The sequence below is a fragment of the Candidatus Accumulibacter sp. ACC005 genome (assembly GCF_907163215.1).
Lineage (GTDB): Bacteria > Pseudomonadota > Gammaproteobacteria > Burkholderiales > Rhodocyclaceae > Accumulibacter > Accumulibacter regalis.
Genome location: NZ_CAJQUB010000005.1, coordinates 286783 through 472035, shown reverse-complemented (window position 1 = coordinate 472035; position 185253 = coordinate 286783). Strand labels below are relative to the sequence as shown.

At 64.1% G+C, this 185253-nt stretch carries 152 protein-coding genes, 2 tRNA genes and 6 pseudogenes (1 of these 160 only partly in view); 93 read left to right on the top strand and 67 right to left on the bottom strand.

Annotated features, from left to right (window positions below; all coding sequences use genetic code 11):
- From QZ613_RS07200 to QZ613_RS07135, 14 genes and pseudogenes are all read left to right on the top strand, one after another.
- Nucleotides 1–273 (top strand): hypothetical protein (locus QZ613_RS07200; RefSeq protein WP_291981876.1); only part of this gene is annotated, 273 nt, incomplete at its 5' end.
- 27 nt (nt 274–300) lie between these two features.
- Complete coding sequence (locus QZ613_RS07195; RefSeq protein ID WP_291981872.1) at nt 301–786, top strand: S26 family signal peptidase; 486 nt, start codon at nt 301–303, stop codon at nt 784–786.
- A gap of 554 nt (nt 787–1340) precedes the next feature.
- On the top strand, nt 1341–2024 hold the full coding sequence (gene mobH / locus QZ613_RS07190; RefSeq protein ID WP_291981870.1) for a MobH family relaxase: 684 nt from the start codon (nt 1341–1343) through the stop codon (nt 2022–2024).
- Complete coding sequence (locus QZ613_RS07185; protein ID WP_366144433.1) at nt 1909–2310, top strand: TraI domain-containing protein; 402 nt, start codon at nt 1909–1911, stop codon at nt 2308–2310. Before mobH ends, QZ613_RS07185 begins: the two co-directional genes overlap by 116 nt.
- 86 nt (nt 2311–2396) lie before the next feature.
- A complete protein-coding gene (locus QZ613_RS07180) occupies nt 2397–2918 on the top strand; it encodes a hypothetical protein (protein WP_291981869.1) in 522 nt (173 codons plus the stop codon).
- Between the two features lie 379 nt (nt 2919–3297).
- Entirely contained in the window at nt 3298–3795 is a 498-nt protein-coding gene (locus QZ613_RS07175; protein WP_366144431.1) for a type-F conjugative transfer system protein TraW, read from the top strand.
- A gap of 114 nt (nt 3796–3909) precedes the next feature.
- Nucleotides 3910–4922, top strand: a pseudogene (gene traU, locus QZ613_RS07170) (conjugal transfer pilus assembly protein TraU).
- Between the two features lie 248 nt (nt 4923–5170).
- Nucleotides 5171–5911 (top strand): type-F conjugative transfer system pilin assembly protein TrbC, encoded by a 741-nt coding sequence (gene trbC, locus QZ613_RS07165; RefSeq protein WP_291981867.1) that lies wholly within the window; start codon nt 5171–5173, stop codon nt 5909–5911.
- A 26-nt stretch (nt 5912–5937) separates the two neighbouring features.
- Nucleotides 5938–6108 (top strand): hypothetical protein, encoded by a 171-nt coding sequence (locus QZ613_RS07160; RefSeq protein WP_291981864.1) that lies wholly within the window; start codon nt 5938–5940, stop codon nt 6106–6108.
- Between the two features lie 153 nt (nt 6109–6261).
- A complete protein-coding gene (locus QZ613_RS07155; RefSeq protein ID WP_291981862.1) occupies nt 6262–6837 on the top strand; it encodes a hypothetical protein in 576 nt (191 codons plus the stop codon).
- Nucleotides 6837–8912, top strand: a complete 2076-nt coding sequence (locus QZ613_RS07150) for a conjugal transfer protein TraN (protein ID WP_291981860.1) — start codon at nt 6837–6839, stop codon at nt 8910–8912. The genes QZ613_RS07155 and QZ613_RS07150 overlap by 1 nt, the downstream gene beginning before the upstream one ends.
- An 84-nt stretch (nt 8913–8996) precedes the next feature.
- A complete protein-coding gene (locus QZ613_RS07145; RefSeq protein ID WP_291981858.1) occupies nt 8997–9434 on the top strand; it encodes a hypothetical protein in 438 nt (145 codons plus the stop codon).
- 21 nt (nt 9435–9455) lie between these two features.
- Nucleotides 9456–9752 (top strand): HU family DNA-binding protein, encoded by a 297-nt coding sequence (locus QZ613_RS07140; RefSeq protein ID WP_291981856.1) that lies wholly within the window; start codon nt 9456–9458, stop codon nt 9750–9752.
- A gap of 375 nt (nt 9753–10127) precedes the next feature.
- Complete coding sequence (locus QZ613_RS07135; protein ID WP_291981855.1) at nt 10128–10352, top strand: AlpA family transcriptional regulator; 225 nt, start codon at nt 10128–10130, stop codon at nt 10350–10352.
- A gap of 101 nt (nt 10353–10453) precedes the next feature.
- Here the strand turns inward: QZ613_RS07135 and QZ613_RS07130 are convergent, their stop codons facing one another.
- Together QZ613_RS07130 and QZ613_RS07125 are read right to left on the bottom strand one after the other, a co-directional pair.
- Nucleotides 10454–11701: an integrase arm-type DNA-binding domain-containing protein gene (locus QZ613_RS07130; protein WP_291981853.1), complete on the bottom strand. Its 1248-nt coding sequence runs from the start codon at nt 11699–11701 to the stop codon at nt 10454–10456.
- A gap of 156 nt (nt 11702–11857) precedes the next feature.
- Nucleotides 11858–11929, bottom strand: a tRNA-Arg gene (locus tag QZ613_RS07125).
- A 254-nt stretch (nt 11930–12183) separates the two neighbouring features.
- Here QZ613_RS07125 and QZ613_RS07120 point away from each other — a divergent pair.
- On the top strand, nt 12184–14106 hold the full coding sequence (locus QZ613_RS07120; protein WP_291868437.1) for an ATP-binding cassette domain-containing protein: 1923 nt from the start codon (nt 12184–12186) through the stop codon (nt 14104–14106).
- Between the two features lie 23 nt (nt 14107–14129).
- Here the strand turns inward: QZ613_RS07120 and QZ613_RS07115 are convergent, their stop codons facing one another.
- A complete protein-coding gene (locus tag QZ613_RS07115) occupies nt 14130–14993 on the bottom strand; it encodes a patatin-like phospholipase family protein (protein WP_291868467.1) in 864 nt (287 codons plus the stop codon).
- Nucleotides 14994–15405: 412 nt separating this feature from the next.
- On the opposite strand from QZ613_RS07115, the gene QZ613_RS07110 reads away from it, so the two are divergent.
- Nucleotides 15406–16932 (top strand): NYN domain-containing protein, encoded by a 1527-nt coding sequence (locus tag QZ613_RS07110; RefSeq protein ID WP_291868440.1) that lies wholly within the window; start codon nt 15406–15408, stop codon nt 16930–16932.
- A 157-nt stretch (nt 16933–17089) separates the two neighbouring features.
- On the opposite strand, the gene panD is transcribed toward QZ613_RS07110, so the two are convergent.
- The 10 genes and pseudogenes from panD to QZ613_RS07060 all read right to left on the bottom strand — a co-directional run.
- Nucleotides 17090–17473 carry an aspartate 1-decarboxylase gene (panD, locus tag QZ613_RS07105; RefSeq protein WP_043564967.1) on the bottom strand — a complete coding sequence of 128 codons (384 nt, stop codon included), beginning with the start codon at nt 17471–17473 and terminating at the stop codon, nt 17090–17092.
- 59 nt (nt 17474–17532) lie between these two features.
- Complete coding sequence (gene panC / locus QZ613_RS07100) at nt 17533–18378, bottom strand: pantoate--beta-alanine ligase (RefSeq protein ID WP_043564966.1); 846 nt, start codon at nt 18376–18378, stop codon at nt 17533–17535.
- Nucleotides 18379–18456: 78 nt separating this feature from the next.
- The gene (gene panB, locus QZ613_RS07095; protein ID WP_291868447.1) at nt 18457–19269 is read right to left on the bottom strand and encodes a 3-methyl-2-oxobutanoate hydroxymethyltransferase; all 813 of its coding nucleotides are present in this window, start codon (nt 19267–19269) and stop codon (nt 18457–18459) included.
- Between the two features lie 4 nt (nt 19270–19273).
- Nucleotides 19274–19927: a deoxynucleoside kinase gene (locus QZ613_RS07090; protein ID WP_043564964.1), complete on the bottom strand. Its 654-nt coding sequence runs from the start codon at nt 19925–19927 to the stop codon at nt 19274–19276.
- 24 nt (nt 19928–19951) lie between these two features.
- Nucleotides 19952–20512, bottom strand: a complete 561-nt coding sequence (locus QZ613_RS07085) for a CZB domain-containing protein (RefSeq protein WP_043564963.1) — start codon at nt 20510–20512, stop codon at nt 19952–19954.
- 226 nt (nt 20513–20738) lie between these two features.
- On the bottom strand, nt 20739–21527 hold the full coding sequence (locus tag QZ613_RS07080) for a pentapeptide repeat-containing protein (RefSeq protein ID WP_291868452.1): 789 nt from the start codon (nt 21525–21527) through the stop codon (nt 20739–20741).
- A 7-nt stretch (nt 21528–21534) separates the two neighbouring features.
- Nucleotides 21535–22389: an archaetidylserine decarboxylase gene (gene asd / locus QZ613_RS07075; protein WP_291868455.1), complete on the bottom strand. Its 855-nt coding sequence runs from the start codon at nt 22387–22389 to the stop codon at nt 21535–21537.
- Nucleotides 22390–22494: 105 nt separating this feature from the next.
- The gene (locus tag QZ613_RS07070; protein ID WP_043564961.1) at nt 22495–23550 is read right to left on the bottom strand and encodes a 2-oxoacid:ferredoxin oxidoreductase subunit beta; all 1056 of its coding nucleotides are present in this window, start codon (nt 23548–23550) and stop codon (nt 22495–22497) included.
- Nucleotide 23551: 1 nt separating this feature from the next.
- On the bottom strand, nt 23552–25390 hold the full coding sequence (locus QZ613_RS07065) for a 2-oxoacid:acceptor oxidoreductase subunit alpha (protein ID WP_291868459.1): 1839 nt from the start codon (nt 25388–25390) through the stop codon (nt 23552–23554).
- Between the two features lie 132 nt (nt 25391–25522).
- Nucleotides 25523–27319 (bottom strand): annotated as a pseudogene (locus tag QZ613_RS07060) (FAD-dependent oxidoreductase); the annotation flags it as partial.
- A 210-nt stretch (nt 27320–27529) separates the two neighbouring features.
- Between QZ613_RS07060 and QZ613_RS07055 the strand changes: the two are divergent.
- From QZ613_RS07055 to QZ613_RS07015, 9 genes and pseudogenes are all read left to right on the top strand, one after another.
- Nucleotides 27530–27976, top strand: coding sequence for a rhodanese-like domain-containing protein (locus QZ613_RS07055; RefSeq protein ID WP_291868464.1), 447 nt, complete (start codon nt 27530–27532; stop codon nt 27974–27976).
- Between the two features lie 329 nt (nt 27977–28305).
- Nucleotides 28306–29178, top strand: a complete 873-nt coding sequence (locus QZ613_RS07050) for a CsgG/HfaB family protein (protein WP_291901260.1) — start codon at nt 28306–28308, stop codon at nt 29176–29178.
- A gap of 187 nt (nt 29179–29365) precedes the next feature.
- A complete protein-coding gene (locus tag QZ613_RS07045) occupies nt 29366–30349 on the top strand; it encodes a tRNA-dihydrouridine synthase (protein WP_291981850.1) in 984 nt (327 codons plus the stop codon).
- 11 nt (nt 30350–30360) lie between these two features.
- The gene (locus tag QZ613_RS07040; RefSeq protein WP_291901254.1) at nt 30361–31062 is read left to right on the top strand and encodes a methyltransferase domain-containing protein; all 702 of its coding nucleotides are present in this window, start codon (nt 30361–30363) and stop codon (nt 31060–31062) included.
- A gap of 242 nt (nt 31063–31304) precedes the next feature.
- Nucleotides 31305–33899, top strand: coding sequence for a bifunctional aconitate hydratase 2/2-methylisocitrate dehydratase (locus QZ613_RS07035; RefSeq protein ID WP_291981849.1), 2595 nt, complete (start codon nt 31305–31307; stop codon nt 33897–33899).
- 265 nt (nt 33900–34164) lie between these two features.
- Nucleotides 34165–34704 (top strand): hypothetical protein, encoded by a 540-nt coding sequence (locus tag QZ613_RS07030; RefSeq protein WP_291981847.1) that lies wholly within the window; start codon nt 34165–34167, stop codon nt 34702–34704.
- 144 nt (nt 34705–34848) lie between these two features.
- A pseudogene (locus QZ613_RS07025) lies at nt 34849–36042 on the top strand (ISL3 family transposase); the annotation flags it as partial.
- Nucleotides 36016–36516, top strand: coding sequence for a macro domain-containing protein (locus QZ613_RS07020; RefSeq protein ID WP_291981887.1), 501 nt, complete (start codon nt 36016–36018; stop codon nt 36514–36516). The pseudogene QZ613_RS07025 and the gene QZ613_RS07020, both read left to right, overlap by 27 nt.
- Nucleotides 36513–37364 carry a Sir2 family NAD-dependent protein deacetylase gene (locus QZ613_RS07015; protein WP_291981845.1) on the top strand — a complete coding sequence of 284 codons (852 nt, stop codon included), beginning with the start codon at nt 36513–36515 and terminating at the stop codon, nt 37362–37364. The genes QZ613_RS07020 and QZ613_RS07015 overlap by 4 nt, the downstream gene beginning before the upstream one ends.
- Nucleotides 37365–37944: 580 nt before the next feature.
- On the opposite strand, the gene QZ613_RS07010 is transcribed toward QZ613_RS07015, so the two are convergent.
- Nucleotides 37945–39021 carry an NYN domain-containing protein gene (locus QZ613_RS07010; RefSeq protein ID WP_291981843.1) on the bottom strand — a complete coding sequence of 359 codons (1077 nt, stop codon included), beginning with the start codon at nt 39019–39021 and terminating at the stop codon, nt 37945–37947.
- A 159-nt stretch (nt 39022–39180) separates the two neighbouring features.
- Nucleotides 39181–40095 (bottom strand): hypothetical protein, encoded by a 915-nt coding sequence (locus tag QZ613_RS07005; RefSeq protein ID WP_291981841.1) that lies wholly within the window; start codon nt 40093–40095, stop codon nt 39181–39183.
- Nucleotides 40096–40866: 771 nt separating this feature from the next.
- Between QZ613_RS07005 and istA the strand changes: the two genes are divergently transcribed.
- The 3 genes from istA to QZ613_RS06990 are packed head-to-tail and all read left to right on the top strand — an operon-like array spanning nt 40867 to nt 43317.
- Nucleotides 40867–42366 (top strand): IS21 family transposase, encoded by a 1500-nt coding sequence (istA, locus tag QZ613_RS07000; protein WP_043568703.1) that lies wholly within the window; start codon nt 40867–40869, stop codon nt 42364–42366.
- Nucleotides 42356–43108 carry an IS21-like element helper ATPase IstB gene (gene istB, locus QZ613_RS06995; protein ID WP_043568698.1) on the top strand — a complete coding sequence of 251 codons (753 nt, stop codon included), beginning with the start codon at nt 42356–42358 and terminating at the stop codon, nt 43106–43108. Before istA ends, istB begins: the two co-directional genes overlap by 11 nt.
- Nucleotides 43105–43317: a hypothetical protein gene (locus QZ613_RS06990; RefSeq protein WP_043568696.1), complete on the top strand. Its 213-nt coding sequence runs from the start codon at nt 43105–43107 to the stop codon at nt 43315–43317. Before istB ends, QZ613_RS06990 begins: the two co-directional genes overlap by 4 nt.
- A gap of 95 nt (nt 43318–43412) precedes the next feature.
- Here QZ613_RS06990 and QZ613_RS06985 read toward each other — a convergent pair whose 3' ends face one another.
- The 4 genes from QZ613_RS06985 to QZ613_RS06970 all read right to left on the bottom strand — a co-directional run bounded on the left by QZ613_RS06985 (nt 43413) and on the right by QZ613_RS06970 (nt 47268).
- Nucleotides 43413–43652, bottom strand: coding sequence for a hypothetical protein (locus tag QZ613_RS06985; RefSeq protein WP_291981838.1), 240 nt, complete (start codon nt 43650–43652; stop codon nt 43413–43415).
- A gap of 433 nt (nt 43653–44085) precedes the next feature.
- Nucleotides 44086–44850 (bottom strand): substrate-binding domain-containing protein, encoded by a 765-nt coding sequence (locus QZ613_RS06980; RefSeq protein WP_291981836.1) that lies wholly within the window; start codon nt 44848–44850, stop codon nt 44086–44088.
- Between the two features lie 218 nt (nt 44851–45068).
- Nucleotides 45069–46271, bottom strand: a complete 1203-nt coding sequence (locus QZ613_RS06975; RefSeq protein ID WP_291981351.1) for an IS4 family transposase — start codon at nt 46269–46271, stop codon at nt 45069–45071.
- Between the two features lie 340 nt (nt 46272–46611).
- The gene (locus tag QZ613_RS06970) at nt 46612–47268 is read right to left on the bottom strand and encodes a hypothetical protein (protein WP_291865034.1); all 657 of its coding nucleotides are present in this window, start codon (nt 47266–47268) and stop codon (nt 46612–46614) included.
- A gap of 336 nt (nt 47269–47604) precedes the next feature.
- Between QZ613_RS06970 and QZ613_RS06965 the strand changes: the two genes are divergently transcribed.
- Nucleotides 47605–47856 (top strand): hypothetical protein, encoded by a 252-nt coding sequence (locus tag QZ613_RS06965; RefSeq protein WP_291981834.1) that lies wholly within the window; start codon nt 47605–47607, stop codon nt 47854–47856.
- A 127-nt stretch (nt 47857–47983) separates the two neighbouring features.
- On the opposite strand, the gene QZ613_RS06960 is transcribed toward QZ613_RS06965, so the two are convergent.
- Nucleotides 47984–53185 carry a RecQ family ATP-dependent DNA helicase gene (locus QZ613_RS06960; RefSeq protein WP_291865040.1) on the bottom strand — a complete coding sequence of 1734 codons (5202 nt, stop codon included), beginning with the start codon at nt 53183–53185 and terminating at the stop codon, nt 47984–47986.
- A 423-nt stretch (nt 53186–53608) separates the two neighbouring features.
- On the opposite strand from QZ613_RS06960, the pseudogene QZ613_RS06955 reads away from it, so the two are divergent.
- Nucleotides 53609–53746: pseudogene (locus QZ613_RS06955) on the top strand (addiction module protein); the annotation flags it as partial.
- A gap of 210 nt (nt 53747–53956) precedes the next feature.
- Here the strand turns inward: QZ613_RS06955 and QZ613_RS06950 are convergent.
- The 3 genes from QZ613_RS06950 to QZ613_RS06940 form a co-directional block, all read right to left on the bottom strand.
- Nucleotides 53957–54334, bottom strand: a complete 378-nt coding sequence (locus QZ613_RS06950; protein ID WP_291865043.1) for a DUF86 domain-containing protein — start codon at nt 54332–54334, stop codon at nt 53957–53959.
- On the bottom strand, nt 54331–54579 hold the full coding sequence (locus QZ613_RS06945) for a nucleotidyltransferase family protein (RefSeq protein ID WP_043564955.1): 249 nt from the start codon (nt 54577–54579) through the stop codon (nt 54331–54333). The genes QZ613_RS06950 and QZ613_RS06945 overlap by 4 nt, the downstream gene beginning before the upstream one ends.
- A gap of 162 nt (nt 54580–54741) precedes the next feature.
- A complete protein-coding gene (locus tag QZ613_RS06940) occupies nt 54742–56871 on the bottom strand; it encodes a site-specific recombinase (protein ID WP_291865046.1) in 2130 nt (709 codons plus the stop codon).
- A 29-nt stretch (nt 56872–56900) separates the two neighbouring features.
- Between QZ613_RS06940 and yaaA the strand changes: the two genes are divergently transcribed.
- Complete coding sequence (yaaA, locus tag QZ613_RS06935; RefSeq protein ID WP_043564954.1) at nt 56901–57671, top strand: peroxide stress protein YaaA; 771 nt, start codon at nt 56901–56903, stop codon at nt 57669–57671.
- A 45-nt stretch (nt 57672–57716) separates the two neighbouring features.
- On the opposite strand, the gene QZ613_RS06930 is transcribed toward yaaA, so the two are convergent.
- Genes QZ613_RS06930 through QZ613_RS06915 form a run of 4 tightly spaced genes read right to left on the bottom strand, consistent with a single transcriptional unit; the run spans nt 57717 to nt 61651 of the window.
- On the bottom strand, nt 57717–58235 hold the full coding sequence (locus QZ613_RS06930) for a putative toxin-antitoxin system toxin component, PIN family (RefSeq protein ID WP_291865049.1): 519 nt from the start codon (nt 58233–58235) through the stop codon (nt 57717–57719).
- A gap of 4 nt (nt 58236–58239) precedes the next feature.
- A complete protein-coding gene (locus QZ613_RS06925) occupies nt 58240–59406 on the bottom strand; it encodes an NAD(P)/FAD-dependent oxidoreductase (protein ID WP_291865052.1) in 1167 nt (388 codons plus the stop codon).
- Nucleotides 59407–59460: 54 nt separating this feature from the next.
- Nucleotides 59461–60981 (bottom strand): sensor histidine kinase, encoded by a 1521-nt coding sequence (locus QZ613_RS06920; RefSeq protein WP_291865057.1) that lies wholly within the window; start codon nt 60979–60981, stop codon nt 59461–59463.
- Entirely contained in the window at nt 60968–61651 is a 684-nt protein-coding gene (locus QZ613_RS06915) for a response regulator transcription factor (RefSeq protein ID WP_043564951.1), read from the bottom strand. The genes QZ613_RS06920 and QZ613_RS06915 overlap by 14 nt, the downstream gene beginning before the upstream one ends.
- A 364-nt stretch (nt 61652–62015) precedes the next feature.
- Here QZ613_RS06915 and QZ613_RS06910 point away from each other — a divergent pair, with 364 nt between their 5' ends.
- The 5 genes from QZ613_RS06910 (at nt 62016) to QZ613_RS06890 (ending at nt 65975) form a co-directional block, all read left to right on the top strand.
- The gene (locus QZ613_RS06910; RefSeq protein WP_043564950.1) at nt 62016–62330 is read left to right on the top strand and encodes a DUF485 domain-containing protein; all 315 of its coding nucleotides are present in this window, start codon (nt 62016–62018) and stop codon (nt 62328–62330) included.
- Entirely contained in the window at nt 62330–64018 is a 1689-nt protein-coding gene (locus QZ613_RS06905; protein ID WP_043565003.1) for a cation acetate symporter, read from the top strand. The genes QZ613_RS06910 and QZ613_RS06905 overlap by 1 nt, the downstream gene beginning before the upstream one ends.
- 343 nt (nt 64019–64361) lie before the next feature.
- A complete protein-coding gene (locus tag QZ613_RS06900) occupies nt 64362–64940 on the top strand; it encodes a DUF1415 domain-containing protein (protein ID WP_043565002.1) in 579 nt (192 codons plus the stop codon).
- A 7-nt stretch (nt 64941–64947) separates the two neighbouring features.
- On the top strand, nt 64948–65358 hold the full coding sequence (arfB, locus tag QZ613_RS06895; RefSeq protein WP_043564949.1) for an alternative ribosome rescue aminoacyl-tRNA hydrolase ArfB: 411 nt from the start codon (nt 64948–64950) through the stop codon (nt 65356–65358).
- 77 nt (nt 65359–65435) lie between these two features.
- A complete protein-coding gene (locus QZ613_RS06890) occupies nt 65436–65975 on the top strand; it encodes a DUF924 family protein (protein ID WP_043564948.1) in 540 nt (179 codons plus the stop codon).
- Nucleotides 65976–66050: 75 nt separating this feature from the next.
- On the opposite strand, the gene QZ613_RS06885 is transcribed toward QZ613_RS06890, so the two are convergent.
- A complete protein-coding gene (locus QZ613_RS06885; RefSeq protein ID WP_043564947.1) occupies nt 66051–66287 on the bottom strand; it encodes a thioredoxin family protein in 237 nt (78 codons plus the stop codon).
- A 125-nt stretch (nt 66288–66412) separates the two neighbouring features.
- Here QZ613_RS06885 and QZ613_RS06880 point away from each other — a divergent pair, with 125 nt between their 5' ends.
- The 4 genes from QZ613_RS06880 to QZ613_RS06865 are packed head-to-tail and all read left to right on the top strand — an operon-like array spanning nt 66413 to nt 69015.
- The gene (locus QZ613_RS06880; RefSeq protein WP_043564946.1) at nt 66413–66745 is read left to right on the top strand and encodes a helix-turn-helix domain-containing protein; all 333 of its coding nucleotides are present in this window, start codon (nt 66413–66415) and stop codon (nt 66743–66745) included.
- A 41-nt stretch (nt 66746–66786) separates the two neighbouring features.
- On the top strand, nt 66787–67200 hold the full coding sequence (locus QZ613_RS06875) for a secondary thiamine-phosphate synthase enzyme YjbQ (protein ID WP_043564945.1): 414 nt from the start codon (nt 66787–66789) through the stop codon (nt 67198–67200).
- 58 nt (nt 67201–67258) lie between these two features.
- Nucleotides 67259–68137 carry an NAD(P)-dependent oxidoreductase gene (locus QZ613_RS06870; protein WP_043564944.1) on the top strand — a complete coding sequence of 293 codons (879 nt, stop codon included), beginning with the start codon at nt 67259–67261 and terminating at the stop codon, nt 68135–68137.
- Nucleotides 68137–69015, top strand: coding sequence for an NAD(P)-binding domain-containing protein (locus tag QZ613_RS06865; RefSeq protein ID WP_291865068.1), 879 nt, complete (start codon nt 68137–68139; stop codon nt 69013–69015). Before QZ613_RS06870 ends, QZ613_RS06865 begins: the two co-directional genes overlap by 1 nt.
- A gap of 68 nt (nt 69016–69083) precedes the next feature.
- Here QZ613_RS06865 and QZ613_RS06860 read toward each other — a convergent pair whose 3' ends face one another.
- The 6 genes from QZ613_RS06860 to QZ613_RS06835 form a co-directional block, all read right to left on the bottom strand.
- Nucleotides 69084–69302 (bottom strand): hypothetical protein, encoded by a 219-nt coding sequence (locus QZ613_RS06860; RefSeq protein ID WP_291865071.1) that lies wholly within the window; start codon nt 69300–69302, stop codon nt 69084–69086.
- A gap of 302 nt (nt 69303–69604) precedes the next feature.
- Complete coding sequence (locus tag QZ613_RS06855; protein WP_291865074.1) at nt 69605–72523, bottom strand: Hsp70 family protein; 2919 nt, start codon at nt 72521–72523, stop codon at nt 69605–69607.
- A 5-nt stretch (nt 72524–72528) separates the two neighbouring features.
- Complete coding sequence (locus tag QZ613_RS06850; protein WP_043564940.1) at nt 72529–74394, bottom strand: Hsp70 family protein; 1866 nt, start codon at nt 74392–74394, stop codon at nt 72529–72531.
- Complete coding sequence (locus QZ613_RS06845; RefSeq protein WP_043564939.1) at nt 74391–74954, bottom strand: DUF2760 domain-containing protein; 564 nt, start codon at nt 74952–74954, stop codon at nt 74391–74393. The genes QZ613_RS06850 and QZ613_RS06845 overlap by 4 nt, the downstream gene beginning before the upstream one ends.
- Nucleotides 74955–75513: 559 nt before the next feature.
- Entirely contained in the window at nt 75514–76965 is a 1452-nt protein-coding gene (nhaD, locus tag QZ613_RS06840; protein WP_291865080.1) for a sodium:proton antiporter NhaD, read from the bottom strand.
- Nucleotides 76966–77104: 139 nt separating this feature from the next.
- A complete protein-coding gene (locus QZ613_RS06835) occupies nt 77105–78610 on the bottom strand; it encodes a transposase (RefSeq protein ID WP_291901241.1) in 1506 nt (501 codons plus the stop codon).
- A 325-nt stretch (nt 78611–78935) separates the two neighbouring features.
- Here QZ613_RS06835 and kefC point away from each other — a divergent pair, with 325 nt between their 5' ends.
- A complete protein-coding gene (gene kefC, locus QZ613_RS06830; RefSeq protein ID WP_291901238.1) occupies nt 78936–80771 on the top strand; it encodes a glutathione-regulated potassium-efflux system protein KefC in 1836 nt (611 codons plus the stop codon).
- An 80-nt stretch (nt 80772–80851) separates the two neighbouring features.
- Here kefC and QZ613_RS06825 read toward each other — a convergent pair whose 3' ends face one another.
- Genes QZ613_RS06825 through amrB form a run of 4 tightly spaced genes read right to left on the bottom strand, consistent with a single transcriptional unit; the run spans nt 80852 to nt 84006 of the window.
- Nucleotides 80852–81541 (bottom strand): hypothetical protein, encoded by a 690-nt coding sequence (locus tag QZ613_RS06825; RefSeq protein ID WP_291901235.1) that lies wholly within the window; start codon nt 81539–81541, stop codon nt 80852–80854.
- Entirely contained in the window at nt 81538–82647 is a 1110-nt protein-coding gene (amrS, locus tag QZ613_RS06820; protein ID WP_291901232.1) for an AmmeMemoRadiSam system radical SAM enzyme, read from the bottom strand. Before amrS ends, QZ613_RS06825 begins: the two co-directional genes overlap by 4 nt.
- Nucleotides 82620–83180 carry an AmmeMemoRadiSam system protein A gene (amrA, locus tag QZ613_RS06815; RefSeq protein ID WP_291867499.1) on the bottom strand — a complete coding sequence of 187 codons (561 nt, stop codon included), beginning with the start codon at nt 83178–83180 and terminating at the stop codon, nt 82620–82622. Before amrA ends, amrS begins: the two co-directional genes overlap by 28 nt.
- Nucleotides 83170–84006, bottom strand: coding sequence for an AmmeMemoRadiSam system protein B (gene amrB, locus QZ613_RS06810; RefSeq protein ID WP_291867502.1), 837 nt, complete (start codon nt 84004–84006; stop codon nt 83170–83172). Before amrB ends, amrA begins: the two co-directional genes overlap by 11 nt.
- Nucleotides 84007–84156: 150 nt before the next feature.
- Here amrB and ispD point away from each other — a divergent pair, with 150 nt between their 5' ends.
- Both ispD and ispF read left to right on the top strand, forming a co-directional pair.
- Nucleotides 84157–84855 carry a 2-C-methyl-D-erythritol 4-phosphate cytidylyltransferase gene (gene ispD, locus QZ613_RS06805; RefSeq protein WP_291867505.1) on the top strand — a complete coding sequence of 233 codons (699 nt, stop codon included), beginning with the start codon at nt 84157–84159 and terminating at the stop codon, nt 84853–84855.
- A complete protein-coding gene (ispF, locus tag QZ613_RS06800; protein ID WP_291867508.1) occupies nt 84852–85331 on the top strand; it encodes a 2-C-methyl-D-erythritol 2,4-cyclodiphosphate synthase in 480 nt (159 codons plus the stop codon). The genes ispD and ispF overlap by 4 nt, the downstream gene beginning before the upstream one ends.
- Nucleotides 85332–85364: 33 nt before the next feature.
- Here the strand turns inward: ispF and QZ613_RS06795 are convergent, their stop codons facing one another.
- On the bottom strand, nt 85365–86387 hold the full coding sequence (locus tag QZ613_RS06795; protein ID WP_291867512.1) for a toll/interleukin-1 receptor domain-containing protein: 1023 nt from the start codon (nt 86385–86387) through the stop codon (nt 85365–85367).
- 71 nt (nt 86388–86458) lie between these two features.
- Nucleotides 86459–87394, bottom strand: coding sequence for an N-acetylmuramoyl-L-alanine amidase (locus QZ613_RS06790; RefSeq protein WP_291867515.1), 936 nt, complete (start codon nt 87392–87394; stop codon nt 86459–86461).
- A 478-nt stretch (nt 87395–87872) separates the two neighbouring features.
- Here QZ613_RS06790 and QZ613_RS06785 point away from each other — a divergent pair, with 478 nt between their 5' ends.
- Nucleotides 87873–90452, top strand: a complete 2580-nt coding sequence (locus QZ613_RS06785) for a glycogen/starch/alpha-glucan phosphorylase (protein ID WP_291867518.1) — start codon at nt 87873–87875, stop codon at nt 90450–90452.
- Nucleotides 90453–90597: 145 nt separating this feature from the next.
- Here the strand turns inward: QZ613_RS06785 and QZ613_RS06780 are convergent, their stop codons facing one another.
- Both QZ613_RS06780 and glgA read right to left on the bottom strand, forming a co-directional pair.
- Entirely contained in the window at nt 90598–92556 is a 1959-nt protein-coding gene (locus QZ613_RS06780) for an alpha-1,4-glucan--maltose-1-phosphate maltosyltransferase (RefSeq protein ID WP_043564931.1), read from the bottom strand.
- Between the two features lie 147 nt (nt 92557–92703).
- Complete coding sequence (gene glgA / locus QZ613_RS06775; protein WP_043564930.1) at nt 92704–93912, bottom strand: glycogen synthase; 1209 nt, start codon at nt 93910–93912, stop codon at nt 92704–92706.
- 283 nt (nt 93913–94195) lie between these two features.
- Here glgA and tsaB point away from each other — a divergent pair, with 283 nt between their 5' ends.
- From tsaB to QZ613_RS06745, 6 genes are all read left to right on the top strand, one after another.
- On the top strand, nt 94196–94882 hold the full coding sequence (gene tsaB / locus QZ613_RS06770; RefSeq protein ID WP_291867522.1) for a tRNA (adenosine(37)-N6)-threonylcarbamoyltransferase complex dimerization subunit type 1 TsaB: 687 nt from the start codon (nt 94196–94198) through the stop codon (nt 94880–94882).
- Nucleotides 94879–95355: a ribosomal protein S18-alanine N-acetyltransferase gene (gene rimI, locus QZ613_RS06765; RefSeq protein ID WP_043564929.1), complete on the top strand. Its 477-nt coding sequence runs from the start codon at nt 94879–94881 to the stop codon at nt 95353–95355. The genes tsaB and rimI overlap by 4 nt, the downstream gene beginning before the upstream one ends.
- Entirely contained in the window at nt 95352–96224 is an 873-nt protein-coding gene (locus QZ613_RS06760; protein ID WP_043564928.1) for a uracil-DNA glycosylase, read from the top strand. The genes rimI and QZ613_RS06760 overlap by 4 nt, the downstream gene beginning before the upstream one ends.
- 169 nt (nt 96225–96393) lie before the next feature.
- Nucleotides 96394–97023 carry a LemA family protein gene (locus tag QZ613_RS06755; protein WP_043564997.1) on the top strand — a complete coding sequence of 210 codons (630 nt, stop codon included), beginning with the start codon at nt 96394–96396 and terminating at the stop codon, nt 97021–97023.
- Between the two features lie 13 nt (nt 97024–97036).
- Complete coding sequence (locus tag QZ613_RS06750) at nt 97037–97918, top strand: TPM domain-containing protein (RefSeq protein ID WP_291867527.1); 882 nt, start codon at nt 97037–97039, stop codon at nt 97916–97918.
- Nucleotides 97918–98415 (top strand): TPM domain-containing protein, encoded by a 498-nt coding sequence (locus tag QZ613_RS06745; RefSeq protein WP_043564926.1) that lies wholly within the window; start codon nt 97918–97920, stop codon nt 98413–98415. The genes QZ613_RS06750 and QZ613_RS06745 overlap by 1 nt, the downstream gene beginning before the upstream one ends.
- Here the strand turns inward: QZ613_RS06745 and QZ613_RS06740 are convergent.
- The gene (locus QZ613_RS06740) at nt 98412–98933 is read right to left on the bottom strand and encodes an Lrp/AsnC family transcriptional regulator (RefSeq protein WP_043564925.1); all 522 of its coding nucleotides are present in this window, start codon (nt 98931–98933) and stop codon (nt 98412–98414) included. The two genes, QZ613_RS06745 and QZ613_RS06740, sit on opposite strands and share 4 nt — an antisense overlap.
- 122 nt (nt 98934–99055) lie before the next feature.
- Here QZ613_RS06740 and ipdC point away from each other — a divergent pair, with 122 nt between their 5' ends.
- Nucleotides 99056–100681, top strand: a complete 1626-nt coding sequence (gene ipdC, locus QZ613_RS06735; RefSeq protein WP_291867533.1) for an indolepyruvate/phenylpyruvate decarboxylase — start codon at nt 99056–99058, stop codon at nt 100679–100681.
- 61 nt (nt 100682–100742) lie between these two features.
- Here the strand turns inward: ipdC and lplT are convergent, their stop codons facing one another.
- On the bottom strand, nt 100743–102005 hold the full coding sequence (gene lplT, locus QZ613_RS06730; RefSeq protein ID WP_043564923.1) for a lysophospholipid transporter LplT: 1263 nt from the start codon (nt 102003–102005) through the stop codon (nt 100743–100745).
- 167 nt (nt 102006–102172) lie between these two features.
- Between lplT and QZ613_RS06725 the strand changes: the two genes are divergently transcribed.
- The 5 genes from QZ613_RS06725 (at nt 102173) to QZ613_RS06705 (ending at nt 108178) form a co-directional block, all read left to right on the top strand.
- Nucleotides 102173–103075, top strand: a complete 903-nt coding sequence (locus QZ613_RS06725; RefSeq protein ID WP_043564922.1) for a LysR family transcriptional regulator — start codon at nt 102173–102175, stop codon at nt 103073–103075.
- Nucleotides 103075–104187 (top strand): alanine racemase, encoded by a 1113-nt coding sequence (gene alr / locus QZ613_RS06720; RefSeq protein WP_291981832.1) that lies wholly within the window; start codon nt 103075–103077, stop codon nt 104185–104187. The genes QZ613_RS06725 and alr overlap by 1 nt, the downstream gene beginning before the upstream one ends.
- 2 nt (nt 104188–104189) lie before the next feature.
- Entirely contained in the window at nt 104190–105569 is a 1380-nt protein-coding gene (radA, locus tag QZ613_RS06715) for a DNA repair protein RadA (protein WP_043564920.1), read from the top strand.
- Between the two features lie 249 nt (nt 105570–105818).
- On the top strand, nt 105819–106691 hold the full coding sequence (locus QZ613_RS06710) for a DUF3365 domain-containing protein (RefSeq protein ID WP_291867538.1): 873 nt from the start codon (nt 105819–105821) through the stop codon (nt 106689–106691).
- 98 nt (nt 106692–106789) lie between these two features.
- Nucleotides 106790–108178 carry a serine/threonine-protein kinase gene (locus tag QZ613_RS06705; protein ID WP_291867541.1) on the top strand — a complete coding sequence of 463 codons (1389 nt, stop codon included), beginning with the start codon at nt 106790–106792 and terminating at the stop codon, nt 108176–108178.
- Nucleotides 108179–108511: 333 nt separating this feature from the next.
- Here QZ613_RS06705 and ettA read toward each other — a convergent pair whose 3' ends face one another.
- Both ettA and QZ613_RS06695 read right to left on the bottom strand, forming a co-directional pair.
- Nucleotides 108512–110176, bottom strand: a complete 1665-nt coding sequence (ettA, locus tag QZ613_RS06700) for an energy-dependent translational throttle protein EttA (protein WP_291867544.1) — start codon at nt 110174–110176, stop codon at nt 108512–108514.
- Nucleotides 110177–110372: 196 nt separating this feature from the next.
- A complete protein-coding gene (locus tag QZ613_RS06695; RefSeq protein ID WP_291867555.1) occupies nt 110373–111152 on the bottom strand; it encodes a ferredoxin--NADP reductase in 780 nt (259 codons plus the stop codon).
- A 100-nt stretch (nt 111153–111252) separates the two neighbouring features.
- Between QZ613_RS06695 and QZ613_RS06690 the strand changes: the two genes are divergently transcribed.
- The 5 genes from QZ613_RS06690 to QZ613_RS06670 all read left to right on the top strand — a co-directional run bounded on the left by QZ613_RS06690 (nt 111253) and on the right by QZ613_RS06670 (nt 124179).
- Nucleotides 111253–112179 (top strand): LysR family transcriptional regulator, encoded by a 927-nt coding sequence (locus QZ613_RS06690; RefSeq protein WP_291901229.1) that lies wholly within the window; start codon nt 111253–111255, stop codon nt 112177–112179.
- Nucleotides 112180–112852: 673 nt separating this feature from the next.
- The gene (locus tag QZ613_RS06685) at nt 112853–113035 is read left to right on the top strand and encodes a PEP-CTERM sorting domain-containing protein (RefSeq protein ID WP_291867549.1); all 183 of its coding nucleotides are present in this window, start codon (nt 112853–112855) and stop codon (nt 113033–113035) included.
- An 833-nt stretch (nt 113036–113868) separates the two neighbouring features.
- Nucleotides 113869–122262 (top strand): SdrD B-like domain-containing protein, encoded by an 8394-nt coding sequence (locus QZ613_RS06680; protein ID WP_291981830.1) that lies wholly within the window; start codon nt 113869–113871, stop codon nt 122260–122262.
- 298 nt (nt 122263–122560) lie between these two features.
- The gene (locus QZ613_RS06675) at nt 122561–123616 is read left to right on the top strand and encodes an HD domain-containing phosphohydrolase (RefSeq protein WP_291867159.1); all 1056 of its coding nucleotides are present in this window, start codon (nt 122561–122563) and stop codon (nt 123614–123616) included.
- Between the two features lie 137 nt (nt 123617–123753).
- Nucleotides 123754–124179 (top strand): CZB domain-containing protein, encoded by a 426-nt coding sequence (locus QZ613_RS06670; protein ID WP_291867162.1) that lies wholly within the window; start codon nt 123754–123756, stop codon nt 124177–124179.
- Between the two features lie 12 nt (nt 124180–124191).
- On the opposite strand, the gene QZ613_RS06665 is transcribed toward QZ613_RS06670, so the two are convergent.
- Nucleotides 124192–124674 (bottom strand): cyclic nucleotide-binding domain-containing protein, encoded by a 483-nt coding sequence (locus QZ613_RS06665; protein ID WP_291867165.1) that lies wholly within the window; start codon nt 124672–124674, stop codon nt 124192–124194.
- A gap of 150 nt (nt 124675–124824) precedes the next feature.
- Here QZ613_RS06665 and tadA point away from each other — a divergent pair, with 150 nt between their 5' ends.
- Together tadA and QZ613_RS06655 are read left to right on the top strand one after the other, a co-directional pair.
- A complete protein-coding gene (tadA, locus tag QZ613_RS06660) occupies nt 124825–125286 on the top strand; it encodes a tRNA adenosine(34) deaminase TadA (protein WP_043564995.1) in 462 nt (153 codons plus the stop codon).
- 2 nt (nt 125287–125288) lie between these two features.
- Nucleotides 125289–125771: a L,D-transpeptidase gene (locus QZ613_RS06655; protein WP_291867261.1), complete on the top strand. Its 483-nt coding sequence runs from the start codon at nt 125289–125291 to the stop codon at nt 125769–125771.
- Between the two features lie 139 nt (nt 125772–125910).
- Here QZ613_RS06655 and QZ613_RS06650 read toward each other — a convergent pair whose 3' ends face one another.
- The 3 genes from QZ613_RS06650 to QZ613_RS06640 form a co-directional block, all read right to left on the bottom strand.
- Complete coding sequence (locus QZ613_RS06650) at nt 125911–126423, bottom strand: CHRD domain-containing protein (protein WP_291867170.1); 513 nt, start codon at nt 126421–126423, stop codon at nt 125911–125913.
- Between the two features lie 134 nt (nt 126424–126557).
- The gene (locus QZ613_RS06645) at nt 126558–127316 is read right to left on the bottom strand and encodes an NRDE family protein (protein WP_291867173.1); all 759 of its coding nucleotides are present in this window, start codon (nt 127314–127316) and stop codon (nt 126558–126560) included.
- Nucleotides 127317–127349: 33 nt separating this feature from the next.
- A complete protein-coding gene (locus QZ613_RS06640; protein WP_291867176.1) occupies nt 127350–128366 on the bottom strand; it encodes a folate-binding protein YgfZ in 1017 nt (338 codons plus the stop codon).
- Between the two features lie 206 nt (nt 128367–128572).
- Here QZ613_RS06640 and mltG point away from each other — a divergent pair, with 206 nt between their 5' ends.
- From mltG to QZ613_RS06610, 6 genes are read left to right on the top strand one after another with little or no spacing between them, the layout of a single operon-like run.
- The gene (gene mltG, locus QZ613_RS06635) at nt 128573–129574 is read left to right on the top strand and encodes an endolytic transglycosylase MltG (protein ID WP_291867178.1); all 1002 of its coding nucleotides are present in this window, start codon (nt 128573–128575) and stop codon (nt 129572–129574) included.
- Nucleotides 129571–130206 (top strand): dTMP kinase, encoded by a 636-nt coding sequence (gene tmk, locus QZ613_RS06630; protein WP_291901222.1) that lies wholly within the window; start codon nt 129571–129573, stop codon nt 130204–130206. The genes mltG and tmk overlap by 4 nt, the downstream gene beginning before the upstream one ends.
- A complete protein-coding gene (holB, locus tag QZ613_RS06625; protein ID WP_291867184.1) occupies nt 130203–131234 on the top strand; it encodes a DNA polymerase III subunit delta' in 1032 nt (343 codons plus the stop codon). Before tmk ends, holB begins: the two co-directional genes overlap by 4 nt.
- A 15-nt stretch (nt 131235–131249) precedes the next feature.
- A complete protein-coding gene (locus QZ613_RS06620; protein WP_291867188.1) occupies nt 131250–131630 on the top strand; it encodes a PilZ domain-containing protein in 381 nt (126 codons plus the stop codon).
- 23 nt (nt 131631–131653) lie between these two features.
- Nucleotides 131654–132436 carry a TatD family hydrolase gene (locus QZ613_RS06615; RefSeq protein WP_043564895.1) on the top strand — a complete coding sequence of 261 codons (783 nt, stop codon included), beginning with the start codon at nt 131654–131656 and terminating at the stop codon, nt 132434–132436.
- Nucleotides 132433–133095, top strand: a complete 663-nt coding sequence (locus QZ613_RS06610) for an ankyrin repeat domain-containing protein (protein WP_043564892.1) — start codon at nt 132433–132435, stop codon at nt 133093–133095. The genes QZ613_RS06615 and QZ613_RS06610 overlap by 4 nt, the downstream gene beginning before the upstream one ends.
- Here the strand turns inward: QZ613_RS06610 and QZ613_RS06605 are convergent.
- A complete protein-coding gene (locus tag QZ613_RS06605) occupies nt 133087–134532 on the bottom strand; it encodes a 3'-5' exonuclease family protein (RefSeq protein ID WP_291981828.1) in 1446 nt (481 codons plus the stop codon). The genes QZ613_RS06610 and QZ613_RS06605 overlap by 9 nt on opposite strands.
- Nucleotides 134533–134678: 146 nt before the next feature.
- Entirely contained in the window at nt 134679–135563 is an 885-nt protein-coding gene (locus tag QZ613_RS06600) for an alpha/beta hydrolase (protein WP_291867197.1), read from the bottom strand.
- A gap of 273 nt (nt 135564–135836) precedes the next feature.
- Here QZ613_RS06600 and QZ613_RS06595 point away from each other — a divergent pair, with 273 nt between their 5' ends.
- Nucleotides 135837–137324 (top strand): hypothetical protein, encoded by a 1488-nt coding sequence (locus tag QZ613_RS06595; RefSeq protein WP_291867200.1) that lies wholly within the window; start codon nt 135837–135839, stop codon nt 137322–137324.
- Nucleotides 137325–137557: 233 nt separating this feature from the next.
- Here QZ613_RS06595 and QZ613_RS06590 read toward each other — a convergent pair whose 3' ends face one another.
- Complete coding sequence (locus QZ613_RS06590) at nt 137558–137860, bottom strand: hypothetical protein (RefSeq protein ID WP_043564428.1); 303 nt, start codon at nt 137858–137860, stop codon at nt 137558–137560.
- A 228-nt stretch (nt 137861–138088) separates the two neighbouring features.
- Between QZ613_RS06590 and QZ613_RS06585 the strand changes: the two genes are divergently transcribed.
- Nucleotides 138089–138214 (top strand): hypothetical protein, encoded by a 126-nt coding sequence (locus tag QZ613_RS06585; protein WP_291867204.1) that lies wholly within the window; start codon nt 138089–138091, stop codon nt 138212–138214.
- A 248-nt stretch (nt 138215–138462) separates the two neighbouring features.
- Here the strand turns inward: QZ613_RS06585 and fetB are convergent, their stop codons facing one another.
- The 3 genes from fetB to ppk2 form a co-directional block, all read right to left on the bottom strand.
- Nucleotides 138463–139269 (bottom strand): iron export ABC transporter permease subunit FetB, encoded by an 807-nt coding sequence (fetB, locus tag QZ613_RS06580; RefSeq protein WP_291867207.1) that lies wholly within the window; start codon nt 139267–139269, stop codon nt 138463–138465.
- On the bottom strand, nt 139260–139877 hold the full coding sequence (locus QZ613_RS06575; protein ID WP_291867210.1) for an ATP-binding cassette domain-containing protein: 618 nt from the start codon (nt 139875–139877) through the stop codon (nt 139260–139262). Before QZ613_RS06575 ends, fetB begins: the two co-directional genes overlap by 10 nt.
- Before the next feature lie 129 nt (nt 139878–140006).
- Nucleotides 140007–141275 carry a polyphosphate kinase 2 gene (gene ppk2 / locus QZ613_RS06570; RefSeq protein WP_291867213.1) on the bottom strand — a complete coding sequence of 423 codons (1269 nt, stop codon included), beginning with the start codon at nt 141273–141275 and terminating at the stop codon, nt 140007–140009.
- A 357-nt stretch (nt 141276–141632) separates the two neighbouring features.
- Between ppk2 and QZ613_RS06565 the strand changes: the two genes are divergently transcribed.
- From QZ613_RS06565 to QZ613_RS06555, 3 genes are all read left to right on the top strand, one after another.
- The gene (locus QZ613_RS06565) at nt 141633–142781 is read left to right on the top strand and encodes an ABC transporter substrate-binding protein (protein WP_291867216.1); all 1149 of its coding nucleotides are present in this window, start codon (nt 141633–141635) and stop codon (nt 142779–142781) included.
- Nucleotides 142782–142855: 74 nt separating this feature from the next.
- Entirely contained in the window at nt 142856–146518 is a 3663-nt protein-coding gene (locus QZ613_RS06560) for an EAL domain-containing protein (protein WP_291867219.1), read from the top strand.
- A 17-nt stretch (nt 146519–146535) separates the two neighbouring features.
- Nucleotides 146536–148068: a DUF2235 domain-containing protein gene (locus QZ613_RS06555; protein ID WP_291867221.1), complete on the top strand. Its 1533-nt coding sequence runs from the start codon at nt 146536–146538 to the stop codon at nt 148066–148068.
- Nucleotides 148069–148171: 103 nt separating this feature from the next.
- On the opposite strand, the gene QZ613_RS06550 is transcribed toward QZ613_RS06555, so the two are convergent.
- A complete protein-coding gene (locus tag QZ613_RS06550) occupies nt 148172–150508 on the bottom strand; it encodes an SUMF1/EgtB/PvdO family nonheme iron enzyme (protein WP_291867224.1) in 2337 nt (778 codons plus the stop codon).
- A gap of 183 nt (nt 150509–150691) precedes the next feature.
- On the opposite strand from QZ613_RS06550, the gene QZ613_RS06545 reads away from it, so the two are divergent.
- The 4 genes from QZ613_RS06545 (at nt 150692) to QZ613_RS06530 (ending at nt 154353) form a co-directional block, all read left to right on the top strand.
- Entirely contained in the window at nt 150692–151567 is an 876-nt protein-coding gene (locus tag QZ613_RS06545) for an alpha/beta fold hydrolase (RefSeq protein ID WP_291867227.1), read from the top strand.
- Between the two features lie 138 nt (nt 151568–151705).
- Entirely contained in the window at nt 151706–152254 is a 549-nt protein-coding gene (gene ppa, locus QZ613_RS06540; RefSeq protein WP_043564418.1) for an inorganic diphosphatase, read from the top strand.
- Nucleotides 152255–152317: 63 nt separating this feature from the next.
- A complete protein-coding gene (locus QZ613_RS06535; protein ID WP_291867231.1) occupies nt 152318–153928 on the top strand; it encodes an NAD+ synthase in 1611 nt (536 codons plus the stop codon).
- Between the two features lie 86 nt (nt 153929–154014).
- The gene (locus tag QZ613_RS06530) at nt 154015–154353 is read left to right on the top strand and encodes a P-II family nitrogen regulator (protein ID WP_043564414.1); all 339 of its coding nucleotides are present in this window, start codon (nt 154015–154017) and stop codon (nt 154351–154353) included.
- A gap of 41 nt (nt 154354–154394) precedes the next feature.
- On the opposite strand, the gene QZ613_RS06525 is transcribed toward QZ613_RS06530, so the two are convergent.
- Nucleotides 154395–154955, bottom strand: coding sequence for a Smr/MutS family protein (locus QZ613_RS06525; protein WP_291867234.1), 561 nt, complete (start codon nt 154953–154955; stop codon nt 154395–154397).
- A 72-nt stretch (nt 154956–155027) separates the two neighbouring features.
- Complete coding sequence (trxB, locus tag QZ613_RS06520; RefSeq protein WP_043564488.1) at nt 155028–155993, bottom strand: thioredoxin-disulfide reductase; 966 nt, start codon at nt 155991–155993, stop codon at nt 155028–155030.
- 164 nt (nt 155994–156157) lie between these two features.
- Here trxB and QZ613_RS06515 point away from each other — a divergent pair, with 164 nt between their 5' ends.
- From QZ613_RS06515 to QZ613_RS06500, 4 genes are all read left to right on the top strand, one after another.
- Nucleotides 156158–156868, top strand: coding sequence for a Crp/Fnr family transcriptional regulator (locus QZ613_RS06515; protein WP_291867238.1), 711 nt, complete (start codon nt 156158–156160; stop codon nt 156866–156868).
- A 42-nt stretch (nt 156869–156910) separates the two neighbouring features.
- Nucleotides 156911–159259: a DNA translocase FtsK gene (locus QZ613_RS06510; RefSeq protein WP_291867241.1), complete on the top strand. Its 2349-nt coding sequence runs from the start codon at nt 156911–156913 to the stop codon at nt 159257–159259.
- Nucleotides 159259–159900: an outer membrane lipoprotein chaperone LolA gene (gene lolA, locus QZ613_RS06505; protein ID WP_291867244.1), complete on the top strand. Its 642-nt coding sequence runs from the start codon at nt 159259–159261 to the stop codon at nt 159898–159900. The genes QZ613_RS06510 and lolA overlap by 1 nt, the downstream gene beginning before the upstream one ends.
- Before the next feature lie 146 nt (nt 159901–160046).
- Nucleotides 160047–160123 (top strand) — tRNA-Val (locus QZ613_RS06500).
- A 164-nt stretch (nt 160124–160287) separates the two neighbouring features.
- Here QZ613_RS06500 and chrA read toward each other — a convergent pair.
- Complete coding sequence (chrA, locus tag QZ613_RS06495) at nt 160288–161517, bottom strand: chromate efflux transporter (protein WP_291867247.1); 1230 nt, start codon at nt 161515–161517, stop codon at nt 160288–160290.
- Between the two features lie 241 nt (nt 161518–161758).
- Between chrA and dksA the strand changes: the two genes are divergently transcribed.
- Complete coding sequence (gene dksA, locus QZ613_RS06490) at nt 161759–162190, top strand: RNA polymerase-binding protein DksA (RefSeq protein WP_043564404.1); 432 nt, start codon at nt 161759–161761, stop codon at nt 162188–162190.
- A 32-nt stretch (nt 162191–162222) separates the two neighbouring features.
- Here the strand turns inward: dksA and QZ613_RS06485 are convergent, their stop codons facing one another.
- From QZ613_RS06485 to mtnA, 3 genes are read right to left on the bottom strand one after another with little or no spacing between them, the layout of a single operon-like run.
- Nucleotides 162223–163836, bottom strand: coding sequence for an NAD(P)/FAD-dependent oxidoreductase (locus QZ613_RS06485; RefSeq protein WP_291867252.1), 1614 nt, complete (start codon nt 163834–163836; stop codon nt 162223–162225).
- Nucleotides 163837–163868: 32 nt separating this feature from the next.
- Nucleotides 163869–164510, bottom strand: a complete 642-nt coding sequence (locus tag QZ613_RS06480; protein WP_043564400.1) for a class II aldolase/adducin family protein — start codon at nt 164508–164510, stop codon at nt 163869–163871.
- On the bottom strand, nt 164503–165588 hold the full coding sequence (gene mtnA / locus QZ613_RS06475; protein WP_291867254.1) for an S-methyl-5-thioribose-1-phosphate isomerase: 1086 nt from the start codon (nt 165586–165588) through the stop codon (nt 164503–164505). Before mtnA ends, QZ613_RS06480 begins: the two co-directional genes overlap by 8 nt.
- 152 nt (nt 165589–165740) lie before the next feature.
- On the opposite strand from mtnA, the gene QZ613_RS06470 reads away from it, so the two are divergent.
- The gene (locus tag QZ613_RS06470; RefSeq protein ID WP_291901220.1) at nt 165741–166316 is read left to right on the top strand and encodes a DUF3617 family protein; all 576 of its coding nucleotides are present in this window, start codon (nt 165741–165743) and stop codon (nt 166314–166316) included.
- An 84-nt stretch (nt 166317–166400) separates the two neighbouring features.
- Here the strand turns inward: QZ613_RS06470 and QZ613_RS06465 are convergent, their stop codons facing one another.
- The 3 genes from QZ613_RS06465 to QZ613_RS06455 form a co-directional block, all read right to left on the bottom strand.
- Nucleotides 166401–168749: a fatty acid cis/trans isomerase gene (locus tag QZ613_RS06465; protein WP_291867259.1), complete on the bottom strand. Its 2349-nt coding sequence runs from the start codon at nt 168747–168749 to the stop codon at nt 166401–166403.
- Between the two features lie 271 nt (nt 168750–169020).
- Nucleotides 169021–170763 carry an arylsulfatase gene (locus QZ613_RS06460; protein WP_291901218.1) on the bottom strand — a complete coding sequence of 581 codons (1743 nt, stop codon included), beginning with the start codon at nt 170761–170763 and terminating at the stop codon, nt 169021–169023.
- 475 nt (nt 170764–171238) lie between these two features.
- Nucleotides 171239–172903, bottom strand: a complete 1665-nt coding sequence (locus tag QZ613_RS06455) for a hypothetical protein (RefSeq protein WP_291901216.1) — start codon at nt 172901–172903, stop codon at nt 171239–171241.
- A 255-nt stretch (nt 172904–173158) separates the two neighbouring features.
- On the opposite strand from QZ613_RS06455, the gene QZ613_RS06450 reads away from it, so the two are divergent.
- On the top strand, nt 173159–173497 hold the full coding sequence (locus QZ613_RS06450; protein WP_291901214.1) for a cupin: 339 nt from the start codon (nt 173159–173161) through the stop codon (nt 173495–173497).
- A 75-nt stretch (nt 173498–173572) separates the two neighbouring features.
- Here QZ613_RS06450 and QZ613_RS06445 read toward each other — a convergent pair whose 3' ends face one another.
- Nucleotides 173573–175819, bottom strand: a complete 2247-nt coding sequence (locus QZ613_RS06445) for a YgiQ family radical SAM protein (RefSeq protein WP_291901212.1) — start codon at nt 175817–175819, stop codon at nt 173573–173575.
- 131 nt (nt 175820–175950) lie between these two features.
- On the opposite strand from QZ613_RS06445, the gene QZ613_RS06440 reads away from it, so the two are divergent.
- The 8 genes and pseudogenes from QZ613_RS06440 to QZ613_RS06405 form a co-directional block, all read left to right on the top strand.
- Nucleotides 175951–176649 (top strand): GntR family transcriptional regulator, encoded by a 699-nt coding sequence (locus QZ613_RS06440; protein ID WP_291866181.1) that lies wholly within the window; start codon nt 175951–175953, stop codon nt 176647–176649.
- Nucleotides 176646–177743 (top strand): branched-chain amino acid ABC transporter substrate-binding protein, encoded by a 1098-nt coding sequence (locus QZ613_RS06435; protein ID WP_291866183.1) that lies wholly within the window; start codon nt 176646–176648, stop codon nt 177741–177743. Before QZ613_RS06440 ends, QZ613_RS06435 begins: the two co-directional genes overlap by 4 nt.
- Before the next feature lie 169 nt (nt 177744–177912).
- Nucleotides 177913–181062: a bifunctional proline dehydrogenase/L-glutamate gamma-semialdehyde dehydrogenase PutA gene (gene putA / locus QZ613_RS06430; protein WP_291866185.1), complete on the top strand. Its 3150-nt coding sequence runs from the start codon at nt 177913–177915 to the stop codon at nt 181060–181062.
- Between the two features lie 109 nt (nt 181063–181171).
- A complete protein-coding gene (locus QZ613_RS06425) occupies nt 181172–182086 on the top strand; it encodes a branched-chain amino acid ABC transporter permease LivH (protein WP_291866187.1) in 915 nt (304 codons plus the stop codon).
- On the top strand, nt 182086–183405 hold the full coding sequence (gene livM, locus QZ613_RS06420) for a high-affinity branched-chain amino acid ABC transporter permease LivM (protein WP_291866189.1): 1320 nt from the start codon (nt 182086–182088) through the stop codon (nt 183403–183405). Before QZ613_RS06425 ends, livM begins: the two co-directional genes overlap by 1 nt.
- A complete protein-coding gene (locus QZ613_RS06415) occupies nt 183402–184241 on the top strand; it encodes an ATP-binding cassette domain-containing protein (RefSeq protein ID WP_291866191.1) in 840 nt (279 codons plus the stop codon). The genes livM and QZ613_RS06415 overlap by 4 nt, the downstream gene beginning before the upstream one ends.
- Nucleotides 184241–184970 (top strand): annotated as a pseudogene (locus tag QZ613_RS06410) (ABC transporter ATP-binding protein). Before QZ613_RS06415 ends, QZ613_RS06410 begins: the two are co-directional and overlap by 1 nt.
- A gap of 19 nt (nt 184971–184989) precedes the next feature.
- Nucleotides 184990–185253, top strand: a pseudogene (locus tag QZ613_RS06405) (DMT family transporter) (it continues 653 nt past the right edge of the window).

Below are 185253 nucleotides of genomic sequence, written 5' to 3'. Positions count from 1 at the left end.
GACCCCTTCGATCGCCGATTCCAGCGGAACACGGCGATGACGAATAGCAGCAGCGCCAATAGCGGCAAAGTGCTGAAGATGGCGCTGGTTTGTGATGCAGCGGCGATAGTCATGGAGGCCTCCAATCAGTTGATGACCGTTCCAGATTCTCACGGGTCCGCAAAACTGCAAGCACCTACCGGCATAACGCTCGTTACCCGCCCTAGCCTGCACGGATTGCCGATTTTCTTGCCGCTGAAAAGCGTCACCGCAGGGCGTATTTCCAAATCCTGACGCTTGCGACGCCGATACAGTGGCGGCATGTCTATCCGTCTTTTCGATCTCCTGCGGGACGTTGGTTTCCAGCTGCTGCTTTGGGTCATTGCCGCCCATTTGGCGTTTGGCCGCGCCTATCTGCTCGCCTTGAACCTCACCGAAAGCCTTCCCGGCACGCTCTTTCTGGTCGAGAAAAACGTGATGCCAGCGCGCGGGGACCTGGTCGCCTTCCGGTGGGAGGCCAACTGGCCCTATCCGCGCGGGTGCCTGTTCCTCAAACGCTTGATCGGCTTGCCCGGCTCCGTCGTCACCGCGACAGGGCGAGATTTCCGGGTAGATGGCGAGCCGGTCGGTCGTGCCAAGGAGCGCGCCAGGACCGGCGAGCCCCTGGACACTGGCCCGGTCGGAATCATTCCCGACGGGCGCTACTACGTTGCCGGCTCGCATCCCGACAGCCTTGATTCACGCTATCGGCTGACCGGCTGGGTGAGTCGACAGCAGATCGTCGGGAAAGCGCATCGGGTCTTCTGACGTGCGACGCACCGGGTCTTGGGGAATCCTCGCCGACTGCGCTGTACGCGAGGTTGCCCAACGCTCCAAGCGCCTGTGGATCGCCGTCCTCCATCAAGCGATCGAAGATGCCAAGGGCAACACACGATCGGCCTGAGAAATCGGCAAGCACCGTCGAAGGCGTGCAGCGGGACGCCCTGATCTGGATTTTTCATGACCAATCCAGGGCCGGCAATTCCTTCCACGCAATCTGCGACCTCCTCGATCTCGACCCCGATCAGGCACGCCAGCGTCTTCGCCGCGTACCCGCGATTCGGCGCGGCTTGCACCGAACCCGGCTGGATGTGGGCCAAGGGGAGGGCTGACCGATGTTCGGCTTGATCAGGAAAGCGATTCGGCGGGATAAACAGGCCAACAACCGGCCGTAAGCCTTCCCGTAAACCCGCCGTCGGAGCAGACCATGGACGACGAGATTCCACGCTACCCGCCGTTCATGAAGGGCTTGCCGGCAACCCACCCGGACAAACTCATCGAGACGCAGCAGGAGCTGATCGGCCAAATCCGCGAAGCCGGCCTTGCGTCTTCGGAAATCTTCGAGCAGTTCTATCGGCAGTCCGCTGCGTCGCTTTGCTTCCTATGCCCACCTCCTGCCGGCCAGCCAGACGCATCATCATCGCGGCGCCGGTGGGCTGCTGCGTCACGCGGCCGAAGTCGCCCTGTGGTCGCTCCAGTCGGGTGATCGCGTGCTTCTGCCCGGAGAGCAGGCGCCGCGCCGCCGCCGCGAACTCCAGCCGCGCTGGCATCTGGCGGTATTCCTTGCCGCCCTTTGCCACGACGTCGGCAAGCCGGTCACCGACCTGGTCGTCACCAGCCGGGATGGCGCGCAGGTCTGGAACCCCTTCGTCGAAGATCTCTACGGCTGGGCCAGCCGGCATCAGGTGGATCGCTACTTCCTGCATTGGCGCGAGAATCGTGGCAAGAAACACCAGGCCATTTCCGCCCTGATTGCCGAACGCATCATCAGTCCACAGGGTCTGGCCTGGATCGCCGCGGCTGACACCGAGCTGGTGCTGTGGATGATGGAAACGATCAACGGCTCACCCAGCGCCGAGAATCCGATTCACGATCTCGTCATTCGCGCGGATCAGGACCAGCGTCGAGCGCGACCTGCGCAGTCTCGGCGTCGCCTTCACCGGCTACGAGATCGGCCTGCCGGTCGAACGCTTCCTGGTGGACATCATGCGCCGGCTGGTTCGTGAGGGAACCTGGGGAGTCAATCAACCGGGCTCGCGACTCTGGCATATCGATGGGCATCTCTACCTGATCTGGCCGGCCGCTGGCGAGGAAATTGCCGCCCTCATTCATCAGGAAAAGATTCCGGGCTTGCCGAGAACGCCGAACAGTCTTCTCGATATGCTCGTGGAACGGCAGTTGGCGAGTGTTCCGCGAGGATCGTGCCGACGGCCATCGCTACTGGGTGATCGCTCCGGCGGTGCTGGCCGAGAAGATCCCGAACATCCGACTGACGGCGATCAGGCTTCGTGAGCCGGGGCTGCTCATCGAGCCCGCGCCGCCCTGCCGTTCCGGGAAGAGTCCTCTATCCGGACGAACCCGTAGCAGAGGCGCCTGAGTTGCCGGCAACGCGGTCATCGCCGCCGATCGAGTCAGCTGTTTCCGCTACGGCCGGTGGAATATCGGAGCTTCCTGCCAACCCAGAGCCCACGCCCAACCTGCCAGCGGCGGGCAGCGATCAGCTCGACGGTGCCGTCGGCGAAGCATTACGGGCCCTTGCACACGACCTTCAGGCGGGCAAGAAAGCTGCCGAGACTCTGGTCCACATCGACCCCTCCGGCGTGTTGTGTCTGAAGTGGCCCGATGCGCTCACTGGCTGCGGTCTGGACAGCAAGGCGATCCTCGACGAGCTGTCGCACCGCAACTGGCTGGCGCTCGATCCTTTGGCACCGTTTCGCAAGGTGACCGAGATCGCGGTCGAGCACGGTCAGCCGTGGAAAGTGATTCGCCTCCAGCCAGCGGTCAAGCAGCTCATGGCCATCGGAAACCTACAGCCCAAACCCGCAACCACGAGCGCCTCCAGCTACCCAACCCGATCAGGAAGCCAGGCCGATCCAGGGCAAGACCAGAGACCCCGGTGAAGACGAGCGGCTGAAGTTGATTCAGGGCATCGTCGCCACCTTGCGCGACGGCGTAAAAACTGGCGTCCTGACATCAGAGCGGGAGGGGAACTTCACCTGGATTCCCTCCCGCCAGGCCGAACCCCTGTTGGTCGAGCGACTCCAGCTGGCCAGGATGCAGATCCTGCGCCTGGGGAGCGTCGTCCCGGACGTGTTTCTGTGTCAAACGCGGAATCGGGCGCATTGCTACCGAATTCCCGTCCGGCCCGCTGGCGACGGCAGCCAGAAGCGGAGCGCGTAGCCGCGGCAACCATCATCGCCCCATGCCGAGGCGAAATGCGCCCCGTAAAGTCGCATTTCGAAATCCACAGCCGCCGACGGCAGACCAGAATCGATTCCCATGTCGATTCAAGCCCCACTGCCGTTCTTCGCCCTGCTGCTCGCCGCTTCGATGCCCATCGCGCACGCGGACGATCTCGGTGTCGTCGGGCCGACCTACGACATTGCAGAGCCGGATCTGCTGGACGTCATCGAGTCACGTCTCAAATACATGGAGAAGACCGGCGAACTCGCCCGGAAACAGAACGAACACCGCGATCGCGTCGTTGCTGCCGTCGAGAAACCCAGACCCGTCGACGGCCTCAAGGCCACCGTCACCCGGCGCCGCTTCTTCATCGACCCGACGTGGATCCTCGACCACGACATCCGCAATGCCGACGGCGCGATCCTTTTCGCGCGCGGACTAAGGGTGAATCCTCTCGATCACGTTTCCCTTCGCGAACGGCTCGTCTTCTTTGATGGGCGGGATCGCCGCCAGGTCGCCTTTGCGCAACAGGCGCTGGCGAGCCCCGAGGGGGGCGCCAAACCCATCTGGTCGCCGGTGAGCCCCTGGCGCTAATGCGCTCGTGGAAACGCCGCGTCTTCTACGACCAGGGCGGTAGCTTGAGCCGCCGCCTCGGCATTCGTCAGGTGCCGGCGGTGGTCAGTCAGGATGGCAAGAGGCTAAGGGTCGATGAAGTTCGTCCGTAAGTGCCTCTTGTTGTTCTTCTTGGCGGTGGCGATTGGGCGTATCGGGCCTGCCTTGGCATCGCCGACCTGCACCGGCCGCTTCGCCAATCCGATCACCGATATTGTTGGCGCTGCATGCTGCCGATCCGCTTCGGTGGCCTCGATCTGCTGTCCATGGGACAGGAAGACACGCCGAATCCCGGCGGCTCACCGCTTTGTGCGTGCCCCTCCCAATTGCGCGTGGGTTTCAAGGTGAGCTTTTGGGAGCCGGTGAGGCGAGTCGATGTGGTGCGTCGCCCGTTCTGCCTGACCAGTCTCGGCGGACTCGAGCTTGATCCCGGGTTCGATGCGCCCCGCGGTTCGCGTTTCAGCCAGGACAGCACGTCGACCTCGTCTTTCTATCAGGTCCATTGGTACGTCGATCCGGTCATCTTCTGGCTGGAAGCGATCTTCGACAATGCCTGTCTGGAGCAGGGCGGTTTCGATGTCGCCTATCTCACCGAACTGGACCCGATGTGGCACGACGACGAGCTGACCTTCATCCTCAACCCCGAGGTCGCGCTGTTCGGCAACCTGGCGGCCCGCGCCGCCTGTGCCGCCGATTGCGCAGCGGCCACCGCCGGCTTTCCGCTCAACACCCTGTTCTGGTGTGCCGGCTGCCAGGGCAGCCTCTATCCGCTGAATGGCAACGTGCAGGCCCATATTGGCGGCGTCCAGGCATCGAGTCTGGAAATGACCCGCCTGATCGCCAAGATGCACCGGGAGGGGCTGATGTGGGCGGCCTCCGGCGAGGACGGACTCTGCGGCTACTACCCGCAGCCGATCATGGACAAGACCGGCTACAAGTATCACATGCTCTATCCGATTCCCCAGACCGCTCAGGTATCGGGGAAATGCTGCCAGCCGCTGGGGCGATCGACGATCCTGTGGGGCGCCGGGCGCGAGTTTCCCTTCGAGGGCGAGGATTTCGCGTACATGGTCTTCCGCAAACGCAACTGTTGCCAGGGCGCGTTCTGAGGCCATGAGCAGGCGACCGCTGATCCTGCTGTCGGTGCTTTGCCTCGGCGTCGGCGCCTGGGGGGGGCCGGTGACGTGCGCGCTGGCTCAAGGCGTAGGACCCTCGGACAGCGAGCTGCGGGCTACCCGCGAGCGCATGGGTTCTCTTCTGGACGCCGTCGACGGTTCCGAAGGCCACTGGCCGTCTGACGGTTCCCGATCCGACCAGGCTGCCCCAGCCCGCGACCACGGGGCCCGATATCGCCCGGATGGCAGCAACCTACCGGCAACCCAAGCCAAGCTCGGCACCGGGCAAGGACGTCCCGGAGTTGATGGTGTTCGTTTCCTTTTCGTTGCCGAAGGAAACGCTGCAGCGAATCGTCAGCCAGGCAGAGAAATCCGGCGCCGTCTTGGTCCTGCGCGGACTTCACGGGAATTCGCTCACGCGCATGGGTGAGGAGATCGCGCGACTGGTCGGCGACCGTAAGGTCACGGCGATCATTCATCCACCGGCCTTCAAGCAGTTCAAGGTGCACCAGGTGCCGGCACTGGTGCTGGCGCGATCCGGCCAGGCGTCAAAGATCGGCGAAGACGGCTGCGCCCCGGGGTCGAGCTTCATCCGCGTCGACGGCGATGTGACTCAGGACTACGCGCTCGATCTGATCGAGCGACAGGCGCCGGCGTGGGCCGAAGTTGCGCGGCCGCTACGCGGCAAGACTCTCGGGGTCGCGGCCATGAGCAAGCGGTGGGTCTTCGTCCTTGCGTTGCTCCTGGCAAGCCGTGTCTGGGCGCAAGGCGATGCTGCGAGCAGCGCGTTTGCCGAGGGTAAAGCGCTGGGCGCCGGTACGATCGACAGCGCCTTCCAGGCAATTGGCAACGGCACCGGCGCCACGACGGTGCCCGGCTTCGGATTGAACACTCCCCCAATCGCAGGTTTTCCAGGCGGGGCAGGGTCAGTTGTCGGGGCCGGGTACGGCCAAGATCATCGACTGCGCCAGCCAGGCGCCTGAAGTGGACTCCTACCGGCGGCAGGAGTGTGACGCCGTCAATTTCGTGGCGCCGCAACCCGGCGGTGCGACCGGCGTTCTCGATCGATCGCGCCAACGATCCGCTGATCAGTCGTGCCCGAGCGCTTGACCCGCAATCCGACGATGAGGCGCAACCGGCATTACCGCCGGGAATCCTGCCGAGCAGTGCCGGGTGGTGACCGAGACCCAGCCCGCGTCGTTCAGCAAGGAAACGTGCAACGACTATCGGCCAGGTGAGCAGCGCTTTCTGTTCGACCGCGCGCCAGATCAGCGTCGATCAGCATCATCCGCTACCAGTGCGTCGAACAGATGCAGTCGGTGAGCAATGCCTCGTGCTTCATAGGCAACAGATCGCCGTCGATACGCGTTACCGCTACCAGTGCAATCAGACGGTGCAGGGCTACGAGTCGCTGAGCTGTCGGCGAGGGGTTTCCGTCACCGTCGGGTTTGGCCAGTGCTCCCCCGGTGTCTGGCTCGGCCGCGCGGCGTTTGTCGATTGCGGCCGCTGCGTCGATCCGTACATGGCGATGAACATCTTTTGCGGTAGCGATGGTCGATCGTACGAAGTGGAGCCCTACCGTTCCAGCGACGGCGCCAATCGCTTCGACTACCAGACACTCGGCTATTCCTGGGATGGCAGCTACGGCCGTTTCCCGGTGGCGGTCGCGCCCGGTCAATCGGTCAGCGATCACTACGTCAGCGATCTCGGTTTCGGCTGCCATCTCTACGTCTATTTCAGCGTCAGCTGCAGCGCGACCACCTGTACGCCGTCGGTGCGCAACGTCAGTGCCGGCTGCAACTCGGCCGGTGGCAGCGGCACCGGGGCGGCGTTGCAGCTGCCGATGTCCACGACGGTCGGCAGTTGGCGGTCGAGCGAGTGCGCCAGCTTGCAGCAGCGAGCGCAGTGATGAAGGCGTTGCTTGCGATGTCGTTCGTCATCACCCTCGCGGGACAAGCGACCGCCGGCGATTGTCGGCTGGCGAGTTCGACTTGTGTCGATAGCACCGCGAGCAAGACGATCTCCGGCATCGTAGTGACGCTGGCACAGGTTGGCGGCTGCTGGGAGTACCAGGACACCTATACCTGCATCAAGCCCGAGGCCATCGACTACTGTGCCGCACTGGCCACGGCCGGTTGCGGGCAGATCGGTTCGAGCTGCAGCGATACCGCATTCAATGGGAGCTGCAACACTTATACGAAGACGTTTCAGTGTGGCACCGATCAGGGAGAGCCCAGCAACACGCTTCGGTTGAGCAATAGCTACACGCTGCTCACCGACGCTCCCGACGCCAGTGCCTGCAGCAGCTATGCGCAGAACGCACGCTGCCGGCTGGCGGCGCATACCTGCGTCGATTCGACGCCATGCAAGCTGGATGCCAGCGGGGCGACGGTTTGCCTGGCCGGCGTGACGCCGCCGGAAGGCGGGCTGAACTCGACGGCGAGCTGTTGGCGCTATCAGGACGACTATTCGTGCATTGCCGACGACCCCCTCGATTACTGCGCGGCGATCAAGGCGACCGAGGGCTGTACGCTGCTCACTTCGACCTGCGACAGCACGGCCTTCGACGGGTCGTGCAATCAATACACGCGCCAGTATCAGTGCACCAACGTGACGGCATCGACCAACCCGCCGACGGTCGTGCCACTCGACACTTCGTACACCATCGTCTCGAACACACTCGACACCAGCGGCTGTACCTCGCTGGCGGAAAGCAGCAATTGCGTCCATGCCGCGCACACCTGCACGGACAACACGCCTTGCAAGACGATCAACGGCCTGCAGGTCTGCCTGGACACCGTCTCGCCCCTTCCGGAAGGGGCCCTAAGTGCGGGCGATTCCTGCTGGGCGTGGTCCGAGGACTACACCTGTGCCGCGACGGCGCTGAGCGATGACTGCCAGGAGCTGATCGACCGGGGATGCACCCAGGTGGGCAGCGACTGTGTCGACCGCCTGCCCTCGGGCGCTTGCGACCTGAGCGAACGCAGCTACTCGTGCCAGACCTCGCCGGCGGTTCAGACGCAGCGCACGGTCTGCGATCAGGCGGCGTTCTGTCAGGGCGGTGGCTGTTTCGACACCAGCCATCCCGCCGATCAGGATTTCGGAAAAGTCCTCGCCACGCTGGAGGCGGCACGCGAAGCCGGGGTCTATGGCGGCGATCAGCGGCTGTTCACGGGCGTCACGGAGCAGTGTCGCAAGCGGCTCTTCGGTCTGGTGAACTGCTGCAAGAAGGGCGGCGGTCGTACGGCGAAAAGCAACAACGCGCTGATGTCGGCGGCGATCCAGGGGGCGTACGCGGGAGGTCAGCTGGCGGTGAACGCCGGCAGCAAGTACGTCTTCGATTTCATGTATCCGCAGTACGCCGGCTATCTCGAAGCGGGCGCGAAGGCGATGATCTCGTCAGAGGTGCTGTTCACGCCGACGAATTTCCAGCCGTCGTTCAGTTTCTATGGGCTGACCCTGTCCACGGGGACGATGACCAGTGGCCTGCTCGCCGGACCGATTTTTTCTATCGGGTCGCTGGGCAGCTTCAATTTCTATTTCGATCCTTACTCCTTGGCCGTGGCGGTGGCCCTCGAACTTCTCTCGGACCTGCTCTCGTGTGACCAGGCCGAGCAACTGCTGGCCATGCACCGGGATGCCAATCTGTGCGTCGCGGTGGGCTCCTTCTGTTCGGCCCGGGTGCCGATCATCCGGACGTGCATCGAACAGACCCAGTCGTATTGCTGTTTCAACTCTCGCCTGGCCCGGTTGATCAATGAACAGGGCAGGGGACAGATCGGAAAGAGCTGGGGAAGCGGCAGGCATCCGGACTGTTCCGGATTCACTCCGGCGGAGTTCGACCGGCTCGATTTCTCGCAGATCGACTTGGGTGAGTTCATCGCCGAAGTCACGGCCAGCGTGCGCGTACCCACGGCGTCGTCGATCGGGCAGAACGTCCGCGGCACCGTCGAGCAACGCGTCAATAGTTACTACAACCGGTGATGACTGAGCACGCCTCTTTTTTTCGGGCGAGGACGCGATGTCTTCGGATAGGTGGATGGTCAGCCGTGCCCTCGGGGAGAGTCGATGAAAGCAGCCCTGAAAGCCCTTGCGATAGCGCTGTGCGTCCTGGCACCGCTCGGCACCAGAGACGTTCTTGCTGCGGACTTGAAGCACCATCTGATCGCCGCGATCGATGCGCCCGATGGTCGATCCGACGGGGAGCTGAGTGGGCGGATGGCGGAGTTCTTCAAGGGGCAGACGCGGTCGTCTGCGCCGGTGCGGCTTCAGGTCAGAACATTGAGGAAGTTTGCCGAGGCTGGTTGTGCTCGCCTGGAGGCGATGCTGATCCAGAACGAGGTGCCGATAGGAGATGGCAAGCGGGTCCCGTTTGCCGTTCGCTACGAACTCAATCTGTGCCGTGACGGGCAGCCACCGAGCGAAGGGATTGACCTTGACGCGGCGTCGCGCGTGCTTTCGGGTGAGTCGCCGGCGGCAATGATGAGAGAATCGGGCCCTCACTAACCACCAACGGGGAGTACCTCAATGAACAAGTCCGAGCTGATTGAAGCGCTGGCGAGCAAAGCTGATCTGTCCAAGGTGGCCGCGGGCCGTGCCGTCGATGCCCTGCTTGAAGAAATCGTGACAGCCGTCGCCAACGGCGATTCGGTGACACTGGTGGGCTTTGGGTCTTTCAAAGCGGCACCGCGCGCGGCTCGCGAAGGCAAGAACCCGAAAACTGGCGCGAAGCTCAGCATTGCCGCCACGACGGTGCCCAAGTTTTCTGCGGGGGCCGTCTTCAAGCAAACAGTGGCCGGCAAGGGCGAAGCCACTAACGGCTAGACGGTTCGCGTGGCACCGTGGCTAGCTGATGTGCGGAAGAAATGATCAGCGAGCATCGCGGTCTTTACATTGAGAGTAAGTTCCAGGCGACGTCAGACGCTGACTTGTCGTTGGCTTTACGGATCGATTGCCGACCTCGCTTGGCGCCCGCTGGCTGCGAGTAGTCGGCAACGACGCTGCTGCTCGATCGACCGCATCCCTCGTAGAGTGATTGCCCTCCACCATTCACCGCCAGCGTCCTGGACGTGCGAAATGCGCTCGAAAAGTTCGCATTTCGGCTCTGTGAGCCTCTCCTCGCCGTACTAGAGTCGACTCATGGAATCGACGCTTGGCGCGGATGAATCCGGTCTGTCCGATGGAAGGTGAGGTGATGCTATGAATCAACGGTTGATACGTCTTCCCCAAGTCAAGTCCATGGTGGGGCTTGGCCGATCGTCAATCTACGACAAGATCAAAAGGGGCGAATTTCCGAAACAGATCAAGCTCGGGCGCTCGTCGGGATGGGTCGAGGCTGAGGTGCAGTTGTGGATCAGCGAACAGATCCAGGCGAGTCGGTTGGAGCCGCTTCAGTCCGTCCAGTCCTATCGGGCGACGCGTTAGAAAGGGCTTTCTTGCAAGGGTTTGGGGGTGTGGGAGCGGAGCATTGGGAGAGATCTGGCCGCTCTTCGCGCGCAGACCATGGCACTCGGTAGAGTCCTCGTTCAGGCCGCATCGACCGCGCGACGATGGGCGACGGTCTTCTTCAGGGGTACGACGTTTCGTCCATGCTCCAGGTTGTCAACGTAGTCTGCCCAGTGCTGCATCATGCGGCGGCGTTCTTCAGCATACTCGGCCATGTGCACATACGCGCCCAGCACCGCGCTACGCTCACGGTGCGACAGCTGGGAATCAATCACTTCGCGCCTGAAACCCAGCTCTGCCAGGGCACTCGCGGCTGTAGCACGGAATCCGTGCCCGCAGGCCTCCGCGGTCGAGTACCCCATTGCCCGCAGTGCGCTGTTTACGGTGCCATCGCTGATAGGCCGCCGTGGGTCGTTGCGATTTGGGAACACCAAGTCACCGTCTCCCGAATAGGCGTGCAACTCCTCGAACACTTCGACGGCTCGCCTGGACAAGGGTACAAGGTGGTCTTCCTTCATCTTCATGCCAACCAGGCCCCGGGCACGATCGCGCTCACCCGGTACAATCCAGGTTGCCCTTTCAAGGTCGATCTCCTCCCAGCGTGCGCAGCGCAGTTCCCCGGGTCGGAGGAATGTGAGCAGCGATAGGCGGACTGCCAGTTTTACTGGCTTGGAAATTCGCGCTGCATCCAACCTGATGAAGAATTCCGGCAGTTCGCGAGAGTGCAGAGAGGGGCGGTGCTCAGCCTTGGCCGTTTTCAGCGCCTTCTCCAGGCCAGTGACCGGATTCACGTCCTCGCGCAATCCCTCGGCGATAGCGAAGGTGAAAACATCGGCGACGCGCTGTCGAATTCGTTTAAGGGTTTCCAGCGCTCCGCGTGCTTCGACTTTGCGAAGTACCATCAGCACTTCCGGCGGCTTGATGTCGTTGATTGGCCGGTTGCCGAGGGTCGGAAACACGTCGGCTTCGAGTGAACGGATAACCTTCCTTGCGAAGGCCGGTACGAGCGCAGCCTGTTGCTTGGCAAACCACCGGCGCGCCACGGCTTCAAATGTGCTGGCACCGGCCTTGCGCCGATCGCCCGGATCAATGCCATGTGCCAGCAGCTTACGTGCGTCGTCGCTGAGGGCTCGTGCTTCCTTGAGAGTGATATCGGGGTATCTTCCCAGCGACAGGAGCTTCTCTTTGCCTGCGTAGCAATACTTAAATCGCCACAGTTTGCCGCCAGCAGGCGTTACGAAAAGGAACAAACCGCGGCCGTCAAAGAGCTTTGTCGGACGCTCTGTCGATTTGGCAGATCGAACTGCAGCATCTGAAAGGGCCATCATACCCCACCGTCCGTGGAAGATACCCCAAATAATACCCCGCAGATGGGCGGATAGCAACGGATTTTGGTAGCTAACCCTGGATGGTAAAACGCACCTTTGTCATTGAATAAATGGACGTTTCTGGACTTTTGCGGACTGCTCTGGAAGCGCTGGTAGTCCCCTCGACAGGAATCGAACCTGTATCCCACGCTTAGGAGGCGCGTGCACTATCCATTGTGCTACGAGGAGAGGGGCGGCTATTGTAGCCGCTGCCTTTGATTTCGCCAATTCGACTGCGGATTCGAAGGCGGATGCGCGAGCCCGGCGCGTCGTGGTGCGCGACCCGCGTGCACCGCCGTGGCCCGATTCGGACCTGCCCGGGCACGCATCGGAGTAAAATCGCGCGCTCTTGCCGTGCGCTCCCGATGGTCACCGGGTTCTCGGCTCCGGCCAGCGCGCGTTTTTTTTACGCAGCACCCCCCACAGGAAAGCTATCCGCCCTCATGCCGTACCTGATCCTCTCCGACGCCTCGCTTGCCTTTGGCCACGTGCCGCTTCTCGATCACGCCGAATTCCAGCTCGACCCTGGCGAACGGGTGGCGCTGATCGGTCGCAACGGCACCGGAAAGTCCTCGCTGCTCTGCGCGCTGGCGGGCACCGGCGCTCTTGACGACGGGACGGTGTGGCGGCAGCCGGGTCTGCGCGTCGGTTACGTTCCACAGGAACCACCGTTCGACGCAGCGTTGACGGTTTTCGAGGCGGTGGTTGCCGGCATGGGTGATCTGTCGGCGCTGCTTGCCGAGTACCACGCGGTATCGCACGCACTGGGTGAAGCCGATGCCGATCACGAAGCGCTGCTTGAGCGCATGCAGGTCCTGCAGACGGAGCTCGAAGCACGCGATGCCTGGTCGTTCGAGGCGCAGGCCGAGCGCGTCATCCAGCGCTTTTCGCTCGACGCCGACGCGCTGGTGGGAACACTTTCCGGCGGCCAGAAGAAGCGCCTGGCGCTGGCCCAGGCGCTCGCCGTTTCGCCTGAGCTGTTGCTGCTCGACGAGCCGACCAACCACCTGGACATCGGCGCCATCGAGTGGCTGGAGGAAATGCTCGTCTCGTCGGGGGTGACGCTGGCCTTCATCACTCACGATCGCCGCTTTCTCGAGCGCGTGGCGACGCGTATCGTCGAACTCGACCGTGGCCGCCTGCTTTCCTGTCCGGGCAGCTTCAGCGAGTACCAGTCGCGCAAGGAAGCAATGCTGCACGACGAGGCGGTGAATAATGCCCGCTCGGACAAATTCCTGGCCCAGGAGGAAGTCTGGATTCGCCAGGGCATCAAGGCTCGGCGCACGCGCAACGAGGGACGTGTGTTGCGACTGGAACAGCTGCGGCGTGACCGGGCGGCGAGACGCGAGCGCCAGGGCAAGGTCGAGTTGGCGCTCGATGCAGGGGTGAAGAGCGGCAAGCTGGTGGCGGCGCTCGAGCACGTCAGCAAGAGCTACGGCGAGAAGGCGGTGGTGCGGGATTTCTCGTGTCGCCTGCAGCGTGGCGACAAGATCGGCGTCATCGGCCCGAACGGCGCCGGCAAGACGACCCTGTTGCGCCTGATTCTCGGCGAGCTGGCACCCGACCAGGGCAAGGTGTACCTGGGGACGAAGGTGGAGGTGGCCTACTTCGACCAGTTCCGCAGCGCGCTCGACGACGAGGCAACCCTGATCGACGTGATCTCGCCGGGCTCGGACTTCGTCGAGATCGGCAACCAGCGGAAGCACGTGATCAGCTACCTCGGCGATTTCCTCTTTGCGCCACAGCGCGCGCGTTCGCTGGTCAGCTCGCTGTCCGGTGGCGAACGCAACCGCCTGCTGCTGGCACGGCTTTTTGCGCGGCCGGCGAACGTCCTGGTGCTCGACGAGCCGACCAACGACCTCGACATCGAGACGCTGGAACTCCTCGAGGAGTTGCTGCAGGAGTACAGCGGCACGCTGTTCCTGGTCAGCCACGACCGGGCGTTCATCGACAACGTGGTGACCCAGACCATCGCCTCGGACGGCGACGGTGTCTGGCGCGAGTACGCCGGTGGCTATCAGGACTGGGCCGACTATCAGGCGGCGTGGTTGCGTGACGAGGCGCTGGCGGCGAGCAGCGGCAAGCGCAGCGACGCGCGCGCGGCCGAGACCGTAGCCAGCGCCAGGGCGGCTGCTCAAAAACCGGGCGGCAGCAAGCTGTCGTGGAAGGAAGCGCGCGAACTGGAGGAGTTGCCGCAGCGGATCAGCGCGCTGGAAAACGAGCAGAAGGCCGTCGGCGAACGCCTGGCCGACGCTGACCTCTACCGGGAACAGCCCGACGAAGCACAGCGGCTGGCCGCTCGGCTGAGCGAAATCGACGATCAGCTGCTGCGCTTGCTCGAACGCTGGGAGGCGCTAGAAGGGTAGGGCTGGGCGGTTCGTCGAGAGGCTCAGCTGCGGCCCGCTTTCTTCAACGCTTCGCGAATCTTCGGCAGTGCCGCCTGCGCCGCTTTTTCGCCTTCCAGGATGGCGTCGTGGCGCGCCTGGAACTCGGTCGAGCCGACGGCGCCGACTTGTGGACGAATCACCACGTCGGCCTCCTGGAGCTCGTAGCGGGCGAGGCTCTGGCCCATGATGGTGAAAGTCTGCATGAGAATGTCGAAGGTGCTGCGTACCGGCTGGTTACCGGGGCGCGCCGAGATGTCGACGGCGATGACCACGTCGGCGCCCATTTCGCGCGCCGCGCGCACCGGAATCAGGCTGCTCAGACCGCCATCGACGTATTCCCGGCCGTTGATGCGTACCGGCTGGAAGATTCCGGGGACGGTCGCCGAAGCACGTACCGCCATGCCCGTGTTGCCGGTGCGAAAGACGACGCTGTCGCCGTTGCGCAGGTCGGTGGCGACCGCCCCGAAAGGCTTGTTCAGGGCCTCCAGCGGACGCTGGCCGACCGCGTCATTGATGAACTGCTGCAAGGAATCTCCCTTCAGCACGCCGCGGTCGGGCAGCGACCAGTCGCTGATTTTCGTTTCGTCGAGGCGGTGTGCGAGCTTCTGCAGTTCGAAACCGCCGTTGCCGGCAGCGTAGAGCGCGCCGACGACGGCGCCGGCGCTGGTGCCGACGACGATATCCGGCACGATACCCTGGCTTTCCAGGGCCTTGATCACGCCGACGTGGGCAAAACCGCGCGCCGCACCGCCGCCAAGCGCCAGGGCCAGCTTGACCGGCTTGCCGGTGGTCTGGACCGTGGGCTTGCTCGCGCAGCCGCTGACGGCGAGCGTGGCAAGGGCAACAATAAGCAGCAGCTGACGCATCATGGTGTTCCCTTCTTCTTGGAGATCGTTTGTCGCCACCGACGGTACCGGATTTGGTCGCAGCGGGTCGGCGTTGGCGACGGAGCGATCCCGGTTCGCGCGCCGGGCTGCGCGAGTTCGAGCGGCAATGGTACGACTTCACGGCAGATCCCGCCATCGGCGTCGCCTGAGAAAGACTTTCCTTGCTTCCTGCAGGCAATTGTTTACCATCGCGAATGGGCTCTGGATCCCGAGTCTCTTGAACCTGCCGTCTGAAAGTCGCGCCCCGGATCATTTCCTGACAGTCGGTCGATCGTTCCGTGCTGGCCGCGTGTGTTGTGGCCAGGCCCTCTCGACTTCCTCGCGCTTTCCGATCAGACCCTCAAGCCGCCACGCTCAGGCGTAGCGCCGCAATCACTGGAGAAACAAAATCATGGCCGTCGCGCCCGAAACCGCCATCATGGCGCTTTATTGTGACTTCGAGAACGTCGCCCTCGGTGTTCGCGATGCAAACTACGACAAGTTCGATATCAAGCCGGTCCTCGAACGCCTGTTGCTCAAGGGCAGTATCGTCGTCAAGAAAGCCTATTGCGACTGGGAGAGATACAAGGGCTTCAAGGCCGCGATGCACGAGGCGAACTTCGAGCTGATCGAGATTCCGCACCTGCGTCAATCGGGCAAGAATTCAGCCGATATTCGCCTGGTCGTCGATGCCCTCGACCTCTGTTACACCAAATCGCACGTCGACACCTTTGTCATAATCAGTGGTGACTCGGATTTCTCGCCGCTGGTTTCCAAGCTGCGCGAGAACGCGAAATATGTAATTGGTGTTGGCGTCAAGCAGTCAACCTCGGATCTCCTGATCGCCAATTGCGACGAGTTCATTTTCTACGACGACCTGGTGCGCGAGATTCAGCGCTCGGCGCGGCGCGACTCGAAGGAAGCCCAGCCGGTAGTCAGGCGCTCGCCGGAGGAGGATGCGCAACGCAGGGCGGAACTCGAGGCGCGCCGCAGCAAGGCCGTCGAGCTGGCCGTGGCGACCTTCGACGCCCTGATCGGCGAGCGTGGTGACAGCGGCAAGATCTGGGCGTCGATGCTCAAGGAAGCGATCAAGCGGCGCAAGCCCGATTTCAACGAGTCGTACTACGGTTTCCGGGTTTTTGGCAACCTGCTCGAAGAAGCGCAGAAGCGCGGGCTGCTGGTCATTGGTCGTGACGAAAAGTCGGGCACTTACGTCTATCGCAGCAACGGCGGTGACGCTGCCGCTGAAGCACCCGCCGAGCTCGGCGTCGAGGGCTTGCCGCCGGCGGTGCCGGCAGTGCCCGTGGACGGCGCAACAAGCGTCGATGAACAGGGCGAGCAGGCGGCTGGGCGGCGCAAGGGGCAGGGCCGCCGAAAGGGTGGCGAGAAAGGTGCCAAGCGGGAGCGTGAGCCGAAGCCGGGCAAGGAAGAGGCCGCTGCCACGGATGACGGTGGGGAAAGTGCTGACGGTCAGGGTCGGGAAGACGCTGCTGCCAGCGCAGACTCCGTCGATGCGCCGGTGCTACCCGCAGCGCCACAGGTGTCGGCGTCCGCGGAAGGCGCAGATGCGCGGCAATCGTCGTCAGCGCCCGAACCTCTTGTGTCGCCAGACGCCTCGGCGTCGCTACCGCCGGTCGACGTGGCCAGCGCGCCCGGGAGTCCCGGTCGGGACAGCGAGGATCGCCAGCCGGCCGCTAGACCACGTACTCCGGGGCGCCGCCGGACCGCTGCAAAAACGGTTGCCAGTGTTGCCGCGTCTGCTGAGCCAGGTGCGCAACCTTCTCCCGAGCCGGCGCTGGAGTCGGGGTCGACTGTGGTCGTTGTCGAAACGGCCGCGGCCACGGCCAGCAGCGATGCGACGGAGCTGGCGCCGGTCAAGAAGCCGGCGCCGCGGCCACGTCGGCCGCGCAAGCCCAAGGCTGGGCCGGAAACGGCGTGATGACCAGGCGGCGCGAGGCCGCCCGCCAAGCCGGGCACGCCTTGACGACGCCGTGCAGGGTGCGAACGGTCAATAATGCGCTCCCGACGAGCGCCTGAACAAAAAAAGCCGCGACTCGGTCGCGGCTTTTTTTTCACTGCAGCAGATGACTCGCCGCTCAGGCAGCTGCCTGCGTCGGAATCATGCCGGCGGTGCGGACGATGCGGTTCTGGGTGTCCACGTAAATCAGTTTCGGCGCGTACTTGGCCAGCTCGACTTCGTTATACAGCGCGAAGCTGGCGATGATCAGGATGTCGCCCGGCGCGGCACGGCGTGCAGCGGAACCATTCACCGAGATGACACCAGAGCCGCGCTCGGCACGCAGGCTGTAGGTCGTGAACCGCTCGCCGTTGTTGACGTTCCAGATGTCGATCTGTTCGTACTCACGGATATTCGCCGCATCCAGAAGGTCCTCGTCAATGGCGCAAGAACCTTCATAGTGGAGCTCGGCGTGTGTGGTGCTGACGCGGTGCAGCTTCGACTTCAGCATTGTCCTCTGCATGGAATCACCGGGTTTTGAGTTAAAGGGGGAAGGGCATTGTAGCGGCTAATCGCTGCCTGTCAACGGCCGCCTGGGGCATCGATTTCGAGATTGTCGATCAGTCGCGCAGGGCCCAGCCGGCTGGCTGCGAGGACTACCAGCGCTTGCTTCCCGCCAGTATCGGGAAGCTGCAGGTCCGCCTGCCGACGCACGGCGACGTAGTCTGTTTTCCAGCCATGCCGGTCAAGTTCGCCGGCGGTTTCGCGTTCGAGCCGGGCGAAATCGGTTTCACCGGCACGGATGGCCGCGCTGACCTGCTGCAGGAGGCGTTGCAGACGTGGCGCTTCGGCCCGCTCGGCAGCGGACAGGTAGCCGTTACGCGAGGAGAGCGCCAGACCGTCGGCGGCACGAACGGTCTCGCCACCGATGATTTCGATCGGCAAGGCCAGCTGGCGCGTCATGTTGCGCAGCACCATCAATTGCTGATAGTCCTTTTTTCCGAACAGCGCCGCTTGCGGCTGAACGATGTTGAACAACTTGAGAACGACGGTCGCCACGCCGCGGAAATGGCCGGGGCGGAACTCGCCGTCGAGCTGGTTCTGAATGGCTGGTGGCTCGACGTGGTATTGCTGCGGCTCGGGGTAGAGATCGCCCTCGGTGGGTGCAAAAAGGACGTCGACGCCGGCCGCGGCGAGCTTCTCGCAATCCTCCTTCAGGGTGCGCGGATAAAGGTCGAAGTCGTCACTGGGTCCGAACTGCAGGCGGTTGACGAAAATGCTGGCGACGACGGTGTCTCCGTGGGCGCGCGCCGCGGTCATCAACGCGATGTGGCCGGCGTGCAGGTTGCCCATGGTCGGGACAAAAACGACCCGGCCACGCTTCATCAGCGCCTGACGCAGCTCGGGGATCGGGGAGTGAATCTGCATATGTTTTGTGGACCTCTTGTGAAACTCGTCGAGAACGCCTCGCCCGGCGCGCCTTGTCTGTCACTGGCAGGCGTGCCGTCAGTAGCAGTGCTCGGGCCCCGGAAAACTGCCGTTCTTGACCGCGGCAACGTAGGCGACGATGGCCCCGGCGATCGTCGTCTCGCCAGCCATGAAGTTCCTGACGAAGCGTGCCTTCCTGCCGGTCGAGATGTCGAGCATGTCGTGCAGGACCAGCACCTGCCCCGAGCATTCGCGGCTGGCACCGATGCCGATGGTCGGGATGGCGAGGCTGGAAGTGACTTCAGCGGCCAGCGCCTCGGGGATGGCCTCGAGAACGATCAGCGTTGCCCCGGCTTCCTGCTGGGCGAGCGCGTCGGCCAGCAGCCGGACGGCTCCGGAATTGTCTCTGCCCTGGACGCGATAGCCGCCGATCTGGTGTACCGACTGCGGGGTGAGCCCGACGTGGCCGCAGACCGGAATGCCTCTGCTGCTCAGGAAGCGCGTCGTTTCGGCCATCTCGGCGCCGCCTTCGATCTTGACCATCTGTGCGCCACTGGCAACCAGAGGGACGGCGTTGCGCAGCGCCTGCTGCGGGCTTTCCTGGAAGCTGCCGAAGGGCATGTCGGCGATGATCATCGGACGATGGCTGCCGCGCACGACACACGCCGTGTGGTAGGCGACGTCGGCCAGCGTCACCGCCAGCGTCGAATCACGGCCTTGCAGCACCATACCGAGCGAGTCGCCGATCAGCAGCACATCTACGTCGGCGGTGTCGCAGAGCTGCGCGAAGCTCGCGTCGTAACACGTGAGCATGGCGATTTTCTCGCCATTGGCACGCATTTTGGCGAGGTCGACGTGCGTGCGCCTGCGCGTCGCGACATGGGTGGACATGGGTTTACTCTCCCCGGTTGAAATACTCGCGGTGTCCACGCATCAACTCGATGCGCTTGACGAGTAGTTGAAAGTCGTCGTCTGAGTCGACGAAGTTGATGTTTTCCGAGTTCACGACCATCACCGGCGCCGCATCGTAATTGTGGAAAAAACGCATATAGCTTTCCGCGAGGACGGTCAGATAGGAGTCACTGATCCGCCGCTCCATGTCCACACCGCGCTTGCGCACGCGGGCGATCAGCGTTTCCGGGTTGGCCTGCAGGTAGATCACCAGATCGGGTGGCGTCGCCGTGGGTGACAGATGCTCGTAGATTTTTCGGTACAGCCCGTAGTCGTCTTCATTGAGTGTCAGCAGTGCAAACAGCGGATCTTTCTCGAGCAGGTAGTCCGCAACCACTGGGCGCGTGAAGAAATCGGGTTGAGCCAGATCGCGCAGCTTGTCGAGGCGCTGGAACAGGAAGAAGAGTTGCGTCTGCAGGGCAAAGCGCTGCTGGTCCTGGTAGAAGCGGCTCAGGAAGGGGTTCAGCTCGGGTTGCTCGAGCAGCAGTTGCGCGTCGATGTGCGCGCCGAGGCGTCGCGCAAGACTGGTCTTGCCGGCGCCGATGGGGCCCTCGACCACGATGTGGCGGGCTGCGGTGAGGGTAGTGCGTGCAGACATGAAAAGACGGCAAATGATGCCGGGTCAGTGTTTCAGGAAAAGGGTATCGGGGCTCGCTTCGCCGTCCTGGGCCAGTCGTTCGAGGCCCAGCAGCACAGCCTTGCTGGCGGTTTCCATGTGCTCGCTGGCGTCCACTCCGCGCGCGAAGTCGCCGGTACGACGGGCCTCGACGGCTGCCCGGCCATGTCGGTGAACGTCCCGGTGCGGCGTTTCGATCGCCCGGTAACCGTCAAGTCGAGTGCAGTGGCGTTTTCCGTCGCCCGCATAATACCATCGGCCCGGACGGCAGCCGGTATGCGAGGCAAAGTCTTCGGCGTTCCTTGTTCGGTCGGCGAGCTTGCGCACTTCGTCGGCAACGACGGCGAAACCGCGACCGGCTTCACGCGCGCGGGTAGCCGTGTCGAGGGTCAGGAATAGCCGCGGTAGTTCCCGACCACGCTTCTGCGTGGCCTCGGAAGCCTGCCGAGACTCGGCGTGCGCGGTCGGCGCCGACGCCAGTTGCCCGGGCAGTGCTTCATTCTGCGTCTCGAGCTCGCCGAGGCACGCGTCAAGGCTGCGGACTTTCTCCCGGCTTCCGAAAATCATCTCGTCCTCCCGTCAACCGCGGCTGATGGTCGTGGCTGCGTGGTGAAAAAAGCCAGGCAGGTCAAACGGCGTCCAGGATACACAGGGCGGCGGCGCCTTGGTCACGTTTACCCGTCCGCCGTACGGAAAAAAAGCGAACGAAGGTCGCCTTTTCCCGAATTGCTGCACGCGGCCGCTTGCCGGCGTCGGGCAAGCGGGAAACTGGCATCCGGAGGCCATCCAGCATTCAGCGCCCCCTGACCACGAAAGGCTCGGCCAGTGCCGCGCGTACGGAATCATCGAGGTTCGTCGCCTGCTGGAAATTGGCGTCCCAGAGGTCGGCGTTGCTGAAGTCGGCAGAGTCCAGATTGGCACCTCTGAAGAGCGCATGGCGCAAGGTCGCGCCGGCGAGGCGGGTGCCCTTGAGCGTGCTGTTGGTGAGATCGGCACTGTCCATGGCGGCGCCGGTCAGGTCGGCGCCGGAGAGGTCGGTGCCGACCAGTCGCGCATCCGAAAAGACGCCACGCAAGGCGTTGCAGTTGCGGATCGAGCCGCCGCTGAGGTCGATCCCTTCCATCAGGATGTCCTTGAGGTACGCCCCCGAGAAATCGGCACCCTGGGCCTTGGCGTTGATCAGGTTGGCGCCGAACAGATTGGCGCGCTGCAGATTGCCGTTGCTCAGGTTGGCGTCGTCGAAAGTGGCGTGAAAAAGGTCCGCCTCGCGAAAGTCGGCAGCGGCCAGGTTGGCGGCACTGAAGTTGGCCCACTTGGCGTTGCTGCCACGCAAGTCGGCGTCGCGCAGATCGGCCTGGCGGAAGTCCGTGCTTTCCATTCGCGCGCCCGCCAGGCGTGCACCGCGCAGGTTCCTGCCGACCAGTTTCTGACGCGAAAAATCGCACTGCGAGAGATCGGTCGCCGCTTGCGGATCCGCGCAGTTGCCGGCGGGCAATGCGTCCGCCAGGCCGTCGGGGGCTGCGCTGGCGAGAGCGAGCGCGGCGAGCGCCGGGAATGCCGAGAATGCCGAGAGCAGCTTCATCGGCGACTCAGCACGGCTGCGCGCTGCAGCCCATGCTCTCGCCCAGGCGCACGGCGCCGCCCGGCGCCCAGGCCGGATTGAAGCGTAGCAGGTCCTTGGGGAAGAGCATGACCACCGTTGAGCCGAGCAGGAAGCGTCCCATTTCCTCTCCTTTGCCGAGCACGATCTGCTGCCCCGCGTAAGACCATTCGCGGATCTTCCCGCTGCGCGGCGGGTTGACCCGGCCATGCCAGACGGTGGCCATGCTGCCGACGATGGTGGCGCCGACAAGGACCATAACGAAGCTGCCCCAGTCGCCTTCGAAAACGCAGACCACGCGTTCGTTGCGCGCGAACAGGCCGGGTACGCCGCGGGCGGTCGCCGGATTGACCGAGAACAGTTCGCCGGGGACGTGGATCATTCGCATCAGTCGTCCGCCGACCGGCATGTGGATGCGGTGATAGTCGCGCGGGCTGAGGTAGAGCGTCGCAAAAGCGCCATCGGTGAAGCCGGCTGCCAGTTTGGCATCGCCGCCGACCAGCGCCGTCGTCGAGTAGTGGTGCCCCTTGGCCTGAAAAATCTGCTCGCCTTCGATGCCCCCGAACTGGCTGATCGCGCCGTCGACCGGACAGAGAAAGTCGGCCCTGGAGAGCGGCCGCGCATCGGCACGCAGGGCACGCGTGAAGAAGTCGTTGAAACTCTTGTAGCTGCCGGGGTCGGCATCGGCGGCCTCGCTCAGATCGACGCGGTAACGCTTGACAAACCAGCGGATGACCCTGGTGGTAAGCGCGCCTGCCTGTGCGCCGGCGAAGCTGCCGGCGAGGGTGGTGAGGGCCTGCTTGGGCAGCAGGTACTGGGCCAGTACGGCAAGACGGTCGGACACGGGTGCGCCAGGGAGATGAACAAGCCGCGATTATAGCCGCTGGGAATGGCGACAGCGGCACCCTGTCGATCGGCACGACAGGGCGCCGGCGAGCCCATGCAGCACTTAGCGTAGCGAGGCGTTGATCTTCTCAAGGACGGCCGAGCCGGGGCACAGTTCGGCGGCGGTCAGAGTGTTCAGGGGCTGCTCAACGCTGTTGATCTGCTCGTGCAGATCGCAGGCGTCGTTGTCGACGTAGAGCAGCCCGGTGACCACTTCGCCGCGCGCGGCGTGCTCCTGCACGTAGGCCATCGCGCGTACCCGGTCACCCGGGTCGTACTCGGCGTGCAGCTTGCGCAGGCGGAGGATCGAGCCGTCGTGCTGGCGGACATCGATGACCTCTCCCTCGCCGTACTCGGTGGTGATCTCGTCGCGCTGCGGGAAGAAATCAAGGCGGTTGACCGCTTCGTTGTGCTCACGCACATAGTCGTAACTCTTGGTGCTGCCGGAGTGGTTGTTGAAGGCGACGCAGGGCGAGACGACGTCGATCACCGCAGCGCCGGGGTGGGCGATCGCTGCCCGGATCAGCGGCACCAGTTGCGCCTTGTCGCCCGAGAAGCTGCGCCCGATGAAGGTTGCGCCCATCACCAGCGCCAGGCTGGCGAGGTCGATCGGCGTGTCGTTGTTGGCCTGGCCGCGTTTGGACTTCGAGCCCTTGTCGGCGGTCGCCGAGAACTGTCCCTTGGTCAGCCCGTAGACGCCGTTGTTCTCGACGATATAGGTCATGTTGACGCCGCGGCGAAGGACGTGCGCGAACTGGCCCAGGCCGATCGACGCCGAGTCGCCGTCCCCGGACACGCCGAGGTAGATCAGTTCGCGGTTGGCCAGGTTGGCGCCGGTGAGAACCGACGGCATGCGCCCGTGCACGGTGTTGAAGCCATGCGAATTGCCGAGAAAGTAGTCCGGTGTTTTCGATGAGCAGCCGATTCCCGAGAGCTTGGCGACGCGGTGCGGCTCGATGTCGAGTTCCCAGCAGGCCTGGATGATCGCCGCCGAGATCGAGTCGTGCCCGCAACCGGCACAGAGGGTCGATATCTTGCCTTCGTAGTCGCGGCGCGTGTAACCGACGCGGTTCTTGGCCAGGGTCGGGTGGTGAAGTCTGGGTTTGGCGAGGTAGGTCATGTCAGGCCACTCTGTCTTCTTTGAAGGAATGCACGTTCAGGCGTGCGACGCGGTCGGCGATTTCCTGCGTAATGAAGCGCGCGGTGATCGGCGTTCCGTCGTAATGAACGACCGTCACCAGGCTCGCCGGACGTACCCCGGCCTCGTTGATCAGCAGGGTGGTCAGCTGTCCGTCCAGGTTCTGCTCGAAAACGAAGACCTTGCTGTGCGCCGCGACGAAGTCGACGATCTCGTTCTGGAACGGGAAAGCGCGTATGCGCAGGGCGTTGAGATAGATGCCGTGTTCGGCCAGCGCGTCGAGTGCTTCGTGCATCGCCGGACTGGTCGAGCCGTAGAAGAGGACGGCGAAGCGTGCCGGGTACCTGGCGGCGGTGAGCACCGGCAGCGGCACCAGCGACTTGGCGGTTTCGAACTTGCGCAGCAGGCGCTGCATGTTGTCGACGTAGTCCGGGCCCGCTTCGGAGTAGCCGGCGTAAGCGTTCTTGGTCGTTCCGCGCGTGAAATAGCCGCCCTTGGTCGGGTGCGTTCCCGGATAGGTGCGGTAGGTGATGCCGTCGCCGTCGACGTCCAGGTAGCGGCCGAATTCGCTGCCGGCGTCGAGTGCCTCGCGGGTCATCACCTTGCCGCGGTCGTATTCGACGCTGTCGTCCCAGGCGAACGGGCGGCACAGCCGCTGGTTCATTCCGATGTCGAGGTCGCTCATGACGAAGACCGGCGTCTGCAGGCGCTCGGCGAGGTCGAGCGCCTGCGCCGACATCTCGAAGCACTCGTAGGGATCTTCCGGAAAAAGCAGCACGTGCCGGGTGTCGCCGTGCGAGGCGTAGGCGCAGGCAAGGATGTCGGATTGCTGGGTGCGCGTCGGCATGCCGGTGGAAGGGCCGCCACGCTGGACATTGATCAGTACGGCCGGGATCTCGGCGAAGAAGGCAAGGCCGATGAACTCGGACATCAGCGAGATGCCCGGTCCCGAAGTCGCGGTAAAGGCGCGTGCGCCGTTCCAGCCGGCGCCGACGACCATGCCGATCGACGCCAGTTCGTCCTCGGCCTGGACCACCGCGCAGCGCTGCTTGCCGGTCTGCGGGTCGGCGCGCAACTTCTGCGTGAAGCGGATGAAGGCCTCGGCGACCGAAGATGACGGGGTGATCGGGTACCAGGCGCAGACCGTCGCGCCGCCATAGACGCAGCCCAGCGCCGCGGCGGTGTTGCCATCGACGAAGATGTGGTCGCCGACCTTGTCACGGCGCTCGACCTTGAGACCGATCGGCTTGAGGTGTTCGCGCGCGTAGTCGCGGCCGACGTTGAGCGCCTGGATGTTGGAATCGAGCAGCTTCTCCTTGCCCTTGAACTGCTGCCCGAAAAGCTTCTCGATTTCGCTTGTCTCGATCTCCAGCAGGTGCGCCAGGGCGCCGACGTAGAGGATGTTCCTGAACAGCTGTCGCTGGCGCGGGTCGCTGTACGTGTTGTTGCACAGTTCGGTGAGCGGCATGCCGATGACGTGGATGTCGTCGCGCGACCGCGAGCGGGGCAGTGGCCGCGAACTGTCGTAGAACAGGTAGCCGCCCATCTCGATCTCGCGGACGTCCTGGTCCCAGGTCTGCGGGTTCATGGCCACCATCATATCGACGCCACCGCGCCGGCCGAGGTAGCCGCGCTCGGTGACGCGTACTTCGAACCAGGTCGGCAGCCCCTGGATGTTCGACGGGAAGATGTTGCGCGGCGAGACCGGCACTCCCATGCGCAGGATGGCACGCGCGACGAGTTCGTTCGCCGACGCCGATCCCGAGCCATTGATGTTGGCAAACTTGATGACGAAATCATTGACCGCTTCGATCTTCTGCATTTTCGTTCCTCAGGCGGTTTGCTGGTCGGGAGCCGGCGCTGGCTTTTGCCTTGCCCTTGGCCTTTTCTCGGGTGAAGGTGTGCCCGCGGGCTCGGGCAAAGGCGGGGGAGAGCCTGCATTGCGGCAACCAGGTCCGGCGTAGGTGCTTGCGAAGAGGAATTTCTGCATGTCCCAGGCGCCGGTCGGACAGCGTTCGGCACAGAGTCCGCAGTGCAGGCAGACATCCTCGTCCTTGACCATCACCCGCCCGGTCTTCAGCGCATCCGACACATAGAGATCCTGGCTCGCATCCAGTGCCGGCGCGCTCAGCCGCTGGCGCAGGTCTTCCTCGTCACCGTTGAGGGTGAAGGAGATGCTGTCCATGGGGCAGATGTCCATGCACGCGTCGCATTCGATGCACAGCTTGGGTGCAAAGACCGTCTGCACGTCGCAGTTCAGGCAGCGCTGCGCCTCCTGGAAAGCCAGCTGCGGATCGAAGCCCAGCTCGACTTCGATCTTGATGTTCTTCAACGCGGCGTTCAGGTCGCGCAGCGGCACGCGCAGGCGCCGATCGGCCGAGATGGCGTTGTCGTACATCCACTGATGGATGCCCATCTTTTGCGAGACCAGTGAAGTCTGCGGTGCGGGCCGCTCGGCAAGGTCCTCGCCGTTGAGCATGCGGTCGATGGAGACCGCCGCCTGGTGGCCGTGGGCAACCGCCCAGATGATGTTTTTCGGCCCGAAGGCAGCGTCACCGCCGAAGAAGACGTTGGGCACGGTCGATTGCATGGTCTCCTCATTGACCTTGGGCAGGCCCCACTTGTCGAATTCGATGCCGATGTCGCGCTCGATCCACGGGAAGGAGTTGTCCTGGCCAACGGCGACCAGCACCTCGTCACAATCGAAATGAGCGTCGGGTTCGCCGGTCGGTACCAGGCTGCGGCGGCCCTTGTCGTCGAATTCCACCCGTACCTTCTCGAAGGTGGCGCCGGTGAGCCGTCCGCCGATGTGCGTGAAGGCCTTGGGGACCAGGTTGTTGAGGATCGGGATGCCTTCGTGCATCGCGTCCTCCTTTTCCCAGGGGCTGGCCTTCATCTGCTCGAAGCCGGAGCGGACGATGACCTTGACATCCTCGCCGCCAAGCCGGCGCGACGAGCGGCAGCAGTCCATCGCAGTGTTGCCGCCGCCGAGGACGATCACCCGCTTGCCGATCGAAGTGGTATGCCCGAAAGCGACGCTGGCCAGCCAGTCGATACCCAGGTGGATAGACTTCGCTGCTTCCTTGCGTCCGGGGATGTCGAGGTCGTGGCCACGTGGCGCGCCGGAACCGACGAAAATCGCGTCGTAGCCTTCGCTTAGCAGGTTCTTCAGCGAACTGACGTACTGGCCGCCGCGCAGCTCGACGCCGAGGTCGAGGACGTAACCGGTTTCCTCGTCGATGACTTCTTCTGGCAGGCGGAACTTCGGGATCTGCGTGCGCATCATGCCGCCGGCGAGAGCGTCGCCGTCGTAGATCACCACCTCGTAGCCGAGCGGCGCCAGGTCGCGCGCTACGGTCAGCGATGCCGGCCCGGCGCCGACGCAGGCGATGCGCCGGCCGTTTTTCTGCGCCGCTGGCGGCGGCAGGAGGTGGCGAATGTCCTCCTTGTAGTCGGCGGCGACGCGCTTCAGACGGCAGATCGCGACCGGCGCCTTGCGCTCGCCGTGGCCGTCCGGGGTTTCGTCCTCGACGCGGCCGCGGCGGCACGCGGGTTCGCAGGGGCGGTCACAGGTTCGCCCGAGGATTCCCGGAAAGACGTTCGATACCCAGTTGACCATGTAGGCCTCGCTGTAGCGACCGGCAGCGATCAGGCGAATGTATTCGGGAACCGGGGTGTGGGCCGGGCATGCCCACTGGCAATCGACGACTTTGTGGAAATAGTCGGGGACGCTGATATCGGTCGGTTTCAAGACGAGCGACTCCTTTCTTCGGCAGCAGTCCGGGGTCGCGGTTGCCGGCCCCAAAAAAGAGCGTCCATACTAGCGCGCCGCTGGGAGCCTGAAAAGGGTTATTTTTCAGTGCGATGTCAGCGTAAGCTCGTGCCGCGACGCGGCTGCCTTGCCCCCATTGCCGGGCGATCACTGTAAAATGGCCGGAACGAGGTTACAGGAGTTCTGATCATGATCCGGATGATGGCTTGCGCGTTTTCTTCCTTGCTGCTCGCGAGCGCGGCCGACGCTGAAGTGTTCGATATCGACAACGCCGAGCTGGCGCGCCTGATGGCTGCAGGGGTGCCGGTGATCGACATCCGTACTGCCGGCGAATGGCAGCAAAGTGGCGTCGTCGCGGGCAGCAAATTGATTACCTACGTTGATGAGCAGGGCCGCGTCGATGCGCCGGCCTGGCTGGCAAAGGTGCAGGGCGTAGCCAAACCCGACCAGCCGGTGATCGTCATTTGCCGTAGCGGCAACCGCACGCGGGCGGCAAGCCAGCTTCTCTCGCAGCAGGCGGGCTACCAGCGGGTGTACAACGTCAAGGACGGGATGCGCTCCTGGGTGCAGGAAGGGCGGCCGGTAACCCCGTTGGCCAGCACCCTGGCCCAGTGCCCGGCCGGTTCTCGCTGCTGAGCGCGTGCAGCCTGGGGGCAACGATCCCGCTTGCGCGGCGATAGTACGAGATAGCACGAGGCCAGAAGTTCGCGCTCGCAGTGCTGCCACCGCGCCAGAGCGGACCTGCCGCGTGAATGACGTCTGCAGCGGGGAAACGATAGCCTTTGCTGGCATTGGCGTCAGCCCGTCCGGCCGCCGCTGAGTCCCAGGCACTTGGGGAGCGGTTGCAGGCCGGCTGCGCAGGTCGTATCCGTGCTGTTATAGTGGCGGCCGGTGTGGAGGGCGCCGCTGTCGGTGGGATGCCACGCCGCATTCAGCCAATTGCCAATTGAGAAGGGAGAAGATTCATGGCTCTAACGAGTTCTCGCGGTACGGCACGCCTGGTCGTCGCTTCCGCTGCAACTGCACTTCTGGCCGCTTGCTCGAACATGCAGATGGGGTCGCAAGACGCGAAGACCACGGCCACCGGGTCGGCCGGCGGGGCGAACGCCCAGAATGCCAACAGCCAGCTCGAAAGGTGCGATCGCTCGCTCGGCACGCTTGCCGTGGTCGAGGATACGCAGGCGCCGTGGTACGGCATCCTGACCGGCCAGTGGGGCCTGGGATCGACCACGCCGGTGCTCAAGCTGATGGTCCAGCAATCGAACTGTTTTGTCGTCGTCGAACGCGGCCGGGCGATGAACAACATGATGCAGGAGCGCGCCCTGGAAGACTCCGGGGAACTGCGCAAGGGCTCCAAGTTCCAGAAGGGGCAGATGGTTTCGGCCGACTATTCGATGAGTCCATCGATTACCTTCAGCAACAGCAATGCGGGCGGTGCGGGTGGCGCACTTGGCGGCATGAGCGGCGCGCTCGGCGTGATCGGTGCGATTGCCGGCAGTGTGAACGTCAAGGAGGCGAGCACGCTGCTGACGCTGGTGGACAACCGCTCCGGTGTGCAGCTGGCGGCGGCGGAGGGCAGCGCGAGCAACATGGACTTCGGCGCCGTCGGCAGTCTTTTTGGCCGCGGCATGGGGGGGGCGGCCGGTGGTTACGCGAACACCGCGCAGGGCAAGGTGATCGTCGCCGCCTTTACGGACTCGTACAACAATCTGGTACGCGCGGTGCGCAGCTACAAGGCGCAAGAGGTCCAGGGTGGCCTGGGAACCGGCGGCAACCTGGGTGTGCAGGGGGCCGAGGCGGCACAGCCTGCCAAGAAGAAGAGCAAGAAGACCAACTGAGCACCGCGAGCAACGGAAAAGAGGCCGGCGTGTCCGGCCTCTCTGTCGTTTGCGAGAAAGAAGGCGGTCTGCCGACGCCGCGTGCCCGGCGCGAACGCTTCGCCCGCCGCCAGGACGCTGCTCCCTGGAGGGCACCCGGTCGCTTGGAATGCCCGCTTCAAGCTCGAAGCGGGATGGAGAATGGGTGATGGGAAGAGTACTGCTGGCGCCGATGGAGGGCCTGGTCGACGACGTTCTGCGCGACGTTCTGACCCGCGTCGGTGGCTATGATCTGGCCGTCAGCGAGTTCGTCCGGGTCTCCGGCAATCTGCTGCCGCCGCGCGCCTTTAAGCGGCTTTGCCCCGAGCTTGACAAGGGCAGCCGAACGCGTGCCGGAACGCCGCTGGTGGTGCAGCTTCTCGGCAGCGATCCCGGGTGCCTGGCCGAGAATGCGGCGCAGCTCGTCGAGCTTGCCCCGGCGGGGATCGATCTGAACTTCGGTTGTCCGGCACCGACGGTCAATCGCCACGGCGGCGGCGCGATGCTGCTCGCCGACCCCGAACAGCTCTTGCGCATCGTCGCGGCGGTGCGCCGCGTGGTCCCTCAGGAAATACCATTCACCGCCAAGATGCGGCTCGGCGTGCGCGATACCGAGAAAACCCTGGACTGCGCGCGGGCGCTGGCCGCCGGCGGTATCGTCGCGCTGGTGGTGCATGCGCGCACCCGCGCCGACGGCTATCGACCGCCGGCGCATTGGGAATGGATCGCGCGCATCCGCGCGGTGGTGCCACAACCGGTGATCGCCAACGGCGAGGTATGGACGGTTGCCGATCACCTGCGCTGCTGCGCGGTGAGCGGCAGCGACGACGTGATGATCGGCCGCGGTGCAGTGGCCGATCCCTTTCTCGCGCGGCGTATTCGTGCGCAGGAGGCCGGCGAGGCGGTCGCCGCCGATCGCTGCGACGACTGGCGCCGCTTGCAGCCGCTGCTGGCGTCATACTGGCAGCAGGTCTGTGCCAAGGTCGTGGCCCGGCATGCGCCGGGACGGCTCAAGCTCTGGCTGGGCTCCCTGCGGCGCAACTTCGTCGAAGCCGACGCTCTGTTCATGGCGGTCAGGGCACTGGCTGGCGTGGAAGAAATCAGCCGCGTGCTCGAGTTGCATGGAATCCCGGTGCAGCGGCCGCTGGGCTAGCGCGCCAGAAGATGCAAGGCAACTCCCGCGTCCCGAGCAGCGCCCAGAGTGGCATCCACGAGCAGTTGGCGATGGTTCTCGCACGACACGCGAGCGCGCCTTTCCGCAAGCCCTATGCCGACTACAATCGCGTCGCCTTTGCCGCAAGTTTCGAGCGCTACCAGCGCCTCGCGCCGGGCGCCCCCCTGATCCTTGACGCCGGCTGCGGTGTCGGCGAGAGCAGCGTCGCACTCGCCAGAGCGTTCCCGACGCACTACGTGATCGGCGTCGACCAGTCGGCCGTACGCCTGCAGCGCGGCCGGCAGTGCCCGCAAGCGCAGCGCGAGCAGGGCGGCGAACGGCGTGCCTGGCCAGCCAACCTCGATCTGGTTCGCGCCGATCTGGTCGACTACTGGCGCTTGCTGGCCGACGCCGGCCTGCGGCTCGATCGGCATTACCTGCTCTATCCCAACCCCTGGCCGAAGATCGGCCATCTGCGCCGCCGCTGGCATGGGCACCCGGTCTTTCCCGCGCTGCTTGCTCTCGGCGGCGTGCTCGAGTGCCGCAGCAACTGGTTGATCTATATCGCCGAGCACTGTCTGGCGGTGGAGCAGCTTACCGGCCGGGCGGCGGTTTGCCAGTCCTTCGTCCCGGAGCAGCCGATGACGCCCTTCGAGCGCAAGTATCTGGAGTCAGGGCATGGCTTGTTTCGTAGCGTCACCGATCTGACTTGAGGGCGGGCGCCGACCACCGCCTGGCGCCGCCGGCGCTGCGAGCGCGGGGCTGTTGTTCGGGAGCCCTACTTCACAGCGAGTCGTATGTCTTATATAATACATACCAATCAAGCGGGGGCTGTCGGCAGCGGATGTTTCTGCCGGCGGGGCCAGGAGCCTGCCCGCCGCGAGGTCGTTCGCCGCTACGGCCTTGCAGTACAATTGCCGCTTTGCTGCCACCACTTTTGAGAAAGGACGTCGCCGTGCTGGAATCCTATCGTGCCCACGTCGCCGAGCGCGCTGCGCTTGGCATTCCGCCCCTGCCGCTGACCGCGCAGCAGACCGAGGAACTTGTCGGCCTGCTGAAGAATCCGCCGCAAGGTGAAGAGGCGGCTCTGGTCGAACTGCTGACCTACCGGGTTCCAGCGGGTGTCGATGATGCCGCCAAGGTCAAGGCCGTGTTTCTGGCCAAGGTCGCCAAGGGCGAGGAGATCTGCGCGCTGGTTTCGCGCGAGAAGGCCACGGAACTGCTCGGCACGATGCTCGGCGGTTACAACGTCAAGCCGCTGATCGACCTCCTCAGCGGCCCGACCGGCGCCATCGCCGCCGAGGCCCTCAAGAAGACCCTGCTGGTCTTCGACTTCTTCCACGACGTCAAGGATCTCGCCGACAAGGGCGACGCCAACGCCAAGTCGGTGCTGCAGAGCTGGGCCGACGGCGAGTGGTTCACCTCGCGTCCGGAAGTTCCCGCGTCGCAGAAGCTGACCGTTTTCAAGGTCACCGGCGAAACCAACACCGACGACCTGTCGCCGGCACCCGACGCCTGGTCGCGTCCGGACATCCCGCTGCACGCGCTGGCGATGCTCAAGAACCCGCGTCCGGGAATCGAAGCCGACGTCGCGGGCGAGCGCGGCCCGATCAAGCAGCTCGAAGCGCTGGCCAAGAAAGGGAACCTGATCGCCTACGTCGGCGACGTCGTCGGCACCGGTTCGTCGCGCAAGTCGGCGACCAACTCCGTGCTCTGGTTCACCGGCGAAGATATCCCCTTCGTTCCCAACAAGCGCTTCGGCGGCTTCTGCCTGGGTTCGAAGATCGCCCCGATCTTCTTCAACACGATGGAAGACGCCGGCGCGCTGCCGATCGAACTCGACGTCGAGCAGATGGAAATGGGCGACGAGATCGAACTGCAGATCGATACCGTGACGACCAAGGTCACCGCGACGAAGAACGGTGCCGTCATCGCCGAATCGCAGCTGAAGACGCCGGTGATCCTCGACGAAGTGCGTGCCGGCGGACGCATCCCGCTGATCATCGGCCGTGGCCTCACCACCCGGGCACGCGAAGCGCTCGGCCTGCCGGTCTCGACGCTGTTCCGGGTGCCGCACAATCCTGCCGACCCGGGCAAGGGCTACACGCTGGCGCAGAAAATGGTCGGACGGGCCTGCGGCCTGCCGGAAGGCAAGGGCGTTTTGCCGGGTACCTATTGCGAACCGCGCATGACCACCGTCGGCTCGCAGGACACCACCGGCCCGATGACCCGCGACGAACTCAAGGATCTCGCCTGCCTCGGTTTCTCGGCGGACATGGTGATGCAGTCGTTCTGCCACACCGCTGCCTATCCGAAGCTGGTCGATGTGCGTACGCACCGCGAACTGCCGGCTTTCATCAGCACCCGTGGCGGTGTCTCGCTGCGTCCCGGCGACGGCATCATCCACTCCTGGCTGAACCGCCTGCTGCTGCCCGACACCGTCGGTACCGGCGGCGACTCTCACACCCGTTTCCCGATCGGCATTTCGTTCCCCGCCGGCTCCGGCCTGGTCGCCTTCGCCGCCGCGACGGGTGTGATGCCGCTGGACATGCCGGAATCGGTACTCGTGCGCTTCAAGGGCAAGCTGCAGGATGGCGTCACCCTGCGTGACCTGGTCAACGCCATTCCCTACTACGCCATCAAGGCCGGCCTGCTGACCGTCGAGAAGAAGGGCAAGAAGAACATCTTCTCCGGCCGCATCCTGGAAATCGAAGGCCTGCCGGATCTCAAGATCGAACAGGCGTTCGAGCTCTCCGACGCCGCTGCCGAGCGCTCCGCCGCCGCCTGCGCGATCCAGCTCGACAAGGCGCCGATCATCGAGTACATGCGCTCGAACATCACGCTGATGAAGTGGATGATCGCCACCGGCTACGAAGACAAGCGCACGCTCGGCCGACGCATCAAGGCCATGGAAGCGTGGATCGCCAAGCCCGAACTGCTCAAGGCCGACGCCGGCGCCGAGTACGCCGCTGTGATCGAGATCGACCTCGCCGACGTCAAGGAGCCGATCGTCGCCTGCCCGAACGACCCCGACGACGCCAAGCTGCTCTCCGAAGTCGCCGGCGCCAAGATCGACGAGGTGTTCATCGGCTCGTGCATGACCAACATCGGCCACTTCCGCGCCGCCGGCAAGGTCCTCGAAGGCAAGACCGACATCCCGACCCGCCTGTGGGTCGCGCCGCCGACCAAGATGGACGCCGCGATCCTCAACGAGGAAGGCTACTACGCGATCCTCGGCAAATCCGGCGCGCGCATGGAAATGCCCGGCTGCTCGCTGTGCATGGGCAACCAGGCGCAGATCAAGAAGGGCAGCACGGCGATGTCGACCTCGACACGCAACTTCCCGAACCGCCTCGGCATCGATACCTTCGTCTATCTCGGCTCCGCCGAACTGGCATCGATCTGCGCTCTGCTCGGACGCATCCCGACCGTCGCCGAGTACATGGAACAGGTGAAGGTGGTGAACGCCAAGGCTGCCGATGTCTATCGCTACATGAACTTCGACCAGATCAAGGAGTTCAGCGACGTGGCGGATACCGTAACCGTCTGACCTTCGCCGTAAGCGACAGTGGAAAAAGCCCTCGCCGGCAAGCTGGCGGGGGCTTTTTTCTTGGCAGGTATGATTGGCGACGTGATGAGATCCGTGGCAGTCGCTCTGAAGCCCAACGGGCGGGCTCGCCCATCCTCCGGGTAGCGCAGCCTTGCCCTCTGCCACCTGTTCCGGAGTGAAAGCGGTAAGCTATTCGAGAGCTGGGGCACCGTTGAAGCAATTCATGGGGCGGTAAAGAAAAAAGTAACAAGGAGAATATATAAATATGAAACTGCTCCTTCACACCGATTATGCGGATGATCTTTCTCTGTTTGAGGAATATAAAGCGGCACTGCCGTTTGACAGCGAGGCTGAAAAGTGTTCGGCACTCGATGTCTTGTTGTCTGCCGTTAAGGATCCGCTCTCGCGGCTCCGAGCCCCCGCGGCGATTGGTTATGAGGATCGAAGGAGGTTGCTCCACGCCGCCCTCAACATTCTTCAACCCGGCTTTCTGAAGGAAACCGAAATCGAGGCCCTCAATCGGCTGCTGCAGACTGAGCTGACCGAAAAGAAGATCGTTGACGTGAATGACCTTGTCCGGAACGCTAAGCGCGTAGGCTCCACTCGTGTTTCCATTTTTCAAGGCGATATCACCAAGCTTAGAATTGATTCAATCGTCAATGCGGCAAATAATCAAATGCTCGGGTGCTTTCAGCCGCTGCACAAGTGCATCGATAATGCCATACATACTGCCGCAGGCGTTCAACGGCTCTATGTCGTTTCCTGTGGAACGGGCGCTGGTTTTGGCAGTTTGAGGGGGCGGTGATGTCAAGGGCGGACGTAGTCCGGGCGCAGCCGAACCCTTTACATCGCTGCCCGCTCGCTTACGCTTGCTCCGGGCCGAGGAAGGCAGTCTGCCGCCCTCGGCATGGAGGACAATGGCGGCCTTTCCTCTCACGACCGGTTCCTCATGATTGAAACGCTGTTCACCCAGGCTCTGGGTCTCGTTGCTCCTTGGCAGGTAGCTGAGGTCATCTTCAAGCCAGAGTCCGGACGGATCGACTTTCAGGTGAGATTTGGCGCAGCCATTCATGCTTGCCCGGCTTGCGGTGCGGCGGCGCAGCCGCTGCATGACCGCTTGGCGCGTTCCTGGCGCCATATGGATTTCTTTCAGTACGAAGCCCACCTGCATGCCGAGGTGCCGCGAGTGGCCTGTGCCGGTTGCGGCAAGGTCACGCAGATTCCTGTGCCCTGGGCGCGTGAAGGGAGCCGCTTCACGCTGCTGTTCGAGGCCTTGACGCTGATGTTGGCACCGACCATGTCGGTCTTGGCCGCCGGCCGACTGCTGCGCGTGCGCAGTCGCAGACTGTGGCGCGTGATCAATCATCATGTGGGCCGGGCGCGCGCCCAGGAAAGTCATGGCAGGGTTCGCGCGATCGGCGTCGATGAGACCGCCAGTAAACGCGGCCAGACGTATATCTCTGTTTTTTATGACCTCGACGCGCAGCGTCTGCTGTTTGCCACGCCGGGCCGAGACAAGGCCACGCTCGGGAAGTTCGCCAGCGACCTTACCGAGCATGGTGGCCAGCCCAGCGCGATCACCCATGTCAGCATGGACATGAGCGGCTCGTTTCAGGCCGGCGCCGCCGAGCACTTTCCAGCAGCCGAGGTCTGCTTTGATCGCTTTCACGTCGCTGCTCTGAGCAGCACGGCGCTGGACGAGGTGCGCCGCGCCGAGGTCAAGACCGCGCCCGAACTCAAAGGCACCCGCTGGGGCCTGCACAAGAAACCCGCCGACTGGACCGTCAAGCAAACCGACACCATGTACTGGTTGCAGCGCTCGAACCTCAAGACCGCACGGGCCTGGCGGATCAAGCAGGCGCTGCGCTCCATCTACGCCACCGCCACGACACCTGACGAGGCCAACCCCCTGCTCAAGCGCTGGCTCAGTTGGGCCAGCCGCTGCCGACTCGAACCCTTCAAGCGCCTCGGCCGGACCATCAGCAAGCATCTTCCTGGCGTCCTCAACGGTTTTCACCCCGGCAAGCACAATGGCCGTGTCGAAGCGATGAATCGAGCGCTTCAGGAGGCCAGAGCTCGCGCACGCGGCTATCGCCGCGTCGAGAACTTCATCGCCATGGCCTATCTTATTGCTGGAAAGCTCACTCATTTGCCCGCCTCGCCCTTCGCCCCGTTCTTGCCCGTTCCACAGGAAACGACCCTAAACCCCGTTCAACTCAGGGATGACTGCGATGCCATCATGCGCAGGCAAGGATTTCCTGAACCGACGGGACAGGCCAAAATTACCAGAGCCTACAATCTCCCGTCCAAATTTGTCCTGCACACGGTCGGGCCCATTGTCAGTGATAGCTTGGATGAGGAGAGCGAACGGCAGTTGCGGGAGGTCTATACCAATTGCCTGGAGCTGAGCGCAGCAATGCCGCAGATTAGAAGCGTGGCATTCTGCTGTGTTTCCACCGGTGTTTTTGGTTATCCACAGGCCGAAGCGGCCGAGGCGGCGTTTTCAACGGTTATTTCCTGGTTGCAGCAACATGCGGCCGATCTGGACCACGTCGTTTTCAACGTTTTCACCGATAAGGATTGCGCTCTTTATAAAAAGCTGATGGAAGTATTATGATTAATAATAATATAAAAGACACCTGCGTTCTGATAAAAGAAAGCGACGGGATTTTGATTGGTGCGGGCGCAGGGCTTACTGCCGCCGCGGGCCTGAACTATTCCGACCGCGAAGCGTTCGCCCGAGTCTTTCCCGCCTGGAAAAGGCGCGGTTTTTTGAGGCAGTATGATCTTGTCGGCTACCGGAATTGGACGCCGTTGGAAATGTGGGGTTACTGGGCGACACAGCTGAACTATGTCTACTACAGCCAATCAACGAATCCTCTATACCAAAAGCTGCGCAGTTTAATTGGCGACAGAAACTGCTTCGTCATGACTTCCAACGTTGACGAGCTATTTCACAAGAACGGATTTGATACGCAGCGCATTTATTCACCGCAGGGCAGTTATGGAAAAATTCAGTGTACGATTCCCTGCTGCCAGCAGGCCTGGGACATGAAGCCGTTCTTTGATCGGCTGAACAATGCGCTGGATCCGGTTGAGCAGATTATTGTTGATGAAGCGGCCGTTCCGGTGTGCCCGAATTGCGGAGGAACCATGTTTCCGAACGTTCGCGTTGACGGGTCGATGGTGGATGGCCATTTCGCTCCGCAGCGTGAACGACTGCTCCGTTGGCTGGAGGACATGAACGGCAAGAAGCTGCTGCTGTTGGACCTTGGTTCAGGGTACAACACACCCGCAGTTATTCGCCTGCCAATGGAAAGGATCACCGACTCGTTTGCGAATTCAGCGCTGATTCGCGTTAACATGGAGCATGCCGACGTGCCCCGACAGATTGCTCACAAAAGCATCTGCATTAAAGGTGATATTTCTGAATTCATCGAGCAGACCTCGCAAGGGGAAACTTGAAAGAAAAGGCATAAAAGCTGCTTAAAGACTGGCTTTTCGTTACCGGGCGACCGAGTTTTATAGGAAAGACTATGAACAACATTACAAGGAAAAGCGCGTTCCGGATACTTGTGGAGAGCTTGTGTTGACGTTTGAGGCGCAGTGGAACGGTTAGGAGAATGGGCAGTTATGGAATCGCGGCATCGATATTGCCTTCCCTCTCCGGCTTAAGCGACTTCCCAAAAAAATCCAGGTATCGTGCTTTGGTCACATAAGGCGGGGGAAAAGTGCAAAGCCGCAACCTGTGCGGTGCCGAGACCCGGGAAAGTCAGCGGCGACTGCGGGTGACCGCTTACTGACGAGTGCTGGTCACGCTTTCGACCCATTGCGGACGATCGCGAGGGTGGGGAGCGGCCATTCCCTGGTCGAGCAAGCTAGTCGAAAGCTGCCGGTCGAGTTGCAAGAGCCGAATTCCGCCCGGAGGGGCAGGTCCGTAGGCATCAACGGACGTTCGGACTTCGAATTCCAACGGGACGGGCCGGGCATCAAGAGTCGTTTGTCAAAAAAATTATAGGGCCGGAGAATGTTAATCAAAGGTTATTCATATTTTTGCACGGAAGTAGCGAGCAGCACCACTGCCCTGCATCTCGAAAAGCGAAGTCGCTTTCAGCGCTTCGGTGAGCGTTGAAAAGCCTGATTTACTGATGTCGTGGCCTAAAGCCTTAAGTTTTTGGCCAATTACGCTTATTGGCGCCCATCCGTTTGGTGCTTTGGCTTCTGCCACTGCCTTTAATAAAGCGGTGAGATATGCATGCGTGCCCGTAGGTTCTTGTTCTGATGGTTTAGGGCGACAGAAATAACTTTGACCGTTTTTATGCGCCCGTTGAATTAACTCAAAAGCATCCGTTCTCTGAATCAGATCTATGAATTTTGCGCACCCAAATGAACGGGGGTCAAAGTCTGAGTGATTGGCATGGATATAGGACGACATGCTTCCAATCATCGCCCATCCGTGATCATCGGTTACGTTCGTGTAGGCCCTCAATAGCAGGTTGGATGCTTGTAAAGGAGGTTTGTTGATGGCCTTTATTGCTTCGGTTGCGAGAAATGGTTTGCTTGATTGCTTCTCGAGTTGAGCGGTCTGATTGGCTGGCGAACTCTCGAGCGAGTCAGGCTGCGTCATAAGATTCTCGGTGACGAGACTAATTGTACTTTCGACGCTTTGCGCTGGCGGTGAGACTACTATCAGGTTCTCAACATAGGTATAACGGTCACAGGCATTAACGAACGCTTTTGGCGCTTTCTTTTCTCCAAAGCCATAGACAACCAAGCCATCCTCGCGAATGCGAGTAGCAAGCCGCGTGAAATCGCTGTCACTACTCACCAAACAAAACCCTTCAAATCGACGCGAATGAAGTAAATCCATCGCATCAATAATTAGCGCACTGTCGCTAGAATTTTTCCCGATCGTGTTCCGATACTGTTGGATAGGGTGTATCGCGTGTTCTGCAAGTTTGGTCTTCCAAGCGGCTAAATTCTGACTCGTAAAATCACCATAGACACGTCGAACGGTAATCCGCGCAATGCGCGTAATCTCCTCGAGAATTGGGGCGATGCTTTCTAATTTAACGTTATCCGCGTCGATCAGAACAGCAAATGATGGAAGGTCATGTTTCATGAAGGCTCGCATGTTGCAAATGATTAAGTGCTTGTATCAGAAGAGTCCAGTTAGTCTCGCATTTCAAACCGACTGCCTTCTGATAGGCCGTTGTATTGATTCGCCAGGCGTCGATTTATTCAACGATTTATAGTATTATAGACGGTTGACGATTGTCGGCTAGGCCATCGTATTGTACTTAAGGCCATGATTTTCAGGAAGAACGCCAATGATATTCTTTACTGCCTCTTCAGTTCGAGGGCCCCACTGGTTTGTCATGGCGTAGGTGTTTCCTTCCACATGGAACAACTCTATATCGTCGCAAAAATAACGTGTTGGCGATTTGGTGCTGGCTGTCGCCATGAGCTCCTCGCCAGTAAGTTTTCCGGGAGCGGAGATAAACATATTTGACTGCCGCCAAGGTACAGCGTTTAAAACGATGCCTGGTTTGATACCCAACCGAATGGCTTCCCTTACAACCTCGTATATGAAGCGCCGCTTGGGGAGGTTGGTGAATTCTTCACCTTGCGACGTTTGTACGCGGTAGCGGGTGTAGTCTCGGCCACTGGCTTCAACGGCTGCCTGGGCCAATGTCTTTTCCCGAATAGCGACCTGAAAGGCAGCTGCTTCGGGCAAGGGAATGACTTGCTGCACGTCCAGCAAGACTCGGCCCTGAAAGGCATATGGGCGCATCCTGCAACACATGATGTCCAGCCCCTGAGCATTCAGCCACAGGACAGTCGAAGTGACCTCCTTCGAAAAGTCGGCCGAGGCAAGGATGATGCGGACTTGGTTGCTAAAGGCGACAGGGCCATCCTCGGCATCAAGAAACTCACGAATGGTTCTTTCTGCAGAGTCAGTTGGTAGGCCCCGTGATGCTCTGTACTTCTGATGAACTTCGACCGCCTGCTCAAACTTTAGGGTGGAGACCATTGCAGCATAGCGGAGCGCCTGTAATTCAATGTGTCCGCCGTCTTCCGTGCGTTTCAGCTCGATGACTGTTAACGGTGTCGCCTTTCCGTAGAAATCTGGCGTCCACGGCCTGATGAAGTGGGAAGAGCCGTTGGTTTGCTTTGGTTTTTGACTTTCAGCCAAGCATGAATATGCTGGTTTTCCGGTTTGCCGCCGGCTAGGCTCCCGGCGGACGGGTTGCGCAGCAACCCGTCGTCTGGCAAGCGAAGCGCGGCAGGAATGGGCAACCAGGAATCGCTGAGCGCCGTCGGGTATCGACTTCCCGGGGTTTGAGCGGGAGGTGAGCTGCGGCCCGGCATGAGCGGCGCGGCAGTAGCGTTCGTGTGGCCGATGCGGTAGAAAGCCCGGCGGCCGGTGGAAAGGCAGGCGCGACATCGGTCCCAACCGCCAAGCCAGACCCGATGCCGCGCCCCGTAGCCCCCATAGCGGCGACGTTGCCTGCCTAGTATTTCACGAAGCGCAGCTCGCCGTCAGATTCCCATTGGCCGGGACGGCCAATGGATCTTTCTGGAAGACGCTACCTGTGCGCCGCTTGCCGCACAGCCGTGCTCATTTGCAGCCACTGTGATCGTGGCCACCGCTACTGCACCGCGCGCTGTGCCGACCAGGCCCGCCGACAGGCTGTCCGTGCCTCGGGTGGCCGCTATCAAGACAGCTTGCGCGGCCGTCACGCCCATGCCGAACGCCAGCGCCGTTACCGGGGCCGGCAGCAGAAAGTGACGCATCAGGGTTCCCCACCCAGGGCCACCCCTGTTCAACTCTCCTGCGAACCGACGTTGCCGGTCGCACCTCTGCCAAGGCACTGCTGTCGTTGTCATCGTCCCTTGCCGGACGGGGTGCGCCAGGACTTTTTGCAGCGTCGGATTCGCCGTCACCCACCCGACCGGAGAAGACATGGCTCTCAGCCCCGAGATTGAAGCGCAGATCCTGCGTTATTACCACGCCGAACGCTGGCGTATCGGCACCATCGCGACCCAACTGCAAGTGCATCGCGACAGCGTCGCCCGCGTGCTCGCCCAAGCCGGCTTGCCGGCACTCGGACCGGTTCGCCGGCCCTCGGTGATCGATCCTTATCTGCCGTTCATCCTCGATACCTTGACGCAGTTTCCGCGCCTACGTGCCTCCCGCGTGTACGACATGGTCAAGGGCCGCGGTTATCCGGGGCGCCCGGATCACTTCCGGCACCTGATCGCCCGCCACCGACCGCGGCCGAAAGCCGAAGCCTATCTACGGCTGCGCACCTTGCCGGGCGAACAGATGCAGGTCGACTGGGGTCACTTCGGCCACCTGGAGATCGGTCGGGCACGCCGGCCCCTGATGGCCTTCGTCGCCGTCCTCTCCTGGTCGCGGCAGATCTTCCTGCGCTTCTACCTCGGCGCCCACATGGAGAACTTCCTGCGGGGCCATGTCGGCGCGCTGACCGCCTGGGGCGGCTGCCCGCGGGTCGCCCTGTACGACAATCTCAAGAGCGCGGTCCTTGAGCGCCAGGGCTCGGTGATCCGCTTTCACCCGACACTGCTGGCCCTGTCCGGTCACTACCGCTTCGAGCCGCGCCCCGTGGCAGTGGCGCGGGGGAATGAGAAAGGCCGCGTGGAAAGGGCCGTGCGTTTTATCCGCGATGCGTTCTTCGCCGGCCGCCGCTTCACGGATGTGGACGATTTGAATGCACAGGCCGACGCCTGGGTCATCGGGCCTGCCGGGGAGCGGCGCTGCCCGGAGGACGAGGCGCTGACGGTGCATGAGGCTTTCGAGCAGGAGCGAACGCGCCTGCTGACGCTACCCGGGAACGCCTTCCCGACCGACGAGGTCAAGGCCGTCTGCGCCGGCAAGACGCCGTACGTGCGCTTCGACCTGAATGACTACTCGATCCCGCATACCTGCGTGGCGCGCACGCTCAGCGTCGTCGCCAGCCTGGATCAGGTACGCGTCCTCGATGGCCAGACCGTGGTCGCCACCCATCGGCGCAGTTATGACCGCCGGCAACAGATCGAAATCCCCGAGCACATCGCGACCCTGGTCGCGCATAAGCATCAAGCCGCCGCGCATCGCGGCACCGATCATCTGGTGCAGGCGGTGCCGACAAGCCGTGAGCTGCTGACGCAAGCGGTCGAACGCGGCGAACCGCTGGGACGCACGGTGCGCGCGCTGACCGAGCTGCTGGAAGCTTACGGCGTGGCCGAACTGACGGTGGCGATTGCCGACGCGCTGGGGCGCGGCGTGCCGCATCCCAATGCGGTTCGTCTGGCCTTGGAGAAGCGCCGGCAGGCGAAGGCGGAACCGCCGCCGTTGGCGGTGCCTTTGCCGGAGCATGTGAAACGGCGCGATGTCCCGGTGCGCCCGCACAGGCTCGATGACTACGACCAGTTGATGGAAGGGACGCCGGATGACGAATGATGCCCGCCGCCGACGCGCGGCCGCTTTGCAGTTGCACGGCCTCCTCGCGCACTGGGCCGAGTGTGCCGAGCAGCCCTGGCTGGATCCTTTGCTCTCTTGGGAGGAAGGCGAGCGTGCGCGCCGCTCGCTCGAACGACGGCTGCGCTGCGCCCATATCGGACGCTTCAAGCCGCTGGCCGATTTCGACTGGGCCTGGCCGCAGCAATGCGATCAGCGCGCGATCGCCGAACTGATGACCCTGGACTTCCTGCAGGCGACGACCAACGTCCTCCTGGTCGGCAGCAGTGGCCTGGGCAAGACGATGATCGCTCAGAACATTGCGCATCAGGCGGTCCTGGAGGGGCGCACGGTGTTGTTTGCCACCGCCGGACAGTTGCTCGGCGATCTGGCCGGCCTGGACAGTGACTCGGCGCTGCGCTATCGGCTACGTCGCTATGCGGCGCCCGATCTTCTCGTCATCGACGAGGTCGGCTACCTGTCTTACTCGAACCGTCACGCGGACTTGCTCTTCGAGTTGATCAATCGGCGTCACGAGAAGAAGAGCACTTTGATCACCACCAACAAGTCGTTCTCGGAATGGTCGGAGGTGTTTCCCAACGCCAGCTGCGTGGTGGCGATGATCGACCGCCTAGTCCATCACGCCGAGATTCTCGCCATCAAGGGGGACTCCTACCGGCGCAAGGAGGCACAGGAACAGGCAGCCGCCAGATCCAGGAAGCGCTCGGCGAAGGCGGCAACGTGAAGCCCTATCATCCACCTTCCGGTTTGCAGGACGGCCTCGACTTGCTCATCGACTCTCGCTGGTCGCCGGATCAGGCGCTGGCGGTCATCGAGTTGCTTGATGATTTACGCAATCGTATCTGGGCGCACTACGAGGTCGCTTTGCAGACCCGCTTCCGCGAGCTGCGGGTGACCGACCGCAACGTCGAAACCACCGATCCGCCGTTCTAAACCAACCCAACACCATCAAGACGCAGGGGCCCGCCGGGCCCCTGTTTCGTTCACGTCACACCGATCACGTCGACGCCAGATTTCTGCGGGTCGACTCAGCCGCTAACAATGACGACTAGGCGGCCGTCACGGCCCAAACCGAGCAAGTCGATACGACGCCTAGAGTCCTCCCAGTGGCCGAACTCGTCGGTTAGTATCAGGGTTTCTGGCGAGATGACATCGATATGTTCCCGCAATACTCGTTGGACGTCGTTGCGTTCACGAAGTCCGAGTGAGGCGTAGGTGGTCGAAGGAATTTCGACCATGGAATCCTGAGATAACTCGTAGAGTGCCATCGTTTAATCTTTAAGTAGATTACGGTTACGAACAGGCGCACGACACGCCAACCGGTTGGCAAGTCATTCACAATATGTCGCCATGGTACAACTTTCTGTTGATGGGCCGGCATCGCTCCTAGGTAATTCAGCCTCGGCATGGACGTAGCTCGTCCATTTCGCGCATTCACTTGAGCCGATTCATCGCCATGGTTCATGAAGAATTTGGCGGTGGCAATGTCTGAGCCCTCGGTCATTCATTTGTAGGAGTACCTGGCGACAGGAACGGCAGGACGTTGACGGATGCTGCCGGATGACGAATGGAATCTGGCAGGTTCTTTACGTCCCAAAAGGGGACGCGCGGCCTCCGGAAAAGCGGAGGTTCGAAGTGACGCTTCTTCAGCGCCAACGTTTTAAGGTAGACGTCACAACGCGATAGCCCGGCCAGCAATACTCACAGCGGCTCCATTCCGGATTTTCTGACAACGGCGGCCGTTTCCGGCTCCCGTAGCGCTCTCAGAAAGGCTTGAGCCGCTTCGAACTCGGGCGCTCGAGTGTGTGCTGCGCCAGAGTAGATCGTGTAATTCTGGATTTCAGCGGGGATGGGCCCGAGGAACTGGATACCGTCGACGTGGAGCAATTCACTGATCTGCTGGAACCCAAGCTCCGCCTCACCGGCAGCCAGTACGTCAGCGATTTGAGCGCCGGAGGGCGGTTGCTTGACTTTGGCCTTGATCTGGTCGCCCACACCCAAGCTGTTGAAGAGGTCGGATAGGTAGCGTCCGCTTGTGCCCGAGGAAATGACGATGGACTTGGCACCCAGCAGCGCGGACTTGAGTCCCTCGATCGACGAAACATCGGGTCGGACCGCGGACGGCGCGACCGCCACGCCGATCGATGACCTGGCAAAGTCGGTGCGGCTGCCTTGCGACAACTTGCCTTGGGTGGTTAGGCGATCGATGTTTTGCGCAGCATTGACGACGATGTCTACCACTTCGCCTTCAGTGATTCGCTTCGTGATTGCCTCCGTGCCTGCCCAACTGACGATGACCGTATTGCCGGAGGACTTCACGAAGTTTGTCACGGCCTCTGAAACGGACGCCTTTGTCGCATTGGGCGCTAGAACACGGAGGTCGGCTGCTGTTGCCTGAAGACAACTTGCCGCCGCGGCTGCGCAGAGCACGCGGATCAAGAGAACTACGATTGAATGCGGCTTCATATATATCTCCGTTCACTGATGAAGTAGTGTCCGAGGAGCTCCCATTCGGGGTTTCTGAAGAGCTGCCATTCTGACGCCTAACGAATAGCGTATAGCTGCGCCCCGAAAGCGCCAGACCCACTCAACCACGCGCGGTTCGCCGCAGACATATCTTGTTGAACCCAATCTAGCGTTGGCTCCTTCCCTCTGCCAGCCAATCCTCTCAACTTAGCATTCCGTCATACCGGCTTGTAGGCGTGGTAGCGATGCGGTTTTCGCTGCGGCGTTCGAGGCTTGGAGCGGCCAGCGACAAACTTCTGAAGGTTGGCGGCAATCTCGTGAATGAGGGGCTTCAATCGCCGCGTCGTCGCACCAGCGGCGAGCAACCAACGGCCGATCTGGCGCTTGATCTTGTCGATCGCCAAGGTACGGTTGATCTTCCATGGCGAATCGGCGTCCAGATGCGCGTCGGTGGCGACGTAGGCAGCCAGGGCATTGAGGTTGTCGAAGACGGCCTTGGCACCGAAATCCTGATTGGCCGCTTGCCAGGACAAGCCGGAGGTATGTTCGAGCCCCAAGCGATGCTTGAGCCGGCGAAACGCTTCTTCGATCCGCCAACGGCCGTGGTACAAGGCGCCAAAGACGGCCGCCGGGAAAGCGACGGCGTCAAGCAGCGAAGTCATCACCACATGTTGCCGCCCGTTCGGCGTGGTCACCCGCACCAAGCGAACCGTTGTCGGCGTCGCCGGGCACTCGTAGTCCTGCGCATCGCGCGCATTCGGCGCACGCAGGCTCACCAGCTGCTCGCTCTGCCCCGAGCGCATGAACTCGCGTACCACCCTGAATCCACGGGAAATGTCACAGCGAATACAGAAAGGGATCCCGCGCGCGGTGAGTGCTGCCGCCAGCCAGCGGCAAGGAAAGCCGCGGTCGAGGACCAGCAGGTCGTCGACCTGCAGCCGCTCGATCACCTCGAAGAGCATCTGGCGCTCGTCACACGCGCCATGCTGCAACGCGAAGTGAAGGAACATCTCAATTCCCGGCAAGTACAGGCCAAACGCCACGCCCGTGACGATCGAACGTACACCTTCTTTCATCGTCGTCAGCCGGACCGCCGCGGTATCGCTAGCCACTATCCGCAGACCCTGCCATCGCGGCACCGGCAGATGCTCCTCGACCAGGTCCATCAACTTTCGATTGACGTCACCGAACACCAAAGCACTAATCTTGTAGCGCGCCTTGCAGAAAGCCTGGGCGCTCACCAAGCGGACCGAGTCCGCACGATTTCTCAGGTTGGCAAAGAACTGGTCCAGTTCAGCCTGGACCGCACCTTGTACGCCGGACAGCAAGAACGTCAGGACGGTTGGGAAGCTGAGCGTGCGGTCGCGGGTGAAATACTTCGGCTTGAGACGGGCGCCTTCCAATAACTCCTGTGAAAACAGATAGTTGGCAAGTCCGTTAATTACTTTCGCATATGAAGGGCGTCATGCAATTACCCTTTATAAACAATACGTTACAGCTCAATTATGCAATGAAAATGAACGCCATTCAAGCCACGATCGCCGCTATGCATTTATGCTAAGTTGAGAGGATTGCTCTGCCAGCGGGGTGAAGAGCGTGGTTTTGCAGATCTGGCTTCAAGACGTTCTCTCAACACGGCGGCCCTCATAAACGCGACCTTCAGGGCGGGGGTTCTAAGTGACTAGAGGCGAGGGAATTTGACCAGCCAGCGGGGTGAGTAGCGGCGAAGGCAAGCAGCGAGCATTCGTCGCCCTCGATCGATCACTTCGGCAAGAATTCGATCAGCTCGGTCTGCTCCCGGGTGAAAACGCCCCCGCTGGGTCTGTAACCGATGTAGGTCGACTTGACGTAGTTGCCCACTTTTGGCGAGTACCACAAGCTTTCCTCGAAGCGACCCTTCACGCCAGTGGTCGGCGTGATATCGAATACGCGCTGCCATGTCCCGTCACAATCAACGCGAAAGGCGTCGAAAGTTCCCGCTGGGACGGTCACCGATTCGATTGCCTTGACTTCGCAATCGGCCGAATAGTGACCATCGCCCGTGCGCCAGGGTCGCTTTTCATAGCGGTTTTTGTTGCCGACGTGTAGAGGGAATGCCAACGCACCCACACAATTTTCTTCTTCGCTTTCGCGCATGCGCCGGCAGGGAGCCAGGCTGCGACCATGATAAAAGGTCTTCGGCTCGGCATTTTGCGCCGACTTCCCACGATATACCAGATGGTCGGGCCGGATCTCAACGAGTTCCCGCCGGTACGTCTCGAGCTCACTGTTGTTCCACAGATCGATTTTCTTGAATTCCCATACATCGCCTACCTTGGGCGCCGGCAGTTCCGCGACTGCCGGCGGCTCGGCGGCGGCGGTGAGCGGGACGAGAGCAGCGCACATCAGGCGGCATACGAACGGGCGTAGTCTGAACATCGCAAAACTCCTTTCAAGAATGAGCAAAAAATACCCACACGCCGATTGGCAGCGGACTACCGCCGGCAACACGTTCCCAGCGTGTGAGAGAATAAAAAGTACAAGCAAAGTGCAACGAATAGCGCTTATCTGCTGCAAGAGCGGGCGGCTCAACCGCGGCGGCTTGTGGCAGATAAACCTTTCTGGAGTGAAAGAAAAAAGCAGAGGAGCACGCAGGAGCACGGGCCAGGCTCTATTTTTCCTCAGCTCCACGATCAATTCCCCCGTTACCAAAACGGAGAGAGCGAGGGCCCATCATTTTGGTGTGCATTCTCCACCAGTCTAGTCAGCCTGTAAATGGTATTGTGGTTATTTTCCATCCGCAGTGCCTTTGTCAGTGCTGCGTGCTTGCGCATCGCGCCGTTTTCCGCCGGCGTGTGCTATTTCGGCGCGAGAGCGGCTGTTACCAGGCGGCAGGCGTTGATTGAGCGCGAGAGGGATGTCGGCAACGGCTGCGTCGTCAAGCTGGTCGGGGAAGATTTGGCGATAGCTGGCGTGGCGTTCGCTGGCGTCGTGGGCAATTCCGAGATGCTGGGGTCTGATCATTAAACCGCTTGCTCCAGGAATAGTGTCTCGGAGACTTGCGACGGTAGGTCCGGTCATAATTCTGGCGACCCAGAACTCAAGGCACTTCGACGCTCGGCCCGAACGTCGCTTTGACGCTGGCGTCCGAGTTTCATTGGCTACGGATTTGACCGCTCTGAATCTCCCCATTCGGCGCAATCGTCACGGTGGCGAGCGGCACCCACCAGGCGTCGACCTTGAGCTGGTGGGCAAAATCCGGATTCGACTGCTTCCTGAATCGCCGGGCGAGGGTGTCGACCTTGATGGCTATTATCTGACCAGCGGGAAGGCGGCAGTTTTTTGCAATGGCGCCCACTGGCCGTCCGTCCTCGGCGGCGCAAAGTTCGATTCGCTTGTCCGTTTGAACGACTCGCAGCGACGAATCGTGATCGAGCTCTTCCAGCGCTCGGTGAATCGCATGGCCTGGGGGCAGCCGCCCCGCAAAGCTGAGGTCGACGTCCGCCAGCCCGAGCGAAACGTAGCGCCAGGCAAGGGCTTCCGGGCGTTCGATGTCCTGGGGCAGGGGAACCCGGGTGATGCCGGGGTCCGACAGGCGTGGGGAGAACGGGTTCGTCGCACTCATGGATTCGCACAGCAGGAGCAGGTCCCTTGCGCGGGTCATGCCGACGTAGTAGAGACGGCGTTCGTCGTCTGACGCATCCTGCCAGTCGCCGTTGTCGAGGATCACGACATGGCGGAACTCGCGCCCCTTGGCCGAGTGCACCGTCGATAGTGTCAGGCGGCCCTGCTCGGACCTCGCCGCGTCGGTGGCAAACTCGTAGAGCTCGTCGATGATGGTGCCGCTCGGCAGCGACAGATCGCCCCACACGCAGTTCAGCTCGTCAATGAACTGGGCGAGCAACACCAGCCAGGGGTTGGCGTGCTGCGCATCCGAGAAACGAGCCTCGAACCAGCGCGCCAGGGTGGCCGCCTTGCATCGCCGCTTAGGCTTGTTGCGCAACAGGTCGAGAAGACGGCACGCTTCGCGCGTCTGGTGGAATTTCGGTCCGGAGCTGTCGCGCTCGGACATGCGGAAGGCGACGTCGTTCTGGTGACACCAGGCGCGGACGGGGTCGAGGGTCGCCCGGTTTCTCGCCAGCACGGCGAAATCGGACCAGTCGCCGGTCGGGTCGAGCGCTTTCAGCCGCGCGAGCTCGGCCATCACGACGACGGCCTGGCCGATCGCATCCCTGGGGACACGAAGCGCCTGTACGCGGCCCTGGGCTGCGGGGTCGAGTTGCTGCCAGCGTCCTCCCGGCGGGTCGTCCTTGCGCGAATGGTTGATGCGAATCGGGTGGCTGATCTTCATCCGCTCGCGATGCGGCGCGATGAGCGTATTGGCGGCGGCGACGATATGGGCGCTGGAGCGATAGTTTTCGACCAGATACTCGACCGTCGCCTGGTAGTCCAGCTGGAAGCGATGGATGAAGGTGTTGCTGGTGCCCCGGAAGGTATAGATGTTCTGGTCGTCGTCGCCGACGGCGAGGACGGTCAGGCGGGCATCCCTGTCCTGGGTCTGGCGGCCGGCGAGGGCGCTGATCAGCTCGTACTGGCGCTGGTCGATGTCCTGGTACTCGTCGACCAGGATGTAGCGATAGCCGGCGAGCAGGCGCTCGCGCAGTTCGTCGCCTTCGCCATCGACTCCGCCCGGAGCGGTTTTCCCCTGCAGCAGGGCGACGGCCTCGTCGAGGATCTGGTCGAGACCTTGCCGTGCGGGTTCTTCTCCGCTGTTCTCGGCCAGGGCGGCAAGACTCGTGCCGGTCAGGCGAAGTGCCAGGGCATGGTAGGTGAGCACGGTCACCGCGCCCGCTTCGGCGCCGATGAGACTGCGCAGGCGGTGACGAATCTCCCACGCCGCGCCGCGGTTGAACGCCAGGACGATGATGCTCGACGCGGGTTCGCGCAGAACACGGGCCAGGTACGCCACGCGATGCACGATGACGCGTGTCTTGCCCGACCCGGGACCGGCAAGGATCAGGCGGTTGGCGTCGGGCTTTTCGGCAACGATGCGCTGTTGCAGGGGGTGTCGCAGGCTGTCGACGATTCGCCGATACGACTCTTCCGTCGTTGCCCGTTCGAGGATTTCCTTGCGCCCGGCAAAGTAGCGGCGAATGAAGTCGAGCTTGGACAGGGAGAAATAGGCGAAGACGAAGCTCAATGCGGCAGACAGCTTGTTCAGGCCCAGCTTTGCGTATTCGTGGATGACGTGAATCTGGAAGTTCTTCTCGCTGTAGTGTTCCTTGAGCGGCTCGAAATCCGCGTTGGTGAAGCCACGCGACTTTTCTTCCGGGGTGATGCGGATCGTCATTGCCGAGCGGAAGACCGTCTTGCCGCGATCGAGGATCAGGACGCCGTTGTCGTGCAGGTAGAGCAGGCCGGCCTCGATGGCGGTCAGCTCGTCCTTCACCTGTGGCCCGATTTCAAGATCGGAGCGCAGCGCCCCGGCCAGGTCGCCGAGCCTGCATTCCACGCGCAGGTCGACGCCGCGCAGCTTGTCGTCGAGCTTGCCGAGCAGCGTCTGCAACAGAACGCCAGCCACCGCCCGGCGCCTGTCGCTGATCCCGCGGATGTTGGACCAGCTGCGCCGCAGGCGAACCTTGAGGATTTCGCGGCGCAGCAACCTGACGTCAAAGGACGCCCGCCGACCCTTTTCGCCATCGCCAAAAGGCCGCGCCAGCGAGTGCAACAGTTTCATCAGCTGCTCGGGGATGAAGTCGACGCCACTGCGCAGCTTGAGATCCTGGCACAGCCCCCGCAGATTGCCGTCCTGCCACTCGCCGCTGTCGGCGTCGGGCGCCAGTTCGGGGAGCAGCGCCAGCACCGCCTTTTCCATTTCCGCCACGCGGGCAAGCCGATCACTGCTGGCGTCCCTGACGCCCTTGCGCAGCAGAACCGTCAGCGCCAGGTCGTTGCTGAGAACGCCCATCTGCTCGAGTTGATGAAGCATGCGGATGATGTTGTCGCTGGACTCGCCCAGCGCGGCCATCAGTTCGTCGGTGCTGACGCCTTCGTCGTCGCGTGCATTGATCAACAGCGACACCAGACCGAGGTACTTGCGTCGCATGTCATTGGAGAGGTTGGCCTTGTCCAGGCGCTTCGCGGCCGCCTCGAGTGTCGGCACCTTGAGGCTGCCGGGGAAGACGCGCGTGTGATTCTCGTTGCGCTCCAGGAATCGCGCGCGTTCCAGCCAGGAAATGGCCGTTCTCACCTTGGTGTCGGCGTCCGGATTGTCGGCGTCGATGCTGCTTTCCAGATCGTCGTCAGCGAGGATTTCACCGGGCGTGACGACGATCTCGCTGCTCTTCGTTTTTCCGGCGTAGCGGCGAAGCGTGCGCAGAATGGCGGCGATGTCACTGCGCGAGAGGCGGGAGCGGGACGACAGGTTGAACTGGGACTCGACGTCCTCCTCGTCGTAGAGCAGCACGCAGCGCGCGTCCTGCCGATCACGCCCTGCGCGGCCCGCCTCCTGGAGGTAGTTTTCAAGCGAGCCTGGAATGTCGGCGTGGATGACGATGCGCACGTCGGGCTTGTCGACCCCCATCCCGAAAGCGTTGGTGGCGACGATGACCCTGAGCTCGCCTTCGATGAACGCCTGTTGCACGTCCTTCTTGATGCCCGGGTCAAGGCCGGCGTGGAAGTGGGCGCAGGCCCAGCCCATGTCGCGCAGAAAACCGGATATCTCTTCTGCGCTCTTGCGGCGGCCCGTGAAGACGACGGCGCCGCCATGGCGGTCAGCTTTGGCGGCGTCGCCGAACTCCTTCTCGAGAAGCCGGTGGATCAGAGGCTGTTTTTCCGGCTTGGTCACCGCCATCACCTCGTACTGCAGGTTCTGCCGTTCGTGCCCGCCGTCAAAGATTCGCAGCTCGACGCCAAGCGAATCGTGAAAGTGGCTGCGGATGTCCTCGATGACCTCGCGTTTCGCGGTTGCCGTGTAACAACTGATCGGCGCACGGTCGTCCGGCCTGCGCGCGTGGCGCTCGCGAATGAAGCGCGAGACGTACAGGTAGTCCGGGCGGAAATCGTTGCCCCACTTGGAGAGGCAGTGGGCCTCGTCGAATACCCAGGCGCCTATCTGTCGCTGCCGGATGGCTTCGACAAAGGCCCGGTTTCTGAACTGCTCGGGGGAAACGAGGAGGATTCCGGCATCACCGAGGCGGATCTTCTCCAGAACGTCGCGTCGTTCCGGCATGGTCAGCAGTCCGTTGAGGGTCGCTGCGCTGTAGATCCCCACCTTGATCAGGTTGTCGACCTGGTCCTTCATCAGCGACTGCAGCGGCGAGACGATCACCGTGAGAGCGCCGTTACGCCAGTGCCGCGACAATGCCGGCAGCTGATAGCAGATCGACTTGCCGCCGCCGGTAGGCAGGATGGCGAGGAGGCTTTCTTCGCAGTACCCGGCGCCGACGATGTCCTCCTGCAGCGAGCCTCCCGCGGCGTTCGCGGGCTCCGGGCGAAAGGCGGAAAAGCCGAAGTAGCGTTCCAGTTCCTTGCCGGGGTCCAGATAGACGGCGCAGTACGGGCAGGCCGGGTCGGCGCAGCGTGTCTCGCGCAACCTCTCTATCTGCTCGATCGTTGCCGGGTATTGCCGGCGTACCCAGGGGGGCAGGACGGAGTTGCCGCCACTGACGCGCAGCCAGGCGAGCACGTAGGAGAATGCCCGCCCGACGCCTGGATCGACGAGCGCCTGGTCGAGGATCTCGGCAAGATGAGCGGGACAAACCTTGCCCGCCGCGAGGCGGCCGACGGCCGCACGGACCTCGCCAGGCTTCGGCGGCATCGCCGCCCGGAGCTTGGCGAAGAAGCTGCCGACGCCTCCCCTGGTGTCACGCGCGAGGAAGAAATGGTGGCAGGCGATCTCGTCGGGAGACGAGACAGCAAGTGCGGCAAAGGCCGCGTACTGGTCCTGCCAGAGCTTCAGCGCCAGCTGCGCGTCCTTGAGCGGGTCGTTGCGTGCGTCACGGACGAGCTTGTAGTCCTTGACCAGGCTGTGGTACGGGTTGGCGGGGAAAGCGAGCGGCGAAAGTTCCAGCGTATCGACGGCTGGCAGCTTGTTCAGTTTCAGCTGTGGATAGACCCTGGCGAGTGCCGGGAGGTCATGGCGCACGACATTGTGTCCGAGGACGAAGGCCGCGCCCTCGGTGAGTGCGTCGAGGCGCTCGACGGCGGCGGCGATCTGCTGCCCGGCCAGGGAAACGCCTTCGTTGGTGTCCGCTCGCCAGCCGGCCAGTTTGTGAATGGAGAGAAGGTCATCGAAAGCGGTTTCGATATCCAGGCACAGACATCGCGGCGCGAACGGCGGGGAGGTCATCACCATTTGACGAAAAATGCCATCGGAAAACGACTTGATTGGAGCATATCCAGGTCCGGCCTTCAATCGCTGGGGAGCAGTGTAGTGTCGCACGCCGTCGGGAAGCGATGAAGTCAAGCGAGCGCAGGGTGTCGCGCCGTTTTCGGCTTGGCCGAATGTCTCGCCGGGAAGGCGGCGCCACACCAGCCCGCGGGTCATTGCGAGGAGGCGCAGCCGACGCGGCAATCCAGTTCCATCCTCTCACCATTTTCCGCCGCATTGGCAACGCAAAAAGCCAAACCTCTGGATTGCCGCGTCGGCTGCGCCTCCTCGCAATGACGGTGTGTGGGCGGTGGTTGCCCGGTTCTTTGCGACCGGGGCAGCGGCGCGAGAACCGGTGGAATTTCAGCGGCGACAAGGGTTTCTCGCGTGCACTTGTCGCCAGAAGAAATGGCCAACGAAACGCGGGCAAGCTTGGCTGATTGCGTCGTGGAAAGCCTGGATGCCGCCGAGATAAGCCCACTCTGGTTACGTGAGGCGCGCCGCCGCTTCGATGACGTTCGTGCTGGTGACATAAATTCGCTTGCTGCCGACGAAGTGCTTTCCAGGGTGAGCAATGCCAGCGCTCGACGGGAGTCGAGTATCACCGGGACGCGCTGGCGGAGTTGCGTGAGGGCGCTGTCTATTACGAGAGCAGGCAGCGCGGACTCGGTGGACGCTTCATCGGCGCCGTCCAGTCTTCAGTCGCGCACATCGCTGTCACTCCGGCCGCGGGCCCCCTTGCTCGCCCATTGTCGTTTATTTCTTGGCCGCAGATTCCTCGCTCAGGACTCCAAGCAACTGGCTTCGAAGTTCAAGCAAGGGGCCCTGCACCGTATCCCAAACCAACTCCAGATTGATGTCGAAGTAGCCGTGTGCCAGACGATTTCTCATGCCGCGCATGGCTCGCCACGGAACCTCCGGGTGTCGGTTTGCCCATTCCGGGTATTCCTTGGCAATCTGAGCGGCCGCCTCGCCAATAATCAGAATGTTCAGGACGACCGCTTGCTGGGTTTTCTTGTCTGCGAAGAAGGCGTCACGGCTCATGCCTTTAACGTAACTGCGGACCAGGCGAATCGCCTCGAGCATGTGCTCAACGTAGTCCAGCTGCCGCAGCTTGGTGTCATTGGCATTCACAGTGGCCGTGCTTCCCGCAATACCTGTTGGCGAAACCGGGTTGGCAGATCGCCTGGCGTCAGTACGTCTACCCGGATGCCAAGGAGTTCTTCAAGGTCAATCTGGATACTCCCGAGATCGAGCAGGGTCGCCCCCGGTAGGGCATCAACCAGCAGGTCCAGGTCACTCTTTTCGCTATCCTCGCCACGCAGAACCGAGCCGAAAACGCGCGGTCTTGCGGCGCGGTGAGCGGCGACGATCTGCATGATTTGTTGCCGGTTCTGTCGGAGTAGCTCTGATGGGATCAATGCTCAGCCTCTTCAGGTGTTCGTGCGAAATCTACCATAAGCGGTTTGGCAACAGGCGTGAGCGCTATTTCACCACCGCCCCAACGCTCTGGGCGTGTGGCTAACCCAGCCCCTGGCACATCACTTGCTGTTGTCGGACGCGCCCCGTTCGTCAGCCGGGACCGCATCGTCTTCAGCGTTGCGCCGCGGCGGCAGGAAAAAGTCCGCCGGCTTGCGGCGCAGGTGAGTGAACACCGATCGTGCCAGGAGTTTCCACTGCGGGTCGGAAACCTGGCGCGAGCGCAGCGCGATGTTGAGCGCGAGCGTGAAACTGACTGCCAGGTTGATGAAGCCGATGGCGGCGACGCCGATCAGCGCGGCGACGAAGAGGAGCAGGTGTTCGCCGAAATCCAGCCCGACAAAGGCGATGCCGACGAAGGCCGAGGAGAAGGCGACGTGGCGGATGTCGATCGGCAGGCCGAGGAGGAGGCCGAAGAGCGTGGTGCCGCCGAGCAGGACGCCGAAGAGGAAGTTGCCGGCGAGGGCGCCGAGGTTTTCTCCGACGTAGGTGGCGAAACGGCGCCGGCGCGATTCGCCGACCAGGCGTTTCGGCCAGGCGAGTTGCAGGATGCGCTCGGGGACGTGGTTGTAGGCGGCGTAGTTGTCGTAGTAGCCGCTGATCAGGCCGGAGATGAACAGGCAGACGCCGGCAATCGCCGCGTAGAAGAGGGCACCGCCGTGGAGCGGGCTTTGCGCCTTCAGGAGATAGAGCGATTCCTCGCGACCGGCGAAGGGCGTGCCGCTGAGCGTAAGAAAGGTCCAGGCGAGCAGCGCCGAGAGCGGGATGGCGATGAAGACGTTGCCGAGAATGGCGATGACCTGAGTGCGCAGGGCGCGCGCGATGAGGTCGGTCATCGCTTCGACGTTGCGCAACCGGCCGCCGGCCTCCTCGATGCCGGCGGCGATGGCGTTGGCGGTCATCGCCGGTTGTTTGGTGGCGACGGTGCCGTGTAGGAGGTGGATCAGGCAGAAGCCCAGTCCGTAGTTGAGGCAGAAAAGAATCGCCCCGGTCAGCGGCGGCATGTGCGTTTCGACGAGGGCCAGTTTCAGGCAGGCCATGAGCGCAATGACCGCACCGCCAATCGCCGCCGAGCGCGCCATCGACCAGTATTCCGGCGCCGTCTCGGTGATGTAGTGTTCGCCACGCTGGCTGGCGTTGTCGGTCACCCGCAGGGCGATCAGTTCGGTGTTCTGGCGCAGGTGGCGGGCGAGGTTGTCGCGCAGGCACTCGTCGCAGATGATCTGCATGGCCAGGGTGACGATCGGCGGATAGGCGGCGACGCCGCTGCGGTCGCTCTGCAGGCCGGCGAGAATGTCGAGGAGCTGCTCGCTGCGGCGCAGCAGCTGCCGCAGGCGCCGCAGGTGATAGGTGAGGCGGATGCTGGTGCCGTCGCGGGCCGCCTTCCTGCGCACACGTTCGATCACTTCCAGGCACTGGCTGAAGAGGACGCGCGACTGGCGGTCGTCGGTGTCGCCGTCGACCGGCTTGCCCCAGTGCTCGGGGAAGGCATCGATGTAGGCCGCCATCTCGACGTTCTGGGCGACGAAAGGCGATTCGTAGGTTTCGAGCGACGGTTCCAGGCGCAGCAGTTCGGGCTCCATGCCGCCGGCGGCGATCCAGTACGAGAGGACGCGCAGCGAGCGCAGGATTTCGCCGACCGCGGCCGGCATTTGCCCGCTGGCCGGAACCTCATCGAAGCGCATGGCGGCGATCAGCTGCAGCCAGGCATCTTCTCCGACGCCGTTGACCCAGTAGCGGTCGCTCGCCTGGTGAAACATGCGCCGCAGGACCGTGCGCAAAAGCCCGCGGTCGAGCACTTCGGGCAGCAGCTTGTGGCCGATGCGGCGCAGCGCTTCGCTGACGAAGCCGGTGTTGGGCAGGATGCCGGTGACCGTATACAGCTCGCCATGACGGTGGGTCTGGGCGAGTTCGGTCAGCGTGTCGCGCAAACGCGCGCGCAGCTCGGGTTGCGCGTGCAGGATCCCGCTGAGGGTTTCCATGCGCCCCTTGGCGAAGGCGATGTCGTGCGCGTCGGCGGGTCGAATCTCGTCGATCAACTGGGTCAGCAGTTGCGTCGAATTGGCGTCCGGACTGCGCAGTTGGCTGAGGATCTCTTCCATTGCTTTGGCATTCAGGCAGGTGAAGTGCTGCGCAGAGTCGTGCCCGCTGACGACGTCGATTACAATGGCGGAATAGTAGCAAACATTCATCTCGAGACTTCTGCCGCCGGAGCCAGCCGATGATCATCGTTCTCTCGCCCGCCAAGACCTTCGATTACCAGACGCCATCGACGCTTGCCGCTTACTCGCAAGCGCAATTTCTCGAGCAGTCACAGCTGCTCATCGAGCGCCTGCGTGAGCTGTCTCCATCGGCGCTTGCCAGTCTGATGAAGATCAGTGACAAGCTCGCTGCCCTGAACGCGACCCGCTATGCCGAGTGGTCGCAGCCTTTCACTCTGGACAACGCCAGGCAGGCCATACTGGCCTTCAACGGCGACGTTTACGCGGGCGTCGACGCCGAGACGCTGTCCGCGGACGACCTGCAGTTTGCGCAGCAGCGCGTGCGCATTCTCTCCGGACTCTATGGCCTGCTGCGGCCGCTCGACCTGATCCAGGCCTATCGGCTGGAGATGGGGACGCGGCTGGCCAACCCGGCCGGCAAGGACCTCTACGCTTTCTGGGACGAGCGCATCACCGAAGCGCTCAACGTCGCCCTGGCCGACGCCAACGCGTCGGTGCTGGTCAACCTGGCGTCGGAGGAATACTTCAAGGCAATCAAACCGAAAAAGCTGTCGCTGCCGGTCGTGCGGCCGGTGTTCGAGGATTGGGGCGGTGGCAAGTTCCGCGTCGTCAGCTTCTTCGCCAAGCGCGCGCGTGGCCTGATGGCGCGTTTTGCGATCATCAACCGGCTTCCCGGGCCGGCTGCGTTGAAGGATTTCACCGTCGGTGGCTATGCCTACGCCGAAGAGGCGTCCAGCGAGAGCGTCTGGGTTTTCCGGCGCGGCCAGTAGGCGCCGTCGCGCAAGCCCAACGGCGCGAGGCGGGGTTCCGGGTCGTCACACTGACCGGCTCGGCGAGCGCGTCTTCGCCGACGCCGGTGTTTCCCCGGGTGTCGCGCCTGCCCGTTGCAAGGCGGTGCCCGCCGCCAGCAATGCCGCTGCCGGCGCGGCGCCAACAATCGCACACGGTGGCGCTGGGTGACGGCGCCCGGCCAGTCTGAGCAACTCGCGGTCGCGGGTAATCAGCAGGTCGGCCCGGCAGCGGAGCGCGAGGATCAGGAATTTCTGATCGTCAGCGTCGCGACAGCGCGGCAGCCGATACGCGTCACCATCCTCATCCCCGGCCGGCTCGCAGAAGCTCACGAAGCCGCGGTAGCGCTCGATCAGCGCCTCCTGCGCCGCACCATCGAGCGAAAACTGCGCGTAGGCCGCAACACGTTCCAGTTCGTCCAGGCACTGCCGGTCGCTGAAGCAGTGCAGCGAGCCGTTGTCGATGGCGGCGCGCAGTAGCAGCGCCTCGGGATCGGCGAAGTGCAGCAGGTCGATGATTACATTCGTGTCGAGGACCGCGCGCATGGCGTCAGCCGTGTGCGCGGAATTGCCGCTCGCGGGTCCCGTCGGCGGCATCGGCGGCACGCTCGGCGATCGCCAGACACGCCGTCAAACCGGGCGATTCGATGCCGAACAGGTTGACCAGCCCGGCAATGCCGTGTTGCGCCGGACCCTGGATGAGGAAGTCGGCCGCCGGTGCGCCGGGTCCGACGATCTTGGGCCGGATTCCGGCGTAGGCCGGCGTCAATGCCGCGTCCGGCAAGGCCGGCCAGTAGCGGCGGATCTCGGCGTAGAAGGCGTCGGCGCGCGCCGGGTCGACGCGATAGTCGGGTTCGTCGATCGGCTGGGCAGGGGTCGGGTCCGGCAACCACTCGACGTCCGGGCCGAAGCGCGCCTGGCCACCGAGATCGAGCGTCAGGTGCACTCCCAGGCCGCCGGCTTCGGGGAGCGGGTAAACCAGTCGCGAGAACGGCGTGCGACCCGTCAAGGCGTAGTAACTGCCCTTGGCGTGGAAGTTGGCCGGGATCAGCGTCCTCGGGAAGCCGGCCAGCGACGCCGCCACCTGCGGCGCCCACAGGCCGGCGGCGTTGATCACCCGCCTGGCCTTGAAGCGCAGGCCGTCAGCACCGCCGCTTTCGAGCACGATGCCCGGCGTGTTCGCGTCCAGCGATCCGCGCAGCAAGGGGCTGTGCAGGGCCAGCGCCGCGCCGGCAGTCTCGGCGTCGCCGAGCAGGGCGAGCATCAGGCCGTGGCTGTCGACGATGCCGGTGGAAGGCGAGAGGAGAGCTGCCGTACAGGCCAGCCCGGGTTCGAGCGCGCGCGCCTCGGCGGCGCTCAGGCGCTGCAGATCGTCGACGCCGTTGGCTTCGCCCTGCTTCTGCAGGGCTGCCAGCCTGCTCTCCTGCGCCGGCGAAGTGGCGACGACCAGCTTGCCACAGCGTTGGTGGCTGATCGCGTGTGTGGCGCAGAAGGCGTAGAGCTGTTGTCGACCGGCCACGCAGAGTCTTGCCTTCAGCGAATCCGTCGGGTAGTAGAGCCCGGCGTGGATGACCTCGCTGTTGCGCGCGCTGGTCTCAGTGCCGAAGGCGCCGTGCCGTTCGAGAATCACCGTTTCGAATCCGCGCCGCGCCAACTCGCGCGCGCAGGCCAGGCCGACGACGCCGGCACCGATGACCACCGCTTCGATGCTTTCCATTGCTCACTCTCCCGCTACTGAGCGGGCATTGTAAGCGCTGGCTGTCGCTGCTGCTCAGGCAGAGCGGCTGGCGAGCGAAGCGGTCGCCGGCTTGGCTGGCAAGCGCACCTGGACGCAGGTGCCTTCGCCGTCGGCCGCGCCGACGATGGCGATCGAACCGCGGTGACCGCCAACCGTTTCCCGCGCAATCGCCAAACCCAGGCCACTGCCGGTCGCCGGCGCGTCGGGCAAGCGATGAAAACGCTCGAATACGCGTTCGCGCTCGTGCTCGGGAATACCGGGGCCGTTGTCGCTGACGTCAATCTCGACGACGTCAGCGACGCGTTCGCAGCGCAGGGTGACCTGTCCGCCGGCGGGCGTGTATTTGAGTGCGTTGTCGACCAGGTTGGCGATCAGTTCCCGGAGCAGCGTCGGATCGCCGGCCATCGTCGAAAGATCGCGCTGCATGCCGAAATCGATCTTCTTCTCGGCGGCGATGCGCAGCCAGTCGTCGAGCATCTCGTCGATCAGCTTGGCCAGATCGACCGACGACGCATTCGCCATCAGATGCTGACCGCCCTCGGCTCGGGCCAGCGCCAGCAACTGATTGGCCAGGCGAGTGACGCGCTTGACCGACTGGCGCAAATTCTCCGCCACCGTCTGGTCAGTCTGCTGGCTGCGGAGCAATTCGACCTGGACTTGCAGACCGGCGAGGGGCGTGCGCAATTGATGCGCAGCATTCTGCAGAAATTCCCGTTGCGCGGTGTGCGCATCCTGCAAGCGCGTCAGGAGGGCGTTCAGCGCACGCACCAACGCGTGGATTTCGACTGGCACCTGGTTCAGATCGACCGGGGCGAGATCCTCGCCGGAACGGTCGGCAAGCTCCGATTGCAGGTGATCCAGCGATGCCAGGCCGGAGGTGATTCCGTAGCGTACGACGGCAGCGATGGCGGCGAGTACCAGAAAAACGGCCAGACCGAAGCCGAGCAACAGGTCGCGAATGGCCGCACGGCGCTTGCCCAGTGTTTCGGCGACCGTGACGTAGATGCCTTGCCCGTCGACGATCGGGTGGAAACGCACCCCGCGTATCGTCTGATCACGGAAGTGGGCGTCAAAGAACGAAATTCTCGGCCCACTGGCGGTGGCTTCATCGCTCGCCGGGGTCTCCCGCGACGGTGCCGGCGAGTCGCTCCCGGGAATCTCGGGCGGCGGCAGATCGGCGTCGCCGGCGATGATTCGGCCGAAGTCGTCGCGTACCCGGAAATAGATGTTGTCCACCGTGTCGGTGCGCAGGAGGGCGTCTGCCTCAGGCGACAGGGTGATGGTGATTTCACCGTTTTCCACCCGGGCACGGTTGGCGATGCCGTTTGCCAGGTTCGACAGACTCTGGTCGTAGGCACTGCTGACCACTTTTTCGGCCGCTCGATAGCCGAACACGCCACCCGTCAGCAGGGCGGCGGCGATCGGCAGTACCAGCGCTCGCAGCAGGCTGCGCCGGAGACTGGTCCCCGCCCGCCTTGTCGTCGCGCGGACCTCGCTGCCCGGTGCGCCCGAATGGCTTCCGCCTCCTGCCTTGCTGGCGTTAGCGGTTGGCATCGGGCCGCGTCTTGATGGCTACGCCCGCGGTGATTTCCAGACGGTAGCCGAAGCCGCGCACGGTGCGGATGTTCAGGCCGGCTGGTTCCAGTCGGCGGCGCAGGCGGTGGACGTAGACTTCCAGGGCGTTGACGCTGCCATCGCCTTGCAGCCGTTCCTTCGGCACCGTGTGCCCGTCAGCCGCGGCGAGAGTGCTGAGCAGATCCCATTCGCGGCTGGAAACGATCAGGGGCTGCTCGGCCAGCGAGGCGTGTCGCCCCTGTATGTCCATCGACAGCGGGCCAAATTCGATTCGCCGGGCAACGCTGTTGGCACCACGACGCGTGGTCGCGCGCATGCGCGCGGTCAGTTCGGCCAGCTCGAAGGGCTTCGACAGGTAGTCGTCCGCGCCGAGGTCCAGCCCGTAGATTCGATCGTCTAGGGCATCACGTGCGGTGATCATGATCACCGGCAGCGATTGGCGACGCTCCCGGATGCGGCGCACGATTTCGTAGCCGCTCAGTCCTGGCAGGCCGACATCGACGAGAACGAAGTCGAACTTCCTCTCCTGCAACAAGCGATCCGCTGCCATGCCATTGGATTCGACGACAACGCTGTCGCCTTGCCCGGCAAGAAATGTGGCGACGCCATCAGAGAGCTCCGGATCATCTTCTATCAACAGGACAAGCATCAAGGACCTCGATCGGCAGGCGGGCAAAGGACAGGGGTAAGGGGGCGCGGCTCGCCCTGGAAACAGGCCTCGGGCAGCGTGCTGGCCAGCCGCGCGTCAGCGATTGTACCCGGCGAATGCAGTGCGCAGCAGGTGGCCTTGACGTGCACCAGCAGCATCCCGCGCCAGTCGGCCGGGCGCCAGCGATCAGAACATCCTTGCCCCTTGTAAGCGCCTGTTAAGCCTTCGCTCAGGGTCATGTAAGTCACTGTTAATAAACAGAAAAAATAAAACTTTGTAAGCCCGGCGTAAGTTCGCAAGCCTACCTTCAGCGCGGCAGTCAGCGTGAACGATTCGACGAACCCTTCCCTTCCGCGGAGGCAACATGAAAGACGACGACGTGGTGGCGCGTATTACCGCCAACCCCAAGTACAAGAAACTGGTGAGCATGCGCTCGACCTACAGCATCGTCATGACCGTCCTGATCATGGCTATCTACTATGGATACATCCTGCTGATTGCCTTCGACAAGGAGTTTCTGGCCAGGAAACTGGCCGATGGCATGGTCACTTCGATCGGTATTCCGATGGGGGTCGGGGTCATCCTGCTCACCATCATCATCACCAATATCTACGTCCGCCGTGCCAACTCGGAGTTCGACGACCTGACCGCCGAGATCATCCACGAGGCCCATCAATGATGATTGCCAAGACCATACGCAACAGCCCGGTGATCCTGCTCGGCCTGCTGATCGCCGGCGTGGCCGTGGCTGCTGGCGGCGACCTCGGGACCACGGTAAAGCAGGAAACCAACTGGGTTGCGATCGCCATGTTTGGCGCCTTTGTGATCATGACCCTGTTCATCACCAAGTGGGCAGCAAGCAAGACCAAGACGGCGGCTGACTTCTATACCGCCGGCGGCGGAATTACCGGCTTCCAGAACGGTCTCGCGATTGCCGGCGACTACATGTCTGCGGCGTCCTTCCTGGGAATCTCCGGTCTCGTATTCGCCAACGGTTTTGACGGCCTGATCTTCTCGATCGGCTGGCTGGTCGGCTGGCCGGTGATTACCTTCCTGATGGCCGAACGCCTGCGCAACCTCGGCAAGTTCACCTTCGCCGACGTCGCCGCCTACCGGTTCTCGCAAACGCCGATCCGCATCTTCGCGGCGTCCGGCTCGCTGGTCGTCGTCTGCTTCTACATGATCGCGCAGATGGTCGGTGCGGGTCAGCTGATCAAGGTCCTCTTTGGTCTCGAGTACCATTACGCAGTGGTCATCGTCGGCGTACTGATGATGTGCTATGTGCTGTTTGGCGGCATGACGGCAACCACCTGGGTGCAGATCATCAAGGCGATCATGTTGCTCTGTGGCGCAAGCTTCATGGCCCTGGCCGTGCTCTGGCAGTTCAATTTCAATCCCGAGGCGCTCTTTGCCAAGGCGGTTGAAATCCACTCCAAGCACGACGCCATCATGGGGCCCGGTGCGCTGATCAAGGATCCGATCTCGGCCATTTCGGTCGGCATGACGCTGATGTTCGGTACCGCCGGCCTGCCGCATATCCTGATGCGCTTCTTCACCGTTCCGAGCGCCAAGGAAGCACGCAAGTCAGTGGGTTGGGCGACTACCTGGATCGGCTACTTCTACATCCTCACCTTCATCATCGGCTTTGGCGCGGTCGTCCTTCTCACCCAGGATCCCGGCGCGTACTACGTCGATGGCGATCTGGCCAAGGGTTTGAAGGGCGGCGGCAACATGGCCGCCATCCACCTGGCCAACGCCGTCGGTGGCAACGTCTTCCTCGGCTTCATCTCGGCGGTCGCTTTTGCCACCATCCTGGCAGTGGTTGCCGGTCTCACGCTGTCCGGCGCGTCGGCGGTGTCGCACGATCTGTACGCGACGGTGTTCTGCAAGGGCAAGGCCGATTCGGCTGCGGAACTGCGCGTGTCGAAGATCACCACCGTCTGCCTGGGCATCATCGCCGTGATTCTCGGTATCGCCTTCGAGAAGCAGAACGTCGCCTACATGGTGATGCTCGCTTTTGCCATCGCCTGCTCGGCCAACTTCCCGGTGCTCTTCATGTCGGTACTATGGAAGGACTGCACGACCAAGGGGGCCGTGGCGGGTGGTTTCGTCGGCCTGATCTCGTCGGTTGGCCTGACCATCGTTTCGGCTTCGGTGTGGGAGGCCGTCATGGGCAATCCGAAGGGCTCGGCGCTGTTCCCGTACTCGTCGCCGGGCCTGTTCTCGATGTCGGCTGCTTTCCTGACCATCTACCTGGTTTCCAAGATGGATACCGGCAAGCAAGCACAGCTCGAACGCTCGCTTTACCCGGCGCAGAAGGTGCGCTCGGAAACCGGCATCGGTGCCGCAGGTGCATCTGGTCACTGAGCATCGCTCAGGCACCCGTTGAACGGCAAGACGGCCCGCGCTGCGCGGGCCGTTTCCGTTCTGCGCCCGGCAGAGATCGCATTTCCGGTGCGCCAAGTTGGCGAAGCCGCCGGGCGCCGGCGCGGAAACATCGTCCTGGTGAAGGGTCGGGCGCAGTGTTGCAGCGTGTCGCCACGCATTCGTTGCCGATCGACATTTTGCCCGTTGTGCGCTGAATCGCTACACTGGCGGGGTGCTGCAGCCTGACGACGAAAGTGGACCGATGTCGGCCTACCACGCCTTGCCAAGCCGACCGACGCGACGACGCGATCGCCACGACGCAATGACGAGAGAACGCCTGCCCATGCTTCCCCCCACCAACGCCAGCCACGAGCAAGCCATTGCCACGACGCGTCGCTGGCTGGAACAGGCGGTGATCGGCCTCAACCTCTGTCCCTTTGCCAAGGGCGTGCACAGCAAGGGGCAGGTGCGCTACGTGGTCAGCGATGCGACGGATGACGAGAGCCTGCTCGCCGATCTGGAACGCGAACTGCACGCGCTGCGGGTGGTGGCGCCGGAAGAAATCGACACGACGCTGCTCATCCACCCCTGGGTCCTCAACGACTTCGACGACTTCGTCGCCTTTCTCGATCTGGTCAATGTCGTGCTGCGAATGCAGCAGCTCGAAGGCGTTCTGCAGGTGGCCAGTTTCCATCCGCAGTACGCCTTCGCCGATACCGACGCCGACGACATCACCAACTGCACCAACCGCGCACCGTTCCCGACGCTGCACCTGCTGCGCGAGGCCAGCCTTGACCGCGCCGTGGCCGCCTTTCCCGACGCCGCCCTGATCTACGAGCGCAACCTGCAGACGCTACGCCAACTCGGCAGCGCAGGCTGGCAGGCGCTGGGCGTTGGCGCGCCGCCGGGCGAAGGCAAGTAGGGCACAGATGTCGGCGCCACGCATCGAATTGCGCGAGAGCGAAGTCGAGTTCATCGCTATCCGCGCGCAGGGCGCCGGTGGCCAAAACGTCAACAAGGTAGCGAACGCCATCCACCTGCGCTTCGACATCGGCGCCTCGTCGCTGCCCGACGAAATCAAGGAGCGCCTGCGGCAGCTGCGCGACCAGCGGATCAGCGCCGACGGCGTGGTGATCATCAAGGCGCAAGCGCATCGCAGCCTGGACCGCAACCGCCTCGACGCGCTCACCCGCCTGCGCGAACTGATCGCCCGGGCGGCGTTCACGCCGACGCCGCGGCGCCCGACCCGGCCGACGCGCGGCTCGCAGGTCAGGCGCGTCGACAGCAAAGTGAAGCGTGGCGCGGTCAAGCTGCTGCGTGGGCGGGTCGACGAGCACTGACCGATGATCGAAAGAAGCAGGGCCGACGAGGATGCGGCGATGTGTATGGCGTGCCATTCAGCAGTGCGTGCCGACGCATGACTCCGGCCGACGTTCTTGCCTTCTGGTTCAATGAGGCGACTCCGGCGCAATGGTGGTCGAAGGCCGCCGCTTTCGACCGCCTGATCGAGACCCGCTTCGGCACGCTGCACGCCGCCGCCAGCCGTTGTGAGCTGTACGCCTGGCGCAGCCGCGCCGACGGCCGGCTGGCCGAGATCATCGTCCTCGACCAGTTCGCGCGCAACATTTTCCGCGATCGCCCGCAATCCTTCGCCACCGACGCGCTGGCGCTGGTTCTTGCCCAGGAAGCGGTCGCCGCCGGCGCCGACAGCAGCCTCGATCCGGCGCGTCGCGCCTTCCTCTATATGCCCTACATGCACAGCGAGTCGCCGCTGATCCACGCGCAGGCGGTCAAGCTCTTCGCTGCGCCAGGGATGGAGAACAACCTCGCCTTCGAACTTCGCCACCAGGCGATCATCGACCGCTTCGGCCGCTACCCGCATCGCAATGCGATCCTCGGGCGGCAGTCGACCGCGGACGAGGTCGAGTTCCTGCAGACGCCGGGGTCGGCGTTCTAGAGCCGGCCGTATCGAGTGCACTTCGTGGCCTACCGTCTTTCTCATGCGGATCGACCAAGCCAGGGTATCGAAGGCCTATTTCAGCGCCTCGAGGCCGGCACCAAAATTGATATGGAACACGGCGCCATCGAGTACCAGCGCCGGTACCGACTGGACACCGGCGGCTTCGGCTTCCTGGACCCGCGACTTCTTCTCGCCGAGGTGGACGACCTCGACGTTGTAGCGTGAGGGATCAAGCGCGTTGGCCAGGTTTTGTTCGGCGGCTACACACACCGGGCAACCGGCGTGATAAAAGGTGGCGGTGGTTTTCATGATCGTTTCCTCCTCGGTGGATGGGGTCGTGCGAGAAGCACACGATCATTGTAGGTACGGTGTCTGTGCTCCAAAAGCAGGCACTTTTCGGTTCCCCGGTAACCTTCTGGTGTAAATCGTTGGCCATGAACGAAATAAATAATTCGTCTCGATCGACGCCCTCGGCCTACCGCCACCTTGAAGAGGTGGTGGGCTGCAAATGGTCGGTTTCCGTCCTGATTGCCATTGCCGACGGCATTGCACGCCCTGGCGAGCTGGAACGTCATGTGGCAGGAATTTCCAAGAAGATTCTGGCGGAGCGCTTGCGCAAGCTGACCCTGTATCGTCTGCTGGACAAGCATGTCTATGCCGAGGTGCCGCCGCGGACGACGTATTCGCTGACGGCGAATGGCCAGAAACTGATCGAGATCATCAGTCAGATCAAGAGGCTGGACAGTCAGATCGGTACACCGCAGTAAGGCGCGTCCACCCGTCGGGTACGGCGAGCGAGGAGGGAAAGGTGGCTTATCAACAGAGCTTTGACGTCAGTAGCCGCGGCCGTGGAACGATCGAGATCACGGCCGAGGTGGCGCGCATCGTCCGCGCCTCGGGGGTGTCGATCGGCCTGGCCAACGTCTTCGTCCAGCACACCAGTTGCTCGGTGGTCGTGACCGAGAACGCCGATCCGTCGGTGCGCCGCGATCTGGAAACGCTGGCTGCGCGCTGGGCGCCCGATGGCGACGCAGCCTATCATCACGACAGCGAGGGCGACGACGACATGGCCGCACACGGGCGCAACATTCTGGCCGGTTGCTCGCTGAGCGTCCCGGTCGCCGGTGGCGCGATGCTGCTCGGCACCTGGCAGGGGATTTACCTCTGGGAACACCGCACGATCGCGCACCGCCGCCGGGTGCTGGTCACCGTCGTCGGCTGATGACTGTATTTGCTACACTCAGCGGCTTGATCGTTTCGTGACTGGAAGAGGAAGAACAATGAAAATCGGATTCATCGGTCTGGGCATCATGGGGCGCCCGATGGCGCTGAACCTGCTGCGCGCCGGGCACGAACTGACCGTCTGGGCGCGCCGCGCCGAGTCAATGCAGCCCTTGCTCGAAGCCGGGGCGAGCGGCGCCGACAGTCCTGCCGGCGTCGCCGGCGCGGTCGATCTGGCCATATCGATCGTCGCCGATGCCCCCGACGTCGAGCAGGTGATGCTCGGCGAGGACGGCGTGGCCAGCGCCGGCCGGGCAGGGCTGGTGGCGGTCGACATGAGCACCATCCGGCCGGCGGCGGCGCGCGACATCGGTGCGCGGCTGCGCGAACAGGGCGTCGACTTCCTCGATGCGCCGGTTTCGGGTGGCGAAGTCGGCGCCATTGCCGGCAGCCTGTCGATCATGGTCGGCGGCAGCGTTGCCGCCTTCGTTACGGCGCGACCGGCTTTCGAGTGCATGGGCAGGAATATCGTCCATGTCGGCGATTCGGGCGCCGGCCAGGTGGCCAAGGCCGCCAACCAGATCGTCACCGGCGCCGGCGTGCTGACCGTTGCCGAGGCGCTCAACTTCGCCGCCCGCAGCGGTGTCGACCCGGCCAAGGTGCGCGAGGCGCTGCTCGGCGGCTTCGCCTATTCGAAGATTCTCGAGAATCATGGCCAGCGCATGCTCGACCGCAACTTCAAGCCGGGCTTCAAGTCGTGGATGCACCAGAAGGACATGAACATCGTCATGCAGAGCGCACACGAACTGGGCATGTGCCTGCCGGTGGCTGCGGTGACGGCGCAGATGTACAACGCGATGGTCGGGTCGGGACTGGGCGAGGAGGATTCGATCGCCATTCTCAAGCTGCTCGAGCGCCTGTCGGGCGGCGAAGACTGATGCACATCGGTTTCGTCGGCCTTGGCGTGATGGGCCGGCCAATGGCGCTGAACCTGCTGCGCGGCGGGCACCAGCTGGCGCTCTGGGCGCGCCGGCCGGAAACGCTGGCGCCGCTGCTGGCCGCCGGTGCCGTCGGCTGCGCAACGCCGGCCGCCGTCGGGCAACGCAGCGAAGTGGTGTTTACGATGCTCACGGCGGGTGCCGACGTCGAGCGCGTGACACTGGGGCTCGATGGCCTGGTCGACGGGCTCGCCGCGGCGTCGCTGCTGGTCGACATGAGTACCATTGCGCCGGAGATGGCGCGCTCGCTTGCCCGGCGCCTGGACGCGCGCGGCATCGACATGCTCGACGCGCCGGTTTCCGGCGGTAGCCAGGCCGCCGCCGCGGCAAGCCTGGCGATCATGGTCGGTGGTCAGGCCGCGGTATTCGATCGCGCACGTCCGCTGCTGGCGCTTCTCGGCAAGACGATCGTCCATGTTGGCGACAACGGTGCCGGGCAGGTCGCCAAGGCGTGCAATCAGATGATCATGGTCGGGGCGATTCAGGCGGTCGCCGAGGCCTTGCACTTCAGTGCCACGGCCGGCGCCGATCCGGTCAAGGTGCGGCAGGCACTGGCGGGTGGCTCGGCCGCCAGCCGTGTACTTGAAATCATGGGGGGCCGGATGGTCGATCGGGATTTCACCGCCGGTGTCGAGGCGCGCCTGCATCACAAGGATTACGGCATCCTGATGGCTGAGGCGCATCGTCTCGGCGTCCCCCTGCCGCTGGCTGCACAGGTCTGGCAGCAACTCAACGCACTGATGGCCATGGGCGGGGGGGCTTCCGATACCTCCTCTCTGCTGCGCGTTCTGGAAGCGACCCGGGGCGCTGCCCGATGAGAAACCACGCCGTCGTCGGGCAAGATACCGCTGGCGCCGGGGTTGGAACGAAGCTGGGCGCGGCGACGCTAATCGATGGAGATGATCAGTTTGTCCCAGCCTGATCCGTCGTCGTCGCCGTCGGTTTTCTTGCGCTGCCCGAGTGCCGCCAGACGCGCTTCCATTTCGACGATCGACTGGTCGGAGAACTGGAGCCTGCGACGGTCGCTACCGCAGCGGCGTTCAGGCGAACCGGATGGCCGCTGCACTTGTTTCTGGCGTCGGTCAGGTCCTCTTTGCGTGCGCATTGCTCACTCCTTGAAAGTCGCCACATCATTGCCGTAGTGCCAGGGTACTCGGAAGGCGGGTCGCCGGCCGTTCAGCAAACCAGAAAGAAGTATCTCCCCCTGCGCAACCGCGATGGCGGCGCGTCACCGCCGATTGCCACTACTGCTCATGCAGCTTATCCAGCGGCATTATCCGGAAAACGGCTGTTGCCTGCCAATCCAGTAAGCTTATGCCCGAGAAACTTCGCTTATTGGCATTATATCAGCCTGTTGTCGATGAGCCACGAATGCCGGCCATCTGTTGCCTGCGCGACCGGCGCCAATCAGCTCCCGGCGGTCGCCGCGGCGGGCGTCTGCGGCGTCCGGCAGCCGTCGTTTACCAGGCGCAATCCGGCCGGCAGCGACTCGCCGAAAGCGCGGCGTTCGTCAGCCTTATCGAGTTCCACGACGGTCCTGAGCTGTTCGATCCAGTGGCTGCTGGCGCCGATCGCAGTCAACCGCGCAACGACCTCTTCGCGCACCTCAGCGGGCAGGTCGCGCGATCGATCGCCGGTCAGGCGGGCGAGTTGGGTAGCCGCAAAGGCCGCCGGTTCGAGCTTTTTCCAGTCCACGGCGAGCAGGCCTTCGAGCCAGCGGCAGGCGTCGGCGGCGGCGACCACCTGGTGGGTGCTGCCGTAAAACGGTTGGCGCGCACCGATGCGGCCGAGTGCCCACCAGCCCAGTGGCTTTTCCGAGGCCCGGGAAAGCCTCTCGAGCAGCCAGTCGCCGACCTCGATCTTGCGTTCGACGGGCAGCCGTTCGAGCGAGGCGACCAGGCGCAGCATGTCGTCGTGGCTGCCGCTGATCGGTGCCGGCGGGCGGTTGCGCGCTTTGCCGGCCTCGCTTTGCAACGGCGGGACGAGTTCGGCGAGCAGAAGCTCCTGCGTCTCTGCCGGCAAGCCACCGGCAGCGCGTCGCCAGAGCGTCCACCACTCGGACCAGTTCTGGCTCTCATTCACGTATTGAATACCCTGCGACAAGAGGGTACTCAGCTGCTCGATCCGCCAGTCGTCGATGGCGTCGCCAAAGCCCGGCCGCAGGCAGTAGCCGGCTAGGTTGAGCCACAGACGCTCGTGTTCCGGCGAGCGCCGCCGCCGGCGGGCGCGTTGCAGCAGGGCGTCGAAGAGGGCGCGCAGCAGCGGCATTTCCCAGTCGTCGCGTTTGCCGAGCAGGTGTTCGAGGTGGCCGCGCAGGCGGCGGACTTCCTTGCTGTCGACCGCCTGCGAGCGGCCGCCGAAGATGTTCTCGATCGATTTCACCGCGTCTGCGAAGCGCGGCGGCAGGACTTCCGACGACGCCGTCGTCGCTTCCCCGTCGCCACGCAACTGAAATTCGAGCAGCCAGCGGCGGGCCGGGTTGTCGATGCTGACGCAGTGCAGTTCCAGGCTTCCGACCTCGGTGATGCCGGTGATCAGCTCGACGCGTACTTCGCGCTGGCTGCTGCCGGCCTGCGGCTGGACAACGGTGGCGATTGGCGGCAGGCGGACGAAATCTTCATTGTCGAGGGACGCGATCTGGCCCGGCTGATAGGCCGTGTCGGCGACCGACGAGGCGAGGTAGAAGCGCACCGGCTGGCCCAGCCGCAGGCTGAAGGTCCGTTCCGGGAGGCGGATTTCGTGCCCTTCCTCGCTGCCGCGCGGCAGGATGCAGATGCCCTGTCGCTGCCTGCTGCCATCTTCGAGGACCAGGAAGTAGCTGCGTGCCGAGCCGCCACCGATGCGCTGTCCGTGTCCCTGGCGGACCAGGGCGTAGGCGACGGCGCCACGGGCGACAGCGACGTCGGGGTTTTCGTTGTGCAGCAGGCGCAGCGGCGCTCCGCGCCAGTCGGCGAGCGTCGCCTGCAGACGTTCGCTAAGCGCCTCTGCACGAAACACGCCGCCATTGAAGAGCACGCTATCGGGCACCGGCAGGCGCTGCTCTCCGGGCAGCGGCTGTTCGTTGCCGGCTGGCTGCGCCGCGGGCGGTTCGAGCCGCTCGCCCTGCTCGCCGAGTGCCCGGCGTGCAGCCTCCCTGTGCCGGCGGAGAAAGGCGGCGACATGGCGGGTGATCCCCGCGTCGGCCGGGTAGGGCAGGCCGAATTCGACCAGCCCGGAACGCCGCTGCAGTACCGGCTGGTCCGCGGCGACGCGTGGCATGAAGCCGTCGACGATCATGTTCAGCACTTCGTCGCGGTGCAATTCGATGCTGCGTGCGCCGCCGATCAGCCTGGCGCCTCCGCCGAGCAGCGTCAGCAAGACCGATTCGGGTGCGCCGGGGGCCAGCAGTTGCTCCTTGGCCGCCCGGCAACGCGCGGTGAGCTGCGAAAAACGTGCTGCCGAGAGCTTCGTGCCGCCGCTCTCCGGCAGACGTGATTCGACCAGGTGCGCCAACGCCAGATCCATGTTGTCGCCACCGAGCATCAGGTGGTCGCCGACACCGATGCGCGTCAGTTCCGGCTCGCCGTCCTTGAACGTCACCTGGATCAGCGTCAGGTCGGTGGTGCCGCCGCCGATGTCGCAGACCATCAGCAGCCGCGTTCCGGCGAGTTCCGCGTCGAGCGTCTGCCGATGGCGGAAAAGCCAGTCGTAGAACGCTGCCTGCGGTTCCTCGAGCAGGCGCAGCTTGGGCAGTCCGGCCTGGCGCGCGGCTTCCAGCGTCAGCGCCCGCGCGCCTTCGTCGAATGACGCGGGAACCGTCAGGATGACCTGCTGCTGTTCCAGTGGCGCCTGCGCAAAGCGATGCCCCCAGGCGGCGCGGACATGTGCCAGATAGCTGGCGCTGGCGGCGACCGGCGAGACCCTGGCGACGCCTTCTTCGGCACCCCAGGGCAGGATGGCCGCCATGCGGTCGACCGAGGCATGCGACAGCCAGCTCTTGGCGCTGGTCACCAGGCGACCGGGAACCTGCGCGCCGAGTTCAAGCGCGAAGCGTCCGGTGAGGGCGAGCTCAGCGCCGGCGCCGGCATTTTCAGTATCTTCGCCCTGGCCGCCAACGCTGCCGCTCCTCTCGGCGGCAGGCCACGGCAGTTGCAGGTCGCCCGGGCTGAGTTCACCGGCCGCCGGATGGAAGCGCACCGAAGGGAGCAGCGGCCGGGCGGCAACCTCGCCGGCGCCGACCAGTTGCTCGATCTCGAAGAGCTGGACCTGCTGCTCTCCGGGCGCGGCGTAGGCGACGACGGTATTGCTCGTGCCAAGGTCGATGCCGACGATGTATTGCTGCTTCACGGCCTTCAGCCTGCTGCGTTCACTGCACTGCCGCCGGCGTCGCGCGCATCGAACTCGACTTTCCAGCGCTGCGGACCATCGTGTGGCAGCGCTTCGAGTTCGAGTGTGCCGGCCTCGGTGACCCGCGCGTGCAGTTTGACGCGCACCACTTCGCCGTTGGCGTGACCTTCGGCGGGCAAGGTGGTCTGAATTTCGGCGAGTTCCTGCAATTCATCGGGATCCCAGTCGTCGAGCAGGGTGCCGACCTGGTCCTGGCGGCGAACCGACGAGCCGAAGAAGCGGAAGCGTACCGCTTCGCCGACGACCAGCCCGAACTCCTGCTCGGGAAGCGCGGCGTCGCTGCCTTCTTCCATGCCGAACGGCGCCAGGCACAGCGCCTGCACCGGCGGCTGCATGCCGGGTACGGCCGGCATCACCGATTCGATCGCCACATAGTACGAACGCGCCGTACCTCCACGGATGCGCACACCCTGGCCGCGACGAACGTAGCCGTAATAGGCGCCGCCACGGGCAACCGCCAGATCGAGGTCGGCGCCTTCCAGCGGGCGGGCTGGTGGCGCGCCCTCGGCGGCGAGCCAGGAGTTGATCGTCGCCAGCGTGCGCTCGGCGAGCAGTTCCGACTTGAAGACGCCGCCGTTGAACAGCACCGCCGTCGGATGGAGGAAAGTGGCGCCTTCCGGCAGGGCGCTGGTGAAGCCTTCGAGGTCGGCCGTCGCGGCGACCTGGCGCGCGAGGAAAGCGGCGAGGTGACGGGTGATCGCCGCATCGTGCGCGTAGGGCAGGCCGAGCTGGGTCAGACCGGCGCGACCGCGTACCTGCGGACGGTCGCCGATTTCGGCGTCCGGGAAAAAGCCTTCGAGCAGGGTGGCGGTGAGTTCGGCGCGCGTCAGTTCGCTGCGCAGCGAGCCTCCGATCAACTTGGCGCCGCGGCTGGCGATGACCAACGGCACTTCGCCGAGCGACGCGTCGTTGAGCAGCGCTTCCTTGGCCGCGCGGCAGGCATGGGTCAGCGCGCGCAGTTGCCAGGCGTCGGTCTTGATCCCCTGCGCGCCGAGCTTGCTGGCCACGGTGAAGGCCAGCGCCAGGTCCATGTTGTCGCCACCGAGCAGGATGTGCTCGCCGACCGCGACCCGGTGCAGTTCGAGAACGCCGTCGCGTTCGAGCACCGCGATCAGCGAGAAGTCGCTGGTCCCGCCACCGACGTCGGCGACGAGAATGATCTCGCCCGGCTGTACCTGCTTGCGCCAGTTTCCGCCACTTTTCTGAATCCAGCTGTACAGCGCCGCCTGTGGCTCCTCGAGCAGGATCATGTGTTCGCAGCCTGCCGTCCTGGCCGCTTCGGCACTCAGCTCGCGTGCCGCCGGATCGAAGGAAGCGGGGATGGTGACGACGATTTCCTGGTCGACGAAGGGCGCCTCGGGATGGGCCTGATCCCAGGCCGCGCGCATATGCGTGAGGTAGCGCAGAGAGGCTTCGAGCGGCGACAGGCGTGCCACTTCCGGCGGTGCGTCGTGCGGCAGGATGTCCGCGCGGCGGTCGACGCCGGCATGGCAGAGCCAGCTCTTGGCGCTCGACACCAGCCGGATCGGCGTTGCCGCACCGCGGCTGCGCGCCATTTCACCGACCGCGTAGTCCAGCTCGGCGGTCCACGGCAGACTCAGGTCGCCGGGCGCCAGTTCGCTGGCATGGGGCAGGTAGATGAACGACGGCAGCAACCCGGGCGACTGGACCGAACCGGGCGCCGTCAATTGCGGGATCGGCAATATTTCCTGCGCCACCTGCTCGCCGTCGCTGTTGGCGATGTCGACGTACGACAACGCACAATGGGTGGTACCGAGATCGATACCGATGGAGAATTTTGCTTCGCTCATAGTTCAACCTCCGCCGGAGCGACGATGTGCAGATCGTGGCTGCCGGCCAGTTTGGGCAGGCGTGTTTCGATGACCCGCCAGCCGCGGTGGGTGATATGGCCGTTGAAGGGCGGCTCACCGACGACGTTGCCGGTGATGCGAATCGCCGCGGCGTCGAAGCCTTCCGGCAGGGTGATCGCGCTGCCTTCTTCTTCGTCGCGTACCGGGTCGATGCTGAAATTGTCGCTGAGCACCTTGCGGCAGCCTTCGTGGACCAGGCGCGCAGCCGCACCGACGTCGGCGTCGGGATAGGCGGCGACGTCCTCCTGAATGAAATCGATGAACCGGGCCTCGCGCTGCAAGAGACCGAGAAGCTGCAGGGCGCCGTCGGGGGGCGCTTCCTTGAGCAGCGGGGCCGCAGGCTTCGCTGCGGCTACCGTGTCGTCGGCCGTCGTGCCGGGTCGCCCGGCGCGCCGCAGCGCCTGGACGCCGCCGGCAAAGTCGCTATTGCCAATGATCTTGAAAAAGCTGGCGATGGCAATGCCGATTCGGCTGAAAAAGTGTGGATTGTCTGGCTTCATGGAGGGGTCCTGGTATTTGCCGCCGCGGCGGCCCGGTGACAGGCTTCAACACTCGGCTGCGGCAGCGCCAGAACTGGCAGCTGCTTCGCGCCGGGTGTCGGGAAAATTGAAAGAGGGGCAAAGCACTGCGGGGCATTTCTTCTGGCTTGCGCATGGTAGCCATGGCCGCAGGGATACGCAACGCCGGGCGGGGGGTGGCTACGCGTGCGGCGCCGGTCAGCGGCCTTCAGGCACCTTTGCTGCGCTGCAATATAAACGATTTTGGCGAATCCGGGTAGAGGGGTGGCGTGGGCAGGGTGGCGGAGGTCGCGGCGCTCGCCGAGGGTCGCCGCGGCAGCTGCGCGATTCGCCTGGCTGATGTGGCGCACCCGTGGTCAGAGAATGGAACTGGATTTCCGCGTCGGCGACGCCTCCTCGCAACGACGGTGGTCGGGGAACGGTTGCCCGGACTTGGCGACGCCGGGAGCGGCATGGGCGGGGCAAACTTGAGCCACCGCACGGGTTTCACGCTGCTGTCGGCGGTGGTGGGGGAAAGCCTCATCCAGAATGCACCACCGCGCTAGAACAGGGCGCTGTTGATCCACATGTGCGTGGCGACGCTGGCTGCGTAGCCGAGTGCGATGACCGGCGCCCATTTGAGGTGGCCGAAAAAGGTATACTTGCCGCGTGCCTGCCCCATCAGGGCCACCCCCGCGGCCGAACCGATGGACAGCAGGGAGCCACCGACACCGGCGGTGAGCGTGACCAGCAGCCATTGGCCCATCGACATGTCCGGCATCATGGTCAGCACTGCGAACATCACCGGGATGTTGTCGACCACCGCCGAAAGGATACCGATCGCGATATTGGCGTTGGTCGCACCCCAGTCGATATACATCACCTTGGAGGCCATCGCCAGGTAGCCGATGAAGCCGAGGCCGCCGACGCAGAGCACAACGCCGTAGAAGAAGAGCAGGGTATCCCACTCGGCCCGGGCAATCTTGTTGAACACGTCGAACGCCGGCAGGCTGCCAAGTTGTTCGTCGTCGCCGGTTAGGGTCAGGAACTGATACCGGGTCATGCCGTGCTCGAGGTGTACGGTCTTCTTCAGGAAGTAGCCGAAGAACTGCAGATAGGCCAGGCCGGTGAGCATGCCGACGACCGGTGGCAAATGCAGGAAGTTGTGGTAGCTGACGGCGGTTACGATGGTCAGCAGGAAAAGCGCGATGATGCGCCTGGCGCCGCGTTTCATCACCACTGCCTCGCCGCCGGCGTGGGGTTGTGTATTGGGGACGGTGATCGACATGATTGCCGCCGGCAGCAGCCAGTTCACCAGAGCGGGAACGAACAGCGCAAAGAAGGCGCCGAACCCGACCACGCCCTGCGGCGTCTCGATCTCTTTCTGCCAGACCATGAGGGTCGTGATGTCGCCAAACGGGCTGAAGGTGCCACCCGCGTTTGCCGCCACCACGATACTGATGCAGGCAACCAGGACGAACTTGGTATTCTCGCCGCCGACCGCCATCACCACCGCACACATCAGCAACGCGGTGGTCAGGTTGTCGGCGACGGGGGAAATGAAAAACGCCAGCGCGCCGGTTATCCAGAACAGCTTGCGCAGTCCGTAGCCCTTCTTGATCAGCCACGAGCGCAGGGCGCCGAACACATTGCGCTCGCTCATGGCGTTGATGTAGGTCATGGCGACGAGCAGGAACAGCATCAGTTCGGCGTATTCGAGCAGATTATGCCGTACCGCCCCTTCGGCAACATGGTTCATGCCGTGGTCGGCATAAACGATGGCGATCAGCGCCCAGATAAGGCCGGCGGCAAGGATCACGGGTTTGGACTTGCGCAGGTGCGTGAATTCCTCCGCCATCACCAGTGCGTAAGCCAAACCAAACAGGACGAGGGCGGTGAAACCGACCCAGTGGGCGGTCAGGTCGAGGCGCCCATCCTCCGCTGCCGAGGCCCAGGCAGGAAGCGGCGACAGAAAAAACAGCTGGAGGACGAGCAGGCGCGCTAGCCTTGTCATTACTGGTCTCCTTGATTCGCGGCAGCTTCCGATCAGTCTCCGATCGCGGACAGCATCGCGACTGTCGCCGTCGGCAGCTTTCGATTCTCAAGCACGCAGCATACGGGGTCCCTTGTACCATTAAACCTAGAAAACGCAGTTACCCCACCCCATTTGCATGATTTGCCAGCAAATTGAAGGTAGGCGGCGGGCCGATTGCGGCGAGGGTGAGCTTGAGATGATTGCAGCACAGCTGCCAGACCGATGTGACATTGAACTGCTCCGCAGCTTCGGTCACCCAGGCTTGAAGCTGGGCGGAGATACGCATCAGCACCTGCCGGGCTTTGCCAAAGTGGGCATGCAGTCCGGTCAGCGTGATCGTGGTCTGGCCGGCATGCTCGGTACGGCGTCCGACCGAGGACATCAACCACGGCCGGCTGGTAATGGCCTCGCGTCGCGCTTCGGGGCTGGCCAAACGGACAAACAGACTCCACCAGTTGTAGATCAGTGCCACGGCACGTGCCGACAGTTGGCAGCGATGCAGGTCGTGGGTGGTGAAACCGCCCCAGCCCCACTGGTTCTTCAACTCGTCGAAGGTGTTCTCCGCATCGGCCCGGTCGCGGTAGAGCTGGCCAAGCGAAAGCACTTCGTGGTCGAGATTGGTGACCAGTACGGCGTACTCGTAGCCGGTGATGCGCTTGCCCGCCTTGCGATCGGCTTCGATGAAGCCCAGCAGCTGTTGGCCATTGTCTTCTTGGGCAACGAGCATCTCGCCCTGCAGAGGGCGGCGCAGGACCACGACACGCCGCTTGTCCTCCCAACCGGTCAGCGCCAGCGTGCTGTCCATGCCTTCCCAGCCCTGACCCGCGTCGGTCCAGCCCGAGACCCGGAACAGGCGTTCGATGTGGCGCTTGACGTTTTTCGACAGACGCAATTTGAACAGATACGGCTGGCGGCGTTCTTCGAGCGCGCGCATGATGGCGTCCGAGCCGAAGCCGCAATCGCCGCGCACCATCTTCGGTTTGCGCTCGGCGGGCAACTCATCAAGCATCGTCAGCAGGCCGGGCAGCGTGTGGCTACCCGAGTGCTCGTTGCCGGCCTTGACCTCGACGCCCATCACCAGGCGCAGCCCGGCCATCAGGTAGGTGTGGTAACTGTGCGAAGGACGACCTGGTTTGTGCGGGTTGTACGACACCACCGCGCCTTCCTGCTTGCCGTACAGCGGCTTGATCGTGGTGTCGATGTCAAGAATCCACGGCGCATCGAGCAGCGGCGCCGTACTCTCGCGCAGGTGCGCATCGAGCCAGGCTACCCCTTCGGGTTCGCCAATCGCCACCAACGCCCGGCGCAGCGCATCCTCACTGATCACCTTGTTCATTCCCAGCAGACCGGGATTGACCCCGTCACAACGAATCGTCGTCACATGCGAGTAGCGCCGATGACCCGACAGGATCGACAACATCCAGGTACCCAGCACGTCGGCCTTGCTCGGCGCGTTTGGGCTGGTGTAGGACAGCGGGCAGCGTTCCTGCCAGCCCGACCACAACCCGGTCAGCGTCAGAAACTCGATGAAGTAGGCCAGTTGCCCCATCGGCGTGGCGGCGCTGTCCGCCTCCCAGCGCACCTGCACACGCCCGCCCGCCGTGTGCACTCCAGCGCACGACATTTGCATTTGTTTGGCCTTAAGCCGCTTCAATTTCGACTCACCCATCAGGTGACTCCATCGATTAACGTCAAACCCATAGCCTGCCAGCACTTCCGCAACTTTGCACGTCGCCAACTGAGATTTCTAGGTTAAAAGGGGTTGGCCGCGGGTCGGGGTCGCGCGTCGACGTCTCGGTTCCGGCCTCGCAGTCCCGGGCAAGGCATTTTGCTCGCAGTGCTCGCCAGCGCCGCCTGTAATTGTCGGCAGTCAATGGCATCATCTGTGCCGCATGCGCCTTCTACGAGGCTCGCCAACACCTTCGATCATCTCCTGAGTATCCGAGACCATGGAAAACGCACCGGCCTGGCTGGTCAATAGCTTCATCTACCTCAGCGCTGCGGTGATCGCCGTGCCGCTGAGCAAGGCGCTGGGCCTCGGCGCGATCATCGGCTATCTGGCGGCGGGGATGGCCATCGGGCCCTGGGGCCTGGCCCTGGTCACGAACGTCGAGGACATCCTCCATTTCGCCGAGTTCGGCGTCGTGCTGATGCTTTTCCTGGTCGGTCTGGAACTCGACCCCAAACGCTTGTGGAGCATGCGGCGGCCGATCTTCGCCTGGGGCGGCGCGCAGGTTCTTGGCTGCGCCGCGGTGCTCGCCGCGCTGGCCATGCTCAGCGGGGTGCCCTGGCGTATCGCGCTGGTGGCCGCGCTGGGGCTGGCGCTCTCGAGCACGGCGATTGCCCTGCAGGTGATGGGCGAACGTAATCTGATGCCGACCTCCAGCGGTCGCTCGGTCTTCGCCATTCTGCTCTTCCAGGACGTCGCGGCGATCCCGATCCTGGCGCTGCTGCCATTGCTGGCCACCGGCGTCGTCGGCGATGTGGGCGAAATGCACGTCAACCACTGGCTGGAAGCGGCTCGGATCGTCGGCGTGATCGCCGCCATCGTGCTTGGCGGGCGCTTGCTGCTGCGCCCCCTGCTGCGCTGGATTGCGCGCTCGCGGACGCCCGAAATCTTCACCGCGGCGTCGCTGTTGCTGGTCGTCGGCATTGCCGGCCTGATGCACCAGGTGGGATTGTCGATGGCCCTGGGAGCCTTTCTGGCCGGGGTCCTGCTCGCCGAGAGCGAATACCGGCGGGCACTGGAAACCGACATCGAACCGTTCAAGGGCCTGCTCCTGGGACTGTTCTTCATCGCCGTCGGGATGAGCATCGACTTCGCCGTACTGATCGCCTCACCGCTGCAGATGGCCGCCATTGTCGCCTCTTTTCTGGCCCTCAAGGCCGCGGTCATCTATACCCTCGCCTGGCAGATGGGAGTGTCGTTCCAGGATCGGCCCGTGTTCACGCTGCTTCTCGCGCAGGGCGGAGAATTCGCTTTCGTCGTCTTCCAGGCGGCTGTCGGCGCGCGCGTCTTTCCGCCCGCAACGGGCTCTCTCCTGATTGGCGCGGTGGCCGTATCGATGCTCGTCTCGCCGCTGCTGCTGGTGGCCGTCGACAAATGGCTTCTGCCGCGTTACGCCAGCCGACGGAAAGTTGTTCTTGAAGAGATCTCGGAAGCCCAGGACGCGCCGATCCTGATTGCGGGTTTTGGCCGTTACGGGCAGATCGTCACCCGCGTGATGCTCGCCGAGGGGATCGCGTGCACGATTCTCGACCACGACGCAGAAATGGTCGAGGCCGCGCGCAGCTTCGGCTACCGGGTCTTCTACGGCGATGCCGGGCGGCTCGACCTGCTGCGTACGGCAGGGGCAGCCCGCGCGCGGGTGCTGGTGCTGGCGGTCGACGACGTCGACCAGTCGCTGAAGATCGTCGACCTGGTGCGCGAGCATTTCCCGAATCTGGAAATCGTCGCCCGCGCACGTGACGTGACCCACTGGCACCGCTTGCGTGACCATCAGGTGACGCGTGTCCAGCGCGAGCTGTTCGAATCGAGCCTGTGCAGTGCGCGCAGCGTGCTCGAGTTGCTCGGCCTTACGGCGGCTGACGCCCTGCTGACGACGACACGTTTTCGTGCCCACAACCTGGAGCTGTTTGAACGCATGCATCCCCACCACGACGACCGCGCCCGGATGATTGCCGTGGTCAAGGAGGGACGCCAGAAACTGGAGGACCAGATGGCGCAGGAGCGGCTGGAGCGCGCCGCGCGCCGGCAACACGACGAGCCGGCGGCGGGGCATTGACAGTCATTCGGGCGTGATGACTCCCCTGTGTCGATCGCTCCTGCCTGGGCGATCAGCGTTGGCAGGCGCGAGCAGTACGCTCAGGCGCGGTTGACGGTGTTCGCTGTCGCCGTCGGCAGGGTGCGCACGAACCAGTGCGCGGTTTCGCGCGCCACCCACTCGAAGGCGGCGGCCGAGTCGGGGGCGTCGGCGCTCGCCGGCAGCAGCTTCAACTCCTTGCGCCCGGTGAGTTCGCGTAGTGCGCGGCGGTTGCTGGTTTCGACGCGCTGTTCGCCGTCGCCGACGAGGACCAGCAGGGGCGAGGCCAGCGTGCGCAGGTAGAGCATGCCGGCAAGGTCGATCAGGCCACCGCGGCAGACGACGGCGTAAATGTCGCGATCACGGATGGCGGCCGCGCGCACCACCACCGGCGAGCAGTCACCGGCAGCGCTGAGCCCGACCGGCAGGCTGGGCAGCTCGTCGAGCAGCATATGCTGCCTGAGAACGGTGAGGCCGTCGACCAGGCGGCTGGCGAGGAGAGGAACGTTGTGATGATTGTCGACGAAGCGATCTTCGCTGCGCGTCAACAGGTCGAAGCTCAGGGTGCCGACGCCGGCATGGCGGAGGATGACGGCGAGGGCGTCGTCGCGGGCTTCGGGATTCGGCCCGGCGTGGGCCAGGACGACCAGCGCCGAGGGCCGCGCGGGCAGGGTCAGGTCGGCGTGCAGGCGCACACCGGCGCTGTCGATGGCCATCGTCGTTGCCCCGGTCGAGGCGCTCGTTTCGCTCACCGGCGCACCAGCCTGACCGGCACGCGACGGGGACCGAAAGGCTTGCCGAAACGCGCAAAATAGCCGGCGATCGGCGTCGTGCAATGCGGACAGCGACCGTCGCTCGGCAGATCGTAGTGGCGGATGTTGTACCAGTCGCGCTCGATCAGCGCCGCCTTGCACTGCGGGCAGAAGGTGGTGCCGCCCTCGGTGTCATGCACGTTGCCCGTGTAAACATAGTTCAGGCCGGCGTCCATGGCGATGCGCCTGGCCTGGGTCAGCGTCGATGGCGGCGTCGGCGGCAGGTCGCTCATTTTCCAGTCGGGGTGGAAGGCCGAGAAGTGCAGCGGCACGTTCGCGCCCAGCTCGCGCGCCACCCAGTCGGCGAGTGCCTTGACCTCGGTTGGCGAGTCGTTGCGGCCGGGGATCAGCAGGGTGGTGATTTCCAGCCAGCAGTTCGTTTCATGGTGGATGTAGGCGAGGATGTCGAGTACCGGTTGCAGGTGGCCGCCGCAGAGCTTGAAGTAGAAGTCGTCGGTGAAGGCCTTGAGGTCGACGTTGGCCGCGTCCATGACCGCGAAGAAGTTGCGCGCGGGCTCGGGATGGATGTAGGCAGCGGTGACGGCGACGGTCTTGATGCCATTTGCGCGGCAGGCGACGGCGGTATCGATCGCGTACTCGGCGAAAATCACCGGGTCGTTGTAGGTGAAAGCGACCGATTGCGCGCCGTAGGCGGCGGCCGCGGCGGCGATTCCCTCCGGGCTGGCGGCGTCGAGCAAGCGGTCCATGTCCTTGGACTTGGAGATATCCCAGTTCTGGCAGAACTTGCACGCCAGGTTGCAGCCGGCGGTGCCGAAGGAAAGAATCGACGAGCCGGGATAGAAGTGGTTGAGCGGCTTCTTCTCGATCGGGTCGATGCAGAAGCCCGACGAGCGACCGTAGGTGGTGAGCACCATTTCTCCGGAAATGTTCTGGCGCACGAAGCAGGCGCCGCGCTGGCCGTCATGCAGTCTGCAGTCGCGCGGGCAGAGGTCGCACTGGATACGCGCGTCGGCGATGGCGTGCCACCAGCGCGCCGGGTGTGCCGATTCGGGGGTTTTCAGCGAGTCGTTGAGGTCTCTTTCCATTTTCGTGCTCCATAACGCGCCAGGGTGAGCTCCGGGTGCCAGAAGTCGGCGGCCAAGCCGGCTTTCAGCTTGAGCTGGGCCAGGAATTGCCGGGGGTCGGCGAGCGACTCCCAGACCTGCGGCAGGAAAGTGGCCCGTCGCCGCCCGTAGCTCAGGATCAAGCCATCGACACCCGGCCGCAGGCGGGCCAGCGCGTCTTCTTCGCTGCTGACCGGGAAGGGTTCGGCTGGCGCGAGCAAGGAAACCTCGATCCGCGTGTGCGCCAACTCCCGCTCGCTCAGCGGCGGAAAGCGCGGGTCGCGAAAGGCGGCGGCGAAGGCGTTCTCGGCAACGTCTGCGGCCAGCGGCCGCTGTGCTTCGAGACTGCCGATACAGCCGCGCAAGGCACCGTCCTGGGTCAGCGTCACGAAGCTCGCCCCGGGCTCGGCGAGTTCCGGCGTCGTCGCCACCGGTCTTGCCGGCAATCCGAATTTCGCGGCAATGGCGTTGCGGGCGCTGACCAGCAGGGCGCTGCCGAGGGGGTCAGTGGGCATCGGTGTTCACCGGCGTGAAGGCAAAGGCGCCGTAGCCGACGACGCGCGACCTGTCGCCGGCGGTATCGCCGGAATTGCGCAGGTCGAGGAGGCGCGCCTGCAGCCCGTGCCGGCGCGCCGCCAGGAGGAGGCCATTGACCGGCGTCGCGCCGCAGGCCTGTTGATGGTCGATCCGTGCGTCGAGGGCGACGATGTGCCGGGCGGTTTCATTGTCCGTCTTGCGGGCGATCGCGTAGGGAAGGTAGTGCGAGAGGTCGGAGCTGATCACGAGCAGCGTCTCGTCGCCGCCCCAGAGGGCTTCGAGCACTTCGGCGACCTCTGCCGCGGAGGCACGACCGACGGCCAGCGGCACCAGCGTAAAGCGTTCGAGGACCGTCTGCAGGAAGGGCAGCTGCACTTCCAGCGAATGTTCCATGGCGTGCGCGGCGTCGCTGACGACGACCTGCGGCAGGTGTGCGATGCTGGCGATGGCCGCCATGTCCAGCGCTACCTCGCCCAGCGGAGTGGCGAAGGCGCTGGCCGACGGCAGCGCCAGCCCGGCGACGGCGACGCGGTGCGTCGGGCCGAGCAGCACGACGCGCCGGAAAGTGGCGCGCAGCGCGTGCAGCGGTGCGTAGACGCTGGCCGCGATGGGCCCTGAATAGACGTAGCCGGCATGCGGCGCGATGATCGCTTTCGGGCGCCCATACTGCCTCTCCTGAGCCGTTTGCGCCACCGGCGTGTCGTCGAGCAGCCGGCGAAGATCGCGCGCCAGAACGCTGGCCGATCCGGGATAGAAGGTGCCGGCGACTGCGGCCGGACGGATGCCTGGGGTCGAGTGTGTCATCTGGTCAATCCTCGAGGAGTGGGGCTCAAGCAGGGCCGGCGGCGCAGGCATCGACCTCGATAACGGAAAATCACCCGCTGGCAAGAGTCCGTGCGCAGCGCTGCGCGCTCATTTCGGTATCCGCCTGCCTACTTTGGTTAAAATTACGCCATGCTACGTCACTACGCAATCGTCCCCGCCGCCGGAAGCGGCTCGCGCTTTGGCGGCGCAATGCCAAAGCAATACCAGATGCTCGCCGGCCGACCGCTGATCTATCACAGCCTGGCCGCCTTGTGTCGTTGCCCACGCATCGACCGCGTCTGGGTCGTTCTCTCTCCGGACGACAGCTGGTGGCGACAATACGACTGGACAAGTCTAGGCCACAAGCTGGAGACGGTTTTCTGTGGCGGGGCGAGCCGTTCCGCGAGCGTCGCCAATGGCCTGGCTGCCGCCGCGACGGCCGCCCACGACGACGACTGGGTCCTGGTCCACGACGCGGCACGCCCCGGCCTTTCGCAGGCAAACCTGCACGTCCTGTGCGACCAGCTGGCCGACGATCCGGTCGGCGGTCTCCTGGCCGTGCCGCTGGCCGATACGCTCAAGCGCGCCGACGACGCACAGCGCGTCGCGCGTACCGAGTCGCGCGACGGCCTGTGGCAGGCGCAGACACCACAGATGTTTCGCTACGGTCTGCTGCGCCGGGTGCTTGCCGGATACCCGGATGGCACCGACGAAGCCTCGGCCGTCGAGGCCGCCGGCTTCAAGCCGCGACTGGTCGCCGGCGACAGCAGCAACTTCAAGGTCACTTTTCCGGCTGACCTGCGTCTGGCGGAGCTGATCCTGCAGGGCAGGACGAGGGTGGACGAATGATCCGCGTCGGACAGGGTTGCGACATTCACGCGCTGGTTCCCGGCCGCAAGATGATCCTTGGCGGTGTCGACATCGCCCATGGCAGCGGACTCCTCGGTCATTCCGATGCCGACGCGCTGGTGCATGCGATCATCGACGCCCTGCTCGGCGCCGCCGCACTGGGCAACATCGGGCAGCACTTTCCCGATAGCGATCCTCGCTATCGCGGCGCCGACAGCCGCGTCCTGCTGCGCGCCACCGTTGCGCTGCTGGCGCAGGCGGGCTGGCAGGTCGGCAACGTCGACGCGACGATCATCGCCCAGCAGCCGAAGATGGCGCCGTACCTGCCTCAGATGGTCGCCAACATCGCTGGCGATCTGCAGGTGGCGGTGGACTGCGTGAACGTCAAGGCGAAGACCGCAGAAAAGCTGGGTTTCGTCGGGCGAGGGGAAGGCGTTGCTACCGAGGCGGTGGTGCTGATCAGCCAACCGAACTGAAGCGGGCGCCGCCCCGAGGTCGCCTTCGCGCGATCACTGCTGCGCTACGCGCGCCAGCTTGACGGGACGCTCTTTCTGCGCGCTGTTCAACCACAGGGTCCCGGCCATCGTGGCGCCATCGCCGGCGATCCTTGCGGTGAGGTTTCCCGTATCGACCAGTACGTCGCCGGGACTGCTGACAATCTGCAGCGCGATGTCGACCACCAGTTCAGCACCCGGGAGAGCGCTTGCGGTGCCCTTTCCGCGGTAGCTTACGGCGTCGAGTTCGCTGCCGAAGCGCTCGCGCCAGAAGCTGCGGTAGTCGGCCCAGTCGGCCCTCTCGCCGATGGGCACGGGACGACTGCTGAGCTCGACCTTTTCGCCGCTCTGTCGCAGCGCCAGGAAGAGCGTCTCGTCGGGGGATAGTGTGGCCAACCACGACCCGGTGACATCGGTGGCGGAAGCGGTGCCGGCGACCCGCAGCGCGTACCAGCCGATGCCGAGAGCGATTGGCATTGCCAGCACCGCCGCCACGACGAGCCGTCGTCGGCTTGCTTGCCCGACGGACTGGCCTGGCGGGGCTGAAGTGGGCGTGACTGCAGGCGGCGTGGCAACAACGCCAAGCGCGTGCAGGTCGTCTACCAGCCGCTGGACGTCGTGGTGCCAGTCGTACGCGCGCAGCGGGCGCCAGGTGAAATCGCCGATGCGGTTGAACGGCGCCGGCAGTTCGGCGGCTGGCGGCGGCGCAGCCACGTCGTCGCAAAGCAAAGGAATGAGGTGCGCACCGCCGGCCAGGGCGTCGGCCACTTCGCGGCGGATCGGGTCCGAGGGGTCGTCGATCCGCAAGGCTCCGCGATCGTCGGTCGCGGCGAGCAGCTGCGGCGTGAGCAGCAGCAGGAGTATCGGCCGTGCCTTGAGCGTCTGCGCGATCTCCTCGCGCCAGCGGACCCCGGCGCGCAGATCATCCTTGTCGAGGAAAACCTGCTCGTCGCCAAAGACGGCGCCGAGATCACGCGCCAGGGCCGTCGCCTTGTCCTTGCCGTCGGACGAGCGGTAGCTGATGAACACTTGCGCCATTGGTCTGCGCTTGCTTCTTGCCGCTCAGCAAAGCTGGCGGATCGGGCGCTTGCCGGCTCCGTGCCGTTCACTCACGGCGCGTGACGGCGTGCCTTCTTGCCCTTGCCGCCTTTCTTGAGCTTGGCGACGGCGATGGTCGGGTCGGTTGACGCCGGGCCGGCGACGGTGAATCTCGGGAGCGCCATCCCGCGGCCCGTGCTGGGAGCAATGTAGGCGTTGCTGACCCAGCCCTCGATCTCGGGGTCGGCGACGACCTCGACCAGGCTCCAGCGGTCACGTGCTTCGAGCAGGAGGACCTCGCTGCCGCTCTTCAGCGCCGCCGCGACGCGGTCGAAACTGGCGTCGGGTCCTTTGCGGATGTTCAGACTGCTGGCGGTGACCACGTAGCGCGGCGGCTCGTCCTGCTCGCGGCCGATTACGCGGCTACGTACGGCGGCCAGCGGAAACGCCGGACCCGGGTCGGTCTTGCGTCCGGGTGCGATGTCTTCGTGGCCGAGAATGTCCTGCAGAACATAGTGCTCGACGAGCAGGTCGGCGAGTTCGACGGATCTTTCGATCTGCGCTTCCGTGTAGGTGTGCCAGGGCGACACCGGGCCGCCGTTGCGATGCGCAGCGAGGGTGACCTCGTCGTCGGGATAGACCTTGGCAAACCACGCCTGGTATTGGCTGCCGACCTTCTTGAGCAGGCCGGCATTGTCCATTTCAATGCCTATGGAGTGCGAGTTGAGTCCCACCAGACCGGCCCACTGGCTGACCCCGGCGTGCCAGGTGACGACGTTGAAGGGTGCCAGTTGCACGATCCGCCCGTCGCGTCCGAGGACCACGTGCGCCGACGCATTGCCCTGCGCCTTGCGCGTGCACAGCGACTCGACCGAGCTCTCCGTCGAGCGACCGGCGGTGTAATGGAAGATCAGATAGCTGGGCGCCATGATGCCGCCACAATTGGGTGTGCTGCGATGGCTGACCAGGTCGCCGACCAGTTGGTGGTTTTCGATTTTCAGAGTCATTGCTTGTCCTCGCGAGGGTTGAGACGGATCGAATACGGCGCATCGAGGATGCGCCACCGGAAACATTCCTGCGTGTCTGACTGCCTGCCCGTGAATCCTAGCACCATCCGTCGTCCGGGCATCGTGTTTGGTCGCCCGCCGCTGCATGCGACGTTCCTGGCCTGGGCGCCAAGTGTGGCATCGATGCATGGCGCAGATCTGCGCGCGGCGGGCAAACGCAGATCGTCGCGAGCGCGGCCCTCGGCCGGGTCATGCGCATTGTGACTGCAATCAAACGCCCCGGGCAGCGAGAGGAATGACGCCGACGATGTTATCTCCCGCCGAGAAGCAGCGGCGCGCGAAAAAACCTCTTGCCGGGCGGTAGTCAGAGGCGCTAACTATGCTTTAGACTCGCCGCTGACGTGCCTTTCAAGGCTGAAAAAATGACGCTGAAAGCGTAATCGTTCGCAATCAAACAGAGTTATCGAGGGGTGTGGAGATGATTCAGAAGAAGCAGGATTCGGCCGGGGCGCGTTCGGCGCCGGTGGCGGTGCCGTTGGTAGGCAGGGACGACGAGCGCATGGGGCTCGGAGTCGAAGCGCTCAAGCGCGCCTTTCTCGACCGGCTGGTTTACTCGCAGGCGCGCTTTCCCGAGGTCGCCACCCGGCGTGACTGTTTCCAGGCGCTGGCCCTGGCCGTTCGCGACCGCCTGCTGCAACGCTGGGTGCAGACGGCACGGACCTACCGGGACAAGGGCAGCCGTACGGTCTGCTACATGTCCGCTGAGTTCCTGATCGGTCCGCAACTGGGCAACAATCTGATCAATCTCGGCATTTTCGACAACGCCCGACAGGCGATGGCCGAACTCGGGCTCGATCTGGACATGCTCCTCGATCAGGAGGAAGAGCCCGGGCTCGGTAACGGCGGCCTTGGGCGTCTCGCCGCGTGTTACCTCGATTCGTTGGCGACGCTGGAGATACCGGCGATTGGCTACGGCATCCGCTACGAGTTCGGCATTTTCACGCAGGCCATCCGCGACGGTTGGCAGGCCGAACTGACCGACAAGTGGCTGCGCTCGGGAAGCCCGTGGCTCATCCATCGTCCGAATGTCGCTTTCGATATCAAGATCGGCGGTCATACGGAACACCAGTACGAGGCCTCGGCGAGTCGTCGGTTACGTGTTCAGTGGGTGCCGGCCAAGGTCGTACGCGGCACGGCCTGGGACATGCCGGTGCTCGGATATGGCGTCAATACCCCGAACCGCCTCAGGCTGTGGAGTGCCGAGGCGCCGGAGGAATTCGATTTCGCGGCCTTCAACGCCGGCAATTACTACCAGGCAGTCGATGCGGAAGTGCTCTCCGAGACGCTGACCAAGGTCCTCTACCCGAACGACGAGATGGAAGCGGGCCAGACCCTACGCCTCGAGCAGCAATACTTCTTCGTCGCCTGCTCGTTGCGCGACATGATTCGTCTGCAACTGCAGCGTGAGGCGGATCTCAGTCGTTTCCACGAAAAGTTCGTCGTCCAGCTCAACGATACGCACCCGTCGATCGCCGTCGCCGAACTGATGCATCTGCTGGTTGACGACTACGAGATGCTCTGGGACGAGGCGTGGTCGATCACCCAGCGGACCTTCGCATACACCAATCACACGCTTCTCCCCGAGGCGCTCGAGAAGTGGCCGCTGCGGCTGTTCCAGAAAACGCTGCCGCGGCATTACGAGATCATCTGCGAAATCAACGAGCGTTTCCTCGACGAGGTTCGCATCCGCTTCCCGGGTGACGAAGCCGTTCTTCGGCGCATGTCGCTGATCGACGAGGACGGCGCGCGCTACATCCGCATGGCGCACCTGGCTGTGGTCGGAAGTTTCGCCGTCAATGGCGTTGCCGCCCTGCACAGCGAACTCGTCAAGTCCGACATCCTCAAGGATTTCTACGAGCTTTGGCCGGAGAAGTTCAGGAACAAGACCAACGGCGTGACGCCGCGTCGCTTCGTCCTGCTTGCCAATCCGACCATGTCGCAATTGATCGACGAGACGATCGGCAAGGGCTGGGTGACCGACATGATGCGCTTGCGCGAACTCGAACCCTATGCCGACGATCCGGCCTTCCGCGAGAAGTGGCGTGGGATCAAGCGCGGCAACAAGGAGCACCTGGTGCGCGAGATCAAGCGCGTTGCCCACGCCGATGCCGATCCGGCATCCATGTTCGACGTCCAGGTCAAGCGTATTCACGAGTACAAGCGCCAGCACCTCAACCTGCTGCATGTCATCTCGCTGTACAAGCGCCTGAAAGACAACCCGAATCTGGTGGTCGCACCGCGCACGGTGATTTTCGGTGGCAAGGCCGCGCCAGGTTATCGTATGGCCAAGCTGATGATCCGCCTGGCGACCGCAGTGGCCGACATCGTCGGCCGCGATCCGGCCATGCATGGCCGCTTGCAGGTCGTCTTCTTCCCCAACTACAACGTCAAGAGCGGTCAGTCGATCTTCCCCGCCGCCGATCTCTCCGAGCAGATCTCGCTGGCCGGCAAGGAGGCCTCGGGCACCGGCAACATGAAGTTCCAGATGAATGGTGCGCTGACCATTGGCACGCTCGACGGCGCCAATGTCGAGATCCTCGAACAGGTCGGCGAAGAGAACTTCTTCCTCTTCGGGATGAACACGCCGGAAGTCAAGGAACTCCGCCGCTGTGGCTACCGCCCACGCGACTATTACGAAGCCAACCCGCACCTGCGTGAGGTGATCGACCTGATCGGCTCGGGCTTCTTCACGCGTGGCGACCGGGATGTCTTCCGGCCGCTGGTCGACCACCTGCTCAACCACGACGAGTACATGCTCCTGGCCGATTTTCAGTCGTACATCGATTGCCAGGAAAAGGTTTCCGAGGCCTACATCGATTACGAACGCTGGTCGCGGATGTCGATCCTCAACGTCGCACGCTCTGGTTTCTTTTCGTCCGATCGGGCGATCAAGGAATATTGCACCGACATCTGGCGCGTCGAGCCGGTGCGTATCGAACTTACCGATCTCTCGGAAGACGATCTGCAGTTCAAGCGTGCGGCGGCGGGAGCGCCCTAAAGACAGCGGCAGGCAGGGCAGGGGAAGGGCAGGGGAACGATGCTTTTCCCCTGCCCCGTGCTATAAGCCCGGTTCACAATGAAATGGCGGCCACCAGGGGGCCGCCATTTCATTTGTCAGCGCCGGGCAGCGCTGCCCTGCGCCCCTACCAGCGGCGGATCTTGATGATGTGCGCCATGGTGTTGTGCGGGCTGAGTTCGACGTAGGCGGTCGGTCCGCTCCAGCGGTAGGTGCGATCGGAGAGCAGGTCGTGCGCCTGGTACTGCTCGTCCCAGCCGATATCGAAGCTGCCCAGCGGGATCTGGAGGGTCGCCACCTGCTGGTGATAGGGGTCGAGGTTGACCGCGCAGACGATGATATCCGACCGGTCTTCGGTCATCTTGGCGTAGGCGATGATGTTCGGATTGTCGGTGGCCAGGAAGAGCACGTTGTTGTAGCGGTGCAGGGCCGGTGATTCACGCCGGATCTGGTTGATCCGGGTGATGATGTCGACGATGTTTCCGGGTGCCCGCCAATTGCGCACCTTGACTTCGTATTTCTCCGAGTCCAGGTACTCTTCCTTGCCCTGAATCGCCGCGTTCTCGCACAGCTCGTAACCACTGTAGATGCCGTAGACCGACGACAGGGTTGCTGCCAGTACGGCGCGCATGATGAACGCCGGGCGACCACCGTACTGCAGGATCGGCGGCAGGATGTCTGGCGTATTGGCGAAGAAGTTGCCGGTGAAGTACTCCTTCATCTCGCCGTTGGTCAGCTCGTTGACGTACTCGGTGATTTCGTCCTTCTCGTTGCGCCAGGTGAAGTAGGTGTAGGACTGGGCGTAGCCGGCTTTGGCCAGCAGGCGCATCATTTTCGGTTTGGTAAACGCTTCGGCAAGGAAGATCACGCCGGGGTGCTGGCGGTGCACCTGGCCGATCACCCATTCCCAGAAGGCGACTGGCTTGGTATGCGGATTGTCCACCCGGAAAGTCGTCACGCCCTTGTCGATCCAGAACAGGAAGACCCTGAGCATCTCCTGCCACAGGCCGGCGCGGTCGCTGGTTCCGAAGTTCAGCGGGTAGACGTCCTGGTATTTCTTCGGCGGGTTCTCGGCGTATTTGATCGAGCCGTCGGGACGGTGGAAGAACCACTCCGGATGGGCGGTGACGTAGGGGTGGTCGGGCGAGCAGTTCATCACGTAATCGAGCGCGATCTCGATTTCCAGCTCGCGGCAGGTGGCGACGAAGCGATCCCAGTCGTCCCAGGTGCCGAGCTTCGGTTCGAGGCCGGTGTGGCCACCGTGCTCGTTGCCGATCGCCCACGGGCTGCCAACGTCAGTCGGCTCGGCGGTGAGGCTGTTGTTCTTGCCTTTGCGGAAACTGTGGCCGATGGGATGGATCGGCGGCAGATAGATGACGTCGAAACCCATGGCCTTGATCTCGGGCAGGCGGCGGATGCTGTCCTGCAGGGTGCCGTGCTTGTGCGGCGTCGTGCTCTGCGAGCGAGGAAAGAATTCGTACCAGGCGGCAAAACGGCTGATCGGCCGGTTGACCATCACTTGCAGCGTCGGCGCCAGTTCGTAGCCCTCGCTACGATCCGGGTACCGGGCCATCAGGCTGTGCAGCACGCCGCCAATTCCGAGGTCGACGGCACCCTGCTGCTCACCGGCGCCGACGGCGCTTTCCATGGCCCCGATGATGCTTTCGATACGCGCGCGGTCCTCGCCCTTGGCCATCGCTGCCGATTTCCTGATGATCGCCATTCCCTCGAGTAGTTCGCTCTCAAGCTTGGCGCCCGGCACGTTCTTCTTGCTGATCTCTTCGACCCAAGACCGATAGTGATCGGCGTAGGCTTCGATGGTGTACTCCCAGGGGCCGATCTCGGTGACCGTGAACTCGCCGTACCAGTCGTCATTGAGAGCCAGCGTCAGCGGGCTTTCCTGCCACGCTTTCTCACCCACCTTGCGGGCCTTGAGCACGGCCGAGAGCTTGTCGTGTCCCTCCTTGTAGATGTCGGCGCTGACGGCGACCTTTTCGCCGACGACGCGCTTGATCGGATAGCGGCCACAGTCGATCTGCGGCTTGACCGCTTCAATATTTACGCGGGGGTAGTCCTGGGGAATCATCGATAGCGCTCCTTAATGCTGACCCGGCGAGCCGGGAGAATACGGTGAGAGGTGATATGAACGGCGACGGCCCCTGCGGGCCGTCATGCGCAATCCCCTTCGCGCTGAGGCGAGTCCTCGCCAGCGGCCGAAAGGGTGCTCGAATCGCTACTTCAGCAGGGAATCGTAGAGGGTCCTGGTCTGCTGCGCAATGCTCGACCAGCTGAATACTTCGCGCGCGCGTTTCTGACCGGCCGAGGCCATCGAGTCGGCAAGCGCCGGGTCGTCGAGGATCTTGTTGATCGCCGTCGCCAGATCGCGCGAGAAGGCATCCGGATTTACCGGCTCGAACGGCGCCACGTGCAATTGCTCCAGCGGGACCAGGTAACCCGTCTCGCCATCGACGACGACCTCCTTGATGCCGCCAACGGCACTGGCCACCACGGCCGTGTGGCAGGCCATCGCTTCCAGGTTGATGATCCCGAAAGGCTCGTAGATCGACGGGCAGCAGAAGACAGTGGCATGCGAATACATCTGGATGACCTCGGCCTTGCTGAGCATTTCCCGGACCCAGATCAGGTTCCTGAAACCTTCCTGGCGCACCGCTTTGACCGCAGCTTCCATTTCGGCAAGGATTTCCTTGGTGTCCGGCGCGCCGGCACAGAGGACGACCTGCACGTCGGGGTGGATGTACTTGACGGCATTGACCATGTGCACGATGCCCTTCTGGCGCGTGATCCGGCCAACGAAGAGCACGAAAGGCCTGCTCGGGTCGACGCCGTGCTTTTCCAGGGCGTCGGTATCCGTCGTCGGATGATACTGCTCGACCTTGATCCCGTTGTAGATCACCGCGATCTTGTCGGGGTCGATGTCGAAGTGCTCGAGAATGTCGGCCTTGGTTCCCTGCGACACGGCGATCACCGAGTCGGCCATCTGCAGTGAGGTGCGTTCGACCCACGACGACATGTCGTAGCCGCAGCCGAGTTGCTCGCGCTTCCATGGCCGCAGGGGTTCGAGCGAGTGCACCGTATGCACCAGGGGAATGCCGTAGAGATTCTTGGCCAGGATGCCTCCGAGGTGCGCGTACCAGGTGTGGACATGCACCAGATCGGCGTCCACCTGTTCGCTGAGCGTCTCGAGGTTGGTTTCGAAGGTGTCGAGCGCGCCGCTGAGCTTCTTGTCGACGTGTGCAAAGCTGCCCTTGCCGAAAGGGTAGCCCTTGACGCGCACGCCGCCGCTGACCGTGTCCTGGTCACCGAAACAGCGCACTTCCACGTGCATCAGTTTGGCCAGTTCATCGGCCAGGTACTCGACGTGGACGCCGGCTCCACCGTAAACATGGGGAGGATACTCTCGCGTCAATAGCAGTACTTTCATGGCGGCACTTTCTATGCTGAGGTTATGGAGTCGAACGCGACAGCAACGCGTCGAAGACCCTGGCATTGTATCGGCAAAGGGCTCGGGCGGCCAAACCGGCGGTGCTGGGTCGCCAGTCGCGACGAGTCGTGGAGGCGTTCCCGCTGCCCGATAGTGGCCGCTGCGGAGAGGGAAGTGGGGGCCGGCGGTGCTCTTGTCGGGGCTCGCGCCCGGCGCGCTGTTCGCCTTTGCGCAGCTTCCACCAGGCGCTGCGCAGGCGACGCCGGCGACCAGGACGGGTAAAATGCAGCGCATGAATCTGCTTGCCATCGAGACTTCGACCGAGCTTGGCAGCATCGCCCTGTGGCGCGAGGGCGAGCTGCTGCGGCGTGCCTGCCCGATCGGCGTTGCCCATTCCGAGACCCTGCTGCCGTTGATTCGGGCGACGCTGGGCGAAGCGGGGCTACGCTTTGCCGACTTGAACGCCATTGCCTTCGCGGCCGGTCCGGGCTCGTTTACCGGTTTGCGGGTCGCTTGCGGCGTCGCGCAGGGACTGGCGTTTGCCCATGACCTGCCGGTTATCCCGGTCGGCACGCTCGAGGCAATGGCGCTGAGCGGCGCCGGGCAACGGGTCATCGTCGCGCTCGACGCGCGCATGGGAGAGGTCTATTACGCTTTCTATGTCGGTGGCGTCGCCCTGGCGGCGGTCGCCGTCTGCGACCCTGCAGCGCTGCCGCTTCCCGAGTCCAGCGGCTGGCTGGCGTGTGGCAATGGCCTCAAGGCGTATCCCGCGTTACGGGAGCGCCTGTCGCCTTGCGTGTACGAATGGCAGCCGGAATTGATGCCTGACGCCGGCTGCGTGGCACGCCTGGCCGCGGTACGCCTGGCGCATGGCGAGACGGTCGACGCCGCCGACGCGGCGCCGCTGTACGTGCGCAACAAGGTGGCGCAGACGGTTGCCGAACGACTGGCCAACGGCGGCAAGGCGTGAACGCCGTGCTCTCCGCACAGGTCGAGATACTGCCGCTCGGTCACGGCGATGTCGACGAAATGCTGGCCGTCGAGAAGGGCGTTTATGCGTTTCCCTGGACGCGTGGCAACTTCGTCGATTCGATTGTCGCCGGCTACAGTGTGTGGGGCTGCCGCGTCGCTGGCGACCTGGTCGGCTATTTCGTGGTGATGCTGGCGCTCGATGAGGCGCACCTGCTCAACCTGAGCGTCACTGAGAAGCGTCAGGGAATGGGTTTTGGCGCCCTCCTGCTGCGTCACGCGATGCAGTCGGCGCGGCGGGCCGGGGCAGTGGTGCTGCTGCTCGAGGTGCGTCGGTCGAACACGCGGGCGCTGGCGCTCTACGAGCATTTCGGTTTTCAGCAGATCGGCGTGCGCCGCGACTACTACGCGGCCGCGCTCGGGCGCGAGGATGCACTGGTGCTGCAACACGTACTGGAAGAGGTTTCGGGATGAGGGCTGGAAATTCCCGCGCCACGGGCTTGACGCGCTGGCAGCTGCTGAACGAGATGGGCCTGCCTTCGCAATGGCGCCTGCGCGAGCAGGCGGCGCTGCGCCGAGGAGGCACGGCAGCGTTCGCCGGGCCGCCAGCCACGACGACGCCCGCGGTAAGCGAAGCAATGGCGGCCGTTCCCGTGGTCGCCGCGGCGGCCGACGCTCCCTCGCCACCGGCAGTCAGCCGCAGCGCGGGGCCGCCGGCCAACGACCGCGAACAGCAGATCGCGCGCCTGGACTGGGATGGGTTGCGCGACAGTGTCGCCGGCTGTCGTGCCTGCGCGCTGTGCCAGGAGCGCCGGCAAGCCGTGCTGGGCGTTGGCGACACCGCTGCCGACTGGTTGTTCATCGGCGAAGGACCGGGAGCCGAGGAGGATCTTCGTGGCGAGCCCTTTGTCGGACCAGCCGGCAAGCTTCTCGATGCGATGCTGGCGGCGATCGACCTGCAGCGCGGCGAGAACGTGTACATTGCCAACGCCGTAAAGTGTCGCCCGCCCGGCAACCGTACGCCCGAGGCAGCCGAAATGGCCACCTGTGCGCCGTATCTGCGGCGCCAGATCACACTCATCCAGCCGCGCTTGATCGTTCTGCTCGGCCGGGCCGCGGCGCATGCCGTTCTCGGCGACGTCGGTTCGCTGGCCAGTCTGCGCGGCCAGACCTTCAAGTATCGGGAAGCGGACGGCAGTGCAACCGGGATTCCGGTCATCGTCAGCTACCATCCGGCCTATCTTCTGCGCACGCTGCAGGACAAGGCCAAGGCCTGGGAGGATCTGTGCCGGGCGCGAACGCTGCTACATACCGCCACCACTTCGGCTGCGCTGCCGGCCTGACGCCCATGACCGCTCGCGACACCCCGCCGATGATCGATGTCTTGCCCGTTCCCCGCCCTTGCCGCGCGCCTTCCGGCGAGCACGCCGCAATCGTTCGACGGGCGGCGGGCATGTTCCCTGCAATCCCCGCTGCATTCCACAGGCTGTCTATCCCATGAAGGAAATCATCATGCGCATCGGCTTTTTGTCCCTCGTCGTCGTGCTGGCCAGCCTGCTCTCGGGCTGCGGCTACAACACTTTCCAGACCGCTGACGAGGCGGTCAAGTCGGCGTGGTCGGAAGTGATCAATCAGTACCAGCGGCGAGCCGACCTGGTTCCCAATCTGGTCAGCACGGTGCAGGGATACGCCAGTCACGAGAGGGAAGTCCTCACCCAGGTGACGCAGGCGCGCGCACAGGTTGGCGGCATCCAGGCGACGCCGGAGCTGGTCAATGATCCGGCCGCCTTTGCCCGCTTCCAGCAGGCACAGGCTGGCTTGTCCAGCGCCCTTTCACGGCTGCTGGTGGTCGCCGAAAACTATCCGCAACTGAAAGCGGACGGCGCCTTTCGCGATCTGCAAGCGCAGCTCGAAGGGACTGAGAATCGGATTACGGTGGCCCGCAACCGCTACATCAAGGCGGTCGAAGCGTACAACGTTTCGGTGCGGACCTTTCCAAATAATCTGACGGCGATGATTCTTGGCTACGCGGTCAAGCCAAACTTCACGGTCGACAACGAGAAAGCGATCTCGACGGCGCCGAAAGTAGACTTTTCCGCGCCGCCGGGGGCGGCTAAAGCCGCGCCGGCAGGCGCACACTAGGGCGCAGCAAGCGATGTCCTGGCTGCCTACCCGCCCGCTCGGCTGGCTGTTGAGTCTGCTCGTCCTGGTCTTCGCCGCTTTTCCGGCGGGCGCCGAGCAGGCGATACCGGCGCTGACGGCGCGGGTGAACGACCTGACCGGTACGCTGACCAGCGAGCAGAGGGAGGCGCTCGACGCCAAGCTGGCGACTCTCGAGCGCGAGACGGGAGCGCAGGTCGCGGTCCTGATCGTCGCCAGCGTCCAACCGGAAGGCGTCGAACAGTACGCGCTGCGTGTCGTCGAGGCGTGGAAGCTGGGGCGCCAGGGAATCGATGACGGCGCGCTGCTGCTGATCGCCAAGGATGACCGGCGCCTGCGTATCGAGGTGGGTTATGGCCTCGAGGGCGCGCTCAACGATGCCATCGCCAAACGGATCATCAGCGAGACGATCACGCCGCGCTTCAGGGAAGGCGACTTTTACGGCGGCGTCGACGCCGGCGTCGAGGCGATGCTCAAGGTGATCGCCGGCGAGCCGTTGCCGGCTCCCGAGACGCAGAGCAGCACATCGGCCGACGTCGACGACCGTTTCGAGCAGCTCCTTTTTGCCGGTTTCGTTCTGGTATTTGTCGTTGGCGGTGTGCTGCGCGCCATTTTCGGGCGTTTTCTGGCCGCCGGCCTGGTCGCACTTGCCGCCAGCGTAATCACTTCCTTCCTGTTCTCGTCTTTACTGGTCGCGGCAATCATCGGCGTGCTCGCTTTCGTCGTTTCGCTGGTCGTGGGTATTGCCGGTGGTCGGAGCGGACTTCCGGGCGGTGTTTCGTGGGGTGGTGGCAGTGGTGGTCGCGGTGGTCGCGGTGGGGGCTTCTCGGGTGGGGGTGGCGGTTTTGGTGGCGGCGGCGCTTCGGGAGGCTGGTAATGGAATTGAAACGACTGCTGCGGCACTTGATTTTTCCCGACTGGTGGGTGCGGCGCGTGTTTTCGCGCCCAGTGCTGCAGCGGCTGGAGAGTGCTATCGCCCGTTCGGAGGCCGGCCATCTGGGTGAGTTGCGGCTGGTCGTCGAAGGCAATCTGGCGCTGCCCGACCTGTGGCGCGGGCAAACGCCACGGATGCGGGCGATCGATCTTTTCTCGCAGCTCAGGGTGTGGGATACGGAGCTCGATAGCGGCGTTCTGATCTACCTGCAACTGATCGACCGGCGGGTCGAAATCGTCGCCGATCGGGGCATCGACCGCCGCGTCGGTCGGCCCTTCTGGGATGCCGTCTGCCGGCGAATGGAAGACGCCTTTGCCGCCGGGGATTTCGAGAACGGCGTGCTGCTGGCGCTGCAGACGATCAGCGAAGCCCTGCGCGAGCACTTCCCGGCGTCGCCCGAAAACGCCAACGAACTGCCGAACGCGCCGCTGCTGCTCTAATTCTCGGCGTAGCGGACGCGTTGGCGCGGCCTGCTCGGCTGCGTCAGGTGACCGAGCGGCAGGACGTGCGTTTGTTTGATGGTCTGCAGGGCGATGCTGGTCTTGATGCGCGCGACACCGGGCAGACAGAGCAGGCTTTTCATCATCAGATCCGAAAACGAAGCCAGATCCGGAACGACGATGCGCAGCATGTAGTCGGCATCACCACTGATCGAGTAGCAATCGACGACTTCAGGCATCGCCGCCACGGCGCTTTCGAAGGTTTCGCTGGCGTTGTCGCCATGGCTTTCCAGGATCACCTGGGCAAAGGCCGTGACGCCCAGACCGAGCGCGGCGGGAGCCAGCAAGGCGACGTAGCCGGCGATGATGCCATCTTCTTCGAGTCGCTGGATACGGCGACTGATCTGCGACGCGGAGAGATTGATCTGCTCGCCGAGGGTTGCATTGGTGGCGTTGCCTTTTCGCTGCAGGGCGTCGAGAAGTGCAAGATCGTAGCGATCGATGGTGATCTTTGACATTAACTGGCCAATTCGCGCATGAAATGTGCGTAGTATAGGGATTATCGGAGAAATGTCCAACACCTCTTGCGCGCTAATGCGATCATCGTCATCTTATTGTAACGACATCTGAGGCGGCGCTGATGAACCTTACCGAATCCCTGCTCCTGGCCCTCAAGGCAAACGGCGCCCACCAGATCTTCGGCATCCCGGGCGATTTCGCGCTGCCCTTTTTCAAGATCATCGAGGAGTCGCAGATCCTGCCGCTGTACACGCTATCGCACGAACCGGGCGTCGGTTTCGCGGCCGATGCGGCAGCGCGCATGATCGGCGGGCTCGGTGTCGCTGCCGTGACCTACGGCGCCGGTGCGCTGAACATGGTCAACCCGGTGGCCGCCGCCTACGCCGAAAAATCGCCGCTGGTGGTCCTCTCGGGCGGGCCCGGAAAGAACGAGTCGAAAGCCGGGCTGCTTTTGCACCATCAGGCCAAGACTCTCGACTCGCAGTTCCAGATTTTCCGCGAAATCACTTGTGACCAGGTACGACTCGATGACGCCGGGCGGGCGCCGAGCGACATCGCGCGCGTGCTCGCCAACTGCCGGCGCTACTCGCGGCCGGCCTACATCGAGCTACCGCGCGACATGGTCGCCGAGCCCTGTCAGCCGGTGCCGGCGATGCCCGCGGCGGTGGTTGACCCGGATGCGCTCGCTGCCTGTGTCGACGAGATTCGTGCGCGCCTGCAGCGCGCGAGCAGGCCGGCGTTGATGGTTGGCGTCGAGGTGCGCCGCTTCGGACTGGAAGCGCGCGTCGCCGAACTGGCGCGCCGCCTCGATCTGCCGGTGGTCACCAGTTTCATGGGCCGCGGCCTTCTCGCAGATGCCGATGTGCCACTGCTCGGAACTTACATGGGGGTCGCCGGGCTACCCGAGGTGACCGAGTTGGTCGAGACCTCTGATGGCCTGTTCCTGCTCGGAGTGATCGTCTGCGACACCAACTTCGGTGTTTCGGCGAGCAAGATCGATCTGCGCAAGACGATCCAGGCGCTCGATGAGCAGGTCACCATCGGCTACCACATCTACCCGCAGATACCGCTCACGGCGCTTGTCGATTGCCTGCTGGAGAGCGTTCCTGGCGCCAATTCAAGCCGCTCGGCGATGTCGTCGCGCAACTTTCCACGCCACATGCCTGCCGATCAGGCGTCACTGACACCCACCGACATCGCCGCCGCGGTTAATGATCTGATGGCCGTGCATGGCAAGTTGCCGATTGCCTCGGACATCGGCGACTGCCTGTTTACGGCCATGGACATCGAACACACGGCACTGGTCGCCCCGGGCTACTACGCGACCATGGGTTTTGGGGTGCCGGCGGGCTTGGGCCTGCAGGCGGCGACCGGGCAACGGCCGCTGATCCTGGTCGGCGACGGTGCTTTCCAGATGACTGGCTGGGAACTCGGCAACTGCCAGCGCTATGGCTGGGATCCGATTGTGCTGCTGTTCAACAACGCCAGTTGGGAAATGCTGCGCACTTTCCAGCCGGAATCCCGCTTCAACGACCTGGGGCACTGGGGATTCGCCGAAATGGCCGCCGGCCTCGGCGGTGACGGGAAACGGGTGGGCAGCCGCCGCGAACTGAAGGCCGCGCTCGACAAGGCGGTAGCGACGCGCGGTCGCTTTCAGCTGATCGAGCTGACCATTCCGCGCGGCGTGCTGTCGGCGACGCTGGCGCGTTTCGTTGCCGGGGTCAAGAAGCTCAACGCGGCGAGGTAGACCGACTTCCCGATTGACGCTGCGGGCGCTGATACCCAGGTTCTGTGCACGACCGCGTTCGTCAGTGCCCGCCGTCGTCGAGGTGAATCACGTTGTCGTGCTGCCGCTGGTTCGCCTCGTGGCGGAACTTGACGAGCAGCATCGTGCCGCTGAGGAAGAGCCCGAAGAGGGTGATCACCAGGTAGATCGACATCTCGGCACGGACCATCAGGAAGTAGAGGCCGGTCATCGCCAGGATCGACAGGTTTTCGTTGAAGTTCTGCACCGCGATCGAATGACCGGCACCCATCAGAATGTGGCCGCGGTGCTGCAGCAGGGCGTTCATCGGTACCACGAAAAAGCCGGAAAGCGCGCCAATGAGGACCAGCAACGGGACGGCGATCCAGGTGTGCTGGACGAAGTTCATCGCCAGCACGATGATTCCCATGGCAATACCGAGCGGAATGACTCGCACCGACCGGCGCAGGGTGATCATGCGCGCGGCGCCGACGGCACCGAGTGCGACGCCGATCGCCACGACCCCCTGCAGCATGCTCGACTTCGAGAGGTCGAATTGCAGCGAGGTTTCGGCCCACTTGATGACGATAAACTGCAGTGTCGCACCAGCGCCCCAGAACAGCGTGGTCACGGCCAGAGAGATCTGGCCGAGGCGATCTCGCCAGAGAAGCATCAGGCAATGGTTGAATTCGCGCAGCAGGTACCAGGGGTTCTTGTGCAGAACGCGGTGATCGACGCCGGTATCGGGGACGTAAAGGTTGAACAGCGCGGCGACCACATAGAAAAGGGCGACAAAACAGATGGCCATTTCGCCAACCGTATCGACACCGGTGTCCAGTAGCGGAAAATCGAAGCTCAGCAGCCCAGTGGCGACGTCCGGCCGGATCAGCAGGCCGCCGACGACGACGCCGAGGATGATGGCGCCGATGGTCAGGCCTTCGATCCAGCCGTTGGCGACGACCAACAGGCGGTGCGGCAGGTACTCGGTGAGGATGCCGTACTTGGCGGGCGAGTAGGCGGCAGCGCCGAGGCCCACGACGGCGTAGGCGAGCAAGGGATGCACCTGCCAGAACATCATCGCGCAGCCGACGATCTTGATGCCGTTGCTGATGAACATCACCCGCCCCTTCGGCATCGAGTCGGCAAAGGCGCCGACGAAAGCAGCGAGGACGACGTAAGAGACCGTGAAAAAGGTCTTCAGCAGCGGCTCGTATTCAGTTGGGGCTTGCATGTCGCGCAACAGCGAGATGGCGACGATGAGCAGGATATTGTCGGCCAGCGCGGAAAAGAACTGCGCGGCCATGATGATGTAGAAACCGAAGGGCATTGAGCGTTCTGAAAGGGCTATTCTTGATATGCTGGGCTTATACCATGAAAGGCAGCAACTTGTTAGCGCAGCGGGTGGCGGTGCGTCGCACGGCGCGCCCGCGCTCTGGCCGGCAGGCCGGTTTTGTGATTGAATAGAAAAAATAAGTCGTAACCGGGAGAGGACTTATGGCAGACCGTCGCCTGCAGGTGTTTCACGCTGTGGCCAAGCACCTTTCTTTCACCAAGGCGGGTGAGGCGCTGCACATGACCCAGCCGGCCGTCACCTTTCAGATCAAGCAACTGGAAGAGCGCTTCAATACCCGCCTCTTCGATCGCGGTGGGGGGCGCATCTCGCTGACCGCGGCCGGCGAACTGGTGCTCGACTATGCCGAGCGCATCCTCGCTTTGTCTACCGAGCTCGATATCCGGGTCGCCGAAATGACCGGGCAGATGAGCGGCAGCCTGCTGGTCGGGGCGAGCACGACGATTGCCGAGTTCATGCTGCCGCCGATTCTAGGCGAATTCAATGTGCGTTATCCGCAGGTGCGCGTCCGCCTGACGGTCGGAAACTCGGACGTGATCAGTAACGCCATCGCCGCACATACGCTCGATATTGGCCTGATTGAATCGCCGGTGAGCCTGCCCAGCCTGCAATGCGAGGGCTGCGGCGATGACGAACTGCAGGTCGTGTGCACGCCCAGCCACCCGCTGGCCAGCTATCGCGAAGTCGAGGCGCGCAGCCTGCTGCCGCACGACTTCGTCGCCCGTGAGCCAGGTTCGAGCACGCGCGAAGTCACCGACGACTACTTGCGCGCCTGCGGCGTCGAGCCCGACCAGCTCAAGACGATCATGGAGCTTTCGAGTCCGGAAGCGCTGAAGGGTGTGGTGGCGACCGGCCTCGGTTTTTCGATTGTCTCCCGGGCAAGCTTCGACAAGGAGCGGCAGTTGGGCACGCTGGTTGCCGTTCCCCTGCGTCCGGCGCTGACGCGCACCCTGTCGCTGGTCTATCCGAAGGAGCGCTTCCGCTCGCAGGTGGTCCTCAGCTTCGTCGAGTTCGCCCGGAACAAGCTCAAGGAGCTGTCTGCCTGATGCCGCGGCCGATCGGGGCGCGCATCGACCTCGCGGCGCTGCGTCACAACTACCTGCTGGCCAGGGAATACGCCCGCCGCCGGGACAGGGAGGCGAGGGCCTGGGCGGTGGTCAAGGCCAACGCCTATGGTCATGGTCTGCTGCGCGCTGCGGCGGCGCTCGGCGACGTTGCCGACGGTTTCGCCCTGCTCGATCTCGACGAGGCGATCGCCCTTCGCCAGGCGGGCATTCGGCAGCCGATTCTCCTTCTCGAAGGTTTCTTCGAGGTCGCCGACCTGGCGGTCTGCGCGGCGCATGATCTGAGCATCGTCGTGCACAGCGTCGAGCAACTGCAAATGCTGCGGCGGGCAGCGCAGCCTGCTCCACGCAGGCCACTGCCCATTTATCTGAAGCTCAACAGCGGAATGAATCGCCTGGGGATCAGCGCTGCGCAGCTGCCGGCCGTCAGAGGCGAAATCGAAGCCCTGCCGGCTCTCGGTCCGCTCACCCTGATGACCCACTTCGCCGAAGCCGACGGCAGCGGCGGCGAGTCCTGCATCGCCTGGCAGCTGGAGCGTTTCAGGGCGATGACCGCGAACTGGCCCGCCGCGGCAAATTTCCCGCTCTCCCTCGCCAATTCGGCGGCTATCCTGCGCTATCCGCAGACCGCGCACGACTGGGTACGACCCGGGATCATGCTCTACGGCGGCAGCCCGTTTGCCGACCAGGACGCGGCGAGCCTTGGCCTCAAACCGGTGATGACGCTGCATAGCCGCCTCCTGGCCATACAGGAGATCGGCGTCGGTGAGCGGGTCGGTTACGGGGGCACCTTTGTCGCGCAGCGGCCGACGCGCGTCGGCATCGTCGCCTGCGGCTACGCCGACGGCTACCCGCGGCATGCACCGGGCGGCACGCCAATCGTCGTCGGCGGGCAACGGACAAAGACACTCGGGCGGGTGTCGATGGACATGCTGGCCTGCGACCTCACCGAACTGCCCGACGCCGGGTTGAACAGTCCGGTCGTCCTGTGGGGCGACGGGCTGCCGGCCGACGAGGTGGCCAGTGCCGCCGGGACCATCAGCTACGAGCTGTTTTGCGCGCTCGCCCGGCGCGTGCCGGTGCTGGAAGTCTGATCGTGGCCAGGGCAGCGGGCTCTCGCAAGACGGTCTTTTCGTGTAGCGAATGCGGTGCCAGCGCTGCCAAGTGGCAAGGGCAGTGCCCCGGCTGTGGCGTCTGGAACACCCTCGTCGAAACGATCGCCGAAGCCGCCGCCAGCGGCCAGCAGAGCCGTTTTGCGGCGCTCGGCGGCACGGCAGGACTGCAGACGCTCTCCGCCATCGAGGCGCGCGAGGAAGATCGCTTGCCGACCGGGATCAGCGAATTTGATCGCGCTCTGGGGGGCGGACTGGTTGCCGGTGGAGTGGTGCTGATCGGTGGAGACCCGGGAATCGGCAAGAGCACGCTGCTGCTGCAGGCGCTTTCCGGGCTGGCTCCGGCGCGCAACGTCCTCTACGTCAGCGGCGAGGAGTCGGGTCAGCAGATTGCCATGCGCGCCCGGCGACTGTCGCTGGAGACCGGCGAACTCCGCCTGCTCGCCGAAATCAATCTGGAGAAAATCCTCGCCACCCTGCAGACGGCCAGGCCGCAGGTGGCGGTGATCGATTCGATCCAGACCCTGTGGTCGGAACAGCTGAACTCGGCACCCGGCTCGGTTGCGCAGGTGCGCGAATGCGCTGCGCAGCTTACCCGCCTGGCCAAGCAGACCGGAATCACGGTGATCCTGGTCGGGCACGTGACCAAGGAGGGGGCCCTGGCCGGGCCACGGGTCCTCGAACACATGGTCGACACGGTGCTCTATTTCGAGGGCGATACGCACTCCAGCTTCCGCCTGATTCGCGCCGTCAAGAACCGCTATGGCGCGGTCAACGAGATTGGCGTTTTCGCGATGACCGACCGCGGCCTGAAGGGGGTCAGCAATCCTTCGGCAATCTTTCTCTCGCCGCACGGCAACGACGTTCCGGGCTCCTGCGTGCTGGTCACCCAGGAAGGCACCCGGCCGCTGCTGGTCGAGATCCAGGCGCTGGTCGATCAGGCGCACGGCAATCCGCGGCGGCTGACGGTCGGGCTCGACGCGCAGCGCCTGGCGATGCTGCTGGCCGTCCTGCACCGCCACGCGGGCATCGTCTGCTTCGATCAGGACGTTTTCGTGAATGCCGTCGGAGGGGTCAAGATCGGCGAGCCTGCGGGCGATATGGCGGTCTTGTTGGCGATCGTATCATCGCTTAAAAACAGGGCTTTACCGGAGAAACTTGTTGTATTCGGTGAAGTTGGATTGGCCGGTGAGATACGCCCGGCGCCGCGCGGCCAGGAACGCCTGCGCGAAGCGGCCAAGCTCGGTTTCACGCGTGCCATGATTCCCGAAGCCAACGAGCCCAGGCAGCCCATAGCCGGCCTCGAGGTGATCGCCGTGCGGCGGGTCGAGGAGGCTGTGCAGCGTTTGCGCGAGTTGGAATGAGGGGCGATCGAGCTTGGCCGGAGCATCGGCTCACGCTACCTCGTTGAACAAGGGCAAGGGGTCAAGGCCACGGAGCGGAACGATTCTCCTTGCCTTTTCCCCCCTCTAGCTTGTACCTTGCAGCACGGGCCTGGACCCGCTTTACGCCATGGCAGGAGAGTATGGTTTGGGCACGGTAAGGGGGCCTGCCCCGATTCCCGCTGCCGCGGCTGACGTTACTCGGCTTCTTTTTTGGAAGGGGAAGCGATCATGGGTCTACGACTGAAATTCAACCTGGTGCTGTTGCTGGTCTTTGGCGCGGGCATGGCCGTGTCGGCCTACGTCTCGCACCGACTGTTGGACGAGAACGCCAAGCAGGAAACGCTGCGCAACGCCGGCCTGATGATGGAGTCGGCACTGTCGGTGCGCGGCTACACGGTGGCGCAGGTCAAACCTCTGCTCGAGGCGCAACTGGCGACGACTTTTCTGCCGCAGACGGTACCGGCTTACGCGGCCACCGAGATTTTCAACAAGCTGCACAGCAAGTACCCGGACTTCAGCTACAAGGAGGCGACGCTCAATCCCACCAACCCGCGCGACCGTGCGGTGGACTGGGAGAGCGACATCGTCCAGAAGTTCCGTGGCGATGAAAGTGCGACCGAGCTGGTTGGCGAGCGCGAGACGCCGACCGGGCGCATGCTCTACATCGCGCGGCCGATCACCATCAAGGATCCGGCGTGTCTGGCCTGCCACAGCGTGCCATCGGCGGCGCCGGCGTCGATGATCAAGATCTACGGCGGTAACAACGGTTTCGGCTGGAAGCACATGGAAACCGTCGGCGCGCAGGTCGTCTCGGTGCCGATGTCGGTGCCGCTGGCCAACGCTCAACGCACCTTCACGACGTTCATGGTTTCCCTCGGCGGCGTCTTTCTCGCCACTTTCGTGGTCCTCAACCTGATGCTCTCGCTGCTCATCATCCAGCCGATTTCGCGCATGTCGGCGGCGGCCAACAAGGTATCGACGGGGGACTTCGACGTTCCCGAGTTCCCGGCCCGCGGCGGCGACGAAATCGACGTGCTGGCCAACTCGTTCAACCGCATGCGCCGCAGTCTGCAAAAGGCGATCAAGCTGATCGAATCCTGAGCGTTCGCGGCCAGGCGATGGCGCAGGCAAGCACTGGGGCGCTGTCGATTCGTCGCCGTCGATTCATTTGTCGTCCCTGAATGTGGAGCAGCCAGGCCATGACCATCCCGGAACGCATCGGCAAGTATGAAATCCGTCGCGAGCTCGGCAAGGGCGCGATGGGCGCGGTTTATGAGGGTTTCGACCCGGTCATCGAGCGCCCGGTGGCCATCAAGACGATTCTTGCCGAGTACCTGGCCAACGTCGAAGTGGATTCGGCGGTGACCCGCTTCAAGCGTGAGGCGCAGGCTGGCGGGAAACTGCAGCATCCAGGCATCGTCGGTGTTTACGAGTTCGGCGAGGACGAGACGATGGCTTTCATCGTCATGGAGTACGTGCAGGGGAAGGAACTGCGCAAGCTGATGCGCGAGCGCGGGCGCTTCGAGTTGATCGACATCTTCGAGGTGATGAAGCAGTTGCTCGCCGCGCTCGACTATTCGCACAAGAGCGGCGTCGTGCACCGCGACATCAAGCCCGCCAACCTGATGGTGCTCAGCGGCATGAAGATCAAGATCATGGACTTCGGTGTGGCGCGGATCGAGAGTTCGTCGCTGACCCGGGTCGGCTCGGTGGTCGGGACGCCGACGCACATTTCCCCCGAGCAACTGCTCGGCCTTCCGGCCGACGGCCGCTGCGACCTCTGGGCGGCCGGCGTGATTCTCTACGAACTGCTCACCGGGTGCGGGCCGTTTGTCGCCGAAACGCCGGTCGCCGTGATCCATAATGTGATGCGGGTCGAGCCGGCGCCACCGTCGTCGATCGTCCCGGCGCTGCCGGCGGCCTTCGACGCCGTGATCGCACGCGCCCTGGCGAAGAAGCCCGACGAGCGCTATCAGAACGCGCGCGACTTCGCGGCTGCCCTGGTGAGCGCCTTTCTGAAGAGCAAGCCAGGGGCTGGAGCAGGGCAGGTGGCCGAGCAATCCGCGCGCACCGTCCCCGCCGCGAGCCCGCCGCCGGCGCTGCAGATGACGCTGCCTCCGGAAATGCTGGCCGAGATCGAGTCGTCCCTGGTCAGGTCGATCGGTCCACTGGCCAAGCATCTGGTGCGCAAGAGTGCCTCGCATGCCAGGAGCGTCGAGGAGTTCAACGCCGAGCTGGCGGAAAATCTTCCGGAGGGTAGCGAGCGCTCCGAATTTCTGAAGCGTATCGAGCGCCTGGAGAAAGCGCCGTCGGCGTCGATCCCACCCGCGCCGGCGACGCGTGTCGAAAAAAGCGACCGTGCCGCCGACGGCGCCAAGGAAGCGGCGCAGGCGGCCGCAGTGATCTTCGATGCCGTGACCCTCGCCGCCGCCGAGAAGCGCCTCGCGCAGTACGTCGGGCCGCTCGCCAGGGTGCTCATCAAGCGGGCGGCAAACGATTCCGGCGACCTCGGGGAACTCTATCGGAAGCTCGCCGAGCATATCGACTCGGAGCCCGAACGCAGCGAATTCCTCAAGGGGCTTGGCTAGCCCCCGGCGGGCAGCCGCGCCCGGCTGCCGTGCGTGCTGGAAGTCCCGGCGGAAACGCCGCGCCACGGCAACCCGTTCGTCATTGCGAGGCGGCGTAGCCGACGTGGCAATCCAGAGGTTTCTTTACCTGGCTGATGTGGCGGACAAAGAGTCAGACAATGGAACTGGATTGCCGCGTCGGCTACGCCGCCTCGCAATGACGGTGGCTGGGGCAGGGTGGCCCGCATTTGGCGCCGAGGGCAGCGCGCCGCCATGGACCGCGCGAACTCCAGGCGCCAGGTGGGTTTCACTCTGCTCTCGGGGTCGCCGAAAGCCTCATCACGATGGCAGCGACTAGCGCGTGATCGGCTTGTAGCGAATCCGTTTTGGCTTGGCCGCCTCCTCGCCGAGGCGGCGTACCTTGTCTGCCTCGTACTCGTGATAGTTGCCGCTGAAGAAGCTCCATTGCGACTCCCCTTCGCAGGCCAGAATGTGCGTGCAGATGCGGTCGAGGAACCAGCGGTCGTGCGAAATCACCAGCACGCTGCCTGCAAACTCCAGCAGCGCGTCTTCGAGGGCGCGCAGTGTTTCGACGTCGAGGTCGTTCGACGGCTCGTCGAGGAGCAGGACGTTACCGCCGGCGATCAGCGTCTTGGCCATGTGCAGGCGACCGCGCTCACCACCGGAAAGCTGGCCAACCCGTTTCTGCTGATCGGAACCCTTGAAATTGAAGCGGCCGATGTAGGCCCGCGCCGGCGTTTCGTACTTGCCCACGGTTAGGACGTCGGCACCGCCGGCGATCTCCTCGAAAACCGTTTTCTCGCCATCGAGGCAGTCGCGGCTCTGGTCGACGTAGGCCAGCTTGACCGTGTCGCCGATCTCGACTTCGCCGGAATCCGGTTTTTCGTTACCGATCAGCATCCGGAAGAGGGTCGACTTGCCGGCACCGTTGGGGCCGATGATGCCGACGATGGCGCCCGGAGGGACGCTGAAAGTGAGCTTGTCGATCAGCAGGCGGTCGCCAAAGGACTTGCTGACCTCCTTGAACTCGATCACCTTGTTGCCCAGCCGCTCGCCGACCGGGATGAAGATCTCCTGCGTTTCGTTGCGTTTCTGGTACTCGACACTGCTCAGCTCGTCAAAGCGTGACAGGCGCGCCTTGCTCTTCGCCTGCCGTGCTTTCGGGCTCTGGCGTACCCATTCCAGTTCCTGCTTCATCGTCCGGATGCGGCCGGCTTCCTGCTTGGCCTCGGTTTCCAGGCGCGCTTCCTTCTGCTCCAGCCAGCTCGAGTAATTGCCCTTCCAGGGAATTCCCTGGCCACGATCGAGTTCGAGAATCCACTCCGCGGCGTTATCGAGGAAGTAACGGTCGTGGGTGACGGCGACCACCGTACCCGGGAAGCGCACCAGGAATTGTTCCAGCCATTCGACCGACTCGGCGTCGAGGTGGTTGGTCGGTTCGTCGAGGAGCAGCATGTCGGGCTGCGAGAGGAGCAGCTTGCACAGCGCGACGCGGCGCTTTTCGCCACCGGAGAGCTGGCCGATCTGCGCCTCCCAGGGGGGCAGGCGCAGCGCATCAGCGGCCAGTTCGAGCTGGCTGGCGAGATCGGAGCCGGCAGTCGCCAGGATCGCTTCGAGGCGCGCCTGCTCCTCGGCGAGCTTGTCGAAATCGGCGTCGGCTTCGGCGTAAGCCGCGTAGACCTCTTCCAGCTTGGCCTGCGCCTGGAAAACCTCGCCCAGGCCGGACTCGACCTCCTGGCGGACGGTCGCCTCCGGGTCGAGCTCGGGCTCCTGCGCCAGATAGCCGATCTTGAGGTTGGGCATCGGCGTCGCTTCGCCGATGATGTCCTTGTCGAGGCCGGCCATGATGCGCAGAACCGTCGATTTGCCCGAGCCGTTGAGCCCGAGCAGGCCGATCTTGGCGCCCGGGAAGAAGGAAAGGGAGATGTCCTTGATGATCTGGCGCTTGGGCGGGACGATCTTGCCCACGCGGTTCATCGTGAATACGTATTGAGCCATGGCCTTGCGTGTCGATCCAAAGGAGGAAAAGCGGTCGGCGGGCGGCCAATGCGTGGCGCCCGAAAAGCGCAAGTCTACCCGAGACTGGCGGCTCGTGGCCGGCGAGGCTTCACGCGGCGGCGATTGAAAGGCCGCCTTTCAAAGCTGCCGCCGGTAACAGCCGGCGAAGCGAAGACGACGCTCTTGTCCGTCGCGCCTACTTTTCCACGAAAGCCCGTTCGATCACGTAGTCGCCCTGCGCGCCAATGTGCGGCGAAACCTCGAATCCCCGACTGTCGAGCAACTGGCAACAATCCTTGAGCATCGCCGGGCTGCCGCAGAGCATGGCGCGATCGTGAGCGGGGTCCAAAGGCGGCAGGCCGATATCGGAAAACAGGCGGCCGCTGTTGACCAGCTCCGTGATACGGCCCTGATTGCGGAAGGGCTCGCGGGTCACTGTCGGGTAGTAGATCAGCTGGTCACGCACCATGTCCGCGAAAAACTCGTGCTGCGGCAAATCCCTGCTGATGAAGTCGCTGTAGGCCAGGTCCCGCTGCCAGCGAACGCCGTGGATGAGGACCACCTTCTCGAAGCGTTCGTAGGTCTCCGGGTCCTGGATAAGGCTGATGAACGGCGCCAGGCCGGTGCCGGTCGACAGCAGGTAGAGGTTCCTTCCCGGGCGCAGGTCGCGCAGCACCAGCGTGCCGGTCGGCTTGCGGCTGACGACGATCTCGTCGCCGACTGCCAGGTGCTGCAGCTTCGAGGTCAGCGGGCCGTTGGGCACCTTGATGCTCAGGAACTCGAGGTATTCGTCATGATTGGCGCTGGCGATGCTGTAGGCGCGGGTCAGTGGTCGCCGCTCTTCCTGCGCCAGGCCGATCATCACGAATTGACCGTTGATGAAGCGCAAGCCCGGGTCGCGCGTGGTGCGAAAACTGAACAGGGTGTCGTTCCAGTGATGGACCGAAAGGACTTGTTGGGCGGAAAAGGTGCTCATCGTTCTTGACCCCAGTGTGCGGTTGATGAGAACCATGGTATTTGCGTATGTTATATTTGTAAAACAGATTTTCTCAATAAACTATATCTAACTTGTAGATATGCGATTCACTTTGCGGCAGATCGGGGTTTTTGTGGCCGTGGCTCGGCACGAGAGCGTTTCGCGCGCCGCCGAGGAGCTCTCGCTGTCGCAGTCAGCGACCAGTACGGCCCTGGGCGAACTCGAGCGCCAGTACGACACGCAGCTCTTCGACCGCTTCGGCAAGACCCTGCGCCTGAACGAGCTTGGCCAGGCCTTGCTGCCGCAAGCCGTCGAGCTGATCGAGCGTGCGGCGGCGATCGAGAGCGGGCTCGAAGGGCACGCCGGCTACGGCAAGCTGCAGATCGGAGCGACGCTGACCATCGGCAACTACCTGGCGACACTGATCGTCGCCGATTTCCTCACCCGTCATCCCGAGAGCAGCGTGCATCTGAAAGTGCACAACACGGCGACGATCGTCGACCAGGTGGCGCGCCATGAACTCGATCTCGGCCTGGTGGAAGGCAGTTGCCGGCACCCCGAGCTGATCGTCGAACCGTGGGTGGCCGACGAACTGGTCGTTTTCTGCGCTCCCGGTCATCCGCTGGCGAAACAAGCGTCGGCGACGCTGGCGGAACTCGCAGACGAGTCCTGGATCGTCCGCGAGCCCGGCTCGGGGACGCGTGAGACCCTTGATCAGGCGCTGCGCCACCAGCATTCGCCGCTCAAGGTCCGCCTCGAGCTCGAGCACACCGAAGCCATCAAGCGTGCTGTCGAATTCGGCCTCGGCATTGGCTGCATCTCGCGCCTGGCGCTGCGTGAAGCCTTCCGGCGCGGCAGCCTGGTGGCCATACAGACGCCCGAACTCGATCTGCAGCGGCATTTTCACTTCCTCTGGCACCGCCGCAAGTTCCAGACGGCGGGCATGCGCGAGTTCATCGGCCTGTGCCGGGCGATGACCGCTGGTGTCGAGCGGAGTGATCAGATCGAGTGGTCGTTCATTCCGTAGTCCCCCTGCCGTGTGAGCCACCTCGTTCCATCTCATGCGGCAACGCAAGCCGAACCACTCATGGCTGAGAAGCCTGGGTGTAAAGTTTTCCGACACTCGGGCGCTTCCGCTGAAACGGCTGTTGACGGTGGAAATGGCTGGGGCATCGTGCAGTCGCGGCGTCGAAACGCCGCCGTTTCGGCCAACCGGCGCTCGCAGAAGCGCTGTCCCCGCGTGTGCGGACAGCAGCGGCCTTGCCGACCTTTCCCGCTGCTTTTCGTCAGTTGGCGTCGCCAAGCGCGAGAGGTCCGGGCGGGCGTTGCCCACCCTTGAACGCCGTGCTGCAGCGCTGCCGCGGCAGTGTTGCCGGCCGAGAGAACGTCGGCCGCAAGCGAGTGAGGAGCTGTTGCGCAGCGCTTGCCGCAGGGCGACGCGATTGTAAAACCGGCGTGACGCTCTTGGACGACCAGGCCCGGTGCGCTCTAGCATCATCCTGCCTATGTTGCCTGAGGCCTTGGCAAGCGGGAACTTCCCGCGGACACCCTTGACGACGAGGCTATCCGTGGTGTCGGAAAATTTTACAGTTGCCTCAGATCGATCGTCCACGAAAACAGAACAATAATCATTAAATCCGAGCATTAAATAAATATGGCACGAATATTGCCCGCTGGTCTCGCCGAGGCCATGTGCCAGATTGGCCTTTGTCATTCTTGACCTCTATAAGGAGAGAACCCTCATGCGTGCTTTTCTGTCGTTCGCGCTGCTGCTTTCTGCTGCCGCGCCGGCCTTCGCCGAAGTTGTCCCGGAGCCGGAGTCTTTGTCCTTGCTTGCCGTCGCTGCTGTCGCCCTGTTGGTGGCCCGGCGTAGAAAAAAATAAGTTGCGGTATGGGGGCGCTGCCTTGGCAGCGCCCTCGTCGTATGTGGCGAGGATTTCCGGCGTGCATTGGGCTTCTGCTTCCCGACATTGGGAACACTCGCGAGATACGTGGTTTTTCTTGTTCTGCAACCGGCGCCAGCACGGCGCTGCTTTAGTCGAGATGCCCCAGCTCCGGTGGGGCCACACCAACAGGGTCGCTGCGAGCGTCGGGGCAACAATGGGATTAATCAGCGCTTTTCCAGAAAGATGTGCGCGGTCCAGTAACAGATTTCGCGCCGAAACGAACGTTGCTGTAGAAGCCTCGTCTGGTCGTTGCGCCGAGGTCCGGCCTGCTGAGGCGTGTTTTTTTTCGTTGGCGTGCGACCCGGGGGACGCCCCCGCGCTTGCCAAACCCCTTGGGCGCCCCCGCCTGCGAGCGCGGGGAAACTCTCGCCGCTGGACGGTTCCGGCTTCCAGAGGCTGACACCAGAGGGCCTGTCAGTGGCCGCAAAAGCGCGTAAAACCAATATCTTAGCAAGAATACAATCCTAGTAGGAGATATAGACATGTCACAGGCACCCGTGGTCTCCATCCATGTAAAGAATCCCGGCATCCAGCTTGCGCCGAGTTATTTTGATGTGACGTTTCAGGATGTCGCGTACGGTTCCGGACCCTACGATGCCTGGTGCGCTGATCGGGATTTTTCCATTGGATCCGACGTCATCCTGCTGGCGACTGTCTATCGCCTCCACGAACCGTTTGTCGCTTCTGCATTTACTGGCATAGAAACGCCACAAAATCTGCCCGCAGTCAATTGGCTGATTAACCAAAATTTCACCGCTGGCTCACCGTCCTTGTACACCTACGGCGAGGTGCAGGCAGCGATATGGCAGTTATTGGGCGACGACCCGTTCACTCCTCCCAGCCCGTCGACAGACCCGAAAGACCCAGTCAAAGTTGCCGAACTGGTCAACATGGGCTTGGCGCACAACACTGCGCAATACGCCTTCGTACCGGACATCACGGATGACAACCCCGACAACGACAACGTTACGCTCTTACTGTCGACGTTTTCGGATAACAACGGCAATGGCGTACAGGACGATGGCGACACACCGAGCCAACCGATTCTCGTTCAGGTCAGGTCGGCGGCGCTCGGCGATTACGTCTGGCTCGACAAGAACGCTGACGGAATACAGGATACCGACGAGGAGGGGATCGACGGTATCACCGTCAAGTTGTGGCGTGACCTCAACAACAACGAGCACTTCGATAGTGACGAGGTTCTCCAGACAACCGTCACCGGTGACAACCCGCACACGACGGGAACCGTAGAGAAGGGCTACTACCAGTTTTCTGGTTTGATACCTGGCCTGGACTACCAGGTGCTGTTCGGAAATACCACGACCAGCGCGTCGTACTCGTTCAGTCCGCGATATGCCTCCGCAGGCACGCCTGAGACTGACAGCAATGCCAATCCTGCCAATGGCGAGAGCGGGATCATCCAGCTGACTGCGGGCCAATTCAACCGGACGATAGATGCGGGGTTGTATCAGGCGGCGAGCCTGGGTGACCACGTCTGGAGCGACCTCGACGGCGACGGCCAGCAAGATGCAGGCGAGCCTGGCGTGGCGGGTGTCACGGTCGAGCTGTACGCGTGCGACGCCAATGGCCAGCCCACCGGCTCGGCCCTGGCGAGCGCCACCACCGACGGCAGCGGCAACTACAGTTTCACCGGTCTCAAGCCGGGCGACTACGCGGTCAAGTTCATCACCCCGACCGGCTACACGCTGACCAGCGCCAACGTCGGCGCCGACGGCAGCGACAGCGATGCGGGTGTGGGCGGTCTGAGCGGCTGCTACAACCTCGAGTCCGGCGAGACCGACAACACCGTCGATGCCGGGCTAGTGCCGCTGGCCAGCCTCGGTGACCGCGTCTGGGAAGACAGCAACGGCGATGGTCAGCAAAACAACGGCGAGAGCGGCATTCCCGACGCCACCGTCAAGCTGTACACCTGCGTGAACAACGCCCCCGGCGTGTTGGTTGGTGAGACCACCACCGACGCCCAGGGCAACTACAGCTTCACCAACCTGCAGCCTGGCGAATACATTGTCGAGTTCATCACCCCGAACGGCTTCGAGCGCACGACCGCCAACGTCGGCGCCGACGCCAGCGACAGTGACGCGGGCACAGGCGGCCTGAGCGGCTGCTACGAACTGAGCCCGGGCGAGAACGAAGACACCGTCGATGCCGGCTTCTACAAGCCGGCGGCCATTGGTGACCGCGTCTGGAGCGACCTCGACGGCGACGGCCAGCAAGATGCAGGCGAGCCTGGCGTGGCGGGTGTCACGGTCGAGCTGTACGCGTGCGACGCCAATGGCCAGCCCACCGGCTCGGCCCTGGCGAGCGCCACCACCGACGGCAGCGGCAACTACAGTTTCACCGGTCTCAAGCCGGGCGACTACGCGGTCAAGTTCATCACCCCGACCGGCTACACGCTGACCAGCGCCAACGTCGGCGCCGACGGCAGCGACAGCGATGCGGGTGTGGGCGGTCTGAGCGGCTGCTACAACCTCGAGTCCGGCGAGACCGACAACACCGTGGATGCCGGGCTAGTGCCGCTGGCCAGCCTCGGTGACCGCGTCTGGGAAGACAGCAACGGCGATGGTCAGCAAAACAACGGCGAGAGCGGCATTCCCGACGCCACCGTCAAGCTGTACACCTGCGTGAACAACGCCCCCGGCGTGTTGGTTGGTGAGACCACCACCGACGCCCAGGGCAACTACAGCTTCACCAACCTGCAGCCTGGCGAATACATTGTCGAGTTCATCACCCCGAACGGCTTCGAGCGCACGACCGCCAACGTCGGCGCCGACGCCAGCGACAGTGACGCGGGCACAGGCGGCCTGAGCGGCTGCTACGAACTGAGCCCGGGCGAGAACGAAGACACCGTCGATGCCGGCTTCTACAAGCCGGCGGCCATTGGTGACCGCGTCTGGAGCGACCTCGACGGCGACGGCCAGCAAGATGCAGGCGAGCCTGGCGTGGCGGGTGTCACGGTCGAGCTGTACGCGTGCGACGCCAATGGCCAGCCCACCGGCTCGGCCCTGGCGAGCGCCACCACCGACGGCAGCGGCAACTACAGTTTCACCGGTCTCAAGCCGGGCGACTACGCGGTCAAGTTCATCACCCCGACCGGCTACACGCTGACCAGCGCCAACGTCGGCGCCGACGGCAGCGACAGCGATGCGGGTGTGGGCGGTCTGAGCGGCTGCTACAACCTCGAGTCCGGCGAGACCGACAACACCGTCGATGCCGGGCTAGTGCCGCTGGCCAGCCTCGGTGACCGCGTCTGGGAAGACAGCAACGGCGATGGTCAGCAAAACAACGGCGAGAGCGGCATTCCCGACGCCACCGTCAAGCTGTACACCTGCGTGAACAACGCCCCCGGCGTGTTGGTTGGTGAGACCACCACCGACGCCCAGGGCAACTACAGCTTCACCAACCTGCAGCCTGGCGAATACATTGTCGAGTTCATCACCCCGAACGGCTTCGAGCGCACGACCGCCAACGTCGGCGCCGACGCCAGCGACAGTGACGCGGGCACAGGCGGCCTGAGCGGCTGCTACGAACTGAGCCCGGGCGAGAACGAAGACACCGTCGATGCCGGCTTCTACAAGCCGGCGGCCATTGGTGACCGCGTCTGGAGCGACCTCGACGGCGACGGCCAGCAAGATGCAGGCGAGCCTGGCGTGGCGGGTGTCACGGTCGAGCTGTACGCGTGCGACGCCAATGGCCAGCCCACCGGCTCGGCCCTGGCGAGCGCCACCACCGACGGCAGCGGCAACTACAGTTTCACCGGTCTCAAGCCGGGCGACTACGCGGTCAAGTTCATCACCCCGACCGGCTACACGCTGACCAGCGCCAACGTCGGCGCCGACGGCAGCGACAGCGATGCGGGTGTGGGCGGTCTGAGCGGCTGCTACAACCTCGAGTCCGGCGAGACCGACAACACCGTGGATGCCGGGCTAGTCCAACTGAGGCCCGGAATCGACATCGAGAAAACCACCAACGGTGCGAGCAACAGCAACCCGGTTGCGCCGGACTACGACAACGAAGATTCGGCTAATGGCGCGGGCGTTCCGCTCCTGACCCCCGGCTCGGTGGTCAACTGGACCTACCAGGTGACCAACACCGGCAACACGACGTTCGCAAAAAGCGAGATCGCGATTGTCGATGACAACGGTACGCCGGCGAACACGGCCGACGACTTCTCGGTAGCCAACGGCAAGATCAACTACCTGTCGGGTGACGTCGGAAACGACAATTTCCTGTCGCCGGGTGAAGTGTGGCTGTATAAGGCCTCGGGCGTCGTCCAGAATCTGACGGCACTCGGCGCCCCCCGGACCTTCGACTTCAGCGGCAATAGCGCGCTGGACGGCCCGGATGGCAATATCCGCGAGTTCAGCAGCGGAGCGGTATCGGTCAAGGCCAGCGCCTTCGCCAGAGACAAGGCCAGTGGTGAATGGTCGACCGCGTGGCTGGGAAGCTACGGCGGTGGGCTGGGCGTCACCGACAGCAGCGAGGGAAGCGGTGGCAGCAACATGCACACCGTCGACAATGTCGGCCGGGACAACTACGTGCTCTTCGAGTTCAACCAGAGCGTAATCGTCGACTCGGCGTACCTGGGTTACGTGGTCAACGACAGCGACATCACGGTGTGGATCGGCAGCAGCAGTAACGCCTTCAACAATCACCTCACGCTCAGCGACGCGGTGCTCAACGGACTCGGTTTCACCGAAGTCAACTTGACGGATTTGACTTCGGCGCGGACGGCCGACATCAATGCCGGCAACCTCGCCGGCAACGTTCTGGTGCTTGCTGCCTGGACCGGCGACACCACGCCGGAGGACCGCTTCAAGATCGAGAATTTGACCTTCCAGCAGCCCACATCGGGCGGGGTCTATGAAAACAAGGCGACGGTGACGGCTCCGGGTGCGGCAGGGGACTTCGATCTCAGCCACTACAAGAATCCGGTGCTCGCCAGCATCGGCGACTACGTCTGGGTTGATGGCAACAACAATGGTCAGCAGGACGACGGTGCGGCCAGCGGCCTGAACGGCGTCACGGTCAAGCTCTACACCGGTGCCGGCGCCTTCGTCGCCAGCACCACGACCGCCAACGATGGCAGCGGCAAGGCCGGCTACTACCTGTTCAATAACCTGGTTCCGGGCGACTACAAGCTCGAATTCATCAAACCGGCCGGCTACGCTTTCGCCAAGCAGGACATCGGCGCCGACGGCAGCGACAGCGACGCCAACCCGGTCAACGGCATGACCGTGGTTACCACGCTCAGCAGCGGCGAGAACGACCTCAGCTGGGATGCCGGTCTGGTGGTCCTGAGGCCCGGAATCGACATCGAGAAAACCACCAACGGTGCGAGCAACAGCAACCCGGTTGCGCCGGACTACGACAACGAAGATTCGGCTAATGGCGCGGGCGTTCCGCTCCTGACCCCCGGCTCGGTGGTCAACTGGACCTACCAGGTGACCAACACCGGCAACACGACGTTCGCAAAAAGCGAGATCGCGATTGTCGATGACAACGGTACGCCGGCGAACACGGCCGACGACTTCTCGGTAGCGAACGGCAAGATCAACTACCTGTCGGGTGACGTCGGAAACGACAATTTCCTGTCGCCGGGTGAAGTGTGGCTGTATAAGGCCTCGGGCGTCGTCCAGAATCTGACGGCACTCGGCGCCCCCCGGACCTTCGACTTCAGCGGCAATAGCGCGCTGGACGGCCCGGATGGCAATATCCGCGAGTTCAGCAGCGGAGCGGTATCGGTCAAGGCCAGCGCCTTCGCCAGAGACAAGGCCAGTGGTGAATGGTCGACCGCGTGGCTGGGAAGCTACGGCGGTGGGCTGGGCGTCACCGACAGCAGCGAGGGAAGCGGTGGCAGCAACATGCACACCGTCGACAATGTCGGCCGGGACAACTACGTGCTCTTCGAGTTCAACCAGAGCGTAATCGTCGACTCGGCGTACCTGGGTTACGTGGTCAACGACAGCGACATCACGGTGTGGATCGGCAGCAGCAGTAACGCCTTCAACAATCACCTCACGCTCAGCGACGCGGTGCTCAACGGACTCGGTTTCACCGAAGTCAACTTGACGGATTTGACTTCGGCGCGGACGGCCGACATCAATGCCGGCAACCTCGCCGGCAACGTTCTGGTGCTTGCTGCCTGGACCGGCGACACCACGCCGGAGGACCGCTTCAAGATCGAGAATTTGACCTTCCAGCAGCCCACATCGGGCGGGGTCTATGAAAACAAGGCGACGGTGACGGCTCCGGGTGCGGCAGGGGACTTCGATCTCAGCCACTACAAGAATCCGGTGCTCGCCAGCATCGGCGACTACGTCTGGGTTGATGGCAACAACAATGGTCAGCAGGACGACGGTGCGGCCAGCGGCCTGAACGGCGTCACGGTCAAGCTCTACACCGGTGCCGGCGCCTTCGTCGCCAGCACCACGACCGCCAACGATGGCAGCGGCAAGGCCGGCTACTACCTGTTCAATAACCTGGTTCCGGGCGACTACAAGCTCGAATTCATCAAACCGGCCGGCTACGCTTTCGCCAAGCAGGACATCGGCGCCGACGGCAGCGACAGCGACGCCAACCCGGTCAACGGCATGACCGTGGTTACCACGCTCAGCAGCGGCGAGAACGACCTCAGCTGGGATGCCGGTCTGGTGGTCCTGAGGCCCGGAATCGACATCGAGAAAACCACCAACGGTGCGAGCAACAGCAACCCGGTTGCGCCGGACTACGACAACGAAGATTCGGCTAATGGCGCGGGCGTTCCGCTCCTGACCCCCGGCTCGGTGGTCAACTGGACCTACCAGGTGACCAACACCGGCAACACGACGTTCTCAAAAAGCGAGATCGCGATTGTCGATGACAACGGTACGCCGGCGAACACGGCTGACGACCTGTCGGTAGCCAACGGCAAGATCACCTACCTGTCGGGTGACGTCGGAAACGACAGTCTCCTGTCACCGGGTGAAGTGTGGCTGTATAAGGCCTCGGGCGTCGTCCAGAATCTGACGGCACTCGGCGCCCCCCGGACCTTCGACTTCAGCGGCAATAGCGCGCTGGACGGCCCGGATGGCAATATCCGCGAGTTCAGCAGCGGAGCGGTATCGGTCAAGGCCAGCGCCTTCGCCAGAGACAAGGCCAGTGGTGAATGGTCGACCGCGTGGCTGGGAAGCTACGGCGGTGGGCTGGGCGTCACCGACAGCAGCGAGGGAAGCGGTGGCAGCAACATGCACACCGTCGACAATGTCGGCCGGGACAACTACGTGCTCTTCGAGTTCAACCAGAGCGTAATCGTCGACTCGGCGTACCTGGGTTACGTGGTCAACGACAGCGACATCACGGTGTGGATCGGCAGCAGCAGTAACGCCTTCAACAATCACCTCACGCTCAGCGACTCGGTGCTCAACGGACTCGGTTTCACCGAAGTCAACTTGACGGATTTGACTTCGGCGCGGACAGCCGACATCAATGCCGGCAACGTCGCCGGCAACGTGCTGGTGCTTGCTGCCTGGACTGGCGACAGCACACCGGAGGATCGATTCAAGATCGAGAAGTTGACCTTCCAGCAGCCGACGGCCGGCGGGGTCTATGAAAACAAGGCGACGGTGACGGCTCCGGGTGCGGCAGGGGACTTCGACCTCAGCCACTACAAGAATCCGGCACTGGCCAGCATCGGCGACCGGGTCTGGTGCGACACCAACGGTAACGGCTTGCAGGACACTGGTGAAGCGGGTGTGGCAGGAGTGACGGTGAAGCTGTTCAACAGTGCGGGTACATTTCTCCAAGACACCACCACCGATGGCCGCGGCAACTACAGCTTCACTAACCTGGTTCTCGGCAAATACGAGTTGCAGTTCGTCAAACCCACGGCTTTTGGCGGCTTCACGGTGGCCAACGAGGGCGGCAACGACGCGCTGGATTCAGACGTCAGCAGCTCCGGCAAGACCGGGCTGATCACACTGGTCGCAGGCGAAAACAACGGCTGGGATGCCGGTCTGACGCCGCCGCGGGTAAACGTAACCTACGACTTCAGCGGCAACTCGGCCACCGACGGCAGCAACGGCAACGTGCGGAGCTACACTGTCGACGGCATCACGGTCAACGCCCGTGCAGTCAGCAGCAGCTCTTTCGACAGGGACGGCCAACCCACTAACTGGGAAACCGCCTGGCTAGGCGCCTACAGTGGTGGGCATGGCGTCACCGATCGCAGCGAAGGCGACGGGCGCAGCAGCACGCACACGATAGACAACGTGGGCCGTATCAACTACGTGATCTACGAGTTCTCCGAGAAAGTGGTGGTAGATAAGGCCTTCCTGGGCTACGTCATCGGCGACAGCGACCTCACGGCGTGGATTGGTTCGTTGGATGGGCCAGTCAATTTGTCCAACCCCCTTGCCGGGTTGACCAAAGAAGTCAACGACACCAGTTCGACATCTGCGCGCTGGGCCGATATCAACAGCGCACAAGCCGAGGGTAATGTCTTGGTGGTGGCCGCCAGACTCCCGGATAGCACCAGAGGCAGCGTCGGGGACAACACACCCGACTACTTCAAGATCGAGAAGCTGGTCGTCAGCGCGGTGTCGAAGACGGTGACCCCGATTGCCATCGACCTCGACGGCAACGGTATCCAGACCACCTCGCTGGCTGATGCGCAGGGTCAGTTCGATCTGTTCGGAAACGGTAGCGCGGTCAAGTCCGGCTGGTTGTCGGCGGGTGATGCCTTCCTGGCCTTCGACGCCGACGGCAACGGCCGCATCGACGACATTTCCGAGCTGTTCGGCGGGAGCAAGCAGGGCGATGGCTTCGCACGGCTGGCGGCTTTCGACAGCAACGGCGATGGTCTGGTCGATGCCGCGGACGACGGCTACGTCAATCTGTCGGTGTGGCGGGACGCCAACGGCAACCATCAAACCGACCCCGGCGAGTTGATCAGTCTGGCCGACGCAGGCGTCGTCAGTGTCAACGTGGCGTATCACGAAGACGCTTTCTGGGACGTCAATGGCAACCTGCATCTCGAGCAGAGTTCGGCCACCCTGGCCAACGGCAATGTGGTCGACATGACCGACATCTACTTCAGCGTGGCGGCAAATGATGGCGCCGCTGTGGCGGAAGCGCCGGTCAGCGATCCGGGTTGGCTGTTCGCGTAGGCGGGCGAAGCTCCGCTGGCTCGCTACCAGGCGACGCGGCAGGCGTGACGATGATCGTCGCGCCCTCCGTGCTTCGCCTGCAGTGGCGTGTGAGCGGGGCAAAGCCGCTCTGACACGAGGGGGCGCACTGAACGCCCCCTTTTTTTTTCGTCTGCCCTTTTTGCGCGGCTATTTCCGACGGTCGCGGAACTGCAGTGCCTGACCGACGCTGCAGGCGTTCTCCGGCGGCGAAAGGAACCCGGCCACCGCGGCCAGGAATCCTCTTGCTATACTCGACAAAACTCGCGCGGAGGGCAGGATGAACCGGATCGCCATTATTGACGACAGCGATATCAATCTCGTGCTGTTGAAGGCGCTGGTTGCCAAGCTCGGCGACTGTGAGGCCGTCCTTTTCCAGGAGTCGCCCAAGGGCCTGGCATGGTGTTCGGAGAATCTGCCGGACCTGATCATCGTCGACTACATGATGCCGGACCTCGACGGTCTGGAGTTCATCACCCGCCTGCGCAAAATTCCTGATCGGCAGGAACTGCCGGTGCTGATGATCACCGCCAATGACGACAAGGACGTTCGCTATAGGGCGCTGGGAATCGGGGCGACCGATTTCCTGACCAAGCCGGTTGACCGCATGGAGTTCTCGGCGCGCGTGCGCAACCTGCTGGCCCTCAATACCAGCCGGCGGCACCTGGCCGACCGTGCTTCGTGGCTGGCCGAGGAGGTGGCCAAGGCGACGGCCGCGGTGCACGCGGGCGAACAGGAGCTCCTCTATCGGATGTCGAGAGCTGCCGAGTTCCGCGATCCTGAAACCGGCATGCACATCCAGCGCATGGCGCATTTCTCGCACCTGATCGCTGCCGAACTTGCGCTGCCCCTCGCTGACCAGAAACTCATTCTGCAGGCTGCGCCCATGCACGACGTTGGCAAGATCGGCATCCCGGACGCGATTCTTCTGAAGCCCGGAAAACTGACCCCGGAAGAGTTTGCAATCATGAAGGGGCACGCCAAACTGGGTTTCGAGCTGCTCGACGGCAGTGAATCGACGGTCTTGCAGGCGGCGGCCTTGATCGCTGATTCGCACCACGAGAAGTTCGACGGTTCGGGGTACCCGCACGGCACGGCCGGGACGGCGATCCCGCTTTTTGGCCGGATCGTCGCTGTCGCCGACGTTTTCGATGCACTCATGTCTGACCGCCCGTACAAGCGGCAGTGGCCGCTCGAGAAGGCCTTGGCTTACCTGCAGAACGGGGCGGGCGAGCATTTCGATCCGCAATGTGTCGCGGCTTTCCTGGCGCGTCGAAACGACGCCGTCGAGATTCGCGCCCGCTTTCAGGACGAGGCCTTGTCGGAAGAGATTTGAGCGGAGTTGCTTGTTCGTTCCCGGGCCTCGACTGCGTTACCGGCAGCGCGTCTCCCGGCGCCATTGGCGGGCTTGCGCGGTGCGCATGGCTCGCTGCGCGCAAATGAATCTGCGCCTGAAGAAGGTAGAATCGGCGAGTGGTCGACGACCTGCCGACAACCAGGAAAGCTTGGGTGAAGCGAGTGGATAAGCTGGACAGGGTGACGGATATTGAAAGGGCGATCGCTAATCACGCCCTGTGGATGTTGCGTCTGCGGGAGGCCGTTTTCCAGGCCCATCCGCCGGTCGACGTGGACGAGGTGCGGGCGGAAGACCAGTGCGAATTCGGCAAGTGGCTGCACGGCTCACGGCTGTCGGTTGAAGACCGGGCGAGCAGTGAATACCAGGACGTGAGGCGTTTGCACGCCGACTTCCATCGGCTGGCCGCGCAGGTCGTCGAACTGGCGGCATCCGGGAAAACCCGCGACGCCTACGATCTGCTCTATGGCGAGTACATCACCATGTCTGGTCGCCTGGCCATCGCCATGCGCGCGTGGCAGGACACGCTGAAAGGCACGCCGTGAGCGGTGGGGCGCCTACCACGGCTCCGCGGCTGGATCCATGGCCATGTAGTGCACCGCCAGATCGTCGAGGCTGCGCAGCCGACGACTCAACTCCCGGGCCAGATTGAGGACGACCAGCGTAAACGTCGGCAGATCGGATTCGTAGATCCGGAACAGGTCGCCGTTGGACAGGGCCAGGGCTGAAACCGGTTCAAGCGCCCGCACCGTTGCCGAGCGGCGCTGCATGTCGATCAACTCCATCTCGCCGAAAACGTCGCCAACTTTCAGGACGGCGAGGCGCTTCTCGAAGGGGCCGTCGTCGGCTGACGTTGCTTTCAGCACTTCGACCGAGCCACTGCAGATGACGAACAGCGAATCGCCGTCGTCGCCCTCACGAACGATGGCTTCGCCGGCAGCGAAAGTCAGCTCGCTGAGCAAGGGAACGATCGCCGCCATCGCCTGATCGTCGACGCCGCCGAACAGCGCCTGTTCCTGCAGAAATCGGATGGTCGTCATGGCCTTGTCTCCTGCTGATCGTTTCGCCGAAGAGGATGTGCATGGCGGAAGTCGCTTCTCACGGCCGGCGTCGGCCAGGCTGTCGAGCGATGGTACCCGATTTGGCGCGCGTCTTCGATGGGCTGGCGGCGCTGCGGTAGAATGCGCGCGATGAAAGACGAATACTTCATGCGCGAGGCGATTTCCCTGGCGCACGCTGCCGAATGCCTGGGCGAAGTTCCGGTCGGCGCCCTGGTGGTGCGCGACGGCGTCATCGTCGGGCGTGGCTTCAATTCACCGATCGGCGAACACGACCCGACGGCGCACGCCGAGATTGCCGCGTTGCGCGATGCGGCCCGCAATCTGCAGAACTATCGTCTGCCCGGTTGCGAGCTTTTCGTGACCCTCGAACCCTGCGCGATGTGTGCCGGGGCGGTACTGCAGGCGCGTATCGCCCGCCTGATCTACGGCGCGCGTGACCCAAAAACCGGGGTGCATGGCAGCGTCGTCGACCTCTTTGCCGTCGAACGGCTGAATCATCACACCGAGGTCGTCAGTGGTGTCCTGGCCGCCGAATGCGGGCAGTTGCTCTCCGATTTCTTTGCCGCGCGGCGCAGCCGAGGGGGCCAGTGAAGTTGCGCATCGACGTCTCGATCAAGGAACAGGTGCTGCGCCTGTCGGACGCCACAGGCAGGCTGCTGCGCTGGTATCCGGTGTCAACGGCTGCGAACGGGGCGGGTGAAGTCAGCGGCAGCTACTGCACTCCACGCGGCAAGCACCTGGTGCGCGCCAAGATTGGCGGCGGCCTGGCGGAGAACACGATTCTCGTCGCCCGGCGTCCGAGCGGCGAAGTCTATTGCCCTGAATTGGCCGAGCGTTTCCCGACGCGCGACTGGATCCTGACGCGCATTCTCTGGCTATCCGGCTGCGAACCGGGGCGCAACCGGCTTGGCAAGGTCGATACCATGCGCCGCTACGTGTACATTCACGGCAGCCCGGATACGACGCCGATGGGCCGTCCCGGCTCGCACGGCTGCATCCGCATGCGCAATGCCGACATCGTCGATCTCTTCGACCTGGTGCCTCCCTACACTCCGGTCGAGATCAGCGAGGACTGAAAAGCCTCGTCTCGGGGCGCTGCGAGTCGACGCCCGAACTGCCGCCCGGGGCTTCAAGATCGCGAAGCGCGCTGAAGATCGGGCCTCGGCAACGACAAACCCCGCCGAAGCGGGGCCGTCGTGACGCGGATTCTGACGCTTACAGCTTGCGGCGACGCGACGCTGCAAGACCCGCGAGAGCGAGGCCGAGCAGGCCGAGCATGGCCGGTTCGGGAACGGCCTCCGGGATGACCTGGCCGCGAATTTCACCGCCGGGAAAATTTGGGGTATGGAGATTGATGTACCAGTTCCCCGCCAGCAGATCCGAGACCTCCTGGGCAGTGATGATTGCTGACCCGCTGTTCGGGCTCAGGAAACCACTGATGGTGCCAATATTCACCCGCACACCGGCATTCACTCCAGGGGCGGCCGGGCCGTGAAAGTGAATCCCGATCAAGGGGCCGGACAGGCCACTGAACGTGATGTTCCAGGCGAGAGCACCAGACGCGTCATCAATAGTGCCGAATGCAGATCCAGAGCCAAGGGAGCCGGAGGCCGGAACTTCCTGCGCCCCATTGAGAGAGGCCGACCAGGGAATGATGGTCGCCTGAACGGCTGCAGGAACAAGTATTCCGGCCATGGCAATCAAGCCGAGCAAGGTCTTCTTTATCATCGCGGTCCTTCTTTAGAGGTGAGCAGATTCTCACCCAATTACAAGGCAATTATCGGGCCAGAAAAAATAGTTTTCCAGATCAATCGGATATAACAGTCTCTTTTCTGAGGTGTAAAAATTCCCGACAGTTTTGGTCAGGTAACAGTCTCGCAAACTTCGCCGCTGAGCAGCGCGCCGGCGTCGAAGCTGCGTTCGCGCAGCGTCGTTACGCCGTTTCGGTGACGGGTGAGCAGCGTTGACGCCCGCGTCCCGTAGTTTTCGGAACGCACGAAGACGGCCGAAAGGATGCGCTCCCAGGCGAGCGGTACGCCGGTCTCCGGCAGGTGGGAATCGGCAACGATTTCCTGGTCGGCGAGCAGATCGAAGAACGCGGCCTGCGCCGGCAAGTCGGCGAGGGCGCTGGCGAATTTGGCTTTGGCCGCCGCCAGCTTGGGCCAGGGGGTGTCGAGGAGATGATTCGAGAGGCCGTAGATACCGGGGCTCAGGAAGCGTGGCGGGCTGTCGCCACGGTTCGCGTAGTAGGCGAGATGCTGGCCATCGGCGACAAAGAGGTTGAAGCCGTTGTAGTCGGCGGCACGCGCCGAGACCTGCTCCAGGTACGTCGACGGACGGGCATCACCGGTGAGGAAGTCGGCGACCAGGGTGCCGCGCGAGCGCGCATTGATCGCCATCTGGCGACCCTCGCGGTAGTTGGTGAGCGCGGCAAAACGCCGTTCCCGGCCGATACCCAACCAGCTGCCGCCAGCTTCGAGATCACGGCCAGCCAGTACCTGGGGGGCTTCCGCCCAGAACGCAGCCGCCGCCGAGGGGCGTGCAAAGAACTCGTCGCGGTTGGCGGCGACGACCAGGGGGTAGTCGGGATGCGCCTGCCAGGCGATGAGGATCAGGCACATCGCTGGCCGACCGAGGGCACGCCGACCGCTCGCCTAGCGCACAAGCGGCTGCAGGTCGATGTGCGCGCCACCCGGGGCGGCGATTTCCAGGTCGGCGGCGGCGACGAAATTCTCCAGGACAACCGCCAGCGCGTCGAAGCCGCCTGCCGGCGCCGGCGCCGCATTGGCGACCATTCCACACGCATGCTCGGGGTTGGCTGGCGAATAGATTGCCGTGCCGGCGGCAATCGGGGTGTTCGAATGGGCGCGATAGAGGTGGCGCTTGACCTTGCCCAGATACTGCGTGCGGGCGATGATTTCCTGGCCGGGATAGCAGCCCTTGTGGAAACTGACTCCGCCCAGCTGCTCGAAGTTGGCCATTTGCGGAACGAACTCCTCCTTGGTTCCGTCGGTGATCAAGGGCACGCCGGCGGCTATCTCCAGCCATTGCCAGACCCGCGTGCCGACCGGTCGCGCCGCAAGGAGCAGGCCTTGCCAGAGCTTGCCAGCGGTCTCGCTGCTGACCACCAGTTCGAAACGCTGGCTGTCCAGACGCACGACAATGCCTTCGGCGGACGCGCTACAGGTCAGCGGCGCGACGGGTCCGCAAAGGCCGGCTGCCTGCAGCGCTTCTTCGGCGCGCGGGCCGGACAGGCCGATAAGCTGGAGATCGTCGGAGCGGTCACTGATGCTCACCTGGCTCCGCAGCACGAACATCCGCAGGCGCTTGAGAATCGCTGGCAGCAGGTCTGCAGACAGTCGCAGGTGATAACTGGATCCGCTGCGGACGACGAGAAAACTGGCGAGCATGCGCCCTTTCGCCGAGCACCAGGCCGAATGCTGGGCACTGCCGTCGGCCAGGTGCTTGACGTCGCTGGTCAGCTGCTGGTGCAGGAAGCTCGCCGCGTCGGCGCCGCTGACTTCAATCACCCCAAGATGGGCCAGTGGAGCGACGATCGTCGCTGCGGGTGCGGCCCGCAGCTCGTCGGCTGCCGCGCCGAAATCGGCGACCAGGTCCTGGTCGAGTCGTGCTCCTGAGGCACAAAGAAATTCCTGCCAGCTTGCGTTCATCGTTAAGCCATTCTCGTCAGTGGTTCGGGGCGGGCCTGAGTTTGCGGGTCCGGGAAGCGCTCATTGTCGCCTTCGGCGGAAAGCCTCGTGGAACTCTGACCGGGTTGGCGGCCGGTCGGTTCAGCCGCGCAGGTTTCGGCTATTATAGGGCCAGTCGAACTTCATCCTCACCCCCAGCCACGCAGCGTCTCCGCTGCGCCGGATTGATGCGCAAACACCTCCTCAAGCTGTTCGTTCTCGCGGTTTCCGTTTTCGTTCTGCTGACTGCTGCCGCCGCCTGGGTGGTGCTGACGCCGGTCACCTTGACGAGCGAGCAGGTCGATTTTACGATCGTCCCCGGGAGCAGCATGCGCGTCGCAGCCAGGGAGGTCGCCGCGGCAGGCGCGGAGCTGAACCCGTGGGTTCTGATCCTCCTCGGAAAACTGATGCGCGTAGACACGGCGATCAAGGCGGGCAGTTACGAAATCGCTGCCGGCATCACGCCGCTGGAGTTGCTCACCAAGCTGACACGTGGCGACGTTACGCAGGCCGAGCTGGCTTTCATCGAAGGATGGACTTTCCGACAGATGCGCGAGCGTCTCGACGCGCACCCGGACCTTCGCCACGATACCAAGGACCTGCCGGAAGCGGAGGTCATGAGTCTGATCGGCGCGCCGGAAACAGCCGCTGAAGGGCTCTTCTTTCCGGATACCTACTTTTTCGCCAAGCGCAGCAGCGATGTCGACCTGCTCGCCCGAGCTTACCGTTCGATGCAGCAGCATCTGGCACGCGCCTGGCAGGCGAGGGCGCCCGACTTGCCTTACCAGGAGCCTTACCAGGCCCTGATCATGGCGTCTATCGTCGAAAAGGAAACCGGACGCGACCATGATCGGCCGCTGGTTGCTGGTGTGTTCGTCAACCGCCTGCGCCAGGGAATGCTTCTGCAGACCGACCCGACGGTTATCTACGGCATCGGCGAGAACTTCGACGGCAACCTGCGCAAGCGCCACCTGCTCGCCGACACGCCGTACAACACCTATACCCGGGCGGGTCTGCCGCCAACGCCGATTGCCATGCCCGGGCTTGCTTCACTGCAGGCGGCTCTGCATCCGCCGTCCACCGAGGCGCTTTATTTCGTCGCGCGTGGCGACGGCAGCAGCCAGTTTTCACCGACCCTCGACGAACACAATCGCGCCGTCAGGCGCTATCAGAAAGGCGGCAGACCTTGAGTCGAAGCGAGACCCGTAAGCGCGGAAAGTTCATCACTTTCGAGGGTATCGACGGCGCCGGCAAGAGCAGTCATATTGCCGGCGCTGCCGCCCTGGTTCGCGGCCGCGGGCTCAACGTGCTGACGACCCGTGAACCGGGCGGCACCGCCCTCGGCGAAAAGCTGCGCGGACTGCTGCTGCACGAAGCGATGCACCTGGAAACCGAAGCCCTGCTGATGTTCGCCGCCCGCCGCGAACACCTCGCAGAGGTCATCGAACCGGCTCTGCAACGCGGTGACTGGGTCATCTGCGACCGCTTCAGCGACGCCACCTACGCGTATCAGAGCGGCGGACGCGGTCTCGACAAGGCCAAGCTCGTACAGCTCGAGCAATGGGTGCACGGCCACCTGCAACCCGACCTGACGCTGCTCTTCGACCTGCCGTCGTCGGTCGCCAGCCAGCGCATCGCCGCGCAAGCGCGCGACCTTGACCGCTTCGAACAGGAGCGTGCCGAGTTTCACGAGCGCGTGCGCCTCGCCTACCTCGAGCGTGCGGCGGCAGCGCCGCGGAGAATTCGCCGTATCGACGCCAACCAGGCGCCGGACAGAATCAAGAAATTGATTCAAGAAGCGCTCATAGAATACTGTTTATGAACATAATAGAGATGCACAGCCAAGGCTGGAAGCAACTTCAGGAGAGGCGCGCCCAGTTGCCGCATGCGCTGCTGATTGCGGGCCAGCGGGGGATCGGAAAATTCGAGTTGGCGCGCAGCTTTGCCGCGGCGCTGCTCTGCGAAGTGCGCAGCGAGTCGGGAAACGCCTGCGGTCACTGCCCAGCCTGCGGCTGGCTGGCGCAAGGCAATCACCCGGACCTGCGCCTCGTGCAGCCGGATGCGCTCGGCGAAGGCGAGGGGAGTGAAGCCGCTGCGGGCGAAGAGGTGGGCAGGAAGAAGGCCAGTCAGCAAATCACCATCGACCAGGTTCGCGCTCTCGACGAGTTTCTGCATGTGGGCACCCACCGTCATGGGGCGCGCGTGGTCTTGTTGAACCCCGCCGAAGCGATGAACCGGGCAACGGCCAACGCGATTCTTAAATCACTTGAAGAACCAATTGCAGGTACCTTGTTTATATTGATTTCCAGCGAACCACACCGATTGCTGCCGACCATTCGCAGCCGCTGCCAGACGGTTCCCATGCGACCGCCGCCAGCGGCAAACGCGGTCGCCTGGCTGCGTCATGCCGGCGTTGGCGACGGCGAACAGTGGCTGGCGCTCGCCGGCGGTTCGCCGCTGCTGGCGCTTGAACTCAGTGTCAAGGGTGAGCGCGCGCTCCTCGATTCGCTGCTCGGCCAGATGTTGCGCGGCAAAGGCCTCGATGCCGTGGCCGCCGCGGCGGCGGTCGATAAGGCGGTGAAGGCGGAAAAGCGCCCGGCGCCTTTGAAGCGTTCCCTCGAGTGGGCTCAGAAGTGGTTGTTCGACCTGACTCTGGGCAGTCAGGGCCTGCCGCCGCGCTATTTCGTCGCGCACGCGCCGCAGTTGCTGCGCCTGGCGCAAGACACGGATACTCGCAAGCTCTTGGCATTCAATGGAAAGGCGATACAATACAAGGCCCAGTGCGAGCAACCCGTGAATAGCCGCCTGTTTCTCGAAGAGTTTTTCCTGAACTACGCACGGCTTTTCTGAACCTCCCGAGGGGATATGGCAGAAGCAGACAGCCGCAAGCAAGCGGCACCCGGCTCACCGCGCCCGAGCGTATTGTCGCTGAACATCAACTCGAAATCGGCGCTGTACGCGGCGTACATGCCACTCTTGCGCCGTGGCGGAATTTTCATTCCGACGACCCGTAACTACGCTATCGGCGACGAGGTTTTCATGCTCCTGTCGCTGATCGACGACCCGGCCAAGCTGCCAATTGCGGGCACCGTGGTCTGGATTACCCCGGTGGGTGCCCAGAACAACAAGGCGCAAGGCATCGGTGTGCACTTCAACAACGATGAAGGCGGGGTCGAAGCCAAGAGGCGCATCGAAGGCCTCCTCGGCGGGGTGATGCAGTCCGGCCGCCCGACGCACACGATCTGACCGACGTGCTCCGAAACACGCCGATGCTGATCGACTCGCACTGCCATCTCGACTTTCCGGACCTGGCCAAAAACATGGCGCCAATCCTCGCGCTGATGAAAGCCAACGACGTGGCTTGCGCGGTCTGTATCGGCGTTACGCTGGAGGATCTGGACCGGGTGCTGGCGCTTGCCGAGGAATGGCCCACGATCCTGGCTTCCGTTGGCGTCCATCCCGAGGCGACCGGCGGACGCGAACCCTCGGTCAGCGAACTGGTCGAGCTGGCTCGGCACCCGCGAGTGATCGCCATCGGCGAGACCGGTCTCGATTACTACTGGCACAAGGACGCACCGGAGTGGCAGCGCGAACGCTTCCGTACCCACATCCGTGCCGCGCGCGAAGCGCAGAAGCCGCTGGTCATTCATACCCGCGAGGCAGCGGTCGACACGCTGCGGCTGATGAAGGAGGAGGGCGCTGCGGCAGCCGGCGGCGTGATGCACTGCTTCACCGAAACCTGGCAGGTTGCCGAGCAAGCGCTCGAACAGGGCTTCTACATTTCGATGTCCGGTATCGTTACCTTCAAGAAGGCCGAAATCGTGCGCGACGTGGCGCGGCGCGTTCCCCTCGAGCGGCTGCTGGTCGAAACCGACTCTCCCTATCTTTCCCCGGTCCCCTATCGCGGCAGGACCAACCAGCCGGGCTACGTGAAGCACGTCGCCGAAGAGGTCGCGCGCCTGCGTGGCCTGACTTACCAGGAAGTTGTCGACGCCACGACGGACAACTTCTTCCGCCTTTTCCCAGAAGCTCGTTCGAAAGTCAGCCAATGAAGACACTCAAGACTCTTGCTTTGCTCCTTGCCCTGCTCATGCCGGGCCTTGCCGCGGCCGGCGCCTACGAAGACATGGAGGAGGCGCTGATCTCCGGAGACACGTCGTGGGCCATCAAGCTGCTCGACAAGGGGATGGACGTCAACTCCGTTGATGCTGCCGGCAATACCTTGCTGATGCAGGCTGTACAGCGTGACAATGCCGATTTGCTGACGCAGCTGCTGAAGCGCCGTGCCCGCCTGAATACCCGCAATCGGAACGGCGAGACGGCGCTCAGCCTGGCCGCTTTCAAGGGAAATTTGCCACTCGTCCAGCGTCTCGTCGAAGCCGGGGCGGACGTCAACCTGTACGGCTGGCCGCCACTGATCTACGGCGCTTTCAACGGCCACACGGCGGTCGTCGAGTACCTGCTCAAGAAGGGCGCCAACGTCAATGCAACAACCGAGAACGGTTCGACAGCGCTGCTCTTCGCCGCCCGCTTTGGCCACCTGCAGATCGTCGAGCTGCTGCTGCAGAACAAGGCCGACCCGAATATCGCCAACGAGAGCGGTGCGACGGCCGTCGATTGGGCATTGAAGAGCTCGAATACCGACATCGCCGACATCGTGCGCAAGGCAGGCGGCCATGGCGGCAAGGCCGCGGCCGAGCCCTCAAAGTGAGAAAGGGGGCAGGGGTCGAATGCCGATCTTGCCGGCGTGCAGGCAGCGGCCGATGACGCGGTAGATGTCGGGGTCGAACGGCTGGCGGGTTGGTCCGTTCGCCAGCCGTTCCTGCAGAGCCTCTTCGCTATGCACAGTGGCGACCAGGCGCCACCGGTCCACCAAGTGAACGTCTTCACGCATCCCGAACTCGTCGCGCTCCAGTAGCACCAGCGGCCCCTTGTAAGGCCAGGGCCGGAGCTTGAATTTTGCCAGGGCGATCAGGACACGGGCGCCATGCAGGGCGAGCGTTTCCCTGCCAATGCAAACGCCACGGCAGCTCTTCTGTCGATAGGCGGCGCAGGGCCCTGCCTTTGCGCGATCATCGAGTCCGAGCAGCTTGTAGCACAGACGGTGCGCGTCGGCGAGCTTGCGCAGGCTGCGCAAGGCCTCGCGCGGACTCGGGTAGAGCCCGAACAGGTCGTCGGCGACGGCAAAATCAAGGTCTTGAGCAAGGACGAGTTGCGGGGGGAAGTCGCCGCTTTCCTGGGCCCGAAGTCGCCAGGAACAAAGCTCGCTGGGCGCTGCGCGAGATCTGCGGCCCGGCTGTCGCTCGCCTTCTTCGGGCCCGGCTCGGGCCGCTGAACGGGCCAGCTCGATCTCGTGTAAACGCGCTCCCAGCTCGCCTGCTGCGTCGCGCCAGTCGACGCGTCTAAGATCGCGCAGCAAGGGGGTTTCGCGCTTGGCAGCGGCGAAGTGCGCCAGTACCTGCTGGCGAATATTGGTCGCTCGCCGGAGCAAGAGCAGGCGCTCGCCCTCGCCGTAAAACGCGTAGGCGCCGGCGGCCTCCGGCAGATCGTCGATCACTTCCGCATCGATCTGCGCTGGTAGCTCGGGGCGGCCAACGATGTTCGCCACCGCGCTGCGAATCGTCTCGACCGGCACTTGCCCGTGCCAGCAGCGCCACAAATCCCACAGCAGGCGAGCATCGGCCAGTGCCCGGTGGCGAGAGCCCGCGACTGCCAGCCCATGACGCGTCACCAGGGTGTCCAGATTGTGGCGGTGGTGCTGTGGGAAAAGCTTGCGCGAGAGCTTCACCGTACACAGGGTTGGCACCCGGAACTCGATCCCGAGTCGCTTAAACTCACCTCGCAGGAAGCCGTAATCGAAGCGGGCGTTGTGCGCGATGAGTAATTTTCCGCGCAGCTTGTCGAGCAAGGACGGCGCGACTTGCGCAAAGGTCGGCGCCGAGCGGAGCATCGAGTCGTCAATACCGGTGAGGCCGGTGATGAAGGAAGAAACGGGGGCTTCGGGATTGACCAGCGCACTCCACTCGCGGGCGCCATGGCTGTCCACTTCGACCAGGCCGATTTCGATGATCCGGTCGTTGGCGAAATTGGCGCCGCTGGTTTCGAGGTCGACGAAAACGAGCGTTTCGGGAGCAAGCACAGGATTCATTGGTGGCCAGCGGGGAGGGCTGCTGGACAGGCGGAAAGGCTCGTCGCCCGAGCAGCCATTCTTCCGCCAACGCGCCAACGCCGGATCGCCTGCTGCGGGCGATCGTTGCTCATGGCCTGCCAGAGGATGATCAGCTGCGGCAGCTTCTAGCGCCCCGACGATCGCGCGATAGCCGCGATGGCATCGGCGAAGACCTCGGTCAAGGCCACTGGCAGATCGTGGGCCATTCCTTCAATGACCTGCAGTTTCGCGCCCGCGATGTGTGCCGCCACGTCACGACCGCAGGCGACCGGAATCAGGGGGTCTTCGCTACCGTGCACGACCAGCGTTGGCGCGCTGATCGTGCGCAGCATGGCGCGACGATCGCCGCTGGCCAGAAAAGCGGCCAGCTGACGCGCCACACCGCGCGGATGAAAGCCACGCTCGTGCTCATCGACGATTACCTCGCGCAAGCGTTGCGGACAAGCGGGAAAATCGGGGCTGGCGACGGCCAACTGGCGTTTGAGCGCGTCTTCGATCAGGCTTTCCTTGTCGCGCGTTTCAGGCAAGGGAGCAAGCAGTGCTTGTGAGGCCTCGGGAGTCGGCGGCGGCAGATCCGGATGGCTGCTGGTGGACATGATGCTGGTCAGCGACAAGGTACGTTGGGGATACTGGGCGGCAATGATCTGGGCAATCGCGCCCCCCATCGACGCGCCGACAAGATGCGCCTTTTCGATCGCCAGGGCATCGAGCAGGCCAACGCTGTCAGCGGCCATGTCAGCCAGCGTGTAAGGCGCGCTGAGCGCCGCACCCGTGCGTAGTGCCTGGCCGACGTTGGGCACGCCGGCCTGGTCGAACTTGGTGGACAGGCCGCAGTCGCGGTTGTCGAAACGAAGCACACGAAACCCCCGCTCGACGAGCGCCGCGCAAAATTCCCTGCTCCAGCGGCTCAATTGCGCGCCGAGTCCCATGATCAGCAGGATGACGGGCGCCGACGGCGCGCCGAAAGACTCGTATTCGATATGAAGATTGTTGACGGCGATCTGTGGCATCGAAGAAGACACTCGAACGAAGGGGCGGCGACGGGATCCGCAGCCCGGCAATCTACCACTCCAGGGCGAAGGCAGCAAATCCGCCTGAGCAGTCAAGGCCTGCTGAAACCCGCGCAGTGCACGCCTGGCAAGGGTGGCTGTGTTTGCCCGGGGCCATTCTTTTCACGGTCTTGCGACATTGTTCTCATTTGCCGAATACTTGCCAATCACCCGCGCTTGCCCTTCGTTTAGACTTTCTCCATGTCATATTTCTTAACGAGGAGAAAGCATCCGATGAAGCAAGTCATCCGTCAGTCAATGATGATCGCGTTCCTGGCCGGTTCACCGGCGCTGGTGTCCGCCGAAGCGCTGCAGCGGGTCAGCCCGAGTGACGCCGAACTCGACTGTACAGGGCTGGCCGCCCAGGAACAGGCGATGGCCGAATTTATCGCTGCTGGCGATCCCAATGCGCCAAGCATCGGCAAAGCGGCAGCGGGCGGGGTGGCAAACGCTGGCGGACAGGTCGCCGGTGCAGCGGTGGCGCAGGGTGCCGGGCTGTTTGGCGGGCTTGGCGGCCTGGTTGGCAAGGTCGCCGGCGCTGTGGCCCAGCAGCAGGTGCAGGAAAGCATGGCACCGGACGCCGCGGCGCAGCAGCGCGCCGCCGAAGCCAAGGAGAGAAAGGGCTTCCTTGGCAAACTGGCCATCGCCAAGGAGTGCCGGCCAGATGAACCCGCGTTCCCGGGAAAAACGCTCTCTGCCGACGAATTCAGAAAGCTCGCCGAAGGACCGGCCGCCGGAGCCGTGCAACCGCTTACGGTGGCCGCAGTGCAAGCGGTGGCGTCTGAGCCGATTGTCGTCCTCGAACGCGGCGGGCTCCTGGAAGGAAAACTGAATACCGCCGGCAAACGCATCTATATCAGTGAGTTCCGCGTTCTCTTCGAAGTTGGCGGAGAAGTCTCCGCCAGCACCCGTGCCGGCTACCTGCCAGGGACGAACTACGGCGCCACGCGTTCGCGAATCAAATATCAGGTCGCCAACGTCGATGTTGCCGCCTTGCAGGTGCTGACGGACAGGGCCTGGGCCGATCTGAAAGAGCGGCTCGCCGCCGGCAGCGTCGAGGTCGAGGACGCGGCGGCGTTCACGGCCGCGAACGGCGCGGTGTATGCGGCGACCGAGGCGGCAAGCACGATCCAGGCGCCCGTGTATGTCGAGCAGGACCTCGGGCATACCACGCGCAAATACCTGGTGCTGACGCCGACCGGGATGAAGCTCCACGAACGCGGGTTCGCCGGTCTTGGCGCCGGCAATATGGGCAAGCGTATCGACTGGAGCAAGAGCGGTTTCGACGGCATCGCCATCGGCGTGGCGATCAATATCGCGGCGCTGGAGACCTCCGGGTCGGGCTCATCGATCCTGAATCCGGACGGCGCGAATACCGGTGCTGGCGAAGGAATGAGCGTTACCGCGCCGCCGGGAGCGATCGCCGCCAGTGGTCACGTCGATGGCGGAAGCCTGCGCATGGCGAAAGGCATCGCCGTGGGCGGGAACTTCGCCCGGTTTCGGGAAGTCGGCGGATTTGATTCGCAGAAAAACGCGGCTGTCGTGGCCCTGCAGGTCGTCGGAAATCTGGCCGGCGTCGCCGCCAACAAGTCGAAGGTCGTCGAAATGGAAGTTGACCTGGACGGACCGACGACCAGCCGTATGGCGCTCAGTGGGCTGGCAACCTATAACCAGGCCCTGGCCGAGCAGTTCAAGGCAGGCCGACAGGCAAGCGGCGGGTAGGCGGATCCGATCGGTGGGCTTGCCCGGTGGCAGCATGCGCCTGGCGCCAATGGTGACGGACAACCGGGCGGATCAGTCGCCACGAGCCAGCACAGCCCCTTCTCAACCGCCTTCGGCCGGACTACGCATAATTTGTATTATGTAAACTGGATGAGATGGCCGCGTAGCGGTGAGAGGTAACAAGAAACGGGGCCGCAGCCCCGTTTCTATCTTTAAGCCAGCGCTCGCTCGGTTTATTTGTTGTCGAATTTTGCTTTGGCGTCGGCAAAGGTCTGGCGGACCGTCGACCAGATGTTTTCGCTGCCGTTTCTGAGTTCTTCCCAGGCGTCATCGGCGGCCTCGTGCAGCGCGTTGATCCGGCCCTGAGCCAGGGTCTTCTGGTAGCGTAGCTCCTCAGCCTTGGCGTTGAAGCTTTCCTTGAACCCGGCGTCGGCCTGTCGAGCCCTGGCCTCCATGGCGTCAAGATCTGCACTCCATTCGTCGAGCTGCAGTTTAAGCTTGCCGATATAGGCATCCTTTGCCTCTTTCAGACTCATGTGTCGCTCCTTTCGCAAGAGTTAACAAAACCCGCCTCCATGGTACCAGTGCGCTGGCCCTGTCGTCAGCCTGAAATAGCCAGGTTGGCGATGGCGACGCGGGCAGCGAGCACCTGATGCGCAGATGGTCGATGGCCGTACTTATTTCTTGCCACCCCGTTTCCGTGCCCAGATCCGCCTATACTGCAATCGCACCTGCGTTCGCCGGTGCTCACGAGGAGTACGATCATGGGCAAGATAAGGCAAGGCAACAAGGAAACGAAAAAACAGGCGGCGTTGACACCAAAGGAAAAAAAGGCCGTCAAACAAGCCGAAAAGCATGCGGCCGGCGTCGCACCGCTGATCCAGCGTTGACGACGCTTTAGGCTGCAAGTCGCACGCCGAAGTGTGACCAGGCCGTCGGTGGCCCGGATGCCGGTTGAGTGACCCGTATCCGGAGCGCTGGCGGTTTTTTTCACCCCTCCCCAGCGCTGATATGCCCGGTCGAGGCTCAACCGGCAGGTGCCAAGGCAAGACACAAGTGGCCTCTGATCGGGCGTTCGGCAGGCTTGAAAAATCGGCCTGCCGATCTCGTTCACCCGTCCCGCATGAGTGGTTTCAGATCAATTCCGTGGCCCACCACTCAAGCGGTCGAGCCGCAAGCGCTGGCGCTCGTCGAAAAGGCGTCTGGCGGCAAAGCTGACGGCGACGACGGTGCCGAATCCGGTGCCTCCGGCGATGAGAAACATGACCAGAATCTGATACTTGACTGCTTCCACCGGAGGCGTTCCGGCGAGTATCTGGCCGGTCATCATCCCGGGAAGGCTGACGATGCCGGCGGCCGACATGGCGTTGACGATCGGAATCAGACCGACCCGGATGGCCTCGCGGCGGCTGTCGGAAATTGCCCGCTGCCAACTTTGCCCGAGTGCGAGACGGCTCTCGATGATCTGGCGTTTCTGGGTGGCTTCCTGGGTGAGACGGTCGAGTCCCAGCGAGATACCGTTCATGGTATTGCCGAGGATCATTCCCAGCAGCGGTATGGCGTACTGCGGCGCGTACCACGGGCTGGTGCCGATCACCATTAGCAAGGCCATGACGGTCACCGTGAACGACGAAACGAACATCGACAGGGTGCCAACGCCAAATCCCCACCAGCCGACGAAGCGTCGTTTCTGGCGGACCATGACCTCGCGTCCGGCCACCGCGATCATCACTCCGGCCATTAATGTCACCCAGACCAGATGGACGTTGTCGAAGAGAACCTTGAGGACCAGGCCGATGAGAAACAGCTGGATGGTGCTGCGCGCCGCGGAGGTCAGCAGTTGTCGCTCGACCCCAAGGCGCAGGCGCCGCGACAGCCCGGCGAGGGCGAGGATGAGCAGCGCGGCTATGGCCAGGTCTGCGGGAGAAAGCGTGATCACCTGCACCGCGGCACCCTCTTCTCCTCCGCCAGGCCGCCGTCGCGCAGAATGAAACTGCGGTGAGCGACGCGTTCGATCTGCGCGGAATCGTGACTGACCCACAGCACTGCGGCGTGCCGCTGGCGTCGATAATCGGCCAGCAACTCCTCGACACGTCGGGTACTCTCCTGGTCGAGATTTCCCGTCGGCTCATCCAGCAAGAGTGCCGCCGGTTCGTGCATCAGCGTCCGCAAGAGAGCGAGGCGCTGCCTTTCGCCCGTTGAACAGCGGGACAATTGCCAGTCGATCGCTTCTTCGGGCAGGCCGAGCTGCTGCAGCCAGCCGGCATCGATGTCCGTCTCGAAGTGGTCGCCGACGCGCTCCCCCCACCACTGGCTTTCCGCCGCCACCAGGGCCACCGAACGGCGCCACTCCGGGGCCGCCAGCATCGTGCATGGCTGGGCATCGAGATAGGCGTCGCCGGCGTGTGCGTCGAGATCGGCGATGGCGCGCAGCAAGAGCGTCTTGCCGCTGCCGGAAGCTCCGTGGACACAGACGCACTCCCCGGCATCGACGCTGAGTTCGATGGGACCGACATGGCGAGTGCGCAGTTGATGAAGGCGAAGAATAGACACGCTAGACCAAGCTCAGATCATTTCGCAAGCGAAAGGGGGCGCAGAGGGCGAGTCAGAGCGTGGCGCCCGCAAAAAAGCGGGGCGCTTTGCGCGCCCCTGCGTTGCCGCTGATTTCCGCATCCGTGCGGGCTACAGAATCGGTGTGTGTTCCCCCACCGGATGGGCGCTTCCACTGGGTTCGTAAACCACGTGCGGACGACCGACCAACAAAGGATCGATGGGGCCGATGGCGTCAACGTCCTTGCCGGTGTAGTTCAGCTTATGCAGGACGTAGCGCATGGCATTCAGGCGCGCGCGCTTCTTGCAGTCGGACTTGATGACCGTCCACGGCGTTTCGGCGGTGTCGGTATGGAAAAACATCGCCTCCTTTGCCTTCGTGTAATCGTCCCACTTGTCGAGCGAAGCAAGGTCGATCGGCGAAAGTTTCCACTGCTTGAGCGGATGCACCTGGCGCTCCTTGAAGCGGCGGCGCTGTTCCTTGCGGCTGACCGAAAACCAGAACTTGATCAGGTGGATGCCGCTGCGCACCAGCGTACGCTCGACCTCAGGGGTCTGGCGCATGAACTCCGCGTACTCTTCTTCGCTGCAGAAACCCATCACCCGCTCGACGCCGGCGCGGTTGTACCACGAGCGGTCACAGAACACGATCTCGCCGGCTGTCGGCAGGTGGCGCACGTAGCGCTGGAAGTACCACTGCCCTCGCTCTTGTTCACTGGGCTTCTCGAGAGCCATGACCCGTCCGCCACGTGGGTTGAGGTGTTCGGTAAAGCGCTTTATCGCGCCGCCCTTGCCCGCTGCGTCACGCCCCTCAAAAATGACGACCACGCGCTGCCCGGTTTCCTTCATCCAGTTCTGCAGTTTCAGCAACTCGACCTGCAGGCGGTATTTCTGTTTCTCGTACGCCTTGCGCGACATCAGGTTGCGGTAGGGATAGGAACTCGTTTCGCGCCAGCTCGACGCCAATTCATCGTCCGGGCTGCTTGGCGGCGTTGCTTCGGGCTCGTTCCTCTCTGCCATCAGCGCCTTGCGCAGGGCTGCAGCGTCATCGGGAGAAGAGCCGGTCATGATCGCTTCCAGCGTCTTCGCCAGCGACGCCGTGTCACCGACGGTGGCGTGCGCGATGATGTCGCGCAGGGCGACTTTCTTGTGCTCGATCGCCGAACTGGTCGCCTCGGCGATATCGAAGGCTTCCATGGCGGCGGGCGTACGTGCAGGTGCCACATCTCCGGCTGTTGCCCGGCGCGGCTGGGTCGCCCGCGTCGACGCTGAAACAGCTCGTGCCCGCGGGGCTCGCGCTGCGGGCTTGGCGGCCGGAGATTCGGTATTCTCGGCTTCCGCTATTCCTCCCGCGCTGATGCCATCGGTGCTCGCGGGGGGCGGCGGAGTTCTCTTATCCATCTATCTCTCTCCCAGTGGGTGTGTTCTGCTACCAAAAAGGTCGCCACATCAACGCTCGACGACGATTGCCATAATAGCGCCGATATGTAAGTCGTTTCAATCGCTTGAGATCCGCTCGCGGCTTGTTTTCCACCCTTTTCAGTGTTTTTGCCGGTCAGCCCGGCAAATGTGTCGCCGGCCCTCGTCACCCCGGCGGGCATGCGACTGAGGGTGCGGGAGCGAGGGGCCAGGCGAATTCTCGCGTGGCAATTCGTTCGATTGCGCTGCTGCAGCGGTGAAACACGGCGCCCTCTCCAACGATGTTATAGTCGGCCTCTTGCGCTTGTCACAGGGTGATTAGGCGCCGCAGGAGGCGACATGCTCGCGTCAACAACGACAACGATTGGCGAACTGCGACTGGTACCTGGCCGCCTGCCTGTCGTCGCCATGGTCGCCGCTGTCCTGTTCGCGGTGCTCGCTTGTTCGCCGCCGGAGCCCGTGCGCATCGGCTTTCTGGCTGGCCTCTCCGGGCGCGTCGCCGACCTCGGTATTGGGGGGCGCAACGGGGCCATTCTCGCCGTCGAGATGCGTAACCGGCAGGGCGGAATCAATGGCCGACCGGTCGAACTGATCGCCGAGGACGACCAGCAAGACGCCGAGCTTGCGCGCCACGCGGCTAGCCGCTTGCTGGCGAGCAAGGTCGAGGTGGTCATCGGCCCAATGACCAGCACCATGGCTCTGGCCATCCTGCCGCAGTTCAACGCTGCCGGCGTCCCCCTGCTCTCACCAACGGTGACGACGAACGCGCTGACCGGTCTGGACGATGAGTTCTTCAGAGTGGTCGCACCGACTGCGGCGCACGTGTTCAAGTCGGCTGAGTATCACTTCCGGGAGAACGGACTGCGACGGGTGGTTCTCGTCTGCGACCTGAGCAATCAGGCGTACAGCGAAAGCTGGGCCGGCGATTTCCGCATCGCCTTCGAGGGCATGGGTGGGCAAGTCATTGGCGAAATTGCCTTCGACTCCGGCCAATCGCTGGCCGCGCTGGCGACCACCGTTCTCGCCGCAAAGCCCGATGGGGTGATCATCATCGCCAATTCGGTCGATACCGCCCTGCTGGTCCGGCACCTGCGCATGCGCGCTGCGGATTTGCGCATCGGTACGTCCGAATGGGCGGCCACCGAGCGCCTGATCGAGCTCGGCGGGCGAGCCGTTGAAGGACTTGTCGTCGCCCAGTACGTCGATCGCGATAGCAGCGCCGCAGCGTACCTGGCCTTTCGCCATGCGTATCGCGAACGATTCGGGCATGAGCCGGGGTTCCCCGGACTGACGGCCTTCGACGCCACCAACGTCGCTCTCGACGCCCTTACCGCCAGGCGCAGCGGTGAGACCCTCAAACAAGCGCTATTGGCGCAGGCCACGTTCGCTGGCGCTCAGTCGCCGATTCAGTTCGATGCCGGCGGCGACACGCAACGCGACAGCTTCTTAGCGGTGATACGTAATGGCGAGTTCAAGTCCCTGCACTAGTCCCCGCGATCGATCGCCCTCCGCGCGCGATCTCAGCGCTGCCGCGATGGCTGGCGCGGGCTAGGCTTCGCGACATGGCGCGCTCTCTTCGTTTCTGGCTGGCTCTGGGCCTGACCACGGTGGTGGCCATGGCGACCCTGATCGTCGTCGCCGTCATGCTCGGGGTGCTCCTGCCGTTGCTCAACAACCAGGTGGAGAGCAGCCACCGGGCTATTGCAGTGACCTTGTCGCGCCAGGTTGATGATTTCCTGCAGGGCTCGGCAGGCGAGGTCGAACGTGTCGCGGCCGAGATCGAAGCGCTGCCCACGCTCTTACCGGGGCGCGCTCGCGTGGTCATCGACACCCAGGTCAACGCGCACGCACCGCTGGAAGCGCTGTACATCCTGGATGCGAGCGCACGGGTAATGGACGTCGGTCTGCCGCTCGAACGGCGAAGTGGTCGCGACGAGTTGCTGGGGCTGGATTTCTCGGCACGAACTTTCCTTCGCAGCGCGCGTTCGAGCGGCAGCGTGGCCTGGTCTGACAGCTACCTGTCGCAGCGCGGCAAGATCGTCGTGGCCATGACCGTGCCGCTGCGCAGCCAGGGTCCGCCCAGCGTCAGTGCCGGCGAGACCCTGGTCGGAGAGCTGGATCTCCGGCAATTGTCGAAGCACATCGGCGAACTTGGCCGTGCGGCCGGCGTGCTGCCGATCATCTTCGACCGTGTTGGGCAAGTCGTCGCGCACCCCGACGCCAGCCACGCTGCGCGGCAGGAAAACCTTGCCTACCTGCCGCTGGTCCAGGCCGCTCTCGGCGGAACTTTTGGGACGGGTCGTTTTTCTCTCGACGGCGATGAGCACATCGGCACGGTCGTGCCGGTCGGCAGCTCGGGCTGGCTGACGCTGGTCGCGCAACCGACCGACATCGCTTTCGCGGCCACGCGTACCATCCTGCTAGCCATCGCCGGGGGCCTGACGCTGGCGCTCGCGCTGGCGGTGCTCGTGGCCTACGTCTATGGCCAGCAGCTGGTACGGCGGATCGCCGATTTCGGGCGCCATGTCCAGGCCATCGCCGACGGCGATTACGCAGCGCCGCTACCCTCCTCGCGGGCCGCGGAGCTGGCGAATCTGGCGCTGAGCATGCGGCGCATGGCCATCGCCATCGTCGAACGCGAAGCGGCGCTGGCCGCCTCCGAGGAGCACTATCACGCGCTATTCAGCGGCGCACCACTGGCCTATCAGTCGGTTGATGTCGCTGACCGCCGCTTCGTCGAGGTCAACGACGCCTGGCTGAGTCTGCTCGGTTACCGCCGTGACGAGGTCGTCGGCCGCGAGATCGGCGACTTCCTGGACGCCGCTTCCCTGCCCACTCTGGTCGAGGCTTTCCCGACCTTCGTCAATGCAGGGCAGATCAACGACCTACTGCTCGACTTCCGGCGCAAGGACGAGACGACGATCAGGGTTCAGGTCAGTGGCCGCATCCATCACACCACGCGAGGCGGGGCGCGCACCCATTGCATTCTCATCGACATCAGCGAACGCCAGCGCCGCGACGAAGCCCGACGGCGGTCGGCAGCCCTGCTCAAGCACCAGGCCGAGCGGGCTTTGGCCATGCTTGAATTGCCCAAGGCCGCCGAGCAGATGGACGAAAGCGAATTCATCCAGCACGGACTGACTGTCGCCGAGGACCTGACCGGCAGCCGGATTTCCTTCCTCTGCTTCGTACATGCCGACCAGCAAGACATCGACTCGGTGAGCTGGTCGCAGGGAACGCAGCGCGGCGCTTCTCGGGGGCTCGCCGACCTGCTGTGCAGCAGCCGTATCGCCGAGATCTGGATCGAGGCCCTGCGGCAGCGCTCGCCGCTGCTCTTCGACGCCGAGCAAACAGGCCTCATCGGGACTCGACCGCCGGCGCTTGCCGGGCTCGAACGGCTGATCAGCGTGCCGGTCGTCGAGGGCGGGCTGGGGCGCATGCTGCTCGGCGTCGGCAACAAGGTCGGACCGTATACCGAGAGCGAAATCGAGACCACCCGACTGATCGGCCAGGATATCTGGCGGATCGTCAATCAGCGTCGTGCCGAAGAGGCGCAGCGCCTGGCAGCGACGGTCTTCTCAGCCAGCACTTCGGCGATCTGTATCACCGATTCAGACGAGCGCATCGTCTCTGCCAACCCGGCGCTAACGACGATCACTGGGTACCCGCGGGACGAGGTCGTCGGGCAGACGCCACGGCTGTTTGCCGCTGCGCAGCAGAGCGACGGCTGCGCTCCCGAGAGGTGGGCCCAGATCGCAGTGCATGGCCTGTGGCAGGGAGAGGTCTGGCAGCGGCGCAAGAACGGCGAGGTCTTTCCGGCGTGGCTGACCGTTACCGCGGTCGTCAGCCCTGCCGGCACAGTGACGCACTACACGGGGAGCTTCGACGACATCAGCGAACGAAAACAGTCCGAGGCGCACATCCACTTCCTCGCCCACCACGACGCGCTGACGCGGCTGCCAAACCGCCTGCTGCTCGAGGATCGCATTCGCCAGGCACTCGCCAAGTCCAGACGCGAAGGCACGCATACGGCAGTGCTTTTCCTCGACCTCGACCGCTTCAAACTGATCAACGATACCCTTGGGCACGACACCGGTGACCAGCTCCTGGCGCGTGTCGCAGAGCGTCTCGGCAAGGTGCTGCGCGAGACCGAAACGGTGGCCCGGCTGGGCGGTGACGAGTTCATCATCGTCATTCCCGACGTCGCCGACGTCGAAAGCGTCGCGCGGGTCGCGCAAAAAGTGCTCGAGATTGTCGCGGCGCCACAGCTGATCGGCAAGCGTCCGTTACAAGTGACGCCGAGCATCGGCATCAGTCTCTATCCGGAAGACGGCGAAGACGTGCCCAGCTTGCTGCGCAACGCCGATACGGCGATGTATCACGCCAAGGAACATGGCCGTAACAATTTCCAGTTTTTTACCGGCGACATGAACCGGGCGGTACTCGAGCGCGTGGCGATCGAGAACGACTTGCGCACAGCTATCGAGCAGCGTGAGTTCCAGCTCTTCTACCAGCCACAGGTTGACAGTCGCAGCGGCGAGACCACCGGTATGGAGGCCCTGATTCGCTGGCGCCACCCGCGCCTCGGCCTCGTCGCACCGGATCGCTTCATCCCGATAGCCGAGGAAACCGGGCTCATTGCCCCGCTCGGTGAGTGGGTCCTGCGCGAGGCTTGCCGGCAAGCGAAACGTTGGCACGACGCCGGCCATAACGCTCTGCGCATCAGTGTGAACCTCTCTGCCCGACAACTGCAGCAGGGTGATCTCGGCAAACAGCTGGCGGCCATACTTGCCGAATCTGGGCTGCAGCCGCGGACCCTCGAACTCGAGCTGACCGAGAGCTTGCTGATGGACGACCCGATGAGCGCCGTCAAGCTCCTGCAGGCGCTCGCAGCTCTTGGCGTGCGAATCGCCATCGACGACTTTGGTACCGGCTACTCGAGTCTGGCCTACCTCAAGCGCTTTCCGGTCTCACGACTGAAGATCGACCGCTCGTTCGTTCGCGACCTGTCGACCGATGCCAACGACGCGGCCATCGTGCACGCCGTCGTGGCCATGGCCAAGAGCCTGAGAATGGAAGTCATCGCCGAAGGTGTCGAAACCGTCGAGCAGTTGCGCTTTCTTGCCGCGCACGGCTGTTTCGAGGCTCAGGGCTTCCTGTTCAGCCGACCGCGGCCGGCTGCAGAACTGACCAGCTTCCGCTTTGTGCTGCCGTCGGGCAGCTGACCCGGAGAAGAGAAATAATGCCACGCAATCTCGTCGTCTGCTGTGACGGAACCTGGTGCACCCCGAAGCAGGAAATGGGCGCCCTGCCCGCACCGACCAACGTCGTCAAGCTGCACAGGCTCTGCCTGAGCGACGAGCAACAGCGGGTCTACTATCACCCCGGTGTCGGTGCCGACGGCAATCTCGTGGAACGTCTGCTCGGCGGCGCCATCGGCCTTGGTCTCAGCCGCCACATTCTCGCGGCCTATCGTTGGCTGTGCGACCACTACCGAAGTGGTGACCGGATTTTCCTCTTCGGTTTCAGTCGCGGCGCCTACACGGTGCGCAGCCTCGGCGGCTTCATCGCCCGCTGCGGGCTTGTCGATCTCAGTCGGTGCAGTAAGCGGCAGGCCTGGACAGCGGTCGAAAAGGCCTACGAGCACGGCTACCGGAAAGGCCGGAAAGCGACGCAATGGGGTGCCGATTTCCGCTTTCTTGCCGGTGCCCTGCCCGATGGCCAACCGCTCATCCACTTGATCGGTGTCTGGGATACGGTCGGTTCGCTCGGCGTACCCGACGATCTGGTCCTCTTCGACCAGATCCTCGACGACCCGAGCAATTACCGCTTCCACGACACCCAGCTCGGCCCCGCGGTTCGCCACGGTCGCCACGCTCTGGCCATGGACGAACAACGGGCGAGCTTTTCGCCAACCCTGTGGAGCGACGCGCAGCGCTTGGTCGACGGCAGCGTCAAGCAGCTCTGGTTCGTCGGTACGCACGAAGACGTGGGGGGTGGTTACCAGGATTGCGGCCTCTCCGACGGCGCGCTGCAGTGGATGGTCGATGAAGCGACGGCACTTGGCCTGCGCGTCGATCCGGCGCTGGCCTGCCAGTTGAGTCCCGATCCGCGCGGCGTCCTGCACGAGTCGCCAGGCGGCGCTTGGAAACATCTGCGCACCTTGCCGCGCGCAACGCCGCTGGTGGCCGCGAACAGTGTTGGCCGTGAGCTGGCCGAGCAGGTCTGGGATCGGCATCAGGTACCGCCTCTGGCGCAGGCGCCGTACTGGCCGACGCGGGTCCTCGGTGTCGGTGAGTCGGCCAGCGCTGCCGTGTCCGCTGGCCAGCACTGGAACGCTACCGGCCTGTACCTTGAAGGCGGCGTGAACTACGCATTCGTCGCCAGCGGCGAGTGGCTGGACAGCACGATTCCCTGCGGCCCGGGAGGGGTCGACGAAGGGCAGTTCAACATCGGCGAGGTCGCGCACCTGCTCGGCAATGCCATTGGCCAGGCCGAAGCGATCTACCAGCGATTGACGAGCAAGGAAGCGGCCGACTGGTGGGGATCGCGGCGCCGCGAGGACGCGCCATGGTTTGCTCTGATCGGCATGATCGCCAACCAGCCGAACATGGACGGCAGTGGCACGGCGATCGAGGGCGAGAGCTTTGTCATCGGCGAGCAATGCACGTTCAAGCCGCTGCGCCCGGGCTACCTGTATTGCTACGCCAACGATGCCTGGAAGTTCTATGGCAATAATCGCGGCCAGCTGAGCGTCACCGTCAGCCACAGGTAAGCGTTACCGGCGGCGCACGAACGGACGCCCGCTGTCCGTTGCCCACCCACACCTGCTCCTGTGTCGTTCGAAAGCGCAAGGCCGAGCCGCGTGCGGGTCCTTCCTATTCGAGCGGCGCCGCGAGCACCACGCGGAAACCGATATCGCCGTCGCGGTCATCGGGCGAGAACTCTTCGCGCTTGGCCGCCCGCAGGTCGCCCGGAAAATCGAGCCACGATCCGCCACGCAGCGTGCGCGAGATGTCACCACCGATCTGCGTGTTGCCAGGATGGTCGTATTCGTTCAGGCACCATTCCCAGACGTTACCCGCGAGATCGGCTACCGTCTCTCCTTCCGGCGCGCCCAGCGGATACATGCCCACGGCCATCGTCCGACCCGTGCCGCTCTCGTGACTGTTGGCCCGCGCCGGGTTCCATTCGCTGCCCCATGGATATTTTCGCCGCATCGGCCCGCCCTGAGCGACCCACTGCCACTCCCACTCGGTCGGCAGGCGGATGACCTCCGGCCCGGCCAACGCCAAGCGCTCGCTCAACCAGCGGCAGAAGGCGACGGCGTCGCTCCAGGCGATGTTGATGGCCGGATGGTTCTGAAAACCCCAGCGCGTCTCGCCCGGTTGTTTGCGTTGCACCAGCTTTCGCCACCAGCGACGATCGCGATAGCCATCGTCAGCGGCAAGGAAAGCGCCGTATTGCTGCCATGTGATCGGGTACCTGGAAATGCGCAGGGGCTTGACCACGAAGACCTCGCTGGCCTTGCCTTCGAGCTGCACTTCCCCACCCGCGATGTCGATCCAGACAATATCCGGCAGGCCTTCGGCCGTCAGCCCTACGCCGCGGCGCGGGTCGCCCATCTGATTGAGGCGCAGGCCGATCTCTTCGCGGCGATGATGTTGAGTCTCGTCGCTCGCCAATTCGTCGAGCAGGCGCAGCGGTTCGGGCCGCAGAAAACGATGCAGTGTCTTGTCCAGGTGCGCGGCCAGCGTACGCCAGGCGGCAATGCCGGGATCGCGGAAGTCTGCTTCGGCCAGCGCTGCGCGGTGGCTGAGATCGAGCAGGGCCAGCAACACCGGCTTCTGCCGCTCCCAGCTCCACAGCTGGGGATGGCTGCCGTACCGGCCGGCAGGCGGCGAACCGGCCTCCTGCGCGACGAGCTGCCACCACTCCCTGGCCGCCATTTTCGCCTGCCGCCGAAGCGACAGGCTGTCGCGATAGCGGGCGCACCACTGCCGCAGGCGCGGCCAGTGGGTCAGCAGCGTTTCGTGGGCGAACTCGACGTGCTGGTCGTCGGGGTCGGACAGAAAGCCCTGGCTGCGCAAGGCATCGACCAGTCGGCTGATCTGCCGATCGGCGCGCAAAGCTGCGATTTCGACCGTCCGCCGCGTCGGCACCTCGTCGATCACCGTCGCCAGTTCGGCAAACAGTCGGGCACAAGCGAGCTCCAGCTGCGGTTCGCTGTCGATCAATCGTTCGATGCCGGCAGCCGCCGTGTCGACGATGCTGGCCAGTCCACCCATGCGTTCATAGGCCGCCAGGGTGAGGCCCTGCCGGGCGTCGCGCTCCTCGAACATCCGTTCGAGGGCCAAGGCGATCAACGGCAGCGCGCCTTTGCTGGCTCTGGCCGCCGAGAGGAGTGTCGAAACCAGTTCGGCCTGCACCGGAACACCACAGGCTTGCGCCGGGCCGGTGATGATCGCCTGCAGTTGCGCCTCGCCAGTGACCGGTTCGAGGGCCACCAGTGACGCCCGAAAAAGGTCCTCACCCAGCCATTCCATCAGGCGAACGGTGAATTCGCTGCGCAGCGTCAACACCAGGTACAGGTCGTCGATGTCGAGCAGCGCGCCGAAGAGCTGGCGAAAGCGGAGCGCGCAAGCCACCGGCGTGAGCGTAAACAACTCTTCGAACTGGTCCAGCAGCAGGAGCAGCGGGCGCTTTCGTTGGCGCAGCAAAGCGATGCTGGCGACGGCAAGGCGTTCTTCCGACTGCCGCGAATCACTCGCTTCGGTGAGCGCGCGCTGTACGCTGTCGACGGCTTGGTGAGCGATCGCAGAATCCGTTCCGGGAAGCTCGCGACCAAGCACGTCGGCAAGCTGGTGGAAGGGACTGCCCTGCGGCTCGCAGCGAAGATAGCTCAGCCCGCCGAGCAGCGCGGCAAAGCGCGGCACGACACCGGCGGCGACCAGCGAGGACTTGCCGGTGCCGGAGCGGCCGATGACGCTGATCAAGCGCGTTTCCGCCAAGCGCGCGACGACCCTTTCGCTATCCTCGTCGCGCCCGAAGAACAGGTGATGCGCTTCGGGTTTGAACGCGGCGAGGCCAGGATAGGGATTGGCGGCGCAATCGACCGTGCGCTGGCCCGGCGGATCGGTCTGGCTCGTTCCGGGCACCGCCGTCTGCCTGGCGGCCTTGTTCGAGGGGGAAGGTGCGGCGGCGCTATGAGTCATTTCAGATCAAGCCTCAGGCAACATCCTGGCGACATCATAGGCCGAAAGCCGGGGACGCGGAAGCTCCTGGCCGGGCACTTGCTGCGGTGAGGACTTCGCGCGCGCCGTGGACCAGCCAAGGACTGGCCTCGCCGTTGCAACGCGATCTGGCCTATAGTTGGGGATCGCTTCCGGAGACCGCTCATGGACCCACATCGCAAACATCGGCCGCACAAGCTCCACACCCTCCACCGCGCACCGAGTACCCCCTCGCAGCGCCCGCCGCTGCTCTTTCTGCACGGTGGCTATGTTGATGCGCGTTCGTGGGATGTTCACTTCCTCCCCTATTTTGCCAGCCATGGCTACGACTGCCACGCGCTCGAGTTTTCCGGCCATGGTGGCAGCGACGGGCGCGAGTATCTGGACGCCTTGAGTCTCGACGATTACCTGGCCGACGCCCAGCAGGTCGTCGCCGGCTTCGACCAACGACCTATCGTCATCGGGCATTCGATGGGTGCGTTCATTGCCGAACGCCTCCTTGAGCAATCGCTCGCCGCGGCGGCTGTCCTGCTTGCGCCCGTGCCGATCAACGGCACGCTCGAGTCGGCGACAAAGCTGTTGCTCAAATACCCCAAGTTTCTTTGCGAAGTGGTTAACGTGACCAGGGGGCGGGTCAGTGCCACCGCACTGCACATGATCAAGGAGGTCTACTTCTCGCCGACGACCAGGCCGGAAACGCTGCTGCGCTTCGCTCAGCTGGTACAGCCCGAGTCGGCACGGGCGGTCTGTGACCTGGCGCTGCTCGGCTGCTGGAGATGGTCGCCCAAGCCGCCGCCGGCGCTGCCGGTGCTCGTCGTCGGCGGCGAACTCGACACGGTCTTTCCGCCGGAGCTGATCCGTCCGCTCGCCCGGCGCTGGAACGCCGAACTGCAGGTCGTCGCCGAAACCGGGCACGCACTGATTCTCGATGAGCACTGGCACGATTGCGCGGCACCGGTTCTCGCCTGGCTGAAAGGGCTCGAACAGGGCGCGGCAGCAACCAGGGCAGGCGAAGCAAGCGCGCTGGCCTGTGTCGCCTGACGGCGCGTACCGTCTCGACGCGTCGGTGGGCCACTACCCGGTGCTAGTCCGACGGCCACGCCAATGTCTTCCGGCGAGCCCTCGCTCAACGATAGGCGCGTATAATGAGGCATTCCCCAACCAGCAGAGAGAACTTACATGGGCCTAGATCGCGTGCCCTCGGGCAAAGCACTCCCGAATGATTTCAACGTCGTCATCGAAATCCCGATGCATGCCGATCCGGTGAAGTATGAAGTAGACAAGGAAAGCGGACAGGTCTTCGTCGACCGCTTCATGTCGACCGCCATGCACTACCCCTGCAACTATGGCTACATCCCGCACACCATCGCCGGCGACGACGACCCGGTCGACGTCCTAGTGGTGACCCAGTTTGCCCTGCCGCCGGGCGTGGTCGTGCGCTGCCGGCCGATCGGCCTGCTGGCCATGGAAGACGAGGCCGGGCAGGACGGCAAGCTACTGGCGGTTCCGGTTGACAGCCTGACGCAAATGTATCGCGACATCGAATCACCGCGCGACTTTCCGCAGGTCATCCTGGACCAGATCTCGCACTTTTTTGCCCACTACAAGGATCTGGAGCGCGGCAAGTTCGTCAAGGTCGCCGGCTGGCTGGGCGTCGATGAGGCCAAGAAGGAAATCATGGAAGGCGTGCAGCGCTTCAATGATGCCAAGGATAAGCCGCACTACTGAGCCGTTTCTTTTCAACCATGATCAAGGGGCGCGCAAGCGCCCCTTTCGCTGGTGCCTGCGCCCATGCCTCTCAAGATTGCCATTGCCCAGATCAACGCGACGGTCGGCGACTTTGCCGGCAACTCGGCGCGTATCCTCGATTTTGCCGAGCGCGCCAGGGAGCAAGGCGCCGACCTGCTGTTGACACCGGAGCTGGCGCTTTGCGGTTACCCGCCGGAGGACCTCCTGCTGCGCGAGGATTTCTCCGCCGCTTGCGCAGCCGAGCTCGACGCCCTCGCCGCCAAGGTCAAGGGAATCGCGGTTCTCGTTGGCCATCCGGAACGGCGCGGCTACCGCTGCTACAACGCGGCGACGCTGATCAGCGACGGCGTGCGCGTGGCCACCTACTACAAGCAGCGCCTGCCGAGCTACGAGGTGTTCGACGAAGAACGCTATTTCGACTCCGGCGAAGGCCCGTGCGTGCTGACCGTCAAGGGCGTGCGCTGCGGCGTCAATATCTGCGCCGACGTCTGGGAAGCAGGTGCCGCTGATCTGGCCCGCCAGGCCGGCGCCGAGATTCTGCTCGTCCTCAACGCCTCTCCCTATCACATCGGCAAGCGCGAGAGGCGTACCGAAGTCCTCCGCCAGCGTATCGCCAGTACCCGCCTGCCGGTGATCTACGCCAATCTGGCCGGCGGCCAGGACGAATTGGTCTTCGACGGCGGTTCATTCGTTCTCGACTCGCGGGGAACGCTGTGCTGCCAACTGCCGCAGTTCGAGGAAGCGCTGGCGGTGGTCGACATCGTCGATGGCGAGCCACAGCCAGGGAGCATTGTCCCGGCGCCGTGCATCGAAGCCGAGGTCTATCAGGCGCTGGTTCTCGGCGTGCGTGACTACCTTGGCAAGAACGGCTTCCCGGGTGCGATCATCGGCCTGTCGGGAGGAATCGATTCGGCGCTCACGCTGGCCATCGCCGTCGATGCCCTCGGCGCCGAGCGCGTGCGCGCGGTCATGATGGCCTCCCCGTACACGGCCGAGATCAGCCTTTCGGAGTCGCGCGAAATGGTCCGCCTGCTCGGCGTTCGCTATGACGAAATCGGCATCGCGCCGGCGATGGAAACCATGGCCGGGATGCTCGCAGATCAGTTTGCCGGCCTGCCCGCGGATACGACCGAAGAGAATCTGCAGGCCCGGATCCGCGGCATGATCCTGATGGCCATTTCCAACAAGACCGGTTCGCTGGTCCTCACCACCGGCAACAAGTCGGAAATGGCGGTCGGCTATTGCACCCTCTATGGCGACATGGCGGGCGGCTTTGCGGTCATCAAGGACATCGCCAAGACCTGGGTCTACCGCTTGTCACGCTGGCGCAATACGCGTTCCTACGTGATTCCGGAACTGATCATCAGCCGCCCGCCATCCGCCGAGTTGAAGCCCGGCCAGACCGATCAGGACAGCCTGCCAGCGTACGAAGTGCTCGACGCAATCGTCGCCGCGTACATGGAAAAAGACATCAGCCCGCGCGAGATCGTTGCCAGCGGCTACGCCGAAGCCGACGTGCGGCGGGTCGTACAGCTGTTGCGAATCAGCGAATACAAGCGCCGTCAGGCTCCGGTTGGAATTCGTGTCACGCAGCGTGGTTTCGGCAAGGATTGGCGCTATCCGATCACCAATCGTTATCGCGATCCGTACTGATCGTCGGCGCTGATCGTCGCAGCGATCAATTATCGATGCCATATTTCTGATAGGATTTCTTTACGATCTTCCCGGGAGAAAAGGCCATGAAAAAAATTGAAGCGATCATCAAACCATTCAAACTCGATGAAGTGCGCGAAGCCCTGTCGGAAATCGGCGTCACCGGCCTGACGGTGACCGAGGTCAAGGGTTTCGGTCGCCAGAAAGGGCATACCGAACTCTACCGCGGCGCCGAATACGTCGTCGATTTCCTGCCCAAGGTGAAGATCGAGATCGTGGTTACCGACGCCGTCGTCGAAGGGGCCATTGACGCCATCGTCAAGGCGGCGAGGACCGGCAAGATCGGTGACGGCAAGATTTTCGTCACGGCGGTCGAGCAGGTGGTGCGCATCCGCACCGGCGAACTCGACGAATCGGCGATCTGAGCGGCCAAGCCTGCGCGCTCTGGACGTGCTGACTGGCGGTGTCAGCGCCGCTTGCCACCGGCTTTCAGGAGGACCCACAGGGCCCCATCGCCGCCGTCGCAAGGCGGCGCATGACAGAATGCCAGCACCTCCTGGCAACGGCTCAACCAGACCTTGACCAGCTGGCGCAGGATCGCTTCGCGACCGGGAGATCCATTGCCGCGACCGTGCACGATGCGCAGGCAGCGCCGGCCCTCAGCCATCGATTCGCTGAGAAAAACCGCCACCTCCTCGTGCGCCTCATGGCGGTTCATGCCGTGCAGGTCGACGTGATTCTGGATGCTCCAGCGGCCCCTGCGCAGGTCGCGCAGCAGCGTCCGCGGCAGTCCGCTGCGCAGGAACGAGTCGGCGCCGCCGAGGTCGAGCCAATCGTCGACGGCCAGCGGTGCGTGCAGCAATTCGCCGAGTACCGCCGCTTCGTCGCGTTCGCGCTGACGCGGGCGAGGACTGGGCTTCGGTGCTTCGAAGCTGACCCGGTCGGGCCGCGACAGCGGTGTTGCGCCGTCAACCGCGGCCAGGAAAGCGTCGAGGTCCTCGCTACTCGCTTGCTTGTGCTGAGTCATTGCAAAAGCTCGTTCCTGCGCCGGCGTCCAGCACTTCCCGCAAGGCAGTCGCGTAGCCGACGCTGCGCAGCGTCAGCCCGCCAGGCCAAGGCCGTCGAGATAGCGCTCGGCGTCGAGCGCGGCCATGCACCCGCTGCCCGACGAAGTGCACGCCTGGCGGTAAATGTGATCCTGTACGTCGCCGGCAGCAAAGACGCCGGGGATCGACGTCGCCGTGGCATTGCCCTTCAGGCCCGACTGGGTGATCAGATAACCGCCTTCCATCGCCAGTTGGCCGACGAACAACTCGGTGTTCGGTCGGTGTCCGATGGCGATGAAGACGCCCATCAGCGGAATGTCTTCGCTGCTGCCGGACAGCTTGTCGCGGATACGCATGCCGGTGACGCCCGATTGATCGCCGAGCACCTCGTCGAGCGTGCAGTTCCAGCGGATGCTGACCTTGCCGGCTTTCTCCTTGGCGAACAGCTTGTCCTGGAGGATTTTCTCGCTACGCAGCTTGTCGCGCCGGTGTACCAGCGTCACGTGACTGGCAATGTTCGCCAGGTAGAGTGCCTCCTCGACGGCGGTATTGCCGCCGCCGATGACCGCCACCGGCTGATTGCGGTAGAAGAAGCCGTCGCAGGTGGCGCAGGCGGAAACGCCACGGCCGGCGTATTCTTCTTCGGAAGGCAGGCCCAGGTACTGGGCCGAAGCCCCCGTGGCGATGATCAGTGCATCGCAGGTATAGGTACCGGAGTCGCCGATCAGGGTCAGCGGTTTCTCGCTCAGCCTGGCGGTATGGATGTGATCGAAAACGATCTCGGTATCGAAGCGACGCGCGTGCGCCTCGAAGCGCTGCATCAGTTCCGGTCCTTGCACGCCCTGCGCGTCGGCTGGCCAGTTGTCGACGTCGGTCGTCGTGGTCAACTGCCCGCCCTGCGCCAGGCCGGTGATCAGTACCGGTTTGAGGTTGGCGCGCGCAGCGTAGACGGCTGCCGTGTAGCCGGCGGGGCCGGAGCCGAGGATCAGCAGGCGGCAGTGGCGGGTCGCTTCGGTCATCTTGATGAACTCTGGTAGTGGTTGACGCAAAAAATTATAACCGGCAAAAGCGCGCCTTCTGCCGCCAAGTTTGTCGCGCGTTTGCTTTCGAATCCTGCAAAGTGCCTTATAATCGCCGCGCAAGCCCTTGATAGAAATAACTTCACTTGACGAGAGAATGCCTCATGAACACCCAGGTCGAACAGCCCAGGAGAGGACCAAGCCTGACTTTGCTGCACAGCATTCCCATCTTTGCCGGTGTACCCGATGCGCAACTCGAACAGATCGCGAAAGTCGCTTTCCATCGTCGTGTTCCGCGCCTGACGACGATCGTCCGCGCCGGCGACAGCACCGACTCGCTCTACGTGCTGATCAGCGGCGGTGCCAAGGTGCTCAACAGCGACGAAGAAGGGCGCGAAGTGATTCTGACCCTCCTCGGTCCAGGCGAGTTCTTCGGCGAAATGGGGCTCATCGACGGCAGTCCGCGTTCGGCCGACGTGATGTCCACCGAGACCTGCGAATTGCTGGTGATCACCAAGAACGACTTCAAGCGTTGCCTGGCCGAGAACTTCGATCTCTGTCTGAATATCATGAAGAGTCTCGTCCAGCGCCTGCGCGAAGCCGACCGCAATATCGAGAGCCTGGCGCTGATGGACGTCTACGGGCGAGTCGCCAAGCTGCTTCTCGACTTCTCGGAAGAAGAGCGTGGCGAGCGCATCATCCGCCGTCGCCTGACCAAGCAGGACATCGCCAAGATGATCGGCGCCTCGCGCGAAATGGTCAGCCGGGTGATGAAGGATCTCGAGAATCAGAGATACTTCCGCGTCGAGGACGGCCGCATTGTCATCCTGGAAAAGCGTGTGCCGGCGCCGAGCGCGGCGACTCCCCGCTCCTGAAACAGGCTTAGCAACCACTCACCAAGTACTTCAAGCGTACCGATGGCTTTACTGAACAAACTTACCGGCCGGTTCTCCTATACCTCGCGAGCGCCGAGTCCGTTGCCCGAGAAAATCGCCGTGCTCCTGGAGGAGTCGCGCTGGTTGATCCTGATCGTTGTCGCCAGCTTTCTCGCGCTTTCCCTGTGGGGCTACAACCCGGACGACCCGGGTTGGTCGCACGCGGTCTACACGACGACGCTGCACAACCCGTCCGGCCGCGGGGGTGCCTGGCTGGCCGACCTGATGCTCTACGTTTTTGGACTTTCCGCCTGGTGGTGGATCGTTCTCCTCCTGGTCTTCGTCTGGTGGGGCTACCGGCGCCTGGACGGACAGCGACCCGCCGATCGGCGGCCGCTGTACATCGCCCTGGGCGGTTTTCTGGTCCTGATCGTCGCCAGCAGCGGCCTGGAAACGCTGCGTTTCTATAGCCTCAAGGCACCGCTTCCGATCGGTCCGGGCGGCATGATCGGTATCGAACTGGCCGCGTTCAGCGTCCGCAACCTCGGTTACACGGGTGCGACGCTGGCTCTCTTCGCCTTGCTGGCGCTCGGCTGGAGTATCTTCACCGGGGTTTCCTGGCTGGCTGCCGCGGAGGGTATCGGTGCCCTCTTCGAACGCGCAGTGCTGGGGGTCCACCGCGTTTTCGAGCGCTGGCAGGACCGTCGCATCGGCCGCGAAGTCGCCCGCGAACGCGAAGCGGTCGTCGAGGTCGAGAAGAGACGCGGCGAAACGCACGAGCCGATCCTCATCGAAAGGCGCGAACCGGTCATCGCGGCTGCCGCTGCCGCGCCCCTGCCTGCGAAAGTCGAAAAGCGAATCGACCGCGAACGCCAGGCGCCGCTCTTCCCCGAGGCGGTCAGCGGCGGCCTGCTGCCGCCACTGCACCTGCTCGAACCGGCGCCGCTGCACAGCGAACGCGTCAGCCCCGAGACACTCGAGTACAACTCGCGTCTGATCGAGCGCAAGCTGGCCGACTTCGGCGTCCAGGTAACGGTCACTGCGGCCTACCCGGGCCCGGTCGTGACGCGCTACGAATTCGAGCCGGCAATCGGCGTCAAGGGCGCACAGATTCTCAATCTGGCCAAGGACCTGGCGCGCTCGTTGTCGCTGATCTCGGTGCGCGTCGTCGAAACGCTTCCCGGCAAGTCGTCGATGGCGCTGGAACTGCCGAATCCGAAACGACAGATGGTGCGCCTGCTGGAAATCATCGCCAGCAAGGAATACCACGACATGCACTCGCCGCTGACGATGACCCTGGGCAAGGATATCGGTGGCCAGCCGGTGGTCGTCGATCTCGCCAAGATGCCGCATCTGCTCGTCGCAGGCACCACCGGATCGGGAAAGTCGGTGGGCATCAACGCGATGATCCTCTCGCTGCTCTACAAGTCCGAGCCGGACCAGGTACGCCTGATCCTGGTCGACCCCAAGATGCTCGAACTGTCGATCTACGAAGGTATTCCCCACCTCCTCGCACCGGTGGTGGTGGACATGAAGCAGGCGGCCAACGCGCTCAGCTGGTGTGTCGCCGAGATGGACAAGCGCTACAAGCTGATGTCAGCGATCGGCGTGCGCAATCTCGCGGGTCTCAACCATCGCATCAAGGACGCCGAGAAGAGCGGCGAAAAGCTCGCCAACCCGGTCTCGCTGACCCCGGAGACGCCCGAGCCCCTGTCGATCCTGCCGCACATCGTCGTCGTCATCGACGAACTCGCCGACCTGATGATGGTTGCCGGCAAGACCGTCGAACAACTGATTGCCCGCCTGGCGCAGAAAGCGCGGGCCTCCGGAATCCATCTCATCCTGGCGACGCAAAGGCCGTCGGTCGACGTGATCACCGGTCTGATCAAGGCCAACATTCCGACGCGCATCTCGTTTCAGGTCTCGTCGAAGATCGACTCGCGCACGATTCTCGACCAGATGGGTGCCGAGGCGCTGCTCGGCCAGGGCGACATGCTCTACCTGGCGCCGGGAACCGGCTATCCAACGCGCGTCCATGGCGCCTTTGTTGCCGACGAGGAGGTGCATCGGGTGGTCGATCATCTCAAGAAATCGGGCACCCCCGACTATCTGGAAGGCGTGCTTACCGGCGCGGGCGGCGACGCTGACGGCGACGGCGGGGGCGAGAACGGCGGCCTCGATACCGATGGCGAGGCCGACCCGGTCTATGACCAGGCGGTCGAAGTGGTGCTCAAGAACCGGCGAGCCTCGATTTCGCTCGTCCAGCGTCACCTGCGCATCGGCTACAATCGCTCGGCGCGCCTGATCGAAGCCATGGAAAAAGCCGGCCTGGTCTCGGCGATGGACGCGCGTGGTGGTCGCGAAGTCCTGGCCCGCAAGGAAGGCGAGTGATGCAGCAAACCCCGCTGCGGCGAAATCGCCTCCGGCAAGCCCTTTGCGCAGGCGCTTGCCTGCTTGTCGCCCCACTGGCGAACGCCGGCGCGATCGACAAGCTGCACCAGTTCCTTGATTCGACGCGCACCGTGCGCGCCGATTTCTCGCAGACCGTCGTTGCCCGCAACGGACGCCAGGGGCAGCTGTCGAGTGGCGTGATGGTCATTTCCCGCCCGGGAAAATTCCGTTGGCAGATCGACAAGCCGTACGCCCAGCTGCTCGTCGGCGACGGCGAAAAGATATGGATCTACGACCCGGATCTGCGCCAGGTGACGGTCAGAAAGGCCGGCCCAGCGCTGGGCGGCACGCCGGCCGCCCTGCTCGCCGGCGACAGCCGCATCGAGAAGGACTTCAGCCTGCGCGAGACCGGCGAGCGTGACGGGCTGGAGTGGGTGGAAGCCGTTCCCAGGACCACCGACAGCGGTTTCGAGAAGGTCAGCCTCGGCTTTGCCGGCGACGAACTGCGCGCCATGATCCTGCTCGACAGCCTCGGTCAAACCAGCTCGCTGGTCTTTGCACGTATCGAACGCAACCCGCAACTCGCCCCGTCGCTGTTTCGCTTCACCCCGCCGCCGAATACCGACGTGCTCGGCGAGTGAGACGCAGGTCGCCCGATGAATGGGGCTCCTGGGGTGGTCGCCGTGCTGTCTGTTGAACGATGGAGAATCATTGGCACGCTTGACTTGATTTTCCCGCACCGTATAATGCGCACTTCCTTGAAGTCCAGCCGCACTGACTTTGACGAAGGCGCGTAGCTCAGATGGTTAGAGCACCACCTTGACATGGTGGGGGTCGTTGGTTCGATTCCAATCGCGCCTACCAGAATTCCGCAGGAATCAGGTAGATGCACCGTACGGAGAAGCCGCCCATGGGCGGCTTTTCCGTGCCCGCGGCTTCTCTTTTGCGCCCGGCGCTGCCAACCGTCACCCCCTTTACGAGCCCGATCGTTCGGGCGACAACGAGCAGCCAGCGCCCCGCCATTGCCTTCAGCCGACCACCCCGAGAGCACTCATCAGTCCCCCCGCAACGGCGCTGGCGATCACCACCAGCCACGGCGGCAGTCTCCAGAACATCAGGGCGACCAGCGCGATCAACGCCAGGCCGAAGTCGGCTGGCTGGCGTATGGCGCTGGTCCACACCGGTTGATAGAGGGCAGCGAGCAGCAGGCCGACGACTGCGGCATTGACGCCGGAGAGGGCCGCCTGCGTGTGAGCGCTGCGGCGAAGTTGCTCCCAGAATGGTAGCGCGCCAAAGACGAGCAGGAACGACGGGACGAAAACCGCGACCAGGCAGATCACGCCGCCGAGCCAGCCGCTGGGCGCCTGGTTCATCGACGCGCCAAGAAAAGCGGCAAAGGTGAACAGCGGGCCGGGTACCGCCTGGGCAGCGCCGTAGCCGGCCAGGAACGAGGCATTGCTCACCCAGCCCGTGGGCACCACCTCGGCTTGCAGCAGCGGCAGGACGACGTGGCCACCACCAAACACCAGTGATCCCGAGCGGTAGAAAGCGTCGATCATCGCCAGCGTGCCGGCGGGCCATGCCTGTGCGGCGATCGGCAAGCCGAGCAAGAGAAGCACGAACAGCAGCAGCCACCCTCCTCCGGCCCGTCGGCTGGCGGTGATCGGCAATGGCTCGTGCGGCAGGTCGGGCCCGGCCTTGAACAGCAGCAGGCCAAGAATCGCGGCGCCGACGATCACCCCCACCTGGCCCAGGGCGCTGGGCCAGGCCAGCACCGTGCAGGTGGCGGCAACCATGATCGAAATGCGCGGCGTGTCGGTACAAAGGTTTCGCGCCATGCCCCAGACGGCCTGCGCGACGACTGCCACGGCGACCACCTTGAGGCTGTCGAGCACGCCCGCCGGAAGGACGTCGCCCCAGCTCGCGATCCCCAGCGCGAAAACGATCAGGGCCATCGCGGACGGTAGCGTGAAGCCGGTCCACGCCGCCAGCGCACCCGCGTAGCCGCCGCGCGACAGGCCCAGCGCGATGCCGACCTGGCTGCTCGCCGGACCGGGCAGGAACTGGCACAGCGCCACCAGATCGGCGTAGGCCCGGTCGCTGAGCCAGCGGCGGCGGTTGACGAACTCTTCGCGAAAATAGCCGAGGTGAGCGACGGGGCCGCCGAACGACGTCAGCCCAAGACGAAGGAAGATCAGAAAAATTGGCCACGCGCTGGTCTCTTGCGCGGCACCGCTGTTCGTTTGCGGCGACTTCATGCTCGCTTCACCCCATCATTCTGATTGCCCGCCAGCGATGATAAGCGAGGATCGGCGCGCTGTCCGGCGAAGCGCCTTGGGCGATCGCCGAACAGCGCGCTTGGGCCTGTGCGGTGAAAGCCTGAGGACCGACGTGGGTAGCCGGCGCCGCTATGCCCCCGTCGCGCAATGCGCTACCATGGCCCGTCAACAGCGAGGGGTCGGTGTTCCGCGTCAACCAGAAAAAGAAGGAGTGAGAATCATGGACAAGCTCTCCGTACGGGGTACTACCGAGACCGAGGCGGCGCTGCGCGCGGCGCCAGAGGACGAGTACATGTCTCCGGCGCAGGTGGCTTTCTTTCGCCAGCGCCTGCGCGCAGAAGAAGAGGCCCTGCTCTCGGCCGTGAAAGAGACCGCCGGCCACCTGCAGGAGAGCGAAGTCAGTGCCGACTGGAGCGATCGGGCGAGCACCGAAGAGGAGCACACGCTGGAACTGCGTGTTCGTGATCGGGAAAGAAAGCTGCTGCAGAAGATCCGCGAAGCTCTGCGCCGCATCGACGACGGAAACTACGGCTGGTGCGAGGAAACCGGCGAGCCGATCGGCATTGCCCGCCTGCTGGCACGTCCGACGGCGAGCCTTTGCCTGGAAGCCCAGGAGCGCCGCGAGCAGAGCAAGCGCCGCTTCGGCGGCTGAACCTGAGCAGCCCGACGCCCGCCGGGCGAGCGCTATCCCGGCCCGGCCTGGAGGATGTCGCGGGTCAGCGCTTCGGCAACCCTGATGCCATCGACACCCGCGGAGAGAATACCGCCGGCGTATCCGGCGCCCTCGCCCGCCGGATACAGGCCCCTGACGTTCAGGCTCTGGAAATCGGTGCCGCGGGTAATTCGCAGCGGTGACGACGTGCGTGTCTCGACGCCGGTGAGGATGGCGTCGTCCATGGCGAACCCTCTAAGCTGCCGCGCGAAGGCCGGCAGGGCTTCGCGGATCGCTGCAATCGCGTAGTCGGGCAGCGCCGTGGAGAGATCCGTCAGACGGACGCCCGGTTGATACGAAGGCATGACGCTGCCGAGAAAGCGTGACGGCCGCCCGGCGAGGAAATCGCCGACCAGCTGCGCCGGCGCGTCGTAACTGCCGCCGCCGAGCTCGAAGGCGCGGCTCTCGAGTTCGCGCTGCAAGGCGATGCCGGCCAGCGGCCCACCCGGGTAATCGAGCGGCGTAATACCGACGACGATGCCGGCGTTGGCGTTGCGTTCGTTGCGCGAATACTGGCTCATGCCGTTGGTCACCACCCGCTTCTCTTCCGAAGTGGCGGCGACCACCGTGCCACCCGGGCACATGCAGAAGCTATACACCGAGCGCCCGTTGCGGCAATGATGGACCAGCCTGTAGTCCGCCGCGCCGAGCGCCGGATGGCCGGCGTGGGTGCCAAAACGAGCCTTGTCGATCAGTGCCTGCGGGTGTTCGATGCGCAAGCCGATCGAGAACGGTTTGGCTTCCATGAACACCCCCGCCTGCTGCAGCATCTCGAAAGTGTCGCGAGCGCTGTGGCCGAGCGCCAGAACCAGCCGCTCGCCAGCGAGTTCCTCGCCCGAAGCGAGCGTCACCCCGCGCACGCGCCCGGCTTCGATGTGCACCCCGCTGACGCGCTGCTGGAAGCGTACCTCGCCGCCCAGGCGCTCGATTTCTCGGCGCATCTGCTCGACCATGCCGACCAGCCGGAAGGTGCCGATGTGCGGCTTGTTGACGTAGAGAATCTCTTCCGGCGCGCCGGCCTTGACGAATTCCTCGAGCACCTTGCGACCATGGTGCTGCGGGTCCTTGATCTGGCTGTAGAGCTTGCCGTCGGAAAAGGTACCGGCCCCGCCCTCGCCGAACTGCACGTTCGACTCGGGGTCAAGCACCTTCCTGCGCCACAGGCCCCAGGTATCCTGCGTGCGCTCGCGCACCGCCTTGCCGCGCTCGAGAACGATCGGCCTGAACCCGGACTGGGCCAGGATCAGCGCCGCAAAGATGCCCGCCGGACCGAAACCGACGATCAGCGGTCGGCTGCCCGGCGGCCCCGCTGGCGCACGTCCGACGAAGTGGTAGCGCATGTCCGGCGCCGCCTGCACCTGGCGGTCGTCGGCGAAACGGGCCAGCAGCTGCGCCTCGTCGGGCAGGGTCAGGTCGACGCTGTAACTGAAAACCAGCGCACTTGCCTTGCGCGCGTCGCAGCTGCGCCGGAAAACGCTGATCTCGCCGATCTCCTGCACGGCAATGCCGAGGCGAGCGGCCACCGCGGCGGGCAGCGCTTCCGGCGGATGGTCGATGGGCAGGCGGATTTCGCTGACGCGCAACATGGTCTTTTCGGATTGTCCAGTGATCGGGGCGTTCAGGCCTGCTGTCCGTAGCTGGCGAACTTGGCAAGTACCGTCGCCATTTCGGCGGCGTCGAGGAGCACCGGCTCACCGAGCTGGCAGGCGCGCCAGTACTGTTCGCAGAGCGCTTCGAGTTCGCCGCCAAGGGCCAGCGCCTGCTCGAGGTCCTCGCCGAGGACCAGCATGCCGTGATTGCCGAGCAGGCAGGCGCGCCGATCGGCGATCGCCAGCAGCACGGCGTCGGAGAGTTCCTGCGTGCCGAAGGTCGCGTAGCCGGCGCAGCGCAGGCTGTCGCCGCCGAAGCGCGCGATCATGTAGTGAAACGCCGGAATGTCGCGGCGCAGACACGCCAGGCTGGTGGCAAAGGGCGAATGCGCGTGCAGAATGGCGCCGGCGTCCGGGCGATGGACGTAGAGATCACGGTGAAAGCGCCACTCGGACGACGGTTTGCGGCGCCCGGTCGGCGTTCCGTCGAGGCGCATGAAGACAATGTCGTCGACTTCGAGAGCGTCGTAGTCCATGCCCGTCGGGGTGATCAGGAAACCCGCCTGGCCCCCGCCGACGCGGACACTGAGGTTGCCTGCCGTACCGCGGTTCAGGCCGGCGGCGGTCATCCGCCGCGCGCTGGCGATCAGGCGCTGGCGAAGATCAGCCATGCCGTTCCTCCGGGTACAGCGCCAGCAGCCCCTCGCTGCTCGCCGGGCAGCAGCCGCGCTCGGTGATCAGGGCGCCGACCAGGCGCGCCGGCGTGATGTCGAAAGCCGGGTTGGCGACGCCTTCGCCGGCCGGCAGCTGCCGCAGCTGGCCGCAAACGCCGGACGAATCGCGGCCATGCACGATCCGCAACTCGTCGGCGGCGCGTTCCTCGATCGGAATCGCCGCCCCGCTCGGACAGGCAAAGTCGATCGTCGAGTGCGGTGCGGCGACGTAGAACGGCACCGCAGCGTCGTCAGCCGCCAGCGCCTTGAGGTAGGTGCCTATCTTGTTGGCAACGTCACCGTTGGCGGCAATGCGGTCGGCACCGACGATGACCGCGTCGATGCCGCCGCGGGCCAGCAGCAGCCCGGCGGCGTTATCGGCGACGAGCGTATGCGGCACGCCGTGCTGGGCCGCTTCCCAGGCAGTCAACAGCCCCTGATTGCGCGGCCGCGTTTCGGAAACCCAGAGATGGACGTCGATTCCCGCGTCGAAAGCCGCATAGACCGGCGCCAGCGCCGTCCCGTGATCGACGGTCGCCAGCCAGCCCGCGTTGCAGTGGGTCATGATCTCCAGGCGGCCGCGCTCGCCAGCACGCCGGCGCAGCAGTTCCAGGCCATGCTTGCCGATCTGGCGACACTGCTCGACGTCCTCGTCGGCAATCCGTGCCGCTTCCTGCCACGCGGCAGCGGCACGCGCCGCGGCTGGCAAGGGTGCCAGGCAGCGCTGCATGCGGGTCAGCGCCCAGCGCAGATTCACCGCCGTCGGCCGCGTTGCGGCCAGGGTAGCGACTGCGGCCAGGAGGGTCGCGTCGTCGTCGCCCTGCAGCATCGTTAGCGCCACTCCGTAGGCGGCGGTCACGCCGATCAGCGGTGCGCCGCGGACCTGCATGCTGCCGATCGCGTGCGCGGCCGCTTCCAGGCTGGCCAGGCGCAGCCAGCGATACTCGTGCGGCAGCGCGGTCTGGTCGATGATCTCGACCGCCTGGGCGTTGGCCAGCGGCCGGATCGTTCGTGTGGGCGTGCCATCAACTCTCATGGTCGCCATTCTAGCAGTGCCCCGCAGGCTGCCGACGAACGATGTCAGGCGCTGCCGACGGCGATCAGCGCTCGCCGCAGACCCAGGCGCTACCCAGTTTTGCTATCCTCTGCGCGCCGATCCATCCGCCCTATCGTCAACGAGGAACCATCATGACACCTGTAAGCACAGCGCCCGCCCGCCACCATCACCTTGCCTCTCCCCTGCTCCTTGGCGCGCTGGCGGCGTGCAGCCTGATCGGCGCCGCGCACGCCGCGAGCAGCAGCGAGTTGCCCAAGCGCAAACCCGGCCTGTGGGAGCTCAATACGCGCATGGAAGGCATGCCGTCGATCGGCGCGATGCAGCAATGTATCGACCGCAACACCGACGACCTGATGCAACAGCAGGCGAGGAAGGAAAAACACCACTGCAGCGTCCTCGACGTCAGGACGCAGGGCAACCAGGCCAGCGTGCACTCGGTGTGCAAGGTCCAGGGCAGCACGGCGACGACCGATGCCGTATTCGTCGGCACTTTCGACGTCGCCTACAAGGGCGACCTTCACACTCGCTTCAGCCCGCCGCTGCACGGCATCAGCGAGTCAAGGGTGGCCATAGACGCGCGCTGGATCGGCCCCTGCCAGGCGGGCCAGAAACCCGGCGAGGTGACCATGCCGGGCATGGGCGGAATGAACCTCAACGAGATGATGAAGGATCCGCGCGTCCAGGAGATGCTGAAGCAGCAGAAGTAGGCCGGCGGAAGGGGGCGTGCAGCCGGCGCTTCGTCGTCGCCCGCAACACGCCCCCACGCGGCCGGCGAATGATCGCATCGTCGATCAGCGGTTCTCCAGCCGGTTGTAGTCGAGCAGCCCGGAGTCGATTGGCGAAAATTGCAGATGCGCTTCCTGAAGCTCGTCGCTGGCCTGCCAGAAACGCGGGTTGCTGCGCCGAACGACGTAGCGGTCGGCCAGCGCACGGTAGTCCTCTTCCGACGACAAGCTGCCGATGGCCTTGGCGAGAGCCCTGATTTCCGAGCGTTGCACGCGGTAGATGGCGCTCGGGTAGGCGCCGATGAACCCGGGCACCACGGTCATCGTGTTCTCGGCCGGGAGGAGTTCTTGCCCTTCGCGGAGCAGGCTGGAGACGCTGCGATGGCCGGTGTTGCGCAGCAGCGTGAAGTATCGCGGTGCGCGCGGCGGATCCTCCAGACGCACGAAGACCATCTCGGGGAACCACGACAGCGGCGCACCGCGCGCACTGGCGAGGGTGGCGAGATCCTTCTGCAAGGCGGCATCGCTCACTTGCGCGAGATCGTACTGGTGGTTCAGCACCGGTGCCAGGCGGCGCTGGAGCAGCGTGTATAGCTCGTGCTGCGGATCCTTGCTGCGATAACGGATGCCGCTCTGAGCGTCGAAACTGGCCAGATCTCCGTACACGTGGTTCTTCACCTCCTGGCTCGCACCGCGATACCAGTAGTCGCTCACCGCCTTGCGTTCGGCGCGGGGCAGAAAGGTGAGGAAGTTGAACTCGCCTTCCATGCGCAGGAAGTCCATGTACAGCCGCGACAGCAGCTGGTGGCCGACGTTGCCATAGACGTCGTAACCGGCAACGAGCAGGTAGTGGATACGTTCGAGCAGGCCATAACCGATCACCCACGCCGTCTTCGGAGGACCACCGACCAGGCCCGTGACCACCGAGGCATTGTCGAAGTGGCGGAAGATGGTCAGCGCAGCGTTCGGGTTGTTGCCGTCGCCGTTCCAGATCCACTCCTGATTCGGGCCCTTGTTTGCCGCCGCGTAGCGATCGAGGAACTTCGACTTGGCCTGCAGGTACTCGGCCTGCAGCTTGGCGTACCTGCGCCACGGAACGACGATCCCGGCGTCACTTCCCAGCGCCGCCGGCAAGGCGAGCAGGCTCGATTCGCGCGCCAGGAATTCTCCAGCCTGGTCCTGCAGATCGGCGTCGGCAAGGAAGAACACCCAGAAACGATCCTCGATCACGTTCAGCGCCACCTGGCCACGACAGACCGGGCCCTTGATGAAATTCATGATCGTGAATTGCGCCTCGTCGAGCATGAACTGATAGCGCGCCGATGTGGGCAGCGCCTGGAAGGTCACGAAGGGGTTGGAGGCCGCTTTCAGCTCGTAGGAAGGCAGTTCCGTGAGCGTGTAGTCGGCTTCGATGAACAGCTGCCGCCAGCGCTGCATGCGCTTGGGTCCGAGTGCGTAGGGCAGATGCGTCTTGTCGACGATGGTTTCCCGTTCGCGATCGAGGCGGTAGTAGACGCGCTCGACGCCGGGGTCGTCGTACGGCCGGCGACTGGCAATGAGGTCGATCGGCTGGCCCGGCGGCGTCCGCGACCTGACCATCCGGAAGTAGTGATGCGCCGCATCGTCGTCGAAGTACAGGTGGGCCAGGAAAAGATGTTCGTAGATGTAGCGGCTGGCCAGGCGTTGCTTGAGCGAGTCGCCATTCAGGAACGCCTCCCAGTCGGCGACCTGCGCATCGATTCGTTCCGGCAGCGGCGGCAGCCCCTCGAAAGGCGCGCCCAGTTCCAGCCAGCGGCGCAGGGTGGCCGTTTCGCCATCGTCCAGGCCCGGCAGGCCGAAGGGCATTCCCCAGAGGGGATTCTTGCGCTCGAAGGCCTCGTATTCGTCGATCCGCGGGCACTGCTGTTTCCGGTCGAGCGAGAAATCGAAGGCCTCGGGGAGGATGGCCGTGACGGGCAGCGGATGGTCCTCCTTCAGCTTGAGCGCCCGATACATCACGCTCGCCGCCAGATTCGCTTCCGGCGTCTGCTCGCGCTCGTTGAGGACCGCCGAAAATCCCTTGCCGCGCCATTGCGAAGCGCTCTGCGCGTCGGTGAACAGGCGCGTCAACGGGGCTTCGTCCAGGCGAGCGCTGTCGTAGACCAGCGCCTTGCTGGTGCCGCGCGCGACCCCCTCCCAGGCCGTGAACTTCAACTGGCACGGCCCGTCGTAGCAGGCGTGGCAGACGACGCATCGTTTTTCGAGGATCGGCTGGACGTCGCTGCGATACGAGAATCCAGCCGGCGGCGCGGCGGGCACGTCGAAGCGCGCGGGGTCCGGCGCGCCATACTCGTCGTTGAGCGTGTGGCGGGTAATCGCGGCGCAGCCGCCAAGGACGACGATGAGCAGGAGCAGCGATTTCTTGTCGATGATCATGAGCGGTTTCCCGGGTTCTTGCGCCGCGCTGGCGCCTGCGCGCCGGCGGCCTGCACCGGCAAAGCGTCAAGGATACCTACTCCAGGGCGCGCTGCGCCAGTCCCCGTCTTTTCCACCCAGCGCTCCGGAGCACCGGTATGGCCGCGCTGCAGCCGGCCTCACCGGGACCTGCCGCACGCCCCACCGGCCCCTGGCCACCGTCCGTGCTCAGCAAACGGGCGCCCGGTTCGGGCGCCCGCAGGGGCATGTCACGAGCCGTCAGCGTGCCGACTCAATCGTGGCCGTGGTGGCCACCTTGCTGCATGGCCTTGAGGATGCCATCCAGGTTATAGGTCTCCGGTGCCTGCATCGGCGGAAACTCCTTGTACGAGAACAGCTCCTTCTCCCACAGCAACTGGCCGATCGGCAACATGTTCCAGTTGTAGATATAGGCGTTGCCCGGAGAGCCAAGCGCGCCGCCGTAACCCAGCAAGGACTTCGCGTCGGAGCCGACCGTCGTCTCGAAGGGGTCACGCTTGAGGTTGAGGAGCTGCGTCCAGTGAAAACTGACGGCGCCGAACAGCCCGCCGGTCGCGGTATCGGGAACGATCGTGTAATACATCTTCCAGTTCTTGTAGCGCACCGCCGACGGTTGCGAACCGGTGTAGTAGAAAAACACCTCACGCGCCGATTTCTCCGACTTGCCGGTGAGGTAATCGGTCTGGTCGACGCCGTCGAGCTTGGTCTTGACGATGCCGGGGTACTTGCCGGCCATGATCTGCTCGTTGAGTGCGTTGCCCTTGGCCCCGCCCGCGATGTTAACCAGCGTCGGTACCCAGTCGAGCGAGGCGAAGATGTCGTCCTTGACCGTACCCGGCTTGATGACGCCCGGCCAGCGCATGAGCATCGGTGCGCGCATGCCGCCTTCCCAGGTGGTCAGCTTGCCGCCCTTGAAGGGGGTGTTGCCACCGTCGGGAAAGGTGATGGTCTCGGCGCCGTTGTCGGTGGTGAACACGATGATGGTGTTGTCGAGCTGGCCCATGTCCTCCAGCTTCTTCATGACGGCGCCGATGTTGTCGTCCATCTGCTTCATGCCGGCTTCGTTGGTCCCCCAGTCCTTGCCGCCGGGTTCGCCGACCATCGCCTCGTACTTCGGCGACAGCATGGTCGTGACGTGCATACGCGCCGGGTTGTACCAGACGAAGAACGGTTTGCCGGTCTTCTTCGGATCGTTGTGGTCCATGAAGTCGATGACCTTGGCCGAGATTTCCTCGTCGACGGTCCGCGAACGTTCCAGGGTCAGCGGACCTTCGTCCTTGCACGTCGTGTTCTGCTGCGTGCCGTCACTGGACTTGCACCAGATGACTGGCCGCGGTGGGGTGAGACAGGTCGCCGTTTTCGGATCGACGGCGCCGGGCACTTCGGGCAGGCCGGTGATCGGCGTGTTCTTGCACGGCGGCGCAATGCCCTGCACCAGCGGCGTCTTGTTGATATCGACGAAGCTCACGCCCTGCATGGCGTCGAGGTGATAGAGGTAACCCCAGTATTCCTGAAAGCCGTGCGAAGTCGGCAGCGCCTCGAAATGGTCGCCGAGATGATTCTTGCCGAACTCGCCAGTGTTGTAACCGAGGTCGAGCAGGAACTTGGCCAGCGAAGGCGTGCCCGGACGCAACCAGGACGGGCTACCCGGCAGTTGCGGCGGGATCATGCCCGTGCGCAGCGGATGCATGCCGGTGAAGAAGGCGTTGCGCCCGGCCGTACAACTCTGCTCGGCGTAATAGGTCATGAATCTCGCACCTTCCTTGCCGATGCGATCGATGTTCGGCGTTTCGCCGACCATCAGGCCCTGATGATAGATGCTCGGCTGCATCCAGCCAATGTCGTCGCCCATGATGAACACGATGTTGGGCTTGGCACCGGCGGTGGCACCGGCTGTCGCCGTCGCGGCGGCAGCGGCGAAGGCTGATCCGGCGCCCAGGGTCAGCACGGCGAAAAGTGTCAGTAATCTACAGTGGAACATCGAGACAAGCTTCATTTATCCCTCCTAAGTGTTGCTTCTGTTGGCGTAGCGTTTGGATCGGTTCGTTGGCGATGACCCGACTCGGAACTTGGCAGGCTGCGGGTGACACCGCTTGGCGTCCTTCGGGGCTCGGCCGAGCAGATTTCGAAGGCGCCAGCCGATGAAGCGAATTGGGCAAACCTGAGCATCAGCTTGGCGTGGTGAGAGCGGGACTCACCGAGAACCGATGTTTCGCTACCGCGATCGATCCGTGTTGCCCTCGGCATTTCGTCAGCATCATAAACGCTAAATCCTGTGGGCAGCAACAAAACCGGGCAAACAGCTACCCTGTTGGTCGTCCGCGATGGCCGGAAAGGCCAAGTAGTGAATGATGAAAGGCCTTCCCTAAGGCCGACGTGCTGCGCAAGTGCCCGGCACCGCAATGGCCAGCTGCCGCTGCGCTGCTGTGGCCGACAACTAGTCAAAGAATTGACCTGGCGAGAACCGCTGCTCAGCCGCCGTCGGGTCGGCGTGGCCGTCGCCAGACGGCCGTCAGCGTGGCAAGTTTGGCACGCGGCGAGAGACGTTCGTCGGACAGCGCCTCGAGAAACTCCGAGAGCGCCTTCGACTTGACGATGGCGAAACCGGTGAGCAGCGCCGACGGCACGGCGACCAGCGCAAACAGCGCCAGTCGCTCGGCGAAGGGAGCGTGCGTGGCGTCGAGCAGGTTCATTCCGAGGACGCCGGTGGTGATCGTGGCGATCAGGCCGGCGGTGGTCACCACGGTCAGGCGGACGACCGTATTGGACTGCCGGCGCAGGCTGTCGCTGTCGAGGTACTGGCTCATGTCCTGGATTTCCTCGCGCAATTCGCTATACAGGCGCTCGGTGCCCAGGTGCTCCCTGGTCAGCTTGAACATCGAGCGGGCCTGTGCCTGGTCGGAAATCTCGTAGAACCAGTAGCGATGGGTGAAGCGCAGGAAGACTTCGAGGATCTGCCGAATGGCGCGCTTGAATTCCTTGACCGATTCGGGCTGGCCGATGCGGAGGTGATTGAGTGCCGTCACCAAGCGGTCGGAGAGCATCAGCAAGGCGGCCTTGTGAAAGTGCGGGATCAGCGCGAGGAGGAAGAACTGGTGCCGAAACTGCCCGAGCAGACCGTTCTCCAGGCCGCTGAAGTAGACGTCGCGGGCGCTGCCGACCATGATGACCGCGTGCCCGCAGGAGAGCTGCCGGCTTCCCGGCTGCTCGGCGTGCGGGTGCCAGTAGCGGTCGTAGCAATAGCGCGCTTCGAAATCGTCGAGCGGCAGCTCGGAAGCGGGCGGCGCGCCGATCTTCCCCGGTCCGGTGACCAGCACCAGGCGCGCGAAGTCGTCACGGCTGAGCGTGCGCGGGTCGTCCATCGCCAGGTAGGCGAGGAGCGGCATGCGGTGATACTCGATCTGCCGGTAGCGGACCAGGCCTTCCTCGTCCGAGTGGTGCAGCACCAGTGGCCGGAGCAGGAACTCCCAGTGCGACGAGATGCACGGGGCGCGGAAGCGCGAGACGAAGGTGAGGTACTTGCTGCGTTTCTCGTAGTCCGAAGCGGCCAGCACCCGGCCGTCCAGGGCGATCCATTCGCTGCGTTTCAGGCAGTGGCTACCGCTGCCATCGTCGTCCCAGGACGGTGGATAGGCCCGCCCGAAGCGGTACAGCGTGTCGTGCACCTGCCGCAGTTCGAGGTCGTCGGCAAAGATCTCGACGACCAGGATGAGGATCTCGATGTCGTAGAAGAAATAGAGGTCGAGGTGGGCGACGTCGAAATCGATCGGCTGCTCGCGGTCCTTGTAGTGCATGCGCACCTTGGCCACGTCGTGGCGACGGAAGACGCGGATCGGCGATTCGCCGTGGCGCGAACTGCTCCCCATCTGACCCCCGCCTTCGCCATAGAGGAAGCGCTGGACGTGCGGCAGGAAGGTCACGAACTCGCTGTAATGGCGTTCGTGAAACTGCTCGGGGTCGCCGCTGAACTCGTCGGCCAGTTCCCGCCACGGGTTGTCAGCGTCGATACGATCGAGCAACTGACTGTGGTTCCGGAAAGGTCCGCCCTCGGCCAGCGGCATCAGTTGCAAGGGCCACATCAGGATCTGCCGGAAATGGCGGACCCGCTGGCCTGCGTCGTTTGTCGCCACGTCCATGGGCGTCTCCGGAAGAGGAATCGCCGGAAGCAGCCGGCCGGCCATGCTAGGTCCTTGCCGTCAGGACGTCAATGGCATCGCCGCCAGTGCGCTAGCGGTAGGCGACGATCAGCATCCGTACATCCGTTCGGGAGCGATCGATGGCCCCCGGGTTTTTCGACGGAATAGAGCGACAGCCGCCATCGGGGCATTCAGGGCGCTCCGGCCGTCGGCCGGAACTTGGCGTAGAATTTCCTGTTTTCCGCGCCCCCCCGGATGAAGAACATCTTCGCCGAACTGCCGCCAGACTCAGCGCCCGACGAGCAGTTTCTCGAACTGCTTGCCCGACCGGGCCTCAGGATCGAACGCATCGTGTCGACCGGCCAGGCAAGCGCGCCGGGTTTCTGGTACGAACAGGCGCTCGGAGAGTGGATCGTGCTGCTGCAGGGGGAGGCACTGTTGCGCTTCGAAGACCCGCCGCTGGCCGAGCACCTCAAGGCGGGGGATTGCGTGAACATCGCGCCGCGGCGCCGGCATCGGGTTGACTGGACGCTACCCGGGCAGGCGACGATCTGGCTGGCGGTCCACTACGAATCGCCCGCCCTCCCCGTCTGATCGCGGGCAGGCCAGGCTGGACGCGTGCGCGCCAGACCTCCGGCGTCGCTTGTCGAGTCTTCGCGGCGAGGCGAATCAGCGCTTGCGCGAGCGAGCGCCGACCGGCGCAGTCCTCACCCCTGCCCGCACAGGCGAACGCGCGACGGTCTTGACGTCGGCGGACGCGGGCGCCCGCCGCGTCCCGGTTCCCGGCGGCTGAAAGCTCGGGACCAACTGGTGCCGGCCGTTGCCGATCAGGTCGGCGCGGCCCATCTGCTTCAGCGCCTCGCGCAGCAGGGGCCAGTTGTTGGCGTCGTGATAGCGTAGAAAAGCCTTGTGCAGGCGGCGCTGGCGCGCGTTGCGAACGGTTTCGACGCCGGCCGACGCGCGCCCGACCCTGGCCAGCGGGTTCTTCTCGCTGTGGTACATCGCCGTGGCCAGCGCCATCGGCGTCGGCAGAAAAGTCTGCACCTGGTCGAGACGAAACTTGTTCCGCTTCAGCCACAGCGCCAGGTTCAGCATGTCGTGGTCGGTGGTTCCCGGATGCGCGGCGATGAAGTAGGGGATCAGGTATTGCTCCTTGCCCGCCTCTTTCGAGAACTTCTCGAACATCACCCTGAACTGCTCGTAGGAACCCATGCCCGGCTTCATCATGTGCGCCAGCGGCCCCTCTTCGGTGTGCTCGGGGGCGATCTTGAGGTAGCCGCCGACGTGATGGCTGACCAGTTCCTTGACGTATTGCGGATCGCGCACGGCGAGGTCGTAGCGCAGGCCGGAACTGATCAGGACCTTCTTCACCCCGGGAATCGCCCGCGCCTTGCGGTAGAGATTCACCAGCGGCGTGTGATCGGTGTTCAGGTTCTCGCAGATACCCGGAAAGACGCACGACAGGCGACGACACGAGGACTCGATCTTCGGGTCCTTGCACGCCAGCCGGTACATGTTGGCGGTGGGTCCGCCGAGGTCGGAAATGATGCCCGTGAAGCCGGGCGTCCTGTCGCGGATCTCCTCGATCTCGTGCAGGATCGATTCTTCGGAACGGCTCTGGATAATGCGCCCCTCGTGCTCGGTGATCGAGCAGAAGGTGCAGCCCCCGAAGCAGCCGCGCATGATGTTGATCGAGAAGCGGATCATCTCGAAAGCCGGGATCTTGGCGTCGCCGTACGCGGGGTGCGGCCGGCGCTGGAACGGCGAGGCGAAGACGCCGTCCATTTCCGGCGTGGTCAACGGAATCGGTGGCGGATTGAGCCACAGGTCGCGCTCGCCGTGCGCCTGGATCAACGCCCGCGCGTTGCCCGGATTCGATTCGACGTGGAAAGTCCGCGAGGCGTGCGCATAAAGTACCGGATCGGCGACGACCTGCTCGTACGACGGCAGGCGGATGGCCGTTCGCGTGCGCTCGAGCCTGGGCATGCGCTGATGCCGCTGGAACTGCATCTTGATCACCTGCGTGCGCGGCTCGCCAACGCTGCCGGCCGAGTGCGCAGCGCTCGCCGGGCTTGCGGAGTTTTCCGCTTTCGACGCACACACCGCCTCCTTGCCGGGCTCCGGAGTCATTGCGTAGGGGTCGGGATGGCGGATCAGCGTCCCCGGGGTGTCGACTTCGGAGGAATCGATCTCGGCCCAGTCGCTGCCCGGCAACCAGCCGCGCGGGGCCATGAATCCGGTCCCGCGCAGGTCGCGGATGTCGGCGATATTTTCACCGGCGGCCAGGCGATGCGCCAGCTCGACGATCGCCCGCTCGGCGCTGCCGAAGATGAGCAGGTCGGCTTTCGAATCCGGCAGCACCGAGCGGCGCACCTTGTCCGACCAGTAATCGTAGTGCGCGATGCGGCGCAGGCTGGCTTCGATCGAGCCGATCACCACGTTGGCCCCCGGGAAGGCCTCGCGACAGCGCTGCGCATAGACGACCACCGCGTGATCGGGGCGGCGGTGCGGTTCGGCGTTGGCCGTGTAGGCGTCGTCGGAACGCGGCTTGCGGTCGGCGGTGTAGCGATTGACCATCGAATCCATGTTGCCGGCCGTCACGCCGAAGAACAGATTCGGCCTGCCGAGCGCCTGGAAAGCCCTCGCCGAAAGCCAGTCCGGCTGGCTGATGATGCCGACGCGAAAGCCCTGCGCTTCGAGCAGGCGGCCAATCAGCGCCATGCCGAAACTCGGGTGGTCGATGTACGCGTCGCCGGTGACCAGGATGATGTCGCAGGAGTCCCAGCCGAGCTCGTCCATCTCGGTCCGCGACATCGGCAGGAAGGGCGCACTGCCGAAACGGCTGGCCCAGAATTTCCGGTACGCAAAGAGGTTGCGGGGTGCGCTGCGCGACGCGTCGATGCTGACAGTGTTCATGGGCACGCGATTCTACAGGAAGCTTCCCGGGTCACCCTTTAATTGCTGCACTGCAGCTTGCTATTCTGCGCATCCGCCGCTAGCTTGAACGGGAACGTTTATATCGTATACGATATTCGGAGGCTCGCTCATTGCCCATTCCGCCCGCGCTTGAACTGATTCCCGCCGCGAGGATCCCGCGCCTGAGCGCGTCGGACCATGTGGCGCAGATGCTCAAGAAAGCGATCGTCGACGGTGTGCTGCCGGCCGGCGAGATGCTCCGCCAGGACGAAATCGCCAGCCACTTTCACGTCAGCAAGATCCCCGTCCGCGAAGCGTTGAAGCACCTCGAGGCCAAAGGCCTGGTCACGTTCCTGCCCAACCGGGGTGTCGTGGTCGCCTCGCTGTCGGCTGCCGAGATCGGCGAATACATGGAAATCCGCGCCATGCTCGAAGCGCGCGCGGCGCGCCTGTCGGCGCCGCTGATCGACGACGAGGCCATCGCCGGCGCGCGCCAGCATCTTGAAGGTTTTGCGCTGGCCACCGACGCCGGCCGCTGGGGCGAATTGAACTGGCTGTTCCATTCGACGCTCTACGCGGCAGCCGAGCGACCGATCCTGCTGGCTGAAATCCGATCGCTGTACAACAAGGTCGAACGCTACGTGCGCGCGCTCTTGTCGATCACCACCGAACTGCCCAAGACCCTGCACGAACACGCCGAGATTCTCGAAGCCTTCGTTCGCCGGGACCCGGACGCGGCGGCAGAACTCACGCGGGCACACGTGCTCGATGCGGGTGCGTCACTTGTCCATTACCTGAATTACCACCGTAGCAAAGGAGGAAACAAATGAGAAAGTCGATCCTGACGGCCAGCTTCAGTCTGCTGGCTCTCGCCGGCGGCAGCGCTTACGCCGACATTCTGGTGGCCATCGCCGGCCCGATGACCGGTCAGTACGCGTCGGCGGGTGACCAGATCCGCAAGGGGGCCGAAATGGCCATCGCCGACATCAACGCCAAGGGCGGCGTCCTCGGCCAGAAGCTGCAACTGGAAGTCGGCGACGACGCCTGCGACCCGAAGCAGGCAGTTTCAGTGGCCAACACGATGGTCAACAAGCAGATCGTCTTCATGCACGGGCACTGGTGTTCGAGTTCGACGATCCCGGCGTCCGACGTGTACAACGAGTCGCAGATTCCGATGGCCACGGTGTCGACCAACCCGCAGGTCACCGAGCGCGGCCTGAAGAACATTTTCCGCATCATGGGTCGGGATGACCAGCAGGGCCTGGTCGCCGGCACCTTCCTGGCCGAGCACTTCAAGGGCCAGAAGATCGCCGTGGTCGACGACAAGAGCGCCTACGGCAAGGGCCTCGCCGACGAAATCGCCAAGGCCATGGAAGCCAAGGGCGTCAAGCCAGCGCTGCGCGAATCGATCACCGCCGGTGAAAAGGACTATTCGGGCCTGGTCAGCAAGCTCAAGTCGGCCGGCGTCGGGGTGATGGCCTTCGGTGGCTACCACACCGAAGTGGCGCTGATCCTGCGCCAGGCACAGCAGGCGGGCCTGAAGCTGATGGTGATGGGCGGTGACACGATGACCAACTCGGAACTGGTGACCGCTGCCGGCCCGGCCGCCGACAACGTCTTCTTCACCTTTGCGCCGGATCCGCGCAAGAACCCTTCTGCCGCTGCTGTCGTCAAGAAATTCCGTGACGCCAAGGTCGAGCCCGAGGGTTACGTGATGTACGCCTATGCGGCCATGCAGTTGTTCGCCGACGCCGCCAACGCCGCCAAGAGCACCAAGTACAAGGACATGGAAAAGGCTCTGCGTTCAGGCAGCTTCGACACGGTGATCGGCAAACTGAGCTTCGACGCCAAGGGCGACAACAAACTGCCCGGCTTCATGGTCTATCAGTGGCAAGGTGGCAAGTACGACTACGTGAAGAAATAAGCGAGCGAATGCAGGCAAGACAGGCGCGCCGGGCGGCATTGCCGCCCGGCACCCTGCCCGCAGTGAGAACGGCTGACGGCGTCCGCCCCGATGGTGAACACGGCGGACATTTCGACAACGCGACGCGACACGCAGTGAGCGTGTCGCGTCGCATCGACCGGGAGGCAGGATGAGCGTGGCCACACCCCAAGCACTACGCCAGCGTCTGCGTGACTATCACCGCATCGATGAGGAAACGCTCGTCGCGGAACTGATCGCCAAGGCACGCTTCAGCCATTCCGAACAGGAGGGCATCCGCCAACGGGCGACGCCGCTGGTCCAGACGGTTCGTGACCGGCGCCTGAAAACCGGCGGCATCGACGCCTTCCTGACCACTTACGACCTCTCCTCCCGCGAAGGCGTGGTGCTGATGTGCCTGGCCGAAGCGCTGCTGCGCATCCCCGACGCCGATACCGTCGATCGCCTTATTCGCGACAAGATCGGCAGCACCGAGTGGCAGAAGCGACTCGGCGCCTCGCACAGCACGTTCGTCAATGCCGGGACCTGGGCGTTGATGCTCACCGGCCAGATCGTCAACCTCGACACCGCGCAGCGCAGCGTCAGCGGCATTCTCAAGCGCCTGGTATCGCGTACCGGCGAACCGGTGATCCGCCAGGCGGTGACCACCGCGATGCGCATTCTCGGCAAGCAGTTCGTCATGGGGCGGAATATCCATGAAGCACTGGAGCGCGCGCGCGGCGCCGAAAAAGCCGGCTACCGGCACTCGTACGACATGCTCGGCGAGGCCGCACGTACCAGCGCCGACGCGCTGCGCTACTTCGATTCGTACAGCAAGGCGATCGCCGCCATCGGTGACGCGGCCAGCGGCCAGCCGCCGTTCATCGCGCCGTCGATCTCGATCAAGCTCTCGGCACTGCACCCGCGCTACGATGTCGCCAACGAGGAGCGCGTGCGCCGCGAGCTGCTGCCGGCCATCAAGGCGCTGGCGGTCAGGGCCAAGGCCAGGAATATCGGCCTGACCATCGACGCCGAGGAGGCCGAGCGACTCGAACTGTCGATGGGCCTGATCGAAGCGCTGGCCACCGATCACGAACTGGTCGGCTGGAACGGCCTCGGCCTGGCCATCCAGGCCTATCAGAAACGCGCCCTGCCCCTGCTCGACTGGCTCGCCGACCTTGCGCACCGCGGTCAGCGGCGCTTGCTGGTCCGCCTGTGCAAGGGCGCCTACTGGGACGCCGAGATCAAGATCGCGCAGGAGCGTGGCCACGCCGACTACCCCGTCTTTACGCGCAAGGTGACCAGCGACGTCTCCTACCTGGCCTGTGCCAGGCGCCTTTTTTCCGACCCGCAGGCTTTCTACCCGGCGTTCGCGACGCACAACGCGCACACCCTGGCGGCGGTCGCCGAAATTGCGATCAGCTCCGGTGGCAGCGACGAATGGGAATACCAGCGCCTGCACGGCATGGGCGAAGAACTTTACGACCAGATCGTCGGGGCCAAGAAGTGGAACCGTCCGTGTCGCGTCTACGCGCCGGTCGGCAGTCACGAAGACCTGCTTGCCTACCTCGTTCGTCGCCTGCTCGAGAATGGTGCCAACTCGTCGTTCGTCAACCGTATCGCCGACGCCGAGTTGCCCATCGACGCGCTGATCGCCGACCCGGTCGAAAGGCTGGCCGCGCTGGCGGTCAAACGCCAGCCACGCATCCCGCTGCCACGTGAACTCTTCGGTGCCGAACGCGCCAACAGTGAAGGACCGGACATGAACGACAAAGCCGCACTCCAGCACCTGCACCAGGCCATCCAGCAGAGCCGCAACGTCAACTACCTCGCCGCGCCGCTGATTGGCGGCAAGCAGGGCTCAGGCGCCAGCAGCCGGCCGGTCTGTTCGCCGGCCAACCAGCGCGAAGTCGTCGGCCAGGTGATCGAGGCCAGCGTCGCCGACGTCAGCACCGCAATGGCCGTCGCGCAGGCGGCTTTCCCGGCTTGGGAAAGCACCCCTGCCGCGACACGCGCAGCCGCTCTCGACGCTGCCGCCGACCTGATGCAGGAGCGCCTGCCCGAACTGGTCGCGCTGATCGTTCGCGAAGGCGGCCGGATCCAGGTCGACGCCGTTTCCGAGGTCCGCGAGGCGATCGATTTCTGCCGCTACTACGCCGCGCAGGCGAAGGAAAAATTCGCCGCGCCGATCGAGCTTCCCGGCCCGACGGGCGAGCGCAACAGCCTGTCGCTGCACGGCCGCGGCGTTTTCGTGTGCATCAGCCCGTGGAACTTCCCGCTGGCCATTTTCGTTGGCCAGGTCGCCGCCGCGCTGGCCGCCGGCAACACGGTGCTCGCCAAGCCCGCCGAGCAGACGCCGCTGGTCGCCGCCCTGGCCGTGGGCATGCTGCACAGCGCCGGCATCCCGGCGAATGTACTCGCCTTCCTGCCCGGCGACGGCCGCGTCGGAGCGGCGATGGTCGCCGCTCGCGAGTGTGCCGGCGTCGCCTTCACCGGCTCCACCGAGGTGGCGCGCATCATTGCCCGCACGCTGGCAGGAAAGGATGGTCCGCTGGTGCCGCTGATTGCCGAAACCGGCGGCCAGAACGCGCTGATCGCCGACTCGTCGGCACTGCCCGAACAGATCGTCCGCGACGTCGTCGCGTCGGCGTTCAATTCGGCCGGACAGCGCTGTTCGGCGTTGCGCGTGCTCTTCGTCCAGGCGGACATTGCCGAGCGCGTCAGCACCATGCTCGCCGGCGCCATGCAGGAACTGCGCATCGGCGACCCCGCCGACCTGCGCACCGACGTCGGCCCGGTGATCGACGAAGCCGCGCGCAAGGTGCTGGTCGCCCACGCCAGCTGGCTGGACAGCTTCGCCAAACCGCTCTACACCTGTACGCTCGACGAGCGGGCGACCAGCCACGGCAGCTTCTTTGCCCCCTGCGCCTACGAAATCGACAGCCTGTCGCGCCTCGAACGCGAGATTTTCGGGCCAATCCTGCACATCGTCCGCTGGCGCGGCGAGGACCTCGACAAGGTCTGCGACGCCATCGCCAGCACCGGCTACGGCCTGACGCTGGGCATCCACAGCCGCATCGAGGACACCGTCCAGCGGATCACCGCCCGCCTGCACGTCGGCAACACCTACGTCAACCGCAACGTCATCGGTGCCGTGGTCGGCGTGCAGCCGTTCGGCGGCGAAGGTCTCTCCGGCACCGGACCAAAGGCCGGCGGCCCGCACTACCTCTACCGTTTCGCCAGCGAACGCACGCTGTCGGTCGATACCACCGCCGCCGGCGGCAACGCCAGTCTGATGGCGCTGGACGCGAGCGACGACTGATTCAGGACGCTGGCCAGAGCGGAGTGACACCCGGAGCGGCAGGAGCGCCCACACCTGACGACACGATAATAATCAGCGCATTTCGCGCCCGCAGCAAAGGAGGAAGGTGATGGCTCTTGCACTTCAGCAACTGATCAACGGCCTGACGCTTGGCGCCGTCTATGGCCTGATCGCCATCGGTTACACGATGGTCTACGGCATCATCGGGATGATCAACTTTGCGCACGGCGACATCTACATGGTCAGCGCTTTCATCGCCGTCACCGTGTTCACCCTGCTGGCTTCGTTCGCCATCAGCTCGGTGCCCCTGGCGCTGGTGCTGGTGCTGATCATCGCTGTCCTGTTCACCTCGGTCTATGGCTGGGCGGTCGAGCGCATCGCCTACCGGCCGCTGCGCGGGGCGACGCGGCTGGCGCCGCTGATCTCGGCGATCGGCATGTCGATCTTCCTGCAGAACATGGTGCAGCTGACGCAGGGGGCGCGCGTCAAGCCGATCCCGCCGGTGCTCGTCGGCGGAATCGATCTGATGACCGTCGACGGCTTCACCGTCCGCCTCGCGTACACGCAGATTCTCATTGTCGTCGTCACCGTTGCGCTGATGGCCGGTTTCACCTGGCTGATCACGAAAACATCGTTCGGGCGACAGCAACGCTCGTGCGAGCAGGACCGGACGATGACCGCGCTGCTCGGCATCAACGTCGACCGCACGATCTCGCTGACCTTCATGCTCGGCGCGGCGCTGGCTGCGGTGGCCGGGGTGATGGTCACCGTCTATTACGGAGTGGTCGACTTCTTCATCGGCTTCGTCGCCGGGATCAAGGCCTTTACGGCGGCCGTTCTCGGCGGCATCGGCTCCTTGCCCGGGGCCATGCTCGGCGGCCTGCTGATCGGCATGATCGAAGCATTCTGGGCGGCCTATCTATCGGCCGAATACAAGGACGTGGCGACCTTCAGCATCCTGATCCTGGTCCTCATGTTCCGCCCGTCCGGCCTGCTCGGCCGCCCTGAGGTGGAGAAAGTCTGATGGCCGCTTTCGTCCTCGCCCCGCACGCCCTCTCGCCGGCAACGCGCCTCAAGGACGCCGCGGCAGTTGCCTTCATTGCCCTGCTGCTGGGCATTCCGATGATCGGCCTGACCACCGTCGATAGTGGCGGCGCGCTGCAGATTGCCACCCGCTGGCCGACCCTGTTCATTTTCGTCGGCGTCGCTTTCGCCGGCCGGCTGGTCCTGCGTTACGGCATCGACCGGTTCAAGGCGCACCAGCTGACGCGCGAGCGCTCGGCCGCGGCGACCGCCGCGGCGGCACTCGCCGAGAGCAGCGGACGCTCCGGCAGCCCGCTCCTCACCTGGGTCGCCTGGGCGGCGCTCGGCATCGCGCTGACCCTGCCGATCTTCTTTGCCGACAACCGTTACGTCGTCGACACCGCGACCACCGTGCTGATCTACGTCATGCTCGGCTGGGGTCTGAACGTCGTCGTCGGGCTGGCCGGCCTGCTCGACCTCGGTTACGTCGCCTTCTACGCCGTCGGTGCCTACACCTACGGCATTCTGGGAACGCAATTCGGCTGGGGCTTCTGGGAGGCGTTGCCGGTCGCCGGCGGCATGGCGGCATTCTTCGGCGTCCTCCTCGGCTGGCCGACGCTGCGTCTGCGGGGCGACTATCTGGCCATCGTGACGCTCGGTTTCGGCGAGATCGTCCGCGTCATCCTCGTAAACTGGACCGAGCTCTCCGGCGGCCCGAACGGGATCGCGTCGATCCCGCGCCCGACCTTCTTCGGTCTGGAGCTCAAGCCGCCGGGCGACGATCCGACCTTCGCCTCGTTCTTTGGCCTCGAGTATTCGCCCAGCCATCGGGTGATCTTTCTCTACTACCTGATCCTGGCGCTGGCCCTGATCACCAACCTCTTCGTCTCGCGCATGCGCAAGCTGCCGATCGGACGCGCCTGGGAAGCGATTCGCGAAGACGAGATCGCGTGCAAGGCGATGGGCATCAACGCCCGCAACGTCAAGCTCTCGGCCTTTGCCATCGGGGCCATGCTCGGCGGCTTTGCCGGCGTCTTCTTCGCTGCCCGGATGGGCTTCATCTCGCCGGAATCCTTCACCTTCAGCGAGTCGGCGATCATCCTGGCGATCGTCGTTCTCGGCGGCATGGGTAGCCAGCTGGGCGTCGTCCTGGCGTCGCTGGTGCTGGTCCTGCTGCCCGAGCTGGGACGCGACTTCGCCGAATACCGCATGCTGCTCTTCGGTGCGGCGATGGTCATGATCATGGTCTGGAGGCCGGGTGGCATCCTCTCGCACCGCGAACCGACGCTGCGATATGCGGCCGACGGAGAAGGCAGATGAGCGCCGCCACCGCTCCCCTGCTCAGCGTCGAGCGCCTGACCATGCGCTTCGGCGGCCTGCTGGCCATCGACGACATGTCGCTCGATGTCGCCGCGCGTCAGATTACCGGCGTCATCGGACCGAATGGCGCCGGCAAGACGACCTTCTTCAACTGCCTGACCGGTTTCTACAAGCCAACCGAGGGCAGTGTCCGCCTGAACCACCCGAAGCGCGGTCTGATGCGCCTCGAAGCGCTGCCCAGCCACCAGGTGGCGCACAAGGCGCAGGTCGTGCGCACCTTTCAGAACATCCGCCTGTTTCCGAAGATGACCGTCCTCGAAAACCTGATGGTGGCCCAGCACAACGCCTTGCAGCGTGCATCGGGTTTCTCGCTGGCCGGACTCTTCGGCCTTGCCGGCTACCGGCGCGCCGAAACGGCGGCGATGGACAAGGCCATTGGCTGGCTGAAGCGCCTGGAATTGATCGACAAGGCCAATACTGCCGCCGGCGACCTGCCCTACGGCATGCAGCGGCGTATCGAAATCGCCCGCGCCCTGTGTGTCGACCCGCTGCTGTTGTGCCTCGACGAGCCGGCCGCCGGCCTCAATCCGCGCGAATCGGCCGAACTCAACGAACTGCTCAAGCACCTCGCCGGTGACGAAGGAATCGCCATCCTGCTCATCGAGCACGACATGAGCGTGGTGATGAATGTCTCGGACCACATCTGCGTGCTCAATTACGGGCGCAAGATCGCCGAAGGCACGCCGACGCACATCCAGCAGGATCCCAACGTCATCAAGGCCTACCTGGGCGAGGACGACGCCGACGAACAACTGCACGCGGAGGCTGCGCCATGATGCTGCAACTGTCGGGTGTCCATGCCCACTATGGAAGCATTCACGCCCTGCACGGCGTCGACGTTGCCGTGCAGGTCGGCGAGGTGGTGACCCTGATCGGCGCCAACGGCGCCGGCAAATCGACGCTGATGATGTCCATCTTCGGGCAGCCGCGCGCCTCGGCCGGACGCATCGTCTTCGACGGCGAAGACATCACCGCCCTGCCGACACACGAGATCGCGCGCCGCGGGCATCGCACTGGTTCCCGAAGGGCGGCGCATCTTCCCGCGCATGACCGTTCTCGAGAACCTGCAGATGGGCGCCGTTCTCGGCGAAGAAATGAACTTTGCCGTGGACCTGCAAGCGCATGTACACGCTCTTCCCGATTCTCGAAGAACGCTGCACGCAGAGTGCCGGGACGCTTTCCGGCGGCGAACAGCAGATGCTGGCCATCGCCCGCGCGCTGATGAGCCGGCCGCAGCTGCTGCTCCTCGACGAACCGTCGCTGGGCCTGGCGCCGCTGTACATCAAGAAGATCTTCCAGATCATTCGCGAGCTCAATCGCGAACACGGAATGACCATCCTGCTCGTCGAGCAGAACGCGCACCACTGCCCTGCGCGTGGCACATCGCGGCTACGTTCTGCAGCATGGCCAGATCATTCTCTCCGGTACAGGGAAGCGAACTGCTGGCCAGTCCCGAAGTACGCGCCGCGTATCTCGAGGGCGCCCAGACGGAGACTGCGGCCTAGCCGGCACGGGACGCGGGGCGTGGAAGAACGCGGACAGGAGAGCGAAGCGCCGCCACGCTGGCTGCCCTTCGTGGTCCTCGGCAGTCGGGCTGCTGGCGATTTCCTTCGGCGCCATTCTGGCGCGCCTGGCGCAGGGCTACGGCCTGCCGTCGCTGACCATCGCCACGCTGCGCCTCGGACTGGCGGCGCTGATCATCACGCCGATGGCCTCTTGGCAATCGGGCCACGTGCTGCGCGCGCTGAGCCGGCGGCAGGGCCTGCTCACCTGCGGCGCCGGTTTCTT

Excerpts from the sequence above, each read along its gene's own strand:
- QZ613_RS07065 (WP_291868459.1), bottom strand. The coding sequence starts at position 25,390 with ATGCAGAAGATCGAAGCGGTCAATGATTTCGTCATCAAGTTTGCCAAC.
- QZ613_RS06965 (WP_291981834.1), top strand. The coding sequence starts at position 47,605 with ATGGTATTGTGGTTATTTTCCATCCGCAGTGCCTTTGTCAGTGCTGCG.
- QZ613_RS06785 (WP_291867518.1), top strand. The coding sequence starts at position 87,873 with ATGATTCAGAAGAAGCAGGATTCGGCCGGGGCGCGTTCGGCGCCGGTG.
- amrS (WP_291901232.1), bottom strand. The coding sequence starts at position 82,647 with ATGGAAAGAGACCTCAACGACTCGCTGAAAACCCCCGAATCGGCACAC.
- QZ613_RS06535 (WP_291867231.1), top strand. The coding sequence starts at position 152,318 with ATGCCTCTCAAGATTGCCATTGCCCAGATCAACGCGACGGTCGGCGAC.
- QZ613_RS06755 (WP_043564997.1), top strand. The coding sequence starts at position 96,394 with ATGCGCATCGGCTTTTTGTCCCTCGTCGTCGTGCTGGCCAGCCTGCTC.
- lplT (WP_043564923.1), bottom strand. The coding sequence starts at position 102,005 with ATGCCCTTCGGTTTCTACATCATCATGGCCGCGCAGTTCTTTTCCGCG.
- QZ613_RS06530 (WP_043564414.1), top strand. The coding sequence starts at position 154,015 with ATGAAAAAAATTGAAGCGATCATCAAACCATTCAAACTCGATGAAGTG.
- dksA (WP_043564404.1), top strand. The coding sequence starts at position 161,759 with ATGGACAAGCTCTCCGTACGGGGTACTACCGAGACCGAGGCGGCGCTG.
- QZ613_RS06885 (WP_043564947.1), bottom strand. The coding sequence starts at position 66,287 with ATGAAAACCACCGCCACCTTTTATCACGCCGGTTGCCCGGTGTGTGTA.
- QZ613_RS06640 (WP_291867176.1), bottom strand. The coding sequence starts at position 128,366 with ATGAACGCAAGCTGGCAGGAATTTCTTTGTGCCTCAGGAGCACGACTC.
- QZ613_RS06870 (WP_043564944.1), top strand. The coding sequence starts at position 67,259 with ATGAAAATCGGATTCATCGGTCTGGGCATCATGGGGCGCCCGATGGCG.
- QZ613_RS06740 (WP_043564925.1), bottom strand. The coding sequence starts at position 98,933 with ATGTCAAAGATCACCATCGATCGCTACGATCTTGCACTTCTCGACGCC.
- QZ613_RS07055 (WP_291868464.1), top strand. The coding sequence starts at position 27,530 with ATGATCCGGATGATGGCTTGCGCGTTTTCTTCCTTGCTGCTCGCGAGC.
- QZ613_RS07175 (WP_366144431.1), top strand. The coding sequence starts at position 3,298 with ATGTCGATTCAAGCCCCACTGCCGTTCTTCGCCCTGCTGCTCGCCGCT.
- QZ613_RS06470 (WP_291901220.1), top strand. The coding sequence starts at position 165,741 with ATGACACCTGTAAGCACAGCGCCCGCCCGCCACCATCACCTTGCCTCT.
- QZ613_RS06620 (WP_291867188.1), top strand. The coding sequence starts at position 131,250 with ATGGCAGAAGCAGACAGCCGCAAGCAAGCGGCACCCGGCTCACCGCGC.
- QZ613_RS06595 (WP_291867200.1), top strand. The coding sequence starts at position 135,837 with ATGAAGCAAGTCATCCGTCAGTCAATGATGATCGCGTTCCTGGCCGGT.
- QZ613_RS06460 (WP_291901218.1), bottom strand. The coding sequence starts at position 170,763 with ATGAAGCTTGTCTCGATGTTCCACTGTAGATTACTGACACTTTTCGCC.
- lolA (WP_291867244.1), top strand. The coding sequence starts at position 159,259 with ATGCAGCAAACCCCGCTGCGGCGAAATCGCCTCCGGCAAGCCCTTTGC.
- QZ613_RS06930 (WP_291865049.1), bottom strand. The coding sequence starts at position 58,235 with ATGCGCGCGGTCCTCGACACGAATGTAATCATCGACCTGCTGCACTTC.
- QZ613_RS06585 (WP_291867204.1), top strand. The coding sequence starts at position 138,089 with ATGGGCAAGATAAGGCAAGGCAACAAGGAAACGAAAAAACAGGCGGCG.
- QZ613_RS06665 (WP_291867165.1), bottom strand. The coding sequence starts at position 124,674 with ATGACGACCATCCGATTTCTGCAGGAACAGGCGCTGTTCGGCGGCGTC.
- tsaB (WP_291867522.1), top strand. The coding sequence starts at position 94,196 with ATGCAGCGCATGAATCTGCTTGCCATCGAGACTTCGACCGAGCTTGGC.
- QZ613_RS06710 (WP_291867538.1), top strand. The coding sequence starts at position 105,819 with ATGGGTCTACGACTGAAATTCAACCTGGTGCTGTTGCTGGTCTTTGGC.
- trxB (WP_043564488.1), bottom strand. The coding sequence starts at position 155,993 with ATGACCGAAGCGACCCGCCACTGCCGCCTGCTGATCCTCGGCTCCGGC.
- QZ613_RS06600 (WP_291867197.1), bottom strand. The coding sequence starts at position 135,563 with ATGCCACAGATCGCCGTCAACAATCTTCATATCGAATACGAGTCTTTC.
- QZ613_RS07015 (WP_291981845.1), top strand. The coding sequence starts at position 36,513 with ATGATTAATAATAATATAAAAGACACCTGCGTTCTGATAAAAGAAAGC.
- QZ613_RS06985 (WP_291981838.1), bottom strand. The coding sequence starts at position 43,652 with ATGGCACTCTACGAGTTATCTCAGGATTCCATGGTCGAAATTCCTTCG.
- QZ613_RS06450 (WP_291901214.1), top strand. The coding sequence starts at position 173,159 with ATGAAGAACATCTTCGCCGAACTGCCGCCAGACTCAGCGCCCGACGAG.
- QZ613_RS06425 (WP_291866187.1), top strand. The coding sequence starts at position 181,172 with ATGGCTCTTGCACTTCAGCAACTGATCAACGGCCTGACGCTTGGCGCC.
- QZ613_RS06555 (WP_291867221.1), top strand. The coding sequence starts at position 146,536 with ATGCCACGCAATCTCGTCGTCTGCTGTGACGGAACCTGGTGCACCCCG.
- QZ613_RS07010 (WP_291981843.1), bottom strand. The coding sequence starts at position 39,021 with ATGAAACATGACCTTCCATCATTTGCTGTTCTGATCGACGCGGATAAC.
- arfB (WP_043564949.1), top strand. The coding sequence starts at position 64,948 with ATGTCGGCGCCACGCATCGAATTGCGCGAGAGCGAAGTCGAGTTCATC.
- QZ613_RS06560 (WP_291867219.1), top strand. The coding sequence starts at position 142,856 with ATGGCGCGCTCTCTTCGTTTCTGGCTGGCTCTGGGCCTGACCACGGTG.
- QZ613_RS06705 (WP_291867541.1), top strand. The coding sequence starts at position 106,790 with ATGACCATCCCGGAACGCATCGGCAAGTATGAAATCCGTCGCGAGCTC.
- ispF (WP_291867508.1), top strand. The coding sequence starts at position 84,852 with ATGATCCGCGTCGGACAGGGTTGCGACATTCACGCGCTGGTTCCCGGC.
- QZ613_RS07040 (WP_291901254.1), top strand. The coding sequence starts at position 30,361 with ATGCAAGGCAACTCCCGCGTCCCGAGCAGCGCCCAGAGTGGCATCCAC.
- QZ613_RS06415 (WP_291866191.1), top strand. The coding sequence starts at position 183,402 with ATGAGCGCCGCCACCGCTCCCCTGCTCAGCGTCGAGCGCCTGACCATG.
- QZ613_RS06980 (WP_291981836.1), bottom strand. The coding sequence starts at position 44,850 with ATGAAGCCGCATTCAATCGTAGTTCTCTTGATCCGCGTGCTCTGCGCA.
- QZ613_RS07090 (WP_043564964.1), bottom strand. The coding sequence starts at position 19,927 with ATGTCTGCACGCACTACCCTCACCGCAGCCCGCCACATCGTGGTCGAG.
- QZ613_RS06545 (WP_291867227.1), top strand. The coding sequence starts at position 150,692 with ATGGACCCACATCGCAAACATCGGCCGCACAAGCTCCACACCCTCCAC.
- QZ613_RS07150 (WP_291981860.1), top strand. The coding sequence starts at position 6,837 with ATGAAGGCGTTGCTTGCGATGTCGTTCGTCATCACCCTCGCGGGACAA.
- QZ613_RS07045 (WP_291981850.1), top strand. The coding sequence starts at position 29,366 with ATGGGAAGAGTACTGCTGGCGCCGATGGAGGGCCTGGTCGACGACGTT.
- mtnA (WP_291867254.1), bottom strand. The coding sequence starts at position 165,588 with ATGAGAGTTGATGGCACGCCCACACGAACGATCCGGCCGCTGGCCAAC.
- QZ613_RS07070 (WP_043564961.1), bottom strand. The coding sequence starts at position 23,550 with ATGACCTACCTCGCCAAACCCAGACTTCACCACCCGACCCTGGCCAAG.
- panC (WP_043564966.1), bottom strand. The coding sequence starts at position 18,378 with ATGCAGATTCACTCCCCGATCCCCGAGCTGCGTCAGGCGCTGATGAAG.
- QZ613_RS06925 (WP_291865052.1), bottom strand. The coding sequence starts at position 59,406 with ATGGAAAGCATCGAAGCGGTGGTCATCGGTGCCGGCGTCGTCGGCCTG.
- QZ613_RS06790 (WP_291867515.1), bottom strand. The coding sequence starts at position 87,394 with ATGACTCTGAAAATCGAAAACCACCAACTGGTCGGCGACCTGGTCAGC.
- QZ613_RS06695 (WP_291867555.1), bottom strand. The coding sequence starts at position 111,152 with ATGAGCACCTTTTCCGCCCAACAAGTCCTTTCGGTCCATCACTGGAAC.
- ppk2 (WP_291867213.1), bottom strand. The coding sequence starts at position 141,275 with ATGGATAAGAGAACTCCGCCGCCCCCCGCGAGCACCGATGGCATCAGC.
- QZ613_RS06690 (WP_291901229.1), top strand. The coding sequence starts at position 111,253 with ATGCGATTCACTTTGCGGCAGATCGGGGTTTTTGTGGCCGTGGCTCGG.
- QZ613_RS06845 (WP_043564939.1), bottom strand. The coding sequence starts at position 74,954 with ATGAAGCCAGACAATCCACACTTTTTCAGCCGAATCGGCATTGCCATC.
- QZ613_RS06455 (WP_291901216.1), bottom strand. The coding sequence starts at position 172,903 with ATGGACGTGGCGACAAACGACGCAGGCCAGCGGGTCCGCCATTTCCGG.
- QZ613_RS06485 (WP_291867252.1), bottom strand. The coding sequence starts at position 163,836 with ATGTTGCGCGTCAGCGAAATCCGCCTGCCCATCGACCATCCGCCGGAA.
- mltG (WP_291867178.1), top strand. The coding sequence starts at position 128,573 with ATGCGCAAACACCTCCTCAAGCTGTTCGTTCTCGCGGTTTCCGTTTTC.
- trbC (WP_291981867.1), top strand. The coding sequence starts at position 5,171 with ATGGCAGCAACCTACCGGCAACCCAAGCCAAGCTCGGCACCGGGCAAG.
- QZ613_RS06725 (WP_043564922.1), top strand. The coding sequence starts at position 102,173 with ATGGCAGACCGTCGCCTGCAGGTGTTTCACGCTGTGGCCAAGCACCTT.
- QZ613_RS06750 (WP_291867527.1), top strand. The coding sequence starts at position 97,037 with ATGTCCTGGCTGCCTACCCGCCCGCTCGGCTGGCTGTTGAGTCTGCTC.
- QZ613_RS07020 (WP_291981887.1), top strand. The coding sequence starts at position 36,016 with ATGGCCTATCTTATTGCTGGAAAGCTCACTCATTTGCCCGCCTCGCCC.
- QZ613_RS06920 (WP_291865057.1), bottom strand. The coding sequence starts at position 60,981 with ATGCCAACCGCTAACGCCAGCAAGGCAGGAGGCGGAAGCCATTCGGGC.
- chrA (WP_291867247.1), bottom strand. The coding sequence starts at position 161,517 with ATGAAGTCGCCGCAAACGAACAGCGGTGCCGCGCAAGAGACCAGCGCG.
- livM (WP_291866189.1), top strand. The coding sequence starts at position 182,086 with ATGGCCGCTTTCGTCCTCGCCCCGCACGCCCTCTCGCCGGCAACGCGC.
- panD (WP_043564967.1), bottom strand. The coding sequence starts at position 17,473 with ATGCAGAGGACAATGCTGAAGTCGAAGCTGCACCGCGTCAGCACCACA.
- ettA (WP_291867544.1), bottom strand. The coding sequence starts at position 110,176 with ATGGCTCAATACGTATTCACGATGAACCGCGTGGGCAAGATCGTCCCG.
- QZ613_RS07115 (WP_291868467.1), bottom strand. The coding sequence starts at position 14,993 with ATGCGTCAGCTGCTGCTTATTGTTGCCCTTGCCACGCTCGCCGTCAGC.
- QZ613_RS07080 (WP_291868452.1), bottom strand. The coding sequence starts at position 21,527 with ATGAAGCTGCTCTCGGCATTCTCGGCATTCCCGGCGCTCGCCGCGCTC.
- QZ613_RS06465 (WP_291867259.1), bottom strand. The coding sequence starts at position 168,749 with ATGATCATCGACAAGAAATCGCTGCTCCTGCTCATCGTCGTCCTTGGC.
- QZ613_RS06565 (WP_291867216.1), top strand. The coding sequence starts at position 141,633 with ATGCTCGCGTCAACAACGACAACGATTGGCGAACTGCGACTGGTACCT.
- QZ613_RS06610 (WP_043564892.1), top strand. The coding sequence starts at position 132,433 with ATGAAGACACTCAAGACTCTTGCTTTGCTCCTTGCCCTGCTCATGCCG.
- QZ613_RS06435 (WP_291866183.1), top strand. The coding sequence starts at position 176,646 with ATGAGAAAGTCGATCCTGACGGCCAGCTTCAGTCTGCTGGCTCTCGCC.
- QZ613_RS06760 (WP_043564928.1), top strand. The coding sequence starts at position 95,352 with ATGAGGGCTGGAAATTCCCGCGCCACGGGCTTGACGCGCTGGCAGCTG.
- QZ613_RS06890 (WP_043564948.1), top strand. The coding sequence starts at position 65,436 with ATGACTCCGGCCGACGTTCTTGCCTTCTGGTTCAATGAGGCGACTCCG.
- alr (WP_291981832.1), top strand. The coding sequence starts at position 103,075 with ATGCCGCGGCCGATCGGGGCGCGCATCGACCTCGCGGCGCTGCGTCAC.
- QZ613_RS06590 (WP_043564428.1), bottom strand. The coding sequence starts at position 137,860 with ATGAGTCTGAAAGAGGCAAAGGATGCCTATATCGGCAAGCTTAAACTG.
- QZ613_RS07135 (WP_291981855.1), top strand. The coding sequence starts at position 10,128 with ATGAATCAACGGTTGATACGTCTTCCCCAAGTCAAGTCCATGGTGGGG.
- QZ613_RS06645 (WP_291867173.1), bottom strand. The coding sequence starts at position 127,316 with ATGTGCCTGATCCTCATCGCCTGGCAGGCGCATCCCGACTACCCCCTG.
- yaaA (WP_043564954.1), top strand. The coding sequence starts at position 56,901 with ATGATCATCGTTCTCTCGCCCGCCAAGACCTTCGATTACCAGACGCCA.
- QZ613_RS06550 (WP_291867224.1), bottom strand. The coding sequence starts at position 150,508 with ATGACTCATAGCGCCGCCGCACCTTCCCCCTCGAACAAGGCCGCCAGG.
- QZ613_RS06970 (WP_291865034.1), bottom strand. The coding sequence starts at position 47,268 with ATGTTCAGACTACGCCCGTTCGTATGCCGCCTGATGTGCGCTGCTCTC.
- glgA (WP_043564930.1), bottom strand. The coding sequence starts at position 93,912 with ATGAAAGTACTGCTATTGACGCGAGAGTATCCTCCCCATGTTTACGGT.
- QZ613_RS06905 (WP_043565003.1), top strand. The coding sequence starts at position 62,330 with ATGATTGCCAAGACCATACGCAACAGCCCGGTGATCCTGCTCGGCCTG.
- QZ613_RS07140 (WP_291981856.1), top strand. The coding sequence starts at position 9,456 with ATGAACAAGTCCGAGCTGATTGAAGCGCTGGCGAGCAAAGCTGATCTG.
- amrA (WP_291867499.1), bottom strand. The coding sequence starts at position 83,180 with ATGCCCACTGACCCCCTCGGCAGCGCCCTGCTGGTCAGCGCCCGCAAC.
- ispD (WP_291867505.1), top strand. The coding sequence starts at position 84,157 with ATGCTACGTCACTACGCAATCGTCCCCGCCGCCGGAAGCGGCTCGCGC.
- QZ613_RS07050 (WP_291901260.1), top strand. The coding sequence starts at position 28,306 with ATGGCTCTAACGAGTTCTCGCGGTACGGCACGCCTGGTCGTCGCTTCC.
- QZ613_RS06940 (WP_291865046.1), bottom strand. The coding sequence starts at position 56,871 with ATGAATGTTTGCTACTATTCCGCCATTGTAATCGACGTCGTCAGCGGG.
- QZ613_RS06675 (WP_291867159.1), top strand. The coding sequence starts at position 122,561 with ATGAACCGGATCGCCATTATTGACGACAGCGATATCAATCTCGTGCTG.
- amrB (WP_291867502.1), bottom strand. The coding sequence starts at position 84,006 with ATGACACACTCGACCCCAGGCATCCGTCCGGCCGCAGTCGCCGGCACC.
- kefC (WP_291901238.1), top strand. The coding sequence starts at position 78,936 with ATGGAAAACGCACCGGCCTGGCTGGTCAATAGCTTCATCTACCTCAGC.
- QZ613_RS06850 (WP_043564940.1), bottom strand. The coding sequence starts at position 74,394 with ATGAGCGAAGCAAAATTCTCCATCGGTATCGATCTCGGTACCACCCAT.
- nhaD (WP_291865080.1), bottom strand. The coding sequence starts at position 76,965 with ATGACAAGGCTAGCGCGCCTGCTCGTCCTCCAGCTGTTTTTTCTGTCG.
- istA (WP_043568703.1), top strand. The coding sequence starts at position 40,867 with ATGGCTCTCAGCCCCGAGATTGAAGCGCAGATCCTGCGTTATTACCAC.
- QZ613_RS06745 (WP_043564926.1), top strand. The coding sequence starts at position 97,918 with ATGGAATTGAAACGACTGCTGCGGCACTTGATTTTTCCCGACTGGTGG.
- QZ613_RS06945 (WP_043564955.1), bottom strand. The coding sequence starts at position 54,579 with ATGCAGATCGTCGCCGCTCACCGCGCCGCAAGACCGCGCGTTTTCGGC.
- QZ613_RS06960 (WP_291865040.1), bottom strand. The coding sequence starts at position 53,185 with ATGGTGATGACCTCCCCGCCGTTCGCGCCGCGATGTCTGTGCCTGGAT.
- QZ613_RS06795 (WP_291867512.1), bottom strand. The coding sequence starts at position 86,387 with ATGGCGCAAGTGTTCATCAGCTACCGCTCGTCCGACGGCAAGGACAAG.
- QZ613_RS06515 (WP_291867238.1), top strand. The coding sequence starts at position 156,158 with ATGAACACCCAGGTCGAACAGCCCAGGAGAGGACCAAGCCTGACTTTG.
- QZ613_RS06835 (WP_291901241.1), bottom strand. The coding sequence starts at position 78,610 with ATGTCGTGCGCTGGAGTGCACACGGCGGGCGGGCGTGTGCAGGTGCGC.
- QZ613_RS06910 (WP_043564950.1), top strand. The coding sequence starts at position 62,016 with ATGAAAGACGACGACGTGGTGGCGCGTATTACCGCCAACCCCAAGTAC.
- QZ613_RS07120 (WP_291868437.1), top strand. The coding sequence starts at position 12,184 with ATGCCGTACCTGATCCTCTCCGACGCCTCGCTTGCCTTTGGCCACGTG.
- putA (WP_291866185.1), top strand. The coding sequence starts at position 177,913 with ATGAGCGTGGCCACACCCCAAGCACTACGCCAGCGTCTGCGTGACTAT.
- istB (WP_043568698.1), top strand. The coding sequence starts at position 42,356 with ATGACGAATGATGCCCGCCGCCGACGCGCGGCCGCTTTGCAGTTGCAC.
- holB (WP_291867184.1), top strand. The coding sequence starts at position 130,203 with ATGAACATAATAGAGATGCACAGCCAAGGCTGGAAGCAACTTCAGGAG.
- QZ613_RS07130 (WP_291981853.1), bottom strand. The coding sequence starts at position 11,701 with ATGATGGCCCTTTCAGATGCTGCAGTTCGATCTGCCAAATCGACAGAG.
- QZ613_RS06900 (WP_043565002.1), top strand. The coding sequence starts at position 64,362 with ATGCTTCCCCCCACCAACGCCAGCCACGAGCAAGCCATTGCCACGACG.
- QZ613_RS07145 (WP_291981858.1), top strand. The coding sequence starts at position 8,997 with ATGAAAGCAGCCCTGAAAGCCCTTGCGATAGCGCTGTGCGTCCTGGCA.
- QZ613_RS06780 (WP_043564931.1), bottom strand. The coding sequence starts at position 92,556 with ATGATTCCCCAGGACTACCCCCGCGTAAATATTGAAGCGGTCAAGCCG.
- ipdC (WP_291867533.1), top strand. The coding sequence starts at position 99,056 with ATGAACCTTACCGAATCCCTGCTCCTGGCCCTCAAGGCAAACGGCGCC.
- QZ613_RS06915 (WP_043564951.1), bottom strand. The coding sequence starts at position 61,651 with ATGCTTGTCCTGTTGATAGAAGATGATCCGGAGCTCTCTGATGGCGTC.
- QZ613_RS06480 (WP_043564400.1), bottom strand. The coding sequence starts at position 164,510 with ATGGCTGATCTTCGCCAGCGCCTGATCGCCAGCGCGCGGCGGATGACC.
- QZ613_RS06510 (WP_291867241.1), top strand. The coding sequence starts at position 156,911 with ATGGCTTTACTGAACAAACTTACCGGCCGGTTCTCCTATACCTCGCGA.
- tadA (WP_043564995.1), top strand. The coding sequence starts at position 124,825 with ATGAAAGACGAATACTTCATGCGCGAGGCGATTTCCCTGGCGCACGCT.
- QZ613_RS06525 (WP_291867234.1), bottom strand. The coding sequence starts at position 154,955 with ATGACTCAGCACAAGCAAGCGAGTAGCGAGGACCTCGACGCTTTCCTG.
- QZ613_RS07110 (WP_291868440.1), top strand. The coding sequence starts at position 15,406 with ATGGCCGTCGCGCCCGAAACCGCCATCATGGCGCTTTATTGTGACTTC.
- QZ613_RS06445 (WP_291901212.1), bottom strand. The coding sequence starts at position 175,819 with ATGAACACTGTCAGCATCGACGCGTCGCGCAGCGCACCCCGCAACCTC.
- QZ613_RS07195 (WP_291981872.1), top strand. The coding sequence starts at position 301 with ATGTCTATCCGTCTTTTCGATCTCCTGCGGGACGTTGGTTTCCAGCTG.
- QZ613_RS06865 (WP_291865068.1), top strand. The coding sequence starts at position 68,137 with ATGCACATCGGTTTCGTCGGCCTTGGCGTGATGGGCCGGCCAATGGCG.
- QZ613_RS06880 (WP_043564946.1), top strand. The coding sequence starts at position 66,413 with ATGAACGAAATAAATAATTCGTCTCGATCGACGCCCTCGGCCTACCGC.
- QZ613_RS06615 (WP_043564895.1), top strand. The coding sequence starts at position 131,654 with ATGCTGATCGACTCGCACTGCCATCTCGACTTTCCGGACCTGGCCAAA.
- QZ613_RS06860 (WP_291865071.1), bottom strand. The coding sequence starts at position 69,302 with ATGCGCACGCAAAGAGGACCTGACCGACGCCAGAAACAAGTGCAGCGG.
- QZ613_RS06605 (WP_291981828.1), bottom strand. The coding sequence starts at position 134,532 with ATGAATCCTGTGCTTGCTCCCGAAACGCTCGTTTTCGTCGACCTCGAA.
- QZ613_RS07030 (WP_291981847.1), top strand. The coding sequence starts at position 34,165 with ATGAAACTGCTCCTTCACACCGATTATGCGGATGATCTTTCTCTGTTT.
- ppa (WP_043564418.1), top strand. The coding sequence starts at position 151,706 with ATGGGCCTAGATCGCGTGCCCTCGGGCAAAGCACTCCCGAATGATTTC.
- QZ613_RS06650 (WP_291867170.1), bottom strand. The coding sequence starts at position 126,423 with ATGATAAAGAAGACCTTGCTCGGCTTGATTGCCATGGCCGGAATACTT.
- QZ613_RS07085 (WP_043564963.1), bottom strand. The coding sequence starts at position 20,512 with ATGATTTTCGGAAGCCGGGAGAAAGTCCGCAGCCTTGACGCGTGCCTC.
- panB (WP_291868447.1), bottom strand. The coding sequence starts at position 19,269 with ATGTCCACCCATGTCGCGACGCGCAGGCGCACGCACGTCGACCTCGCC.